This is a genomic window from Pedobacter sp. KBW06 (assembly GCF_003852525.1).
Classification (GTDB): Bacteria; Bacteroidota; Bacteroidia; order Sphingobacteriales; family Sphingobacteriaceae; genus Pedobacter.
Map to the genome: position 1 here is coordinate 1 of NZ_QAJL01000001.1, position 230686 is coordinate 230686.

The 230686-nt window shown below is 44.2% G+C and carries 171 protein-coding genes and 2 pseudogenes (1 of these 173 cut by a window edge); 57 read left to right on the forward strand and 116 right to left on the reverse strand.

The window, feature by feature from the left end:
• The 7 genes and pseudogenes from DBR43_RS00005 to DBR43_RS00035 all read right to left on the reverse strand — a co-directional run.
• Positions 1-3236 (reverse strand): annotated as a pseudogene (locus tag DBR43_RS00005) (hypothetical protein); the annotation flags it as partial.
• Positions 3237-4305: 1069 nt separating this feature from the next.
• On the reverse strand, positions 4306-5142 hold the full coding sequence (locus DBR43_RS00010) for a siderophore-interacting protein (RefSeq protein ID WP_124576698.1): 837 nt from the start codon (positions 5140-5142) through the stop codon (positions 4306-4308).
• A gap of 247 nt (positions 5143-5389) precedes the next feature.
• Positions 5390-8416, reverse strand: a complete 3027-nt coding sequence (locus DBR43_RS00015) for an efflux RND transporter permease subunit (protein WP_124576699.1) — start codon at positions 8414-8416, stop codon at positions 5390-5392.
• A gap of 2 nt (positions 8417-8418) precedes the next feature.
• Positions 8419-9357, reverse strand: a complete 939-nt coding sequence (locus DBR43_RS00020; RefSeq protein WP_124576700.1) for an efflux RND transporter periplasmic adaptor subunit — start codon at positions 9355-9357, stop codon at positions 8419-8421.
• Position 9358: 1 nt separating this feature from the next.
• Positions 9359-10609 (reverse strand): TolC family protein, encoded by a 1251-nt coding sequence (locus DBR43_RS00025; protein ID WP_124576701.1) that lies wholly within the window; start codon positions 10607-10609, stop codon positions 9359-9361.
• Positions 10596-11354, reverse strand: a complete 759-nt coding sequence (locus DBR43_RS00030) for a phosphatase PAP2 family protein (protein WP_124576702.1) — start codon at positions 11352-11354, stop codon at positions 10596-10598. The genes DBR43_RS00025 and DBR43_RS00030 overlap by 14 nt, the downstream gene beginning before the upstream one ends.
• Positions 11355-11443: 89 nt before the next feature.
• Entirely contained in the window at positions 11444-12187 is a 744-nt protein-coding gene (locus DBR43_RS00035; RefSeq protein WP_233602789.1) for a phosphatase PAP2 family protein, read from the reverse strand.
• Between the two features lie 181 nt (positions 12188-12368).
• Here DBR43_RS00035 and DBR43_RS00040 point away from each other — a divergent pair, with 181 nt between their 5' ends.
• From DBR43_RS00040 to DBR43_RS00050, 3 genes are all read left to right on the forward strand, one after another.
• On the forward strand, positions 12369-14762 hold the full coding sequence (locus DBR43_RS00040) for an outer membrane beta-barrel family protein (protein ID WP_124576703.1): 2394 nt from the start codon (positions 12369-12371) through the stop codon (positions 14760-14762).
• Between the two features lie 17 nt (positions 14763-14779).
• A complete protein-coding gene (locus DBR43_RS00045) occupies positions 14780-15193 on the forward strand; it encodes an EamA family transporter (RefSeq protein ID WP_124576705.1) in 414 nt (137 codons plus the stop codon).
• A gap of 143 nt (positions 15194-15336) precedes the next feature.
• Entirely contained in the window at positions 15337-16182 is an 846-nt protein-coding gene (locus tag DBR43_RS00050) for a mechanosensitive ion channel family protein (protein ID WP_124576707.1), read from the forward strand.
• Positions 16183-16244: 62 nt separating this feature from the next.
• Here DBR43_RS00050 and DBR43_RS00055 read toward each other — a convergent pair whose 3' ends face one another.
• The gene (locus DBR43_RS00055) at positions 16245-18623 is read right to left on the reverse strand and encodes an outer membrane beta-barrel protein (RefSeq protein WP_124576709.1); all 2379 of its coding nucleotides are present in this window, start codon (positions 18621-18623) and stop codon (positions 16245-16247) included.
• 133 nt (positions 18624-18756) lie between these two features.
• Positions 18757-19089 (reverse strand): DUF6249 domain-containing protein, encoded by a 333-nt coding sequence (locus DBR43_RS00060; RefSeq protein ID WP_199756920.1) that lies wholly within the window; start codon positions 19087-19089, stop codon positions 18757-18759.
• Positions 19090-19171: 82 nt separating this feature from the next.
• Here DBR43_RS00060 and DBR43_RS00065 point away from each other — a divergent pair, with 82 nt between their 5' ends.
• Positions 19172-19771, forward strand: coding sequence for an RNA polymerase sigma factor (locus DBR43_RS00065; protein ID WP_199756921.1), 600 nt, complete (start codon positions 19172-19174; stop codon positions 19769-19771).
• An 18-nt stretch (positions 19772-19789) separates the two neighbouring features.
• On the forward strand, positions 19790-20296 hold the full coding sequence (locus DBR43_RS00070; RefSeq protein ID WP_124576711.1) for a hypothetical protein: 507 nt from the start codon (positions 19790-19792) through the stop codon (positions 20294-20296).
• Here DBR43_RS00070 and DBR43_RS00075 read toward each other — a convergent pair.
• Positions 20229-21125 (reverse strand): AraC family transcriptional regulator, encoded by an 897-nt coding sequence (locus tag DBR43_RS00075; protein WP_124576713.1) that lies wholly within the window; start codon positions 21123-21125, stop codon positions 20229-20231. The genes DBR43_RS00070 and DBR43_RS00075 overlap by 68 nt on opposite strands.
• A 90-nt stretch (positions 21126-21215) precedes the next feature.
• Here DBR43_RS00075 and DBR43_RS00080 point away from each other — a divergent pair, with 90 nt between their 5' ends.
• Positions 21216-22151 (forward strand): NADP-dependent oxidoreductase, encoded by a 936-nt coding sequence (locus DBR43_RS00080; RefSeq protein ID WP_124576715.1) that lies wholly within the window; start codon positions 21216-21218, stop codon positions 22149-22151.
• Between the two features lie 69 nt (positions 22152-22220).
• Here the strand turns inward: DBR43_RS00080 and fabF are convergent, their stop codons facing one another.
• The 4 genes from fabF to DBR43_RS00100 all read right to left on the reverse strand — a co-directional run bounded on the left by fabF (position 22221) and on the right by DBR43_RS00100 (position 25081).
• Positions 22221-23471, reverse strand: a complete 1251-nt coding sequence (fabF, locus tag DBR43_RS00085) for a beta-ketoacyl-ACP synthase II (RefSeq protein ID WP_124576717.1) — start codon at positions 23469-23471, stop codon at positions 22221-22223.
• A gap of 57 nt (positions 23472-23528) precedes the next feature.
• Complete coding sequence (locus DBR43_RS00090) at positions 23529-23963, reverse strand: PaaI family thioesterase (RefSeq protein WP_124576719.1); 435 nt, start codon at positions 23961-23963, stop codon at positions 23529-23531.
• 8 nt (positions 23964-23971) lie between these two features.
• Complete coding sequence (locus DBR43_RS00095) at positions 23972-24583, reverse strand: TetR/AcrR family transcriptional regulator (RefSeq protein ID WP_124576721.1); 612 nt, start codon at positions 24581-24583, stop codon at positions 23972-23974.
• 63 nt (positions 24584-24646) lie between these two features.
• The gene (locus DBR43_RS00100; protein ID WP_124576723.1) at positions 24647-25081 is read right to left on the reverse strand and encodes a hypothetical protein; all 435 of its coding nucleotides are present in this window, start codon (positions 25079-25081) and stop codon (positions 24647-24649) included.
• 123 nt (positions 25082-25204) lie between these two features.
• On the opposite strand from DBR43_RS00100, the gene DBR43_RS00105 reads away from it, so the two are divergent.
• The 3 genes from DBR43_RS00105 to DBR43_RS00115 all read left to right on the forward strand — a co-directional run bounded on the left by DBR43_RS00105 (position 25205) and on the right by DBR43_RS00115 (position 29168).
• Complete coding sequence (locus DBR43_RS00105; protein ID WP_158622388.1) at positions 25205-26041, forward strand: DUF4198 domain-containing protein; 837 nt, start codon at positions 25205-25207, stop codon at positions 26039-26041.
• Positions 26042-26211: 170 nt separating this feature from the next.
• Complete coding sequence (locus tag DBR43_RS00110) at positions 26212-28491, forward strand: GAF domain-containing protein (RefSeq protein ID WP_124576728.1); 2280 nt, start codon at positions 26212-26214, stop codon at positions 28489-28491.
• 56 nt (positions 28492-28547) lie between these two features.
• Positions 28548-29168: an HAD family hydrolase gene (locus DBR43_RS00115; protein ID WP_124576730.1), complete on the forward strand. Its 621-nt coding sequence runs from the start codon at positions 28548-28550 to the stop codon at positions 29166-29168.
• Positions 29169-29174: 6 nt separating this feature from the next.
• Here the strand turns inward: DBR43_RS00115 and DBR43_RS00120 are convergent, their stop codons facing one another.
• On the reverse strand, positions 29175-29918 hold the full coding sequence (locus DBR43_RS00120; RefSeq protein ID WP_124576732.1) for an ankyrin repeat domain-containing protein: 744 nt from the start codon (positions 29916-29918) through the stop codon (positions 29175-29177).
• Positions 29919-30059: 141 nt separating this feature from the next.
• Between DBR43_RS00120 and DBR43_RS00125 the strand changes: the two genes are divergently transcribed.
• From DBR43_RS00125 to DBR43_RS00135, 3 genes are all read left to right on the forward strand, one after another.
• Positions 30060-30539 (forward strand): MarR family winged helix-turn-helix transcriptional regulator, encoded by a 480-nt coding sequence (locus tag DBR43_RS00125; RefSeq protein ID WP_124576733.1) that lies wholly within the window; start codon positions 30060-30062, stop codon positions 30537-30539.
• On the forward strand, positions 30539-31249 hold the full coding sequence (locus DBR43_RS00130; protein ID WP_124576735.1) for a GNAT family N-acetyltransferase: 711 nt from the start codon (positions 30539-30541) through the stop codon (positions 31247-31249). Before DBR43_RS00125 ends, DBR43_RS00130 begins: the two co-directional genes overlap by 1 nt.
• A 153-nt stretch (positions 31250-31402) precedes the next feature.
• A complete protein-coding gene (locus tag DBR43_RS00135) occupies positions 31403-31744 on the forward strand; it encodes a DUF1622 domain-containing protein (protein WP_124576737.1) in 342 nt (113 codons plus the stop codon).
• A 5-nt stretch (positions 31745-31749) separates the two neighbouring features.
• Here the strand turns inward: DBR43_RS00135 and DBR43_RS00140 are convergent, their stop codons facing one another.
• From DBR43_RS00140 to DBR43_RS00170, 7 genes are all read right to left on the reverse strand, one after another.
• The gene (locus tag DBR43_RS00140) at positions 31750-32109 is read right to left on the reverse strand and encodes a DHCW motif cupin fold protein (RefSeq protein WP_124576739.1); all 360 of its coding nucleotides are present in this window, start codon (positions 32107-32109) and stop codon (positions 31750-31752) included.
• Between the two features lie 2 nt (positions 32110-32111).
• The gene (locus tag DBR43_RS00145) at positions 32112-32897 is read right to left on the reverse strand and encodes a GNAT family N-acetyltransferase (RefSeq protein WP_124576741.1); all 786 of its coding nucleotides are present in this window, start codon (positions 32895-32897) and stop codon (positions 32112-32114) included.
• Positions 32898-32915: 18 nt separating this feature from the next.
• Complete coding sequence (locus tag DBR43_RS00150) at positions 32916-33917, reverse strand: phosphotransferase enzyme family protein (protein ID WP_124576743.1); 1002 nt, start codon at positions 33915-33917, stop codon at positions 32916-32918.
• 104 nt (positions 33918-34021) lie between these two features.
• The gene (locus DBR43_RS00155) at positions 34022-37090 is read right to left on the reverse strand and encodes an efflux RND transporter permease subunit (RefSeq protein ID WP_124576745.1); all 3069 of its coding nucleotides are present in this window, start codon (positions 37088-37090) and stop codon (positions 34022-34024) included.
• Positions 37087-38160, reverse strand: a complete 1074-nt coding sequence (locus DBR43_RS00160) for an efflux RND transporter periplasmic adaptor subunit (protein WP_124576747.1) — start codon at positions 38158-38160, stop codon at positions 37087-37089. Before DBR43_RS00160 ends, DBR43_RS00155 begins: the two co-directional genes overlap by 4 nt.
• A gap of 11 nt (positions 38161-38171) precedes the next feature.
• Complete coding sequence (locus DBR43_RS00165) at positions 38172-39545, reverse strand: TolC family protein (protein ID WP_124576749.1); 1374 nt, start codon at positions 39543-39545, stop codon at positions 38172-38174.
• A gap of 112 nt (positions 39546-39657) precedes the next feature.
• Complete coding sequence (locus DBR43_RS00170; RefSeq protein WP_124576751.1) at positions 39658-40269, reverse strand: TetR/AcrR family transcriptional regulator; 612 nt, start codon at positions 40267-40269, stop codon at positions 39658-39660.
• Positions 40270-40657: 388 nt separating this feature from the next.
• Here DBR43_RS00170 and DBR43_RS00175 point away from each other — a divergent pair, with 388 nt between their 5' ends.
• The 5 genes from DBR43_RS00175 (at position 40658) to DBR43_RS00195 (ending at position 43907) form a co-directional block, all read left to right on the forward strand.
• Positions 40658-41104 (forward strand): hypothetical protein, encoded by a 447-nt coding sequence (locus DBR43_RS00175; protein WP_124576753.1) that lies wholly within the window; start codon positions 40658-40660, stop codon positions 41102-41104.
• 148 nt (positions 41105-41252) lie between these two features.
• On the forward strand, positions 41253-41816 hold the full coding sequence (locus DBR43_RS00180; protein ID WP_124576755.1) for a hypothetical protein: 564 nt from the start codon (positions 41253-41255) through the stop codon (positions 41814-41816).
• Complete coding sequence (locus DBR43_RS00185; RefSeq protein ID WP_124576758.1) at positions 41813-42481, forward strand: hypothetical protein; 669 nt, start codon at positions 41813-41815, stop codon at positions 42479-42481. Before DBR43_RS00180 ends, DBR43_RS00185 begins: the two co-directional genes overlap by 4 nt.
• Positions 42439-43224 (forward strand): sensor histidine kinase, encoded by a 786-nt coding sequence (locus DBR43_RS00190; protein WP_124576760.1) that lies wholly within the window; start codon positions 42439-42441, stop codon positions 43222-43224. The genes DBR43_RS00185 and DBR43_RS00190 overlap by 43 nt, the downstream gene beginning before the upstream one ends.
• Positions 43225-43244: 20 nt before the next feature.
• Entirely contained in the window at positions 43245-43907 is a 663-nt protein-coding gene (locus DBR43_RS00195; RefSeq protein WP_124576762.1) for a response regulator transcription factor, read from the forward strand.
• 32 nt (positions 43908-43939) lie between these two features.
• Here DBR43_RS00195 and DBR43_RS00200 read toward each other — a convergent pair whose 3' ends face one another.
• From DBR43_RS00200 to DBR43_RS00290, 19 genes are all read right to left on the reverse strand, one after another.
• The gene (locus DBR43_RS00200) at positions 43940-44824 is read right to left on the reverse strand and encodes a heparin lyase I family protein (protein WP_124576764.1); all 885 of its coding nucleotides are present in this window, start codon (positions 44822-44824) and stop codon (positions 43940-43942) included.
• Positions 44825-45141: 317 nt separating this feature from the next.
• Positions 45142-46233 (reverse strand): hypothetical protein, encoded by a 1092-nt coding sequence (locus tag DBR43_RS00205; RefSeq protein ID WP_124576766.1) that lies wholly within the window; start codon positions 46231-46233, stop codon positions 45142-45144.
• A gap of 116 nt (positions 46234-46349) precedes the next feature.
• The gene (locus tag DBR43_RS00210) at positions 46350-46733 is read right to left on the reverse strand and encodes a LiaF transmembrane domain-containing protein (RefSeq protein ID WP_199756922.1); all 384 of its coding nucleotides are present in this window, start codon (positions 46731-46733) and stop codon (positions 46350-46352) included.
• Between the two features lie 120 nt (positions 46734-46853).
• On the reverse strand, positions 46854-47426 hold the full coding sequence (locus DBR43_RS00215; RefSeq protein WP_124576768.1) for a DUF4833 domain-containing protein: 573 nt from the start codon (positions 47424-47426) through the stop codon (positions 46854-46856).
• Positions 47427-47504: 78 nt separating this feature from the next.
• Positions 47505-48623 carry an ABC transporter permease gene (locus DBR43_RS00220; RefSeq protein ID WP_124576770.1) on the reverse strand — a complete coding sequence of 373 codons (1119 nt, stop codon included), beginning with the start codon at positions 48621-48623 and terminating at the stop codon, positions 47505-47507.
• Positions 48620-49726 (reverse strand): ABC transporter permease, encoded by a 1107-nt coding sequence (locus DBR43_RS00225; RefSeq protein ID WP_124576773.1) that lies wholly within the window; start codon positions 49724-49726, stop codon positions 48620-48622. The genes DBR43_RS00220 and DBR43_RS00225 overlap by 4 nt, the downstream gene beginning before the upstream one ends.
• 12 nt (positions 49727-49738) lie before the next feature.
• Positions 49739-50479, reverse strand: coding sequence for an ABC transporter ATP-binding protein (locus DBR43_RS00230; protein ID WP_124576774.1), 741 nt, complete (start codon positions 50477-50479; stop codon positions 49739-49741).
• 5 nt (positions 50480-50484) lie between these two features.
• Complete coding sequence (locus DBR43_RS00235; protein ID WP_124576776.1) at positions 50485-51405, reverse strand: ABC transporter ATP-binding protein; 921 nt, start codon at positions 51403-51405, stop codon at positions 50485-50487.
• Positions 51406-51413: 8 nt separating this feature from the next.
• On the reverse strand, positions 51414-52304 hold the full coding sequence (locus tag DBR43_RS00240; RefSeq protein WP_124576778.1) for an HlyD family secretion protein: 891 nt from the start codon (positions 52302-52304) through the stop codon (positions 51414-51416).
• Between the two features lie 19 nt (positions 52305-52323).
• Positions 52324-53586, reverse strand: coding sequence for a TolC family protein (locus tag DBR43_RS00245; RefSeq protein WP_124576780.1), 1263 nt, complete (start codon positions 53584-53586; stop codon positions 52324-52326).
• Between the two features lie 55 nt (positions 53587-53641).
• Positions 53642-54253 carry a TetR/AcrR family transcriptional regulator gene (locus DBR43_RS00250; RefSeq protein ID WP_233602790.1) on the reverse strand — a complete coding sequence of 204 codons (612 nt, stop codon included), beginning with the start codon at positions 54251-54253 and terminating at the stop codon, positions 53642-53644.
• Positions 54254-54421: 168 nt separating this feature from the next.
• Positions 54422-55132, reverse strand: coding sequence for a hypothetical protein (locus DBR43_RS00255; protein WP_124576782.1), 711 nt, complete (start codon positions 55130-55132; stop codon positions 54422-54424).
• A 7-nt stretch (positions 55133-55139) separates the two neighbouring features.
• Positions 55140-55820, reverse strand: a complete 681-nt coding sequence (locus tag DBR43_RS00260; protein ID WP_124576784.1) for a hypothetical protein — start codon at positions 55818-55820, stop codon at positions 55140-55142.
• A 227-nt stretch (positions 55821-56047) separates the two neighbouring features.
• Entirely contained in the window at positions 56048-58615 is a 2568-nt protein-coding gene (locus DBR43_RS00265) for a DUF5686 and carboxypeptidase-like regulatory domain-containing protein (RefSeq protein WP_124576786.1), read from the reverse strand.
• A gap of 287 nt (positions 58616-58902) precedes the next feature.
• Positions 58903-60156: a murein hydrolase activator EnvC family protein gene (locus DBR43_RS00270; RefSeq protein ID WP_124576788.1), complete on the reverse strand. Its 1254-nt coding sequence runs from the start codon at positions 60154-60156 to the stop codon at positions 58903-58905.
• 160 nt (positions 60157-60316) lie between these two features.
• The gene (locus DBR43_RS00275; RefSeq protein ID WP_124576790.1) at positions 60317-60919 is read right to left on the reverse strand and encodes a hypothetical protein; all 603 of its coding nucleotides are present in this window, start codon (positions 60917-60919) and stop codon (positions 60317-60319) included.
• Position 60920: 1 nt separating this feature from the next.
• Positions 60921-61400: an RNA polymerase sigma factor gene (locus tag DBR43_RS00280; RefSeq protein ID WP_124576792.1), complete on the reverse strand. Its 480-nt coding sequence runs from the start codon at positions 61398-61400 to the stop codon at positions 60921-60923.
• 70 nt (positions 61401-61470) lie between these two features.
• On the reverse strand, positions 61471-61968 hold the full coding sequence (locus tag DBR43_RS00285) for an SRPBCC family protein (protein ID WP_124576794.1): 498 nt from the start codon (positions 61966-61968) through the stop codon (positions 61471-61473).
• The gene (locus DBR43_RS00290) at positions 61961-62524 is read right to left on the reverse strand and encodes a GNAT family N-acetyltransferase (RefSeq protein ID WP_124576796.1); all 564 of its coding nucleotides are present in this window, start codon (positions 62522-62524) and stop codon (positions 61961-61963) included. Before DBR43_RS00290 ends, DBR43_RS00285 begins: the two co-directional genes overlap by 8 nt.
• 141 nt (positions 62525-62665) lie before the next feature.
• Between DBR43_RS00290 and metN the strand changes: the two genes are divergently transcribed.
• From metN to DBR43_RS00310, 4 genes are all read left to right on the forward strand, one after another.
• Complete coding sequence (gene metN, locus DBR43_RS00295; RefSeq protein ID WP_124576798.1) at positions 62666-63697, forward strand: methionine ABC transporter ATP-binding protein MetN; 1032 nt, start codon at positions 62666-62668, stop codon at positions 63695-63697.
• Complete coding sequence (locus DBR43_RS00300; protein WP_124576800.1) at positions 63690-64343, forward strand: methionine ABC transporter permease MetI; 654 nt, start codon at positions 63690-63692, stop codon at positions 64341-64343. The genes metN and DBR43_RS00300 overlap by 8 nt, the downstream gene beginning before the upstream one ends.
• A gap of 97 nt (positions 64344-64440) precedes the next feature.
• A complete protein-coding gene (gene metQ, locus DBR43_RS00305) occupies positions 64441-65262 on the forward strand; it encodes a methionine ABC transporter substrate-binding lipoprotein MetQ (RefSeq protein ID WP_124576802.1) in 822 nt (273 codons plus the stop codon).
• 396 nt (positions 65263-65658) lie between these two features.
• Complete coding sequence (locus DBR43_RS00310; protein ID WP_124576804.1) at positions 65659-66546, forward strand: alkaline phosphatase; 888 nt, start codon at positions 65659-65661, stop codon at positions 66544-66546.
• A gap of 34 nt (positions 66547-66580) precedes the next feature.
• Here DBR43_RS00310 and DBR43_RS00315 read toward each other — a convergent pair whose 3' ends face one another.
• Positions 66581-66973: a DoxX family protein gene (locus DBR43_RS00315; protein ID WP_124576806.1), complete on the reverse strand. Its 393-nt coding sequence runs from the start codon at positions 66971-66973 to the stop codon at positions 66581-66583.
• Positions 66974-67070: 97 nt separating this feature from the next.
• Here DBR43_RS00315 and DBR43_RS00320 point away from each other — a divergent pair, with 97 nt between their 5' ends.
• Complete coding sequence (locus tag DBR43_RS00320) at positions 67071-67910, forward strand: helix-turn-helix domain-containing protein (protein ID WP_124576808.1); 840 nt, start codon at positions 67071-67073, stop codon at positions 67908-67910.
• 21 nt (positions 67911-67931) lie between these two features.
• On the opposite strand, the gene DBR43_RS00325 is transcribed toward DBR43_RS00320, so the two are convergent.
• The 9 genes from DBR43_RS00325 to DBR43_RS00365 form a co-directional block, all read right to left on the reverse strand.
• Positions 67932-68270: a hypothetical protein gene (locus tag DBR43_RS00325; RefSeq protein ID WP_124576810.1), complete on the reverse strand. Its 339-nt coding sequence runs from the start codon at positions 68268-68270 to the stop codon at positions 67932-67934.
• A 299-nt stretch (positions 68271-68569) separates the two neighbouring features.
• Positions 68570-69331 (reverse strand): metallophosphoesterase family protein, encoded by a 762-nt coding sequence (locus DBR43_RS00330; protein WP_124576813.1) that lies wholly within the window; start codon positions 69329-69331, stop codon positions 68570-68572.
• Positions 69328-69993 (reverse strand): PAS domain S-box protein, encoded by a 666-nt coding sequence (locus tag DBR43_RS00335; RefSeq protein ID WP_124576815.1) that lies wholly within the window; start codon positions 69991-69993, stop codon positions 69328-69330. Before DBR43_RS00335 ends, DBR43_RS00330 begins: the two co-directional genes overlap by 4 nt.
• Positions 69994-70108: 115 nt before the next feature.
• Positions 70109-70987 (reverse strand): universal stress protein, encoded by an 879-nt coding sequence (locus tag DBR43_RS00340; RefSeq protein ID WP_124576816.1) that lies wholly within the window; start codon positions 70985-70987, stop codon positions 70109-70111.
• Positions 70988-71178: 191 nt separating this feature from the next.
• Positions 71179-72162 (reverse strand): class 1b ribonucleoside-diphosphate reductase subunit beta, encoded by a 984-nt coding sequence (nrdF, locus tag DBR43_RS00345; RefSeq protein WP_124576818.1) that lies wholly within the window; start codon positions 72160-72162, stop codon positions 71179-71181.
• Between the two features lie 36 nt (positions 72163-72198).
• Positions 72199-74289, reverse strand: coding sequence for a class 1b ribonucleoside-diphosphate reductase subunit alpha (nrdE, locus tag DBR43_RS00350; RefSeq protein ID WP_124576820.1), 2091 nt, complete (start codon positions 74287-74289; stop codon positions 72199-72201).
• Positions 74290-74293: 4 nt separating this feature from the next.
• Entirely contained in the window at positions 74294-74656 is a 363-nt protein-coding gene (gene nrdI, locus DBR43_RS00355; RefSeq protein WP_124576822.1) for a class Ib ribonucleoside-diphosphate reductase assembly flavoprotein NrdI, read from the reverse strand.
• Between the two features lie 22 nt (positions 74657-74678).
• Complete coding sequence (locus DBR43_RS00360) at positions 74679-74921, reverse strand: thioredoxin family protein (protein WP_124576824.1); 243 nt, start codon at positions 74919-74921, stop codon at positions 74679-74681.
• A gap of 262 nt (positions 74922-75183) precedes the next feature.
• Complete coding sequence (locus DBR43_RS00365; RefSeq protein ID WP_124576825.1) at positions 75184-75450, reverse strand: hypothetical protein; 267 nt, start codon at positions 75448-75450, stop codon at positions 75184-75186.
• Between the two features lie 95 nt (positions 75451-75545).
• Here DBR43_RS00365 and DBR43_RS00370 point away from each other — a divergent pair, with 95 nt between their 5' ends.
• Positions 75546-76169, forward strand: coding sequence for a GyrI-like domain-containing protein (locus tag DBR43_RS00370; protein ID WP_124576827.1), 624 nt, complete (start codon positions 75546-75548; stop codon positions 76167-76169).
• 16 nt (positions 76170-76185) lie between these two features.
• Here the strand turns inward: DBR43_RS00370 and DBR43_RS00375 are convergent, their stop codons facing one another.
• The gene (locus DBR43_RS00375; RefSeq protein ID WP_124576829.1) at positions 76186-77268 is read right to left on the reverse strand and encodes a calcium:proton antiporter; all 1083 of its coding nucleotides are present in this window, start codon (positions 77266-77268) and stop codon (positions 76186-76188) included.
• Between the two features lie 158 nt (positions 77269-77426).
• Between DBR43_RS00375 and DBR43_RS00380 the strand changes: the two genes are divergently transcribed.
• Positions 77427-77858: a DUF1842 domain-containing protein gene (locus DBR43_RS00380; protein ID WP_124576831.1), complete on the forward strand. Its 432-nt coding sequence runs from the start codon at positions 77427-77429 to the stop codon at positions 77856-77858.
• 211 nt (positions 77859-78069) lie between these two features.
• Positions 78070-80055, forward strand: a complete 1986-nt coding sequence (locus DBR43_RS00385; protein WP_124576833.1) for a PAS domain-containing sensor histidine kinase — start codon at positions 78070-78072, stop codon at positions 80053-80055.
• 33 nt (positions 80056-80088) lie between these two features.
• On the opposite strand, the gene DBR43_RS00390 is transcribed toward DBR43_RS00385, so the two are convergent.
• From DBR43_RS00390 to DBR43_RS00400, 3 genes are all read right to left on the reverse strand, one after another.
• Positions 80089-80619, reverse strand: coding sequence for an OmpA family protein (locus DBR43_RS00390; protein ID WP_124576835.1), 531 nt, complete (start codon positions 80617-80619; stop codon positions 80089-80091).
• Between the two features lie 99 nt (positions 80620-80718).
• On the reverse strand, positions 80719-81633 hold the full coding sequence (locus tag DBR43_RS00395) for a hypothetical protein (RefSeq protein ID WP_124576836.1): 915 nt from the start codon (positions 81631-81633) through the stop codon (positions 80719-80721).
• A gap of 242 nt (positions 81634-81875) precedes the next feature.
• Entirely contained in the window at positions 81876-82187 is a 312-nt protein-coding gene (locus tag DBR43_RS00400; protein WP_124576838.1) for a hypothetical protein, read from the reverse strand.
• 310 nt (positions 82188-82497) lie between these two features.
• Between DBR43_RS00400 and DBR43_RS00405 the strand changes: the two genes are divergently transcribed.
• Positions 82498-83280 carry a M48 family metalloprotease gene (locus tag DBR43_RS00405; RefSeq protein WP_199756923.1) on the forward strand — a complete coding sequence of 261 codons (783 nt, stop codon included), beginning with the start codon at positions 82498-82500 and terminating at the stop codon, positions 83278-83280.
• A gap of 79 nt (positions 83281-83359) precedes the next feature.
• Here the strand turns inward: DBR43_RS00405 and DBR43_RS00410 are convergent, their stop codons facing one another.
• Positions 83360-83977: a phosphatase PAP2 family protein gene (locus DBR43_RS00410; RefSeq protein WP_124576840.1), complete on the reverse strand. Its 618-nt coding sequence runs from the start codon at positions 83975-83977 to the stop codon at positions 83360-83362.
• A 54-nt stretch (positions 83978-84031) separates the two neighbouring features.
• Between DBR43_RS00410 and DBR43_RS00415 the strand changes: the two genes are divergently transcribed.
• Positions 84032-85210 carry an aminotransferase class I/II-fold pyridoxal phosphate-dependent enzyme gene (locus tag DBR43_RS00415; RefSeq protein WP_124576843.1) on the forward strand — a complete coding sequence of 393 codons (1179 nt, stop codon included), beginning with the start codon at positions 84032-84034 and terminating at the stop codon, positions 85208-85210.
• Positions 85211-85216: 6 nt separating this feature from the next.
• Here DBR43_RS00415 and DBR43_RS00420 read toward each other — a convergent pair whose 3' ends face one another.
• Positions 85217-85924: a DUF2490 domain-containing protein gene (locus tag DBR43_RS00420; protein ID WP_124576845.1), complete on the reverse strand. Its 708-nt coding sequence runs from the start codon at positions 85922-85924 to the stop codon at positions 85217-85219.
• A 141-nt stretch (positions 85925-86065) separates the two neighbouring features.
• On the opposite strand from DBR43_RS00420, the gene DBR43_RS00425 reads away from it, so the two are divergent.
• Entirely contained in the window at positions 86066-86320 is a 255-nt protein-coding gene (locus tag DBR43_RS00425; protein ID WP_124576847.1) for a hypothetical protein, read from the forward strand.
• Between the two features lie 56 nt (positions 86321-86376).
• Here DBR43_RS00425 and DBR43_RS00430 read toward each other — a convergent pair whose 3' ends face one another.
• Positions 86377-87483 carry an NADH:flavin oxidoreductase gene (locus DBR43_RS00430; protein ID WP_124576849.1) on the reverse strand — a complete coding sequence of 369 codons (1107 nt, stop codon included), beginning with the start codon at positions 87481-87483 and terminating at the stop codon, positions 86377-86379.
• 11 nt (positions 87484-87494) lie between these two features.
• Complete coding sequence (locus tag DBR43_RS00435) at positions 87495-87797, reverse strand: ArsR/SmtB family transcription factor (RefSeq protein ID WP_124576851.1); 303 nt, start codon at positions 87795-87797, stop codon at positions 87495-87497.
• A gap of 161 nt (positions 87798-87958) precedes the next feature.
• On the opposite strand from DBR43_RS00435, the gene DBR43_RS00440 reads away from it, so the two are divergent.
• Positions 87959-89638, forward strand: a complete 1680-nt coding sequence (locus DBR43_RS00440; protein WP_124576853.1) for a M28 family metallopeptidase — start codon at positions 87959-87961, stop codon at positions 89636-89638.
• A 78-nt stretch (positions 89639-89716) separates the two neighbouring features.
• The gene (locus tag DBR43_RS00445) at positions 89717-90988 is read left to right on the forward strand and encodes a hypothetical protein (protein ID WP_124576855.1); all 1272 of its coding nucleotides are present in this window, start codon (positions 89717-89719) and stop codon (positions 90986-90988) included.
• Positions 90989-91171: 183 nt separating this feature from the next.
• Here the strand turns inward: DBR43_RS00445 and DBR43_RS00450 are convergent, their stop codons facing one another.
• Both DBR43_RS00450 and DBR43_RS00455 read right to left on the reverse strand, forming a co-directional pair.
• Positions 91172-91822, reverse strand: coding sequence for an HD domain-containing protein (locus DBR43_RS00450; RefSeq protein ID WP_124576857.1), 651 nt, complete (start codon positions 91820-91822; stop codon positions 91172-91174).
• 66 nt (positions 91823-91888) lie between these two features.
• Complete coding sequence (locus DBR43_RS00455) at positions 91889-92758, reverse strand: helix-turn-helix domain-containing protein (RefSeq protein WP_124576859.1); 870 nt, start codon at positions 92756-92758, stop codon at positions 91889-91891.
• Between the two features lie 163 nt (positions 92759-92921).
• On the opposite strand from DBR43_RS00455, the gene DBR43_RS00460 reads away from it, so the two are divergent.
• Positions 92922-94559 carry an ArnT family glycosyltransferase gene (locus DBR43_RS00460; protein WP_124576861.1) on the forward strand — a complete coding sequence of 546 codons (1638 nt, stop codon included), beginning with the start codon at positions 92922-92924 and terminating at the stop codon, positions 94557-94559.
• A gap of 108 nt (positions 94560-94667) precedes the next feature.
• On the opposite strand, the gene DBR43_RS00465 is transcribed toward DBR43_RS00460, so the two are convergent.
• On the reverse strand, positions 94668-95561 hold the full coding sequence (locus tag DBR43_RS00465) for an NAD(P)-dependent oxidoreductase (protein WP_124576863.1): 894 nt from the start codon (positions 95559-95561) through the stop codon (positions 94668-94670).
• Between the two features lie 166 nt (positions 95562-95727).
• Between DBR43_RS00465 and DBR43_RS00470 the strand changes: the two genes are divergently transcribed.
• The 4 genes from DBR43_RS00470 to DBR43_RS00485 all read left to right on the forward strand — a co-directional run bounded on the left by DBR43_RS00470 (position 95728) and on the right by DBR43_RS00485 (position 99095).
• Positions 95728-96402 carry a potassium channel family protein gene (locus DBR43_RS00470; protein ID WP_124576865.1) on the forward strand — a complete coding sequence of 225 codons (675 nt, stop codon included), beginning with the start codon at positions 95728-95730 and terminating at the stop codon, positions 96400-96402.
• Between the two features lie 3 nt (positions 96403-96405).
• Positions 96406-97416 carry a bestrophin family protein gene (locus DBR43_RS00475; RefSeq protein ID WP_124576867.1) on the forward strand — a complete coding sequence of 337 codons (1011 nt, stop codon included), beginning with the start codon at positions 96406-96408 and terminating at the stop codon, positions 97414-97416.
• Between the two features lie 96 nt (positions 97417-97512).
• The gene (locus DBR43_RS00480; protein WP_124576869.1) at positions 97513-98259 is read left to right on the forward strand and encodes a hypothetical protein; all 747 of its coding nucleotides are present in this window, start codon (positions 97513-97515) and stop codon (positions 98257-98259) included.
• A gap of 56 nt (positions 98260-98315) precedes the next feature.
• Positions 98316-99095, forward strand: a complete 780-nt coding sequence (locus DBR43_RS00485) for a DUF1080 domain-containing protein (RefSeq protein WP_124576871.1) — start codon at positions 98316-98318, stop codon at positions 99093-99095.
• 110 nt (positions 99096-99205) lie between these two features.
• Here DBR43_RS00485 and DBR43_RS00490 read toward each other — a convergent pair whose 3' ends face one another.
• On the reverse strand, positions 99206-99670 hold the full coding sequence (locus tag DBR43_RS00490; RefSeq protein WP_124576873.1) for a pyridoxamine 5'-phosphate oxidase family protein: 465 nt from the start codon (positions 99668-99670) through the stop codon (positions 99206-99208).
• A 116-nt stretch (positions 99671-99786) separates the two neighbouring features.
• Between DBR43_RS00490 and DBR43_RS00495 the strand changes: the two genes are divergently transcribed.
• The 8 genes from DBR43_RS00495 to DBR43_RS00530 all read left to right on the forward strand — a co-directional run bounded on the left by DBR43_RS00495 (position 99787) and on the right by DBR43_RS00530 (position 110055).
• Positions 99787-100338, forward strand: coding sequence for a sigma-70 family RNA polymerase sigma factor (locus DBR43_RS00495; RefSeq protein ID WP_158622389.1), 552 nt, complete (start codon positions 99787-99789; stop codon positions 100336-100338).
• On the forward strand, positions 100335-101516 hold the full coding sequence (locus DBR43_RS00500) for a hypothetical protein (protein ID WP_124576877.1): 1182 nt from the start codon (positions 100335-100337) through the stop codon (positions 101514-101516). Before DBR43_RS00495 ends, DBR43_RS00500 begins: the two co-directional genes overlap by 4 nt.
• Positions 101517-101599: 83 nt before the next feature.
• Positions 101600-102292, forward strand: coding sequence for a hypothetical protein (locus DBR43_RS00505; RefSeq protein WP_124576878.1), 693 nt, complete (start codon positions 101600-101602; stop codon positions 102290-102292).
• A gap of 89 nt (positions 102293-102381) precedes the next feature.
• Positions 102382-104745 carry a TonB-dependent receptor gene (locus tag DBR43_RS00510; RefSeq protein WP_124576880.1) on the forward strand — a complete coding sequence of 788 codons (2364 nt, stop codon included), beginning with the start codon at positions 102382-102384 and terminating at the stop codon, positions 104743-104745.
• Positions 104746-104782: 37 nt separating this feature from the next.
• Positions 104783-105991 carry a DUF4374 domain-containing protein gene (locus tag DBR43_RS00515; protein ID WP_124576882.1) on the forward strand — a complete coding sequence of 403 codons (1209 nt, stop codon included), beginning with the start codon at positions 104783-104785 and terminating at the stop codon, positions 105989-105991.
• 66 nt (positions 105992-106057) lie between these two features.
• Positions 106058-107209, forward strand: coding sequence for a PepSY-associated TM helix domain-containing protein (locus tag DBR43_RS00520; protein WP_124576884.1), 1152 nt, complete (start codon positions 106058-106060; stop codon positions 107207-107209).
• A 131-nt stretch (positions 107210-107340) separates the two neighbouring features.
• Positions 107341-107646: a hypothetical protein gene (locus DBR43_RS00525; protein ID WP_124576886.1), complete on the forward strand. Its 306-nt coding sequence runs from the start codon at positions 107341-107343 to the stop codon at positions 107644-107646.
• A gap of 174 nt (positions 107647-107820) precedes the next feature.
• A complete protein-coding gene (locus DBR43_RS00530; protein ID WP_124576888.1) occupies positions 107821-110055 on the forward strand; it encodes a S9 family peptidase in 2235 nt (744 codons plus the stop codon).
• A 37-nt stretch (positions 110056-110092) separates the two neighbouring features.
• Here DBR43_RS00530 and DBR43_RS00535 read toward each other — a convergent pair whose 3' ends face one another.
• The 12 genes from DBR43_RS00535 to DBR43_RS00590 form a co-directional block, all read right to left on the reverse strand.
• A complete protein-coding gene (locus DBR43_RS00535; protein WP_124576890.1) occupies positions 110093-110629 on the reverse strand; it encodes a pyridoxamine 5'-phosphate oxidase family protein in 537 nt (178 codons plus the stop codon).
• Between the two features lie 69 nt (positions 110630-110698).
• Complete coding sequence (locus DBR43_RS00540) at positions 110699-111280, reverse strand: hypothetical protein (RefSeq protein ID WP_124576892.1); 582 nt, start codon at positions 111278-111280, stop codon at positions 110699-110701.
• Between the two features lie 190 nt (positions 111281-111470).
• Complete coding sequence (locus DBR43_RS00545; protein ID WP_124576894.1) at positions 111471-111911, reverse strand: acyl-CoA thioesterase; 441 nt, start codon at positions 111909-111911, stop codon at positions 111471-111473.
• A complete protein-coding gene (locus DBR43_RS00550) occupies positions 111898-112185 on the reverse strand; it encodes a transcriptional repressor (RefSeq protein WP_124576896.1) in 288 nt (95 codons plus the stop codon). Before DBR43_RS00550 ends, DBR43_RS00545 begins: the two co-directional genes overlap by 14 nt.
• A gap of 3 nt (positions 112186-112188) precedes the next feature.
• Complete coding sequence (locus DBR43_RS00555) at positions 112189-113352, reverse strand: acyl-CoA dehydrogenase family protein (RefSeq protein ID WP_233602791.1); 1164 nt, start codon at positions 113350-113352, stop codon at positions 112189-112191.
• Positions 113345-113791, reverse strand: a complete 447-nt coding sequence (locus tag DBR43_RS00560) for a hypothetical protein (protein WP_124576898.1) — start codon at positions 113789-113791, stop codon at positions 113345-113347. The genes DBR43_RS00555 and DBR43_RS00560 overlap by 8 nt, the downstream gene beginning before the upstream one ends.
• Before the next feature lie 98 nt (positions 113792-113889).
• On the reverse strand, positions 113890-114996 hold the full coding sequence (locus DBR43_RS00565) for a heparan-alpha-glucosaminide N-acetyltransferase domain-containing protein (protein WP_124576900.1): 1107 nt from the start codon (positions 114994-114996) through the stop codon (positions 113890-113892).
• A gap of 21 nt (positions 114997-115017) precedes the next feature.
• A complete protein-coding gene (locus DBR43_RS00570) occupies positions 115018-116331 on the reverse strand; it encodes a lysine N(6)-hydroxylase/L-ornithine N(5)-oxygenase family protein (protein ID WP_124576902.1) in 1314 nt (437 codons plus the stop codon).
• 14 nt (positions 116332-116345) lie between these two features.
• Positions 116346-118067 (reverse strand): GNAT family N-acetyltransferase, encoded by a 1722-nt coding sequence (locus tag DBR43_RS00575; RefSeq protein WP_124576904.1) that lies wholly within the window; start codon positions 118065-118067, stop codon positions 116346-116348.
• 194 nt (positions 118068-118261) lie between these two features.
• The gene (locus DBR43_RS00580) at positions 118262-118972 is read right to left on the reverse strand and encodes an HmuY family protein (protein WP_124576906.1); all 711 of its coding nucleotides are present in this window, start codon (positions 118970-118972) and stop codon (positions 118262-118264) included.
• A gap of 11 nt (positions 118973-118983) precedes the next feature.
• The gene (locus tag DBR43_RS00585) at positions 118984-120372 is read right to left on the reverse strand and encodes a hypothetical protein (protein WP_124576908.1); all 1389 of its coding nucleotides are present in this window, start codon (positions 120370-120372) and stop codon (positions 118984-118986) included.
• A gap of 30 nt (positions 120373-120402) precedes the next feature.
• Positions 120403-122661 carry a TonB-dependent receptor plug domain-containing protein gene (locus DBR43_RS00590; RefSeq protein ID WP_124576910.1) on the reverse strand — a complete coding sequence of 753 codons (2259 nt, stop codon included), beginning with the start codon at positions 122659-122661 and terminating at the stop codon, positions 120403-120405.
• 217 nt (positions 122662-122878) lie between these two features.
• On the opposite strand from DBR43_RS00590, the gene DBR43_RS00595 reads away from it, so the two are divergent.
• Complete coding sequence (locus DBR43_RS00595) at positions 122879-123877, forward strand: helix-turn-helix transcriptional regulator (protein ID WP_124576912.1); 999 nt, start codon at positions 122879-122881, stop codon at positions 123875-123877.
• 41 nt (positions 123878-123918) lie between these two features.
• On the opposite strand, the gene DBR43_RS00600 is transcribed toward DBR43_RS00595, so the two are convergent.
• From DBR43_RS00600 to DBR43_RS00615, 5 genes and pseudogenes are all read right to left on the reverse strand, one after another.
• Positions 123919-124335 carry an iron chaperone gene (locus tag DBR43_RS00600; RefSeq protein WP_124576914.1) on the reverse strand — a complete coding sequence of 139 codons (417 nt, stop codon included), beginning with the start codon at positions 124333-124335 and terminating at the stop codon, positions 123919-123921.
• A 19-nt stretch (positions 124336-124354) separates the two neighbouring features.
• Positions 124355-126052 (reverse strand): peptidase domain-containing ABC transporter, encoded by a 1698-nt coding sequence (locus DBR43_RS00605; protein ID WP_233602925.1) that lies wholly within the window; start codon positions 126050-126052, stop codon positions 124355-124357.
• A 135-nt stretch (positions 126053-126187) separates the two neighbouring features.
• Positions 126188-126580, reverse strand: a pseudogene (locus DBR43_RS33255) (cysteine peptidase family C39 domain-containing protein); the annotation flags it as partial.
• Positions 126581-127486 carry a thiopeptide-type bacteriocin biosynthesis protein gene (locus DBR43_RS00610; RefSeq protein WP_124576918.1) on the reverse strand — a complete coding sequence of 302 codons (906 nt, stop codon included), beginning with the start codon at positions 127484-127486 and terminating at the stop codon, positions 126581-126583.
• A complete protein-coding gene (locus DBR43_RS00615; RefSeq protein WP_124576920.1) occupies positions 127476-130262 on the reverse strand; it encodes a lantibiotic dehydratase in 2787 nt (928 codons plus the stop codon). Before DBR43_RS00615 ends, DBR43_RS00610 begins: the two co-directional genes overlap by 11 nt.
• 350 nt (positions 130263-130612) lie before the next feature.
• Here DBR43_RS00615 and DBR43_RS00620 point away from each other — a divergent pair, with 350 nt between their 5' ends.
• A complete protein-coding gene (locus DBR43_RS00620) occupies positions 130613-130939 on the forward strand; it encodes a pinensin family lanthipeptide (RefSeq protein ID WP_124576922.1) in 327 nt (108 codons plus the stop codon).
• A 114-nt stretch (positions 130940-131053) separates the two neighbouring features.
• Positions 131054-131371, forward strand: coding sequence for a pinensin family lanthipeptide (locus DBR43_RS00625; protein ID WP_124576924.1), 318 nt, complete (start codon positions 131054-131056; stop codon positions 131369-131371).
• 70 nt (positions 131372-131441) lie between these two features.
• On the opposite strand, the gene DBR43_RS00630 is transcribed toward DBR43_RS00625, so the two are convergent.
• The 3 genes from DBR43_RS00630 to DBR43_RS00640 form a co-directional block, all read right to left on the reverse strand.
• Positions 131442-131882: a cysteine peptidase family C39 domain-containing protein gene (locus DBR43_RS00630; protein ID WP_124576926.1), complete on the reverse strand. Its 441-nt coding sequence runs from the start codon at positions 131880-131882 to the stop codon at positions 131442-131444.
• Entirely contained in the window at positions 131875-133788 is a 1914-nt protein-coding gene (locus DBR43_RS00635; RefSeq protein WP_158622390.1) for a lanthionine synthetase LanC family protein, read from the reverse strand. Before DBR43_RS00635 ends, DBR43_RS00630 begins: the two co-directional genes overlap by 8 nt.
• Before the next feature lie 117 nt (positions 133789-133905).
• Positions 133906-134712, reverse strand: a complete 807-nt coding sequence (locus tag DBR43_RS00640; protein WP_124576930.1) for a hypothetical protein — start codon at positions 134710-134712, stop codon at positions 133906-133908.
• Between the two features lie 136 nt (positions 134713-134848).
• On the opposite strand from DBR43_RS00640, the gene DBR43_RS00645 reads away from it, so the two are divergent.
• Positions 134849-135220 (forward strand): response regulator transcription factor, encoded by a 372-nt coding sequence (locus DBR43_RS00645; protein ID WP_124576931.1) that lies wholly within the window; start codon positions 134849-134851, stop codon positions 135218-135220.
• Between the two features lie 72 nt (positions 135221-135292).
• Here DBR43_RS00645 and DBR43_RS00650 read toward each other — a convergent pair whose 3' ends face one another.
• A complete protein-coding gene (locus DBR43_RS00650; RefSeq protein WP_124576933.1) occupies positions 135293-135667 on the reverse strand; it encodes a hypothetical protein in 375 nt (124 codons plus the stop codon).
• Positions 135668-136205: 538 nt separating this feature from the next.
• Here DBR43_RS00650 and DBR43_RS00655 point away from each other — a divergent pair.
• Positions 136206-136991 carry a M57 family metalloprotease gene (locus DBR43_RS00655; RefSeq protein WP_124576935.1) on the forward strand — a complete coding sequence of 262 codons (786 nt, stop codon included), beginning with the start codon at positions 136206-136208 and terminating at the stop codon, positions 136989-136991.
• 181 nt (positions 136992-137172) lie between these two features.
• The gene (locus DBR43_RS00660) at positions 137173-137451 is read left to right on the forward strand and encodes a DUF3892 domain-containing protein (RefSeq protein ID WP_124576937.1); all 279 of its coding nucleotides are present in this window, start codon (positions 137173-137175) and stop codon (positions 137449-137451) included.
• Positions 137452-137532: 81 nt separating this feature from the next.
• Here DBR43_RS00660 and DBR43_RS00665 read toward each other — a convergent pair whose 3' ends face one another.
• The 6 genes from DBR43_RS00665 to DBR43_RS00690 are packed head-to-tail and all read right to left on the reverse strand — an operon-like array spanning position 137533 to position 146159.
• Positions 137533-138165: a hypothetical protein gene (locus DBR43_RS00665; RefSeq protein WP_124576939.1), complete on the reverse strand. Its 633-nt coding sequence runs from the start codon at positions 138163-138165 to the stop codon at positions 137533-137535.
• Positions 138166-138171: 6 nt separating this feature from the next.
• Positions 138172-138444, reverse strand: coding sequence for a hypothetical protein (locus DBR43_RS00670; RefSeq protein WP_124576940.1), 273 nt, complete (start codon positions 138442-138444; stop codon positions 138172-138174).
• A gap of 12 nt (positions 138445-138456) precedes the next feature.
• Complete coding sequence (locus DBR43_RS00675) at positions 138457-142626, reverse strand: DUF6531 domain-containing protein (RefSeq protein ID WP_124576942.1); 4170 nt, start codon at positions 142624-142626, stop codon at positions 138457-138459.
• 24 nt (positions 142627-142650) lie between these two features.
• Positions 142651-142989 (reverse strand): hypothetical protein, encoded by a 339-nt coding sequence (locus tag DBR43_RS00680; RefSeq protein ID WP_124576944.1) that lies wholly within the window; start codon positions 142987-142989, stop codon positions 142651-142653.
• 1 nt (position 142990) lies between these two features.
• The gene (locus DBR43_RS00685; RefSeq protein ID WP_124576946.1) at positions 142991-144331 is read right to left on the reverse strand and encodes a hypothetical protein; all 1341 of its coding nucleotides are present in this window, start codon (positions 144329-144331) and stop codon (positions 142991-142993) included.
• A 4-nt stretch (positions 144332-144335) separates the two neighbouring features.
• Positions 144336-146159 carry a type VI secretion system Vgr family protein gene (locus DBR43_RS00690; RefSeq protein ID WP_124576948.1) on the reverse strand — a complete coding sequence of 608 codons (1824 nt, stop codon included), beginning with the start codon at positions 146157-146159 and terminating at the stop codon, positions 144336-144338.
• A gap of 629 nt (positions 146160-146788) precedes the next feature.
• Here DBR43_RS00690 and DBR43_RS00695 point away from each other — a divergent pair.
• Together DBR43_RS00695 and DBR43_RS00700 are read left to right on the forward strand one after the other, a co-directional pair.
• Positions 146789-147769, forward strand: a complete 981-nt coding sequence (locus tag DBR43_RS00695) for a hypothetical protein (RefSeq protein ID WP_124576950.1) — start codon at positions 146789-146791, stop codon at positions 147767-147769.
• 124 nt (positions 147770-147893) lie between these two features.
• Positions 147894-148301 (forward strand): Dabb family protein, encoded by a 408-nt coding sequence (locus tag DBR43_RS00700; RefSeq protein ID WP_124576953.1) that lies wholly within the window; start codon positions 147894-147896, stop codon positions 148299-148301.
• A 61-nt stretch (positions 148302-148362) separates the two neighbouring features.
• Here the strand turns inward: DBR43_RS00700 and DBR43_RS00705 are convergent, their stop codons facing one another.
• From DBR43_RS00705 to DBR43_RS00725, 5 genes are all read right to left on the reverse strand, one after another.
• A complete protein-coding gene (locus tag DBR43_RS00705; protein WP_124576955.1) occupies positions 148363-148902 on the reverse strand; it encodes a hypothetical protein in 540 nt (179 codons plus the stop codon).
• 10 nt (positions 148903-148912) lie between these two features.
• A complete protein-coding gene (locus DBR43_RS00710; RefSeq protein WP_124576957.1) occupies positions 148913-149431 on the reverse strand; it encodes a hypothetical protein in 519 nt (172 codons plus the stop codon).
• Positions 149432-149769: 338 nt separating this feature from the next.
• Positions 149770-150414: a hypothetical protein gene (locus DBR43_RS00715; RefSeq protein WP_124576959.1), complete on the reverse strand. Its 645-nt coding sequence runs from the start codon at positions 150412-150414 to the stop codon at positions 149770-149772.
• A gap of 234 nt (positions 150415-150648) precedes the next feature.
• The gene (locus DBR43_RS00720) at positions 150649-150954 is read right to left on the reverse strand and encodes a hypothetical protein (RefSeq protein WP_124576961.1); all 306 of its coding nucleotides are present in this window, start codon (positions 150952-150954) and stop codon (positions 150649-150651) included.
• Between the two features lie 5 nt (positions 150955-150959).
• On the reverse strand, positions 150960-151802 hold the full coding sequence (locus DBR43_RS00725; protein ID WP_124576963.1) for a DUF6266 family protein: 843 nt from the start codon (positions 151800-151802) through the stop codon (positions 150960-150962).
• A 713-nt stretch (positions 151803-152515) separates the two neighbouring features.
• Between DBR43_RS00725 and DBR43_RS00730 the strand changes: the two genes are divergently transcribed.
• Both DBR43_RS00730 and DBR43_RS00735 read left to right on the forward strand, forming a co-directional pair.
• Positions 152516-153397 carry an HNH endonuclease gene (locus tag DBR43_RS00730; RefSeq protein ID WP_124576965.1) on the forward strand — a complete coding sequence of 294 codons (882 nt, stop codon included), beginning with the start codon at positions 152516-152518 and terminating at the stop codon, positions 153395-153397.
• Positions 153381-154430 carry an HNH endonuclease domain-containing protein gene (locus tag DBR43_RS00735; RefSeq protein ID WP_124576967.1) on the forward strand — a complete coding sequence of 350 codons (1050 nt, stop codon included), beginning with the start codon at positions 153381-153383 and terminating at the stop codon, positions 154428-154430. Before DBR43_RS00730 ends, DBR43_RS00735 begins: the two co-directional genes overlap by 17 nt.
• A 13-nt stretch (positions 154431-154443) precedes the next feature.
• On the opposite strand, the gene DBR43_RS00740 is transcribed toward DBR43_RS00735, so the two are convergent.
• The 10 genes from DBR43_RS00740 to DBR43_RS00785 form a co-directional block, all read right to left on the reverse strand.
• Positions 154444-155199: a hypothetical protein gene (locus tag DBR43_RS00740; protein ID WP_124576969.1), complete on the reverse strand. Its 756-nt coding sequence runs from the start codon at positions 155197-155199 to the stop codon at positions 154444-154446.
• Between the two features lie 97 nt (positions 155200-155296).
• Positions 155297-157393, reverse strand: a complete 2097-nt coding sequence (locus DBR43_RS00745) for a DEAD/DEAH box helicase (protein WP_199756924.1) — start codon at positions 157391-157393, stop codon at positions 155297-155299.
• Between the two features lie 38 nt (positions 157394-157431).
• Entirely contained in the window at positions 157432-158745 is a 1314-nt protein-coding gene (locus DBR43_RS00750) for an ATP-binding protein (protein WP_124576974.1), read from the reverse strand.
• Positions 158742-160130 carry a tellurite resistance TerB C-terminal domain-containing protein gene (locus DBR43_RS00755; RefSeq protein ID WP_124576976.1) on the reverse strand — a complete coding sequence of 463 codons (1389 nt, stop codon included), beginning with the start codon at positions 160128-160130 and terminating at the stop codon, positions 158742-158744. The genes DBR43_RS00750 and DBR43_RS00755 overlap by 4 nt, the downstream gene beginning before the upstream one ends.
• A gap of 603 nt (positions 160131-160733) precedes the next feature.
• Positions 160734-161387: an MBL fold metallo-hydrolase gene (locus tag DBR43_RS00760; RefSeq protein WP_124576978.1), complete on the reverse strand. Its 654-nt coding sequence runs from the start codon at positions 161385-161387 to the stop codon at positions 160734-160736.
• A gap of 69 nt (positions 161388-161456) precedes the next feature.
• Positions 161457-162428 carry a 2,3-diaminopropionate biosynthesis protein SbnB gene (locus tag DBR43_RS00765; protein WP_124576980.1) on the reverse strand — a complete coding sequence of 324 codons (972 nt, stop codon included), beginning with the start codon at positions 162426-162428 and terminating at the stop codon, positions 161457-161459.
• A 41-nt stretch (positions 162429-162469) separates the two neighbouring features.
• Positions 162470-163432 carry a pyridoxal-phosphate dependent enzyme gene (locus DBR43_RS00770; RefSeq protein WP_124576982.1) on the reverse strand — a complete coding sequence of 321 codons (963 nt, stop codon included), beginning with the start codon at positions 163430-163432 and terminating at the stop codon, positions 162470-162472.
• Positions 163433-163549: 117 nt separating this feature from the next.
• Positions 163550-165313 (reverse strand): ABC transporter ATP-binding protein, encoded by a 1764-nt coding sequence (locus DBR43_RS00775; RefSeq protein ID WP_124576984.1) that lies wholly within the window; start codon positions 165311-165313, stop codon positions 163550-163552.
• A 64-nt stretch (positions 165314-165377) separates the two neighbouring features.
• Entirely contained in the window at positions 165378-183626 is an 18249-nt protein-coding gene (locus DBR43_RS00780; protein WP_124576986.1) for a non-ribosomal peptide synthase/polyketide synthase, read from the reverse strand.
• 31 nt (positions 183627-183657) lie between these two features.
• Entirely contained in the window at positions 183658-217485 is a 33828-nt protein-coding gene (locus DBR43_RS00785) for a non-ribosomal peptide synthase/polyketide synthase (RefSeq protein WP_124576988.1), read from the reverse strand.
• Between the two features lie 1182 nt (positions 217486-218667).
• Between DBR43_RS00785 and DBR43_RS32880 the strand changes: the two genes are divergently transcribed.
• Positions 218668-218811, forward strand: a complete 144-nt coding sequence (locus tag DBR43_RS32880) for a hypothetical protein (protein ID WP_158622391.1) — start codon at positions 218668-218670, stop codon at positions 218809-218811.
• A 51-nt stretch (positions 218812-218862) separates the two neighbouring features.
• On the opposite strand, the gene DBR43_RS00790 is transcribed toward DBR43_RS32880, so the two are convergent.
• The 6 genes from DBR43_RS00790 to DBR43_RS00815 all read right to left on the reverse strand — a co-directional run bounded on the left by DBR43_RS00790 (position 218863) and on the right by DBR43_RS00815 (position 224631).
• The gene (locus DBR43_RS00790; protein WP_124576990.1) at positions 218863-219813 is read right to left on the reverse strand and encodes a YihY/virulence factor BrkB family protein; all 951 of its coding nucleotides are present in this window, start codon (positions 219811-219813) and stop codon (positions 218863-218865) included.
• Positions 219800-220177: a phage holin family protein gene (locus tag DBR43_RS00795; protein WP_124576992.1), complete on the reverse strand. Its 378-nt coding sequence runs from the start codon at positions 220175-220177 to the stop codon at positions 219800-219802. The genes DBR43_RS00790 and DBR43_RS00795 overlap by 14 nt, the downstream gene beginning before the upstream one ends.
• 75 nt (positions 220178-220252) lie before the next feature.
• Positions 220253-221440 (reverse strand): ABC transporter permease, encoded by a 1188-nt coding sequence (locus DBR43_RS00800; protein WP_124576994.1) that lies wholly within the window; start codon positions 221438-221440, stop codon positions 220253-220255.
• 204 nt (positions 221441-221644) lie between these two features.
• The gene (locus DBR43_RS00805) at positions 221645-222595 is read right to left on the reverse strand and encodes an HlyD family secretion protein (protein WP_233602792.1); all 951 of its coding nucleotides are present in this window, start codon (positions 222593-222595) and stop codon (positions 221645-221647) included.
• A gap of 9 nt (positions 222596-222604) precedes the next feature.
• Positions 222605-223993 (reverse strand): TolC family protein, encoded by a 1389-nt coding sequence (locus DBR43_RS00810; protein WP_124576996.1) that lies wholly within the window; start codon positions 223991-223993, stop codon positions 222605-222607.
• Positions 223994-224031: 38 nt separating this feature from the next.
• Positions 224032-224631 carry a Crp/Fnr family transcriptional regulator gene (locus DBR43_RS00815; protein WP_124576998.1) on the reverse strand — a complete coding sequence of 200 codons (600 nt, stop codon included), beginning with the start codon at positions 224629-224631 and terminating at the stop codon, positions 224032-224034.
• A 169-nt stretch (positions 224632-224800) separates the two neighbouring features.
• Here DBR43_RS00815 and DBR43_RS00820 point away from each other — a divergent pair, with 169 nt between their 5' ends.
• The 3 genes from DBR43_RS00820 to DBR43_RS00830 all read left to right on the forward strand — a co-directional run bounded on the left by DBR43_RS00820 (position 224801) and on the right by DBR43_RS00830 (position 226712).
• Entirely contained in the window at positions 224801-225046 is a 246-nt protein-coding gene (locus DBR43_RS00820) for a hypothetical protein (protein ID WP_124576999.1), read from the forward strand.
• A gap of 134 nt (positions 225047-225180) precedes the next feature.
• On the forward strand, positions 225181-225930 hold the full coding sequence (locus DBR43_RS00825) for a metallophosphoesterase (protein ID WP_124577001.1): 750 nt from the start codon (positions 225181-225183) through the stop codon (positions 225928-225930).
• A gap of 200 nt (positions 225931-226130) precedes the next feature.
• On the forward strand, positions 226131-226712 hold the full coding sequence (locus tag DBR43_RS00830; protein ID WP_158622392.1) for a peptidoglycan-binding domain-containing protein: 582 nt from the start codon (positions 226131-226133) through the stop codon (positions 226710-226712).
• A gap of 54 nt (positions 226713-226766) precedes the next feature.
• Here the strand turns inward: DBR43_RS00830 and DBR43_RS00835 are convergent, their stop codons facing one another.
• The 5 genes from DBR43_RS00835 to DBR43_RS00855 all read right to left on the reverse strand — a co-directional run.
• Positions 226767-227240, reverse strand: coding sequence for an NUDIX domain-containing protein (locus DBR43_RS00835; protein WP_124577006.1), 474 nt, complete (start codon positions 227238-227240; stop codon positions 226767-226769).
• 11 nt (positions 227241-227251) lie between these two features.
• Positions 227252-227725, reverse strand: coding sequence for a hypothetical protein (locus DBR43_RS00840; RefSeq protein WP_124577008.1), 474 nt, complete (start codon positions 227723-227725; stop codon positions 227252-227254).
• Between the two features lie 219 nt (positions 227726-227944).
• Positions 227945-229396 carry a nicotinate phosphoribosyltransferase gene (locus DBR43_RS00845; protein ID WP_124577010.1) on the reverse strand — a complete coding sequence of 484 codons (1452 nt, stop codon included), beginning with the start codon at positions 229394-229396 and terminating at the stop codon, positions 227945-227947.
• A gap of 24 nt (positions 229397-229420) precedes the next feature.
• Positions 229421-230260 carry a ribose-phosphate diphosphokinase gene (gene prs, locus DBR43_RS00850; protein ID WP_124577012.1) on the reverse strand — a complete coding sequence of 280 codons (840 nt, stop codon included), beginning with the start codon at positions 230258-230260 and terminating at the stop codon, positions 229421-229423.
• Between the two features lie 108 nt (positions 230261-230368).
• Positions 230369-230686 carry the 3' end of an NUDIX hydrolase gene (locus DBR43_RS00855; RefSeq protein WP_124577014.1) on the reverse strand. 390 nt of this gene lie beyond the right edge of the window, so the window shows 318 of its 708 coding nt (coding positions 391-708); its start codon lies beyond the right edge, outside the window; it ends in the stop codon at positions 230369-230371.

Consider the following 230686-nt stretch of genomic DNA (forward strand, 5'->3'; position numbering starts at 1 on the left):
TTTTCGGTCACAACAACCGTATAAGTGCCGCTTTCCTTAGCGGTATATTTTTGTAATACCGCACTAACAATCAATTCCCCGTTTTTATACCACTGGTTGCCTAGAGCCTTATTGGATTCCAGGATCACCTGATCACCCGTACAGAACGTCAGGTTTCCTTCGGTTACCTCAACTGATGGTGTTGCAGGAATTGGATTTACAGTTATTATAATCTCATCAGATAATTTGGAACAAGGATTTGTCACCACAAGCCGATAGGTTCCAGGGGTAGAAACTGTCAATTCCGGCTTATTTTCGCCAGCAATAGGCCTGTTATTTTTGATCCACTGGTTACCGGTCGCAGAACTCGATTTTAACTTCACGACTCCACCAGAACAAAAAGTAAGATCTCCTTCTGAAGTGATTACCGGCTTAGGTTGATCAGGATATACATTAACCGAAACTATATTGGAGGCTGAGCTTTCACATCCTTTATCATTCTTTAACACAACATGATAATCCCCTTCCGTTGACGCTGTATAAGTCTGGTTAATTTCACCGGCAATCGCAACTCCATTTTTAAACCACTGAAAACTCACAGCATCTCCATTTGCAGTCAATGTCACCGTCCCTCCGATACAAAACTGGGCATCCCATGGGAGAACCACAGCGCTTTCCGGCAATTTATTAACCGTTAGTGTTGCAACAGAAGACACCGAACTACACCCTAATGCAGAGGTAACGATAACCCTTAATTGCTTACCATTAGAAGTGAAAGGGACATTACTTAACGTAATCGATGTCGTATTACTTCCACTAACACCTGTAGCATCAGCAGCGAAATCCTGCCATCCAGCGCCCTTATTATCATTAAACTGCCATTTATAGGTATTATCTGACTCTGTAGCAGTCACAGTGAAGACTGCATTTTTATCTTCACAAACGGAAACATTATTTAATGGTTGAAGAACCGGAGGTTGATTTACCTTAATAAGATAAGTCGTCCTTTCTCTTTCACTACCCACGGTACCCAGCGTAAAAGTGCCAGACGCCGTTGGTGTCCCTGTAATCTTCAAAACATTATTTCCAGAACTAAAAGCAGGATCCAAACCACTGGGAAGCGCTCCGATAATTTCAACTGCTCCGCCAGACACACCTGCAAAATCAATTGGAACAATTGGAGTACCCGGACAAAGCTCTTGAACAATAACATTATTGTACTTGATGTTATTACAAACTTCCTGTAAAGTTCCATTCTTACATTCCAGGTGAGGATCTGAAGGTGCATTGATCACATCCGGATCTGGATTTAGAATGGGATGTGTGGCATCCGGATCAGTAATATCGGCTGGACGAAGGATACTTGCCTCTACCGAAAGTGGATAAGTTAAAGACGACGTCGCTGATTTAACAATGATTTTAAACTCAACAACAGCGTTGTTTTTCAGATCCAATACCGCACTAAAATCACCCGCTAACCTGAGGATATTATTAACTGCTCCCTCTCCGCTTGCAATTGAAAAACTTCCGTCTGTCACCTCAAATCCGGGAGGGGCTTTAAAAGCAAAAGGGGCACCTGAGACAGCACTGGGGCCACTATTTTTCACGCGGACAGTATAAGTAATTTGTTTATTCAGAATTAAAGTACTAAGGTCCGGAACAACACTTTCTATTTTCAGATCTGCAACTTTAATCACAAGATCAACTGGAGTATCCTCCTCACTTCCCTGAATGTATGCCCAGGTATCCAGAGACTTGGCATTTCCAAAGCTATTTAATCCGGTACCTGAATTACCAGAGCCACCGGTATTATTGTAACTGCCCCATTTATGACCTTCAGTTCTACTGGAAGCCCCATTAACCCCAGTATAAACCGGGTTTGACGACTCAGCATAACTTCCGGCACCTGTAATATCCGAGTCATCCCAATAAGTTCGGTCGCTATAAACGGATTCGTCGGTCGACAGATTAAGCACATCGTAATTGGTTGTATTATCTGTAAGCTCAATAATTAATCCTAAAGGATTTACTTCCATATCAATATATGGAAAATGCACCTCCGCAGATAGCAATTTCGTTTTGAGTTTACTGATGAATGTACCGTCTTTTAAAAACGCTCCTTTACCATCTTTACCATCCCAGAAAACAACATTATTACCTTGAGTGGCAACGCCTATGATGACACGATCCGCGGGACCGGCAGGAGTTGATACAGGTATAGTAATCCTATATGTTCCGACTGCACTGGACTTAAATTTTATATACGCACCGTTCATACCCGCAAGTCCTACAGTTCCTTCTACCCCAACTATCGTCAGGTTGGTGATTTTTGGTAATTCTGCAGGATTTTTCAACCAGGTATCCTGCCCTAAAAACGCTGCTGTTGGCGCTTTAACAGGCAAGCCGGGATGGGGCTTATTATAGAATATTTTATGGGTAACATTCGCGCCATCGTCGGGCCCGGTTGGGTTATGCGTATACGCCAGGATACCTTCATAGCTGGATTCGTTTAAACTTTTATAAATAGGAACAGAATTTACAGCGAATCCATTACTATTGGAAAAAAAGGTAAAACCAACACCATTACTTCCATTTGTCTGGACCCGGTAGGCTCTTCCATCTTTTGTCAAAATATAATGTGTGGCAAAGTAAGCCCGGCTCTTTAAAAATGTACCATTCAAATGAAGGTTTAAAACATTAGCAAAAACCCTTCCTTTTAACCATTCGGTTGCAGTACTTGCCCTTACCGAAACATCCCATGCCGCAATTAAATTAATATTTTCATCCGTTAAATCTGGCTGAGACCAGTTAGCCGTTGCAAGTATACTAGGGGCGATAAGACCATTATTTCCGGCTCCTCCAGGGGCAATAAATTCAACTTTCCAAACTCCTTCCATAGACGCAGGCACACTCATTTCAAAAGGAGTATATCCACTACCACTTCCAATTTTAGGACCGTTAAGCTCGTCAGTCCGGTTTCTAATCCTACCTGTACTACCTCCTACATTGGAGGTATAAACATCACCAGTTGGCGTGGTAAAACGTATAACTCCCTGTCCATACCCCTGTGCACTTGAACCGGCTGCAATAATTTCGCCGGATTTTACATACACATAATGCGTACCTGGGGTTTTAAAAGGCCAGGATTCAGACGATCTAGTGGTGGTGTTACAATACAAAAAGGCTCGGTTTCCTGTCGCAGTTGCCGGGTATAAATCCCTGCTTCCCTCCGCATAAACAGCCGAGAAATTAACCAACAAACAAAATATAAACAGAAAGTGTAATTTCTTAGGTATAGATATAAGAATACGTCGGAGCACTTTTAGCATAACATTGATTATACAGGCCTATTCTCCTTTAAGAGCATCAATGCAATCGGACAGATCCGGCAAAATGAATGCGTTTTCTCTCAAGATGATCAGCCCCCCAGCAAATTTTCTTAAAGATTAACTGTGTTTATTACTACCAAATTACTCAGAATTTTGGTCATTTCATTAAATAATGCCGTAAAAGTGAAAATTTTTTAATAAAAATCAGACCAACAAATTAAAAATCTTTAAAATACTGCCAATAGCGCATAAAGCGGGACATTTCAGAAATACTCCAAAACCATTAGGAATAAAAAATAAATTCAACTGGGAACATTAGTAGAATTAATTCCCCACATTGGGGTCATCAATACCTACAAAAATGTGAACATATTGTTATGCCAATAACAACAAACACTACAAATCACAAAAATTAGAAGAAGGAAAAACCTGGTCTTTGGTCAACCAATGACGAATCTAAAAGAAACTATAGAAAAATATAGTCAAAATAAAATCTAAAAGAAACCTTAAAGAACATTTATTAAAAATAAATGAAACAATTAGTCTATAATAAATTAATTTAAATTTATTAAAATACGCTAAATATCACAAACTGGAATATATAGACTACATAAATAGAGCTGTAAAATCTAAATGAAGAATTGATAAGATAAGGCTAAAGATCTGAACTAATCATCAGTCCAATAATCAGAAATTTTGTCTCTTGAAAGAAAATAACCGAGACATAAACCAAAAGAAAGCACGGCGATCCAGAAGTATCGGTCAAAATTATAGTTAACGGGATCGCCGGAAAAGAGCGCGATAAGAAAAGTAGAAAGAAACATACTGCATACAGCAATTATACATCCGGCAATATAAAGTGCTATTTTTTTCATTGGAGAGCAAAATGAGTCTATAAAAGCGTACAATGATATAAAACTACCGCATGAAGTATGTATAATATATTCAGAAGTAATTACACTAAATTTACAAGATATTATTGCAATTACAAATTGTATTACTTTTCCTGATGTTCTGCCCTTCGGTCTACTTCAGAGCCATCTTCCGATATTCCGGATTTCCAATACGAGTAAGCATAAAACTCCTCTCTGGTCCAGAAAGCTTCATTACGAAGGTACTGTCTCACCGTTTTCACCGTTTTAAATTCCGCAGCCACATAAGCAAATTTTCGGATCTCCTCTGTTTCAGGCAAATTTGCCTGGCGAACGGCATCGGAAAGAAAAGTCCCCTCGCCTGCTAAAGGATTATGGATCCAGTTCAGCTGAACCTTTGATCTTGTTTTTAACTCCTGTTCATCAGCTTCGCTTTCCACTTCGATATACGCAACTCCCTCCGCGTCTTCAGGCAAGTCTTCCAGAATTGCACCCAGGACAGGAATTGCTGTTGCGTCTCCTACCAGCAAATACCAATCGGCCTTAGGATACAATTCCGTTTCTTTTGCCCTCATGGTTACGCCCAGTGCTGCTCCAGGCTCCGCATGCATTGCCCATGCAGAAGCAGGTCCATTATCGCCATGAGCGACAAAATCAATGATCATTTCATTTTTTTCCAGATCGATGCCCCGATGGGTATAGGTCCTGATTGCCGGGCGAACTTCTACTGGTGGCATATCCCATTTTTCTGCTTCAAAATCCCAGCTCGGGTAGTGCAGCTCATTTAAACCCGCAGGTGGGATGTAAATTTTATTGTTCACACCGACTGTAGCAATACTGAACTTATAAACATCATCCCCTGTAAGCGTGATTCTAATATAATGTGGGGTAATATACTCCCTGCTTTTTAGGTAAAGCGTTGCTGTAATAAATTGTGCAGCTATATTTTCTTTCTTTTCCATAATGGTAAGTAATAATTAATTTACTAAATAAACGCTGCAAATTCCGATTATTTAGAACGATTACAAATAATAACACAATAATATTACATGGAATGACCTTAAGATTACATTTCTTAAAAATTGTGACGAAGATCATTTTTTAGACTTTACCCGCCCTCTATATTTGGGTTTAATTTATTCTTACTCGATGGATGTCGACGACAAAGGGGTTGTTCCGGGAAGTTCAACCCCTTACTATTTTCAAACCCTAGCGGTAAAACTTTCGGATCAGGCTGGGCAATACAATCAACAATAGCGGCAGCGCGACGATGAAACCTCCAATCACGGAGATCGCCAGGGGCTGATGCAACTGTGCTCCTGCCCCTATTCCCAATGCCAGTGGACTCAAAGCAATCATTGCCCCAAAGGCCGTCATTAATTTAGGTCTCAATCTTGTCGAAATGGCATACACCAATGCTTCATCTACACTCCTGCTCTCCAGTCCTTGCTTAAACTGCAAAAAACTAAAAATCGCATTTTCAGCAATGATGCCAACAATCATAATCAATCCGGTATAACTGCCTACATTTAAAGGCGTGTGGCTCATAAACAAAGCAAGATAGCTTCCAGAGATCCCCATAACAGCGATCAGTAAAATGATAAATGCAATCTTAAAATCTTTAAACACAAACAGGATCACACTAAACACAAGCAAACAGGAAAGCACTAAAATAATCAGCAGCTCCCGGAACGATTGCTGTTGTTCCGCATAAGCACCCCCGTATTCAACGTGATATCCCTTAGGAAGCTGGACATTTGCCAACACCTGGGCCTGCACATCTTTCATCACGCTTCCCAAATCCCTATTGTCCAGACGCGCAGAGATCAACCCGATTGATTGCAAATTTTCCCTTACAATCTCTGCCTCCCCCGCCTTAATCTGTACACTTGCTAAAGAATTGATTGGGATCGTTTTTCCATTGTTCATAAATATATGGAGCCGCCCAACATCAGCAATACCAAATTCCCGGCTCCCGGGGTATATCATTCTTATCGGCGACAGTTGCTGTTTATCAAATACATTTCCGATTACATTTCCCTGCATTGCCGTTTGCACCTGCAACTGAAAATCGCCTGGTGCAATGCCAAATTGTGCCAGGGCAGCATAATCCGGCCGGATATTGACTGCCGGACCGGCAATCACAATACCATCAAACACATCTGCAGTTCCTTTAATCTTCGAAATGATGCCAGCTATTTTTTTTGAAAGCTCCTGAAGCTTTCCCTCATCTGTGCCAAATATTTTAACTTCAACAGGCTGCGTTGAACTCATCAGATCGCCCAGCATATCCCCAATCACCTGACCAAAATCCACTGTTAAAGCCGGTTGGGTACTTTCAATCTTCCTCCTGATCTCGTCAATGACCTCATCAGAAGTCCTGTTTCTTGTCGCTTTCAGCTGAATCAGATAATCTCCGGTATTGGGTTCCGTAATAAAAAAACCCATCTGCGTACCTGTACGCCTCGAATAGGTTTGTACCTCTGGAATTTTGACGATCATTTTTTCCACCTCTCTCAGCATTCGGTCTGTTTCTGCCAGAGAAGTTCCCGGAGGGCTTTTATAATCCAGCACAATACTTCCTTCATCCATTTCCGGAAGAAAACCAGTTTGCAAACGCGGATAAACCAATACGATACTCAAAACAAGGACCAGCAGGAAAAGAATACTGATATAAGGCCTCTGAATAAAATAAGAAATGAAATCGCCAACCTTTGTTCCTGTAGCAACCCGCCTTTGAACGATGGCATGATCGTTACCCTCCTGATGCTTTGTCAGCAGAAGATAAATCACAGGCAATCCAATCCAGGTGACCAGGAAAGAACAGATCAGTGTAATAATCATGGTATTGGTCATCACCTGAAAATAAGACCCTGCAACACCCGTCATCAGTACGAATGGGATAAATATCACAATTGTGCTGACCGAAGAGCCTAACATCGCAGGAAAAAGATAATCAATTGCTTTTTTGAGCAATCCAGATGTGGCCTCCCCGGGGTGTTCCTCATGGGTCCGGTGAATTTGCTCCACCACCACAATTGCATCATCGATGATCAGGCCGATGGCGGCTGCAATGGCCCCTAATGTCATGATGTTTAAGGAATAGCCGATCAGGTATAAACAAATCAATGTTAAACCAAGGGTGATGGGAATCACAATTAATATCGTCAGACTTGGTTTTAACGCACGAAGAAAGATGATGGCCACGAGGATGGCCATTCCCAGACCAACCCACAAACTATCGGTCACACTTTTTACAGATCGTTCTACAAAGTCCGCCTGCAGGTAATAAGGCTTAACCGTTACTCCCTGCGGCAAAATCTTTTTTAGCTCCGTTACTTTTTGCTCCATCTGCGTGGATAAGTCCACCAGATTCGCATTCGGTTGTTTGATCACTGTGATCAGGATTCCATCTTTACCGTTGGCATTGATCCTGGTATATTCTACCGCTTCACTAATGCGAATGGTAGCCAGGTCTTTCAGCATAACGATTCTATGGTTCTTTTTACTGACCATCAGATTTTCAAGATCTGCTTTATTCTTTAACGTTACATCGGTAACAGAAAGGTACAAGTAGTTGAAATCAGACACATAACCATTGGATTTCACAAAATTAGTTTGCGCCATTGCCGCAGTGATCTGATCCGGCGTAATGGCTAAAGCATTCATTTTCTGAATGTCCAGCTGCACCCAGTACTCTTTCGCCTTTCCTCCGATGATGCGGATTTCTGAAACACCCTCTACCTGAGATAAAAAGGGCTTAATTGTATAAGTAGCCAGCTGCTTCAATTCAATCGGTGATTTCGTATTGCTTTCCAAAGTGTAACCGCTTACCGGAAGGATGGCAGGGTTCATTTTTTCTACCGAGAGGTTCAGGCCCGCAGGGAGTGCATTTTTAATCTTCTCCATTTGCGATTCGATCCTTTGCTGGCTCAGGTCGATATCGGCATTCCAATTCATGTAAGCCGAAATTTCACAACTGCCCCTGCTCGTCACACTTCTGATCAGTTTCAAATCAGGCACCTGCTTTACTGCATTTTCAAGAGGACGGGTTACCGTAAGCATCATTTGATCTACGGGCTGTAACTCTGCCTCTGCTATAATTTTTATCTTCGGAAAAGTAATTTCCGGAAACAGCGCAGTTTTAAGCCTGGTATAAGAATAGCCACCACCAATCAGGATCAGCAGCAGGACTACAATCAGTGGATTTTTATGGGAGATAAAAAAGTTTTTCATGGCTATCTGATGATTTTAACTTTCGCCGTATCTGCCAATCCATAGTTTCCGGTAAGAATAAACCGGTCTTTTGCGCTAAATGAAGGAGATAAAATTTCAATCTTTTTTCCCTCGTCCAGTCCCTTCTTCACCGTAACTTTTACCGCTACCGAGTCGTTCTGCATTTTCATCACCCAAAACTCATCCTCCGTTTCATTACTCAATACAGCCGATTTTGGAAGTGTGATGGCCTTGGGACTGGAGGTATTGACCAGTCTTATCCCTGCGACAAGGTTTTCGGGAATGTCATGCCCTGCTGAAACATGAATGATAAAACGTTGGGTCTGTGCCAGAGAATCTACCGACGATAAAGCCCTTCCGACACTTCCTTTCAATTCTTCACCATCCGGCAAACTGAGCATTACAGTTTGATTACCGGCCAGAATTTTTCTCATTTCATAAGGCAGGTCTAATAGAAAAACCAGACTATTTTTATTACTCAATACGGCAAGGGCTTCCCCCTCCTGCACATAATCTCCCTTCTGATGGCTTACGGAGGAAATAAAACCACTTTGGGCAGCTCTGATCTTAGACAATCCGGAAAATTTAAAGCCGGGGTCCAGTTGATTCACGGAATTGCCTATCGCTCTCGCTTCTTTCGTCACCAGGCTAAATAATACCTGGCCATTACTCACTACATCCCCCACCTTTACCGTATTTCCCTGCAGGTACCCGCTGATACTCGCTTTGATGTAACTTTTCTCCAGATAAACAGAGGTCGCATTTAAGTTCACATAAGACACCAGATCTCCCTGACTTATCGTAGTCAGCTTTACCGGAGTTTCCATATTCCCGCTTTCGTCTGTTGCAGTAGCGTCCGCTCCATTCCCACAGGCCGTCAGCAGCAATACAACGGAAGAGAGGATCCCAATTGAACATTTAATTTTGAGTTGATTCTTCATGTTATCTGTTCCAGTAGTTAAGTTGATTAATGAGTTTCAGGCGACTGATATCTGTTTGACGAAGGAGGTTTTCTGCGGAGAGGTAATTGTTAATGGCGATGATATAATCCGCAATTTTTAAGTCGCCGGTATGCATCAGTTTGCTGTCTACCTCGATCAGGCTTTTGGCAAAACGGATTTGTTCCTTAATCTGGTTGTCCATGCCTTGCGTTTCCAGAATCTGACCTTGCAAAAGACGGATCTGCTGTTCCTGTTGCTGTACAAAAAACTGCTGGTAACCAAGCGTGGTTTCCTGCTGGATGTTCAGCTTATCCAACTGCATCTTTTTCTGATGACCATCGTAAATGGGCACAGAGATCGTAAACCCTGCGCTTGTCCCAAAATTTTTATAGGGCTGCAAGGCGAAAGAAGAGTTATACCCCCCGTTTACATAGACACTGGCCTTAGTTTTATAATCCAGACTTACCGCCTTCTTTCCATTCTCATTTCTGAGACTATCCAGTTTAAAACGTTGCCTGAAAAATATATGCTCCGCAGGATAAACCGGCTTGAGGACAGGCGCCTGTAAATGCGCAAAAGTTGTATCAGAAATCCCACAGAGGTAATTGAGCGTTACATAATCATTTTTAAACTGCATTTCCGACTGGCGCCATTGCAAATGCTGCTGCTGGAAGGTCACCAGGAAAGTCAGGTACTCTGATTGTTTATAGGTATTTGCCCGGGTTAGTTTTTTTAAAATCTGCTCTTCCTTTTTCAGCAACTCATACAACTCCTTATTGAATTCCATTTGCTGCTGACTGGCGAAGGCGTTGAGGAACTGATCGGCAATATTTTTTCTTAAATCCAGTTCCGACCATTTACCAGCAAACTGCAGGGAATCCTGCTGAAGTTTGAACTGCTCAAGTTGATTTTTGATCCGGCCTTTGCCTATGATCGCATAATTGACTGTAAGCAGTGCCTCCAGTGCCTGTCCGTTTGTTAAGGCCTGATCAAAACCGTAACCCTTCCAGACCGGCGCGTACAAACCTGTAGAACTGGCGGTCATTTGCGGCCGGTACGCTGCCCGCCACCTCAGGCTATCGATCTTATTGCTCCTTTGCTGGTTCTTATTGTCTTTTAATAATGGACTCGCATTTAACCCCTGTTCCACAAAAAAATCCAGGCTCCTGATTACAGGAGACTGCGCCTTGCCGAAGAATGAACTCAGGCAAAGGGCCAGGAACAGGCAGCTTGTATTTCTAAAATGTGCCATGGAAGGAAAGTCCGATTGCTTTATCCTGGTATAACGGCGCCATACTGTAATTCACTTTCGTCTCTTTACCAAATACCAGTTTCTTTAAACGTGGATACAGATAATAGGCTACTTTGGTCGATAAAATCCCAAATCCTGCTCCTGCAACCACATCACTGAGCCAGTGTTTGTTGTTGTACATCCTCAAAACTCCGGTAGCTGTTGCCACCGTATACCCCGCATAGCCATACCATGGAGAAACATCTTTATATTCCTGATTTAAAAACTCTGCTGCTGCAAAAGCATTCGCCGTATGTCCGGAAGGAAATGAATTGTAGCCGTTCCCGTTTGGCCTCAGCCGATGCGAAGCACTCTTTAAAGTGGATACCGTTCCGCCCATAATGGCCGAAGACAGCACATAAATCCCGGCAGCGTCTGCCAGGCTATGTTTACCTTTGACTCCTGAAAGGTTTAAGGCAAAAACAGCCAGTGCGGGAGCAAACTGCGAATAATCGTCCACATGGGCAGCAAACAAAGGATGATCTTCCTGAAGCTCATTTTTTGTCGTCTTATCCAGATCTCTGATGGCATTGTTTCCTAAAGAAATCACTCCATAGCCAATAAATACCGCTGGAATAATCAGGGATTTAATTTTCAAGGTGTTTTCTGCTGCTTTTTTTACAGCTAAAGAATCAGGCTGCTGAACCTGCGCAAACAGAAAACCAGGCAAACAACATGCTATTAACAGACAACGGAACTTTTTCATATCATAGAATTATGATCTAAAGCTATTGCCTAAATATGTAGGAATTCTGTAGCGAAAATGAAGGAATTCTGAAGAAGCCGTTTTATGCGCTAAAATCTTCCGGAAAAAGAAAAGCCCATGGCTTTATCCTGATAAGCAGGCATCAGGTTAAAATTGCTTTGCTTTCTGCCCATGATCAGTTTTTTCAAATGTGGATACACGAGATAGCCAATTTTTGCCGAAAGGATTCCAACCCCTGCACCGGCAACGACATCACTTACCCAATGTTTGTTGTTGTAAAGCCTGAAGATCCCCGTCGTCGTTGCAACGGCATACCCTGCATAACCAATCCATGGGGATACATCTTTATATTCCTGTTTCAGGAATTCCGCAGAAGCGAAAGAAGTTGCCGTATGTCCGGAAGGAAAAGAGTCGTAACTACTGCCGTCAGGACGAAGGCGGTGGGATTGTTTTTTGGCAATCGACACTGCGGCAGTCATAATTCCCATCGTAACCACATAATTCCCTGTCGCATCCAGCAAACTATGCCTGCCCTTTACACCCGCAAGATTTAACCCGTAAACTGCCAGTGCAGGCACGTAACGCATAAAATCATCGGCGCTTTTAGAGAAGAACGGATGGTCTTCCTGAAGTTCGTTTTTAGTAGTACGGTCCAGGTCTCTGATAAAGTTATCCCCCTTAGCCATTAGCCCATACCCGATAAACACGGTTGGGATAATAAAAGGTGCAATGCGAAAGGTATTTTTCTTTGCCAGGGAATCTGCCTGCTGTGCTCTGGTCAGTAAAGGAAAACACAGGATTAATAAAAGGACACACTTCAGTCTCACCATCATTATAAAATTCTAAATCAAAACTATACCCCAATTTTGTAGGAAATCTGAAGTTATACTTTGCAGATGGCAATCAAACATTAGCCTGACAATCATACTGAAGGTTCAAAATGCAATAAAATTCTGAGAACTACAAAAATGCTACAGAATTGCAGCCTAATTATGCATAAATATTGAACCCTGCATGCGCAATTACTCCATTTTCTGCTTTCTCCTTTTTTCATTTCCACTACTCAGTCAGGCTCAGTTCAAAGGACTGATTACCGGAAAAGTAACAGACCACCAAAGCCAGCAAGGCATTGAATTTGCCAACATCTTATTGAAAAGCAGTAAAGACAGTTCGGTGGTTGCCAATCAGGTTACCAATGCCAAAGGCATTTATAGGTTTACCGGGGTTCCGGAAGGGAATTATTACCTTCAGGCCGGATTTGTAGGCTATTCTAACCGGAGAAGTGCTTTCTTTAGCATCGACACCCAACATGCCTCCGCTCAAATTAACTTGTCCCTCGATGGTGGTGCTAAAATTTTAACGGAAGTTAGCATCAGTGCAAAAAAGGCCATTTACAGCAATTCACTGGACAGAAAGGTCTACCATGTAGATCAGGACATCACTGCAAAATCAGGCTCTGCCGCGGAAGTGCTGCAGAATGTGCCCCTGGTACAGGTAGACCTGGATGGAAATGTGACACTTCGCAATGCGGCAACCACGATTCTGATCAATGGAAAAGTATCCCCATTAATGGGTAAGAATGCCGCTGCAACATTACAACAACTTCCCGCCAACAGCATCGAACGGATAGAGGTGATCACCAATCCTTCGGCAAAATACAAACCCGACGGTACCGGAGGGATCATTAACATCATCCTAAAGAAAAACACCAAACGGGGGCTAAATGGCAGTGCAACGGTAAATGGAGGAAACGAAAAAAGGTACAATGCAAATGCGACCCTGAATTACAATCCCGGAGTATTTAATCTCTTTGGAAGTTACAGCATCAAACAGGACGACAGAACAAGACTGACCAGCAATAACCGCAGTCAAATCAATGAAGCCCCTGCTGGCACCTCTTATTACCAGGACCTCATTACCGCGAACTCCCGGCCTTTTTCCAATATCGCCAATCTTGGGATCGATTACAACCTAAACGAACATACTACAATCGGACTGTCGGGAAGTTATTATCTGAGGAATATGCATAAACATGACCTAAGCCATAAATTGATCCAATCTGAAACAGGCAATCAATCCTATGATCGGAAAAGAGAAAATTTTGAAGAGGAAAGCCAGAGCAATGCCGCTTTTTACCTGGAACATACCTTCAGGAAGGAAGACCATAAACTCCGCCTGGAATTCGATGTCGCACATTCGCCGGAAATTGAAAACAACCAGTATAAAAATACCTTTAGCATACCTCTGATTGCTGAACAGCGGGACAACACAATTATAAAACAAAATTCAGACCAGCAGCACCTCTCCCTCGCTTATGAAAATCCACTATCCGAACATCGCAAAATTGAAGCGGGATATGACGGACAGTTTAACAAATCAGACCTTGATTTTTTTGGAGAAGCCTATAACGCTACGCAACAACAATTCCTGACCGATCCTCAAAAGACAAACCGGTTTATTTACCAGGAGAATGTACATGCTTTATATGGAACATTCTCGGATGAATACCAGAAATTCTCTTTCATGGCAGGACTGAGAGCCGAATATGCCGATCTGAATTCCAGACTGATCACGACAAATACCAGCATACCAAACCATTATTTCAAGCTCCACCCCAGTTTACACCTTACTTATAAATTAAACGAGCATAAACAATTACAACTCAACTACAGCAAAAGGGTCCGCAGGGCGGAAGCCGATGAGCTCAACCCTTTTGCAGAATATGCAGATCCGACCAATGTAAGGGTCGGAAATCCATTGCTCCTGCCGGAGATCATCCATTCCATAGAAACCGGTTATCAATGGAGCAATAATGTGTTCAGTGTTTTACCCGGGATCTATTACCGCTATACACAAAATAGATTTACCGCGGTAACACAGCCACTCAATGACTCTGTTCTGGTGACGCGACAGCAAAACCTGGCCGCCGACAGGACTTTTGGAGCAGATCTGGTCTTTTCTGCAACGATTGGCAGGCATTTGATGATCAATCTGACGGGAAATGTCTTTTATAATGAAATTGATGCCGCAAACCTGGGTTATTCTGCTAAAAAGTCGACCTTCTCCTGGAGCTCCAATTTCAATTCCAGCTATTCCATTACCAGCAGCAGCACTTTACAGGTCAACTCCGGTTATAAATCATCCAAATTGACGCCACAAGGGAAATACCTTCCCAGTTTCGTGATGAATCTTGGATTCAGGCAGGAAGTCCTTGCAAAAAAGGCCTCTGTATACCTGACCGCTTCCGATATTTTTAAGTCCCAGCGACAGGTACTCTCTTTGCAGGGGCCGCTTTTGGTCCAGGATATCCGCGTTAAAAGTAATTCACGAATCGTATATTTAGGTTTCAGTTATAATTTCGGAATCACAAAGAAGAAGAAAGACCTGCAATTTGACAACAGTTTATAACGCTTAATGATCAAAATATGTGGTGGATCTACGCCTTACTATCAGCTTTTTTTGCAGCCTTAACGGCTATCCTTGCCAAGATTGGCATTAAAGGAATAGATACGAATCTCGCTACGGCAATCCGGACAGTAGTGATCTTATTACTTGCCTGGGCAATTGTATTCTGGAAACAGGAAGCCAATGGCATTCATGGGCTGACCAAACAAAACTGGACCTTCCTGGTACTTTCCGGTCTGGCGACGGGTTTATCCTGGATTTTCTATTTCAAGGCCCTGCAGATGGGAAAAGTTTCCCAGGTAGCCCCGGTTGATAAAGCCAGTGTGGCCATGGCACTGATTCTTTCCGTTCTCTTTCTTGGTGAGCCACTGACCATTAAAACGGCAATCGGGGCAGTCATGATCATTGGCGGAACGATTGTGATGATCCTGTAGTCTTGTTCAACCCGGGTTGCTTTGAGAAAAACCCCTGATCCGAATCCAGAAAATCCGGCAGCACGAGATTAAAACATGCCCCTTTATTAAAGAAATGGCATTATAAATGTGTTATTCCCATTAAAACTGAAAAATAATACAATATGACTAATTTAGAAATCGGTATAGAACGCTTACTGAACAGATTAATTGACAGCCTCCCCTCTTTTATAAGTGCGATCCTTGTTTTAGTAATAGGCATCTGGCTAATCAAATTCCTGCTTCGTTTTTTAACGAACCGTTTAAACAAGGGCAAAATTGACAGCTCACTTACGAATTTCCTGCTTAGCATTCTAAAGGCCATTCTTTACATCCTTTTATTGCTTACTGTAACCTCGACACTTGGGATTCCAAACACTTCTTTTGTGGCTGTTCTCGGTGCTGCCGGTCTGGCGATTGGCCTGGCCTTGCAGGGAAGCCTCTCCAATTTTGCAGGTGGTGTACTGATCCTGCTTTTTAAACCCTTCAAAATCGGGCACTTCATTTCCTCCAGCAATGGCGTAGAAGGAACGGTTCAAAAGATCGACATCCTGTATACGACCCTGAAAGCGAAAAACGGAACCACTTTGTATGCACCAAACGGACCTTTGGCAAATGCGGTCATCAATAATGTTTCCGATAATGAGAACAGAATGGCGGAATATGTAATTGGCATCTCCTACAATTCAGATATTGATGTGGCCAGAAATGTGATTCTAAAAACCCTGGCTGCAGATCCCCTTGTGCTCAAAGAACCTGCTCCGGTAGTGCTCGTTAGTGCCCTGGGAGACAATGCTGTAAACCTCACCACCCGTGCCTGGTCTGCAAACGGAGATTTCTGGCCAACTTATCATAGAAACTATCAATTGATCAAACAGGAACTGGATAAAAATAACATTGGTATTCCTTATCCGCAGCGTGAGATCCATGTGATTTCAGATACCCCAACACCCGCGCTTGGCGCGGAATAATCATTAAAAGAGCCGCAAATTGCGGCTCTTTTAATTTCAGCTGATGTAGAGTCAATGAATCATCAATTTGACAAATCGTTGTTCCTGATCCCGCGCTTATTTTTCTTCAATTCGCCTTTTAAACTGCCAAAATTATAGTTCAGATTTACACTGAATGACCTGAAGTAACTTTGGGAATAATCCCTTTGGTAAAACTGCGGGCCTTCAGTAATCGTTTCATTCGTTCTGAATTTTGTAAAAGGGTTATTGATTCCTGCCCCGAAAGACAATTTATCTTTGATCAGCGTTTTACTGACGTTAAAAGAAGAACTCAACATTCCGTTCGTTGTTCCCTGAAAACCTGTTGGATTCCGGCTATCCAGATTTAGGTTCATGCTGGTACGCCAGCCACTTTCAAAATTATATCCGGATGATAAGTTGAATGAATAGGTAAACAACCTGGCTTTTATTTTCTGTCCCATGGCCTCACCGCTCATCCAAAAATAGATCGCACGTCCATTCATGCTCAGGTCCAGGCGACTCGTTAAGGGATAGCGCAGATAGACAAAACTGCTGAGTCCGGCAAGTTCTCCGGAATTATCATAAGTCTTTGTTGTGATGTTGCGGACCGGATCAAAAGTGCTCACCGGCAGGTCTGCCTCATTTAAAAAGGAGTAATCCATCCCGGCAGTAAAAGTTAGCTTTTTGGAGCTGTTATAGCCAAGAGATATGGAATTGACCACTACCGGGCGCAAATCCGGGTTCCCGGTTGTTTCAAAATCCGGGTTTAAACGGTTTACAAAAGGATTCAATCTGTTGATACCCGGCCTTTTCATCCTTTGAGAAAATCCGGCATTCCAGCTATTTCCGCCTTTCAGCGTCTTATTGATCATTATGGTTGGAAATAAATTGGTGTAATTTTGTTTTACATTGGCCGTATGGCTAAGGAAATCCGCATCAATCGAGGTGTGTTCCAAACGGAGACCCGCCTGCAGGTTCCAGCTGTTCCAATTCAGCTGGTAAGAATTATAAGCAGATAACACCTGCTGCCTGTAGGTTAAATGATCGCTGTTCTGTGGATCATCATCTACCTTAAAATCAGCCTTATTATCACGGAAGATCCCTTTTACACCCATTTCTACCGTCAGGATTTTATGAGGACGAACAAAATCCAGCTGTATGGTATTTTCTTTGGTATGGTCATATTGTTCCTGTCTGAAATTCCGGTTGGGGTAATTCGTTACCTTAGAAATCAGCGCCTCCGTGAAGGGATCGTTCTTATGGTTTTGATAACTATAAGAAAGGGTCAGCATCCGGTTCTTATCCGCTTTGAAGCCCAATTGATAGTCTGCAGAGAAATCAAGTCCGGAACTGTTGGCCCTGGTCCGCTCTGCGAGCTCATACCCTTGCAGGATTCCCTGAGCGCCCGACAATGTCGAATGCAAAAAACCATTGTCCTCAGCGTGCTTTCCGTTTGTATTAAACCTCGCAGAAATCAGGTTCAGGGTATCTATTTCGTAACTCAGTTCTGTTCCTAAATAACCTGATTCTGATTTTGGCTTGCGGTTTCGCTCCTGAAATAAATCCGTAGGATTTGTTCCATAGGTCTGCCTGAATGCGTTACCTGTTAATTCGGGGCTCCGGTTTAAGTTTCCTCCTGTCATGGCCGACATTCCCCACTTGTTCTTTTTGAAAGTAAATGAGCTTCCGGCACCAGTGCCCGCATCCGGTAAACGTGCATTTAAATTAAGCGTGCCATTCCATTCATTATTCAGCTTTTTGATCGTGATGATGTTGATGATTCCGGCAAGCCCTTCTGCATCGTATTTTGAGGAGGGAATCGTCATCACTTCTATGCTCTGAACCGTTGATGCCGGGATACTTTTGAGGATGGATTTTAAATCCCTGGCAAACATGCCCGATGGTTTCCCGTTTAGAAAAACCCTGAAATCAGGGCTTCCCTTTAACAACAGGTTTTGATCGCCATCCACAGAGAGATACGGAATTTTACGCATCATATCCAGCAACATAGTGTTTTTGCTATCTGGATCCGCCTGCATGTCGTAAATGATTTTACCGGCTTTCTGCCTCAAAATGGGCCTGTCTGCGGTAATGGAAACCTCCTTTAAACCGTTTTCTTTTGGCTGAAGGAACAATGTATCCCGTCCTTCTGCGGGTATTTCTAAGCCTTCATAGCCCAGTGCAGACAAAGTCAGTTGATAAGGTTCCGGTTTAAGACCAGTAAAGAGAAATGATCCGTTATTGAGGGTCAGCATCGTTTTTAAGGTAGTCCCATCTGCTGTTTTCAGTCGGACTGTGACATAGTTCAACGGTAATTTCGTGACCTGATCGGCCACTATACCTGAGATTTTGCTCTGGTTCAGCGTTGTTTGTCCACTTGCATAGGCAACCAGGAAGAGCAGGTTGCAGATCAATATTCGGCTTACGTTTTTTATAGACATGGTATCTGGATTATAAGTTTTCAATATTTAAGGGCATAGCTCCGCTTAAGCGCTATTTACGTAGCGCTCAAAAGCTATTGACTTAATAAAAAATGAGGTTTAGGAGCCGCCGGAATGCGGCCCATGGTTGGTATTAGGAGATTTTTCGGGTAATGATGTGGTTGAGAATCAAACTGATTCCCCCGAACAGGAAGATCATGGATAAAAAGCTGGTTGACTTTGCCATTCCATAATCACTGAGTACAGAGCCCATGATCATTCCTATGGCAACACCTACAGAAAGCATCCCATATTTCAGGGTCAGGAAGTTGGGATTTTTGTTGGAGTTAAAAGGTGAAACCTCCAGCCCCCTGTCCAGCATCGCCATTCGCTCCCGGTGCCTGGTCATTAAAAACACATATATGATTCCAAAAATCGCTGCGAAAGCGCCTATAGAAACGATAACATCTCTTACTATTTCATCCATGATCGTAGTTTTAAATTGTTGATATATGCCATAGGAGCGAAATGTGAGCGCTCTGGTTACAAAAAATATTAAATAAAAATATATGATATTATTTGTAACCAACTTCAACATATCCGGCTCTTATGAGGGAATGGACCATACAGAAGATCAGATTTACGTTGACAGGGTAAAGAACGGTGATACCGCCTCCTATTCATTTCTTCTGAATAAGTACAAGAATATGGCTTATACCATTGCAGTTAAAATTACCGGAAATGCGGAAGAGGCGGAAGATGCCGTGCAGGAGGCTTTTATTAAAGCCTATCAGGCCATCCATAGCTTTAAAGGAAATTCGAAATTCTCGACCTGGTTGTATACAATTGTTTACAGAACAGCCATTCTGATCATCAAAGACAAGAGGATAAAAACTTCCTCCATTGATGATGAAAACCATTCCCATGATGCTACTGACGGCTCTGTCCCACAACTGGATCAGTTACATTCGGATGAGCAGGCAAAATATGTAAGACAGGCCATTGAAAAACTCCCAAAAACGGAGGCATTGCTGATTACCTTATATTACATGAATGAAAGTACCATTAAAGAAGTTTGTGAGATAACAGGATTGTCCATTCCAAATGTGAAAATCCAATTGTTCAGGGCCAGAAAAAGACTGGAACGTGAATTGAAGTTTCTATTATAATAAGAAAGGGTTTAGAAAATGGCAGCGAAGAAAAAAGAAAAATTGAAAATGCTACTTCAGAAAGTGGAGCCGGATGCACCTGCAGCTGATTTCATGGAGCAGGTCATGAAAGAAATTTCTACAGATGGAACTCCGGAAATCCCGGTCAACATTGCCCTGCAGAATTTATTGAAGCAGCATGGAATGGCAAGTTTATCTCCTGATTTTACGGAACAGGTGATGGATAAAATTGAGGCCATTTCCTTAAAAAAACAAGACCAGCCCATCATTAGCCGGAAGGCCGGATTTGCCATTGCAGCCTCTTTTCTTTTATTTTCATTGATGTTATTCTTATTCGCAGGAAACACAACTACATCAGCTAAAAGTCCGGATGTTTATCATTTGATCGGTCGGTTTAGTCAAGCCACCCGCCAACTTCAGGCCAATGGCAGCCCTTCTCTTTACCTGATTGTTGTCCTTATGCTTGGGGTTCTTTTGGGACTGGATTATTATCTGAAATATTTTCAGCAACGACAGAAAGCTTAGCCCTTTTCCGGTATTCTTTCGGACTGTCTCCTTTTTGTTTCCTGAAATACTTATTCAAATGACTTTCATCCGTAAAGCCAAACTCGTAGGCGATTTCGTTGATTCTTTTATCGCTGAACTGCAGGCGGTGTTCAATCAGTTTAATCTTGTAATTGGTGATGTACTGCTGCATCGTTTCATCCGCATGCTTTTTAAAATACCTGCCGAGGTAAGCATTTGAAATCCCGAAATTACTGCTGATCCGCTCTGCTTTCAGCTTCTCCGGCTCATAGATATTGGTCTGGATATATTGCAGGATGTCCATTGCTTTCTCTTCGTTCCTGATATTGACCTGCTCTGGTAAGTACTTTGCAATGTTACGGGCAACCACAATGATTAAGGTATTGATCAGTTGCTGGATAAGCTCCTTATTATAAAGGTCTTTATTGAGGAATTCCTGTTCTATTGCCCTCACCATCGCGCTCACCAATACCTTATCTGTTTTGTTTTTGAGGATACAGCCCGGCTGGTGATTGGCATTGTGCAGGATGTACTCCAGCCGTTTCACATTTTCCGCCAGGAGGCTGTTGTTCCTGATATAGATGTCATTGAAACGAAGAAAGAAAAACTCTGTCGTGGTCTCCACATCTAAAGAATGAGAATCCTCCGGTGTGATTAAAAACAGCTGTCCCGGGTAGTAAGAAAAATTATTCTTATTGATGTTTTGTAATCCCGTACCGGAAATGACATAGATCAGTTCAAAGAAACTGTGCTGGTGGTCATGCTTAAGACATTCCCCGATTTTTTTAAAAGTAATCGAGAAGGGCTCATGTAGGTTTTCCTTAATCATGTGACAAAAATACCAAATTATAGAAAACTTATACCATTTTAATGGAACAAATCTGGTATAACTTTGTGTTATCATAAAAAAGAACATTAAATGAAAGCAATAGTATTAAAAGAACCAGGAACTACAGATCAGCTGCTGAGCTCAGAAATATCAATCCCTGTGATTCAGGAAAACGAAGTTTTAGTGGAAGTAAAAGTGATCGGTATCAATCCTATCGACATCAAAACCAGAAAAGGAAAAGGACGTTATGAAATACTGAAAGTGGAAAACCAGATCATCCTGGGCTGGGACATTTCAGGCATAGTAAAGGAATCAAAATCTGATTTATTTAAAACAGGTGATGAAGTTTTCGGAATGGTTAACTTTCCAGGACATGGAAAAGCTTATGCGGAATATGTGGCTGTGCCCGCTGCACATTTGTCGCTTAAACCAGCAAACATTACACATGAGGAGGCTGCCGGAGCCAGTCTTGCGGCACTTACGGCCTGGCAGGCCATCGTAAAAGCCGGTGTAAAAAAAGGCGACAGGGTTTTGATTCATGCTGCTGCAGGTGGTGTAGGTCATTTTGCGGTACAGATGGCTAAACATCTGGGGGCTTATGTGGCTGGAACTTCCTCAGAGAAAAACAAAGATTTCGTGTTGTCACTGGGTGCAGATCAGCACATTGACTATGCTGCCAATCCATTTGAAACCCAGGTGAAAAATATAGACTTTGTGCTGGATACCATGGGTGGAGATCATATTGACCGTTCTTTGGAAATCATGAATTCCGGTGGAACGCTCATCAGCATTCCCAGCGGATTAAATACAGGTGTTGAGGAAAAATCTAAAGCCAAAGGAATAAATGGCTACGCCACATTTGTTCAATCCAGTGGAGAAGATATGAAAACTATTGCCGGGCTGCTGGAAAAAGGAAGCCTTAAATCACACATTTCCGAAAGTTACACTTTTGATCAGATGGCTGCTGCACATCACCAGATGGAAAGTGGAAGGACCATTGGTAAGATCGTGGTTACACTACCTTAGTCTAAAATTACGCTACAAAAAAAGGGTCTGTATCCTGCGATACAGACCCTTTTTTATAGTAAAAAATGGTTATGCTTCGTATTTTTTAAAGATCGAAGTAGCGGTATGACCACCAAAACCAAAGGTATTGTTCATCACATAATTCACCTTTTTAGCAATTGATTTACCTAAGATGATGTTTAATCCTTCAGGAATAGCCTCATCCAGGATAACTGTATTCGTAGTTGCCGGAATCATATCGTGTTTTGCAGAAAGAATACTGATCACACTTTCCAGCGCACCTGCAGCACCCAGCAAATGGCCCGTCATAGATTTTGTTCCGCTGATGGCCACCTGTGAATCTTTAAATACCGCCTTAATTCCTTTAAGTTCACTTAAGTCACCAAGACCGGTTGAAGTTGCATGTGCATTGATATAGTCAATTTGTTCCGGTTGAATTCCGGCATCTGCCAATGCCTTTTTCATTCCCTGGATTGCACCTAATCCTTCCGGATGGGTTCCTGTTAAGTGGTAAGCATCAGCTGCCATGCCACCTCCAACCATTTCACCATAGATGGTTGCCCCTCTTTTGATCGCATGTTCGTATTCTTCCAGGATTAAAGCCGCAGCACCTTCAGCGATGACAAAACCATCACGGTCTTTATCGAAAGGGCGTGACGCGTGTTCTGCATCCTCATTATTTTTTGATAAAGCCTGAGCAGCATTGAATCCACCTACCGAAGAATCAGTAATTGCAGCTTCAGAACCACCGGCAATCATCACATTTGCTTTACCCAATCTGATGGTATCAAAAGCACTGATAATTGCAGTATTGGAAGAAGCGCAGGCAGAAACCGTACAGTAGTTCGGTCCATGCAGCTGGTTGCGGATGGAGATCACACCTGCAGCGATATCCACAATCATTTTAGGAATAAAATAAGGATTGAATCTAGGGGTACCATCACCCAGGTGATATTCTTTCAGTTGTTGCTCAAAAGTACCTATACCTCCGTTTCCGGTTGCCCAGATCACACCTACTTCATAACGGTCTGCTTCCTCCATCGTGGAGAAATCAAGGCCTGAATCTTTGATGGCCTGGTCACTTGCTGCAATGGCAAACTGGGTAAAAACGTCATATTTCCTGACTTCTTTTTTCTCCAGGTAATCTTCTGCATTAAAGTCTTTGACTTCACAGGCAAAATGAGTTTTAAATTTGGCAGAATCAAATTTGGTGATTGGTCCTACTCCACTTTTACCTGCAAGGATATTCTTCCACAATTCATCTACAGAATTTCCTAATGGACTAATAACTCCCATTCCGGTTACGACTACTCTTTTCATCCTATTTTATTTGTTTTATATAATATTGTTGTTGGCAAAACTGCCCTTTATATCAATTTATTTTCTTTTCTCTGTGCGCAAAAGGTTGCTGTAGCCTCTGGCGATGATCCTGGTACGCCCTTCGTTCCACACTTCACACTGTACATTGGCAATCTGGTTTCCCTTTTTGATCATGGTGGTTTCTGCAATGATGAGGTCGCCCTCTTTCGCAGAAGCAAAATAATCAATGGCCAGGTTCACCGTTACATAATAATAGGGCTCATCATAACCGAATAAGGTTGCGCCAATCGCATCATCAATAATTGCGGCGGTCATCCCTCCATGAAGAATTCCCATCGGATTGGTCATCTCGTTCCTAATGGTATATTTCAAAATTAACTTTCCCTTTTCTACCAATAAGATCACCGGCTTTAGCCAATTGAACAATGGAGAAGGTGAAGTGGTCATTTCGTTGCCGATGTTCTGCGTAAAAAACTCTGAGGGTGTAAGCATATTAGTTGTTAAGATTCATTTGGATTGGAAATTCGTTCGATCAGTTCCCCGATCACCGAAACAATACCATCCATCAGGCTATTGTTATGGGTTACTTTAGACATCATCATTCCACCTTCAATGAGGGCAATAATTGTTGTTGCCGTCTCATTACTATTGGTATCCGGCCTAAATACATGGGTAGCCATCCCATTTTCGATCAGTGTAGCCAGGTTGCTCATCCAGGTCATAATTCCTGCTGCTGCTTTTTCCCTCAACACCTCACTGGTATCATCCGCCTCCACACCGGTATTCATCAGCGGACACCCTCCTTCCGGAAATGGGGTCTGCTCAAAGCTATGATAAACCTGAGCATGGGCAAGCAACTTCTCTTTATATCCGTCAAACTGGTTTACTTTTGCCTGGATCAGGCGCTGCACCTGTGATAAGTTGTAATCAAAAGCGGCAATTGCTACGGCCTCTTTGTTTTCAAAATTACCGTAAATGCTTCCTTTGCTGAGTTTGGTGGCCTCGATCAGATCAGACAATGCCGTACCTGCATATCCCTGTTTATTGAAGATTCCTGAAGTAGACTCTACAATATACTGACGGGTACTTTCTGATTTTGCTACAAATTCCACGGCACAAATATACCGATCGGTATTTGAAAAACAAATTAAATGATTCAATCCCCGCAGAAAAGGTTAATAAACCGAATCGCTCTTCTCAAAATGAGGGTTTTCAGGCTCCGCTACAACCGGGTTTAAATCTTTGTTTATCGCTGTGTATTGCGCCATTGCCTGAGGATGCAAAGCCAGAATTCCATTTACCTGGTCTTCTTTTCCTGTGGCAAGAAGTTCATTCAGCATTTTAACATCCTCCACATTCAGCTTATTATTTTCAAACTTCGCTGTCCAGTGGTTGATGAAATTGGATACCCTTTTTGTTTCCATTTCGGTGATGATCGGACTAAGGCTTTTTTTCAACTCATCGGCCTCGAAACGTTTCAAGTTATACGATGGATTAAAAGCTTTGAAAAAAGGCATGTTGTGCCGCGATAATTTTCTAAAGGAAAGGAAGAGATAAGGCAGGACGACAATAGCTATCAGGATTAAAGCGCCAATGGTGAGGTTGTTCATAGAATATAAATTGTCTTATGGCGGCAAAAGTAATAGAAAAATGAAGAATAAGAAATTGTATTCCCGATGTCATTTATTAAAATCAGGAGAAAACGGATTACAATTCCGTTTAGTTTTGTGGGTATGAGGTGTACTTATCAACTGTTAACCGTCCTGTTTTTCTTATCTGGTTTCCAGGCACATTCCCAGATCCGGCTCATTGTCTTAGACCAGTACAACTTAAAAAAAGGAGATACGATCCGGGCAAACTTATCCAGCCATGTCCACCTGGAATCAGAATCCGCTCCCCGTCCCACCAATACCCTATCCACGGAGATCCGGCTGCTTCAGAAAGCAAAGAAAATAAACTTAAATCCGTTTATCACCGCAGACCATACCTTATTAAAGTATCAGCCTCAGTTAACAGGAGCTGCATTCCTGGAGATCTCACAACGGAGTCTTGGCGAATATTCAAAAGAAGAATACCTCACTAACCTTAAAGAACAGGGATTGGTTCCCATAGCAAAACAACTGGAGTCTATTCTCAATGGAAAAGACCGGGTAAAGGATACCGCAATATTTTACACCAAATCACTCATTAACATAGAGAAAAATAAACCTTTCTCAAAAGAGCCCATCACCAATGATCATGAAATCACCCTGAAGAGCAACCCCGAGGGGGCGAGTTATGGAGATCAGCTCAGTGCATTGCTTACCCTTGGTGGCAAGCCTTTACCCAATGCACCGGTTGTGCTCTACGTGAAGGCAAAATCCGGAAACATCATCAGTGAGCTGCTCAGTTCAGATGCCGATGGCATGCTGAATATCAAACTGGATATTGAAGGTATTTATTTTTTGCAGCACCTCTTTATCGCCAATGTGAGTACCAGTAATGAAGTCAGCAGTTTATGGACCACCTTTAGTTTTGAGTTTCAGAATACGGTGCATAAACGCGATACGTATTCAGAATTCGGATTTTAAGACTCCGTTTTTTGGATGCGCATGAATGCGGTAATGAACCTCGCTTGCGGGCTCATGAATACCATTGAAAATAATAAATGTTAAGGAATAACATGCTGATGATCGCTTCTTAACCGATAAAGAACAATTGGATACTAATGAAAAATTAGGCTATTTTTGATAAAAAAAACATGACGCTGCTTTCCATTCAGGATACCCCATTTGTTGTAAAACTGAGTTTCGACAAATTTATTGAGGCCATGGAGCAGGATCCATCTGACAGTCAGAAGGCCCTGCTGGAAGAGGTTGCCTTACATCCGGAACTGCGGACAGGGATTACAGAACTGGCAGGAATTGAACCTCACCTCGGACTGATGTCACGTTTACTGGCAGATTTTTTTCCGAAGGGTCTGACCCATAATGAAATCAAAGCACTCAGCATTCCCTATACAAATACGATTTTCAACCATACAGAACGGTTTAAGGACATCTTAACCGCAGCGGGCGACACCTTTAAAATGGACATCAGGGGCTTTGGTGAGCACCAGTTTTATGTCCTCAGCTGCTGTCTGATTTTAAATCAATTTTACGGAACACAACTGGATTTCGGTAAGCCCCTGTTTTACGATATTCCCATGCAAAATGGCGTTGCCAAGCATTACAGGATCATGTACAACGGGGATTATTTAGAAGTAGAGCCTAATCCGAATGCTTCCAAACTCAGTCCGCAGGAGATCGACCTGCTGATCAATAACTTTGACGACCTGGAGCTCTGGAAGGAAAAGTTCCCTTCTAAAAGCTGGACCCTTAAAGGTTTTGCCCTGATGACCTTGTTTGATGCCACTACTGAAAATGCGGTATCGATCTTTAAAGAGAAGTTATTGAAACTGAATGCAAATGATTTTCAGACCAGCATTGAATCTATATTTCAATCAATCTACCGGACTCCGGATTTACAGGTAGGGATTACACTCTACCACCCGGAGGAGCATACTTTTGGGATCACCACGCTTGGACAACCCATCAAAAGCTTTATCTTACCGGATGTCGAGCAAAGAGCGGATCAGGAGGTATTGTGTGCCGGTTCTTATCGACGTTTGGTGAAAGAAAAACGGAGTTATGTCGTTTCAGATGCTCCCGCCCTTCAGGAATACGATCCGGAAAATGTTTTGCTGAACCGCTTTTTGGCACAGGATGTCAAAAGCTTTATCCTCGCACCAATCGTCAGGCATAATGTCTTGTTAGGTATTCTCGAAGTAGTTTCGCCAAGGGCGAAAGACTTTAACAGCATCAATGTAAACAAGCTAGATGAGGTCATCCCTTTTTTAACGGATACCATCGAACGGCTCATTTCAGAACTCCGGGACCGGGTCCAGGTAGTCATTCAGGAAAAGTTCACGACCATTCACTCCAGTGTTTACTGGAAATTCCGTGCAGAAGCACAGCGCTTAATTTATAACCGGCAGCTGGGTTTAGGTTCTGGAACTACCGAAATTATTTTCCCTGAGGTTTATCCCCTATACGGTCAGATCGACATTAAAGGCTCCTCAGAGGCACGGAACCAAAGCATTCAACAGGATTTCAGTACGCAGCTGCACCGCATATTTGCTATTCTCGAGCAGATGGCTGATACTTTTGAAAACATCGGGCAGGAAAAGGAGAGGGTGAGGGCATACTTAGTAGCGCTTTCTCTACCGCTTCAGGCAAGTACCGAACAGCAAATCAGCAATTATATAGAAAGCAGCATTCATCCTCTTTTTCATGAAGTAAAGGACACGGCTGCAGGTGCTTTAATCGATGGTTATTTTAAGTGTACCGACGAGAAAACGGGGAGCTTTCACATCAGCAGAAGACGGTATGAAAATACGGTTTCGATCATCAATGATGAAGTGGCGAAAATTCTGGATCAGGAACAGCTTCATGCACAGAAAATATTTCCTCACTATTATGAGCGTTTTAAGACAGATGGAGTGGAACACAACCTGTATATCGGCGCTTCCATCTCCCCAAAACAGCACTTTGACTTTACAAAACTTCATGAACTGCGTCTTTGGCAACTGCGGACTTTAGTGAAAATGGAGATTGCCCATCACCGCTTAAAACCACATTTACCTTACCCTCTGGCCGTAACAACACTCCTGCTCAGCTACCATTCTGCAATCACCATCCGCTTTAGAATGGATGAAAAAAGATTTGATGTAGATGGCAGTTACAATGCAAGATTTGAAATTGCCAAGAAACGGATAGACAAAGCCAACATTAAAAATACGATGGAAAGGATTACAGAGGCCGGTAAGGTCACGATCGTCTATACCAATGATACGGAATATGAGGAATACCTTAGCCACATCCGGATTTTAAGAGCAGAAAATCTGCTGGCGGCAGAAACAGAGCATTTGGAAGTCGAAGACCTTGTAGGCCTTTCCGGTTTGAAGGCCCTTAGGCTGAAGATTATACACGCAACGTCATAAATTAAAATTTAAGGCTTCAGGAAGCAGATAAATAAGCCGAATCATTACCTTTAATCATGATGAAACCTACCACTATAAAAGCGCTGCTTCTCGATATAGGTGGTGTACTGCTCACCAATGGCTGGGATAGTGCATCCCGGAAACTGGCAGCCGAACATTTTGCGATTGACTTAAAGGACCTGAATGATCGTCACCGCATCATTTTTGAGGCTTATGAATCGGGAAAAATGACCCTGGATGAGTACCTCAACCTCCTGATCTTTTGCAAGGAACGTGATTTTAGCATTTCCGAATTTAAGGATTTCATGTATGGGCAATCTCAGCCTTATCCGGAAATGATTGCCCTGATCAAACAGTTAAAACAAAAATATGGCCTGCAGATTATCGCTGTGAACAACGAAGGCCGGGAGTTGAATGAATACAGGGTGAACAAATTTGACCTGAAAAGTGTTTTTGACATCTTCTCTTCTTCCTGTTTTGTGCACACCCGCAAACCAGACAGAGATTTTTATACCCTCGCCCTTGACCTGGGACAGGTTAAAAAAGAAGAAGTCATTTACCTGGACGACAGGTCCGTTTTCATTCAGGCGGCACAGCTGCTGGGCATTCCCGGAATTCAGCACAACAACGTTGAAATGACCAGACTGGAGTTTGAAGCATACGGATTAAAGGTATAGTATGGCTTAGTGTTTCAGGTATTTGCAGGGAACATTTTGAGGGTGATAATCGATGCCATAGGACTCTTTAAGTAATCTCGTCACAATTTCTGATTGGATGTACTCATTTCTATGCATTTGAGGCAATAAACCCATCATGGCATAACTGATCGGGTTGACCGCAGGAATCAGTGTTTCCCAATCGTATCCTTTCCCCCAGATCAATCCTGGAACTGTTATTTTAAGGTCTGCACCCCGGGCAATCAGGTAGTCCAATACCTCCGCCGATTGATGGCCATTTTGGTTTACGGTATGAAAAACGGAAGTCTGTCCGCCAAAACCGTTTTCATCTGTACCTGCTTTTACATCGACATCCATTCCATGTCTCAACAGGACTTCCGCAGCTGCACAATGGTTAAACTCAGCAGAGATGTGCAATAAAGAGGCTTCATACAAGGGAGTGTAGGCACAGCGAAGGCTGTATTTTCTATGGATTAGACCAGGATCACCTTTAAGCTGCTTTTCAAGCGCGGCTGCATCGTCCAGCAGTACCGCAAGAAGAACCTTGTCGTCAAACCGGAGTCCATAATCTACAAATATTTTCACGATGGATTTAAATGCAGGACTTCTCGTGTATTCACTTGTCAGTTCATAGAGCAAAGGTTCATTACGAAACAATGAATTGGGATCAAGGCCCCTGGCAAAAGCTGCGCTGATCCCTGCAAGATCATGGACTTCTATGAGATTGGCAAACTCCTGTAAATCTTTCATGGCAATTCCTTTAAGCCCCTTGTTTTATCCCTGTCATTTACTTGTTAATTTACGACAATTTACCTGAAATTACACTTTTAATTTTGAGCTTTCCTCCCAGCCTGTTACATTTGGTAAATATTTACGTAAATACTTACCTATATGAAACAAAACATCATCAATGAACTGGGCGCTTTAGCCATTGGAAGCCGCATGAGAAGGCTTCACGATGCTTTATCCAGAGATGCATCTAAAATATATGAGGAGTATGAATTACAATTTGACATCAAATACTTTCCTATTTTCTACCTGATCAGCAGGAGAAAACAGATCGGGATCATGGACATTGCAGAAGAACTGAGCCTCACCCATCCTGCCATTATCCACCTCGCAAAAGAGTTAGAGAAGAAGGGATATATTGAGTCGATTGCTGCCCCGGAAGATCAGCGAAAACGGATGCTCCGCCTCTCGGCAAAAGGAAAGAAAAGCCTTCCTTCTTTTGAAAAGGTTTGGGAAAAAATTGGCCGGTTGAACCAGCAGCTTTTTGAGCAACAACACCAGCTGCTTCAAACACTCGATGCCATAGAGCAAACCTTAGACGAAAAATCATATTACAGAAGATTTCAAGACAATTTAAAATAATGAATACAAATGAATATCAGGTGCAAGACCAGGTAACGCTGCTTGACCGTCCAATCTGGAATGCTTTAAACAGCAAACATTCCGGTTTCGCCCTTGGCAACGAATACGCAAAAAGATATCCTTCCCATATTCTTCCTTTTATAGGTCTTGACCTGGATTCAGCGCAGCCATTGGAGCAGCTGAAAGCATGGATGAAGCCGGATGAAATTGTGTATGCGATTGGCGACCTTCCACAGATTCCTGATTCCTGGCAATTGTTAAACCAGCTGGATTGTGTGCAGATGTTTTGCCCTGAGCTGAGCGTTACGACCTTAGATGAAACTATAGAGATCATCACCCTGAAAGAAGAAGACCGGGCAGAAATGTTCGAACTCATTACCAGCGTACAGCCTGGATATTTTGCCAAAGACACGCCCCTTCTTGGGCATTATAATGGCATTCGTGTGAAGGGAAAATTGATTTCTATGTCGGGCGAAAGACTGGGTCTGGATGCTTTCACAGAACTGAGTGCAGTATGTACCCATCCGGATTTTACAGGTAAAGGCCTGGCCTTTCAGTTGGTTTTAAAGACCTGTCTGGATATGTTTCAACGCGGCACAAAACCTTTTTTACATGTGCTAAACAGCAATACCAGGGCCATCAACCTATACGAAAGACTGGGCTTTGTGAAAAGGAAAGACATTGCCTTTAACCAGCTTAAATCATTATAAATCTTAAAAAAGTCTCCCCCCCCCTTTTTATAGATCATAATTGTTTTTTCTACCTGAGCCGGAACAGGAAAATCTCCTGTTTCTGCTTAGGAGAAGAGGCATCACCTGCCAATAGGAGTAAAATGTCTGGTTAAATCAGTAGCTTTATCTCAGATGGAAATTATCATTAAAGAAATAGCTGTTTATGCAGCCCAATTCATAGAATTGCTGGCCGTTATTGTGATCCTCTTCTCTTCGGTAAAGGCAATTGTCCACTATTTGAAGGACATCAGCAGAAAATCAACCGGATTTTTACCGCATATCAGTATCCGCTTGAATTTAGGTAAATCTCTGGCGATTGCCCTGGAACTCCTTCTTGGTGCTGATATCTTAAAAACCGCCATTGCCCCCGGATGGACCGAAATTGGACAGCTTGCAGCTATAGCGACTTTAAGAACCGCCTTAAATTACTTCCTCGAAAGGGAATTAAAAAATTCCAATCCTAAAGGAGAATAATCCGGTTAATCTTGTTTTGCTGCCAGGAATGCACCATCTACAATAAACAGTTTCACTCCATTTTCAGAAATTGAACGGTGGGAACTCAGTTCATCTGAAACCTGATAAGACATTCCTTTCGTTAATTTATACTGAGTTCCATCAGAAAGCTCGCTGATCATTTCTCCTTCAAGGCAATAAATGATGTGTCCTTTGCTGCACCAATGATCCGCTTTATAGTCTTTTGAGTATTCTACTATCCTGATCCGTAAATCGCCATAGCTGATCGTTTTCCAGTAAGCCGTTCCGGTTTCGCCCTGATGTTCGGTGGCTGGTATGTTTTCCCAATCTGTGTTTTGAAAAGGGATATTTCCTGAGTTGATCATATTTATGGTTTAAGGGGAATGTGATAAGTATTCACGTCTTTTACAGCGTTAAAGCCCAGTTTTACGTAGACGTATTCTCCTGCTTTTGAAGCATGTAAAACACAAAGCTTTTTTTGGTCGTTGATGCATTCCTTAAGCAAATGCACCGTCAGCTTTTTGGCCAATCCCTTTCCTCTCGATTCAGGTAAGGTTCCGATCATATGTAAACCGGCATTGCCCTGTGCATCATAGAAGATCAGTCCACATGCCGCAGCCTGGTTTTCATGATAGGCAATGAACAGCCTCAGCTTGTCCTTCCTGTTGATCAATGACGCCACCACTTCAGGACCTACATGGTAATTAAATGACTGCGCAGCAATGGAGGCAAATAAATCCGCCTTCTCCTGGTCTTGTACCTCTTCAAAATGAATTGCTGATGAGGCCTCATCATTAAATACGGCGGCCGACAGGTCGATCATCATTCCCAATTGTTTCATACGCGGAGTAAATCCCACAGCAGACAATGGTTCCTGATAACGTTCCGCAAGGGATTCAGTAAAGGTGATCATATTGGGCAATTCGCCGGCCTGGATCTGAACGGCTAATTTTTCAAATACCGAAGGTTCCGGATCCTGCTCCATGCCAAGGTTGAATATTCTTTTCGGCCAGTCTGAGTCCTTAACCAGGATTGCTTTAAAATCAGATGTGCTGAAAAGTGTGTTCGATTGCTGACCAACAAAGTCCCAAAACTCAAACATATTATTGATCACGATCCATTCTGCCGGATCTATATTTTCTTTTGCGCTCATAAAGCTTATTCTCTTTTTTTATTCTTTCACAATATACCAATCCATCCATTTTTTAAGCCATCCTATCCTTTCTTTGATAAATTTAGGACCGAAGAAGAAATTGGACCAGTCTTCAAAATGATCGTAATGGAATTTGAAGTAAAAGATCCACCAGGCGAATCCGAAATAGGGAATTGCCTTGACTTCTGCCGCTGATAATGGCCTGACCTTGTGGTAACCTGCCAGGAAAACCTGGAATGCATTGTCTGCCTCTTCCTGAGTCATTCGATTGGCGAGCACCTGCAGAAAATAATGTGCATAGAAAGAAGCCAGGTCATTCACCAGCTGTCCTTTTCCTGCAAAATCAAAATCGAAGAAGGTGATGTTTCCATCTTCCTGAAAATGAAAATTCTTAGGCAAGAAATCGTAATGGCAATATCCATATCCAAATGAAGGAAGATCCATTTGTTCTATTTTCTTAAAAACCAGGCTTACGGCTTGCTCGAGGTAAGCATATTCCTCATCTAATCCTTTAAATGCGGGTTTAATCGTTTCCATGGGCAAGGTCAACGTGGTGTTCAGGTTAAACTCCTCTCTTGGATGACTCAGCTCCAGATTGGCCGTAATCTGATGTATTTTTGCCATTTCGGTTCCAAATCGTGTCAGTTGTTCATCCGTCATGTTACCAACCACCTCCCCCTCGGCATAAGAAAACAAAACCCCATACCGGGTTCCTTCGGCAGCGTTAAAAGCCTGGATTTCGTTTCCTTCCAGATCTTTAAGCGGATGAGCTACACTAGCGCCCCTCTGATTTAAAATATTCAGCAGTTCCAGTTCTCCTTTAATTTCATCCAATTTACGATGGGCGTCCCGGTAAATTTTAAAGATGTATCTGGAAGTTTGGTTCTCCAGAATATAAGTATCACTCACATTGTGAATGAGCAGGCGGCAGCTCATTTCATGGAATCCGTATTTTTGTTCTATTACATCTTTTAAGGCCTTAGCGGAGAGCAGAGAGTACTGCGTGGGGAAGATATTCATACCTTGCAATTTACATAAAACCTTCAAAGAGCACAACAAAAAACTCGGGTTGTACCTGTAAAAAGCAAGGTACAACCGGAGTTATCAAGGTATAAAACCGAAGTTTAAGCTTTCTTTTCTTCTTCTTCCTTTCCGGTTATTGCAGGAGGCATCAGCTGGTAAATAATTGGCGTAACAATTCTGGACAACAGCGTCGAGCTGATCAATCCGCCAATCAATACAATGGCTAATGGTGCAACCAAAGGATTGGTCGATATGGCAATCGGAATAAGTCCTCCAATGGCGGTAAGTGAGGTCAGCACGATTGGCAAAAACCTGACTTCACCTGCTTCCCGGATTGCTTCCTGTAAGCCCTTTCCCTGCTGCCTCAGCTGATTGGTGAAATCCACCAGCAAAATGGTGTTCTTCACCTCAATCCCCGCCAGGGCAATTAAACCTATAATCGCCACAAAAGACAGCGAATTACCCGTGAGCCATAAGGCTACTGCCGCACCGACCACGCCTAAAGGAATTACAGACAGGACAATCAATGTACTTTTAAAGGTTTTAAACAACAGGATCAACACCGCAATAAACAAAAAGACGGTGACCAATATGATGCTCATAAAACCACCAAAGGAATTGTTCCTCGATTCGACCTCACCTCCCATTTCATAGCTATAGCCAGCAGGGAGTTTCAGTTTATTCATTTTCAGGACCACTTCATCGATGACCCGGTTCACCAGAAATCCATCCTGCACATGTGCCTGCACCGATACCACGCGTTTCTTCTCCTGGTGGTTAATAACGGCTGGTGAAGCATCCAGTTTCAGCGTTGCAATCTGGTTCATGGGAATCGCATTGCCCTGCACACTGTTGACATACAGGTTTCTGAAAGCATCCATTCCCGGCCGGCCTTCCTTGGTCCTGGTGAGCAATACACCATAACCATTTTTATTGTCGTTGTTATAGAACGTCCCCATGCTCAGTCCCGTTACCGCCAGTCTGGCCGTTTGGTCTATATTTAAGGTAGGCACGCCTAACAGTTGGGCTTTTTCTTTATTCAGCACCACCCTGATGTCGCTTTTGAGCAACGCTACCGGATTATTGATATACATACTTCCCGGAACTTCATGTAACAGCTTTTCCACCCTGATGGACAAGCTGCGCAAAGAATCCAGGTTATCTCCAAACAACCTGATTTCAACCGGTGCAATCACCGGTGGTCCCTGCTGAAAATTCTTCACCTCGATCTTTGCACCGGGGTAATGTGCCCAGTGAAGTTGCAATTTCTGAATCAAGGCCAGTTTTTTATCCGGCGAAGTATCCTCGTCCAGCTGTACAAACAGCTGTGCAAAATCGCTTCTGTCATTTTCCGGAATTTCATTATAATAAATACGTGGATTTCCTTTTCCTATGTTGGAAGAAAAATACCTCACTTCAGGCTGTTGTTTCAATTCTTTTTCAATCGCACGGGTAATGCTGTCTGTATAAGAAAGGTTAGATTGGTTAGGCGTAGTAATGTTCAGCAAAAACTGTGGCTTCTCTGAAGCAGGGAACAAACTAAAACCGATCACCTTAAACAACACGATAGAACCCGCAAACAAGGCTACCGCAATCGCCATTGTAAACAAAGGTCTTTTAAGTGCTTTCTCCAATAACAGGGCATAACTTCCATGAATCAGCTTTTTCAAACCACGCATCAGGAAGTTTCCTTCCGGATTTCCCAGGTGGTTTTGCAAGAGACGGCTCGATAAGAAAGGGATAATCGTTAAAGAAACCAGCATGGAAGCCATGACACAAAAGATCACTGCCAATGGTAAAGACCTGATAAAATCTCCGGAGCCTTCCGGTAAAAATACCAGCGGCATAAAAGCGATGACCAGGGTAATTGTACAACCTACTACCGCCAGTCCGATTTGTTTTGTGGCCTTTAAAGTGGCCTCCATCCGGCTATGCCCTTCCAGCATCCAGCGTTCAATATTTTCCACCACCACAATACTATCGTCCACCAGTAAACCCAGGGCCACCACCAATCCGACGATACTGAGCTGATTGAGGTTAAAACCAAAAAGCTGGAGCAATACAATCCCTATGGCCAGGGAAAGTGGAATGGAGATCATCACGATCACCGCAGGTCTGATCCCCAAAGGAAGCAGGGTGACCGCAACCAGCATGATGGCGATCATGAAATCAAAGCCCAGCCCTGATAGCCGCCTGTTGACATTGTTGGCCTGATCAAAATTCTGAACCAGGTCAATGTTGGCAGGTAAGGTCTTTTTGAAGTTTTCCAGCACCGGAAGGTAAAGTTTTTGTGTTTTACTAATGTTCTCCCCTTCTTTCTGCGCTGCCGTCACAAATAAACAACGATGACCGTTTAACCGGGTAATGTGTTTGTCTTCCTCGTAACCATAGTATACCCGGGCAATATTTTTCAGGATGATATTTTTTCCGGCCGCAGCATACACAACGGTGTTCTGAACGGCCTCCAGCGTCCTGTATTCATTGGTCACCACATTAAAGGTCTGGTGGGCAGCATCGATACTTCCTCCCGGAATACTCGCCATTTCGCTGCGCAGGCTATTGGTAATGGCACTCAGCGGCAGGTTCATTTGTGCCATCTTTTCAAGATCCAGTTCTATGCGTACCTGCTGTCTGGGCAGGCCAAAAATGGATACCTTTTTTAATGCGCTCACCTTTTCCAGTTCATCCTGAAGTTTTTCTGCAAAATACTGCATCCGGTTCCTTGGCGCATTTTCAGAAACCAGGGCTACCTGCAGCACATTCACATCTGAGGGTTGCTGCTTTTGGACTTCTATGCTATAAATGTCTGCAGGCAATTCCGGCCTCTTGCTGTTTACTTCCCTTACAATTTCCTGGTATTTCGCTTCTACATTGCTGCTATATTTATATTCGACCCTTAACACAGCTACTCCGTTAGAGATGCTCGTACGGATCCTTTTGATGTCGTCCAAACCGGAAATCGTTTTTTCCAATGGGGTAACTACCCTATCTTCAATGTCTCTCGGACTTGTTCCGGGGTATACAATAATGACAGAGAAAAAAGGCGCATGCATTTCCGGATCTTCTGACCGGGGCATACTGAACATGGTTGTGACTCCCAACACGATGATCATGAGAAAGATCACCAGGGTAAACTGGCTGTTCTTTACCGCGTAATCTGATATTTTCATTTTTTCTCCTTTAATGGTGAATGAATGGTGATTGCACTCTGATCGGTCAGGTAGGCTGATCCGGAAACAATTAAACCTTTTGCATCCTGTAAACCATCGCTAATGGTCACGGTATGGTCTTCGATTCCGGCAATGGTTACTTTCACTTTCTTCGCGGTTTTATCATCATTGGTGATAAATACATAACCCGTATTGCCATCTCCATCCAGCAAAGCTTCATAAGGTATTTTCCAAACCCCTTTGTGCTCCGTTTTTCCGGAAGGGCTGATGATTGCTTTTCCGAACATCCCTGAGGCGATTTGTGGTTTCTTACCTGTTAAGGTGATGTGAGCAGTGAAAGTGCCGGTAGCAGGATCAACACCTTCCGACTTACGACTCAGGAAACCTTCCATAAATTGTCCAGGCAATGCAGCAGTTTCCACCTTTGCCGGATCGTTCAGTTTCAACAGTGCCCATTCCTGATCACTGATCCCTACCTTCAACAGCCATTTTCCGGATTGGGCGCCATTGGTTTGCAATACGGCTGTTCCGGGAGAAACCTGTTGCCCCGCATCAGCCAGCTTTTTCAGGATAAACCCATCCTGCGACGCATGGATTTCAGAATACCTTCTGTTAAAAGCAACGAGGTTTACCTGTTGTTCTGCAAGTTGAAGTGCTGTTTTGCTGTTCTGCAATTGCTCCAGTGTGGCTACACTATCGGCATACAGGTTTTTGATGCGCTGGTAATCACGCTTTGCTTTTTCCTGGTTCAGCTGAACCTGTTGTACCTGTGCATTGATTTCCGTCAGGTTTAAAGTGGCCAGCAACTGTCCCTTCCTTACCGCATCTCCTTCTTTAACGAGCACACGATTGATGATCCCCCCGGTTTTGAAGGATAACATCACTTCATCGTCGGTGGTAAATTCTCCGGAAACGGTAACCGGGGCATTGCTATGTTCCTGGTTCAGCATCATCACCTGAACGGGAATGTTGTCTTTGACGGTTGTTTTCTGTTCAACCGGTTTTGAGCTATTGCAGGCGTTATAAAGTGGCGTGCACAACAATAGGGCTACATAATGAATGGCTTTCATGTATATGAGTTTTAATGAGGGTTATGGATTGGATAACTCGCCTGGTCGCGTTCCAGTTGCGCAAGTGTAATTTGTAAATCTGCCTGGGTCTCCGCCATGCGTAACCGGGCATTGGTGAGCTGGTCCTGGGCATCTATCAATTCCAGGTACAGCAACTGGCCTGCATTGTAGGCCTTAAGCTGATCTTTATAGTATTTTGTGGCCAGTGTTAAACCTGCAACCGCACTGCTGCAGGCGGCTTTGGCCGAATTGTAATTGTTATAGGTCTGAACAAGCTGTAAACGCAGTGATTGTTCGGCTTCATCTAATCTGGCCTGAGTAACTTTGAGCCCGGATTGTGCCTGTGCCGCACGGAATTTATTTTTACCACCGGTAAAGATGTCCCACTGCAGGTTTACTCCCCAGAGGTAATACCTGGTTTTATCGTTGACCTTGAAATCCATTCCCTGAGAACCCAGATCCAGAAAAGTGCTGAGCTTGGGAATGATAGCGGAACGTTGCAACTTGTAGTCAAGCGTATTTGCTGCTTTCAATGCCTGCAATTGTTTGAGTTCCTCGCGACCGGAAATTCCGGTTAGCGTATCCGGCTCTGCGATGACCGCTGCCATCACAATGGTATTGATGGAATCTTTTAAAGGACGGTTGAGCAGGAAGTTGAAATAGGCTTTTGCATTCCCCGCATTCCGTTGCGCGTTGACCAATGCCGCATTTGTCTTTTGCTGTTCCGTTTGTGCACGAAGCAATGCCGTTCCGTTTCTGACGCCATTTTTAAGGAGACTGGCATTCACACGGATATTTTCTGCAATGAGCAGCAATGCACTTTGATAAGCCTCTACACCCTGTAATGCCTGGTAATAATGGTAATAAGCGGTTTTGATGTCTTTTACTAAAGTCCTTTTATACACATTTACAGCGGCCTGCTGACTGCTGATAAGTTGTTGTTTAATCTCTTTATTGTAACGGATCTCTGCATTGATCAGGGAAAGAGAAGTTCTCAGTTTCACATCATAAAAATTATCAGGGTTGAGTAAGAACGACTGATTGGGAAGCTGAGGGAATTTATTGGAAGCGGTTAATTCATTCAGGGCGGCATATACCGGATTGACCAGGTCTCCTACCGGTACATCAATGGTACGGCCCCCGTCTGCTTTTGTATAGCTGCCGAGCATGCTTACCGTTGGCAGATACATGGCTTTGGCTTCCTTCAAAGCAAACATTGCTTTTTCCAGATCGAATTGCTGCTGTTTTAAGCCCTGGTTTTGAGCAAAGGCCAAACTGATATAATCGTCCAGCTGCCGGTTCCCTTCCTGAGCTGCCGCAGGCCTACATAAAGCCAACACACAGGCAGTGAAGGCAATAGATGTTTTAATAAATGATGTGTACATAGTGAACAGTGTTTAGCATTGGTGCAAAAAATTTTGATTCTCAGATCAGGTTTAAATAGTTATAAATGATGTATACATAATAAACAGTGTTTAGTGACTGAGCAAAAAAAACCTAGACCACAATGGAGTCCAGGTATTCTTCTACTGCCTTAAATAATACGGGTTGAATTGATTCTTCGCCGATCACCATTACTTTTAACCGGCAACGAAGGTTCAGTGATACCAGTCCATGCATCATAGACCAGACCTGTAAGGCTGCCTGCATTGGGTCTTTGAAAATCAATAGTCCGTTTTTCATACATTCTTCCAGACAATCCACTAAATAGAAAAAAGTTTCTCCTCCATTGTCTTTGTGCAGCTCGTCATCTACATTCATTGGCGCACGGATGATAAACATCAGGTCATACAATTCCGGATTTTCCAAACCAAAAGACACATAGGTCTTGCCCAGCTGCTCCAGTCTCCTGATGGGATCTTTACTGGTTGCATGAGTTTTAAAAGCTTCCAGTAATTTCAGAAAAGCCTGGCCCTGCACTTCATAAAGCAATTCGTCTTTATCTTTATAATATAAATAAATGGTTCCGGGACTATACTCAATGGAATCTGCAATATTGCGGATGGAAGTTTTTGCATAACCATCTTCCAGGAACATTTTCATGGCCGCAGTAGTGATCATTTTCTTCATCTCCCCTTTTTCACGTTCTTTTCTTTCTGAGATTCCCATAGCTTTATATTAACACCGCAAATATACTGAATGGTGTTCAGTAAATCCAAATGAATTCGGTAAAAGATAATAATCGAACTGATAGGCGCCCGGAAGTCTCCTGTTACGCTCCTATTACGCTCTTGGTTTGGAAGACGGTTGGAAGGCTATTGGGAACTGGTTCGAAGCATCTGGAAGGCAGTTTCAACCTTTCAATAATCTTCCAACCATCTCCCAACCATCTTCCAAACCAAGAGCGTAATAGGAGCATATATAGAGTGTTCCAGGAGGTATCTCATACCAGCAGGGCAGTTTATCCAAACTACACTTCTGAAAAGGGATAAAAGCACTGTTAAAAAAGGTGGTTTTCAGCTTATTATTCCCAAAAGTTTTGAATGAGCTTTAGGATATGGAATTACAGGCCTTGAAAACATCAAAAGTCAACTTAAAATTCTCAGGATTCATTTCCAGCAATTCCACCGTAAAAATCGATTTCAATATTTTGCCGGGGTCCAGGGCTCCGGGATATTTTGCGGCCATCTGGCAGGGTGCTTTGGTGCAATCCTTCCACACTGCATTTCAAATTCATCAGATCAAAAATCATCAGCCATCCGGCACTTTAAAGTTCAATAGTTTACAATTAGGCAAACAAGATTATATCATTGGTTTTGGGTTCAGTTCAAACAGAAGAATCTCCATTTGCAGGACGCTTTATATTCCTGCTACTCCACGCCCCTTTCAAACGTTAAGTAATTTGATAAACCTCTGTTTCAAAGACGAGCTCCTGCCTGATCAGGGCATAAACCTCTTTATGCCGGGAAATTTCAATCCTCAATCCATGCGCTACCTATACTAGAAAAATACGCTCCGATATACCTCAGCTACTTTAAAAGGGCTTTTCCCCCCGGCCTTTTTAAACGTAGCATCCCAGCACGGAATTTGAAAATTAATTTCTTTAAACCTAATTATAATGTTAAATTTAAACAAACCCTAAATTCATCTCTATGACGCTTAAATCAACCCTCATTGGGCTAGCCCTGACCGCTGGTGTGATCAGTGCATGTCAGAACAAATCCCTTGACACTGCCCGGGAAAAACCTTCAACCCCTTCAGACGACTCACTAAGCATACAGGTCGCCAGAGATTATGTGGCCAATTATGCACGAAGGGCCGGAACCGTGGTTTCAGATGGAAAAGAAGTACCAGACACCCGCGCTGTATGGTTCGACATTGAAAGGCTTAAAAGCCTGATAAAAAAGGTGGAAGCCGAAGGTGGCGATGGAATCCGCTTTTACTTTGCTACTTACGACAGTACCTACAATGCGAACAGCAACACCCATATCCCGGTTAAAGAATACTGGAACCACAATACCCTGATTATGGTTTCAACAAAAGACAGCCTGGGTTATCACCGGGATTATTACAATGATAAAATCAACAGCAAAGCTGCAAATGGCATGATTCTATCCACCACGCCCGAAAATCGCGGCGAGATGTGCCCGCCTCCTGCAAATTGTCAGGACATCGGTGCGACCCTGATTTCAGATACGATTCCTGCAAAAAAATGATCCTCTATTTTACCGTCAACACCACGATAGAATTCATCTGCCTCCTTATTGCATGCCTTTGTCTCTACAAAGACCGGGATCCAATATGGAGGTTCTGCATTCTTTACCTGCTCTTCACCTGCGCAACAGAAGTTTCGGCCATTCACATCAGGAAAGTCTTAAACCAGTCTAACTTGCCGCTGTATAATGTTTTTCTATTGATAGAATGCTGCTTTATCAGTACTTTCTTCTATTTCCTGTATAAGCGGTACGTCAATAAGACCAAATGGCTGATGGTCTGGCTGGGCGTTTTTACCCTCCTCTTTTTTGCAGAGCTGATTCACAACCATTTTTTAAACTTCACTTTTAAAACAGCCTCTGTATTGTCACTGGTTTTTGTATTGGCGAGTTTATATTTCTATTACCTCATTCTGAAAGATGAAAAATTTGAGCGGCTCAATAATTACGCTCCATTCTGGTGGGTCAATGGAACGCTGATCTTCTATTTCGGGAGTACTTCGACAAATATTTTCTTTGATTACCTGATTCAGGATCAGATTTCTGTCTTCGCGCATTCGATCAGGTACATTATTTTCAATATACTTAATGTATTGTTATATTGCTGTTGGTCTTACGCTTTCTTATGCAAATATCTTCAAAGGAAGTCTTCTTCCTCATTAGCCTGATCACCGTTATATTCCTGATTGCCCCACTGTTTCTCATCGTGTATGTAAACCTGTATAACCGCCGTAAAAAGAAACATGATGAGGAAACGGAGTCACTAAAAAGATCATTTGAAAATGAGCTCCTCAAATCTCAGATGGAGGTTCAGGAACAAACCCTGAAAACAGTCGCCTACGACCTTCATGACAATATCGGACAATTGCTTGGCTTGACCATCATCACGCTCAGCTCTATCAATATGAACGATCCCGCAAAGGCGATGGAGAAAATTGCCGCAGCCGAAGACCTGGCCAAAAGGTCCGTAAAAGAGATCCGGGCACTTTCCAGATTATTAGATGGAGAAGAACTCATCAGCAGGGGCCTCATAGGCGCAATTGCATTTGAACTGGACTGGATGGAGAAATCTCAGCTTTATAAGATCAGTTATCACAGTAGCCTGAACAAACTGCCGCCGAAGGCAGATAAAGAGACCATTATCTTTCGCTTATTTCAGGAAACCCTTCATAATATTATCCGGCATGCAAAAGCATTAGAAATAATTATTAACTTGGAATTTATAAATGACACGTTAACTTTATCGATAGCTGATGACGGAATTGGATTTGACTTTACTGAAATCAAGAAAAGACATAAAGGCTTGGGTCTTCAGAATATACAAAAAAGAGTAGCTATGATTGGCGGAACAGTATCCTTTGATACTGCGCCTGGTACCGGGACCAGAATTACCATTACAATTCCCTACTAAATAGCCTCTTTTTCAAACTCATGGACCATAGCAGCATTCCAATAGCCATTATTGATGACCACACCTTATTTCGCCAGGGGCTGATCAGCCTGCTTTCAGAATTCCCCGAAGTAAATATTATTTTTGATGCTGCCAACGGAGCAGAAATGAAGGAAAAAATAAACCTTCATCCCCTTCCTGAAGTGGTATTGATGGACATCAGTATGCCGGTATTGGATGGTTATGAAGCCACTTTATGGCTAAAGCAGCAATATCCGGACATCAAGGTCCTCGCTTTAAGCATGTTTGAAGAAGACAAACCGATTATAAAAATGCTAAAAAACGGAGCCGGTGGCTACCTGCTGAAAGAATCCAGGACGAGCGATCTGGTCAATGCGATAAAAATCATCAATCAGCAGGGCTATTATTTAAACGACCTTGTTTCCGGAAAACTCCTGAGAAGCATTCAGAACGAGCAGCTTTCCAGTCCCCTGTCCACTCAGTTAAGTGCCAACGAAATGAAATTCCTCCAGCTCTGCTGCTCCGAGCTCACCTATAAAGAAATCGCTGATCAGATGAATTTAAGTCCACATACCATTGACAACTACCGGCAGGAACTGTTTCAAAAATTCGACATTAAGTCCAGAACTGGACTGGTCTTATTCGCGATCAAACAGGAACTCATCGATTTATCCCAGTGCTAACCGGTGTATTCCGGCGCTAACAGCAGCTGCACTTACTGACATACCGCCGTCCCTTCCGCAATACAGAAATCGGCAAAGCGCACTTCTTCGTCCCTCAACCGTACTGCATTATTTAAACTGCGGTAAATCCCCCATTTCGGACGACAAAATGAAATTCCCGTACGCCATAAATCCATATTCGTATTGTTATAAGCCAGAAGTTCTGTGCCATCACTTATTTTTTTAACAGAGATGTTGTATTTACCATTGCTTCCAAAGGTGATTTTCTCCACCACCTCTACCCAGTTTCCCCGGAACGGCGACAGGTCAGCCAGCTTCACCTTTGCGGTCGTTCCTGAAGAATTTACATGGATCAGCTCCATTTTGTCGGTATTGTTCGCCCCATAGCGTGCAGAAAGTGTGATCAGCGGAATTGAATCATCCCCATCCACTGCTTTGATCTGGTGAAGATGGGTAAAGCTCGAAGAAGCCTGAAAGCCCGCATCCAGTTTAAATTTCCAGCGATAGGTTACTGTCTCGCCATTGGTTGCTTTAAGGTGATCAGGAGAGGCATTATAGGTTTTTATTTCTGTTCGCTGTCGGTCAAAACTCTGACAACGGTCATTATCCTGGGCAACATGTGCCGAGAAAACGAATACATTCGTGTTTAAATTATTGTCAAATACCTCTGTAATGTGGTCCTGGGCATGAGCACAGTCCGGGACTTCACAGGCATTCCCTCCCAAAACACTATTAATCAGGTTATACGTTCCGCCGGGGCCATCAGCCTTCAGGCTTACCCCCGGAACAACAACCTCAGCAGGCAGATCAGATTTTTTAAGCGCCAGCCCATTCGGTCCCGCTATTCCTGTAATTCCTTTTTCGCAGGCGCTAAATGCCAATCCGGCAAACAGCACAATTAAACACCATTTATTCATAGGATGATTTTATTTGGTTAATTTATATAAATTTTGCAATTTTATTTTAAAACCACAACACTTAAACGCAATTGGTTTTCCAGAATGGTTTATCCGGTCATTAAAAAAAATGAATGGAAAATGAACATCAATAAAGTCATTCATTCAGTCCTTTTTAATTAATTTGATCTTGCGTTTAAAATAAATAGGTTTTTTAGAGAAACCAGGAATATTATACCGGGGGGTTTAATAGTGATGCCTTGCAGGTCCAGACCTGCAGGGCGTTTTTTTTCATTGCCTTCAACTCCGGCCCGGAAGACATGGCTACAGTATTGTCCTTATTTTTCTTTTTGCTGGTCAAAAACAAGTCCGGCTAAAGGAACCTCATAAACATCATCTTCCTCATAGCTGAGCTTTAACACCCCCTCTGCATTGATGCTTATTTTTTTTGAACACATCGCATTGCAATCTTCAATCATCAAAGGAAAATATAGTTTCCGTTGCTTATCAAAACCAATCACAGAGCCACAAAAATAACTCTTAAACAAGTATTGCTCATTTTCTGCTGTTTCAAATTCACTCCCCTGCTGCAAGTTGAAAAGATTGGTATGGTAATAAGTAGATTTCAATGGAAGGTTCAAATCCCCATGACCGTTTGCCATATGGTTGCCCGCCTGGTTGTCTTTTTCCCATTTCAGCTCATAGTTAATCACATGATAAGGATCTTTATCTTTTTCAGAAGGATGATAGATACGGGGAAATTTCGATGCCATGCCTTCCAGGAAGTGTAAAATAGCTGCTTTTCCTTTCAGTGCTTTCTTATTGACCAGCTCCCCTTCCAGGCAGTCTTCACATTTCCAGCTGCGGTGTCCAACGAAGTTCAGGGTGTAATGCTCCAGGTTATTTAAGTCGATGAGCTGAAAATCAATATTTTTCTCTGTTACCGCCGTTCCCATAAACTCCTTTTCATAAGAGAGGCTGGCGTAGTTTTTACCATCAACCCTTACCTCATTGATATTTGAATCAATCACGCAATAGGTAAATTCTTCTTTCAAAACCAGGGCTTTACTGATCATCCTGACTTCTTTATTTTCCGTCAGCCTCACCCTGCCTGCATAAAGCTGCAGCTGTTCTTCTGAAGAAAAATAAGGGCTTTTAGGCGCTTTCCCATCTGCAAACTCCTGAAACAACACAAAATAAATTCCTGCTGAATCTTTGTAATGACTGATGTAAAAAGGATAAATGTGTTGGGACCTCAACAACTTTCTAACCAGGGCCGACTGGTTTCCTCCTCCTGTGGAGGTATGGGCAGCGGAAACAGCATCAGTTTTAAGGTCCTGGGTTTTCTTTTTAGCAGCGTCGTTAGTGCAGGCAGCAATCAGCAGCAGCATTAACAAATAACAGCCTGCGATCGCTTGCTTAATTTTCATTCGTATAAGATCATTAGGTTTTTATTAGTATAATCGTTTAAGCCCTTGCCTGTAAAAGTATATTTAAACAAGAAGAAAAAAAACGATTATACTCATATAATTTCCTATCCATCTTTCTACTCTGCGTTCTTATCTCCAAAATCGATCGGTTTTTTATCGCTGAAATCCCAAAATGCAGGTTTCCTGTTTGGTTTTAAAAGCAGGTAAGCTCCCAATCCGATCAGTACCAGTGCACTGGTAAATCTGGAAAGGTCGAAGAAGGCAATGTCTTTTAGCGTATAAATTCCACCGATGATCACCAATACCAGCCACCCCGAAACCTTGAAATCTTTGCGGTAACCGATCAGCAAACCTACAGCAAGCATTACGGTATGCCAGGAAAGGATCCAGTGCGGAATGTTCAGACCAAGGTTATCAAGCATTAAGAGCAGTCCAAGAGAGGTGACAATAACACCTGCAATAATATGACGGTTGAATTTGTTGTTAGTTAAGGTTTCCATGATGTTTTTTTTCTTCAAAACTACCATGGATCTCGCAACAGCACAATCCCTGAGGGGCCATATGGCCGGTTAGCGTCGGTAAAAGGAATAAAAATATCGGTAGAAAATCCCGCCGGCAGTTTAGACTTTAATTCTTTCTACGATCTGGGTATTGTTGGCGGTATTTGTTCCGGTCAGCTCCACATATTTTACGTTTGGCAACCAGAATGAACCACCTTCAATCCTTAAAAAGATCTTATCCAGTTCGATTTTCTTGTTATTTACCGTTACATACACATGAAACTTATGGTCATCTTTTGATTCCATCAGGTACATCGGAATCTTTTTATGGGAAACAAAGCGAAGTTCAAACTGGTCTTTACCAATTTCTTTGGCCTGAATTCCGTAAGCAAATTTTCTTTGAATATAGTTCAGGTCTTTCTTCTCTCCTTTTTCACTGTAACGCAGCCAGTAAACGAGAATCGGTTCTTTCCTGTTCACTTCTCCGCTTGCGTCTACGTTCAGTTCGCAAATGATGGTATTGGTATTGGGATCCCTTTGCAGGTAAAACAACTGGTTCTTTATTCCTTTAGGTGTGGGAAATTTCAAGGGAGAAGGATCACCCTTATCAGCAGTCTGAGCAACAGCAGAAGAGTAGGCACCGAATAGCATCAACATCACCACCAGTCTGCCGATTACTTTAAAATGTTTCATAAAAGCGATTATTAAAATATCATGCAAAGCTAGATATTTCGAAAATTAACTTATCCAGTTGATTGTCAAAAAAACAGGCTAGCTCGTCTTTTTGTAATTGATGATGGCATAGGTATTCAGGAACACTGCAAATAAAGCGATGATTCCAAACTGAGGCCATATCTCCTTCCAGCCACTCCCCTTCAAAATCACCATTCTCATCACCTCAATCAGGTAACTGACGGGATTAAACCGGGACACCAGCTTCGCCCAATCCGGCATACTGTCTATCGAAGTGAACAAACCGCCCATCAAAATAAAGACCATCATGAAAAAGAACATGATGAACATCGCCTGCTGCTGCGTGTCGCAGAAAGTAGAGATGAGCAGTCCGAAACCCAGAATCGCCAGCAGGTAAACGGATAAAAAACAATACAACACCAACAGGCTCCCTACCGGAATGATGCCATAGATCAGCCATGCCACCAGGAGTCCCAGACTAAAGACCACATTTCCGAGGACCCAGAAAGGAATGAGTTTTCCAAGGATAAAATGGTGCTTTTTTATCGGTGTCACATTGATTTGTTCGATGGTGCCAAATTCTTTCTCTTTCACAATATTCAAAGCAGACAGAAAACCGCCAATCATCGTCACCAGAATGGCCAGAATTCCCGGAACCATATAAAACCGGTATTCCATCAGCGGATTATACCAGTTGGAGGCGGTAATTTCTATGACCGGCGCGGGATTGAAGCGTCCCGGAGGAAGCAGTTCGATGCGGATTTCCTCATTAAAGTTCCGGATGATACTCGTCAGGTAGGCCCCACCCAGATTTGCCTTCACTCCGTTGATGGCATTTACCGCGATAAATAACTGCTGCTGGTCTTCCCGGATCAGATTGCGTTCAAAGCCCTGTGGGATCTCCAAAATTAAATCTGACTCATCAGACTCAATCTTCCTTAATTCTTCCTTAAACGAAGCGCTATAGCCTCTGAGCTTAAAATATCCGGAGGCAGTGACCTTGGTAATCAATTTTTGAGCATAAGCGGAGCGGTCATGATCCACCACAGACAGGTTGATGTTCTTCACTTCATAATTTGCCGCCAGGGGAAGGATCAGCAATTGCATTACCGGCATCACCCCGATCAGGAGCAAAATGGCCCGGTTGCGGAAAATCTGTCTGAATTCTTTTTGAAGCAGGAATCGGATTGTTCTCATGACAGGCGGATTTTAAAACTTTTTAAACTGATCCCCAGCAAAACAACTGTAATGCCGGTCAGGATGAGGGTTTCCTTCCAGATGGCCCCGAAGCCCAGTCCTTTGATCATGATTGATTTGACGATGAGGTAAAACCATTTCGCCGGAACGATGTTCGAAAACAGTTGTAAGGGATAAGGCATATTCTCAATTGGAAACATAAAACCGCTAAACAGCACGGTAGGCAACAACATCCCCATCAGAGAAATCAGCATTGCCACCTGCTGTGAGTCGGTTTTCACGGAAATGAAAATCCCTACACTGAGGCAGGTAATGATAAACAGGATGCTTTCCCCGAACAGCAGCAGGACACTGCCGTTTACCGGGAGCTCAAGCACAAAGACGCTCAGCAAAAGAATGGAGGCAACATTCACTACAGAAAGGATCAGATAAGGCACTGCTTTGGAAATGATCACCAGAATCGGCTTAAAAGGCGAAACGAGCAGGACTTCCATGGTTCCTGTCTCTTTTTCTTTCACGATAGAGATGGCCGTCATCATTACGCAGACCAGCATCAGGACCAGCGCCATTACCCCGGGAACAAAATTAGGTGCCCCTTTGAGCTGTGGATTGTACAGCATCCTGACCTCCGGCACAATCCGGTACGGAACAACCAGGTCTTTGCTCAGCGTACTCTGGTAGTCCAGAACAATTGCAGAGAGGTAATTGGTCAGCATATTTGCCGTATTGGGATCAGAAGCATCCGCGATGACCTGAACCTGTGCTTTATGCTCATGGAGAAGTGAGGCATTGAAGCCCGCCGGAAAGACAAGGGCCATTTTGATTTTTCCCTGTCTGAAAACGGCTTCCATTTGCTGCTGGTCTGCCACAGACCTTTCCACCTCAAAATACCTGCTCGCTTCGATCTTAGTGATGAGTTCCTGTGAGGCAGGATCTTTTGCCTGGTCAAAAACGATGAGTCTGGAATTCTTCACCTCATTGGTCAGCGCGAAACCAAAGATCAGGATCTGCGCCACCGGCATTCCGAATAAAATGAGCAGCGTTTTCCTGTCCCTCATCACATGGAAAAACTCCTTCTTTACAAAATTCACAAACTGTTTCATGATTTCCGGGTTTTAATCGCCTCGTTTGGCTCCTCTCGCCAGTTGGTAAAAAACTTCATCCATGCTGCCTGCCTTAAACTGGGTTTTGAGATTTGAAGGGCTATCCAGTGCAGCAATCTTTCCGTCGACCATGATGGAGACCCGGTCGCAATATTCCGCTTCATCCATGTAATGTGTCGTCACAAAAACGGTGATCCCCTTTTCTGAAGCTTCATAGATCAGGTCCCAGAACTGTCTTCGCGTCACAGGATCTACCCCTCCGGTAGGTTCATCCAGAAATACAATCTTTGGCTGATGCAATACCGCAACGGAAAAAGAAAGCTTTTGCTTCCATCCCAGGGGTAGTCCGGCCACCAGTTTTTTCGCTTCTTTTTCCAAACCCAGCTGCTCAACCAAAGCTTTAGTTTTTTCGCTGATCTCCCTGTTGCTCAATCCGTAAATACCCGCAAAGAAGCTGATGTTTTCCAGCACCGTCAGGTCTTCATACAAAGAAAACTTCTGACTCATATAGCCAATGTTTCTTTTGATCTCTTCACTTTGCCGGTAGACCTCAAATCCTGCAACCTCGGCCTTTCCGGAAGAAGGAACGGAAAGCCCGCAGAGCATCCGCATTGCGGTTGTTTTACCCGCACCATTTGCGCCCAGAAAGCCAAATATCTCGCCTTTTTGCACCTCAAAGCTGATTTCATTCACCGCAGTGAAGTCGCCGAAGCGCTTGCTGAGCCGGTCTGTTTTGATGACGATTTCCTTCATGTCATTTAGGTTTTCAATAGTTTGATAAAATAATCCTCGATACTGGCCGGTATGGGTTTCATTTCGATCTCCGACAAGCCTTCCCCCCTCAGGTAAGCCTTCAGTGGGGCAGCCTCAAACGCGTTTTTGAAAGAAACATGCGCATGTGCTCCAAAAGCATAGCAGTCTAACACCTCAGGATATTTCCGGAGCGATTTCAGGAGCAGGTACATCTGATCTGCTTTGACGGCGTACAGCTGGCCGGGATAGTTGCCAGTCATGTTTTCAGGCGTATCAACAGACAGGATCCTGCCATGCTGAATGAGTGCAATCCGGTCGCAGAGCGAGGCTTCGTCCATGTATGGCGTGGATACGATGATGCTAATCCCTTGCATCTTTAGCTTTTTGAGCATCTCCCAGAACTCCTTTCTGGATACCGGATCTACCCCTGTGGTAGGTTCATCTAAAAACAAGACCCTTGGTTTATGGATCAATGCACAGCACAAGGCCAGCTTTTGCTTCATTCCTCCCGAAAGCTTTCCTGCCCTGCGCGTTTTGAAAGGCTCGATCTGGACATAGATCTCTTTAATCAGCTCATAATTTTCGGCTACCGTGGTATCGAAAACCGTGGCAAAAAAGTCCAGGTTCTCTGCTACGGTAAGGTCCGGATAGAGCGAGAATTTCCCGGGCATATAACCTACAATTTTCCGGATCTCCCGGTAGTCCTTTTTGACCTCCAGGCCTTCCACCCAGGCCTCGCCCTGCTCTGCAAGCAGCAGGGTCGTCAGGATTCTGAAAATACTGGTCTTACCCGCCCCGTCAGGCCCGATCAGTCCGAACAGCTCCCCTTTGTTCACATGAAAGGAAACCGCATCTACCGCTACCTGTTTTTCCCTGCCGTAGGTTTTAGTGATGTTACGGAGCTCAATGGCATATAAATTTTCCATAACCCCGCTTATAAACTGACCTCCGCATACATCCCTATTTTCAGATAACCGTCGTTTTTCAGCTTAATCTTAGCGGCATAAACCAGGTTCGCCCGCTCCTCTTTGGTCTGGATGGTTTTAGGGGTAAATTCGGCTTTGGCACTGATCCATTCTATGACGCCTTCATAGGTTTTGTACTGACCGTCGCTGGCATCAACCAACACTTTAACTCTTTGTCCTAATTTTATCGACGACAATTGGTTAGCGGTAAAATAAGCGCGTAAAATTATCGTGGAAAGGTCGGCGATTTTATACAAAGGTTTACCTGCGACAGCCATTTCACCAACCTCCACATACTTGGCCAGCACTGTTCCGTTCACTTGGTTAATCAGGTTACTTTTTGAGAGCTGATCGTTCAATTGCTCGATCTGGGCGCTGAGTGGCAAGGCCTCTTTATTCAGACCGCTGGAGGCAATGTCCAGACTGGATTCCTGTGCGGCAATTTGTTTCCTGAGGATGGCCACCTGCGCATTCGCATCGTCGAGTTGTTTTGGGGTAGCTGCATCGGCTTTTACCAGGTTACTCAGCCTTCCCTGCTCATGCAATGCCTGTTTTAACTGCTCCCGGTAGGCGGCCAGCTGCGCGGGAATGTCGGGTTTTCTTCCCAATACCGCATGGATCTGTGCCTGCAATTGCTTTTTCTTCAGGTAAAGCTGGACACTGTCGATATGCCCAACCGTATCCCCTGCTTTCAACAGCTGGCCTTCTTCTAAACTCAGGCGGTTAATCCGGCCTGCAGCTTCGGCGGAAACGATCGTTTCCAGTCCTTCGAATGTTCCTGATGCGTCGGAAATGGTCTTTTTTCCATTACAGGAAGCCAATAGAAGGGTACCTGCAGCTACTAATAAAAATGTTTTCATGACTGTCTTTTTAGAAATTTTAATTCCCTGTAGTTGTTTGCTGACTGTATTGGGCAAGGAGCAGTTGAACCTCATGAAGGATCTTGTTTTGCCTGGCCTGATCTTCGGCATTGACTTCCCTGAGGTAGTCGTTGCTGTTGATCACCCCATTGCTGAGCTGTGCATAAAATGTGCGCTTTGTCCTTGTCCTCAGTTCAATAATTTCATCGTCGGCAGACAGGAGTTCTCCCAGTTTACCGAGCTCTGCGTCCTGCTGTTTCAGGCTAAAGTTTGTATTCAAAAGAAAGGTTTCTTTTTGCAGATCTATGTTTTTACGGTTGAGTTCGAGGATCGCTTTCTCCCCTTTCCTGGTATAGAAACCAGATAAAGACCAGCTTAACCTAAGTCCACCTATAGCAAAGGGCTCCAGGTTATTATTCAGCATATTCAGCGCCGGTCTGCCGAGGCCGCCCTGAAAGAATAAGCTGAACCTGGGCAAGTTTTTAGCCCGGATGATCCTTTCCTGAACATCCATGTTCCCGCGTTGTAAATCGTAGAGCTGCAACTCGGGCCGCAGGATCGTCAGGGCTTTCAGCACAGGCTTAGGCTTGATAAAATCTGTTCGTTCGTTGAGGTCCCTGCCAATGAACAACCCAAGCATGTCTGCATATCCTTTCAGCGTAAACTTCAGCTCGGTACTGCGCTGTTTTACTTTGAGCAACTCCGCCTGCAGGATGTCCAGACTGCTCTTTAAAGCGACCCCATTTTGAATGGCCGCAGCCGTTTTGCTGATGCCCAGCTGGATGTCTTTTTTCAAGAGTTCATTCTGCTGCAGCTGTTCCTTCAGGACCAGGATCCCGAAGAACAGCTGGTTGACCCTTTCCTTCAGCTTGTACAGCTCCACTTCTACCTTCTGAGCCTCTATTCCGGAACCCGATTTCAGGGACTCCTGCTGTTGTCTGATCATGCCACCATCAAAGAGCAGCTGCGTGGCTTCCCCATACAGTTTATACTGATCTTTACTCAACTGAGGGATGTTCATTCCGGGGATATGAATCGGGATCGTGGTGACCTCCGACTGGTACGTTGCCTGCCCGCTGATGTTTAGCTGGGGGAGGTACCCTTTAGCTGCATTTCCAACAGACCAGGCTTCCGTTTTGGCGATCAGCTCCAGCTGTTTTAACAAAGGATAATGCGCTCTGGCTAAACTATAGCTCTCTTCGACAGAAAGAGAAGCCGGCTCCTGAGCACCTGCACCATTACACAATATAAATAGACATAAAGCACTGAATACATGTTTCATAATCTTAATTTATTAATTTGTTTTAATCATTTGATTAACGTTAGTTCAAAAAATTTTAGATGCTTTTCAGCATCGCATCCACCCAGATCGGGATCATCTTTTTACGCTCATCCATCAGCGCATCAAATTCCGTTTTGCTCTTCTCTCCAATGATCCTCAAGAGTGGGCTTGCCACAAAAGGGAAGACCGTGAGCCCGAAAATATTCATTAAAAAATGTACCGGATCCACCTTCTTTTTAGTGGTCGCTTCGAGTTGTTTGTAGAAGTTGGATTGCAACAAAATCTCCTTCGCTCCCATGTTCGCTTCCAGCCTACCGGGGTTCGCCCTGATCTCACTTAGTATAAATAAGGGAAGGTCAGTATTGACTTTCAACAGCTCTATATAATGACTCGCCAGCTGGCTTATTTTTTCTGTCAATGAACTGTTCACATCGTTCAGAATGTCCCTCACTCCCAACAGGAATTTCTGAAGGCTTTCCATCATCACCAGATCAAACAGCTTCTCTTTACTCCTGAAATAATAGTTGAGTAAGGCCAGGTTAATTCCGGCTTCCTCTGCAATGTCTCTGGTCCTTGTAGCCGCAAATCCTTTCTGTGTAAACACTTTTGCCGCTGCTTCTTTAATCTTCTCTTCTGTAGAGCTATCTGCTGTTTCCAGCTTTTCCATTTTTGCCATATGTTGATTTCCGCTTGATATCCTGATACAAAGATATGCAATTATTTATTTGATTTAATCAAATGATTAAAAACTAAGACATTTACCAGATATACATTAAAAAAAAGGCCATTAGATTAGTTCTAATGGCCTTTTTAAAGAAACAAATCCAATTGAATTTTATTGATTGATGGGATTCATATAGAGCGAGGAATAAGCCAGCCCATCCTTTTGAACCCGATATTCATCAGATCCATAGATGATTGTTCTGTTATACAATCCATAGATCAGCAACCTGTAGCTGATGTCTGCCGGAACCTTTATCGACACGAACCCTTCATTGTTTGTAACACCCCTTATGGTGGCGCCATCCAACAGTTCTTTCAAATTATCAGGTCTGTAAACCAGCGAATTATAAGGAATCACAGCGATACCCATGCTCCGTATAGGGGTAACATAATCAAGACTGGACCTCAGCGTCACGTTGATTGCTCCGGAAAAGTCTGATACTTTAGTTACTTTTTTCTTCTCTTTACCGGCAACCACCTGTACATATTCGCGGATATTATAGGCCACATTGTTCAGCTTAGGGGAATCAGGAACCACCAGGTAGTTGGCAGGATTTAACATCGAGAAAAGGGCGATTCCGTCCTTATCAGTCCTCACGGTATCCAAGAGTGAGGAGGGATCAAAGTAAGTACCACCAGAATGAGAGCGGATTCTGTAAACACCAACCCGGATACCAGGCAAACCGGCACCGGAATCATCCACCAGCCTATAGCTCATTTTTCCTGAGCTTTCCCCCTCAACCAGCCTCACATTTGTGGCCTTTTTACAAGAGATGACCACAGTAGCAAAGACCATCAGGATGATCAGCTTATATTTCATCATCAGTTGACTAATAATACACATACAAAGGCATATTAACGGTCGCATTTTTCTCTATCATATAGTTATTCATCGTCCCCAGACTGTTATTTGTAATGGTATTGTACAAGAAAACAGTATACAACTTGTTAGAAGGAACTTTAAAAGAAACCTGGCCCAGGTCATTACTAGTCCCTTTAAAATCAGCTACATTAAGATAAGGGCTTGCTGAAGAACCATAACTGAACCTGTTTGAGGGAATCATAAGTATCCCGATATTTTTTGCCGGGAAATTACTGTTATTGGAATTCTTAACGGTAAAATTATAGGTTCCGGAATATTCTGAAACCTTCAGCACTTTATCTTTTGTTTTTCCGGTAACAACCTGAATAAACTCCTTAGGGACGTATTTTACGTTGTTTACCATCGGAGAATCAGGAACAACCAGATAAGTTTTCGGGTTAAGGTCTCCGAAATCTACCAGACCATTCTGGTCCGTAAAACGTGTATCCAACAGAATCGTACTGGTTCCAAAATCATTAACATAGTCAAATAGGGATACTTTTACATTTGGCAGCCCTTTACCGGCATCATCCAGCATTTTATAGGTCAGCTTTCCACTTGTAGAAAGCGTAAGGTCAACATTTGAAGTCTTCTTACAGGAAGTAGCAACAGCCAGGATCAGGATTAAGAGTGTAAAATTTAGTTTCATTTTATATAAAATTTTCAAATAAGTCGCAAACTTACCATAAAATTTAATTACAAATCAAATAAACACTCCAGAAAACAGCACTATAAATCATGATGATAAATATTGAAGATTAAATCGCATGCATTTAAGCATCAATAGCGCTAAACAAAAAAAGCTGGTGATCAATCACCAGCTTTTTATTTCGTTTCCTATCCTTCATCAGGAAGGAAACAGTACCTCTCCTTCGCTTAAAAATCAAATTTAACCCTTGCCCGGATTCCCCAGCTCGATATTCCGGGGTTATTCAGGTAACTGAGCCTTTTCACTGCATCTACGCGAAGCACTTTAAAGATGTTTCCTACCCCAACACTGCCTTCCATATATGGATCTCTATTCAGGGAACCGGTAATCGGCACCCCATATTCATTGCGCACAAACTGCATGGAACCGCTGTTCAATGCCGGGTTATTTTCATCACGAAGGCCACCATAAAGCACTTTAAAAGAGGCAACTTCTCTCAATTTCAGCTTCTTAAGCAAAGGAATTTTATTAAAGAAGAAACCGTTAAAGTTTTGATCGATATTGAGACTGGCGTAATGGTCACTCACAAATTCCAGGAAATTCATCAGGTTATAAGAATTCAGCTGATAGGCATAGGTTTGATTTGCTCTGTGGATCGCCAGCAGCGGAAAAGGAACCTTTCCGGCGATATAGGCACCTTCCAGCGTCACATCAGTATAACCCAGTTGCGAGAGATAAAAACGTTTGTCAACACTCCCCATAAAGTTATGGTAATTGTATTCTCCGCCCAATACGCCTTTTATCCCTGCAGTATAACGGAAATTGAAAATGGGAAACCGGTCTATAATTGGCGTTCTGTAGATTTTACCCTGATAAAACTTCTCATGCGGGGCATAGCGAAGGCTTAAGCTAACCTCAGAGGTGCTGATCTGGTTGGTCCGGCCAATGATGCCATTGTCGGCAAAATTACTGAAATACAAGGACCCTGCGGGCGTCTGCTGCCATTTCCTCAGTCCCAGGGTATAAGAGAAATGATTTTCAAACTCATGTACATAATCCAGTCTGTAGAAATCATTATAAAGCATCATGTTGTTCTCTCCCCTTTTGAAGGAAAGCAGGAAATTATCTTCCTGTACAAACTGCAATTCCTGGCCCGGAATCTTGGTATCCCTCTGAAAACTTGCCCTGAGGTAGTTTTGCGGGAAAGCGTAGATTGATTTGTTGTTCAGAGAATAGGTTCCGCTTAAGAAATACTTCCATTTATCGTCCTTAAAGCCATAAGCAGCATAGGTTTCAAAATAATAACGCTTGCTTAATGAAGGCGTTGTCCTTCCTCCCAGGCGAAGGCGAAAGCCTTCTACCCCATTGAAACTGTAAAAGGTATTGACAGGCCCCATTTCAAAGGGACCAAAATCTTTATAACCCGCAAAGAATAAGGTCACGACATCCATGGTCCTTTTAAAGGAAGGAATAGACTGAAGGGTATCGAGGTTGCCGTATACTTTCATATTCCCTGAACTCAGGGGCTCAGGACGGTTATTTGCCCAGAACTGCTCCGACCTTTTATCTGCATCGGGAACAACAACCAGCTGTCCTGCCCCTCTGTAGGTGGTATCCGGCCTCGGGTTATTGATCTTATAATCTTTAAAGGTCACCGTTCTTTCTCCCGTAAAGCCACTTCCGGCCTTCTTACTCAGGCCAAAATCTACAATCAGGTTGCTTTTACTCAAATGATAACGGTCATCAGGACTTTTCTCAAAATCCAGCTTAGCCTCCAATGCGCGGACAAAATTCAGGTTAATGTTCTTATTCACGGTTAGAAAAGCATTCTGAACAGCGTAATTTCCGTCCAATGTAATGTAAAGCTTTCCTTCAAACAGCAGATCACTGTTGTTTCTTGGCGTAAAAGCAAGCTCTACCAGTTGCGGATTATGGTTTTTAATGGTATCGGTAATGAAAAACTTATAAAAGCCTGGAGCGCCGTCTGAAATAGGGCTGAGCAACTGGTTACTCACCACAGATATATTGTTATCATAGATATCTATATCCTGATACATCCGGTCGAAATAAGTACTTAAACCCTGATTGTCAATAAAGCGTTCATCAAAGTTTACCCTTTTATCTGCAATAACGATGGTTTTTGTCTTCTCAGGGTTCTTTTTGAAATAGTTATTGCTCAGCTTTTCCTGCTGAAACACGGGAAGCACATTCTTTCCCCCTATTTTTGTGGAATCCTGCTCCTGAAACAGAAACTGGTAATTACGGAACATGCGTTTGTTTCTAAACTTATCAGAAAGATTGCTCAAAGAGAACATCATCCGTTCGTATTTCTGATATTCCACAAAGTCGTAATGCTCCATTCTGTTTTTTGCCTTATTGGCAATCACTTTCCTGATCAGCTCTACCGCCGGGTTTTCTTTATTCCTGTAACGGGGCTTTTTTCCGGCCGTAATCACCACTTCATTCATGAGCATGGCTTCCGGCTGCAATTGTACGTTCAGTACCTGGGCCGTCCCGGGCTTTATGACTTTACTGACCGGCTTATATCCCACATAGCTGAATTTCAAGGTCGTGTAATCTCCGTTGAGGCTGATGTTGAATTTCCCATCCGCATCGGTCCTTCCCCCAAGGGTACTTCCGGTAATCGAATAGGAAACATAAGGCAGGGTTTCTTTGGTACTGGCATCGGTCACCGTACCGCTGATCCTGGTTTGCTGCGCACGAACAGCGCTCGCAGCGGCCAGGCTGAAGAACAGTACCAGGCTGATGATGGTTTGATTAAAGTGCTGTCTCATAAACGAATCCTTATTGCCCCAATACATGAGAAGATCCACAAACGAGTGCAGTCCTTCCCACTTTAAGAGAAGGGTTGTTGCGGGTTAGGGTAATAGCGGGAACTATTACTGACTGCTGATATGATATGTACACGATTTCGGTTAACTTAGTTAATACTGAACAGATTAAGTTGTAAAGCGTGTTCAAAGATAAAGCTAACATCTGACTTCCTATACTCTTTTGGTCAGTATGAAGGTCATTGTTAGATGTTATGACATCTAAATGAAAATTCTAAGAAATATCGGGGTTATTTCGCGATCCAGGCCTCTGGGTTGAGTTTGTTCTGACCACGCATAATTTCGAAATGCAGTACAGGTCCGTCCTCTTTCGAAGCAACCACACCTAAACTTTGTTTCGTTTCGACCTTATCGCCCTTGGCTACCGTTACGCTTTTCAGGTTTTGATAGATCGTAAAGTATTCCCCATGCTGAATGGCAACGATGTAAGTACCATACAGTTCACGGACAAACAGGACTTTCCCCTCAAATACCGCTTTCACTGAAGCACCATTTTCGGTCAGGATATTGATCCCATCGTTGTTGTAAGTGGCGCGGCCCTCGGTATGTGATCCGAAACGCTCCAGAATAGAATACTGACCAACAGGCCATGGCAGGCGCCCTCTGTTGTTTTCAAAACCTGCAGAAAGCTTCGCCGCTTCAGGGGAAGCAGTCAGGTAACTGCTGTTGCTTTTTTCTTTGGCTACAGGCACAGGGCGGCCTTCTGCAACGGCTTTCTGGGCAGCAAGACGCTCTTCCTCTTCCGCCTTTTTCCTGGCCAGTTCAATCTCTTTCTGAATGGCGTTCCTGATGGCACGGTCAATATCAGCCTGTTTTCTTTTCCTCGCCGCAAGGTCTTGCTTGAATTGCTTTTCCTGCTTGCTGATCTGGTTCAACATCACCGACTGCTCAGTTTTGTTTTTACTCAGCTTTACCTTTTCCTGCTCCTGTTCGGACAGCAAACTGCTCTTTGCTTTTAAGTTCTTATCCAGTACCCCGATTTTATATTCGATATTCTTTTGCGTACCCTGAAGATAATCCGCTTGTTTCTTCCGGTACTGGCCAAATTGCTGCAGGTATTTAATTCTTTTATAGGCCTGATTGAAGCCTTCAGAAGCGAACACAAACATCATTTTATCATAGGAGTTCCTGTTTCGCTGCGCAAAGCGGATCATCCCGGCATATTCTTTTTTAAGCTGTCCCAGCTGTCCTTTCAGGGAACGTACCTCATTGCTGTTTTCATGAATCTGATTGTCCAGATTTTTCACTTCAGAATTGATGATAGAAATCTTATTCTGCATCAGCCTGATTTTCGCATTTACCGTGCGGATCTGGCCCATCGTTAGTCTTTTACTGCTGGAAGTCTCATTCAGATTCTTCTGCAGCAATTCAATTTCCCGCTGTATCGCTTCTTTATTCCTTTTCAGCTCTGCACTGGTTTGTGCAAAAACAAGGCTTGTAAATGAGGTAAATATGATGACTAAGAATAGTTTTTGAAGCTTCATTATCTAAATAAGTATCTGAATAAAATCGTCCTTTTGGGCCGTTAAATTATTATTGCGATTCTAAAACTATTGAAAACAAGGCTTAAATGCAAATTGTGAAGCAAATGAATCTAAAATATCACAGAATTCCATCTCTTAAATGTCTTAAAGAAATTGAAGCTTAAGCTTCAATTTCTTTAAGACGGGCATTCAGTTTATCGATGTGTTTCCCAAAAGCATACTTATTCATTTTTTCTGCAAGGTAAATCAAAGGGATTCCCAAGAGCAACAATACCGGAAGTGTATAGGAAGACATCAGAGATTCCAAAACGACAGCAAAAGACTTCCCCCTGATAAGTGATCCAATGACATAACCCACAGGCCCCGCCATCGGAACTACAAAATACCCCCATATCCGTTCAATTCTCAGTGTCTTTTTAATAATATCCAACTGTTCTTCCAAAACACTTTTAACAGGTGCTGTATAATTTCCTTCATAATTGATCCCTTTCAATTGTCTCAGCATCAAAAACCTAAGTAATTCATAAACCAGAAAGAAGGCCAGCAACCAATACTTTAAGGGAGCTTCGGCGAAAATACTTCCAATTAGCGGTGGTACAGAAAGCACCCTACCCCACATTAATTTAGCCCGCATGTGTTTTTTAATCAAAGAAAGCACATCTGTCGACTCGGCTTTAACAAACTGAGCATCCCCTGCCAACTCTGTTTCTGAATTGGCAATCACTTCTTTGTTCATGTTATTCCATTCGTTTAGCAAGTCCATCTTATTTCTGAGTTAAAATTTGAATTAATTGTTGTTTGATCCTGTGGAGCTTTACTCCTGTATTTGATTTGGAGATTCCCGCAATCTCACTGATTTCTGCATTATCATATCCTTCCAAATGCAGCATAATGATTCCCCGATCTGTTTCATTTAAAGTTCTGATGGCACGATACATTACTTCGGCACGTTCCGACAGCTCCTTATGGACCACAGGAGGCGCTTCCGGAAATTCATTTTTGAGCTTTGTCCTTTTATGGTGTTTCGACAAATAGGTAATCGAAACATTCAGACTGATTTTATAAAGCCAGGTAGAGAAAAGGGATTCCGCTTTGAAATTTCCGAAGGATTTCCAGGCCTGATAAACAATCTCCTGGTACAAATCCTTTCGGTCTTCCTCCTCATCAACATACAAATTGATGATCTTATAAATGATCCCCCGGTTATCCGTTACATTTTTTAAAAATTCTTTTTGCTGCATCATACGATCACATTAACATTTGCCCATTAGTCATGGAAGACCGGAAAGGATTACAGAAAATGAAAAAATTTAGTCAGGTTGCGCTTTTTTGAGAATTATGGCCCAGCAATTCAGCTCCCGCGCCATTTTCAGCATATGCTTTGATCACCTGATTTCTTTTGAATAACAACCGTTTCATGTATGCTTTGAGAAACAAATAATCCGCTATTCTTCCAAAAATCCAGCATGGCGAGACGTAGGTAAAGACATCTGTCATGACCGTCTGTTGCCCATTAAATCTAAAGATGTGTTCGTGTTTAAATGATTTAAATGCACCTTTCTGCATTTCGTCCACAAAGAAATCGGGTGCATGGAGTGCGGTTATCTGGGAGGTTAGCCTTTGAACCAGGCCAAAATGACGTGCCTGCCAGGTCACCTGTTCTCCCAGCAGGATTAATCCGGAAAACCGTCCTCCTACTACTTTTTCTTCTGTATCTGCGGTAGAGATCTGGTGCAGGTCAATACTCCTTGACAAGTCGAACACAAGATTAATATCTGCATTGATATACGTTTCTAACCGGATTTCAGGCATTTACTTTGCAATAGATTTCGGTGTCCTGGAACTGGCCATTGTAATAAAAATCCTGTTTAAAATGGGCTTCTTTGACATATCCACTTTTGAGCAGCGCACGTGCAGAAGCCTGATTTTCAGGATCGATCACGGCACAGATGGAATGCAAACCAACGGCATTGAACCCAAAATCAGTCACCAAAGACAGCGCTTCGACGATAATTCCCTGTCCCCAGAATTCCGGATCCAGCAAATAACCCACCTCTGCCCTGAAATTAGCCGCATCAATTTTCCAATACCCGATATGACCAACATAGCGTTCCGGGTTTTCTTTTAAAGTGATGACCCAGCCCAGGCTCTCATGTTTCAGAAAATTCTCATTGATTTCATTGATCAGGGCCTCAATATCCGCTATAGATTTCGGTTTTGGCCGTGGGATGTATTTCATTACGGCATCATTGCTTCTTATTTTAAACAAGGCCGCTGCATCGCCCAGCGTTTGTTCGCGCAATAAAAGTCTTTCTGATTCCAGAACCGGGAGCTTGTCGAAGTGAAATTTTAGGATATCCTGCTGCATTTTTTTTATTCAATTAGGGTCCCCAATATAGAAGTTTTCTTTCATTTCATTATCCAGGGATTTTATTCTATACTTGTGCGATAGAATTAATAGCGTTTCAATGCCCTGAAACGCTATCTTTGTAAAAAAAACTTCCGGGCAATGATTGAATTAAGAAATATAACGAAGAAGTTTTATCAGAAAACAAAAGCGATCACTGCCCTATCGGATGTATCCCTAACTGTACCTGAAGGCAAGATTTTCGGTGTTATCGGAGCTTCCGGAGCAGGAAAAAGCACACTGATCCGCTGTGTAAACCTGCTCGAAAAACCAACCTCCGGGGAGGTGATCGTAGACGGACAAAACCTGATAAACCTTTCCTCAAAAGAACTGGCAAAAGCAAGAAGACACATCGGAATGATCTTCCAGCATTTTAACCTGCTCTCTTCCAGAACTGTTTTTGAAAACGTAGCCTTTTCCCTGGAACTGGACCATACACCAAAACAGGAAATCCAGAAAAGGGTTTCAGATTTACTCTCTTTAGTTGGTCTGGACGAAAAACACCACGATTATCCGGTCAACCTTTCAGGCGGCCAGAAACAACGTGTGGCCATTGCCAGAACCCTGGCCAGCAATCCTAAAGTGCTGCTTTGTGACGAAGCCACAAGTGCATTGGATCCTGCTACGACAAAATCGATCCTTGCCTTATTAAAAGACATCAATAAAAGACTAAACATCACCATTTTACTGATTACCCATGAAATGGATGTAGTAAAAGACATTTGTGATGAGGTTGCCGTCATTAGTGAAGGTCAGCTGATTGAACAGGGTGCAGTGAGCGAAATATTTTCACATCCCAAAACGGCCCTGGCAAAGGAGTTTATCGCTTCCTCTTTAAACCTGGAAATCCCGGTTGATTATAAAGAACGCCTCGTTGCCGCACCTGCAGTAGATAAACGCCCGCTCCTGAAGCTGGAATTTACAGGTCAGTCTGTAGATGACCCTGTATTGTCGGAAGTAGCTAGGCTCTTTCAGATCGACAGCAATGTGATCAGTGCAAGAATGGACTACGCCGGTGGTGTTAAATTTGGGGTCATGCTCATTGAAGTGTTTGGAACACAGGAAAACAGTCTTCGGGCTATTGAATTTTATAAAAACAAAAATATTAAAGTAGAAGTCTTAGGTTATGTCTGATTCAATGATTTTACTCCTTGCCAAAGGAGCCTGGGAAACCATCGTCATGACCTTTGTTTCCGGTTTTTTCGGTTTCTTAATAGGATTGCCAACCGGGGTATTGCTTTACCTGACCAGAAAAGGCCAGGTTTTGGAGCACCGAACATTAAACAACACCATTTCGGTGATCGTGAACATCTTTCGTTCCATCCCCTTTATCATCCTGATCGTCTGGATGATCCCTTTCACCAGGGCATTGGTGGGCACCTCTATTGGTGTGGAGGCCGCAATCGTACCTTTAAGTATCGGTGCAGCGCCTTTCATCGCCCGTTTAATAGAAAACAGCCTGATCGAGGTTCCCGGCGGACTGGTAGAAGCCGCAAGGGCGATGGGCGCAACGCCTTTCCAGATTGTCTATAAGGTATTGTTACCGGAAGCGCTGCCTTCCATCATCAACAGCGCATCAGTCACCTTGATCACCCTGGTCGGTTATTCGGCAATGGGCGGTGCAGTAGGTGCCGGCGGACTGGGCCAGATTGGTTACCAATATGGATATGTAGGCTATGATGTATTTGTGATGAATACCGTCCTGATCCTGTTGATCATGCTGGTTTTTTTAATCCAGTTTCTCGGAGATTTCATCGCTAAAAAAGTAGACCACAGATAAGCATCAGCTCAAATACGCAGACAAGCATCACCTCAAATTCACAGATACGCATCACCTCAAATTCACAGATACGCATCACCTCAAATATATGAATCACATGAATACAAAAATCAAATTCCTCGCCACATTAGCCCTTCTTAGCAGTTCAGCATTGTTATTCAGCTGTGGCGGCGGAGCAAAAAAGAATGACCCTAACCACATTAAAGTGGGTGTAGAATCAGGACCGGAATATGACCTTGCCGAGGCCGCAAAAAAAGTAGCAAAAGAAAAATACGGACTCGAAGTGGAGCTTGTACAGTTCAACGACTATGTAATGCCAAATGAAGCCCTTCATCAGAAAGATATTGATGCAAACGTTTTTCAAAACAAGCCTTATCTGGATGTTCAGACCAAACAACGCGGCTATAAATTTGCCATCGTCGGAAATACTTTTGTTTATCCGCTTGCAGGATATTCTAAAAAAATCAAATCGCTGACTGAACTTAAAGACGGAAGCACCATCATCATTCCCAATGATGCCACCAATGGCGGAAGATCATTGCTGCTGCTGCAGAAATTCGGCCTTTTAAAACTTAAAGAGGGCGTTGGCCTGTTGCCTACTGTTGCCGACATTACCGACAACCCTAAAAAACTTAAAATCCTGGAACTGGAAGCACCACAATTGCCAAGGGCATTGGATGATCAGAATGTAACCATCGCTGTGATCAACAATACCTTTGCCGCTCCTGTCGGGCTGAGTCCTGAAAAAGACGGCCTGTTCGTAGAAGACAAAGACTCTCCATATGTAAATTCAATTGTTGCCAGAGAAGACAACAAGACCGAAGAAAAAGTATTGAAATTTGTAAAAGCCTATCAATCGGCAGAAGTAGAAGCCGCAGCATTGAAAGCCTTTAAAGGCGGAGCAATCAAAGGCTGGTAAACACAAAAGCCGGTAAGCGCAAAACACTCCAAAGAAAAAGGCGTTGATCATATGGTCAACGCCTTTTTCTTTGAAAGAATAATCCTCACTACAGCCCGAAATTTATCGGGTCCCCCTCAATCCCCCCAATCCCCCTCAAAGCATGGCTGATCCGGCTGCAAAATCACCACGATTACCTCTTTAAAAGCAATTCCAATCCGCAAAAAACAGCTCATTTTCTCCTTGTAACAATGCTGAAAATAAACCAAATGTTTAACTAAACTAAACATTAAAACATATATATTTAACATTTCAAAGAGACGAGGCCGCAACGTTTAGATTTGAGGTCTATATAAAAGGCCCTGTACTCCCTGAAAATGAATAAAAATCAAGTATAAACCACAAATAACAACACAAATGAAAAAATCAATGATTGCGCTTTGCCTGCTTTGCATCAGCCTGAGTTTACAGGCACAGGTAAAGAATGTTAAACACATCGTACTGATTGGCTGTGATGGTTTCGGGGCCTATGCCGTTCCTGAGGCTAAAATGCCAAACCTGAAAAAACTGATGGAAACCGGCGCATCCAGTCTGGAAGCAAGGTCTGTCCTCCCCTCTTCAAGTGCCGTAAACTGGGCTTCCATGCTGATGGGTGCCGGACCAACCGAGCATGGTTATACCGAATGGGGAAGTAAAACTCCGGAAATCCCTTCTGCCACCACCACAAAATACGGATTGTTCCCTTCTATTTTCAGCGTGATCAGAGACCAGAAGCCAAATGCCAAAACCGCAGTCATTTACAGCTGGCCTGGAATTGGCCCCCTGGTAGAGAAGGATGCCATCAGTATTGTAGTTCCCGGAAACGATAAAGACGACTTTTGTGCAGATACCGCTGCCACCATCATTAAAAGAGACAAACCATACTTCACTTTCCTGCATCTGGATGAACCAGACCATACCGGTCATGAGATTGGCCACCGGACCCCTGCCTATTATGAGCAATTGAAAAAGGTGGATGCCAGGATTGGAAAAATTGTACAGGCCGTAAAAGATGCAGGAATAGAAAAAGAAACGATCATCATTGTATCTGCCGATCATGGTGGCACAGGAAAAGGCCATGGAGGCAAATCACTGGATGAGGTGCAGATCCCATGGGTGATCAATGGACCTGGTATTAAGAAAAATCACCGGATCAAAGATGTCATCATTACTTATGATACTGCAGCAACCATCGCCTGGATCCTCGGACTAAAAACACCGCAGAGCTGGCGCGGAAAGGCTGTCGCAGATAGTTTCAGCAAATAAAATTTTAACAAAAGGAGCAAATTTGCTCCTTTTGTCATTTCCGGATATACCGATCCAAAGACCAGCTGTTATCAGGAATAAACTGAATCAGCAGCGCAAAAAAAGCGAGGTGGATCAGCTGTGATGGAATCGCCTCCCAGTTTTCTGCCATTGCCGTTCCAAAGATCAGGATCAGCATGATCCATCCTCCGGCAAGCAAGGCAGACTTTGTAAATAAGCCAGCCAATAATAACAATCCGACTGTAAATTCAGCAATGGGCAAGGCATAACTAAAGGGAAGCACCAATGCTTTAGGCAACATTGATTTTTCGAAGCTCCCCAGCATCCATTGGCTAAAGGCAGCAAGCTTAGGCAGTCTTACGAGGCCATGCCCAAACATGCTCGCGGCAACGCCCAATCTCAATAATAAAAAAGTGGCAGGATTCATTTTTCTCTCTTTTTGAATAAATTTGATACCACAAAATTGGAGAGAATAAACAAGTAACCCTTGTACAATCATTGGATTGATTTGTAAGTTTACAGGAATGGAAATAAAAAATCTATATCAGCCCTTTGAACTGGAATACCTGGAATTGACCAGCTATACGGCCAGGGAGCATAAAAATACTTTTTTTGAAATGGTATTTATCCTTGATGGAAAGGGAATCCAAAGCATCAACAGCCATAAATTGCCTTATAGTGCCAATAAGTTATTCCTGATCTTTCCTCAGGATACCCACGGCTTTGAAATTCATTCCCCTACCCGTTTCTTTGTGATCCGTTTTAATGAAAGTTATTTGAAAAGCCTGAGCAAGGAATGGATTCAAAAACTTGAATTCCTGTTTCACAGCCATAACCACCTGCCGGGATGTATTTTAAACAACATTTCCGATAAGCCCCTAGTCAGGGCAATGGCAGAGGCATTAATCAGGGAACAGGAAGATCCAGGGCCACAAAATGAGGAAGTCATCAAACAACTCATCAACACGATCATCACCCTGGCAGCAAGGAACCTGAGCATGGATACCCAGGCTTCCCTCAAGGGGCCGGCGACAAATGATCCGATTCCATTGCTGACCTACATTCACCAGCACATCTATCTTCCCGAACAGCTGAGGGCTGCAAAGATGGCCGCTCATTTTAACATCTCAGCCAGCTATATCAGCGAATACTTTAAGAGCAAAACGGGAGAAAGCCTGCAGCAATACATTTCAGAATACCGGCTAAAGCTCATTGAAACCCGCCTCCGTTTCACCGACATGCAGATCAATGACATCGTCTTTGAATTCGGATTTACCGATGCCAGTCACCTGAACAGGGCATTCAAAAAGCATAAGGGATTGAACCCTTCCGAGTACAAAAAGAGGAACCATTACAAAGTATAGCTAAGAAACTGCCCTTCGCCCCTACCAGTCCGGCTTGAATACCAATAACTGATCTGGAAGCTTTTTTCTTAAATATTTATGCTCGAATTGACCATTATCTACAATTAGCGTATCTCCCTTTACGCTGATTTTTTTCTTGATGATAAATACGCCAGCCTGGGGGGAATGACTCGCAAATGCGATAAAAAAGCCTTTTTTGCTTAAGGAATATAGGCCCATACTTGCATTTTTAGGATCAAAGGAACTCAGATCCGATAAATTCGTATCGCTAAATGACCCAACCTTGCCATCCGCATAAAATTTCAGCCCTGAATTTCGCAAGCGGACATCTCTGAACTTACCATCATTATATTCAATCATATGTTGCCCGTTTATTGCCACTGTCATGTAAAATGAAGCAGTATCAATCATTCGATAGACAGTTTCGTCTGCATTAGGCTTGAAAGTAAACCTGCTTATGGGCACCCTCACCGAATACTGGCTATTCCGGGATGCAAAACATCCGGCTAAGCATAAAGCAAGAAAAAGAAAATAACAAGGTCGCATCATTGTGAGTTTTATCGGATACCGGCCCGAATTTTACTTTCATCATCCGGTACCTGCGTGATCTTTAATAAAGATATCAGAGTTTTACCAGAAAATTCAGGCTGCAACAGATTTTAAATCTCCGGCGATTGTTCCAGGAAGCCGGCATAAAAATCAGGCACATCGCTATTCCTGATCCCCTCAATAGTTTCCGAAATTGGGTAAGATACCTTGCGAATCAGGGGAACAACAGCTTCCAGCCCCTTTCCTTCTACTGCATCTGGTATAGTTAACTGCAGATAACATGCCTTGCGGTCAGTTTCTTTAGACCGGCCTACAGATCCGGCATTGATCAGCAACTTATTTTTAAACGCTGCATCTCCCGGTAAGTACCGGATAAAAGATAGATGGGTATGCCCTGAGACCATTAACACGACACCCTGATTGTCCATCATTTCTATCAATGCTGCTTCCTCATGCTGTTCATAGATGTATTCTTCATTGCTTTCTGCACTTCCATGGACCAGCAAAATGGAAACCTTTCCAAAAGTCAGCCCGATCGTTGCCGGCAAAGCTGCCAGAAATTCTTTGTTGGCTGTAGTCAGGGTTGCTTTGGTATGGTTAATTGTATTTAACCTCGCCTCCTGTTCCTCTTTACTATGTTTACTCAATGCAAATACAGGATGGTCAAAGGCAATGCGTTCATCGTGATTTCCCATAACAGTTGGAATTGCCCTGCTCCGGATCAGTTCAACCACTTCATTGTTCCATGGTGCACCATCCGTTAAATCGCCCAGGCAGTAAATTGCCTCTGCGGAAAACAAATCAATATCATCCAGAACCGCTTTCAGGGCCGGTAAATTCCCGTGAATATCACTAGTAACCGCTATTCTCATTGTTCATTCCTGATCTTATGTACAAATCCCGCAAGTTCCCTCGTATAGTTATCGAGCAGAATCGCGGAACGCTTAATTCCGCTTATGGTCATTTTCAGGTCTTCCTCAGCGTCAATATGGTGCTCAAACAGATCAGACAAGCCCAGAATCTGAACCACGGGTTGCCTCACTTCATGAGAAATCTTGTAAAGCATCTCTTCCATCGCCCTGATTTGTTCCTCCCTCCCTTTCTCTTCCTTTGCTTTACGCTCAGAAATCAATGTTCTTAAAGAAAGGTACTGAACAGGTTTTCCTTTCAGGTCCTTGATTGGAACGATCACACTATCCACCCAATAGAAAGAGCCGTCTTTGGCCTTGTTCTTGATTTCACCATGCCATACCCTGCCCTCACCAATCGTCTTCCACATATTTTTCAGGAATTCTTTAGGATGGTAACCGGAATTGACAATCCGGTGGTTTTCTCCGATCAGCTCCTCAGCGCTGAACTTAGACACCTCACAGAATTTCATGTTCACATGAATGATCGTCCCTTTGGTATCTGTAATAGAGGAAATTATACTGGTATCGACCGCCTGCTGATAAGCAATTAAAAGCGGTAGTAATTTCTCCTCTGAGCTTCCCCCTGTATCCTCAATTCCCGTCGTAAATATGCCCATAAGCATGCAAAGCTACATTTTATGGTCGTTTTAGGCGATAAAAAAATAGATTACTACAAGATTGCTACAGAATTCAGCCTTATCTTTCCTTAAGAATTCAATTTTTGGTTTCTAAAAGCGTTTAAAGGAAAACCGGACCTTCCGAAGGAAATACAAGCAGGGGGAGCTTTAGGTGGCCGGCCATTTTTTTGGTCCGGCTACCTTCAAATATACGCTGCATGAAATGATGCCTGCGGTGGACCATCGCCAGCAAATCAATAGCCACATGCCGGGTTAACCAGCTCAGGCCTTCATCCACACCCATATCTTTAACATGGCGATAGTAAATTTTCGGATAGTTGACCTTACAGGTCACCTCAGTTAGAAAAGCATCGATTTTATCCTGATGAACATCGGAATCAAAACCGGCCGGACTCACATGAACAATGAGAATTTCTGCATTAAAGTGCCTTGCAAAAAGACTCAGGGAATGGATCAATGGGATATCCCCTTCGCTCAGATCGGTGGCAAAAGCAATCTTTTCTATTCGCTTGAATTCTACCCCGGGTGGAACGAGCAGAATGGGGAAATCTGCATGGTCCATGAGCTCCCTGCTGCTGCTGCCCAGGAAAAAACGACTTAATGCTCCCGATCCGGAAGTTCCCATTACCACGAAATTGGCTTTCTCCTTCTTCACCTCTTGTTTTACCACTTCGGTCAGGAGGCCAATTTCTGCCGCATAATGAACCGGAGGATGCTCCGCCTCCACAGGGAGTACCATGCCATTCCCGGCTTCCAGCTCCAGAGACAACTTTCTTAACTCCTCGTTCCCGTCCTGCTGAAGACTTGAGTAATCCATTAAAGGCCAGGCCACCTGATGTCCCATGGATGCATCCACAGGCAAGCTCACTGCATAACATAATTTCAGACTTGCTTTTATACTTTTTCCAAGCTGGAAAGCATAACGGGCAGCATTGTTCGCTGCAGCAGAAAAATCGGTCGGGATCAGTATCGTTTTCATCACAATATGTTTTAATAATGAGACCTAAAGATCCGCATTAAACCAACCTAAAAGAATGATCTTCATCACTTTAAACCCTGATCACAAGCATACTGAACACAAAAAAAACCTGTTTCTATTCTACAAAAAATCCCGTTTCTATTCCAAAAAAGAGGAATAAAAACGGGATTATGGCCTGTAATTGATCTGCCTTAAAATACGGGTTCTGCTTCCACCTGAAAATCTTCATCCCTCAGGTAAACGACCTCCATACTTTTTTCGTAGTTCGTCGATTTCTTGGAGAAGAAATCATGTTGTGTCGTGTCTACATTTAAACCATTTAAGACAATGGAATTGACCGCTTTTACTTCAAATAATTCCTCAAAACCTAAGTTCATCATTGCCTTATTTGCATTGTAACGCACATATTCCTTTACATCCGCAGTAAGTCCTACTTCTGTATATAATTCATCTGTATACTTTAATTCATTTTCATAAAGTTCCATCAGCAATTTCACGAGCTCTTCCTTACATTTCTCCGGATTAGGAAGCTTTTTGTAAACATCCTGGGCAAGTAAACCTACAAAAACACCATGGATAGATTCATCAGCCACGATTTTTTTGATGATGTCTGCACTGGCCACCATCTGTCCTTGTCCGGCTAACCATAAAGGCATAAAGAAACCACTGTAAAAAAGGAAAGATTCCAGCAATACCGATGCCGCCAGTCCCATAAACAACGTTTCATTGCTTACCTTATTCGCATCCAGGTTTCTGTAATACTTATCTATGGTGGCTGCTTTGAACTGTAACAGTTTATTGCTTTCCACCCATTCAAACAATTCATTGATCTCTGCAGTACTGTTTACCGTAGTAAAGATCGTAGAATACGACTTGGCATGGATGGCCTCCATCATACACATAAAGGACAAGACCGCTTTATTTTGCAGCCCATCGATATGGTCCAGCAACTTAGGCATTCCGGTATGACTTTGCAGCGTATCCAGTAAGGTCAAACCGCCCAGTGCCCTTTTATAAGCCTGTTGAATTTCAGGAGTCAAAGACTTCCAGCTGTCAATGTCTTTAGAAGGAATATATTCGGTATCTACCCAAAACTGACGTAAGTTCTGCTCCCAAAACATGCCGGCATAGTCGTTCTCAGGGGTATTCCAGTTTACTGCTTTATATTGATTCATCTATATTATTAATAAGGTAATTGATTTTCCTGAGGACTAAACCGAGCAGGACACACATTCATCAATGGAAGCTTTCCGCGTCCGGGTATAGTATAAGGATTTAAGGCCCATTTTATGCGCATAGATATAATACTTGGCGATGTCACGGGTACTGTCCTTGGTATTGGTATGTAAAATGGTGGAAATCCCCTGATCTACGTGTTTCTGAATAACCGAGATCAGTCTCAACACATTCTTCTGGTCCATATCATAGGCAGATTTATAGAAGAAATAATTATCGTTATCCAGGTAAGGCATCGGATAATAAGTAGTACTGTCCCCATACTCCCTCACCTCGATCACATCTACTACCGGCATCACAGAAGCAGTGGCATTCATGATGTAAGAAGTAGACTGGTTAGGTGCAATGGCAAGTCTGTAGGCATGGTACAAACCATGTACTTTCACTTCGTTCATCAAAGCCGTCCAGTCTGCCACTGTAGGAATCTCCATTCCTTCAAATAAAGCAGCTATTTTATCATTCACCGGAGCGATGTCTTTGCTCAGGTATTGCGCAAAATAGTTTCCATTTGCATATTCTGATTCCGCGAAACCGACAAAGGTTTCTTTTCTTTCGCGGGCAATCTCCATAGAACTCTGAATAGAGTAGAAATTGACCATCATAAAGAAAACATTACAGAAATCCAGTGCTTCTTTACTTTCATACATGATGAAATTCTTGGTCAGGAAACCATGTAAGTTCATGGCACCAAGTCCCACGCTGTGCAATTCCTTATTTGCTTTCTGTACGGAAGGTACCATTGCAATATTGGTGATATCAGAAACAATGGTCAGGGAGCGCATGGCGGTAGAAACCGCTTCTTTCACCCTTTTATTCTCCATTACCGTAGCAATATTGAGTGAACCCAGGTTACAGGAAATTCCGTAACGGATCTGGTCTTCTTTTCCGTAAATCTCAATGTCGGAAACCTCAGACACCTGCATGATCTCTGTACAAAGGTTGGAGAACTTAATGTTTCCAATCTCTTTCAGCGCATGGCCTTTATTCGCATTGCCTTTAAAGAACAGGTAAGGATAACCGCTCTCTTTTTGGGTCTGCGCGATTTTCACCATCAGGTGACGGGCATTGATTTTCTTTTTCTTCACTAAAGGATTGGTCACCAGCTCTTCGTACATCTCGTCCATGTCCAGTTCATCCAGGTATTTGCCATATTGCTTATACACCGTATGCGGGTAAAACAAATAGCAGGCCTCATCCTTTTCTGCAAGCTCCATAAACTTATCCGGAACGATCACCCCGATAGACAGGGATTTGATCCTTACTTTTTCATCTACGTTGATCTTTTTGCAGTCCAGAAACTCTTCAATATCGGTATGAAAAACGTTCAGGTAAACCGCTCCCGCTCCCGGACGTTGTCCCAATTGATTCGCATAAGAGAAGGTATCTTCCAGAATTTTCATAATCGGCAATACCCCTCCTGCGCGTCCTTCCACATCTTTAATGGACTCTCCCCTGGCACGGACTTTAGAGATGTTAAAAGAAACACCACCACCGATCGAAGAAAGCTTCATCGCTGAATCAATCGCATAACCGATCCCGTTAAGGTTGTCGCCGATTTCATCAAGGAAACAGGAAACAAGTTCTCCGGAACGCTTTTTACCGGAGTTCAGGAAAGTAGGTGTTGCAGGCTGATACTCCTGATTGATCAGCATTTCTGCATATTGTTTGGCCTGAGGTACATCCCCACGACCCAGGAACAGGGATACTGCAACCACACGGTCTTCATAACGTTCCAGGAATTTCTCTCCGCTATCGTCTCTTAAAGCATAGCTCTGGAAGAACTTAAAGGCACTCATGAAAGACTGAAACCTGAATTTCTTCGCATAAACCAGGTCATAAACTTCTTCCATCTGCTCAAAACTATACCACTGATAAAAATCTATGTAGTATTCCTGTTCAATGAGGTAATCGATTTTTTCTTTTAACGTATAAAAGAAAACCGTGTTTTTGTTTACGTAATCCAGGAAATAAGAACGAACGGCTTCTTTATCTTTGTGGAGGCTGAATTCGTCGTCGTTTTTAACCATGATCTCATTGTTCAACAAGATCCATTTTTTAGTTACCATATCTTTAGCCTTCTATATTTTCTATAAATTTTTGAATGTCCTCTCCGGTACCGGAAAGCTCAAACTGCAGGAGTACCGGCAGTTTAAAAAGTGCAGAGATCTTTTTTGCGGCCAGTGCATAATTGGGGCCCCAGTTTTTATTTCCGCTGGAAGAGATGGATTTGATCGAACCGCTGTTTTCTTCGAGAAAGCGCATCGTCGAAACAGGCACTTCTCCAAATCCAGTGGTATAAGTAATCAGGTGCCCTTCCTCCATCGGTAAAGAAACCTGATCAATCTTTTGAATCTTCCAGTCGCGGTGCTGCTTCAGGCGGTTTACAAAACGCTCTACATTGCCGGTCTTGCTATCGTAATAAATCCAGGTCATGCGCCAGCCAGTAAAATCAGTTTTAAACTGCTGCCAATGCAGACAACTCTTCCGGCTTAAAACCAATCACTCTGGAAAGCTCCTGCTCCTGTTCCAACAGGATCACCGTAGGCACTGAACGCACCCTGAATTGCATCGCCAGTTCGGGCTGATTGAAAGGGTTGATGGTTTCATAAACCACCCCTTTTCTGTCCAGATATTCAGAAACCATATTACATGGGCTGCAATCGTCTTTTTCGAATTTGAGTATTCTTTTAGTATTCATATCGTAGGAATTAATGTTATTTCAGGCCTCCAGAGGAGGTTTTATCGGAGTTCAAATGTGCAAAATATTGTTTAGATCAATTCTAAACGTTATCAACACCGGTGGAAAACTGTGGATAATTTATGACAGATTCTTTACTGAAAAAACAGCTAAAATAAGTACACTTAGTACAAGGTGTTTTGTAAGCGGTTAGTATAAAGAATATTGAGAAAAAAAGCAGCAACATCAGGAGAATCTGAAGTGCTAACCATGGTGATTTTTCTTAGTCTATTTCTTCCAGATAGATCTCGTGGACTAAAAATTTTATCTTTTCCATTTTCTCCAAAAGGTCTTCCACATCTTCAGAAAGAATGTGGTGGATGAGGTCCCCGGTTTCCGGCATTTCAGAATTGGGAATCAATTCGAAAGCCTCGATGGAACCCCTCAGGTTCAGGTTGACAAGTTTGATATAATTCACGCCATTAGCGATCCAGTCTTTAAGAATAATGGCATCAAACTCTACATATCCTGCGATGGTTTCCTTTTTCATGGGGGTAAATCTACATATAATATCAGTTTTTTCAGGCAGACTGCCATAGGGTTGTCAGTTTCCCCGGATACCTTAGGCTGCCAAAACAGAGAAAAATGGAAAAATTAGATTTAACAAAAGCATATAAAGCCTATTATACCGCCGGCAATCAGCCGGAGCTGGTCCACATTCCCGCAGCCTCCTTTTTATCCATCGAAGGGATCGGAGACCCATCCGGTCAGCCCTATGCAGATAAATTACAGGCTTTGTATTCCGTTGCCTATGCAGTTAAGTTCAGCTGCAAAACGCTGGGCAAAGACTTTACCGTAGCAAAACTGGAAGGGCTCTGGAGCTTTGACGAAAGTAAATACGCGCATTTGAGCATGACAGAGGCCTCGCTCAAAGTCCCCCGTTCAGAATGGCATTACAGGACGATGATCCGGATGCCGGAATTTGTTACCGCCGAACAGCTGGACCTTGCCATCCTGCAAGTGCTGGATAAAAAACAATTATTGCCCGTAAAGGAAATAACCCTGTTCCAAATGAACGAGGGGAAGTCGGTTCAGATGCTCCATACCGGCCCTTTTGCCAATGAACCGGAAACCTTGCAAAAAATGATGGAGTTCATCCAAAAACATGAATTGCAGAGAAACGGGCTTCACCATGAGATCTACCTTTCTGACTTTCGGAAAACAGCGCCCGAAAAATTAAGAACCATTTTAAGGGAGCCGGTAAAGTAAATCATTTACTGCCACATCAGGGTGCTACAATCGTGAAGAGGTACACTGCAAAAATCACCAGCAGTACTACCCCCTGAAGGATATTGGTCCGCCCTGTGGCGAGTGAAAGCATGATGGTAAACTGAGAAAGCAGCAGCAACACCGTTGACTTCATGTCTATGCCCAGCGTGATCGTCATTCCGGTAACCATGGAAACGATCGCGACTGCGGGAATGGTCAGGCCGATACTTGCCAGTGCAGAACCCAGGGCCAGGTTAAGGCTCGTCTGCAGACGGTTCTTTCTGGCGGCCCTGTAAGCGGCAAGTCCTTCCGGCAGCAATACCACTGCCGCAATGATGACACCTACCAAAGATTTAGGGGCTCCGGCCTTCAATACTGCATTTTCAATGTCCGGTGCCAATGCTTTTGCGAGCAAAACCACTACACCCAGACACACCAGCAGCAGCAAAGTACTCAGGAGGGCCACTTTTTTTCCCGGCGGATCCGCATGGATGTCTTCATTTCCATCCGCTTCCGGCGGAAGAAAGAAATCGCGGTGCCTCACCGCCTGTACCAATACAAAAGTTCCGTATAAAACGAGGGAAATAATGGCAACAAATCCCAGCTGGACCGGGCTATATTCAGGGCCTTGTATACTAGTGGTATAATTAGGGAGGATTAAGGTCAATACCATAATTGCGGTTAGTGTAACCAGGGCCGCACTCACGCCCTGTAAACTGAAAACCTGCTCTTTAAACCTTGCACCGCCCACCAACAGGCACATGCCGATAATCCCGGTCAGGATGATCATCACTGCTGCCAGCACCGTATCCCGGGCAAGAGCGGCCGTATCCGGACCACCGGTCAGCATAAGGGACACAATTAATGCAACTTCAATCACTGTAATTGCCAGTGCCAATAATAAAGTTCCATAAGGTTCGCCTACCTGATGTGCCACTACTTCAGCATGGTGAACAGCGGCTAAAACACCGCCTATCAGCGCTGCAGCAAGGACTATCGCATAAAGATTACCCAGGTCAAGGGACATACCAAAATAGGCAACCCAGGCTATAATGGGTGCAGCAATGGTCCAAAGTGGAAGAGGTAGCTTTTGTTTCATGAAAATAATATATAAATTTACAACGGTTAAACCTAGCTTTAGTTTTAACTAATCTAAAAAAGGGGGTATTTATACCTGTTTATTCATTCGGGTATTTCCGCGCGCAACACGGCAATCCGGGTCCTTTAACTTAGTAACATTAAAAACGCTCATTCAAAATGTTATCAAAATCAATTCACGCTGCCAATGGCAGCTTAAACTTCAGGATTCTCAGTGAGGGCTTATTTCAGCCCATACTTCAGCTGAGCCTGACAAAAAACAGCGCTGGCTCCCTTTCGGGAACCGCCAACCTGACCATAAAGGAATTGGGTAGAGAGTCAAATCTCAGCTTCAAAATCCATGGAACTTATAAACCCCTGCTGCATTCTACAGGAATACTGATCAGCCTCAAAGGAAATGCCTTTGCAGATAAAGGCAATGATGACCTGTTCAGTCTTGAAATGGAAATGAATAATGAATGGACCACCGGAATTGCCAGTTACCAGTATCAGGCAAATCCGGCAAAAATAATCAGAAATGCAACGGTATCCAGTGTACTGTTTGTCAGGACTGAATTCAAGGCCCAGGATTATTCGTTCTCTTTCTATTAATCACCCGAATACATTAGTACTTATATTTTAAACTATCTGGCTTCCCCCCTTGCCGGATAGTTTTCCTATGCTTAAAACGGGGATTTCTACCGGCAGTCCCACAGCTCAACCGGAGCAGTTTAAAAGCGTACAAAAAGCATGGACCGGAATCAACTCTGTAAAGAAAACACAGAATAATATTATATTTAAGTTTTCTTTCAGATCTTAGTATATGCAGCCATCTCCAGAGACCCCTACTCAAACATTTCAGCAGACCTATTTTGATGGCGGCGGTGAAATGGGTGCCCTTACCCGTTCCTACGACTGGTCTAAAACGGTATTGGGCCCTCCGGAGCATTGGTCTCAAAGTTTGCTGACCACCATCAGCATTATGCTAAAGTCCCGCTTTCCCATGTTTTTATGGTGGGGAACCGAATTGATCCAGTTCTATAACGATGCTTACCGCCCGAGTCTGGGCAATGATGGTAAACATCCAAAAGCACTGGGCCAGCATGGCGAAGAATGCTGGCCGGAGATCTGGCCGGTCATTAAACCTTTAATCGATCAGGTCCTTTCCGGTGGCCCCTCTACCTGGAGCGAAGATCAGCTCATCCCTATTTACCGCAATAACCGGCTGGAGGATGTCTACTGGACTTTTAGTTATAGTAAAGTTAATGATGGCCCGGGTAAGCCCGGAGGTGTTCTCGTGATCTGTTCGGAAACGACAGAAAAGGTGAATACTTTACAAAAAATGGAAAAGACCGTGACTGAGCTTGCCGCAAGTGAATCCAGATTGAGGTATATGCTGGCCGATGCACCGGTAGCCATTGCCCTGTTTTCGGGCAAAGAACTACTCATTGAAGCGGCCAATAAAAAGGTGCTGGAAGTTTGGGGCAAAACGGAGGAAGTGATCGGAAAGCCACTCCATATTGCGATCCCCGAGTTAAAAGACCAGCCCTTCCTTCAGATCATGAACACGGTATTTACCACAGGAAAGCCCTTTCATGGAAATGAAGTTAAGGCCATTCTGGAGCAAAACCATAAACTGGAAGAGGTCTATTCCAATTTTGTGTATCAACCCTTAAAAAATGCAGATGGAGAAACGACCGGAATCGTGCTCATCGCCAATATCATCACAGAACAGGTCATTACCAGGAAAAAGGTAGAACAGGCAGAAGAAATGCTGCGTTTATCCATCGAAGCAGCCAATGTAGGCACCTGGTATATGGATGTAAATACGAGAGATTTTATTGCATCTTCCAGGATGAAAGAGTTGTATGGATACTATCCTCATGAGGAAGTTTCCTATGATGCGGTGATCAGTCAGATTCCTGAGGAACACAGAAATAAGGTGCGGCTTGCTGTAGAGCAGGCCATCGCAAGCGGAGAAAGCTATAGCATTGAGCATCCGGTTATCGGACACCACGACCAGACGCTCAGGTGGGTCAGGGCCCTGGGGAAACTCTACCCTCCGACTGTCGGACATACTGCTCATTTTTCAGGCCTGACACTCGACATCACCGAGCAAAAGCGAGATGAAATGCGCAAAAATGACTTTATAGGCATGGTGAGCCATGAGCTGAAAACACCGCTGACTTCCCTGAACGGCTACCTGCAGCTCCTGATCGCAAGGATGAAGAAAACGGAAGATGTCTTTACCTTAACCTCTTTGGAAAAAGCACACCTGCAGGTGAAAAAGATGAGCACCATGATCAATGGATTCCTGAACATCTCCCGCCTGGAATCGGGAAAGATCCACCTGGACATGCAGGTTTTCGACCTGGACCAGCTGATCGCAGAAATTATTGAGGAGACCAGACCGACCTTACAACACCATAGCCTTACTTTATCGCCGTGCAATCCGGTCAGCATTTATGCAGACCGTGAAAAGATTGGTTCTGTCGTTTCCAATTTATTGAGCAATGCCATCAAGTATTCGCCAAAAGGCAAAAAGATCGAAGTCAACTGTGAGGTTCATGAAGGAATGGTGGAGGTAAGCGTAAAAGACGAAGGGATGGGAATTAAGCCACAGGCGATTGAGAAGCTGTTTGAACGTTTCTACAGGGTGGAAACCAAGCACACGCAAAACATTTCAGGATTTGGCATCGGTCTCTACCTTTGTGCCGAAATTTTGCTGCACCATAGCGGCAAAATATGGGTGGAGAGTGAAATCGGTGTAGGCTCAACTTTTTACTTTAGTCTTCCGCTGGCCCCTTAATCCACTCTCCTGCCCTTATTATTTTTTATACGATTATGGATTTACTTTAAATTCTACACGACGGTTTAAAGCCTTTCCTTCTTCTGAGGTGTTCGGCGTAGCCGGTTTTGTTGCACCAAAGCCTTTGATCAACAGGTTACCACCATTGATGCCGGCATTTACCAGATAAGATTTTACAGAATTTGCCCTGTCTACAGATAGGGACATGTTGTGTGCAGGTGTACCTTCAGCAGAAGAATGACCATTTAAAGTCAGCTTTACGCCTGGTTCCTTTTTCATTTCTCTGACTACCTGGTCCAGAATTTCAAAAGAAGCAGTTTTCAGGACATCAGAGTTAAACTCAAACTGGACATTGCTAAAGGTAAAGCTTGCTTTTTCTTCAGGAGCCGGAGTAGCTTTCTCTTCTACAGGCGCTTTTTCAGGTTGTTTTTCTACTACGGGAGGAGCTTTTGTCTCTACCGGAGCTGTAGGCTTTGCGACTAATTTTTTCGTTTTACAAGCCTGCATCGAAAGGGTCAATAGCCCAATCGCGACGATCAGTGTACGGGTTCTTAGAATTTTCATTTATGTTTTTGTGTTTGTTAAAAATAGAAATTTTTATCAGATGATTAAACATTAAAACGGATTAGTTACGTAAATAGTGCGAGCCGCAATAAAAGGGCTTCAATGCGGAGCCGATAAATTCCTGGAAGGCCCCCGCAAAATTCCTGTGGAAATTCCGAAACGGAGGTAGGCGTATTTATCTCTGTAATAGATGTTATAAGGATCTTCCCCATAATAACCAGCCGCCGCCATGAGAAAGACATTGTCCATAAAAGGGAAACTATAATGGAAAGAAAGCTCGGCATTTAATCTTTTCTTCAAGGCCCAGAAAGCGTAGTCATCCATCCTGTTCAGGGCATAATTTACACCTGCGTTTAGTCGCCAGACCTCCTTTAAAGGACGATATCCCCGCAAAGAAAAGTTATAGAACACCCTGGTAAAACCATAACTGCCCCTAAGGATCTTCTCGTAATTGAACCATTTATGCCATTCCAGTCCGGCTTCATGGTTTAAACTCAGGTCGTGACGACCGTTTAACCCGGGAATACTATTGCCAAAGTTATAGCTGATCAGGAGCGCATTGGTACTGAAATTACCAGTCCTGGTATTCACGCTGCCATCTGGATTTAAGGCTGCATCATCTTGTCCGTTGGAATGGTGCTGATAGCGCAGGGTCGCATATTGATAATCCTCCACCCTGCGGTTCAGGCGAAAATATAAAATTCCACCGAGCCGGAAACTGGGTGTCCGGACGCCCGAAGACTGCTCCTCCCTTACCCGCACCGTAAAATCAGGGTGTACGGCAAAAGCAACAGGCAATTCAGGACTCGCGACCACCATATAAGTAGAAGTCAGTTTTCCGTTGATGATGTATTTATCAGGTGCCCCGATCTCCCCTTTCGGAGCGGTATAGGAAAGCTCCGAATTTTCTTTATAGAGCTGAATAAAATTGACATTGGCCTGCTGTCTGACCTGTGCGGCAGCTATGTCTATACTTAAAATATAAATCACCGTCAGCCAATACCAGGGTTTCATGAGAGATTTTAGATACAAAACGCATTCAGGTACCTAAAGGTTTTTGTGTTTTCATGAAAAGAATGTTTTTCGGAATACCATGGTCATGCCCTGAAGCAAAAACGCTACAGCAAGGCGATCAGACAAAGGCTGCGAAGGCAGGGCAAATCATCATTGCTCAGCCAATCATCAGCTGATCGCTTTATGGTACAGGAAAGCCTCAGAGACCATTGATCACTGCAGAAAAAACAGTTGAACAGTATTTACTGTCTGTTGAAGGAATTTAATGTAGCGGTTTTCCAACGGATATACCCCAGCCTGTCGCACTGTGCAGCCACTTCAATGATGGCATGTTCCGGAACATCGTTCACGATCTTCCACCGAATGGTGTACTTGCTGTTGTAACTAAGGTAAATCACCACATCCTCAAAGAGTGGCTCCATATGGTCTAAATATTTTAGATGTTCATCCTGAAGTTCTTTCGCCAGACGGCTCAGTCTTTCATTCATCACTTTAGCTAAAGGCGCTGCCGGTTTAATATCCGGCTCTATAATTGGGACTACGGTTATGGTCATATCGCTGGTTCAATCTGGGATCGTATCTACAATTAACGACAAATCATAAATCATGCCTATAATTTGAAATACTACAAATATTAGCAAACACAACTAATCTAAACAACTTAAAAAAGTCCTGCTAAAGTTTTTCGGATCTATTTATTCTCCTCCGCAGGAAACCGTCTTCCTGCAGAACCAAAGAAACATTTTTTTATACATTAAGATAAAATCAGGCAAAAAACCACACAACATGATCGATTATTTATTTAAAAACAAATTAAGGACTGATATTTGCGCTAATAAATAATTACAAACAAAAACAAAACCTATGATGAAGAAAACAATGCTTACCGGCCTGGTACTGGCTGCCACGCTCGGTACGGCCTCTGCGCAATTTAAGTTAAACAGCAAAGCAATCGGCGCGGTCGGAAAAGGCGTTAAAGCAGCTACTTTCAGTGATGCGGAAGCGGCGAAACTGGCCAAAGAGGCGGTAGACTGGATGGACGAACACAATACTGTTGCCGGTCCTCAGGATCCTTACACGATCAGACTGAACAAAATTTTCGACAAACACAAAAACGAGGACGGATTAAGCCTGAATTACAAAGTATATAAAGTAGTTGACATCAATGCTTTTGCCTGTGCTGACGGAAGTGTACGTGTATTTTCAGCCCTGATGGACAAAATGACCGATCAGGAATTACTGGCCATTATTGGACACGAAATAGGTCATGTTAAGAATCACGACAGTCGTGATGCCATGCGTGCGGCTTATAAGCGTGCTGCAATTTCTGATGCCGCCTCTTCTCAGTCGGGAGCAGTAAACACCTTATCTCAAAGTCAGCTTGGCGACCTGGCAAATGCGATCCTGGAATCCAGCTATAGTCGCAAGCAGGAGTCAGAAGCAGATAACTTCGGTTATGACTTTCTTAAAAAACACAATTACGACGTTATGGCAATGGCCAGTGCATTCAAAAAGCTACAGGCTTTAGGCAGTGGTGATAAGAAAAGTACCATGCAAAAGATGATGAGCTCACATCCGGATAGTGGCGCCCGTGCAGAAGAAGTAGAGAAAAAAGCTAAAAAAGATGGTTTAGCAAAAGGAAAATAAACCGGGCCTCCGGGCTCATGAATGCAAAAAAAAAGGGCAGCACCTGATGGGATGCTGCCCTTTTTGTCTATAGAAATCTTTATTTATTAGGTCGTATAAATCCCATGGAGAATGCACTTCCGGTTCCCAGCAAGGCACCTGCAGCCACATCTGTGGGATAATGCACGCCCAGATACAGACGGGAGAAACCAACCGAACTTGCCCATAAATAAGCCGGGGCAATCACATACCACTTAGGATAAGCATTGGATAAAGCAGTAGCGGTCGTAAAAGCCGTAGAGGTATGTCCTGATGGGAAAGAGTAATGTGAAGGCTGGTATACCGCATTGATCTTAACGAGTCCGTTAAATGGCCTCGGCCGCTTAATGACTTTCTTAAGAAAAAGTGTGGCGAGTACGTTTACCGCAGAGGCGCTGGCCACATATAATGCGTTTTGTCTCATTTCCTTATCATTTGTGATCACTCCGCCAGCCAGCAGGGCCACGGGAACACCTATATTTACCACATCATTGTTCTTGGAAAGAAACATAAAGAAACCGGTGCGCTGCTCTGTTCTGTGTTCAGAAAGGTTGATCAGAATTTTATCATCCAGCCGCTGCATTGCGTTCTGTCCAAAAACAGGAGCAGACAAGGCAAACGATAAACTCAACTGAAATAGTAATATATACTTAATAAATACGATTCTTCTGGTTCTCATGCTGTAAATTTACATTTTATTTTATTTAAAACTACTTTGCTTCAAAACTAGAAAATGATTCCGAGAGGTAAATTAGACATTCCATTCTCCGATATTTTTGCAGGCATCAGGTACTGTATTTCGGGCTATTTTTTTTCGAAACAGCTGCATCATAGCAGCACAACAGCAACGAATCAACTGATGACCTTATCGGTCAGAACCGGGCTCGACCTTACCCTCAGGGCTTTAAATTTTCCTCCGGGCACTGAAATTCTGGTCAGCGACATCAACATTCCGGATATGTTTAACATCATCTCGGCACATCAGCTGCGTGCCATCCCTATCCCGGTCAACAAAGATACCCTGGAGGTAGATGCGGAACAGGTAGCGGCAGCGCTGAGCCCTGCCAGCAAAGCCATTCTGATTGCACACCTCTTCGGCGGAATTACACCCCTGGATGAGATCGCGAAAATTGCGAAGGAAAAACAGCTGGTACTCATTGAAGATTGTGCACAGGCTTTCCAGGGCGCAGGTTACCAGGGACATCCGGAATCAAAGGTTTTGATGTTTAGCTTTGGCATGATCAAAACCAATACCGCCATCAGCGGGGCAGTTCTGCAGTTCAATGATCCGGAGCTCTATAACAAAGTAGAGGCACTAAACGCGGGCCTGCCAAAACAGCGCATCAGCCCTTATCTAAAAAAACTTTGCAAGGCCATGTGCATCAGCTTGCTCAGCAGCAGGGCATGTTATACGCTTTTTTATCAGATCATGATGGCCAGGGGAAAAGATTTTGATGCGGTACTCTCCTCTTTCACGAGGGGGTTTCCCGGAAATGACCCCTTAAAGAAAATCAGGTACAGGCCATCTGTGCCAAATCAGCGACTGATGGAACGCCGGTTAAAGGCTTTTAAAATCGCAGATGTCTATTTAAGGAAAAAGCTTTTCACTGAGGTCATGAACGGGCTTCCTGCCGGCATACAAATCGGTCACTTAAACCAGAAAAACACCAATTGGGTGATTCCCATCCAGTGTCAGCATCCCGAAGAAATGATCAGGCACCTTCGTGCAAACGGTTACGATGCAAGTTCAAAAGCATCCAGCCTGGTCAGGCTTCCGGCTTCAACAGCAACTCCTGCTGAAAAAAGCGGGGAGCTTTCCTTAACAAAACTCGTGTATCTCCCGATGGACATTTCCATGAGCCCTGCCGAGCGCCTGAAACTAGGCGCCTTAATCAAAGAAAAACTCCCTTAACCGCGATTAGAACCTGGTATACAGGGCCAGCTGAACCGCATGGTTCATCGTGCTCTGCTTCAATCCTTTTACCGTCTGGTTTAAATAACCCGCTTCAATATCCATCTTTTTGCTGAAGCGGTAACCGGCGGCAAGGTAAGCCCTGTTCTGGTCGAAAACATGACCGTTCAGCTTGCCTTTATTTTGTACGTTAAAGAAAAGTTCATTCTGTAATGCTGCGAAAGGGCCCTTATCAAAATTCTGCTTTCCTTTTTCCAGTGGAAGGATCGTTCTGAAAAAGTAGCGGAAGCGCTGTGCAAATAAATCCTGTCCGGCAGTTTGTTCCATAAAACGTTGTTCCAAACGGAACCTGTGGCTGATGTTCACCGTACTGATTTTATGTTTATAGATGTACTGCTGCCAGATCCGGTGTTCTGTAAGACGCAGGTCTTTCCTGCCCACCTGGTCGATAAAGGTTTCGTTCAGTAAATAACCAAGGGTAACATCGCTTTTATCATTGATAAAATAGGTAAGCCCCGGTCTGAACATAAAGTTTCTCAATTGAGAAAACTGATCTGAAGACCTCAATTGTACATCGAGGTGGGTCCCCCATTTTTTATTGATTTTGGTATTATTTAAAAGAAACAGCCATCCGGTACTTTGGTGTTGAATCTGGGCAATGGCCAACTGGCTTAAACTGCATAATATAGCCAGCAAAAGAAGGGAAATACGCATGATATGTTAATTTATTCGTGTGTTTGCCCAAAATAATAACATTATTTTAAAGATTTAAATTCCTGACAAAAATTCAACATTGTTATTTACCGGAAAGAAAAGGAGTATTGCCAGTTATTATGCCTATTTTGGTAAAAAAACATGGGTGTAAAAAAGCATTTATTAGATGCTCAGGCGAAGCTGCCAGGGGGAACAATTGTGAAAGGGCCGGTAACGACTTCTGATGATAAAACTTATCATTTTAAAAGCCAGTCGGGTGCTGCAGACTTTTACCTGTATGTCATGAGGGACGACAACGGCTGGTATGAATCCGGAGGGAACGAGGCCGAGCATCCGCAGGAAGTGGTGGATCAGATCGGGACACAGATTGATGACTTTTTAAGTAAAAACGGATAAAATAAAAAAGAGCCGGTATTTTAAAATACCGGCCCTTTTACTTTTAACTTTATCGCTTAGTCCAAAACCAGTTTGCTCAATGCGGCTTTGGTAAAGCCTTTTAATTCGTCGGTACGTTCCTCTCTGATTTTCTTTACCCAGTTCGGGTCTGCAAGTAATGGCCTTCCTACGGCAACAAGGTCGAAATCTCCCCTGTCCATACGGCGCATCAGTTCTTCCAATGAACTTGGCTCAGAACTTTCTCCTGCAAAAGCGCCCAAAAATTCTCCGTTCAGTCCAACAGAACCTACTGTAATCGTTGCTTTTCCGGTTACCTTTTTTGCCCATCCGGCAAAGTTCAGGTCAGAGCCTTCAAATTCAGGCTCCCAGAAACGACGTTGTGAAGCATGGAAAATGTCTACTCCTGCATCAGCCAGAGGGTTCAGCCAGGCTTCCAGTTCTGCCGGGCTTTTCGCCATCTGGAAGGTATAATCTGCAGGTTTCCATTGTGATAAACGAAGGATCACTGCGAAATCTTCCCCTACCTGTCTGCGCACTTCTTTGACCACTTCGATGGCAAAACGGCTTCGTTCCGGCAAAGTCTTGCCTCCGTATCCATCTGTACGTAAATTGGTACCTTCCCAAAAGAACTGGTCGATCAGATAACCATGGGCACCATGAATCTCTACCGTATCAAAGCCCAGACGTTTGGCATCTGCTGCTGCGCGGCCATAAGCCAGGATCGCCTCAGTGATGTCATTTTCGGTCATCGTATTTCCGTTGTTAAAACCAGGTCTGTTCAGTCCCGACGGACCTTCAAAAGGTGCAGAGGGAAGCCATCCTGAATGGTGGTTGTCCATCACTCCCATATGCCAGATCTGAGGCCCCATTTCTCCTCCCGCTGCATGAACACCTTTAATGACATTCTGCCAGCCATCCAATGCCGCTGTTCCATGAAAATGAGGAATGTTCGCATCATTGGAAGAAGCAATCCTGTCGATTACCGTTCCTTCAGAAAGGATCAGGCCAACTTCACCTTCCGCTCTTTTCTGATAATAAGCCGCCACATCGGAAGTCGGGATTCCATTTGGAGAGAATGACCGCGTCATCGGAGCCATCACAATTCTGTTTTTTATATTTAATGATTTCAGACTAAAGGGTCTGAATAAACTGTCAGTATTCATATATTATTTATTTAAATATCAGATTGGATAATTTTACTTAATTCGTCAAAAGCAATGTCATTGCGCTTGTAATAGGTCCACTGTCCTACCCTGGTGGAAGTCACCAGACCTGCACGCTGAAGAATAGACAAGTACTCAGAAACGGTAGACTGGGTCAATCCTGCTTTTCTCTGGATCTCCCCTACACAGACACCGATTTCAAAGCCCGATACATGCGCCTGTTCCGGAAAGCTCGCTTCAGGGTCTTTTAACCACTGCAGGATCTCCAGTCTGGTCTTGTTGGATAGTGCTTTAAATATTTCCAGTTGTTTCATGACACAAAGATATATCGACTTTTTCCGATATACCAATTAATCAGGAAGAGATGACATCCGGATGATAATATCGGTTATTCCCGATATACCAATGAACATCTGAATGGATTGTCTTATCTTAGCCCGCAGAACCCATTTTAGAAATCTAATCTATATATAAAATGAATCATCCTTTCGCACATAGCCGTTGTTTTCTTTCTGCACTTGCGCTGATCTCCATCAGCCTCTGTACCCATGCGCAGCATAAAAGCCCGAAAGCATTAAGTCCCGATTCCGGAGCGATAAAAAGCATCAACGAACAAAGTTTCGCACAGCACATCCGTGTCCTGACCTCCGACGAGTTTAAAGGCCGCAAGCCTTTCACCATCGGGGAAACCAAAACCATCAGTTACCTGAAAACGGAATTTGAAAAATTAGGCCTGAAGCCGGGAAACGGCAATAGCTTTTTCCAGGAAGTGCCAATGGTAGACATCAAATCTATTCCTGAAGAGCAGCTGCTGATCAAAGGAAAAAACGGATCAGTGACGGCTGGTTATCTGACGGGTTTTGTAGCCGGAACCAAACATGTTGCGCCGGAAGTCAGCATCAGCAATTCCCCCCTGGTATTTGCAGGTTACGGAATTGTTGCACCGGAATACCACTGGAATGATTATGCCGGCCTGGATGTCAAAGGAAAAACGGTAGTGGTGATGATCAATGATCCCGGCCTTTCCAATCCTGGTTTATTCAAAGGAAAAAACATGACCTATTACGGTCGCTGGACCTATAAATTTGAGGAAGCTGCCAGACAAGGGGCTACAGGAATCCTGATCATTCATGATGATGTCCCGGCAGGATATCCCTGGTCTGTGGTCAGGAGCGGCTGGAACAAATCAAAATTACAACTCGAAGCAGCAGACCAGAACAAGTCGAGGGCAACAGTAGAAGGATGGATCAGCCTTGACATTGCCAAACAGATTTTCGCATTGGCAGGTAAGGACGAAAGCCTGTTTAAAGACGCACTGAAACCTGGTTTTAAACCAGTGGACTTAGGCCTGACCACCTCCCTGAAAATCAAAACCACGATCAAAAGATCGGTATCCAATAATGTACTCGCCCTGATTCCCGGAACAAAAAGAGCAGACGAAGCATTGATCTACTCGGCACACTGGGACCATTTTGGCGTTGGAGAGATCATCAAAGGCGATTCTGTTTACCATGGTGCGGTAGACAATGCGACAGGAGTTGCGGCATTGCTGGAACTGGCCGCCGCATTTAAAAACGCAAAGGTAAAACCGGAAAGGTCCGTATTGTTCATCTCCTTTACCGGAGAGGAACAAGGCTTGCTTGGCTCTGAATATTATGCAAAATATCCGGTATTCCCTGCGCAGAAATCGGTTGCCGACATCAATATGGACATGATGGGCCTTGCCGGAAAAACCAAAGACATTGTGGTTTACGGATACGGACAATCTGAACTGGAAGATTATGCCGCTTCATCCGCTAAAAAACAAGGCAGGATCATCGTTGCCGATCCGGTGCCTTCTTCCGGTTTATATTACCGTTCTGACCATTTCAACTTTGCAAAAGTAGGCATCCCTTCCCTGTTTACAGGTTCCGGGGTAGACAATGTTACCCATGGTAAAGAATGGGGAATGAAACAGGCCGAAGATTACATCAAAACCAGATACCACTCTCCGCAGGACAGCTTTGATGAAAAAACATGGGACATGAGCGGCATGGTAGAAGACGTTCGTTTGTTGTTCGACATGGGCTTTCGTTTAAGCACTGAAAAAGGCTTCCCGCAATGGAAAACCGGCTCAGAATTTAAAGCCATCAGAGAGAAAAAGAAATCGAAATAAAATGTAATTTATTTTATCGTAAGGAACATTATTGTATTTAGATTAGTGTAAATAAATCACTCTATAATCTAAATTAATATGATTCGAAAATTCGATTTCAAAATGCTGGGAGTTATCCTCTCGGCGGGCATTCTCCTGTCTTCCTGCTCAAAAGATAAGATCGGCAAAGACAATAACCAGGTCCTGGCCAATTCAAAAAGCAGCATTGTGTCGGTACAACGCAATGCTGCCGGAGAACAAACCATTACCCGGCGCATCAATGCAAGTCCTCAGGGTTTTATGCAGGACATGAGCTCAGGAAATTATAGTAATGATCCTTCTTATGTGATCGGCTCCTATAATTTGCCCGGCCCGCAATACCACCTTTACAGGTGCAGATTTGACCATGCTGACATCCCCAATGATAAAATCACCAATGTAAAGTTAAACCTCACCATTCAGCCCAGCATTTACAGCAGCAGCAATCCTTCCTATGTGCAGGTGCAGATTCCATACGCTTCCTGCAATACTTCCGTGCCCTGGGGAACACCTACCCAGGCCCAGTATGCGGCTTTAAAAAGCTGTATTGAGAACGCCTATCTCGTGACCACCTATAGCGTGGCCACCGGTGCAGTACAGGCATTTTATCAAAGAGATTTCAATACCGCAACCAGTCCGAGTCTGGCCACATTACTGCAAAGCCCAACCAGCTTTACTTTTGGCATGTTTTCTCTCCTGAGCAGCAATGCCGTCAGGATCGCTTCAGTCACTGTAGATGTAACCTATACGGCCACTGTTAATACGGGAACCTTTGGCGATATGGCAGGAATGGATTTCGAACCCTCAACAGGCAAAGCCTATTTCTGGGACCGCTCGGGAAAAGTAACCAGCTCCAATACGCGCAGCGCAGTAGATGGACAGGTACAAACCTATACCCTGCCTTCCGGTAAAAGCTATACCAACGTTGTGGATATGGCAATTGCCACCAGCGGTAAAAGTTACGTCTGGTATAAAGACGGAACCATGTCTGTTGGCAACAGCATCAGCAATTTAGGGAATTTTGTAGCCCCGAAACCCTATACTTTACCTGCCGGAAAAAGCCCTGCTGACATTGCAGGAATAGCAATTTCAGCAAGCAATGGCCGCTGTTATGCCTTTTACAAAAACGGCACCTATTCTGAAGGCAATTCAACAAGTTTGGGGGCATATGCAGGTCCTCAAAGCTATTCGCTTCCTGCGGGAAAAACCTTTACAGATATTCTGGCCATAGGCGATGGATCATCGAGCGCCTTAAACTTTACGGCCTGGTATTCGGATAATACAGTATCTGCAGGGCCTCCGTCAAATCTGGGCGCGCAAATCATCAACTAGATAAAGGCTTAAATTTCAATAGCATAAAAAAGCTGATCATTACTGATCAGCTTTTTTTGTAAGGAATTACCAGGTAGTCCCTGCAAAATCTTAATCCTCCGGCAGAATTTTAAACCTCTTACAGGATCTCAACCCTCCCGCAGCATCTTAAAGGAAAGACCATCCGCAGTAAAGCATGCGATTTTATTCAGACCATGGAGAATGCAGGATACAATTGCAGAAGTTTTTATGCTGGAAACCAGGGATCATATAGCCACATACATCTGCTTTGATGTTGCCGAAGGTTGTCTCCGTTTTATGTTTAAAGCCCTCAAAGAAGGTTGGAATGATCTTTTCTTTGAAATTGTTTCTCGGAAATGCAGTGACAATCGCTTCCCTGTTTTCCGTACTCAGGTGTTCATATCCCTCTCCCATCACATCCAGTCCTACACCGGAATACAGTAAAGCAACTTCTGATTCTTTATGCTCTGCAATGCCAATGGTGGTGTGCAGGGCAATCGTATCCCATACCAGTTGCTGGGCTGCTGCAGGCAAACCATGGCTTTTCAGGAAATCCCTCGCCGCATTGGCGCCGTCTACCTCAAAACGCTTGTCGGCACTGCTGTAATGAGGTACCAGGCCCAGGTCATGAAATACAGCGCTGACATACAGTAACTCTGCATCATAACTGATTTGGTTTCGTTTCCCGTTTAGCGAAGCGAACAGAAAGACCCTGAGGGAATGGTTATAAATGAATTCTGTTCCATGTGTCAGCAGCAGTTCTGTAGCCTGACTGGCAATACTGGAATCGGGAATAGAGATTCCCGCGATGGATTTAATTTTGTTTACAGACATAATGAATTGATTTGTAAGACAAAATTAAGCCGGCAACAGGCCTCATGGAATGCTAAAAACCGTCAATCACATGCCAATTTTAACGAAATTAGCCCGATACTCATTCGGTGAACTTCCTGCATGCTTTTTGAAGAAATGGCTGAACTGGTCCGGGCTGCTGAAATTCAGTTCGTAGGCAATGTCTTTCACCGGTCTGGAGGAAAACTGAAGGTAACGCCGCGCTTCCGCAATCAACTGACCATTAATAATTTCCTTAGGGCCCATCCGGCTGCAACGCCTGCAGACATCCCCCAGCTTTCGGGTGGAGATCCCCAGTTCTTTTGCAAATGCCGCAACCTCATGTGTGTGTTTATATTTTTCAGATACCGAAGCCATAAACTGCCGGTACAATTGTTTTTCATGACTGTCATAGGCGCTGACCAGGGCAGCGTTCAAATTCGCAATCTTAATCATGATCACCTTGAGATAAGCAGCAAGCGCATCCAGCTTATTGATATAATCTGCGGCAGTAAACTCCGCATAAAGGATCTCAAATAAGGTGATCAGCTCCCTGTTTTCTCCGCCAGGCATGGGCAAATGCTGATTGCTGGCCGCATTGTCAAACAAGACGGATTTGCAGTTGTTCGCACTTGCAGGGCTTTTCTCCCAGAAACAATCCCCGAAACTGAGCTCATAGCCATTCACAACGCTGCCCGGTAAAAAAGCAAACAACTGACCTTTAGAAAGCAGGAAAAACTCATGACCGGAGATGGGATAAGTATGCCCGTCTATCTGAATGCCCCCTGTTCCTTCCAGAATTAAAAAAATTCTATGGTAACTGATGCTGCAAAGCGCCGTTTCCGGAACGGTATGCGCATTCATAAACCCGACTGAAAAAGAATCTTTCAGCTCCTGATCCTGAATTATGGGTAGAAAGGAATGTTCAGCAATGCTCATTATTTAACAAAGTTACGGATTATCCAGACCGAAAATGCAGCAACATAGCCAACTGTCCCCTCATCCGTAACAATCATTTAATACCGCATTAAAACTAAGGTATTCTTCAAAATCTAACTTGCTGTTAATTAATTAAAAACCAGTTTGGCCCCAATCGTTCAAAATGAAAATAGCAGAAAACAAGTTGTATTTAATCCTGATTATACTCGTTATTATCGCCAGCGCCACTGCCCTTTTTGGTGATTTAATGGAACCCGATGGCGCACTATATGCCGCGATTGCCAAAACCATGGTTTTAAAAAACGACTGGATCAACCTGTACCTGCGTGATGTTGACTGGCTGGACAAGCCCCACCTGACCTTCTGGCTCGCGGCAGCATCTTATAAAATTTTTGGCATTTCTGCCTTCGCCTATAAGCTTCCTTCATTTCTTGCCGGATTATTGGGTTGCTGGTACCTATATCTTTTTACAAAGGCAATTTATGATCAGAAAACAGCATTGATCAGCGTACTGATCTTTAGCACTGCGCTCCACCTGATCATCTCCAGCTTTGATGTACGGGCGGAGACTTACATCACGGCCTTTGTCATCGCCAGCATTTACCACTATTACAAAGCCCATCAGCAGGGTTTCCGGCATATCGTTGCGGGTTCATTTTTTGCCGCATGCGCGATCATGATCAAAGGCATCTTTGTATTGATCCCTATTTTTGCCGGTTTCTTTATTTACTGGGCGGTCAGCAAACAGTATAAGGAAATTCTGAAACCAAAATGGTGGATCGCCCTGCTCCTGATTTTAATCTTCATCAGTCCGGAGCTCTATGCTTTATATGTGCAATTCGACCTGCATCCTGAAAAGATCGTATTCGGGCAACAAGGTGTTTCCGGACTTCGGTTTTTCTTTTGGGACAGTCAGTTCGGACGCTTTTTCAACAGTGGCCCGATCAAAGGAAAGGGGGACGTTTCTTTCTTCTTCCATACCACCTTATGGGCATTCCTCCCCTGGTCAGTCTTGTTTTATACCGCCATTGCTCAATTGGTGAAAAAGAAAAACAGGGATCAGATCCCTATGGAAGGCATCATCATCTGGGCAAGTGCCTTGGTTTCCTTTCTCATTTTTTCTCTTTCCAAATTCCAGCTGCCGCATTATATTCTGCTCATTTTCCCACAGTTTTCGATCCTTACCGCAGTTTACCTCTGCCATCTCGAATCAAAAGGAATAAAGATATTTTTCAGGATTCAGAATGTTCTTTTCCTGCTCATTACAGTGCTCCTTTCCTCAATTGCACTGCTCTTTCATGTTCCTTCTCCATTTCTCTGCATCGGGAGCTTACTGTTCCTTCTGATCCTCGCCTTTGTATTGTTTAAAGGCACCTCCGTACAGACCATCATGGCAAGAAGCACTTTGCTTTCCATTTCCCTGATGGGATTTCTTTATCTATTCTTTTATCCTGCTCTTCTGGAATACCAGGCAGGGATGAAGGCAGGGAAATGGCTGCAGGAACAATATCCCGGAACACAGGCAAAGGTCCTGATGTCTTCCTCAGATGCCTTTGATTTTTATGCGCCCGGAGAGGTCGGCTACCTGTACAGCTATGAAGCGCTGGAAAAAGAAAAAAGGGACAAGAGCATGGTCGTTTATGTTCCGGAAGCAGAATTTTCCGTCCTGAGAACAATTTACCATGCTCAGATTCTGAAAAGCTTTGACTATTTCCACATCACGAGGCTAAAACCGAAATTCCTCAACTATCAGACCCGAAACCAGGTACTGGAGCGTTTCTATCTCGTTAAGATCCATTGAGGAAAAGGTTAAAATCCATTAAGGGAACCGTTAAAATCTATTGAGGAAAACGCTAAGATCTATTGAGGAACAGCACTTGTCCGGTACAGACTCCGGTCAACAGGGCGGCTAATAAGCCAACAGGTTTTCCAGTACTTTTTCCGATAACCTTATTTTTGCTTCGGCAGTAAAACCGGCAAATTTATCCGTGCTGATGACCCGGTCCATTTTTGCGATTTCGCCTTCAAAAGGCGCCATTCCATCTGCATCAAAAATTGCATAAGAAGATTTGTCGGCCGACAACCATTTACTGAAAGCGGCCTTATCGAAGGTCAGTCCCAATGAAGTGTTGATCAGGATCGAATTCTTTTTCTTATAGCCAAACTCGGTTTCTCCGAGAAGGACGGTATTTTTAGGAAGATGGGTAGTCAGCACATCACAGGTAGCCAGCAGTTCCTGCAGGGGCAAATAAGTGATCCCCTTTTGCTCCGCGGCCGCTTTCCTGCTCCTGTTATAGTAGAACACCTTCATTCCAAACTGTCCGGCCATTGTAGCGACCATGCCGCCCAGAGTTCCCAGGCCAATGATTCCTATACTTTTGCCTTTCAATTCGGCAGCATCAGCTTTCCATTGGTACTGTCCTAAACCCTGAAATAAATACACCAGTTGGGCGAAGATAAATTCTGCAGCACCTTCATCTCCATAATCCCTCACCCCCTTCACCTGGATGCCCAGTTCCCTCGCTGCTGCGATGTCTACATTTGCTGCGCTTTCATCATAAAGGCTGCAGCAAAGCCCAATAAATTTTAAAGACGGACAAGCCTGTAGAACTTCCGCAGAAATACTGGTTTTCCAACTCAGCAGAATGCAATCGCTATCTCCGATTCTTTTAATAATCTCCTCTTTACTGTCCGGGGTATCGTTAAATATAACCAATGGGGATTTCGACAATGCTGATATTTTCTCTACGATTGGTTCTTTAATTCCACAATCGTCTATCATGGTAATCTGCTTAAACTTCATTCGTCAAATATAGCGGATTAATGTTCCGGCATTCCCTGGAAAGGGCAATTTGACAAAGCAAAAACAACTTGGTTTAATTTTTGATAAAGTCAGGAAACCGGACAAACCATCAGCTTCAAATGAAAAACACCAGTAACTTCCCATCCTCAGATCAGCACCTTTAAAGATGGACAGGACCATTTCGTTCATCCAGAAACACAAGTATGAATTTCTGCTCTTCGCATTGGTTCAGCACCTGTTTATTGGGATCTTTATCACAGACCTTCCCAGCTACACGCAAATCATCTGGCCCATCAACATGATCATCCTCGGCCTTGCCAGTGTAGGCCTCTTTTTTGAAAAAGGAAAGCTCAAGAACAGGATCAGGAACATCTTATTGCTGATGGTTGTTTTGCTGCCCGTTTTCCTTCCCATGTTCGGGAAAAATGAGGGTTATATGTTTGCCTTAAACCTCATCTTTTCAGGCTTCTTCATTTTCATTTTTTGGGAAATCCTGAAATTCCTGCTCAAACCAAGTTATATCAATGCCGATGTGATCTCTGCCTCGGCATGCGGATACCTGTTGCTGATAGAAATCAATACCTTTCTTTTTCAGCTCTGCTCTTACGGACATCCGGATTCCTTTAAAGGATTAAATACCACCGACCCTGCCAGCACCTTTATGGATTTCGTCTATTTCTGCAGCATTACCATCACGAGTATCGGCTTTGGGGACATTACACCCAACACCCACCATACCAAACTCATCACCTCACTATTCGGCATCATCGGGCAATTTTATACCGTAGTGCTGGTAGGCATCATCATTAGTAAATTCAGTTCAAAACCAGCTCAACCCTAAACTATGCACATCGGCAGATCCTATCAATTGAAAGAATTTCTTGTATGGACAAGAAGAACCATTTACTGGGTCCTCCTGATCGGCGCTGCCCCCACGCTGTTGTATCAGGGATTAGGACTAAAATGGCTGGCGATCCCCTGGACGGTAGTGGCCCTGCTGGGTACCGCCACCGCTTTCATTGTCGGCTTTAAGAATACACAAACCTATAACCGCACCTGGGAAGCCCGGCAAATCTGGGGTTCCATCCTCAACAGCAGCAGAACCTGGGGAACCATGAGCCGCGACTTTCTGAGGAAAAACCCGGAAAAGACGAAAGAACTGGTTTACCGGCATTTTGCATGGCTCACCGCTTTAAGGTACCAGATGAGGGAACCCAGGGCCTGGGAAAACAACAGCAACAAATCCAATGAGGAGTATAAAAAATTCTATGCCATTCCGGAAAGGGAAAGCAGCCTGGAAACGGAACTCGCAAAATACATTCCTGCAGAGGAACTGGCCTATATCCTGAGCACAAAAAACAGGGCAGTTCAGCTGATGAGCCTGCAGTCGAAAACACTGGGCGAGCTATTTGAACATCAAGAACTCGACAGCTATCAGTTTGTAGAGATGGAACGTGTTGTAAAAGATTTCTATGACCATCAGGGAAAAAGCGAAAGAATTAAAAACTTCCCCTATCCGCGTCAGTTTGCCACGATAAACGGCTTTTTCATCAAGCTCTTTTGCTTCCTCCTGCCTTTTGGTTTGCTCAAAGAATTTGATAAGCTGAATGAAAGTGTGGAAGGCCTGATGAAAGGAAACATGGTCTGGATGGTGATTCCATTTAGTGTCCTGATTTCCTGGGTATATACCTCACTGGAAGTGGTAGGAGAAAGTACGGAAAACCCTTTTGAAGGAAGCGCCAATGATGTGCCCATTTCCCAGATGAGCAGGACCATAGAAATAGACCTGAGAGAAATGCTGGGAGAAACAGACTTACCTCCTGCCCTTCAGCCTAAAAATAACATCATCCTATAAAAAACCCTCTGTTTTGAAAACCTCATAAACACTCGCCTGCAAAACAATGAACAGGTTTATGAGCAATTCATGACTACTAAAGAAAAATACATTCTGATGAAAAAAAGAGAAAAATTGGCCCTGATCCGCGCGCATTATCCCAATGCGATTACCACCATCGACAGCATCAACCGCCTCATAGATTTCGTGGAAGAACGCCTCGACCTGGAACCTTCCCAGATCATGCTGGCCGATAGCATTTGCAGCGATGATGTCAACAGCATTCAATACCCGGTCAGGGCGGGAGAATTCCTGGGGCCATTTAAAATGGGTGGCCTGGACGGCTTCCCTTTCACGGGGCTTACCGGAATGGGTGCTTTTGCGAGCCATGTTCCGGATGAAGGTGCCGTTTTTGTATACTATGGCCCCCATATTGGCATTTCAAAAGAAGGCATTGTCGGCGAAATTCACCGTTACGGGCAACATAAAAGCAGCGCTTGCTGTGGCGCGGCAAAGGGCGCTTTAAATAAACTGATGAATGATGCCATCATTCCCGGCAACCTGAACGACATGGACTACCAGATGAACACGATAGAGCAAATTCTCTTTAAAGAAAAAGCAAGAATCCTTGCTGCCATACAACCTTTAAAAGAAGCAACAGAGGTGATTTATGAAGCCATCGATGAAAGGATCAATGTGCTCGTGAGCCAGACAAAATACACTTGCAAACACGTCATTTTACTGGGTGCCATTCACATCAACAGCGATACCAACATCGGCTCTTTTACCTCTGCTAAACGCTTTGAGCTCATCAATCTTGCAACAAATGAGCGACAAAACCTGATGGAAGAGTTTTTGAAATAAAACCCTCGTCAATAATTGTATATTAGCCTGAAATATTAAGCTAACCCCTATCAACTATGAACTTAAATAGCGCAATACTAACTACAACTTTACTCCTGGGAACAGCGGGCTTCGCCAATGCGCAGGAAAATGCAAAACATGAGGACACAGAGTTTTATACCCCTGTCCCTGTAGTCGTTACCCCTGCAAAAGTAACAGGCAACGCACCTTCAGATGCCATTATCCTTTTTGATGGTAAAAATCTGGACCAATGGGTGATGACCGACGACAGGTCGCAACCTGCAAAATGGAAAGTAGCCAAAGGAGAAATGACCGTCGATAAAACAACAGGAAATATTGAGACTAAAAAGTCTTTTAACAATTATCAGCTGCACCTGGAATGGAAAGTTCCGGCGAACATTACCGGCGAAGGACAGGCACGCGGAAACAGCGGACTCTTCCTGGCTTCCATCGGAAAAGGAGACCTGGGCTATGAATTGCAGATCCTGGATGCCTACAACAATAAAACCTATACCAATGGTATGGCCGGAAGTATTTATAAACAAACGACTCCATTGTTTAACCCGGCCAGAAAACCAGGAGAATGGCAAACCTATGATGTGATCTGGACTGCGCCCCTGTTCAATACCGATGGCTCTGTAAAAAGCCCGGCTAAAGTGACAGTAATTTACAATGGTGTAGTGGTACAGAATAATTTTGAATTGAAAGGACCAACGCAATATGTAGGCCAACCTTCTTATAAACAGGCACATGGTGCATCGCCTATTAAACTGCAAAGTCATGGCGACAAAAGTGAGCCGCTAAGTTTCAGAAACATCTGGATCAGAGAACTTTAAAGAGAACGTTTAAAGAGAACGCTAGAAGAGAATTTTAAAGAGAGCGTTCGAAGACCGTTAAAAAAACATTAAAACAACATCAAAAGCAGGTTCAGCAGAACCTGCTTTTTTTATGACTCCTCCGCAGTAAAACCATAAGTTCTCTTTGCACTTTCGATCTGCTCCGCTTCGGTTGTTTCGGGAAACAGAAAATAACGGGGCGCGAGAATGCGCTCTGTTTTGGTCACTGTTACTTCAATAATTGACTGGATAGGAAACACATCAGAAAACAAGCCGGTTAACAAAGCCGCCTTATATTTAAAATCCACATCCTCTTTAGGAATCACCCTGGCCAGTCCTTTCAGTTTAAAACCCTTTTGCAGCAAAATGTCGACAAAGCTGACGCAGACTTTATTGTTTTGCAAAATGTTATTTACGCTGTTTGGCGAAGCAATATTCGCGATCAGTAACAGGTCATCCCCCTCATAAGTAAACATCTCCTTGGGCGAAACATTTGGAAAACCATCCGCATCAGCACTGGCTAACCAGCACAACACACTCTTTTTAATAGATCTGATCACTTCCTCTGTAAACATAGGCCAGATTGATTTATAGGTTAAGTTCTCCCGAAAGATAAGGATAGGAATGCTATTTTTTATTTTGAATAAATCTAAATAACATTACCTTTGGACCAATTATAGACACAGGGGGATTGTTAAACATTACACATATAGATACAGAGAAAGCATCCTTTGCGATTACTGAGGAGAGTTTTGCGCTTGTGTACAAAACACACTGGAAAAAACTGTATTACCTCTGCTACCACAAGCTCCAGGATCAGGACCTCTCTAAAGACATGGTTCATGACCTGTTCAGGTCGATCTGGGAACGAAGGGAAACGCTGATCATTTCTGATTCTATGGAAAAATACCTGGTCAGGTCCATAAAATTTAAAATATCTACCTATTTTCGGGAGAAAATTCAGCAGGAAAGAAATCTTGAAGAGTCGATGCGCTATTGTAAGGATACCGACTTAGTGACTGAAAAACATGTGGCATTTAATTTCCTCACCAAAGAAATCGCTTCATTGGTGGAGAAATTACCGGAACGCTGCAAACTGGTTTACAGGCTAAGCAGAGAAAACGGGATGAACAATCGTCAGATTGCCTCCTCCCTGCTCCTCTCAGAAAAAACGGTGGAAAATCAACTGACAAAAGCACTTTCGTTCATCCGACAGCACCTCGCTGCCTATAAAAACGAATGAAAATAAAACGCCTTTCCCTAATCTTCCTCAGCACCTGCCTGATGGCCTGTCAGCCTAAACACTCCGAAAACACCAGTTCCGGAAAAGCACCTAAGTATGTTTTGTTGGTTAACGGCGAAAAAGGGTCGAGAGAACAGGACAGGATGATCTGGTTAAATTCCCTTGATTCGGGCGAAGTCATCAATACCAGTCAGGGTACCGATATTTCCAATACTTTAGGCACCTACGTGATCATCCGCGACAGCTTCCTGATTAGCCTGGATAAAAAAACACAGACACTAAGCAAATACAATTATAAAGAAGATCAGCTGGTTCCTTCGGGAAAACTGGCAGTAAAGGGTTTTGATTTCATCTCCAATACGGTAGACCTGAGCCCAAACCAATTGTACATCAGTGGTCAGGGCGACAAAGACATGCACCTCATCATTGATCCTCAGCAGATGAAACTGCTAAAAAAGGCACCCTGGAATTTCCCGGTAGCTAAAGATCAGTTTCGCTTTGAAACTTCTGCAAGCCTTCATGAGGGGAAACTATATCTTGGCTACAGCTCATTCGGCAAAGAATTTGACCATTGCAGTGATACCTCCTACCTCGCGGTCCTGGATTATCCGGCACTAAACAACCTCAAAATCACTAAAGATACCCGCTCTGCATTTCCCGGAACCGGAGTCAATGGCCTGTTCGATTCTTTTATTGATGCGCATGGCGATCAGTACCTGCTCAGCTCTCCTGTTTTTTACCATGGAAATCATCCGAAAGCAGCAACCGCTTTTTATAAGATCGCTAAAGGAGCAGCGACATTTGACCAGGAATATTTTTTCAACCTCTCCTCATTAACTAAAGGAGTTCATTTATTGGGCATCACCAATGCTGGAAATGGACAGGTGGTACTGGTCACTGCCCCAATTCCGGCGACTGGTAAAACGGATTATTACATCGCCGATGTCTACAAAAAAACACTAAAACTTTTACTAAAGGATCAGCAGTACCCTAATTTCATATGGGGAACGAGTGGATTCTTCGATGGCAGCAAAGCGTATTTTGTGGTCAATGAAAAAGACGGCCAGGCGCAGGTTTATAGCTACGATGCTAAAAAAGAAGTGTTAAAAAAGGGTGTTTTGATTAAAGGATCGGTCTCTTCAAAGTCCTCCTACCTGCTATTTGCGCCTAAAATTTAAAGCCCGGCCAGGTTCCCTGAATCTTATTTAAAAAAAATCTAAATAATACATAGGGGTAAATCCCCTTTCGGTCTACTCTGTATATGATGGGCAATAAGAATATCACAGCAGGGCTTTTGGAAAAGTATCATTCGGGTTTATGTAACGCCGAAGAAATACTTGCAGTCGAATCCTGGATGGAGGATGGAGAAGAAGAAACTGAGGCCATCCACTCCCTTTCCGAAGAACAGGAAATCGAAGATTCCATATGGGCTGCCATTCAGCATTCGGGGATCGCTAAAGATCAGCCAAAACCGGGTAAAAAGTTCAGCATTTACCATTACGGGATTGCAGCCAGCATTTTCATTGCTTTTTCCGCGGTATTTCTTTACCATCAGTTCTCTGGACCAAACACAGAAAAAACATTTGTCAACCTCCATAACTTCGGCACCGATGCCATGGAGAAAAACGTCGATGGGCTGATCCTGACTGCCTTGCCTAAAAGCAATGTGCATGCGGTATTGAATACCGGTGTTTACTCAGGAGATGTCAGCTTCTGTGATGTCATGCTCCTGAAAAATGAATCGAAGAAAGATATAGAACTCAAATTTGTGAGTGCATGTGCTTCACAAACACTGAAACCAAGAAGTTATACGCTTAAAAAAGGGATCACCTATGTGGCCCTGAGGGTGGACTGGAAGTCACCGGAAATCATTGTCGTCGACCAACGTTACCTGGAAGACCTTTTACCTTTAAATGTTGCCATGAGAATAAACAAGAAAATACAATCCATATAATACAGGTTTAACAAAAATGAACCGCACTGCTGGTAACAGTACGGTCCGGCCCGGAAACCGGGTGATCTAACGTTTGATAATTAAAATCAATGCAAATTAACAAAATTCTGCTAACGGGGCTCCTATGCGCCTTCCATTTCTTTACACTCGCCCAGAATGCAGCGCTATTCCGCATCAAAGGCAAAATCCAATCCACTGAAAATCAAGCCATAGAAGGCGCTTCAGTTCGCATCCGTGCATTGAAAGCCGGAACAGTCAGCACCGCCGATGGCAGCTATCAGCTCTCGGTCAGCAAAGCCGGACAATACCTGATTGAAGCTTCCGCAGTAGGCTACCTGACCAGAAAACAAAATATCGACATCAAAAACATTGCGGAAGAGCAAAGCTTTGACCTCATTCTGCAGAACGATGACCAGCAGATGCAAACGGTAAACGTGGTTGGAAAGACAGAGAAAAGAAAACTGGCGGAATCCGGGTTCAATGTCAATGCCATAGAAACCAAAGCGCTGGCCAATTCTACTGCCGACCTGAACCAGGTGCTCAGCAGAAGCACAGGGATCCGGGTAAGAGAAAGCGGGGGACTGGGCTCAGACTTTAATTTCTCCATCAATGGACTCTCCGGAAAGCAGGTTAAGTTTTTCATTGATGGCATTCCTATGGAAAGCTTTGGCAATTCCATGTCGCTCAATAACATTCCGGTAAACCTGGCCCAGAGAATAGAAATCTATAAGGGTGTGGTGCCGGTAGAACTGGGTGCCGATGCCTTGGGTGGTGCGGTAAATATCGTAACCAACCAGCAGGTGAAACAATATCTGGACATGAGTTACAGCTATGGTTCTTTCAATAGCCACAGGGCTTCTTTAAGTGGTCGTTATACCGATGCAAAAACCGGATTTACGGTCAATGCCAATGGTTTTTACAACTATGCGGACAACAACTATACCATGAAAGAGATTGAGGTTTACGACTACGCACAATCAAAATATGTAGAGAAAAATTTCAAACGCTTTAACGATGGGTTTCGTTCCGGAATGGGGCAGCTGGAGCTGGGATACCGGGATAAAAGCTGGGCAGATGTCTTGCTCCTTGGCATGCTCTACTCCTCTTCCTTTAAGGAAATTCAAACCGGTGCTACTCAGGAGAAAGTATTTGGAAAGGTCCATACCTATGGAGATTTCGCCATGCCAAGTCTGAAATACAAAAAGAATGACCTCTTTGTTAAAGGATTAAGTGCAAGCCTCTTTGCCACCTATGCAAAAGAGAAAAGCACCACCGTAGATACCGCAATAGCGAGGTACGACTGGACAGGAAATGTAATCGGTTATGATAAAAATTTTGGGGAACGGGATCAGCGCTCAATCTGGAAATACACCAATAACTTCGCCATCCTCCGCGCAAATATCGCCTATGTACTGGATGCTAATAACTCCTTCAGCCTCAACTATGCGCTCAGTGCAGGACGCAGAAAAGCAATAGAAACATTGAAATCAGATCAGTCGGCAAATACACTGGATGTTCCGAATAAACTGGATAAAGGTGTTTTAGGCCTTTCCTGGCAGAATCAGCTGTTCAACGAAAGACTCAGCACCTCTGTTTTTGCCAAGCAATATCGCCTGCATACCTATATCCGCGAAGCAAAATATTATAACGGTACGGGCTATGTGAAAGAAGAAGCAGAAAAAACGAAAAGCTATTATGGTTACGGAGTTGCAACCCGTTTCAAAATCACGGAAGAGGCCGGACTGAAAGCTTCCTATGAGCACGCCTTTCGTTTACCGGAAGTGGAAGAACTCTTTGGAGATGGCAATACCATACTGGCCACTCCAGGATTAAACCCGGAAGAAAGTGATAACCTTAACCTTGGCATTTATGCTTCCAGACAAATCAACGACCATCATTTTGCCATAGAGGGATCGGCATTTTACCGGAAAGCGAAAAACTTCATACAGCTTGAGGTCAGCAACATCTTCGCCAAATACAGAAATATCGGAAACACACAGATTACCGGTTTGGATGGAGAAATCAGGTACAATTACAAAGACCTGCTGTCCTTCACGGTAAACGCGAGTTATATGAATGCCGTTAAAAAAGATCCCGGTGCAGCTACCAAAGATGAAAGAATTCCAAACCAGCCATGGCTTTTTGGAAATGCAGATCTTGGAATTGGAAAAAACGACCTGCTTGGTAAAGGCAGCAGGATTCAGCTGAACTGGTTTACACAGTATACGCATTGGTTTTACTTATACTGGCCAGACCGTGCCGTGGCGGAAAGCAAGTCCAGAATTCCCGGACAAACCGTTCACAATGCCACCCTTACCTATTCTGTAAAAGAAGGAAAGTACAATTTCTCCCTGGAATCCAGAAACATCTTCGATACCATGGCATACGATAATTTCCGCCTTCAAAAACCGGGAAGGGCCTTCTTCCTGAAATTCAGATACTTTATTAAATAATAAAAATTTTAAAGCACAAACATAAAACAAGATCAAAATGAAAACGTCCAATAAAACAATGCGCGTACTTGCCCTTCTTGCGGTTACAGCAACATTGTCCTTCAGCGCCTGTAAAAAAAGCTCAACCCCGGAAAAACCTGTCGACTCCGCTGATCCTAATAAATTTGCGATTGTGGGTGGCATCAATAACCCGGCATCTTTGGTGCTGATGACTTCCGGTGACCTGAGTACAGGATCGGTAACCAGTATCGGACAAGGCACAGAAATCTCAGGATGGAGCCGCCTGTTCAAAAATGGTTTTTATTATAACCTTGCCAATAACAAATTCACGAAGAACAAACTGGAAAACCAGCTCCTGAAAGAAGTAGGCGCAATTCCGGTGACCGGAAACGTGATGAACAGCTTCTGGTTAAATGACAATACTTTACTGATCAGCGGAACCAGCTCCACCACTCCTGATGCGATCATGACCTATACGATCATCAATGTAGACAACATGAGCATCCAGAAAACAGGTACCTTCGGAAAACAGGTTTTACAACCAACGGATAAAGCAATTTATATCAGCTCCTGCTTTTTAAAAGGAGATAGAATGTATGTGACCTATGCAGTTTACAATTCCAACTGGACGGCTACAGATGTTGCTTACCTCGCTTCCGCACCTTATCCTGCATTAGACAATGTGACCATCAGCACCGATACCCGCTCTACTTATCCGGGATCTTTTGCTCCGATCACACCGAACGCCGTAAACTACAACAATGATGTGTACATGATCAGCAATACCGGCGATAGATGGGGTGTAAATCCGAATAAGCCAAGTGCGATTTTCAGGTTAAAAAATGGCGCAACGGCATTCGACAAAGATTACTTCTTTGACCTGTCTGCCATTAGCGACGGAAACCGCGAATATTATGGTCTTTGGGATTTAGGAAACGGAAAAGCACTCACCCGTATGGGCAGAAAAGACCTGTTACTGGAATTTGAAGATTATACCGGTAAAGATGTTTTTGAATATTACCTGATTGACGTAGTGAACAAAACCAGAAAGAAACTGGACCTTCCTTTAGACCGTGGTGTACTGGTATCTCCGGTATTTGTAGAAGCCGGAAAAGCATACATCGCCATCTCTTCTTCCACCGCCGGCAAGTTCATCTGGACTTACGATATCGCTTCAGGAAGCCTGAACAAAGGTCTTGAGGTAAAAGGTGTAGACTACATCAGTACCTTATCCAGACTTAAATAGAATTCTTTTTTTACAAGGTCGAAGCAGGAAAACCTGCTTCGGCCTTTTTTATTGCTGTTACCCTTCATGTTTAGAAAAATCAACAACTGGCTGCACCTCTGGATGGGCCTGATTTCCGGAGTGATCATGTTTATCGTATGCCTGACGGCATGCCTTTTTGCGTTTAATGAAGAAATTCAGGACCTCATTTATCCTCCTGTAAAAGTAAGCCATCAGGCAAAACCTGTCATCCCTCCTTCCAGGATCAGTACGATTGTAGCAGAACATTTCCCGGGAGAACCGGTAACGATGGTAACGTATAAAAAAGGCAGGGCAATTACCGTCATTGCGAAAAAATGGGACGACAATCCGATGTTGCTGTTTCTGGATCCTTACAGCGGAAAAGTCCTGCAGCAACGGATCATGCTCAATAACACGACAAAATTTTTCTATTTTATCGAAGAAGGACACCGGACTTTATGGCTGCCCTGGGAAACCGGAAGGCTTGTGGTCAATTACGGAACCCTGATGTTTGTGTTCCTGCTGCTGACGGGCCTGATCTGGTGGTACCCAAAGAAATGGAACAAGTCTACCAGAGATAAAAGCTTTAAAATCAAATGGAGCGCAAAATGGAAAAGGGTCAATATCGACCTTCACAATGTACTGGGTTTTTATTCCCTGATTTTATTGCTGATCCTTTCCCTGACAGGCATGATCTATGGACTCAAATGGTTCAGTAAAGGCCTTTACTGGAGCACTTCCGGAGGGGCCTCACTCCCCGCCTGGAAAGCCACCCTGTCTGACAGTACCAAAGTAAACTCCATGCTGCGCTTTGAACAGGCGCTGGACCAGAGCCTGGACCTGACGATGCAACGTTTCCCGCAGGCAGAAGGCTATACTTACCGCACACCCGACACCACAAACCACAGTTCAAGCATAGAGATCAATGTGATTGCCAGTATTGGAAAAACCTATGCGGATCAGGCGGTCTATTTCGACAGGCATACCGGCAAAGAGATTACAAAAGAGGCCTATTATGCCGCAAGTTTTAAAGATGCCCCTTTCGGAACCAAGCTAAGGCGCCTCAACTACGACATCCACCTGGGCCAGGTCCTCGGACTTCCCGGAAAGATCATCGCCTTTATCGTCAGCCTGATTGGAGCCAGCCTTCCGGTTACCGGATTCATCATCTGGTACAACAGAAAGTTTGGAAAAAAGGGCAAAAAGAAAGCACGTTAAAAAACTTATTTACCGGTAAGTGTTGCATAACTTTAAGTTTTAACGTTTAATAGCATATGAAACCTTGATCAGCATACCATTAATGATTTTGCTGATGAACGCTTCATCACCCTTAAAGAAAATATATACTGATGAAAAAATTATTAATCCTTCTTGCTGTCGGCTTTACTTTTGCCAGCTGCAGTACCACCAAACCTTCAGGAGATAAAAGCATGATTGAACTCAGCGGAAAAATCCAGAAACAAGGAATGACGACTTATCAATATGGCAGTCATACCATTCAGTCGGGCGATAAAACCTATGCGCTGAAAAGCACAGCGGTAAACCTGGATACTTTTGAAGATAAAGAAGTAGTCCTTAAAGGAACCAAAGTACCAGGCTATCCGGTAGAGAACGGTCCTGAACTGATCGAAGTAAAAGAAGTAAAAATCAAATAATTCAACAACAGGGTATTGGGCTTTCTTATCGCGCAATACCCCTTTTCCTTTCTCATCTCTCCCTCCCAGGCATTTTCAGCTTCCCTGTTCAGATTTTATTTTCAGGATAATTTGTACATCACAAACTAAAACTATACTTTTAGTTATACATTGTTGCATTAATTATTTTTTCTTATGAGGCCTAAGTATCCGGTATTAGTTGTATTCTTTATCATCGTTCAGATTGGCGCTGCCCTGGCACAGGGAAAGTTAATCGATTATCAAAATGCAGAAGCCTTAAATGGCCTGATGCAAAAGAAAATATACAACGTCGCTGCAAATGTTCAGTGGCTGGCAACTGCCAAAAAATACTTTTATACCAGAAGAACGGCCATGGGGCTTGAATTTATAGTCCTCAACCCTAAAGGATATGCCAAATCTCCGGCATTCGACCGGGAGAAATTTGCAAAGAGCCTCTCCGACTGGTCCAAAGAAAAAATCGATGCCAATGATTTGCCTGTTTTGTTGCCGCTGATGAGCAGCAATGGTAAAGTACTGAAGTTCAACTATAAAAAAGAGTCCTTAAATTGTGACCTGGAGACTTATACCCTTAGTCAGGTTCCCGCTACCCCGGCAAACCATACGCCACAGGAAAAAACAACCTCCCCAGACGGGAAATGGCTTGGATACATTAAAAATTTCAATGTTTACATCAGTTCAGCGGCAGATTCTGCACAGAATTATCAATTGAGCAGTGATGGTTCCCCTGCAGGTTATTACTCCCCTTACCTCGTCTGGTCGCCCGATTCCAAAAAAATAGCCGCCTATAAGGTGAAAGCCCCAAAACCACGTTTAACTTACCTCATCGAATCCTCACCAGCAGATCAGCTCCAGCCAAAGCTCCGCAGCAGGGAATATCCAAAACCCGGAGACAGTGTAAATCAGTATAGCCCATCGTTGTTTCTCGTTGAAGCGAAACAACAGGTCCCGGTAGACAATTCCCTCATTCCCGATCAATACAACCTTACCGAACCTGTCTGGCGCAAGGATAGCCGTGCTTTCAGCTATGAATACAACAAGAGAGGGCATCAGCTGTATTCCGTAATGGAAGTGGACCTGAGCGGAAATACCAGGGAAGTGATTCGTGAAGTCAGCAACACTTTTGTCAATTACAGTCGCAAGAAATACCGATTTGACCTCAACGATGGCAAAGAAATCATCTGGGCATCTGAAGTAGATGGCTGGAATCACTTGTACCTTTTCCATGCCAGCGGCAAGCTGAAAAATCAGATTACAAAAGGCGAATGGGTGGTTAGAAGGGTCATCAATGTCAATGAAAAAGAACGCAGCATCCTTTTCGAAGGCAGCGGAATGGAAGCAGGTCAGGATCCTTATTTTATACAATATTACAAGGTGAACCTGGATGGAACGGGATTACAAAAGCTGAGCTGGGAGAATGGAAATCATGCTGCCACCTTCAATGAAAACTATTCGAATTTTATAGATGTTTATTCGAGGGCCGACCAGCCTGCGATTACTGTATTGAGAGATGGAAAAACAGGAAAAGTACTCCATGAACTGGAAAAATCCGACATCAGTCCTTTACTGAATACCGGTTGGAAAATCCCGGAAGTTTTCAGTGCCAAAGGCCGCGACGGCGAGACCGACATCTGGGGTAAAATCATCCGTCCCCGCAACTTCGACCCGGCGAAAAAATATCCGGTCATAGAATACATTTATGCCGGGCCTCATGATTCTTTTGTCCCTAAAAATTTCATTGCCGACAGCCCCCTGGGTTTACACGAACTCGCGGAACTGGGCTTTATCGTCGTACAGTGCGATGGAATGGGCACCTCGAACCGCTCTAAAGCTTTTCATGATGTCTGCTGGAAAAATCTTAAAGACGGTGGTTTTCCGGACCGCATTGCCTTTATTAAAGCGGCAGGAAAAAAGTACCCTTATATGGACCTCGATAAAGTAGGGATTTTTGGCAGCTCAGCAGGAGGACAAAGTTCGCTCGGCGCCCTCCTCTTTCATCCTGAATTTTATAAGGTAGCCGTTTCCTCTTCCGGCTGTCATGACAACAGGATGGATAAAATGTGGTGGAACGAGCAATGGATGGGTTATCCGATCGGGCCCCAATATGCAGCATCCTCCAATGTAGAACATGCGGCGCAGCTTCAGGGGAAACTGCTCCTGATCCTGGGTGAGCTGGACGACAATGTAGATCCCTCTTCCACAATGCAGGTGATCAATAAACTCGTTAAAGCCAATAAAACCTTTGATTTTCTAATGGTTCCCGGCATGGGCCACTCCCTTGGCGGAGATTATGGAGAACATAAACGCAGGGATTTCTTTGTGAAACACTTATTGGGTGTTGAACCTCCGGAATGGAACTGGACGCCTTCGGTTACTGTTCCTAAACTTTAGCCGAGGCGGCTTTTTCTGCCATTCCGGAGGGCTGAGGCTATATTTTCAACTTGCCTTCTATGGAATCGTCCAAGGTCTGACCCGTTGCCATACCAAGGAGCATCTTTACACCTGCAACCAGGTTGCCGTGTTTGTTGTCCCAGTAATATCCCTCAAGAGACTGAACTTTGATGAGCGAAATCCTTGGATCGTCTTCGCCTTCGGTAAACCAGGTTTTCATCACCGGGCTCCACAATTCTTTAATTTTTGATTTATCGTCAGAAAGCGTTGCTGTTCCGTTCAGGTATAGAAAATCGGAATGTTTGGAACCCTGAAAATAGAGCTTCACTTTGGGATCAAGCGCAATTTCCTGATTGGTATGGCTATCGCTGGCACTCACAATCCATAGATTTCCTTCCTCGTCTACTTGCTGGACACTCATTGGTCTTACCCCATTTGAAGGTCCGGTAACCGGCTCCGTGCAAAAAAAGCAAACGTCCGACTGCCCGATCAGTTCCCGCACTTTTTCTAAAGCGTATTTTCCAGTCAGGTTTTCCTGATTCTCTTCCGGTTGATTCTTGTTAATGCTGTTCATAAGATACATTTTTAAGATGTTGACTGGTATATCAACAAGTCAAAGCCTTAAAATGTTCTGTATCCCGCCTTACTGGGCCTTCATGGCATTGCTGATCGCCTTGATTTTTTTCAGCTCATCCTTAACATTGCTATGCCGCTGATAGTAGATGGAATGGTAAGATAAATCCTCTTTATTGTTTTTAAAGTTCTCCGGATTTTGATTGATATCCATCTTTATAATGCTGCTGTTGATGGCCTGAATAGGCGCAGCAATGATATTAACGGCCAGGTTTACTGCTGCCACCCCCACCTCTCCGGCTACCTGATCGCCGAAATCGGGTTCTTTTTCCCGATCCTTTCTGACCCGGACCTGAGAATTGGGCAGAGTTTCATAATTCCTATCGGAAAAAGGATCATATTTAAAAGGCGTTTTAATGTCGTATGGTGTCTTGGAAGCGCGGATCCGGATGCTTTTAATGTCTGCCCCTTTCACTAAAATTAAAGAATCTCCCTGTTGCAGCGTCAATGCATCCTCCGTGACCTGATACAATATTCCTTTCTTTTTACCATCTTTCGTTTTTACGATTGCAATGTAAGAACGGACAACCTGCGCCTGCAGGCCGAGCCCAAAACACATTACAAAAAGGAAAACAAAATTAACTTTCTTCATAAATCAGGAGGGTAAACAGCTGAAACAGCATCCGGCTTACTACAAATGTAACATTTCGGCCCACAGCGACAAGAAAAAAATCACCCTCAGGAAATCAAATTTTCAAAAAGAAACCATTCTCCATTAATTAAACTGTTTTCTAAAGGCCAGTGGCCTAAGGCTCGTCTTGTTTTTAAATATTGAACCGCATTTAAAGACATTCCAATACTTTCAGGGGCTTAACATCCCTGAAATAAGGATTCAACAACTTCAGAAAATCTTCCGGAGGCATACATGGTTTTTTCCTGGACCGGTTATAAGGAACAAGCAATACCTGGGCAGTGCTGATGAGTTCAAGTTCTTCGTTATAAAGTTCGTACCTCAGCTGAACCCGGAATGCCGGCAACTGGTCTAAAAAGGTTCTGATCGTAATCAGCTCATCATAATGCGCAGGTTTCAGGTACCGGATGCTCATTTCTCTTACCGGCATAATGATGTCCAGTTTCTCGAAACAGGTATAAGGCATCCCGATTTCGCGAAGCAGTTCTACCCTTGCCACTTCCAGCCATTCTGCATAATTGCCGTGGTAAACATAGCCCATGGCATCGGTTTCCCCATACCTCACCCTCAGCGTGGTTTCATGTGCGTACATATCCCGGAATTGAAGCATAGTCAGAACGCACGAGCCGGTAAGCGCAGGATTTTTTCAATCCTGCTTCTTTTTCTATCAGGCCCATGTTTAGCAGTAACCTTAAATTTGTATAGACAGTAGCCCAGCTGATTCCATGTTGCTGCCTGAGGAGCAGCCAAAAGTCCTCGGCACTCTCAATCCTGTCCAGGCGGCAAAGCTCCTGTATAATGATGACCCTTCTAAAGCCGGTTTGATAACCCTGTTGCCGAAGGTAACGTAACATTTCATCTTCCATAAATTAATCCTTTAACAGTTCCCTGCTGATGACCAGTTGCTGAATTTCTGAGGTGCCCTCCCCGATCGTGCACAGCTTGGCATCCCGGTAAAACTTCTCTGCCGGATAATCCCGGGTATAGCCATAACCTCCAAAGATCTGTACGGCTTCGGTGGCATTCTTTACCGCTACTTCTGAGGCATAGTATTTAGCCATTGCGGCCGCTACCGTTACTTTTTCGCCCGTGTCTTTTAAGCGGGCTGCTTCACGCGTCAGCAATATCGAGGCCTGCAGTTCTGTGGCCATATTGGCCAGTTTAAAAGCGATGGCCTGAAAGTTCGCGATCGGCTGTCCGAATTGTTCCCTCACTTTTGCATAATCCCTGGCCACCTCATAGGCACCCTGGGCAATCCCGACCGACAAGGCCGCGATGGAAATCCGGCCGCCATCCAATATTTTCATCGCCTGACGGAAACCATCTCCCGGATTTCCCAGTAAATTTTCCCGGGGAACCCGGCAATTGTCAAAATGTAAGGCGGCTGTTTCTGAGGCACGCATCCCCATTTTATCTTCCTTTTTACCGGAAGAAAATCCGGGTGTGCCCTTTTCCACCACGATGGCAGAAATGTTGTTCGACTGTCCGATTGCTCCGGTTCGCACCATCACCACGGCAATCTGAGCGGATTCTGCATGGGTAATCCAGTTTTTAGCACCATTCAACACATAATGATCGCCTTCTAAAACTGCCGTTGTTTCCATTCTCAGTGCATCCGATCCGGTATTCGCCTCCGTCAGCGCCCAGGCACCAAGCCATGCACCTGAAGCCAGAAACGGCAGCCAGCGCTGCTTTTGGTATTCGTTCCCAAACATCAGAATATGATTGGTACTTAAGGAATTATGGGCAGCAAAAGAGAGGCCTACCGCACCACATACTTTACTAATCTCTATGATAATTTCTATATAATCGGCATATTGTAAACCGGCCCCGCCATATTCCTGCGGCACCAGTACGCCCAGCAGGCCCAGCTCACCCAGTTTCTGAAAAACTTCCAGGGGAAACTGCTGGTCCTTATCCCAGTCCATCATTTCCGGACGGATGTGGCGATCGGTAAAGTCCTTCACCATTTCTAATATCGATTCTCTATATTCGGTTGCAACGATTGCATCCAGGATAGGCATACTACTCATAACTATTGATTTTAAGATATTCCTTAACTGCTTTCCATTTATTAAAGCCTTCCAGACTTTTAAGTTCGCCTTTGGCAAGCCATGCCAGTGCTTCATCGGTATGGATAAAGACCTTGCAGGCCCCGGCAGAGATGGCTTCAAAATTGGTTTTACATACTTTCTCATACCTGGATTCGGGAACAACAAGCGCAATGCCCTGCTCATATTGCTGAAGTAAGGGCAGGTATTTCTGCATCCATCCTTTCGCCATTTTCCCCAGGCCGGGTGTATTTTCAAAACTGGCATCGTCCCTGATATTGAGCAAAGCATAGGGTTGTTCCCGATCCAGCCATTTCCCATAATGGCCGAGAACTTTCAGGTAATCTTCCGGGGAAACCGTTCCATAACTCAATGAAATATTTAAAGGGTAAAACAAGTCTGTACAAGTGTGGTTGATCATTTTCTTTTGGATGTATTTGTTTTTATAATGATGAAGCCATCATGCGCCTGTAATTCATAGGGTTTTATAAGCAACAGGTGCATGATGCTTTCAGCGCATCAATTGGGTTTAACAAGCGCTTCCTTTTTTTCTGAAGCCTGCTTTTTCCTTTTTCCTGTGCTGAGGTATTCCCAGCCTGCCGTGAGCAACATCGTCAGTGCAATAAACAAGATGAGGTAAGGCACTACCAGTCTGCCCGGCAGGGAGTTATAAGGTGTAAAGGCCCATCCCCAGTAAATCAGAATCCATTGAAGGATATAAATTCTTGTGACATTCCTGCTGCAGAAACGAATTCCTTTGGTGATGCCTGCGGTGAGGTAAGGACTGAGGAAAGAAAGCAGGGAAAGGAAGGTCAGCAGTTGTCCGCAATACATGATCAATGCCCCATGTTTCCGGTGGTAATAATCCGATCCGAACTGCCCCTCAGGGTCAACCTTTATCAATAGGAAACCAATCGTGAACAGGAGGAGCCCAATGCCAAGAAAGATCAGCATCGTGCGTTTTAAGCTGCTGTAATTGCGGATAAAATACCCGGCCGTCATCCCGAGTAAGGGAAAGGCCAGCCATGGGAAAATGGGAAAATAGACCTGGAAATTCTGCCCGTAAAACAGCTGCAGAAAATAGTTTTGCGGGGCATACTGTTCCTGATACAGGAACGGTGCGAGGCCCAGCAAAGGAATGGCCAGCAGCAATGCCCAGATCTGGTAATTGCGGACGTACTGAAACAGGAGCGCGCAAAAGATATAGGCGATCCCGGCAAATTGCAGGATGTCGGCAATAAAGATGAAGCTCAGCAGTCCGGCAGTATCGTTCAGTCTTCCTGTTTCCGCAAACAATGCTTCAGGAAAAGTTCCGAACAGGGTAATCGTAGGAAAGAACTTCAGGAAATTGAGCACATATCCCGTCGCGATTAAGATCAGTCCTCTGGAACAGATCTGCCGGGGTGTTTTAGGAGAAGACAGAACAATGGCCAGCCCCATGGAGAAAATAAAGGCAGGTGCACCGATGCCTTCTGCGCAGAAAGCGATCCAGGTGATGGCAGTAGAACCGATCACCTTTGGCGTACCATACATGATTACAATGTGTCCGAGGAACATAAAAAAGACCGCAAAGGCTTTCATGATGTCCAGGGCAATGAATTTATTTTGTGGTGTAAGCGTTTTCATATTAAGTTTAATTGTTCAGATTTAAAGGCCCATGGGAATCCCAAAGTCCTGGAAAGCAATCCGGTCTTCCAGTTCAAATGCTTCTTTTTCGGGTCCGAGGATATGGTTGAGGATGCGTGCATTGCGGTATGGCCCCATCCCCAGGTCTGAAGTCAGAATCCCATGGGAAGAAAGCTCTGCATTGAGCACATAGATCTCCCCCTCATTTTTGTCGACACTAAAATTTGCCGCTACTTTAAATCCGCCGCTTTCATCCCGGTTGATCCGGTCGTTCACAAACTTCAAAAACGCCGGTTCCTGATGGCGGTAGCCTGTTGCCAGGATCACATAGTCCGACTGGATTTTAAAATCTTTTTCCAGCTGGGTATGCTGTAATCCAAGTTCAAAACCGGTGTATTTATTGCCCGTTAAAGATTGCAGCAATACATTGGGCAGGATCCTGATCGGCAGCGGTTCCTTTTTATAGAGGTCTTTATGGTACAGTTCATTGTAAATCTCATCGATCAGTTCCTGGTTGATGCCCTTATATAGGATTTCCTGACGGGAAATGATCTGCGCCCTTTTTTGTTCCGGAAGGCCATGGAAATAGCTCAGGTAATCCGGTGAGGTATGCTCAAAGGTCAGCTTGGAGTTTTCCATCGGGAAAAAGCGTTCTGCTGCCGTGATCCAGTTCAGTTGAAACTGCTTATCGTCCATTTCCTGAAGCAGGTCCTGGAACATTTCCGCAGCGCTTTGTCCGGAACCAATAATGCTGATGCTGCTTCCCGGCTTGAGGTAACTCTTCCGGTACAGGTACTGCGAGGAATGGAACACCCGTTCCCTGCTACATTCTTCGGCACATTGCGGCATCAGGGCAGTCGTCCCGGTACCTACCACCAATCTTTTGGAGAGATAGGTTTTAGTGCTCCTGTTGATCAGGTCATGAACGCTGATCTCATAATATCCTTCCGGATGGTATTCAATTCCCGTAACGACATGGCTAAAGCGGAGCTCCGGCAGCTGATCTGCCACCCAGCGGCAGTAATCATTGTATTCTTTTCGTGTGACATAAAATGTTTCCTTAATGCAGAACCGGAACAGCATTTTCTTTTTCTTCAGGTAATTGGTAAAGCTGAAGGGATTGGTAGGATCAACGGAAGAAACCAGGTCGGCAAGAAAGGGCACCTGTAAAGTACTCCGTTCAATCAGCAAACCGGGATGCCAGTTGAAAGAAGGGGCCTGTTCAAAGAACAAGGTTTTCAGGGGCAGTTCATGGGATAAGGCCGCAAAGCCCAGGTTAAAAGGTCCGATGCCAATACCTATGACATCGAGTATGTTATTATTGTAGTGATTCATGATAGAGATAGGGTTTAGATATTCACGTAGATATTGGTGCAGGAGCGCTCCAAAACGTCTTTTACTGCTTCCTGAAACTGCTCCCTCAGGCAGAAGGTCAGATTGGAAGTCTTATAAGGCAGGACTAAAGCCTTGTTGAATTCACAGCCTACTTTGGTAATGAGGTTATGTGTCCCCATATGTGCCGCTGAGGCCTCCCCGATCATGCGGTGCAGTTTATCAAAGGAGAAAAAGTGTTCCATACACATGGTCAGTGCATAGTAGGAAAAATTAGGAATGCGGCGTTCTGCAGGGGCAATCAGCATGTGGAAACCATAATCTCCGGGATGAAAAGGATAATACTTGCCCACTTCATCTTTGATGGCCCAATACAGTTCCAGTGTAAAGATCGGCTCTCCGTTCAATGTCCCGATATAGGGATGCGAATAGTCTACCCCCAGGTGTTTGATGTAGGCTTCTTCCAGGTCTTTGATTGGCCCGTCCATCTCCCAGAACTTCTTGGTATAGTCCATGTTCACCCATTCATGGAGAATCTCGATATCCGTTTCCGGATTAAAGCCGCGAATGGCAATTTCCAGCTCTCCGTTATTGAAATAGCGTTTGTGCACCACTTCACCCGCACCGGGCTTGATCAGTTCAGGAACATAATACCGGGTATTGATCACATGGTTATGTACATGCAGGTACCTTTCTGTATACTCCTCTTCTTCTTTCTTTTCCAATAGCTGAGGGAGGCTGGCCCTGACTTTCAGTCGCACTGCATCCAGAAAATCCGCTTTACCGGCATGTTCCTTTTTCACATGATTCAGCTCTTCGTTCAGGTATTCCAGGAGTCGTTCTTCAGAAAGGAAACCAATCATACCGACGGCCCGGATCAATGGATAAAGGTGATGTGCCAGCAGGTGTGCCGCTAAGAAAGTGTTTAACTTCTCCCGGTTAAAGTTTTGCGGCAGCAGTGCCAGGTTTAAGGTTTGCTGCGTTCCCGGGAAGACGATTTGTTCCGGCAAGCCATCGTCGTCCAGGCATAAGCCGGTATGGAGATAAGTTGGCGAAAGCAAGACCCCTTCCTTCAGGTAAAGGTCTAAAGTACTTTTCAGCAGCTGATACATATAACGTTGTGCCCATTGTCCCGCTGCTTTTTCCGTTCCGATTTCCTTCCCCCTGGAAAAGGAAAGAATGGCACCCTGCAGCAGGGAGCAGGCATCCTGGTCGCCAAACTCATTAAAGAACAGGTCGCTGGCATGAAAATCATCATTCGGTGCCTTTTCCTGCCAGCGCGTCAGCGCCTCGTTTGCTTCCGCAGGGATCAGGTATTCCTGAGGCACATAATGTTCCAGCTCCCGCGATAAGGAATGCTCGTAAGCTGCCCCCAGGTCTTCCAGTTTGCGCTGTAATGCCGGTTTGGAAAGGTCCGGATAGATTTCCCTGATCAGGTGGTTTAAAGCCACATCCGGAGTGATCACTGTGAGCACATCGGTTCCTTCCTTGCGCCATGCCGGAGCAGGACCAAACAGGTGAAAGCCCGTCAGGGAATGGTAAGTAAGTGGATAATACAGTACGGAACCGGCTTGCTGAAGACTGATTTTAATGAAAGCATTTTCAGCACCGCTTTGCATATACGCCGCCAGGTCCTCATCATATTTCGGCAGCAGATCAAAGTAATACCAATGGTTATATTCGCGGAGAATTAAGTTCAACAACAGATTAATTTGGTTGTTTTTGTCGTGTGGAGCCATAATACAATTGAATTTTATAGGTAAGATCGGTTTGAGAACGGGATTGATACTGCGGTAAAATTAGCCTGGAACCTCCCTGGAGAGTTTACGAATTCGGAACTGTTATTTACTAATTTGGTTTTTTTTGTCGCCGGAGCTAAAAAAAAAGCGCTTACAGACGAATCCGTAAGCGCAGCGTTAACGAGAGGGAATTTTTATTTTGAGGAGTCCAGATTTCCGGAACCATCTTTTTGAAGGAAGAAACGGAAATTGAGGTAAAACTTCTCTGAGCTTTCCGTCGGGTTTTCCGGGCTGTCTTTATAGACACTCTGGATCTGCAGTTTTGCATACTTCCCTTTATTGGTTTTGAAGATGATCGTCCTGTTTTTCAGCGGCTTGACCACTTTCAGCAAAACGCCATTCTCAAAGGCAGACATCCAGCCCAGGATCCCCGGGCTTGTATCTCCGTTCAGGGTAAAACTTGCGTTGCCATATTTGCCTTCGTAATCTACCCTTTTGTTGTACACCTCATCATTGGCCGGGGCCTCAGTAACCTGTTCAAAGGCTTTGGCTACAATCGTCATGAGTGCCTTCCCCTCATTTCCGGGGATCACACTTCCGGAGGTATAATTGCCATTGTTGACAATGATCCTGTTTAAATCACAGTCGAACGCAAAATCCCATTGATCGGTCCGGTGTGCCGATGCCGGCAGCACCTTCTGTTCATCAAGGCTATAGTACCATAAGCCTTCCGCGTCATCCTGAGCATCAGGAGATTTCTCCACGATCTGATCGGCAACTTTCAAATTGGAGACCTGCGTGAAATGCTGTGCAGGGATCACTTCCGCAACAGGCTGATCCTTTTTACAGGAAATCAGGATCAGTGTGCACAACACAGCGCACAGTGTAAATTTTGTAGTTTTCATCTAAATTATCCTTATAGTCTATCCAGACCCATTATTCTGATGTAGCCGGCAGCACTGGTAAAACCGGAGACTGCTGTTGTGGCGATTGGTGATGTTGCTGAACCAAAGGTTCCTGTATTCAGGGCAGGGATTTTCCTGATTCCGGCATTATTGGCCGGAGTAGAATTGTTGTAGATGAAGTAAACCTCATTGTTAATTAACCTGGCATTCTGATAAGCATAATAATTATCCAGGGGAACATTGAGTCTTTTGCTCGCTTTAGTCAGCGCATTTACCGCAGTCCATTGCCAGATATCTGAGCGGTAAGAAACACCATGTCCTGATCCGAGATAGGTAACATCTGTTTTTGGAATTTTTGTATAAATGATGTTGTCATGAACCAGTAAGGCATTAAACTCACCTTTTCTTCCCGAAAAATTAGCTGCCATATCGATGTTCCAGCTGGCATTGATGGTATTTGAGGCGGCATCTATTTTCAAGATTTTAGAGAGGGAGGTCGAGGTTGCCATGTTTCCCAGCGTAGAGAAATAAATATCTCCCGTCACTTCATCTCTGGAAACCAGGGGCGCATCATTAAACAGTCCGATATTGCTTGCTCCGGTAAAAGAACTTACCGTGATGTGGCCTGTAGATTTATTAAATGCGGCTACATACACATTGTTGTCGGCCTGCACCACTTGTTTCAACGAATTGTAGCTATTGCCAAACAAGACATCAGCAAAGATATAATCGCCACGATCGATGATCATTTTTGAGCCGATCAGTTTGGTCGAGGCAGTGGTTGTTATCGGGTTCGTTACATTGCTTGCAGAAGGGTTAAACACTGCGGAGAAATCGATCGCTGTATAACCGGCTGCAGTCATTGGCGTAGCGGTCGGGTTAAACCTGAAAACCTTCAGGCGTTCTGCTGCAGGCGTCGCATCTGCATTTGTATAATAGGCGGTATCCGGTTTATATAATGAAAAATTGATCTCATTCGTTTGCATCAGGGGTGATCCTCCAAGATTAAAGAAGGCACCGCTTTCTGTAACAGCTCCCGTTGAAGAAACGCTGTACCGCTGAATCCCCCGGCTCCCTACGTTACTGCTGCTCAGCTTATAAAGGTAATTGAATGCGGCCCGGCCTCCTACTGCATAATTCACCCCAAAGTTCCCTGCTGCAGGGAAAGACAAGGTAGCAGGAAGTGTACCATAACCATTGATCGCGCCAGACCAGTAAAGGTCTCCTTTACCTCCCCATACCACCCATGGACCTGTAGGGCTCGTAAAACTTGGCGCCGCAGCCATACCGCCATTGAGCTTTAAAGCGCCGCTTTCATTAAAGGCTTTATCTTTTTTACAGGAGGCTAAAAACAAGGTTGCCGCAGCGGCAAACATCGCAAATTGTGATTTTAAATTCATCGTACTTGATTTTGGTTTTTAATTGAACATTTATTTAATTGTCGAGAGTTCCCATCGGAGTTTTACTGACACAGCCCTTCCCGGGCGTTCCATATAAAAATTGTCAAACAACTTCTGTTGAGTCAGGTTATTCACTTGCAGGGAAATGCTGCATTTCGGATTTTCCATATAATGAATAAATCCGGCGGTATAATTTTGCTGTCCCAGACGGCGATCGCCTGGAATCCAGAAATTACGGGGTTCATAATCTTTTGGATAAGGTTTAAATAAGCCCAGGTCTTCTGCCCCGTCGATCCAGTTGAATCGGTGCATATAGTTCCAGTAGCCATAAAATTCTGTTCTGCTCTTTTTTTGAAGGAGCTGGTCAAACATCAGGCGAAGCTGAAGGTTCCCTAAAATCGGAGGCTGATCTGCCAGTCTGGAAGGTTTATCACCTTTAATCTCCAGTCCGAGGTCTTGTTTGACATCCATATAAGTTCCGTTTCCGGAGAGCATCAGGAATTTAAAAGGCTTGTACATGACCTCCATTTCGATCCCCTCGCTCGTCACCACCGTTCTGTTGGTGTAATAGCTGTAAGGAATATCCCTGACCAGCATGATCCGCCCGTTGGTGCGCCGGCTAAAGTAATTTGCCGAGAGGTTAAAGGCCCCGGCCTGTTGGGCCGCAGCACTATATTGAAACTGGACATTATAATTATGGCTTTTTTCCGGTCTGATCCCGAAATTAGATTTCACGTTATACGAATCTCCGAAGACTTCAAAATCATCCGGCATCCTTACGGAGTGCTCATAAGAGGCTTTAATTACCCATCCGGATGCTGGCCGGAAGCTGATTCCCTCCATCCATCCCCAGGCTGCTGTAGAATCGCGAACGGTTTTCTCCGATCCGGATCTGCCAATGGTAGAATATCCGGATGTTTTCATTTGATATCTTTTCACCGCAATCAGGTTCTCCAGTTTTTCATCCAGGAAACGGGAACGAAAGCCCAATGCAGAGATGTGTTTCGCATACTTCGCAGGTACGGTATATAAATCCAGTTCGCCATTTCTGGTCATCCCGCCAAGCGGATCGGTTCCTATTCTGTCATAGCGGGTATAGATGTGGTTTAACTGAACCTGATGATCCGGAAGCACATCATACACTGCATTAAACCTCAGCGTGTAAAAGTTGTATTTCAGCCTCAGGGCATTGCCCCCATAAAAGAACTCCCCGGGATGCCCTTTATCGCCCTGCAATTCACCAAAACGGTTATAGACCAGAGAAGAGGTATCTAAAAAAGTGGTTTTGATGCGGCTGTACCCTAAGACTGTGCCCAGCCTGAGCTTCCCGGAAAGGAAGGATTTATCATGTTTCAACAGCTGGCTAAAAGTTCTGTCATTGTTGAAAGGGTGCCTCGTCATGGCATCATTTCTCCCGTTTGAGGGGATTCCCGGCAATTGTGGCAATTGCTTATAAAACTGTGAGCCCAGGATGGTGAAACGCAGGTCATCGGCCCAGGATTTGTGCTTAATGCCGAGATACAGTTCTGCAACCGGGGCCTTCAGGATGTTGTTTCGAAAAGCACTGCGGACGGTATTGTCAAAAACCAGGTTATTGTCGCCGGGAGAGATCCAGCCTACATCCCTTTTGTAATTGTTGTCGGAATAAGTGTATGCCGCATTTATCCCTGCATAGGCCTTGTATTTTTTAAATGGCAGATAGGCGCTGACCGTTGCCCGGTGGGTGTTAAAGGAGCCCAGTTCGTAAGAGGCTTCCAGGGTAGTAACCGAGGGGGCCCTGCTGACAAAGTTAATCGCGCCTCCAAGGGCATCTGCACCAAGAGAAACGGGTAATGCGCCTTTATACACTTCTATACGGTCCAGCATATTGGAAGGAATGAGGGAAGGTTCGAAGCTATGCCCGTAAAAACTCAGCGGAATCCCGTCTTTGAAAACGGCGATGGCTTTTCCGTTCAGGCCGTTCAGGTTGATGTTTACCGGATCCCCGAGGGCCCCATCCCCTCTCAGCTTTACGCCCGGTACCCGGTTCAGCAATTCGATCAGGTTTCCGCTTTGACCATGGACCGCTTTAAGGTCGATGATCTCGATGGGCAGCGGAGATTCCTTAAATTCCCGGATCAGGGTCTTCCCGTTGATGTTCACTTCCTTTAGTCTGTTCTGCTTTTTTACAGCGCTGCTGTCTTTTAATTTTTTTACCGGTTCCTGTGCCTTTAATGCCTGATTTGAGAGAAATACAGGTGCTGTAACCATAAATAATAAGCCCATGATGCCGAGTAGCAGTTTTCCCATATTTATCCTATGACTTTAATAAATTATCCGGGGCGAATCTAGCGGGATATCCGACTGTACTGTTTACCAATTCCGATCTATTATTTACCAATTCGGAACTTTTTATGACTTTTAGTTTGTCATAAAAATGTCTTATTTAGGATTCTTCCACCGGAGTCGGCAGGTATTACATAATTTAGAATAAGTATAAATAACTACAAGAATCATCCCAACGATTATGAAATTCAATCTCAATGCCGGTTCCTTTTTAGAAGAATTGCATTACAACCAGTCAGATGCCCACGTCATTACCTCAGGTTCCGTATTAGAAACCAAAGCCAGCTTTGAACATACTTTTGGAGATGTCCGCTACAAAGAAATAAAACTAGAGATCGGGAACATCCTGGTGGGCGACTATCAGATCAAAGAAGCCCTGTTGCTTTCGAGCGAAATGACCGAGCCTACCATAGAAATGCATTTTAACCTTGGAAATGCCATTCGCATGGGCGAAGATGGCTTTGCCAGTTCCGACATTTATGGAATGCGGCAAAACATCCTCGGCGTCCAAAGGGTTAAAGGTTCTGTAGAATTTGAAGCCGACATGTCCTATAAGACTTTCGATATTCACCTTTCTGTGGACTTTGTTAAAAAGTGGTACGGACAGCATAAAGTACTGGACCGTTTTATCGATGATTTTGAAAGAAACCGAACGAGTACCCTCTATCCTGATGCCATGCACATTACCCCGGATATGCAAAGGATCATTGGCGAAATCAGTAACTGTCCTTATTCCGGATTCATCCAAAAAATGTACCTGGAGGCAAAAATTCAGGAACTTTTTATCCTTCAGCTGGATCTTTGTGAGTGCATGATGAACATTGGAAATCAATACAAACAGGCGCTAAGCCCTGCTGATATTGAACGGATTCATGAAGCAAAACGCTATATCGAACAACACCTGAACCAACCGAAAACTATCATTGAACTGGCCCACCTGGTGGGTACCAACGAATCAAAACTAAAGCGTGGCTTTAAGCAGTTGTTTGGCACAACGGTATTTGGCTACATGCAGCAAAGGCGTATGGAACAAGCCAGAAGGATGTTTATCGAGGAGAACAAATCGGTAAGTGAGGTTGCCCATTTTGTCGGCTATGCGAATCTTTCCAATTTCACGAATGCCTTTAAAGTCTATTTTGGCTTTCCTCCAACGATGCTGAAGAGCGGGATTCCTTATTAAGAAAGCAATACAGCAGCTTCCGTACAGCAATTCCTGCAGGTTCAGGATGCTGATTTATTGGCTGATTTTTTTGTTGATTTATTGGTTGATTTTTCGAGGCTCTTTTTAAGCAGATGTCGCACAATCTTTCGGATAAGGTCTAAGGGAACCGGTTGGTTCAAAGGAAACTGAACCGTTCCCTTACTTGTTTTATAGGGCTCAAAATCGACTTTAAATTCTTCAAGTGTTGTCGGTGCAGGATACAAACCGATGTGCTTTTTAAAAGCTGCAAAATACACCAGGTTCTTTTTGTTGATGCGGAATGCCGGAATCGCATAACTGATCGTTTCTTCCGCGTCCGGGACCACTTCTTTTATCGTTTCCCTAATCTGTTCTAACAATACCTGAACCTCTGCGGGAAAACCAGCAATATATTCCGCTATATTTCCCGCATGTTTATTGTGTTTTGTATTTTCCATACCATAAATTTAAACAAAATCACCTATCCAAAGACAATTGATTCTTTACCAGTTGATAATAATCCTGCCTGTTATTGATTAATTCATGATGTGTTCCTTGTTCTGCTATCAACCCTTTATCCATGACAATGATATGATCAGCATTCCTGACCGTACTTAGACGATGGGCCACAACAACAACGGTCCTGCCTTTGAGAAAGGTTTCCAGATTCTCCATAATTATTCTTTCATTATTAACATCTAAAGAATTAGTTGCTTCATCAAAAAAGATATACTGAGGATCCTTATAAACTGCACGGGCTATCAGGATACGCTGGCGCTGCCCCTGACTAATTCCCTTCCCTGTGGCTCCAATTATTGTATTAAGACCTAAAGGTAACTCTTCAATAAACTCATTGATATTGGCAACTTTTATCGCATGTAGTAATTTGGGGATATCAGGATATTCATCACTCACTGCGATGTTCTTTGCGATCGAATCTGAAAATATAAATCCATCCTGCATCACGATGCCACATTTGCTTCTCCAATAATGAAAACTGATTTCATTTAAATTGTGATCTCCCACGCTAATTTTGCCTTCCTGGGGCAGATAGAACCTCAATAGCAACTTTAAAATAGTGGTTTTACCACTTCCGCTCATTCCAACGATTGCCGTTGTTTTACCTTCGGGTATACTAAAACTAATGTTCTTCAAGACCAAGTCGTCCCATGCACCTGGATAACTAAAAGTAATCCGATCCAGCATGATACTTTTATTCAAAGGTAATTCATATAGAAAACGATTACCTATCGGTTCTTCGTCTTCCATTTCATAAATTTCATTGAGACGTTCCAGACTAATTTTGACATCCTGCAACTGTTGCATGAAGCCAACGAATTGCTCTATCGGACTGTTAAGCTGACCTAGAATATATTGTATTGCCATCATGCTCCCTAAAGTCAATTTCCCCTCTATTACTGCGCTGGCGACAATGAAAGTGATGATGATATTCTTGCCTTCGTTAATAAAAAAAGCACCAAATTGTTGATATTGACCAAGCCTTAAATTGCTAATACTGAATTTAAACAAGCGGGATTGTCCTCTTTCCCATTCCCAACGCTTTTGGTGTTCACAATTGTTTAGTTTGATTTCCTGCATCCCCATAATCAATTGCAATACTCCCGTTTGATTCCTTGAGGAAATATCAAAACGCTTAAAATCCAGCTCTCTTCGTTTTTCAAGAAAGATAACCACCCATATGCTGTACAAAACGCTGCTTACAAAAAAAATAAAAAAGACATTTAGGTTGTAATAAGCCAATACACCAGCAAAAAGAACAAGATTAAAAAATGAGAAAATAGTGTTCAGGGACGTTCCTGTAAGAAAACTCTGTATTCTTCCCTGATCACTCATTCTTTGCATAATATCACCAGCCATCCGTGTTTCAAAAAAGCTCATTGGAAGTTTCAGCATCTTAATGAGAAAATCGGTAAGAATAGAAATATTTAGTCTTGTGCTGATGTGCAGTAACACCCAGGACCTGATCAGGTCCACACTTAACCTCCCTATTAAGAGCATAATCTGAGCAATAACAATGATATAGATAAAGCCAATATTTTGGGTATTAATCCCGACATCTACAATTGCCTGGGTTAAAAAAGGCACGATCAACTGCAATAAGCTGCCAACCGTTAAGCCAATAAAAAGTTGACCGATCAATCTTCTGTTTTTCAATAGATAATCCGATAGATAGCTCCAGTTCAGCTTATGAATAGGATCTTCCTTTTGCAAATAAAAATCACTTCCCGGTGAAAGTATTAAAGCTTCTTCAACCGGGGAATTTGCATTCTTCATCTTTAGCCAGAGGTTTATAAATTCCTCCTCGGTATATTTAATGAGTCCTCTTGAGGGGTCAGCAACATGATAAACTTTTCCTTTTGTCCGAAGTTTTGAAGGAACCTGATACAATACCACATAATCGTCTTTTCTCCAGGGTAAGATACAGGGCATTTCCAACTTCAATACCTGCGTAAGATCAATCTTAACAATTGTAGGGGAAAGCTTCATTTTTTCCGCTGCATAACGAATGCCTCCTAAGGTAATTCCATATCTTTCAATCCTGGAAACCTGCTGTATCCGCTTTAAAGTAAAATTAAGTCCATAGTGCCTCGTGATCATTCGTAAACAACAGACCCCACAATCCATCTTGGTGGATTGTTTATAAAAAACAATCTTCTTTATGGACTTTTTATTAAACCACATTTAGTTGGATCTTAATAATCGCATAAGCAAATAGCTAATATAAGATTCCTCTTTATTCTTTATTCCGAGCCTGTTATTGGTCATATGAAAATAACTGTCCAGAATACATATATATTTAAATGCCTGTACCGACAGATCTGGTTCATCAGCTGTTAAAGAAACCTTAAACGGTGAATCCAGCTTTTCAAAATCAGATTTTAAAGATACGATACCTGATTTCCAATTGTCCAGCCACATTAGTTCCTTATCTTCCAGACTAATGTTATTCGCAGCAGAAATCAACTTTTTCAGGTTGCTCTTTTGGGAAATAAATGACAATTCAAAAGCTTTAAGTGCCTCTTCTTTCCTTCCATTCATCATTTCAGGATCCATTCCGTTGTAAAAATTAATCGCGGCGATCATCCAATTATTGACAATACACTGGAATAAAATCCCTGCTTCTTCTAAAGAAAGCTCAATTAAATGGCTCAGTAATATCCAATGCATCTGAATTGCACAACCGATTGCTATTTCAGGGCTTAGTTTGTCTGTATTTTCATAAATTTCCAATATGGTATTTGAAGACAACTCAAATAGTTGCTCAGCAAAAGCTAAACCATGCACTCCTCCATACCGGTCTTCTTCGGGAATGTATTCTTTTTCAAGAAAAACCAGACTGCTGCGATGAACATACTGTTCCAGCTGGCTATAAATAAAGGGCTTAATTTCTTTATTAAGCTTCGCTATTGTCGAAGATACTCTAAATCTGATATGAGGGCCGCCCTCGCTGTACCTGATAAAAAAAAATCCATTTATCAGTTCTTCCCGGTAAAGTGTCTTTACTATTGGACTAAGACCATATTTTAAAAAATGATCAGCAGTAGTACCATCAAGATAGATGTGCAACGACCACCACTCAGTTCTCATAATTATACCATTGAACTACAAACTCCGTAACAAATCTTTGATTATTTATTTTCAACATATCTTTTGAGGCGGGCAACATCTCTTCGAGCTTTACCATCGAGATGATTTTCTTTAAAGTTTTGACAAAAAGCCGAACCAGCAATGGGTTACAAAAATTAAGATACTGAGGCTTATGTTCATTTTTAGATTTCACTTTAGCATGATTAAAGGCCTTATCTACTGAAACAAAAAATACTTCTTCGGGCATATTTTGCTGAAGACGCCATTCATTAATTCTCATGAAATGCATGGCTTCTGTCTCATCATTCCCCTTTAAAGGAAATTTTGAAACTGGAATAAACCAGGCCTGCCGTTGGATTACAAACTTATTTGCAATCGTGATCCTTGGAGAACCAACGATCTTCCCGCTTTCTTTCTGCAGGTTAAAAATAAAACCATTTACCGCATTTGCCAACGGAATGAAGTTGATGTAGTTCACTTCAGAAAACCTGTCCAGCAATTGAAAAAGTTGAGACCTGCTGTTCTGCCCCTGGAAGGTCATATCATAAACTCCTATTTTTTTACTGCTGTTTTTATGCCTCAATTCTAATTTTGACAGTGCGGCATCTATAAAAATTTCAATTGATGAAATTGGTATGGTCTTGTCAGGAGAAACATTATTATTACCTCCGGGAATCTTCACTTCATATTCCATAATCGTGGGATGAAGATTTGCGTTAAAATAAGAAGCATCGGTAACCTCCATCATCAGCACCTCACTGTTTAATAATTCTGCATTCCATTTCTTTAAATCAGCAAAGAAATTTGAGGGAAAAAGATGAATAAATCTGCTGAACATCTTACCACAGCCCGGAGAAACGTGATTAATTACAAATTTCATGTCCTTCTCTTTATCGTCAATCCACGGCTGAATAAATACGGCATAGGAATCCATCGAAGCTTTTATACCGCTCTCTGTCAAAGGAGCAATCAAAGATGACGGCAAATCGACTTTTGAACTGTTAATATTGAGCCTGGATAAACCTGACTGAAATTTCTCAGTCCAGATTTCGTTTTCCTGTTTTTCCGGGATCTTCTTTTGATCGTCAACATCGACTGTTGTATCCTGCTCTTTCACCTGATCTTTCGCTTTTACATTTCTATAATAATCTTCATAAAAATTCAGGAACGGAATTCCTTTTTCGGCACTATAATTACTCTGGAAATATTCCAGCATTCTATTATTTTCATATTTAAAACCTGAAAAAGCACCTAATTTCAGGATGTTATCATTCACCTCCTTAATAGAATCTATCATTGATTCATTGGAGAAAACAAAAGAACAAGACCTTGTTGTATCCTCATAAAAAATATGCTCAGGCTTGAAATAGAACCGGGTCCAGTCCTTCCTTATAAATTCTCTTTCCTCGCTTTTTTCCCTTTTTTCGTCGGCATTGGTTACACGCTCAGATGGAACCTGCACAATAGCCAGAGGTTTGATCTCCTCGAACGAAGAACGCTCGGATTCAGGAAGGTCAGCCAACTCATGCAGATATTTCGTACATGAGCGAAACTCATTAAAAGCAATCTGTAAAATCTCCTTTCTCTTTTCCGTTCGTTCAACTTTAAACTGCGTTGATAACTTCTTAAGCAAAGTCAGGTGCAGGATCAGTTCTTTTACTCCTGTTATCCCTTTATTGTTAAAATAAGCAAGCTTCCTGATTAATTTTAAGTTCCAGTCCGGATCAGTTCCGGAAACTCCAAAATCAAATTCAAGAAATCCAAGATCGATTAGCCGTTTAAGAAATGATTCAGCCTCCAGGGGATCAGAACCAGTAAGCTGAACAATAAGCTTCAATACCTGATTGAATCTTGGGGCCCGCTTCCTTTCATTAAAATAAGCCTGTAAATAGGTTAAGATTTCAGCCTTATTCATCGTCTGAAAGGCTTCCACATTATTGTGGTTCGTTAAATAATTGAAATTTGAATCGTCCGAAGTAACAGTCGGGTTTAGCGTAAGTTCAAGCAGGTTGTAAAATCCTCTGTACTTAACCAAAATAGACTTTAAAAACTTAAGCAAACCGATATTCAACCGGATATGACTTTCAACAGCCATTTCGGAGCTGCTGATTGAACCTTCGGATTGAATAGGTTGATTTCCATTACTTACGACCTTGGATAGAGCCAGATTCGTAAAGGAACTAAATGGTGAGGTCTTGCAGCACATCCTCGTCAGATACTTTAAAACACCTAATTCAATCTGGAGTTCATTCTTTCCAAAACGATCAGCTGGAGTGCCTGCGTAGGTATTTAACCGATTATAAAACTGACCGCTGGAAAATAAAAGACCATTCCTTAGGCCCTGATTGTGGGCAACTATATTTTGAAGTTTCTGACGAATGTTGATTGATGTCTGGTGATATGCCTTCTCTATCTTATCGTCAAAAGACCTAAGCAAATCTTTAACATCAATATATTCGGTTATTTTCTCAGCGGTTTCTTTTGAAACCACATCAATTAAGAAGTTCTTATCTCCTGCGCTAATTGGTCGTTCATTATATAAATTCCTTCTGAGCCCTTTGAGTTTGTCGCCTGCCACAGCGTCAATCCCCTCAGCTATTCTATTAAATAGTCCTATGGAGATATCCGCTTTAAGTTTTTCCTTTTGAACCTTCAAAGCATCATATCTTGCCAGAAAATCCATTAACGGGGCGGTCTCTACATTTAGTTCATCTATTAATTCATAGGAATCGCCGCCAACTCTGGATAATACCCAGGGAAATATTACTGGAACCATAAAACTTATTAATCGTAAAAGATAAAAACAAGATATGTAATTTAAAACAATTTTTTATATGACATTTTTATTTCCATCAACCTCTTCATTTCATGTGTTTCAGGCTGAAAATCGACAATTATTTATCCTAAATCTATAGCGTACCAGTAATTTTATTTATAAAAAATATTTATATGAAAAACATTTTTTTGAACTTTAGATTCTAAAATATATATTTGATAGTATCGCGATAAGAAAATCCAATTCTTGACTAACAATTAGGCCTCCAATGCTTTTAACTATCTGAAATATAGCCTAAAAGCCACTTTCATTCTGTTGCTTGATCTTATAACCAAACATTAAAATAGATTATGAAAAAGTTAAAAATTGAAGATTTAAAAGTTCAAAGCTTTGTCACATCCTTTTCTAATCCTCAGGATACAGAACAGTTTGTTGGAGGGGCCGAAACCGGAACAGCTGTGACTTGTACCGTTATGGACGGGCAATGCACCATGGCTGGCTACTGCACACTTGGAAACTGTGGAACTACTCCATGTAGTGTGCCAACAAATGCGAATTGTATGGCATTTAGTCAACCTGAACACGAATGCAGCAACGTATTCTGCGGCTCGGTAAATGCGTCATGTGCAAATGGAGCGAATTGCTGGATAGACCCACTCTATCCGCTGCCTATTTAAGAGACTCCAATTCTTGACCAGCAATACGCTTCCAATGCTTTCAACTATGTAAAAATAGCTAAAAGCTATATTTATGCGACTGCCTGATCTTATAACCAAACATTAAAATAGATTATGAAAAAGTTAAAAATTGAAGATTTAAAGGTCCAAAGTTTTGTCACATCCTTCTCAAATCCTCAGGATACAGAGCAGTTTGCCGGAGGAGCGTATGGAGACAATCCCACTGTTCTGGAAGGGGATTGTACTAAAGCTTACTATTGCACACTTGGCGATTGTGGAACTACTCCATGTGGTGTACCAACAAACATGCACTGCATGGCATTCAGTCAACCTGAACACGAATGCAGCAACATATTCTGCGGCTCTGTAAATGCTTCATGTGCAAATGGGGCAAATTGCTGGATAGACCCACGCTTTCCGCTGCCAATCTAAGAACCCAACAACCTCAATATTCTTTCTTAAATCTAACTGATAGATTTAAGAAAGAATTAACACTTCCAGCCTAATCTATTTCCAAAGCCATAAAGACACCTTGAGCACCAGGAGCTTCCCCACCGTAATCACCCAACCAACCGCTATAAAATTCAGTATTTGTATATCCAATATGCCCGATTGCAGGGTCAGCTACCCAAACAAAGTCTGGAGTGCTTCCATAAACTACAACAAAATGAGATGTGCTCCAATGTACGATACAAGGACATTCAATAGATTTGAATTGATCATAATCAATCTTTGCACAGAAAGCGCGAAAGCCCAGGGCCTCAGCAGCTCTGCTTAACGTAATCAGAGATATTTTTTCTTGTTTAAAATCACATTTCGTCTTAATTTCTTCAATACTATACGATTTACCATAATACTCGGTAACCATCTTTAAACAAACTGGCCCGCAATCGTTTAATTCCAATTGCCTGTAGAAGGGAAAATAATCAAAGCTTTTAACCATAAGTATCAACTGGAATTTGTATTTTACTTTTACTATAAGGGATCAGAAAAGTTGATTTGATCAGCTCACATACCTGTCCAAAAATCAATTGATCAACATCAGTCCCTTCTATCAAACCACGCATTTTTCGAATAACTTCAGCAACAGTCAGACCTTTCCTGAAAGCTTTCAAAAGTGTTAATGAAAAGTCGTTTAATAAATGATACCTGGAACTTTTACTCATTTCGAAAACCAAATAATTAAATTCGCCTGAGTCTAGTTTCAATTTAGAAAACACAACAGAATCATTAACAATAAACGATTCTCCCAAAAGATCTTCAAAACCCAATTTCAGCAATAACGAATTTTGCTGCACCTGATCTCCCTGATAAACGAATTCATATGCATAGCTTTTTAACTTTTTTCGTAGCGAAAGTCTACCGGCTTCAAAACGATAAATCCGTTTTGTATCTATATTTTTCCGGCTATAATCTTTCATACAAGACTTCAACTGATCTAAAAGCCCTAAACTACCTATATCGATGCCGTTTAACACGGATTGGTCGTAGTCATGGTTAGTCTGCAATAAAGGAAAGGAACTCCGGAGCAGAGCATTCAAAATTAACTGGTCGTCAATAGCAATTGTTGAAATCATCTTTTTCTTATAAGATGGCTTCGGAATCAAATAATTATTAACCTCGAATGGATATAGTACAGATAACAGGAAAAATGCGATTCCTGCATTTCCCATAAACAGGCTTGAATCTTCTGCCATAACAGAATGGCCATTGTTAAAGCAAATTCCATTTTCATAATCTGATACAATAGCTTCGGCGACGGATACCGCAACCTCAAAATATTGCTTTTTGCCTGTAAATTTAAATGCTTCCAGATATAGCATTGCATTTCCTCCCAACCCATGGCACAACGTAAACGTTTTAAATTGATCAAAGCCACTTAGGGTCCCTGTTGTGGCTTTTAGTGCTCTTTTGATATCCCGCTGTAAAAAATCATCCGGTATCAGTTCCGCCATTCTTATTCTGCTTAAGCCTATTCCTGGTGCTCCATGACACCAGGCGCTCATAAACCTTGGTCTAAAGAAAGGATCAAAATCTCCTGATTTAAATGCATGCTGAAGTTGATCGCAGGTTTCAGGCTCATACATACCACGCCTGAAATCCGGCCAATTGCCATTTTTAGTACTAAAATTTTGATTTTCGTAGTATATGGCTTGTTTGGCAAATCTAATCAGGGAATCATTATTAAATAAAGATCCGGTTTCCATCAATACCCAACCTATACCTCCGCTTCCATGAGAAAATCCACAAAGTGCCTGAATAGTGTGCTCAGATCTGTCCCAGAAAACACCTTTATCAGATAACTCTGCGGCATCAATTATATAACGGGATAATAATTCGATTTTCTCCAGTATTTTTGGGTCTTGTCTGTATTCATACAAGTGTAGAAACCCTAATAAAATGCCAGCGCGCCCATTCAGTAAATCATCAACAGGACTATCAGTTCTTCCTTCATTATCCAGGCTGTAATCCTCAACCATCAAAAAAGATTCAGTTAAATAACGCTCATTACCAGTCAGATCATAGGCTTGAAGCAGGATATACGAAACCCCAATTCTTCCTGTAAAAAATGCATAGTAATTTGTCGGATGAGCCCGAACATAACCAATCAGCCATTCACAACCTTTTACAATCAGCTCCAGATACCGCTCATTTTTAAGCGTTTTGTATGCTTCAATCAATAACAGTATAATTCCCCCGGTACCGGAATATATAGGTTCTGATTCAGCGGCATACAGTTTTCTGTCCCTCTTCACGGAAGTTCTCCAGAAAGCTTCGTTTTCCGTTTCTATAACTTCAGATAAAATATTGTCGATGATACCGATACAAGTATTTCTAATTTCCTTCAAAGATTCGGACATAGGCTCTAAACTACACGTTATTAATTCAATTGTTATTTATTTAAATATAACATTACGGATCAAAATAACTATACGCCGGATTAAAAATAACTAATTTAGACTCCTTTACCAGTCCCTAGTGTTTTCGATAATTTCCAAAGCTGTTTCTTCCTTCAACCCGGCTTTTACAGCAGTATCTACCAGACATTCGTATAAGTCTTCGGCTTCTATGGTACCGATAAAACCCAGCTTTTCATCCAGCTTGTTGAGTGCAACAACTGCTTTTTTTAGCGCTTTATCCAGGCTTTTCAGATCGGCATTCAGCTGAAGTGCAGTAATCACTTTTTCCGCTTTCAGGATATGATCAGGTTCCACTTCATCTTTCCAGCTTTTAAAATATAGGGGTTCTACGTTTTTACGTTTCGCATTTCTCTTTTTTTCTTCTTCCAGCAATGCCCAAAGCAAGACCTGAAGCGACAAAGGCTGGTGGGAAACGCTGATCCCCGCTTCATTTTCGGTGCTTACTGCCGGAAGTACAAAGTCGTAAATCAATTGCGGATCAAATTGTTCCGGAACTTTCGCATTGGCAAAAAACTGAAGCTGATACTTATCCTTATAATCGTAATGCATCAGCGTATCTGTAAAACTGATATTGGGCTCCGTATTCCACATGCTGACAAACAATGCTGTTTTCTTCCAAAGGTGTCGGGTTACATAAACCTTAGTCAGCTCCAGGGCTTCAATTCCGGATGGCAGCCTTTTATAGGTCTTGTCAAAAACGACCATAAAATAGCCGAATTGATGTGCTTTATCATAGGGAGCAGGAAGATCTGTTGTGATGTGAATGACCTGCATGAAGAAAAACCTTTCATTCAGTTCCACATAGAACAGGTCTCCCTTTTTAATGTTGCTTGCAGCGATGTCGTTTTGCATGGGCTTAACTCTGATACTTTTTTTTGCCGTTACCTGTTAACCAAATATCTGGCTTTTTCTGCCGTAATTCCAGGCTGCTAAAACAATAGCTGTTAATTTACCGTTATAACCTGTAATTAAAGGGAATTGGAAGATTATGAAAAACAAGATTTATATTGTTGAAGACGATGTTGACATTAGCTTTATACTTGATTATTATTTAAGAGAAGAGGGATTCAATGTATCTGTATTTGGAACAGTAAAGGAATTCAGGCAAGCGGTAAAATCATCCATTCCGGATTTATTTCTTTTAGATGTGATGTTACCCGATGGGGATGGGGTCACGGTTTGCAACCAGGTGAAGGCTGATCCCAAGACCTCCTGGCTTCCGGTCATTATGATGTCCGCCCACCTTACCGATAAATATAACATCGGTTGTCCGGCGGAGGAATTTATTCCCAAACCATTCGACCTTGAAAGACTGCTGAAACGAATCAATTATCACCTGCACAATTCCGTACCGCATTAATAACCAGATAAAGGATATACGAAAAAGGGCTTGTCAACCGACAAGCCCTTTTCTTATGATCATTAAACAAAATTACCTTTTGCAATCCGCGGTCCAGGTGGCACCGTCTTTAATCACCAGCATTTTTAAGCTGCTGGCATCAATCGCGATTCCGGTAAGGCCTGAGCCAATACTCACATAAGAGTTATCGCTCTTTTTCTCGAACTTCACACCTGTGATGTCTGGAATATTACTTCCGAAATAAAAGTTGTAGGTCTCTCCTACCTTGCTCACGGTAATTTTTCCGTCTGAACTGACAATTTTATTGTTGTCCTTGTTGTAAGAGACATCCCCTTTGTAGGTACCTATAAAAAAGTCTGTCGTCGCCGGATCTTTGTCTTTCTTACAGGATACCATAATCGTCATCGCGATCATCAGCATACCGAAAATTTGAATTGTCTTTTTCATAGTGTAGTTTTTAATGTAACTTTCATAATACAAAGGCTGTGCCAGCAAGATTTCCATAAAAGAAAAACCACATTAATAAATAGTATATTTTTTGCGGAAAGACCGATCCTGTCTGAACCCTAACAAATACTCATTCAATTGATATGATTACTATTTTAGCATTTCCTGAACAGGCTTATAATTGCAGGTTTGAGGAAAATTAAACACATGAAAAAATTTCTGGCACCCTTATTTCTTGTAATTCCCTTCTCTGTTTTTGCGCAGAAACCTGTTCATCTGTCAACGAGCCCGAATGGAACGCCGATTTACCCCATCAAAGTCACCTGTGAATCCGAAATTTATCAAGAGCTGGCTGAAAGAAGATGGATGAATGCTTTTCGAACAGAAAACAGGTAAAAGCGGCGTTAGGAAAGCAAAAAACAGTCCTGAGGTTCAATGGATTAAGGAAAATATTTTTATTAGATTAATTCTTAATAAATATGATTTTTTTAATTAAATTAGAATAATCAATTTATTCATCCTTAACTAAAATCATCCCATGAACACAAAACACTACCTCAGCAAGGTAGGCCTGTTAGGTTGCATCTTGCTACTCTCCTCCATCATTTCTTCCTGTAAAAAAGAAACACCTGCTGAACAACCAAAAGCAGATGATGAAATTTCATCGGCTGTAGCCTATTTTGTTAAAAAAGGTTACAAAGCAGAAGACGTCGTTTTTAAGGACGGAAAATTTATCATTGAAACAGATATCGTCATCAGCCGGGAAGAAGTTGCATCGCGAATAAAAAGCGAAGGCGTTTCAGGCAGCCCTCAGACCGAACATTGGAGGAACAATTACATCATCGCAGCCCCGTACCACAAGAACGTGAGGCTTTATATTGAGCCTACAGTGACCCCCGAGTGGAAGACTGCAGTTCAGGGCGCCATTGCGAACTGGAACAGTATGCCTGGTCAGGGTACAACCATAGAGCTCGGCATGTCGATAACAACTTCATCTACGGCCTACGATACCCGGGTATTTATGGGCTATGAGAATGCCAATTGGATTGCACGTGCTTATCTGCCAAACTCAAGCGGTAAGCCAGGCGTAAGTGTCGAAATCAACAGCAAGTATAATACGATGAGTGCGAGCCAGAAACTTTTTGCCATCACACATGAACTGGGTCATACCATTGGTTTTATGCATACGAATCAGACCTCAGGTATATTTATTCCGGGTACTGCAACTGTAGATGCCAATTCTGTGATGAATTCTTTTGTATTGCCATGGGCCGGATTTACTGCCGGAGATGCATTGGCTACAAAAAAATTATATCCAAAATGATGATGACATGATCATCTGCTTTCTTATTTTGAAAACGAAAAGCCCGGGACATTTACTCCCGGGCTTTTTGTTGCGATATCTTATAGTCAATAAAATTTAGCCGTTACGGGTAACCGTATCTGATCGCAGTCTTAAATAGACAACTTGCAGGCCATATATTCATCCATTTAAATCAACTATTATGGCAAGTTATCAGGTTTTCTGCATCACAAAACCTAATGCAAACAGTTCTCATGAGCACATTACCCATATCGGGTATTATGATGCGAAGACAAAAGTAATTATTCCAGTACAAGCAGCAATCAGACGCATTGATGCAAATCCATCAGAATTTTATGTTCAGGTTGGAGGAGAAAAGGCTTATGTAACAGTGGTGAGGACAAAGGATCATGCTCCTTATATAAAGACCATTCCTGACGGCACTAAAAGAGACAATCTGCTGAGCCTGGAGCGCTGCTAAAAGCAGGTTAAGCACAAAACCCTAAAGTCCGGGATTCGGACTTTAGGGTTTTACTTACTTTATGCTCAGTACAGCTAAAAGTTAAATTAAATTGATATCGGAATATTTCTTCTTTAATGCTTTTTCAGCGACATTGATGAGTTCTTTATCCGGACTGGTAAAACATCTTTCTAAAAATCCGGAGACAAGGCTCTTATCCCATCCGGCACAAGCACATGCGAGCCCAATTCTAAGGTCACTATAACCAACCTCATGTTTTTGCGGAATTTTCTCGACTAAACTGATTAGCTTTTCTATCTCTTCTTTTTGAAGGATCAGCTTATCTGCAGCGATGCCACGCAAAGCTCCATTAATCACCGAAAAACCGCCAAATTTAAACAGAGCAAACACTGGTGAAACGTCGTTATCTGATGTTCGCATTATTCTGGTATAAGCCATAGCTGCATAACATGTAATCATGTCATGCTCCTGATTCTCCAAACATATTTTGTAAAAGTTATCTTTTGCCGGTTTATAACGGATCAAGCCTAAACTATTGATCATCATAATTTGTGCCTCCCAGGAATTTGCAATATTAACCTGCTTCAAATAAGCAGCCCATAAATCATCTCCCAGTTCCTTTAGCAACTCTTTTCCAATGGTTTTAGCTCCTTTTTTCCGGTCAGCGACTTTAGAGGAAGAAAGCTGCGCTTTAATTTCATCTATCTTAGACATGTCTGTTTAATCTTTAAAACTTTGCCAATCTTCCCCGATATTATTGCGAAGGTATCGCATACCCTGCTCCAACTCAGGTAAATCCAGAAGCGTTTTATCCAGGTCAAGGATCTGTTCTAAAGACAGGACCATCGCATCTTCAACCTCAGAATCTTCATCTCCTAACATCTGTAAATCACCATCCGTATCGTAAACTACTTCGGTTATCGGCGATTTCTGTTTTACCACAAAAACTGTGGTGATCACTGGCTTTTTTTTATCAAATTGAGAAATTGTCATATCTTATTTTTTCTATTTTTTTAAACATCCACTCTGGACCTTATCTGATTTATCTCTATTTTGTTTTCTACTGAGGACCTGAGCATTTTCAAAGCTATTTTTTCCTCCCTGAGATCTCGGATATTTATGATCGACCTGTCCCTCCAGCTGCGAAGGAGTCACTCCTGAAACACTCTTTTGAGATGGCTCCAAAACCGTGCCGTCCAGGTCACTTCTTAATAAACCGTCATTATGCTGCTTATTCAATTCATAAATCTTATCCTTTTGGGCTTTACTGTAATCTTTACCCTCCTTTATTTTATATCTTTTAGATTCAATAGAAGAATAGTCAGCGGGTCCCTTCCATGCTGGAATTTCATCCAAGCCAAAAATATCCATCCATCTATTAGGATCCTTCACATATCCATACATGGTAGGATTATTTCCTTCCAGCCCAATAGGATCTGGAGAAATATACATTCCCTCTTCCGGAGCATAATACCTGAATCTATTATATGCAAGCCCGGTTTCCGGATCGAAACTCTGTCCCTGATAAAGATAAGGACAAAACCCTGAATCTCCATATCGCATTTTAGGTCGCCCATAGCTATCGAGTTCCCGTTGCCAAATTAATTCACCGTCCTCATTATAGCCTTGTATTGGCGTGCCTAAATGATCGTTTACGATGCTATACTTTTTATCCCCTTTTATCTTTGCGATAGGCGCGAAATTATCTTCATCGAACACCCAGGTAATAATATCCTCTACACTACTATCTTTTGTGGCGAACTCTTTCCATTCATGCAATGGTTTATTACCATCCCAAACGTAATTTGTGATGGTTTTCCGATACTGTTTACGAATTCTTCTTCCGAGGGCATCGTACCAGAAGGAAACTTCATCCCCATCAGGTCGCAATACCCGCTCCAACATACCCGCCTGGTTCCAATGGAACTCCCAGCGATCACCATTACGCTCATTCTTTTCTATAAGATTGCCTTCTGCATCATAAAGATATTTAGCATCCTTACTTGCAGCCAATTGACCTCCCGGATTGTACTTCCGGTCCGTACGGGTAGAGGTTTCATAAATATTCCCCACCGCATCTGGCATACGAAACTCTGTAGATCCGTCACCATAAATAACCTCAGAAAGATTACCATGGACGTCATGTAGAAATTGTTTTTCGCCTGTGCTGCTATCCTGGACCTTAGTCAATCTATCGGCATCCCAACTGTAATTTCGCTGGTGTTTAACGCGTTTCTTATTTCCAACTATTTCCTGACGGTATAAACGTCCAAGACTATCGTATTCATTCTGCTCAACCAAACCACCTGTGCTTTCGCGAAGAAATTCCTCGCCGAAAGAATTATACTGAATTCTGGATTGCCAGCCATTTGCATTTACCTCGTTTCGCCAGCCCCTCCTGGTATCGTATTCTATATCGATATTTGCCCCCAGATTACTTGACACATGAGTACGATTGCCATCCAGATTGTAGAGGCAATCTACAGAATTCCCATTACTCGTCTCCGTCAGTATCCGCCCCATAATATCCCGTACCAACATGACCTCTGCATCATCATTAACAGCCTTGATCAGTCGTCCCATAACGTCATATTCATAATGCTCGCTGCTACCATCTCCAGCATAAAACACAGTAGCTAGCTGGCCAGCAGCATTATACTCATATCCGTTTTCCTTTCCATTTGAACGGAACAAACGCAAAACCTGTCCTGCCTCATCACGCAAATAGCGACGTACAAGTCCGTCAAATCCAATTTCGGTAACGACATTACCTTCTTCGTCAAGCTCAAACCGGTATTTTTCGTTTAATTCATTTACAACAGTCAGCAATTGTCCTTCTGTATCGTAAATAAAATTAAGATCAACTCCTCCCTGGCTTTGTCTGGTAACATTACCAAAAAAATCATATTGGAGCTTAACCTCCTGATGTCTATTTTTAGCATTGATCAGGTTTCCCATACTATCGTAGCTAAGATCGTGTACCTGGCCTCCGGGATCAGTAAACTGTACTACTTTTCCCAAAAGATTGTATTCCCTCCGCTGATTACCTCTTGGTGTATTAATCTGGGTGCAGCGTCCTAATTGATCATAATAATACTGAACATGTAAACCTCCCGGTAAGGTAACCTGCTTCAGGTTGTAAGCTGCATCGTAGGCCAACAGCGTTTCTCTTCCCATTGGGCCTTTTATTGACTGAAGCATTCCATCAACGCGGTAACTATAATCAGTTACGCCTCCTTCAGGATTGATCCTCTTAATCATTTTCCCCGCTTCATCATATTCATAAATCCATTTCCCCCCATTAGGAAGTATAGTTTCCACAGGTTTATCAATTTCATTATAAATCACATGCACCACTCCCTTACCAGGCAGTTGCATCTCAACAAGATTTCCCCTATCATCGTAACTGAAAGTTTTACTAACTCCCAATTCATTACTTTCAGAGATTAAGTTATTCGTTTCATCATAGTGAAAGAACTGACTATCTCCCCGACTATTTTCAATCTGACTTACGATTCCATTGCGATGAAAATATTTTCTGACGTGACCAAGGCTGTTGGTTGCAATAGTTAGCCCATCGATATATTTGAAGGTATAACTGTACAATCCTTCAGGTCCAAGCGCAGCGGTACATCTTCCTTCAATATCGTATCTGAAGTTGAAAACAGTATTATCCTTGAATTTACGGGCAATGATTTTTCGTTCCTCCCATGCAAAACGATCCTGAAAACCTTCTGCATTTTCAAGTACTGTTAAGCCTCCTTGTTCATTATACGAATAACGAAGTGCTGCAACACTAATCCCGGTATTTCCAAGTTCTGGATGAGGTACATATAATGCTGTGATTTGCCCCTTATTGTTATTCTCTACTTGAATTGACCGACCTGCACTATCTACAATCTCCTTTAGGTTGCCGGTTGAATTATAATGGAAAAGGATTGCAAATCCGTCCCGGTTCACAATGCTCCTCAGATTACCATGCCCGTTGCTTCCCTGTAATGGCTTGTTAAAGTAATAATACAAGCCATCTTTATGGCTCACAAAATACTCTCCTTTCTCGTCCCGGTGCAGTTCATATTTCTCCATTGGATTGTAAAAACTGGTCCCTGGCCGAAGAACGGGAAACACCACAGGTCTTCCTGCCGTGTCATTCATGACCACCATAGAATCAGCATCATCCACCATTAAGGTGATGTCGTAACTATGGTAAATGTTCTTACCTAATGGTCCGTCGTAATTGCTGTCACTGTAATAGTTTGCTTCCCAAACAAAAGGGATTGGTCCAGGTAGAGTAAATCCTTCTAAATAACTCACCATGTGTCCACTTGCAGCATCTACCGGTTCACCAAGATACTTACATACGTAAGGTTGCACTGCAGCCCTGTATTTCTTAAAGCCCGGAAACTTAGCTTCTATTTTCGCCATCAGTTTCGTCAATAGCTTACCCAGCATTTTAACCGCAAACTTTAGCCCATGCATCAGTCCCATCAACATCAGGGCATTGATCAGATCAGCAAGTTTTAATTCCTGCTCTACTTTCGGTCCGCCCACAATCACCGGTTTACCCAATGGCAACACCACCATCACTGCCGTTAAGAAATTCAGGTAAAATCCTCCTGTAGGATTATTCATCAGGATCTTTCCTACATCCTGACAAGAATATGCCCTGCATAGAAAAGTACTCTGATACATTCCCTGGGTAATTACCGTATTGCTCCCGTGCGAAAGCTGCCCTTCGTGCGGGTGAAAAAACTTTGGCAACAGAAACAAAGGATGAGGAATCACTGAATGCAAAAGGTTCAATGCTTTCACTGCTTTTCCTAAGCCTTTCAGTTTCCCCATCAATGGAGGCACTGAAGGCATTCCCCATAACGCACTTTGTGCAGCACCCCGGTAGCAATCGTTGATCAATACCGTCCCGCCCAAAGGAACATCCTTGGCAATCGTAAAACCATCATCCGTATATACCGGCATCGCCGGAACGGTAAAATGTATATAATCCATTGGGTCGAAAACCAATGCCGCAAAAGGTGTGATCGGGCAAGGCGTGATTGGCCATGGCACTTTCAACACATGAAAATCAAGCCCCAGGACGATGTCGAAATGCTTTGCTGCCGGTTTTGGATCTACAGATGCAGCCGGTATGATGGGATCATTTACTATCTTAAATGCCATAATTGTAGGTTTTGGTTTGGGGGATTATGGTCTTTTAGTCGTCACTTCACTGCCATTGGGATCATTAGGATCATAGTACACAGTTACCGTATCTTTCTCCTTCAGGCTGCCCCCCAGCTCGCAGTTAAAACGGATAATTTTCTCTCCTTTGGCATCCGTGATCGTGATGTTATACCTTGCCTGCTTTGCTCCATAACGCGTTACACGCTCCGGCAGCTTCTGGTCTATTACCGCTTTTGCGGAAACGTAATTTTTATATTTTTCTTTCTCCGCATTGTCTTTTTGTAAATAGCTACATCCGGTGTAAGTCAGAGATATGATGATGAAGATGGCTGCAAGCCACATGATTCCGTTATTGTTCATCTTATTTAGTTTTATTGAGTTGGTTATATTGATCGGTCAGGTTATTGTTCCAGTTGCTTCCCCACAACTGATCCAGTATCGGCGTATAGGTGTTCAGCATTTCCTGATCAGCAACGCTGAGCATATCTTTTGCATAAAACATGGCCATGGTATTCTCTTTTAGTGCATCATTTCCTTCGCTACTCAGCAATTGCCATCCCTCGTTAAAACAAGTTCTGGCTTCCTTTTTAGTAGCATATTTCCGCAGGCTATTGCCCAGCATCTGATGGATTCCGGCTAACATCAGCGGGTTCGCACCAGTTCTGTCCAGCGTTAAACTCTTCCTGTAAACCGCAGCAGCCTGTTCAAACTCCTTGCTCATGAAATACAAGTTGCCCTTCGCTATATAGTACTGGTACAACGTCTGGTCATGTTGTTCTTTCTCTTTTTCTGCAGCTTCGGCAGTGATCGCAATTGCTTTATCAATCGACTGATGTGCCTCTTTTACTTTTTGCACTGAGGCATAAAAAGTATGCTCAAAAAAATGAACAAGTGCGATCTGAGGCTGCCATTCATATTTTTTAGCCAGCTTCAGACAGACATTTCCGTAATAGCGAACATCCTCTTCATCACTATAGCCGATCGCTTCATTCATCTTGATCAGCGCCTGCTGAAAACTCACCATATCCTTTTCTTCCTCTGTCCTTTTTTTCGCCTTCGTCTCTTCCAGAATCTGATTCATTGCTCCGGCGATGTCCAGATCAGGATGGAGGTACATAAATTCTCCTTCCTTCTTTTTGGAAAGGCTTTTAAAATACATGGAGTCTCTCGATTCGTACAACATGATCCTGACACTGTCCGAAATCCCTGCATTCATCAACAGCTCTATCCAGTTGCTAAAAGCCTTCACATCAGTCAGCGCACTTGGAAATAGCGCCAGAACCAATTTCTCGGGACGACCGGTTACTTTTAATGCTTTAGCCAGCATCTTGATATTCTCCGCAAACAGCTTCGCTTCAGTTCCCTTTTCTATGATCGACTGTGCCTCCCATTCTATCTTTCCCGTCACCTCTGTGAGTGATGGATCCTTATTCCATTCCCTAAAATAACTCTGCAGGTCGCTCGTGATCCGGTCTCCATACAACTGAACTTCCGGTTCAAAGGGTTGCGACAAGCACAACACCGTATCCTGCAGTGTTTTTTCTAAAGAAGTCTGGTACATCACAAAGCCTTTTATCGTTTTAAACTCAACTGAAGAAGCGCCAACCCAGGCAAATACACTTACTTTTGGGTTGCTGGTCAGCGATTCGGTCCACATTTCAGAGAGCATCATTACCCGCTGCATGATCGCGTTATTCTCCATGCGCCTAGTTGATGTTTACTTTCGCGCCCTGAACTATTGTTTCGCCTTTGGCCTGAATCATTACAGGTCCTTCAGAACCGGCTTCAAGGCTCTTGCCTCCTACCATACTGAGTTTTGTTTTCGCCCCAATAGTTACATTTTCAGGATCCAAAGAAAATCCGGATCCGGAGAAAGATTTCTCATCGCCAGAGCCGGAGCCCATAGACACGAGTTCAGAACCTAAGGCCACAATATTTTTAGATTTGATGGCGATGTTACCATCTTTATCCAGCGTGATCGCACTCGCTGCACTCTCCCCTTCTCCACAGGAAATCGTGATGCTGATCTTACTGTGCATTGAAATGTTACCTGCGCCATCCAGTATGATCAGGTTTTCATCTTTATCTCTTATCGTCATCCCTCCACCATCATCCAGCTGAACGGTATGTCCGCTTTTTGAGGTGAGGCTTTTGGTGTTATTACTTGCACTGCCCCCGCTTCCTGTTTTACCATGGAATACACTTCCCATCACCAAAGGACGGGCAATATTACCTTCTTCAAAAGCAACCAGCACCTGATCACCTACCTCCGGTATAAATACAAAGCCCCTGTTTTTACTCACCTTTTCACTCCCGCCGGCATCAGGGGTTACTACCCTCAGCCATTCCGTTTGGTCGTTCGTCTGACATTGCCATTTGAACTTCACTTTAATCCGTCCCTGGCCCTGAGGATCATTATTGTCTACCACATCTGCCAGCTGCATATCCGGATGTGGACGTTCATAATTCTTAAAAGCCAGGCGCTCTGTCGTGGATACGACTCCTTCAAAAGAGTTGTTATAATGCCCACGTTCATCAATAATATGGTGTACAGAAGTAATCAGAAATTTCCCCAGACTTTGAGCGGAAAAATCGAGGCCTTGTTTCAGACTCATACTTACTTCGGCAATACTGCCAATCCCTACTTCCGGGTTATCGCCATTGGCATTTATTTTTAGCAGTCCGCTGATGTTTGCCTTTTCCTCATTGTCTACCAGCGACTTAATGTCACTGCCATTGTCCACACGAATTAATGAAGGCTGATTGAAGGTCTTGCTGTACATCAAATTCGAGGCATTGATCGCATGAACCAGATCGGGCCTTCCATCGGCCTTCCCTGTGCTTTCGCTCTCGAGCATCTGATCTTGTTTCGGATTATATGCAAAACGCTTGTTTTTGATCGGCGCCACTTCCATGGCATATTGCAGGCTCTGTACATCTCTTCCGTAAAACAAAGCCACCTCCTTCTGTTCATCAGGTTTCCCAAAATTGAGGTTCTCCCCATCATAGAAAAACCACTCATGGTATTCTCCGCTTAACCTGTTTAGAAAATCGAAATCACTTTCTCTGTATTGAATTACATAGTCAATGCTGCTGCTTCTGGAAGCATTTGCAACAATCCGAAGGTCGTTGGCAGGCGTATCTTTCGTGGCCAGTTTCACAATAGAATTCAGGTCTTTATCCAGGTAAGAACCTAAATCCGGACCTCTGTCTATTAAAATAGTCGGACTATATCCGCTAACGATCAAAATTCCATGATAACCATTGCTCTGTGCCAGTTCTACTTTCGTCACCATCCCTGAAAACTTCTGCATTTTAGCCTGATCGTAGCCAAATGATGCAGTAAGGGTTTGTCCAACAAAGTCACGGCTGGAGTCCAGACTGATCAGTCCGGGAGCACCGAGCTGGTCGTGTTTAAATCTAAGTTCAAAATAATGGTGCGCATTGAAGCGCTGCTGAAGGGTAAATGAGCTAAAATGCAGTATGCGTTTATCACCGATACTGATTTCCTTGGTTAAGTCGTTTTCCATAATGATCGTTAATTGCTGTATTACAGCATTTTGCTCCAATACAGTTGTAGTTCCCAAACCCAACAATCATTCCAATTACCAGCAAAAACTATAAATTATTATAATTTTAATCAAAAATATACACGAAATATACGTGAAACGGCAGGTTAAGCATATTATAGAAAAAATAATTTTCCGCTTTATACGCAACCAGAGTCCATATGCCTGGAAAATTCATTTATTCTAAACACTAAGAGTGGACAAACGATTTATCAGCCCGTCTTAATAGCGCCATCTAGCTACGGCCACAACAAGGTTATTTTTTTAACCGGATGATTCCTTACACCTAACACGGATTTTCATTGACGTAATTATACAGCTCATTCACGTAATAGATATACACTTTCACGTAAAAGTAAACCATAAGTAAATATTTTATAGCTATATTATTTAAATAAAGTCGAAATCTTAATTAACACATCTCTATGCGCTCAATAATTCTCTCCCCAGATTCCTCATGGTCTGTAACCCCAAACCACAATACGCCTTATCAGCAAACCATTAAATACCCTCAAACTCATATGATCAGCAGTTAAAATCTTAGAGGAAGCCGAAAATCTTGAACAGAGTAGGCAGTTAAAACTATATATATGAAAATAAACATTAAAAATCTGACCCGGGCGAGCATCTTATTTGCAGCTCTTGTTTCGTTAAATTCCTGCAAAAAGGAAAATGACAACAAATCAATTAACAACTCACCAGATGTTTCAGTTCAGGATGGAAGAATTTTATTTAAGAATTCCGATGTCCTAAGGGCGACTGTAACTGAACTGACCAACAAGAATACAGCTTATCTGGATGCATGGGAAAACAACAAACAATTCAGTTCATTAAGAAGGGACACCACAAGCGCAGAAGATCTGCAAGCTTTCAACTTCCCTCAGTTCTTCTCCACATTTATAAACCCAAACGGGGAATACATGGTAGGAGATACAATTGTATGGTATCACAATGGCCTTAAACATATGGTACCAAATAAGGATGAAGCTCTGTTGGCTAGAATTAAAGCGAATCAGGGACTTAGTAAGATTAAATATACTGCAGGCTCTGAAAAAATCAAAGAGCAGGAAATTAAAGAAAGTGTGCAAAGCCGGGGTTCAGGAAAAGTAATGCAGGTAGTCCTTGGTGGAGGGGCGGTTGATGCAAGGTATCAAAAAGAATTCACCAACGACTGGGGGCATCCACGCAAAATCGTAATCGAAATTTACAATTATGTGGAAGCTGGCCCAATAGGTTACAACAGCTACCTCATCACCCGAATCAAGCAATATTGGAAGGGAAAATCAACATGGAAACCTGCTGGTGAAGCCATGAAGAAGTACATTACAAATTTAAGTTATACAAAAGGATATCACAATGTATTTAATGGTGCTTATGTGGAGGTTTCGGGAACAGTAGCCGCGATCCCTGCATCCGGCCCGCAAATAGACGGTAATAACCTGGAATATATGATCGCGTCAACGATCAGTTCTAATACGACAACCGCCGTTAGGGTCACCGGAAATTATGAAGCTCTTGTTGTAGCGCCCTACAACAGCCAGGGCTTTTATAATGTAGCAGCAGACTGGTAAACTTCCCTAATTCATAAAAGAAAACGCCTAATCATCTAGGCAATAATTAGGCGTTTTCCAGGAGCTTATCCTGCATTTAGAGAATTGCCTTGGACAACCAGGTTCTTTTTTCTATTTTGTGTTTATGAAAAAATCTACCCGAAGAAAATTTCTTGGAACAGCCGCAGCAATTGCCGTTGGAACCGCAGCATCTGCGATGCCACTATCAGGTAAAAACAAAATATCCCCGGTAGTACATCATGTATTCTTCTGGTTAAAAAATCCGGATTCCAAAGCAGACCGTGATCAATTGATTAAAGGCATAAAGACCTTATCAAAAATAGAAACCATTCAAAATATTCACGTCGGCACAGTAGCCAGTACAGAAAAACGTGATGTCATAGACAGCAGCTGGAGCGTATCTGAATTGTTATTTTTTAAAGACCTTGAGGGACAGGCGATCTATCAGACGCATCCGATACATCTTGAATTTATAAAAAACTGTAGTCACCTCTGGAGCAAAGTTCTTGTGTACGACATTATCGAGGCTTAGCTGTCAATTACTTCTTCCACTCTTGTACTTTAAATGGTTTAATCTGCATGATACGGAAAGACTACTTCACAAAGAAATCTTTTGGAATGAATTTGTTCACTTCAATAGCCGACGTTATGATCTCATTTTGTAAATAATGTTCTACTGACATAAGTTTGTTTAGGTCTTGATATGACATCATCCATCCTAATACATCAGAACCATATGTAGCTACACCGATCCTCAGTTTTTCAATCTCTATATTATAAATTTCAATATCTGAGTTAAGCACATCGTCGAAAGTCAATAAAAGGTTGTAACAATATAAGATCTCATCCTGCCTCAATTGATAACGCTTAAAAACGCGAGCCTTCAGCATAGTAGCTATTATGTCCATTATTTTCTTTTCAGGAACTATAGTAACCGGTGTCAACTTCGTATCAGGTAAATGAAAACTAACTTTTAGATATTGAATTACTTTAGAAGGTGGTATAACATTTTTGTAATAGGCTTGAAGCTCAGTCCAAGAGGTCCATCGGCTTCTGTCGAGTGAAAGATCAAGCTGTCTTAAATAGACAAACAAGAACAACAATTGATCATATTTTATTTTAACATTATTCATAATTAACATTTTAAAAACCTCCCACTCTGCCTGTTTTACGATCACACTCCCCTTCCTTAATATTAAAACTGATCTCGTGAAACCGCTTACCTGAAGCTATTCTGATACTGTCAAAAAGCTTTCTTGAATCAGCCGGTATAAGTGCCGTAGACCTTTTCATTTCGATTTTCTCTACGGCTTCGAAAATTAAAGAGTGATCGTCATATCCAAAAAAAATGTCTGTACATCCTGAAAGGCCAGACATTCTTAGCACATCTTTCTTTTTCCCATTGATTTCAACGTGCAGCAACTCATTTTTTTCGGGTCTATAATGAACGTTTTTTAGAAACAAGCTGAAATCTACATGTCTGTTTTCAATCAAAGTATCCAAAATAATCCGGTTATCAATTTTTACTTTAACTGTGATTCTATCTAGAAAAAATGCGCCGGCCGGATTAAAAAATAAATTAATCTGGTGATCAGAACGACCACATCCGGTGGCACAGATAATGATAAATATGATTGCAAAGGGTCGCAGCGTTAAATGCATTCTAGTGCTCAGCAGTAATTATAATAAAAAAATAAGGTTACCCAAACAACCAAAGTAACGACAGAGACTATTAATAATTCTATTCTTCGATTAGAGAGCACGAGCGCGTACAATATAATCCAATAAGTGAAACAATTTAACGTAAACAAAACTACATTTAGCATTATTTCATCTTTTGTATGATCAGAAGCTGAGCCAAAACCCATTAAAAATGCACTTACAAGTAACGCATATCTCAACAGGATAAGTATCAAAATGTAAACGATTACCCTGACAAATATTGATTTTTTCATTCTCCTGGCAATATTAAATCAAGATCTCACACTAACACCCCGCACCTATCTGATATTTATCTCTTCGGGCAACGGGTACTTTTTCAAAGTTGCGCTAATTTCAGGTAAAATATCATTCAATTGCTTAAAATTTACAACATTAAATCCCGGCGAAGGGATAAAATACAATCCATCTTTTTGTTCAGATAGTTTCGTTCCATCGTTATTTACCTTTACAAGACCCTCATTTTTCACCTGATAAATACCAAATTCCAGGTCATCGTAATTAACAGAATCCTTTTTAATTAAGAACTCCCCCAGCGTAAATTTCCTTACAAGTCTTCCCTTGTCATAAATCGTAAAGATTCCATTTTTCTCATGTAGCACCTGATCTGCGGGAATCTTTCCTAAACTTGCTACAATAGAATCAACTTTAGGTAATGAGGAAATGATTTTATGTTGCTTAATATTAAACCAACCGGAACTGTAATCACCCTCCTTCACTAAACCCAAATACTTTTCAGACAATTCAATCTGTAAATTGTCGGAGTCAATTTTGTAGCCCAGGCTATCTTTTCTGCCGGTAAATACATACTCGCTCTTGAAATCGCCTAAAAATCCATAATCTCTAACTTCAAGCAAATAAACACCATGCTTTGCAAAGTATGCCAACGTATCAAGATTCTCACTTTTCAGCGCATACTTCTCCAATCTAAAGGTCTTTTCACTTTTACACGCCAACAGACTAGCTATAAAAAGCAAGCAAACATTTATTTTCCCAAACAATTTCATCGATATAATAGTGTGCATCAATATGGCCTTATTCACTTATTGGCCCCTTTATCTAAAGTTGTCAAATTCTATAACAATACACTTGTTTTTTGATCAACCTATAGATATCAGAAACTGCAGGCAAGATAGACTCTTCTTTCTACACGATCAAAATCAACTTACAATTCCGTCCATAATAACCTCAGAATTATAAAATTCTTTATAATACTTTTCAATCAATCTGGAAATCCTTAATCGCTCCTCCCTGCTTATTTTCTCACCAGTACTGTCCCATATCCGAATAGTTTTGGTATAAATCACCCCATGGGCAGCATCAATTGAACAAATTAAGCCTTTGTTATTTTCTTTGAAAAACAAGTCCATACCTCTCCCCAGGACTCTAATACCGAACTCGTTTCCTTTAGAATCTTTAGCTAAATGAACACCTTTAGAACCCATTAGCTCTTCAATTAAATCCATATTAATCAACTGGGTTTTCCGGGAAGATTATCCAGCTTGCTCTTTAGTGCCAGATACTCTGTTTCCAGATTCCGGAAAGCCCTGGTTACGACAACCACATTACCATGACGTTCAAAATGCGCTAAATAATCAGCTTCAACCTGATCAAACCGCGTTTTCAAGGTCAGATATTTTTTCTTTTGATATTTTTCCTCTTCGGTTTCTGCTTCACCGTTCAGATTCCCAAAGTACACACTATTGGAAATTGACTTGCCATCAGCAGATTTAAAACACATATAAACCTCCATAGGCTCGTCGTGAAGCGTTCCCGACAATGCGATGAAGTATTTGCCATCTTCTCTTTTTGCTGCATTCAGGTAGCTCATGGCATCTTCAAGACCTGGATAACAAAGCAAAACCATTGCGATATCGTCCAGATGGTTTTCACCCTCCAAAGGGCTTGGATCCCAGCTAAACTCCAATCCAGCCTCTGTTTTAACCAATTTCGTGTCTCTGGGTGCGGATAAGCTCCCCTGACTAACCATTGCCTTGCTGTAATCAATTTTAAGGTTTGGATACTCCCCTTTCAGCGCAAACTTCTTATTGTATGAAGTTGCCAGGTTGTGAGGGTTTTTAACGGTCCCCCTTGCCTCCAGTTCAAAGCCCAGATTAATAAACTTCAGTACATTCTTAGGTCTTAAAAAGCCCATCGTAACCGACATCGCCTGACAATTGACCAATTGTTTCTGACTTGATTTAATCCTTCTGCCTACCATACGTGTAACAGGTTGTCCCTTTAACATGTAATGGACAAGTTTTCCGATTTTTCCATTCGGATGGCCATATGGGCCGTGCTTAGATATTGCCATAACTAAAATATTAATTAATTTAATTTTAAGATACGAATTAATTCCAACAAGATCATATTTCTGTTATAAATCCGGCATCTTTCTGTTGAAGGTCCGCTTTAAATGCCTTAACGTTCATATGTGCCTAAGTAAAGAAGCAAGAGCGCTTGAATTTGCCCGTAGATAGGCTTCAGGCCTGATAAGGCCCTACAAACCCCTAACAGGTAGCCTAATAAAACTCAAGTGGAGGGTAACACAATTAGACATCATATTCCAAAGAGCCCTTTCACAGGATCGACAGAGAACAACACCACAAAAACAACATTATTAATCAAAAGAAAATAAACATTTGGTTTTCATTTAGGACGGCTGGAATATCCAAGTCACTTAGATAATCATAAGTTATATCATTTTTAATGATATACGTTCGGCTATGCTCCTTTACAAGAACTCCTACGCGAAACCATTATCTCAGCATCAAAAACGGTCTACGATAGATTTCCTTATTTTAACTTGAGAAAGCAAGCTATTGAATCGTTCATACACCTAAAATGTAAAAACTACATATTGAGGAGCCTAGCTAAATTTAAAAATAATTATTTATACGCAATAACCTAATTCCATATTCAAAATCAAAATAAACTTTTCACAAACAGTTTATCTGAAATATCTATTCATAAAAAATTACATTATTTCGAATAGTTTTACATAATTTCAAAACTTATTCAAATAATATGGCTTACTGGTGGGTTAATCAAGGAAAATCTTTTAAAGTAGAGCACGAAGGTGGCTTTATTTGGGCACCATTTACAAACAAATACACCGACAAAACTCAATTTCATTGGACGAATGTCTCGGAAGTGCAAGAAGGTGATATTATATTTTCTTACATCGACAAATACATTAGAAAAGTTGGTGTCGCTCTCCACGGTTACTATCCATTTCAAAAACCGATAGGCTACAGAGACGAATGGTCTGATGAAGGGATGAGAGTCGATGTTGAATATTATCCTCTTGAAAATTGGTTATCGATTGAAGATATTTTCTCGTCAACAAGCCAGCTATGGACAGAGACTGGAGGCCCCATGCCGAAAAAAGGTGATAAGTCAAATCAAGGGTATTTATTTTCTGTTCCGCAAGCAGCTGGAGACATCATACTTCAAAAGCTCAAAGTTCCAAACATTAAAAACATACCTATCCTTTCACCAAAAGCCCAAAAAACGACCAAGGAAGCATTGGTAAAGATTAGAGTTGGGCAAGCAAAATTTAGAGACGATTTAATAAAAAGATGGTTTGGCAAATGTGCTATTACCAATTTCTCTGGTGTAGATCTTCTTGTGGCTTCTCATATTAAACCCTGGGCAATTTGTGAAGACGATCGTGAAAGATTAGATCCAGATAATGGTTTACTGTTAAGCCCAAGCTACAACGCCTTATTTGATAGATTTCTGATCTCCTTCGATGAAACAGGAAAAATAGTCAAATCAGAGCGAATAGAATGGGATGATTTAAAGCTTTTAGATGTCCAAAAAGAATCAAAAATAGTCGGATTGACTCCTGGGAATAAGAAATATCTCAAATATCATTTGACCAAATTAGATGAACGAAAAAGATAAATTACCGATCAATTTAATCACGTCTTCACTCAATAGCATATCTACTTCTTATAAATTCTATTGGTTTCTAGCTTTACTTGAAGAAACAGGCGCGGGTCGTTTTGTCATTCAAAAGAAAGCTCTATTTGCTAGCATGATTGCAAATGCATGGTACCCTATCAATTATTTTCATTTAAATTTCGGCAAACAAGACCAGCTTCAAAAAGCAATTGCAGAGCTAATTGTTACTGAAGGTTTATCTATCGATGTCAATAAAAACACCATCATTGCATCATTACTCGCAAGCAAAAATCCAGTTACAATTGAAAAATTGAAGCACTTTGATAATGAAGTTCCACACCGCTTTTTAAGCCCCTGGTTTCCTATGCTAAAAGGCCGTAAAGATCAAATATACCTTGAATCTCATGATGTAAGTACCAATAGTTTGTATGCTATTGATAAAAATGAAATTACCATCCATATTCAATGGAGATCTTATCTCGAGGAAAATTCTGGAATATTAAAAAGCTTTTGTTATTGGAATTTAGCATCATATGTTCAAAAGCGTAACCCTAATGTTCCAGAAATTCTAAATAAATTAATAAAATCCCCAAAGAGGAAAAGCTTAAACAAGCACCGCAAAGAGTTTTGGGACCTTGTGATTAAACATCATGGCCCGATTAAATGCATATATACACAAGATCTGCTGAATATAGATGAATACGAAATAGATCATTTTATACCATACGGCTTCGTCTCACATGATCTAATTTGGAATTTAATACCAGCCAGCAAAAGTTTTAACAGTAGTAAAGGGGATAAACTGCCAAAATTTGAGGACCATTTTGAGGCCTTTTATAATATGCAAATCCTGGCGCTTGAGACTATATTTAAACTTTACCCTCAGAATAAATTTTTACAAGAGTATCTAACTATTATTCCAGATTTAAGCCTAGTCAACAAACAAGACAAAACGGTTATAAAAGAGCTTTTCGGAAATAATATCAATCCCTTATTGACCATTGCCAGCAACAACGGATTCGAATATATGTAATATTTTCAGTCGTTTACAAAACGATCGCTTGGTTCAAATATGACCTAAATCTTTCACTGTTATAATCATATATGATATAGGTAACTATTGCTCTCCCAACATAATTCAAAGAAGACTTTCCATACAACTCTCCTTCCCCCAAATCGTGTTTCATTTTAAATTCAAGAGTCAAGAGTTTAAGATCTTTACTAATTATCCCTAAGTTCATTAAATTGTAATTTAAATCACTCAGCTGGATTGAACTGTCAACTAAAGAATTGTAAATGGTTTGGTCAATACTTTGCTTCCCTATTATGTAGTAAAAACGTTGATAAGCCAAAATAAGGTCTGCAATATACGCACGCTCAACTATAGCACAACATCTAAAAAAGGTATGCCGACTTAACTTTCCAACAATATAAATTCTAAACAAGTTACCCAACATTTCTGCTTTTACAGTCTCATCTAGTTTTTCAAGTAGGAGCATTAACTGTTCGAAGATTCTACCGCTCTGATCCTCATTATTTAACTTTTCCAAAAAAGCTTGTCTTTCTTCTAGATCGATGTGCTCAAGTTGTTGTAAAAATCTGAGGACATTAAGCTTAATTTTACGCTCGCGAAGTGTGTTGCCAAACTTGTAAAATGCTCCAATGGTGTTTAAAAGCGGTATATTCTTTAAGATATCATCCTCCATAAACTCATCTAAGCCCATCTCGGCATATTCCTTTACCAAGTCTATAATTTCCTGAGAGCCAATGGCCATTTTCATAGCATTAATAACACTGTTCATATCCCAATAGTAACGATTAACACCTCTCTATTATCCATAATTATAATTTCAGCTACCAAAGTTTACAACCTAAATATTGATTCATCTGTTCACATTATCATTCAACGTCTTTAAGGTTGCTAATCAATTGATAAGTTCCAAGGACAGCAGCTCCGTCAAAATCAAAGAATTTTTGTTTAACCAATAGCATTTGATATTTCATAGGCAGATAACCACCCCATTTAGAAAACGACATTACTTGAGGTTCTGCATAAAGGTAATTTTCAAGATGAAAATCTAGGTCTTCCATCACTGGCGATATCAAGTTGATTGAACTCTTGAGGTCAGCATCTCCAATCGGAATAGTAAAAGAACTCGAATCGTCATTATATCTAGCAATTATTCCACTCATAGCCCATAAAAAACCAATCGTTCTATTGATCATAGTTCCATTAAAACTATAAAAAACACTTTCTTTAAGGCCTACTTCCAAAGGTCTATCTACCTTCTGGCACTGTATATTGAAAACTGAGAATTCTTTCCTTAATTTTTTAATTTCCAAAGCACTTTCTTCATTCAGCACTTCATAGTCGGCCTCACTATAAAGAATCTCCAACATTTTTTCTCGGATTTTTGGATGAACATCTCCTCCTGAGCCAAAAAACAAGGGTTTCTTCCCGTCAGCGGTTGGAACAACTTCTATCTTCTTGGCATCATGATCTACAAATTTAATCTTCCAAATCTTTGCCGCCAGTAGAATATTTTCATCCTCCTCTACTTGAGGTGAGTATGGAATCTGTCCAATTCCATTCCCAGAATTCAGTACTTTATAATATTCCTCAGATTTAAAAACGGTATAAAAATCACGGCTATTTACAAGCTTCTCCCCTTCTATACCAATAATCACTTCATACCTTAACTGTTCCAACAAATCCTGCTGAATCAAATGCTCAATGATCTCTTCAATAACCGCAACAGGAATCATCCGAAAGCTGTAATTATTACTCAGTTTTTTGACCAATTCCAGCTTAAGAATTCCGGAATGTTCCTTAGTAATGGAAAGTGCCTGATGTAAGAGAATATCATAAGGAAAGTCATTAACTTGAGGTGGCTCAATAAAACCTTCCAAATAAAGTAACCAACTTGCCAAAGATTGAAGCAGGCTCCACGGCTCCGTTGCATACAACAATAAACTACTTTTTGCCCCCTCTCGCCTTCCACTTCTGCCTACCCGTTGTATTAAAGAAGCAATGCTATGGGCAGCATCCACCTGTACAACCTGATCTACTGAACCAATGTCAATTCCCAATTCTAAAGTCGAAGTGCAACTAATGGTGAAATTTCTACGCATTTTGCTTTTAGCGAACTCCTCAACATATTCTCTCACCTGCTTATCTACAGAAGAATGGTGTGAAAAATAGTTGGCATGTCCTCCTACTCTTTCTGAGATTTTAAGCAATTTGACCGCAACTTCCTCGGCCTTCCCTCTACTGTTAGGAAAGATTAGAACTTTACTGTCCCTTGTTTCTTTATACATATCTTTGAAAAGATCCAAGGGCAATTCATTACCTATTTGTCTAAAAAAACGAAATTCAGCATTCAGTTCTTTAGATGCCTTATCTCTTATGACTATAGTCCGATCTACCTCACCAGTAAACTTTTTCGCTTCCTCAAAATCTCCTAGCGTTGCAGAAAGCCCAACAATGCTAAAGGAAGTTTCGTTTACCTCTTGCAACCTTGATAATAATGATTTTAACTGAACGCCACGATCAGAACCTATGAAAGAATGGATTTCATCTATCACTACGTACTTCAACTGCGAAAACAAATGTTTTACATTGTAGGGTCGATTAACAAACATCGCTTCCAATGATTCAGGAGTCATAAGCACAACTCCTTGGGGATCTTTTATCAGCTTTTCCTTTAATGTTTTGTTCGCTTCACCATGCCATTTGGTGACTAAAACTTCCATATCTTTACAAAGATCTTCCACCCTCATAAACTGGTCATTAATTAACGCGATCAAAGGTGAAATGTATAAAACCATCACTCCGGGATCGCTGAACTTTAGCTTCGAAAGTATAGGAAGAAATGCAGCTTCGGTCTTACCAGAAGCTGTTCTCGAAGCTAAAATATAATGCCTATCATCCTGTGTGATTCTCTGTATTGCAGCCGCTTGTATTGGTCTTAGATCCTCCCAACGTTTGTCCCTCACGTATTTCCTTATGGGAGCAGACAATAAGTCGAAGGCACTCACAGCTCTTCAATTCCATCAATCAATACATCATCAGGACGCTCATCAGAAATTTGTATTTCTGCAAATAGCCTATTCTTATCTAAACCAGGATTCTGTCTTAGAATATTTAGGATATTCAAGAAATCCCTAATGACCTCCCTCGGTGTTAAAAATTCAGCTGCCCCTGGCTTATTGAATATTTCTTCCATGAACTGGAGCATATCCTGATCATTAATATCTATTTCAGTTTTGTAGTTAAAATCAAAAATAGCTTTCAGTTTTTTAAGCAACACAAAAATTTCATTGTTGTCTAATGGTAACAACCGAATCACAGGTTGTGCAAAATCGCGGATATCCGCTGTTTCAAACTTATTGGTTTCTAACCTTGTTTTTAATGCATTATAACTAAACAACCCCCTACGTTCGTTTTCTAAAAACTCTTTAGTGCCGGCAAAATTGAAAAATAGGTTTTCTATTTTCCCTTGAAAACAATCGTTATAAATGCTCAATATCTTCTCATAATTTTTCCCCCGCATAGCAGAGGTAGAAATTTTATATAAGTTAATCGCTTCATCAAGATTGATCATAAATCCACTATATCCCATACTCACAAATAGCTTACAGAAGTTTTTAAGCATATCGTAGTAATTGAGATCATTGATTACTTCACGCACGCCAAGATCTTGTCGGGCCTCCGTCTTAGTAGAATATTCTCCCTTAAGCCATTTCAAAGCATTTCTACGAAGTAATTCATCGTCGTTGATGTATCCTTCATAATATTTCATAACAACGGTACCAAAATCAAAACCACCAGCATCCGTCAACTCATTTATAGTCTTCATGATGGCTGTTTGAATAAGGGGGAGATAAGTCTTATCTCTTACTACCATTGGTGAAATGTTATTCTCAGCAGCTGTTTTTGTGATGACTTGTTCTATCCATTTTTCCATCAATGTAGGCAATGCGCCACCTTCGGGTTTGGTTTGAATAGCAATATTATCCATAATTGCGGTATATAGCGCGACACCTTTACCATCATTTGAATACAATCTATTGTCAGGTGTAAAGTCTGCATTGGCAACCACAAATTTCTGTTTCAAGGCAACCGTGTTCAATAGGTGTAGGATAAAAGATTTTCCAGAGCCAAAATCACCAATCCAGAATTTCACCATGCTATGGCCATTCTTAACATCTTCCAATGCAGATACTACTGCATTAATTTCTTCTGATCTACCTACCGTGATATGCTGTACGCCAATTTTTGGCACCACCCCACCAATTAATGAATTAATAATGGACGTAGCTTCTTTAGGTTTAATATTTTCTATCATGAGGCTAAAATGCTTTTATAATATGTTTCGTAAATAATGTAGTTGTCTTCTTCCTCTTCAATCAAAACATCATCAATTGTTTCATAACAGGTTTCATTAATCCCCTCTACCAATTGATTTTTAAACAATCCTTTCTCTTTCGCTATACGTTCTATTTCTTGTTGAGGAACAACAAAATTATTTTTCGCAAAATGTAAGATGATTTCTACTTGAATGGCAGTCAATGGTAAGGTTTCTATGAAAACACAATGCTGAATAGGGGCTTCTATAACAATGAGGTCAGGAATAACAACCTTAGTATCATCTTCTGTGTCTTCTTGAAGGTATTTATTTAACAATTCCACTGTACCAGAGTGTCTCTCATTGATTGCCGCAATTGCATTAGGATCCAATTGTATAGTTTTCCTTTTCCTTGAAAAAACAGAAGGAACAGCCAGCAATGCACTATTAAGATCTTGGTTCGAAATCAAATCCCTTACAATCGTCTGAAAGGCTTCGACTTGCTCCTTAGTCTTAAAAATGTTCTTCTGCGCCGTCTTGGTCAATTGTCTATTGTCAAATGCTATGGATTGTAAGTCTGAATGAATGTAATAGATATAAAGTATGAGAGCGATCTGCGGATCATGGGCAGCAATAAATTTTGAAGCTTCAAAGTAAATCATCTCTATAGCAGGATTGCTGGCATTTAGCTTCGCCAGTTTAAGAATGCCCGCAAGGTACTTCTTCGGTTCATGTTTAAATTCAGAACAGATCTCTTCAAAACGTAATTTCCACCTATTGGCATTCTGGGTATATAAGGCAATATTTGTTGCTTCATCAGGCATATCAACACGTGGCACCCATATAGGTAGCATTTGCAAAACCTTTGACGTTAGGCGTGCATGATATGCGTTGTTAATTTCTTCATCACCATAGTCCACGTCGGTGTTGATCTTCCTTGTATGACCATAATGTGCTCTCAGTGCATTTTCAGCATGTTTAAACAAATTAAAGTAGATCTGATCCAGAGTAGATAAAAGCGTGTATTTGTAATTGTAATCATTCATTCCGTTAGCGAGGTGCTTTCTGGTGATCATATCCGCAAGTGTATTGAATTGCACTTCTAAAACGGTTCTTTCCTTTGCATATTTATAAGCAAGATCATCCAGAATCAACACAAAAAGTTTCACGATTTCCGCTCTACAGAAAGGAATACTGCTAAAATTATTATCAGGGTACCACATTCTATTCAGAATCGTGGTCTGTCTCTCTGTTAAATTTAATGAGATTCGGTATTCCTCACCTAGCCTACCTGCATAGGTCGGCTCAAGATTCACCGGATTGGAATAGACAATTCTTTCTCCTTCGCCTCCAACATCAATAATCGATAGATCCTGCTTTTCCATGTGTAGAACGTCCTTTAATTACATTTATGATTATTTTTATTTACATCAAATGAGTCATGTCTATGGCAACTAAAAACTCAAAAAAAATGAGACCGATTTCTCAAGTTGGAAAATCAGCAAAGGAGGATCTGCTGAAAAATGGATGTAGTTGGATGAAATTTATCATTATTTGAGCGCAAGGATAAAAAGTTATCAGATTATCAATTAAAAAGATAAAATGACCTTTTCAAATCTTGCAATTTTATTTCAAATGATCAATATAAAAATGAAATAATTTAACACAAAATATTCTTAAAATCGTAAATAATAAATAAGCACTTGTCACTTTCAGAAGTTTTATGCCATTTTTTTATAATTTATTCCTAGTGTACAGATTTCATTAAACGATCCTCCTATGAGATCAAATTCAATATGGTAAAATTTTGCATAGCTTAGTCATTTCTATCTTCTCAATAGCCGATTAACACCTAACATACCGGTGTTTAGCGAACTTGTCTGCCATAAATAGTTTAGAACTAGAACCCTCCCACAACAAACTGAATAAATCAAAAGATTGCCAGATTCAGAGCATGATGTATCATATCATGAATTACAATAATAACACTACTGAAAAACCAGCGGATCCGGCCTGTTCTTCCTCATTCTAAAATTCCTAAACAAATCCTTCTCATCCAATTGAAAATAAAGATTATTACTCAACAGATAATCCATATCCATCCCTGGCGCCATTCCAAAACAATGCCCCGGCCAGATCAGCGTATCCTTACTCAGCTGTTTCTTCAAATACTGCACAGAATCATATAAATCATCCACATCCGTTTCACTGCAACTCCCTACCCCTTCAATAAAGATCGTATCTCCTGTAAAGCAATTCCCGTTAATCAGATAACACATACTTCCTGCCGTATGTCCTGGCGTCAATAAAGCAATAACTTCAAAACCAGCGACCACAATCTTCGATAAATGCTTCAACTGAACCAGGTTCAAACAACTGAAATCATATTCCTTCACTTCCACTGCCGACATATACACCGGCACCCCATACTCCCTTGCAAATTTCCCGGACAGGTTAACATGGTCCTTATGGGAATGCGTCAACATTACCCCTTTCAACGCAATCTTATGCTCAGACAAATACCCATCAATCAACTCATAATCCCAGGCGGGATCTATTAAAATACCTGTTCCCTGATGATGGATCAGGTAACATTGATTTTTCATCACATCATTCGAAACGCGGAAAACTTCTACTTTCATTCTTTCTCTTAAATTTTAAAATATAGCTCCATGTCCCTTCAAAAGAAAGAACACGGAGCATACCATTACTTAATCCGGCAACAAGTGGCCAATCTGTCTGTTGAGTGCTTCGGCATAATAATATCCGCCAACGGCGATATCAAAAATTGCCATTCCCATTGGGTTGAACATCACTACATCTGTGGCTTTGCGGTTCAGCAATCCTTTTCCGCCCAATACCTGATCAATCGTCAGCGTATCACTTTCCTGTAGGCCCTTTTTCAGGTGCATATTTTCGATATCTGTATTCTGGCGACAAACCTCTTCCCAGTTATCAACCACAATCGTATCCATATAATCCTGCATTTCTACCGTATAATCTCTTAAAGAAACATTCAGCTGCAGAGAACCTTTTTTAGGTGCCTTATCAATATAAGGCGCAGAGGATACCGTGCAGGTCACGAAAATATCCGAGTTCAGGTAACAATCTTCCCAGGAAGAAACCAGCTCTACCTGATCCCTGATTCCGGCATCAATTACCGATTTATCAATCGGATTCAGGTCGTGGATCAATACCTGATCCAGTGAATCCCCTAAAATCGCAGTGATCATTTTCAGGTGCGTCTGACCAATCGGGCCAAAGCCATTGATCCCCACTACCAGCTTTTGATCTGTGGCGATTCCTTTCAGGTATTCCTTTACCAGTAAGCCAGAAACTGCGGCAGTTCTGATCGCACTTACCGCGGCCGTATTGATCACACAGCGCGGGATGCCCGAGTCATGTTCATTCAAAATCGTCACCGAGTTTGCCCTTAGTTTCCCCTGGTAAATGTTGTCGGGAAAACTGGCAATCCATTTGATTCCTGCCCATGGGGTAACGCCACCAACATACGCCGGCATGGCGATGATCCTGTTTTGGGCAGCTCCGTAGCGCAGGTAAGGCTTTACGGGCTGTGAATAGTCTTTCTTGGAAAGCATTTCTACCGATTCCCGGATCACTTCCACAATTTTATCCCAGTTTACGCCAACTTCTTTAATATTATCGGCATTCAGATATAACATAATTTTTAATTTTAGCTTGTTTAATTTTAATCGTTTAAATTTTATGCAACAGCAGCAGGTTCCACGAGTTTTTCCGCTAAATCTGCAGCCCAGTCCTTATTGTAAATCGTATCCAGATAAGTATGTCCTTTATCCGGGAAAATCAGCAGGGAACGACCCTCAGCACCATAAATTTTCGCGTAATTCTTAGCCGCCAGGTACACCGCACCTGAGGAAGCTCCCGCAAAAATGGCCTGCTCGTTCAGCAGTTCAGAACAACCTCTGATGATGTCGAGCTGGGTCAGGATCACCACATCATCAATCATCGCATTTTCAATAATCGGAGGAACCTGGCTCGCCCCAATTCCGGAAATAAAACGCTTCACAGGTTTCGCGTTGAAGATCACCGAACCTTCTACATCCACGCCGATGATTTGAATTTCCGGACGTTGTTTTTTCAGGTAAGAGGAAATTCCGGTGATCGCACCGCTGGAACTTACCGCGATAAAGATGCGGTCCAGATAATCAAAGGAGTTCATAATCTCATCCGCAAGCCCCTGGTAACCTTTGTAATTGTTAGGATCAGCATATTGATCGGCCACGAAAGAATTGGGAATTTCAGTGTGTAACCGGTCTACCGTTTGGATGCGGTTCAGCAGGTATCCCCCGGTGTAATCCCTTTCCGTCACTTTAACCACATCATAAGAGATCAGGTTCAGCAGGTGCTCATAGGCAGAATTGATATTCGGGTCGATTACAGGGATAAAACGGAGTTTGAGGATTTTGCAGATCGAGGCCACAGAGATGGCAAGGTTGCCCGAGCTGGAAGCAATGATGGTGGTGTCCTCATTGATTTTTCCGTCCTTTATGCCATTGTAGATCAGACTATAAGAAGCACGGTCTTTGGAGCTTCCGGTAAAATTATTGTATTCCAGTTTAGCAAACATGCTGATGTCATCCTGCTTCAGTTCAATAAGGGGAGTGTTGCCAATAAAGGCTGATAATTTTTCAAGTTTCTTTAACATAGGGAATAATAATTAAATTAGGGTTGATGTATATTTTTCTTAGTTTTTCATTGAAAGTTTTCTTCACATAGGCGAGCGCGTTTTAGTTTAAGGGGTATCTTGGTTTTATATTTAGGTTTAATTGAGGAATTGCATCTCGCTAAGGTTCTTATAAAGGCCGCCATGCACACCGATCAGCTCCTGATGCGTGCCTTCTTCTACAATCCTTCCCTTATCGATGACAATAATTTTATCTGCCTGTCTGACCGTAGCCAGGCGATGTGCGATCACGATGGAAGTCCGCCCCTCCATCAGTTTATCCAGTGCATCCTGAACAAGCTTTTCGGACTCCGAATCCAGGGCGGAAGTCGCTTCGTCCAGAATCAGGATCCTTGGTGCTTTGAGCACTGCCCGGGCAATGGCAATCCGCTGTCTTTGTCCGCCGGAAAGCTGGATGCCCCGCTCTCCCACAACCGTATCTAAGCCGAGGGGGAAACGTTTGATAAACTCCCAGGCATTGGCCTTTTCTGCCGCTGCAATAATTTCTTCGGTTGTTGCCCCATTCCGTCCATAACCGATATTCTCCCCGATCGTTCCCCCAAAAAGGAAAACATCCTGCGGAACAACGGCAACCTGCATTCTCAGGTCAGAAAGCGGAATATCCGTGCCCTTTCTTCCGTCAAAGCTGATTTCACCTCCAATGGGATCATACAGTCGTAAAAGCAGGGAAACAATCGTGCTTTTACCCGCACCACTGGAGCCTACGATGGCAACTTTCTGTCGCGGTGCAGCCTCAAAGGAAACGCCTTGCAGCACCTTGATGTCTGCCCGGGATGGATAATGAAAATGAATGTCTTTAAAACTGATTGCTCCGCGAAGCAAATGCTGAGGGGCAACCGTACTCAGGTCTGTGAGTGGTTCTACGGGTTCTTCCAGCAGGTCGAACAGGTGTTTGGTGGCACCGATACTTTTCTGCAGCGCCGTAAAGACTTCGGCAAGTCCGGTAATTGCAGTGGCGACAAATACCGAATACAGCAGGAAGGAGAAAAGGTCCCCGGAAGCCACACCTGTAGTTACCCCCCGCCAGATCACCGCCACGAGGGTTCCAAAGATGCCGAGAATCACGAAGGAAGTAAAGAACCCGCGCTGTGTACCGCCTTTCATGCCCAGTTTCGCCACCTCATTGGTATGCTCCCGGTAACGTTTCATCTCCCTGAATTCGCTCACAAAAGCCTTCACACTGAAAATCCCCTGGAGGGTTTCTTCGACAATGGTATTCGATTCTGCTACTTTATCCTGCACCTGCATGGCGTATTTACTGATAAAGCGTCCAAAGATTTCCGAAACGATCACCATCACAGGCAGCAGCAGCAGCATGAAAATCGTCAGTTGAAAGGAGGTCATGATCAGGAGTACCAGACCACCGATCACTACCACCAGCTGACGGATCAGCTCTGCCAGGGTATTGTTAAAAATTTCCTGTAACAGGGTGATGTCTGAAGAAATCCGGCTGCTCAGCTCGCCTACCCTGCGCTGAAGAAAAATGCGCATCGGCATTTTAATCAGGTGGTTATAAACACTCTGACGAAGGGCTGCAAGGGTCTTCTCGGTAACGTTGACAAACAATACGACCCGAAAGAAGGAAAATATGGCCTGTGTAACGAGGATAGCTAGCAGCCACCAGCCGATATGGGTATTTTTCCCGGAGTCCAGTGCCGCTTTACCGCCATTGATCAGCTCGCCGAGCAACTTTGGAAAAGCAAGTCCGGAAACACTGGTTAGGATTAAAAACAACAATCCGCCGCCAAATTCCAGCCAATAGGGTTTCACATAATGAAATAAGCGGAACAAGGGCTTCAGGGAAGTTCCCCGCTTATCTTTATCTTTTATTGAGGTTTGCATGTCTTAAACATTTTTTTGTGAATGATTCGATATGGCCTGCGCCGAAGCGCAGGCGATAAGCTTCCTATTTTTTAAATTGTTGAAAATGACGCATCAGCTTCGCAGCGAGTACATGAACATTGGCATTGCCCACCAGGGAATCATGATCTCCGGGAACGGTAATTTCCTTTACATCATCAGAAAAAGCAGTCCAGCCGAGTTCCGCATCAGGATGACTTTCTTCCCATCTCGTCTCTGCGGCCTTTACGACTAACAAGCCGGCATCCACCTTTCCGCTGAGCTGGTATTCCAGAAAACCATTGCTGATCACGAGGTTCAGAATCCGCAGCATGAAAGCCGAATAGGCCCCTTTACTGCCCACATGTTTCATCACCAGTTCAGTAATGACCGGCATAATGCTTTCCCTGTCGGAAAGAGAAAGTGCCTGTTTCATTTCCCAAACCCATTCCGGATAAGGCACCTTAAGGAAACTGCCCAGCTCAAAGACTAACATCGCCAGCTTAAACAGCGTTTCTCCCTGGTTTCCACCTTCATGGAAAGAGCTGTCGGTACTGGTATCCTTATCGAGGATCACCCCGCTTTCCACCACCTCTCCGGCGGCTTCCAGCTGTTTGATCATCTCATACAAGACGATTCCTCCAAGCGAATGCCCGATAAAGCGGTAAGGTCCATGAGGTTGTACTTCTTTAATCCAGCGGATGTTAAGGGCCGCAATTTCCGGGATGTCCTGCGAAGGAATCTCTCCCTCCAATACACCCGGCATCTGCAATCCGTATAAAATGCAGCTCTCCTGCAGGGCAAGTCCAAGGGCACTATAAACCTCAGAAACCCCGGCAGCACCCGGCAGCATGAATACAGGGAACAAAACAGGTCCCTCATTCAATGGGATCAGGTGTTCATGCACAGCCAGTGGCAGCGCATCCATGCGGTCCGCATCCGGATTTTCCAGACGTTCGGTAATCACCGCCGACAAGGCATCAATGGTTGGATAGTTGAATATATCACGAACCTGTACCTTCACGCCAATCTCCTTCCTGATCACAGAAATCAGTCCGATCACCAGCAGGGAAAGTCCTCCCAGTTCAAAGAAATCATCATGGATGCCGATGTTAGGGACTTCCAGCATTTCCTGCCAGATCAGCACCAGCTGCTCTTGCAACGGTGTCCTCGGTGCCACATAGGCGGTAACGAGCATAGCATTGGCATCAGGGTCCGGCAGTCCTTTACGGTCTACCTTACCATTGGAAGTCAGAGGGAACTGGTCCATGGTGATAAAGAAAGAAGGGATCATATATTCCGGCAATACGCCTTTCAGCCAGCTCAGCATTTCCTCCTTCACGTACCCCTCTTTGACACATAAATAGGCAACCAGGCGTTTATTTCCGTTCGGATCGTCTTTCACGATCACTGCAGTTTCTGCCACAGTCTCATATTGCTGCAATACATTTTCTACCTCTCCGAGTTCAATCCGGAAGCCACGCACTTTTACCTGATCATCCATCCGGCCCAGGTATTCCAGATTGCCGTCAGGGAGCCAGCGACCAAAATCGCCGGTCCGGTATAACCGGCCTTCTTCACGGAAAGGATCGGCAACAAACTTTTGGGCAGTCAGGTCAGGGCGGTTTAAATACCCTCTGGAAACCCCGATTCCGGCTACACAAACCTCACCAACCACGCCCAGCGGACAAAGGTCCAGTGAGGAATCCAGCACATAGACCTGCAGGTTCTGAATCGGCTTACCCACCGGAATATTGATCGCTTCCGGAGCGGAATGCATCAAATAATGACAGATATCATCAGAAGCCTCTGTAGGTCCGTAGGCATTTACGACAGGGATCGCTCCGTAAAACGGATGTCCGAACCAGTCTTTTAATACCGATTGGCTCACCGCTTCCCCGGTAACGAGTAAATATTCCAGTTTGCCTGGCTTAACGGCAATATTTCCACGCAATAAAGCGGCGAGGTAAGAAGGCACAAGCTCAAGTATCGTAACCTCGTCCTGTACCAGCGCTTCGAGCAGGGCAACAGGCTCGAGCAAGAGTTCTGCAGGATAGATGACCGTGCGGCCACCGGCAAGCAGGGCAGAAAACATCTGCCATACCGAGATGTCAAAGGTATAGGAAGCAGTGAAAGCCACCGAGCTGGATGGGTTTAAACTGAGGTCGTTCACCTTCGCAAACAGGTGGTTCAGCATCCCGGCATGTTCTACCATAACGCCTTTGGGCTGTCCGGTAGAGCCTGAAGTATAGATGACATAGGCCAGGTTCCCGGGGCCCGCAATTTCAGCGGGGAGCTCGGTGTTGTTGCTCTTGATCATCTCCGTATCGACCATCAGGAAAGGAACGGTGGTCACTTCTCCGAGCTTATGGCTCATTCCGGTACTCGTCACGATCAGTACGGCATTGGTATCTTTAAGGATATAATTGATCCTTTCTGCAGGATAAGCAGTATCCAGGGGTACATATGCAGCTCCTGCTTTCATAATCCCAAGGATGGCGATCATCATTTCAGGAGAACGATCGAGGTATACAGGAACAAGCACATCCGGCCCTGCCCCTTTCTCCCGGAGGGATCCTGCGAGGTGGTCACTCTGCTCGTCCAGCTCCCGGTAGCTCCAGTTCTTGTGTTCAAAAACGATTGCCTGGGCTTCAGGACTGCGCTGCACCTGTTCCCGGAACAAATCAACGAAGGTCTGATCCTGAGGATAAGGAACAACATTATTGTTAAAAGTCAGGAGCAATTGCTCTTTTTCCGGAGCGGTCAGCAGGCTGATGTCTGTCCAGTGCTGTACATTTTCTTCTGCCAGCTGCAGCAATACCTGTTTGAAATGCCCCATCATCATGTCTACAGCAGATGTTTCGAGAATTTCGTCGTTGTAAACAAAGAGCAAATTGATTTCCGCACCGGTGATGACGTTAATGGTCAAAGGATAATTGGTTTGGGGATGAACCACTGCATCGCTCACTTCCAGGGCGGCACCGCTTTGCATGTCTTCTTCGCTAACGGGATAGTTCTGGAAAACAATAGAGGTATCAAAAAGATCGCCCCTTACAGCAGTTAGCCTTTGAATGTCGTTCAGGGTGGTATATTGGTATTCCCTGCTGTCCAGCTGTCCTTGCTGCAGCACTTGTAACCATTCGGCAATGCTGAGGCTCTGATCGAGCTGAATGTATAAAGGAAGGGTATTGATATACATTCCCACTTTTCTTTCAATGCCGGGAAGATCTTCCGGACGACCGGATACGGTTACCCCGAAAATGATGTCTTTCCTTCCGGTATAACGGTATAAAAGGTAAGCCCAAACCCCTTGCATCACCGAATTGACGGTCAGGTGCTGTGCTTTCGCATAGTCGGAAATCAGCGAGGTTAGCCTTGCATCGAGCTGTATGGCCCCTTCTTTCATTCCGATTCCACGGGTCCGGTCGGCGATTGCGGTCACAAAAGGCAACAGACAGCCTTCCTCGGCTTTGCCGAGGTACTGACGCCAGTAGGCGGCAATGGCATGCTTGTCTTGTTTTTCCAGGTAACGGATATAATCTTCGTAACGGTCTACCGCCTGCAGTTCCACCGTTTTACCCGCCGATAAAGCTTCATAATTGGAGATCATCTCTCCCAGAAGTACAGGTACCGACCAGCCATCCAGCAGGATGTGATGGAAACTCCACAACAAGCGATAGCGATCGTCCGTTAGCCTGATCAGACAAACACGCATCAGGGGTGCCTTATTCAGCTCAAAGCCCCGGTGGCGGTCGGCCTGCTCATAAGCGGCAAGTGCCAGCTCTTTTTCTTCGGCAGATTTACTGCGGTAATCAAGTAAGGTAAACGGCAGGGCCGCTTCTTTATACACACATTGTACGGGTATAGAGAATACTTCATGCTCAAATCCTGTCCTTAAAATACTGTGGTTTTTCAGGATCAGTTCCCAGCTCCGGATAAATGCATCGGTCTGCAGGGACAGCAAGTCGCAGGAGAATTGTTCGGTAAAAGCACCTTTTTCATTGTAAAGGTTATGGAACAACATCCCTTCCTGTAAACCTCCGAGGCGGTAAATTCCCTCCAGTTGTGTTCTCCTTGTGCTTCCAGCTACCTCTTCCTCCATAAAACGATCCAACTCCTCCATGCTTACCTGTTCGGCCAGTCCGTAGTCTGAAGGATTGAGGATCAGCTCTTGCTGTGCTTTACAATGTTGGATCAGGGACCTCAGATATTCCAGGTACAGCAGGGATAAACGGTCTATCGTAGAAGCTTCATAATGTTTCTTGCTGTAGGTCCAGTCGAGGATCAGCTCTCCGCCCTGAATCATGGTATTTAAGGCGAGCTTATCGGATACCGGATAATCTTCTCCGACGTTATCTCCGGCCTGCTCCCCGGCCATACCAATCAGCCCTTCCCCGGTTACCATGTTGTCCAGCTGTCCGAGATAGTTGAACAGAATGTTCCATGGCTCTGCTTTCTGCAGATCCTGGTCTTTGTTCAGGTATTTGAGTACACCATAACCAATTCCTTTTTCAGGAACACTTCTCAATTGTTCTTTAACAAGCCTCAATTGAGAACCAGGATCTTTATATGTTCCCAGTTTCAAAGACACGGGGTAAAGGTTTGTGAACCATCCTACCGTGCGGCTGGTATCGATACCGGCCTTGATGTCTTCCCGTCCATGTCCTTCCAGTCCGACTGAAATTCCGGGATGACCAGCCCATCCGGATAGGGTCTGGGTCAAAGCACACAACAGCACATCGTTGATTTCTGTGCGGTAAGCCTGGGGCACTTCCTGTAACAAAGCCTGTGTATCGGCTTTACTGAGGCGGCCAACAATTGTTCCGGTATCCTTTACGGTTAACCTTTTAAAATAAACTTTATCGGTAATTAAAGGAATGTAGTTTTTTACCACCGTGGTCCAATAGGGAACCTGATCCTGTAAAATTCCGCTTTTTCCATATTCCTGAAGGGCCTGATGCCACTGCCGGTAAGAAATACTTTTACTGCCCAGCACGGATAAAGCCGGAGCATCGGGTTCTGCAAGCATCAGGCTCAGGTCTTCCAGCAGGATCCTCCAGGAAACACCGTCCACGGCAAGGTGATGTACCACGAGCAATAAACGGTTTTCGGATTCCGCTCCCGGAGTCAGAAACAACACCGGGCGGAAAATCATACCTTGCTCAATATCCAGGTTGCGCTGGATCTGATCGCCATGCAGCTTCAACTGATCGGCAAGCTCATCTACAGGAATTCCCTGTAAATCCACCACACTTAAGCCAGTGCTAACGGCACCATATTCCTGCTCCCAACCTTCATTGGTTTTTCGGTAAGTAAAGCGCAATGCATCATGATAACTGCTCAATTGCTCAATAACCGACGACAAGGCCTCCTGGCCAATCGTTTTTGAAACGCTTAAAAGCACATGCTGATTGAAATGGGAAACAGCAGGGTTTTCCAGATCAAAATACCATTGCTGGATCGGCAGCAATCCACTTTTACCGCTAAGAAATCCGCTTTCCGATTGAGATTGAACGGCTTTTCTTGCCGCCAGTGCAAGCACAAGCCGGGCAATCGTCTGATGGGCAAAGAGGTCTCTTGGCTGGAATTCATAACCTGCACGTTTTGCCCTGCTCACGACCTGTATGGTAATGATGGAATCTCCGCCGAGTTCAAAGAAGTTATCATGGATCCCCACCTTTTCAATGCGCAGCAAATCTGCCCAGATCCCGGCCAATGCCAGTTCTGCTGCATTTTTTGGCGCTTCATAATGCGCGGTTACCGCTTCATTGGCATCTACCTCCGGCAGCATTTTCCGGTCTACCTTACCATTACTGGTTAAAGGGAATTTTTCTAATGATACCCATAAAGCAGGAACCATGTATTCCGGCAAACGGAGCTTCAGGAATTCCACCAGGGCCTCCCGGTTAAAGTCCCCTTCGGGTACGAGGTAAGCAACGAGTTGTTTATGTCCGCGATGATCCGGACGGGCCAATATTACAGCCTGTTTTACCAGCTCACTTTGTTGTAAGACGTTTTCAATTTCGCCCAGCTCAATACGGTAACCACGGATTTTCACCTGGTCATCGATCCGGCCAAGGTATTCTATATTGCCGTCCGGCAGCCAGCGCGCAAGGTCGCCGCTCCGGTACATTCTGCTATTCGCGTCCTGGTTAAGCGCAAGCGCCTGATCAAAAGGAACATCCTGAAGAAGAGAACTTTCCTGAGGAAGGGTACCGTCATGAAGGATCACGCCATCCCTAAACACAACGCCATCCCTAAAAATAACACCTTTCTGAATGACAACACCTTTCTGGTCAACAGCAGGTTTCTGGTCAACAGCAGTTTCCTGAACAACTCCATCTTCCTGATCAACAGCAACTCTTTCAAAGAAAGGGTTTGGTACAAATTTTTCGGCAGTCAGCTCCGGGCGGTTCAGATAACCCCTTGCCAGTCCGGCACCACTGATGCAAAGTTCTCCGGGAACACCAACCGGACTCAACTGATTGGCGGCATTCAGAATATACACCTGAGTATGGCTTACCGGAATCCCGATTGGAGGCGCCTGTTCGCTGTTTTCTGCAATCAGTTCATAACTGCTCGTCACCACACTGTTTTCCGTTGGCCCGTAATTGTTAACGATTTTATACCCCAATCCTTCCAGTGAAATCGCCGATAAACGGTCTCCGCCGGCAAGCAGGTATTTCAAATTCAAATCCCGTCCCCTGCTTTCCGTTACAAATTCCGGAATCAGCACCGTAGATAAAAAGCTGTGGGTCACCCCTGCCTGCTCATAATAATCCACCAATCCGGCAGGCGACAAACGCAATTCATCATCAATGAGGTGCAGACTTGCCCCGGCTACCAATACCGGCCAGATTTCCCAGCCAAAAGCGTCAAAACCAATTCCTGCGGCAGCAGTACTTACACTTTGCGGGTTCAGTTCATAACGTTCCAGGTGCCAGCTCAACAGGTTAGAAAGCCCGGCATGGGTAATCTCCACACCTTTTGGCAAGCCGGTAGAACCGGAAGTATAAATCACATAAACCAGGTCAGACAAACTGATCGGCTGTTCCGGTGCAGTGACCGGATATTCTTCGGTTAAAGTTTCAAAGTCTGCCACATGAATCAGCTCCACATTTTCAGGAATCTCCAGACCGGAAAGTACCTGATCTGTACTGATCAGCAAATCTGTTCCGCTATCGGAAAGCATGTACAGGATCCGCTCTGCCGGATAAGCCGGATCGATCGGAACATAAGCCCCTCCTGCTTTCAGGATCCCCAGCATACTGATGATCACCGCAGCAGATCTTTCCAGGCAGACGGCAACCAACACCCCCGAACCTACTCCGCTATCGCGCAGGTAATGTGCCAGACGGGAAGATTGTTCGTCCAGCTCCTGATAGCTCAGCTGTAGCTTTCCGGAAACAATAGCCGGGGCCAGGCCCGCCAATGCACTTGCTTTTGCAAAACGGGCAGTCACTGTGGCATCCGGCAATGCCGAAATACTTTTTGCATTAAATTCATGTATCAGTTGCTGCCTTGAAGCAGCGGTAAAAATATCCAGATCGGCAAATTTCGATCCTTCCGAAGCGATCATTTGTTCCAGCACTGCTGAGAAATGACCAGCGATGGATTTCACATCTGCTGCCGACAGCAAGCTGTTGTAATTGAAGTTCATGGCAATCTCTGCCCCGGCAACGATAATGATGCTGAGCGGATAATTGGTATGCTCTTCGGAGGATACATTTTCTACTTTTAACTTCCAGGGCTGTGCATCCAGTGTTTCGCTAACCGGATAGTTTTCAAAGACCATCAGCGTATCAAACAAATCTCCGGTAATGCCCGATAAGCGTTGGACTTCACTGAGGTTGTTGTATTGATAAGCCCTGCTTTCCAGCTGTTCTGACTGGATCTGCTGAAGGCTTTTCGAAATGTCTTCAGACAAACTGACCTTGCCATGGAAGGGCAAGGTATTGATGTACATCCCCACCGCGGATTCCACACCTGGAAGGTTTTCCGGTCGTCCGGAAACCACGATTCCAAAAGAAACATGGGTCCGGCCGGTATAACGGTACAAAAGGTAAGACCAGACACCCTGCATCAGCGTATTCACCGTTACCCTGTTTTGCTGGGCATAACGGGTTAAGCGGGCAGTAAATGTGGCATCAAAATGGACAATTTCATCCCCATATCCGCTATGTACCCTGGTCCGGTCTGAACTGTTGCCGATAAACGGCAGCAATGTTGCCTCTTCCAGTCCTTCCAGATATTGTTTCCAGTAAGCCCTGGCTTCTTCTTTATCCTGTCTTTCTATATAACGGATGTAATGCTCATATCGGTCTTCCGCAAGTTCTGGCAATGCTTTGCCCTCCGACAGCAGCTCATAATTACTCAGCAGCCCTTCCATTAAAGTAGGCATAGACCAGCCGTCCAAAAGCAGGTGATGATGGCTCCACAAGAGGTAAAAGCGATTTTCGTCGAGTTTAACCAAGCCAATCCGCATCAATGGGGCGGCGGTAAAATCAAATCCTTTTTTAAGGTCTTCTTCCTCATAGTAACGGATGTATCTTTTCTGCGCTTCCTGATCCATGTGGCTGCAGTCCAGGATTTCTACCGGAATGTTCACGTTACGGTAAACACATTGTACCGGAATTTTAAATTCATTGTAATAGAAAGCACTGCGCAAAATGCTGTGGCGTTTCAATAAAGCATTCCAGCTTTGCATGAAGATATCGGGATCCAGGCCAACGAGCTCACAGGTAAACTGTTTGCTGTAGGCACCTGCCTGTTCGTCGTATAAACTGTGGAAGAGCATGCCTTTCTGCAAGCCACTTAAGCGCGAGATGCTTTCCAGTTCCGAACGTCGGGATGCACCCTGATATTCTGCATCCAGGAACTGGTCGAGTTCTTCATTGCTGATCTCTTCCCCTAAATGATAATCTGAAGGGGTAAAAACAGGTTCCGTAACAGAAACGCAATGGCTGATCAATTCCCTTAAATGACTCAGGTAATGCTCCGCTAAAGTTGCAATCGCTTCTGCATTGAAATGCCGGCTGCTATAGCTCCAGCTCATCTGCAGTTCCCCGCCCTGGATCAGACTGTTCACAGAAATCAGTTCCCTTACCGGATGTGCCGCGCTCAGCGACTTACCGGATGATTCCTTTGCAGCGGAAATCAAAGTATCCTCCTTTTTGCCTGCAATGTTGTCCATCTGTCCGAGGTAATTGAACTCCACCTCCCAGGGGTCTTTGCCCTGCAGAGCAGGTGCTTTGTCGAGGTATTTCAACACGCCATATCCAAGCCCGTTGTCCGGAACCTGACGCAATTGTTCTTTTAAATTTTTCAGTAAAGAGGAAGTATCCCCATCAGCAGAAAGGTCCAGCACTACCGGGTATAAACTGGTAAACCAGCCTACTGTCCGGCTGATGTCCATCGTTCCGGCAATGTCCTCACGGCCATGGCCCTCCAGCCCGATCACCACATGCGAATCTCCGTTCCATCCCGCAAGGGTCAATGCAAGCGCAGAAAGTAAAAGGTCGTTGATGACGGTATGGTAAGCACGTGGGGCTTCCTGTAACAACTGACGGGTCAGCTCCGCATCCAGGCTCACCTGATGCTCTGCAATGTCTTTTTCTGCCAGTACACCTGTCCATTGGTACAGGGTTTTAAGTTTTCCGGAGGAGGTTGTATTCCCGCCTGCCGAGTATGCGGAGGCCCAGTAAGGCAATTGTGCTTTCACTTTTTTACGGTTGCCATAAGCAACTAATGCCTGATGCCACTGACGGTAAGAAGCGGTTTTGAAAGCCGGAAGCGAAGTTCCGTTTAACAACAATTCCAGGTCTTCCAGCAGGATTCTCCAGGATACGCCATCTACGGCAAGGTGATGAACAACCAGCAATAAACGGTTCTCGGCTTCAACATCCGGCGTCAGGATCAACACCGCCCTGAACACCAAACCTTTTTCCAGATCCAGACTCGCCTGCTGGCGGTCGTTGTGTGCTTCAATTGCATGTCCCAGCTCCGCAGTAGAAAGCGCAGAAAAATCAGTGACCTCCAATGCAGCGGTATAATTGCTATACTGTTGTTCCCAGCCATTTTCCAGCTGCAGGTACCGGAAGCCTAAAGCATCATGACTGGCGACGAGCTGACTGATCCCGGCAGAAAGTTTTTCAAGGCTTACGCTCTTTTTCACTTTCAGCAAGACCGACTGGTTATAATGTGCCAGATCAGGAGCACCGGATTCCAGATAATGTTGCTGGATCGGCAGCAATCCACTCGTTCCTTCCAGTTTCCCCTGTTCTCCCGATGCAGTGCCCAATGTTTCAGTGGATAAACGGGCAGATAAACCTGCGATCGTCTGATGCTGGAACAAATCTCTCGGATGAAGGTTGAAACCTGCACGGCGGGCACGGCTCACCACCTGGATGGTGATGATCGAATCTCCGCCAAGCTCAAAGAAATTATCATAAATACCCACTTCCGGCAGGTGTAACAATTCTTCCCAGATTCCGGCAAGCAGCTGTTCCTGTTCATTGCGCGGTGCCACATAACTCCGGCTTTGTAAAGCGCCCTGTTCCGGCTCAGGTAAGTTCTTGCGGTCGATCTTGCCATTGCCGGTTAAAGGCAGCTGATCCATCGCCACAAACCAACCCGGAACCATGTATTCCGGCAGCTGGCTCTTCAGCCAGTTTACGGTTTGTTCCCGGTCAAAGGTCTTTTCACTTACCACATAAGCCACGAGGCGTTTGTTGCCGCTTTCGTCGGTTTTCACGACTACGGCCGCCTGGATGATGCCCGCTGCCTGTTGAATTACCGTTTCAATCTCTCCAAGCTCAATCCGGAAACCACGGATCTTCACCTGGTCATCAATCCGGCCAAGGTAATCTATGGTACCATCCGAAAGCCAGCGGCCAAGGTCGCCGGTCCGGTACATCCGGTTTTCCGGAGCTTCAAAGGAACAGGACACAAAACGGGAAGCCGTCAGGTCAGGGCGGTTCAGGTAACCCCTCGCCACACCAATCCCGCTCACACAGATCTCTCCCGGAACCCCTACCGGACACAATTGTCCGGAGCTGGAAACCACGTAAATCCGCATGTTCTGCACAGGCTTGCCGACAGGTACATTGATCCTTTCCGGAGCTTCATGCATGATGTGGTGACAAATGTCATCGGAGGCTTCTGTTGGTCCGTAAGCGTTCACCACCGGAATCCGGCCATACGCTTTATGGGCAAACCACTGCGCAAGTAAAGGCTGGCTCACCGCTTCGCCCGTTACGAGCAAATAGCGCAGCTGCTGCAGTGAAGCGGAAATGTTCTCCTGTAAAACAGCCGTCAGGTAAGAAGGAACAAGTTCCAGAATGGTGATCCCATCCTTTTCTACCGCCCCGATCAGTTCTGCAGGTTCCAGCAGTTTCGCAGAAGAATAAATGACGGTTGTACCGCCAACAAGTAAGGCCGAAAACAACTGCCATACGGAAATGTCAAAAGTATAAGATGCAGTAAAGGCAACTACGGTATGTTCATTGAGTTGCAGTTCATTGATCTTGGCATACAGGTGGTTCAACATTCCTGCATGTTCAATCATTACGCCTTTAGGTTTTCCGGTTGAGCCGGAAGTATAAATCACATAAGCGAGATCGCCCGGACCTGCAGGATGTGCAGGAACCCGGCCTCCCCAGGTCTGGATCAGTTCCCAGTCGGCATCGATCAATACGGCATCCAATGTCGCAAAAGCTTCGGTTGAGGCTTTCAGTTCAGCACTGCTGACCACTACTGTAGCCTGGGTATCTTCGAGCATAAAACTGATCCGCTCTGAAGGATAAGCAGGATCAATTGGCACATAGGCCGCACCGGCTTTCATAATCCCTAAAATCGCAACCGCCATTTGTTCCGAACGCTCCAGGCAAACCGGAACAAGGCTGTCTGTACCCACTCCTTTACCGCGCAGATAGCGGGCAAGCTGGTTGGCACGTTCGTCCAGTTCTTTATAGGTATACACCTGATCTTCAAAGACAATGGCTTTTGCATCCGGGCTCAGCAGGACCTGCGTTTCAAACAGGCTGATGGCGGTTTCGGTATGCGGATAAACTACTGTTGTGGCATTGAATTCATCCGCCAACTGCGCCTGCTCCGCTGCTTTCAGCATGTCGATTTCAGCAAGGGTGCCGGTTTCGTACACGAGCAACTGGTGTAATACCTGTTCAAAATGGCCAGAAATCAGGCGGACATAATCGTCCTCCAGCAAAGTGCTGTTGTAACTGAACAGGATGCCAATCTCTTCCGAGGCAGAGACTATCAGACTGAGCGGATAGTTCGTCTGCTCCTGCAGGGAGGCATTTTCCAGCTCCAGGTGATCTGATGAACCATCTACAACCTTACTGGCAGGATAGTTTTCATAGACGATAAGGCTGTCGAAAAGATCGCCTTCCACCTTCGCAAAGCGCTGGGTGATGTTCAATGGGGTATACTGATATTCCCGGCTTTGCAGCTGGTTCATTTGTAATTCCTGTAACCATTGCACAATACCTGCCTCCGGATCGATTACGGTATATAAGGGTAAAGTATTGATGTACATTCCTATGGCACGTTCTACTCCGGGAAGATCTTCCGGGCGACCGGAAACGGTCACCCCAAACACCACATCGGGCCTGCCGGTATAACGGTACAGCAAATAAGCCCAAACCCCTTGAATGAGGGTATTCACGGTAACCCGGTGACGCTGCGCAAAACGGAAGAGCTGCGCGGAAATCCGGGCATCAATGATGAGCGGCAATTCCCGGTAAAGGCCCAGGCCTTTGTTCCGGTTTACAGTGGTGTTCACAAAAGGCAGCAGGCAACCCTCGCTAAGCCCTTTCAGGTAACTGCGCCAGTACAATTCTTCCTCTTCTTTATCGCGTCGTTCCGTATAACGGATATAATCTTCATAATTGTCTTTGGCAATCAGGGCCAGGCTTTCTCCGGCGATCAGCGTTTCATAAGCCATCAGCAATTTCTCCAGCAAGACAGGAATAGACCAGCCATCGAGCAGCATGTGATGGAAGTTCCAAAGCATGCGGTGACGCCGGTCGCTCAGACGGATCAGGGTCAGGTTCATCAGCGGTGCTTTGGTAAAATCAAAGCCTTTGCGCTTGGCTTCCACTTCATAGGCTTTAACGGCTTTTTGCTGATCTGCGGGTTCCATATCGCGGTAATCGAGCATGGTAAGCGGCAGCTCGACTTCCGAATACACACATTGCAGTGGAATAGAGAAGCGGTCGTAATGAAAACTGCTCCGCAGGATGCTGTGGTGTGCCAGAAGGTATTCCCAGCTTTGCAGAAATGCAGCCACATTGAGATCAGTGATCTCTCCCATAAACTGCTCCACATAGGCCCCCGCTTCTTCGTCGTAAATGCTGTGAAACAACATTCCTTCCTGCAGGCCGCTGAGTTTGTAAATCCGCTCTATACCTTCAGAACGGGGAACGCCCAGATGTTCTTCCTGCAGAAAAGCATCGAGCTCATCAATGCTGATGATGCCTGTTAAATTGAAATCTGATGGGCTAAAAGAGCCTTCAGTTCCCGAGCTGCAGTGTGCAATGAGTGCTTCGAGGTGAAAAAGGTAGCGTTCGGATAAACCTTCAATCTCTGCTGTGGCAAAGTGCAAATCCGAATAAGTCCAGGTCAGGCTTAAGCTGCCACCCTGAATCACACTGTTGACCGACAGTTTCTCCCTTACCGGGAATGCTTCATCGGCTGCTGCCCCGGTATTTTCTACTCCGGCATCCAATTCCTCTTCTCCGTTCAGCGCATGGCCTACCTGTCCGAGGTAATTGAAAATCAGGTCCCAGGGTGCTTTCCCTTCCAGTGTACTTTCTTTATTGAGGTATTTCAGCACCCCATATCCCAGTCCTTTGTCGGGCACAGCGCGCAATTGTTCTTTCACTGCTTTCAGCTGAGCGCCAATCGGCTGCCCCGCTTTTACTTCCAGAAGAACGGGATACATGCTCGTAAACCAGCCTATCGTGCGGCTGGTATCGAGGCCTTCCAAAATATCTTCCCTGCCATGTCCTTCCAGACCGATAGAGACTTTTGGATGTTCATTCCAGTCCGCAAATGTCAGCGCCAGCGCACAAAGCAAAACATCGTTAATTTCCGTATGGTAAGCCTTTGGCACTTCCTGCAACAGCTTTTTGGTAGCTGCTGCACTCAGGCTCGCGGTATAATTTTTTGTATCTGCTACGGTCAGCTGATCCGGGCCTGTCTGCGTTGTTTTCAGCGGATGGTATTCCTGCATGCTTTTTTCCCAGTAAGGCAGCTGTGCGAGCAAACGACGGCGTTGTCCATAGGCATTTAAGGCGGTATACCATTGTCTGTAAGAGCTGGTTTTGGCACCGAGTACCATGGCGGCAGGCTGTTCCGGATGTTGCAGCAACAAGCCCAGGTCTTCCAGCAGGATGCGCCAGGAAACCCCATCTACCACAAGGTGATGCCCGGCAAAGAAGAGCCTGTAATGGGCGTCGCTTTCAGGTGTCAGCAACAGCAGTGCGCGGAAAACAATCCCTTGTTCCAGGTCCAGGCTCCGCTGGATGCGGTCGCAGTGTTTTTCTATTTCCGCATTCAGCTGTTCCGGCTGCAAATGCTGTACATCGGCAAGCTCCAGTTCAGTCAGCTCCGTACCATAGTGTTGTTCCCATCCATGGAGTCCGGAGGAGTAAGACAGGCGCAGGGCATCGTGGTAATGGCTCAGTTCGGCGATCGCAGAGCGAAGCAGGGCGATGTCTGTGTTCTTGTCGATGCTCAGCAATACCTGCTGGTTGAAATGCGAAGGATTCGGACCCGCATCTTCAAAAAACCATTGCTGGATGGGCAGCAATCCGGCTGTTCCCGCCAAATGCCCCTGTTCTGCCGTCAGCTCGGCGCTTTTTCTGGCCATGAGCAAGGCAGAGAGTTTTTCTACCGTCTGGTAGATGAACAGGTCTTTGGGCTGCAATTCATAACCGGCACGTTTGGCACGGCTCACCACCTGAATGGTGATGATCGAATCTCCACCCAGTTCAAAAAAGTTATCATAGATGCCTACCTGTGCAATGCCCAGCAAGTCCTGCCAGATGGCCGTCAGGACCTGTTCTGTAGGATTGCGCGGCGGAATATAAGCACTGGAAGAAACCAGCACATCTCCGGGCTCAGGTAAAGCGTTTTTATCGGTTTTTCCATTTTGTGTCAATGGCATTTCTTCCAGGGCCACCCATAATGCAGGGACCATATAGGCCGGAAGTTTATCTTTGAGGTAAGAGATCAGCAGTTCTCTGTCGAACTCATGAACCGGAACGACATAAGCGATCAGGCGTTTATTTCCCTGGGCATCTGCTTTTGCGAGCACCACCACCTGCTTTAATAAACCACTTTGTTCCAGGACATTTTCTATTTCACCAAGCTCAATGCGGTAACCGCGGATTTTCACCTGGTCATCGATCCGGCCGAGAAAGTCAATGGTCCCGTCAGGCAACCAGCGACCAAGATCGCCGGAGCGGTAAAGCCGTTCAGATTTAATAAAAGGATGGGCTACGAAACGTTCTGCCGTCAGCTCCGGACGGTTCAGGTAACCCCGCGACAAGCCCGCGCCACCCAGGTAAATCTCCCCGCTCACCCCGATAGGTACCGGATTTAAACGGGCATCCAAAACATAGGCGGTACGGTGATCCAGCGGTCGGCCGATAGGAATATGTCCGGAATCCGTAATGGGATAAGTTAAAGAGAAAGTCGTGTTTTCTGTAGGCCCGTATCCATTGATCAGCGCAATTTCCGGATAGGTTTTACGCATGCGGTATACGTGTTCATCGGAAAGTTTTTCACCTCCTGCGAGGATTACAGAAAGCCCCTCAAATACGCTGATATCGGTATCGATCAGCTGGTTGAACCAGCTGGAAGTAAACCACATTTTAGTCACCCCATGGCGGCGGATTTCTGCTTTCAGCAAGCTGCTGTCCAGCAGTTTATTTTCCGGGCACAGGATGAGTTGTCCCCCGTTCAGCAGCATACCCCAGTATTCGAAAGTGGTTGCATCAAAGGAAGCAGATCCGGTGGAGAGCAGGACATCATCCTGAGTCAGGGTAACATAACTTACATTTTTTACCAGGCTGACCACATTGCGGTGCAATACAAGTACGCCTTTAGGAATTCCGGTAGAACCGGAAGTATAGATCACATAGGCCAGGTTTTCATCCGTCAGCATGGTCTTCAGCGGACTTTTAGCATGGGCAGAAATTTCTTCCTGCACTTCCTCAAACACGATCAGCTCCACATGGTCAGGCAGGTGTGATAATTTGGATTGGTTTTCCTGATCTGTAATGACCACACTGGCGGCAATGTCGTTTAAAATATAGCTGATCCTTGTTGCCGGATATTCCGGATCGATGGGTACATAGGCCCCTCCTGCTTTCAGGATCCCCAGAATGCCGACCATCATTTCCAGTGAGCGGTTCATGAAAACAGGAACCAGGCTTTCTGTACTTACCCCTTTAATCTGCAGGTAATGTGCCAGCTGGTTGGCCTGTTCATCCAGGCTTTTATAACTGATGGATTGTCCTTCATAAATGACCGCCCGCGCATCAGGCGTTTTTTCTACCTGTGCCGCAAACTGATCCACAATGGTGCTTCCTTCCGGAAGAGAAAGGCCATTGGCAAGAGAAAGACCACCTGCAAGAGACCGGTCATCACCAACAAGGTCATCAGCAAGAAGGCCGTCAGCAACCGCAAGGCCGCTCCGGTTAAAGGTAAACAACAACTGTTCTTCTTCTGCCTTACTCAGGAACTGAAGTTCAGTGATCTTTGTTTCCGGATTGGCAATGATTGCATCCAGCAAGGTTTTAAAATGTCCGATCATGCGGGAGATCGTTTCCTCCCGATAGAGTTCTGTACAATATTCTACCGCAGCAACCAATCCTTTTGACGTTTCCCGCATGGTAAGTGTAAAATCAAATTGAATTTTACTGTGCTCCATAGGTTCAGAAGAAAGCGCTACCCCATTGAATTTCAGGTCTGCATCCTCAGGAATGTTCAATAGTGAAAAGCAAACCTGGAACAAGGGATTGCGACTTAAATCGCGTTCCTTAACCACCGCATCAACGATTTTCTCTAAAGGCAGGTCCTGATGTTCATAAGCATTCAGTGTCGTATCTTTTACCTGTTGCAGCAATCCCAAAAAATCAGGTTGTGCAGAAAGGTCGGTCCTCAAGGCCAGGGTATTCACAAAAAAGCCCACCAGACCTTCCAGTTCCTGTAATGTTCTGCCCGCAGTAGGCGTGCCCACACAAATGTCGTCCTGACCTGTATACCGGTACAGGAGGATTTTAAAGGCCGTCAGCAGCGTCATAAATATCGTGGCATCATGACGGCGGGACAAAGCATGCAGTTCTTCAGATACTGCCTGGTCCAGTTGAAATTCCAGCACCGCGCCTTTGACACTTTGCATCGCCGGACGTGGAAAATCTGCCGGGAGGTACAGATTGGAAACCCCGCCCAGGTTGTTTTTCCAGTAGTCCAGGTGTTGCTGCTGTATCGGTACGGAATAACGCTCCCTTTGCCAGAGCGCATAATCTGCATATTGCAGTTCGAGTACCGGAAGTTCCGGCTTCCTGTTTTCCAGGACTGCATTGTAACATTCAATGAGCTCATTGACAATGATGCCCGCCGACCAGCCGTCGGAAGCAATGTGGTGCATCGTTACCGAGAGCACAAACTCTTCCTCCCCAAGTACAATGAGGTAAGCACGCAGCATATGGTCTTTGGAAAGGTCAAAAGGGGCATCAGTCAGCTCCTTAATTCCCGTCCTCAGGGCCTGCTCGTCTTTTCTGTAAATGAGGTCGTCGATCAGGTTCATCTTCCAGCCATTTTCCGGCAGGATGCGCTGATAAGCCAGTCCTCCCTCCTCTTCAATCACTGTCCGCAGGACCTCATGGCGGTTCACAATCGCTTTCAAAGCAGATTCCAAAGCATTTTTATCCAGTTTCCCACGTAACCTCAGTACCGTTGGAATGTGATAGGCTGTGCTGCCTTCCAGCTGATCCAGGAACCAAAGACGTTCCTGTCCGGAAGACAAAGGGATCCTGCTGACGCTTTCTCTCGGGAAAGCGGTAATCTTATTTTCATCCGAAACAAGGGCGCTGTTCCCATGCTTTTTAAAATAGGTGATGATGTATTCTTTTTTCAGCTTCAGTTCGTCCAGAAGACTGCTGTCTATCTTCTGGTCTTTGTGCATTTTGATCTTTAGCTTGTCTTCATCCAAAGAGATTTTGACACCCTGGTTATTGGCTTTATTTAACAGTTCTACTACGTCAATCAAATTAAAACTAGACATATTTATTTTTTTTATAGGTGAGGTTCTTGTTTTACAGTTCTATAATTGTGGCGTCTTCATCGGCAAGGTCATCCTGCTGAAGGTCAATGTACTTCGCAAGGCTATCTATCGTGCTGAGCTCAAATAAGGTCCTTACACTGACATCGGTACCAAAGGTTTTCCGGATCGCCGAGATCATGCGCATCACTTGCAGTGAATGTCCGCCGAGCTCGAAGAAGTTGTCGTAAATCCCAATCTGATTTAATCCCAGCAGCTCTTTCCAGATCTCCGTCAGCAGTTCTTCCGTCTGGTTCCGAGCGGCAACATAAGCACTGGCCGTCAGGACGGTCACATCCGGTTCCGGCAGGCTTCGCTTATCGATCTTACCATTGGCGGTCAGCGGCATCTCCGGAATGACCACCCAGAGGGCAGGCACCATATAGTCCGGCAAACGTCCTTTCAGGAAGCCCGTCAGCTCCTCCTGGTTAAAGTCTCCTCCCTCAGGAACGACATAACCTACCAGGCGTTTCTGACCGGAATCATCGGTCTTTAAGACCACTGTTCCCTGTGCCACCTGCGGACATTGCTCCAGGGCATTGATGATCTCTCCGAGTTCTATACGGAAGCCACGGATCTTCACCTGGTCGTCATTACGTCCAACATAACTCAGGTTCCCATCTGGCAGCAGCCTGCAGATATCTCCGGTTTTATACATCCTGTCGCCGCTCACAAAAGGATCACTAAGGAAAGTCGCCGCAGTCTGTTCGGGAAGGTTCAGGTAACCTCGGGTCACCTGTACGCCGGCAATGTAAAGCTCGCCGGATACGCCCGCAGGAACAGGGCGCAGCAGGTCGTCCAGCAGGTAAGCCCTGGTATTGCCTACGGCGCGGCCGATCGGTACCCCCTCCTGTGGAGGTATGTCATTCGGATATTCATACCTGATGGCCACGATGCTCGTTTCCGTTGGCCCGTATTCATTGTAAAAGGACACATAAGGTTTCCATTTTTCGGCCAGTGAAACGCGGCAGTATTCTCCACCGGAAACAATTCTTTTCAGTCCGCCGTAATTACCGGCAGCCATTGTTTCCAGGAATCCCGGGGTCGCATCGATATGGCTGATCTTTTCATTGATCAGCAGGGCTTCCAGTGCAGATGGGTTCAAACGTGTTTCTTCATCCAGCTGTACCACTGTACCTCCATTAAATAGCGCCAGGAAGATCTGTTCTACCGAAGCATCGAAATTATAGTTCGAGAACTGAAGGATGTTGTCATGCTCATCTGCCCCGAATTTTCCGGTCAGATACGTCAGCAGGTTGACCACCCCTCCATGCTCTACCAGCACCCCTTTCGGCAATCCGGTAGAACCCGAAGTATAGATCACATAGGCCAGGTCTGAAGAATTTTTAGCTATCGCCGGACTGGAATCCGGGCAGCTGTTCCACACCGCTTCCGGATCGTCAAGTAACAGCACAGGTAAACCTGTTTCAGGTAAATTACCCGCACTTTCATTGCTGCTCAGGATCAGCGATGCTTTCAGGTCTGCCAGGATATAGGCTGTCCGTTCTGCCGGAGAATCCGGAAGTATAGGAACGTAAGCCGCTCCGGCTTTCATGATGGCCAGGATGCCGACCATCATTTCTACAGAACGTTCGATAAACAAAGGGATCATCATATCCCTGACCGCGCCAAGGCTGATCAGGTGATGGGCCAGTCTGTTGGTACGTGCATCCAGTTCCGCATAACTCAGGCGGCTGTCCCGGAAAACCAGGGCTGTTGCCAAAGGCGTACGCAAGGCCTGTGCTTCAAAAAGATCAGTAATCGTTTTGTCTGCAGGATAATCAAAATGGTTATCGTTCCAGTCTTCCAACAGATACCTGCGTTCTGCGGGCGACAAGATTTCGATATCGTTCAGCGTTCCTTTTTCATGCTGCAGGATTTCCAGCAATACCGCATGAAAATGACCTGCCATGGCTTCTACATAAGCCGTATCCAGCAGGCTGCTGTTGTAATTAAAAGTAACGTTGATTTCATCGCTCGTGCCAATCACCAGACTCAGCGGATAATTGCCTTGTTCGTTCATGCTCAATCCTTCGGTTTCTAACTTCCAGGATTGTGCAGAGAAGACTTTATCAACCGGATAATTCTCAAAAACGAGTAAACTATCGAACAGTTCGCCTGATACCGAAGACCACCTGCGGATCTCATTCAGGCTGCTGTACTGGTACTGGCGACTGTTGATCTGATCGGCCTGGATGGCTTGCAGCCAGGTCGGGATCACAGGCGCATTCGCGGTAGAAGCACGCAGCGGTAAAGTATTGATGTACATCCCTACCCTTTGCTCTACGCCGTTCAGGTCGTCCGGCCTGCCGGAAACAATGACGCCGTAGCTGATGTCCTGATGCCCGGTATAGCGGGACAACAGGTAGGCCCAAACCCCTTGCATCAGGGTATTCAGGGTGATGTGATGGCGCTGAACGTATTGGGTCAGACGACTGGTCATGCCCATGTCGAGGAACAGGTTTTTGTCTTTAAACTCACCTATTCCCTTGGTACGGTCTGCAGTGATGCTGATGAAAGGCAATAAAGTCGCTTCATCCAGTCCGTTCATGTATTGCTGCCAGTATCCGCTTGCCGCTTCTTCGTCCTGACGCTCCATGTAACGGATATAATCTTCGTACCGGTCTTCCGCAACAGGCAGCGAGGCCTGCCCGCTAATGAGCGATTCATATACCTGTAACAGTTCTCCAAGCAATACCGCCAGCGACCAGCCATCCAGTAACACATGGTGATAGGTCCAGAACAGGCGGTAACGGTTTTCATTCAAACGGATCAGACGGATCCGCATCAGTGGAGCAGCTTTCAGGTCAAAAGCATCCAGGCGATCGGTCTGCTCGTAATCACGAACGTAATTGTCGCGCTCCTCATCGCTCATCATGCTGCAGTCCAGAATGCTTACCGGAACCTCTACATGGGTATACACACATTGCACCGGGATCTTAAACTCATTGGTATAGAAACCGCTGCGCAGGATGCTGTGGCGTCGGAGCAGTACCGTCCAGCTGTCGGCAAAGACTGCGGTATCGAGGTTGTTTAAAATCGTGGTAAACTGTTCAATATAGGCACCCGCCTGGTCATCGTATAAGCTGTGGAAGAGCATTCCTTCCTGTAAGCCGCTTAAACGGGACATGCTTTCCAGCTGTGAACGGCGAGATGCGCCCTGGTATTCCGCATCCAGGAACTGGTCGAGTTCTTCATTGCTGATCTCTGCTCCCAAATGGTAATCTGAAGGGGTAAAAACAGGCTCAGCTACGGCAACGCAATGGCCGATCAGCTCCCTTAAATGGTTCAGGTAATTTGCTGCGAGGCTGGCGATGGCTTCCGCATCGAAATGCCGGCTGCTATAGCTCCAGCTCATCTGCAGTTCCCCGCCCTGAATCTGGCTGTTCACAGAAATCAGTTCCCTTACCGGATGTTCTTCTGCAATAGATTTTCCTGATGATTCCTCAGCACCGGAAAGTAAGGTTTCTTCCGCTTCGCTCACCAGGTTATCCAGCTGTCCGAGGTAATTGAATTCTACCTCCCAAGGGTCTTTGCCTTGTAAAACTGGTGCTTTATCCAGGTATTTCAAGACCCCATATCCAAGTCCTTTATCAGGAACCTGACGCAATTGTTCTTTTAAATTCTTTAATAAAGCAGCAGTGTCTTCGGATCCGGAAACGTCCAGCAATACCGGATACAGACTCGTAAACCAGCCTACCGTGCGGCTGATGTCCATCGTTCCGGCAATGTCTTCACGGCCATGGCCTTCCAGACCAATCACCACACGGGAATCTCCGTTCCATCCGGCCAGGGTTAAGGCCAGTGCAGAAAGCAACAGGTCGTTGATGACGGTATGGTAAGCACGTGGGGCTTCCTGTAACAACTGACGGGTCAGCTCTGCATCCAGGCTTACCTGATGCAATGCGATGTCTTTTTTAGTCAGGATTCCCCTCCAGTTGCAGGTCGTTTTAAGTGCCCCGGCTGATGCCGATGAACCAACAGCCGCCTGTGCCGAAGCCCAGTAACTCAGTTGCTGCTGTACTTTTTTACGGTTGCCATAGGCAACTAATGCCTGATGCCACTGACGGTAAGAAGCGGTTTTGTAAGCCGGAAGCGAATTTCCGTTCAACAACAATTCCAGGTCTTCCAGCAGGATCCTCCAGGATACCCCGTCTACTGCCAGGTGATGGATCACCAGCAACAAGCGGTTATCCGCGTCGGAATCCGGTGTCAGGATCAATACCGCCCTGAACACCAATCCTTTTTCCAGGTCCAGACTAGCCTGCTGAGCATCGTTGTGTGCCTCAATTGCCTGATGTAACTCCCCTGCAGAAAGTGCAGAAAAATCAGTGACCTCCAGTGCGGTGGTATATTGGCTATACGCTTGTTCCCAGCCTTTTTCCGTCCAGATATAGCGGAAGCCTAAAGCATCATGGCTGGCCGCCAGCTGACTGATCCCGGCAGAAAGTTTTTCAGGATTTACGCTTTTCCTTACTTTCAGCAGGACCGACTGGTTATAATGAGACAAATCCGGAGCAGCAGATTCAAAATAATGCTGCTGAATCGGCAGCAATCCACTCGTTCCTTCCAGTTTTCCCTGTTCTCCCGATGCGGCGGCCAAAACCTCCGTCGACAAACGGGCAGATAAACCTGCAATCGTCTGATGCTGGAACAAATCTCTAGGATGAAGGTTGAAACCTGCACGGCGGGCACGGCTCACCACCTGAATGGTGATGATCGAATCTCCCCCAAGTTCAAAGAAGTTGTCGTAAATCCCTACCTCCGGCAGGTGTAACAGCTCTTCCCAGATTCCGGCAAGCAGCTGTTCCTGTTCATTGCGCGGCGCCACATAGGTATGGCTTTGTACAAGCGCCTGTTCCGGTTCAGGTAAGTTCTTGCGGTCGATCTTGCCGTTGCCTGTTAAAGGCAGCTGATCCATCGCCACAAACCAACCCGGAACCATATATTCCGGCAGCTGGCTCTTCAGCCAGGTTACCGTTTCTTCTCTGTTGAATTCCGCTTCGCTGACTACATATGCTACCAGACGTTTGTTACCGCTTTCATCTGTTTTCACCACTACAGCGGCCTGAATGATGCCTGCTGCCTGCTGAATCACCGTTTCAATCTCTCCAAGCTCAATCCGGAAACCACGGATTTTCACCTGGTCATCAATCCGGCCAAGGTATTCTATGGTCCCGTCCGGAAGCCAGCGGCCAAGGTCTCCGGTCCGGTACATCCGGTTTTCCGGAGCTTCAAAGGGACAGGATACAAAACGGGAAGCCGTCAGGTCAGGGCGGTTCAGGTAACCCCTCGCCACGCCGATCCCGCTCACACAGATCTCTCCCGGAACCCCTACCGGACACAATTGTCCGAAGCCGGAAAGCACGTAAATCCGCATGTTCTGCACGGGCTTGCCGACAGGTACATTGATCCTTTCCGGAGCCTCCCACATGATGTGGTGACAAATGTCGTCGGAAGCTTCTGTTGGTCCGTAAGCATTCACTACCGGAATCCGGCCATAATTTTTATGGGCAAACCATTGCGCGAGTAAAGGCTGGCTTACCGCTTCACCCGTTACAAGTAAGTAGCGCAGCTGCTGCAGGGAAGCGGAAATGTTCTCCTGCAAAACAGCCGTCAGGTAAGAAGGAACGAGTTCGAGGATGGTGATCCCATCCTGCTCTACCGCCCCGATCAGTGCTGCAGGTTCCAATAATTGTGCGGAAGAATAAATCACCGTTGTACCGCCAACGAGTAAAGCCGAAAACAACTGCCATACAGAAATGTCAAAGGTATAAGATGCAGTAAAGGCAACTACCGTATGTTTATCGAGCTGAAGTTCATTGATCTTCGCATACAGGTGGTTCAACATCCCTGCATGTTCAATCATTACCCCTTTTGGTTTTCCGGTAGAACCGGAAGTATAAATCACATAAGCCAGATCTCCGGGTGCTGCAATGTGCACAGGGGCCTGGTTTTCAAAGCCCTGGATCAGTGCCCAATCGCTATCGATCAATACGGCATCCAGGCCCGCAAAGGCTTCGGTCGAAGCATTCAGTTCAGCACTGCTGAGCACCACTGTGGCCCGGGTATCTTCCAGCATAAAGCTGATCCTTTCTGCAGGATAAGCAGGATCAATTGGCACATAGGCCGCCCCGGCTTTCATGATGCCCAAAATGGCCACCGCCATTTGTTCGGAGCGCTCCAGACAAACCGGAACGAGGCTGTCTCTGCCAATCCCTTTATCACTCAGGTAACGGGCAAGCTGACCGGCACGTTCGTCCAGTTCTTTATAAGTATATGCCTGATCTTCAAAAACGATCGCTTTCGCATCCGGGTTCAGCACCACCTGTGCTTCAAAAATACTGATGGCGGTTTCCGTATGCGGATACGCAGTTTCGGTAGCATTGAACTGCCCGAATAACTGATCTGTTTCCTTGCGGTCCAGCATTTCCAGTTCTCCCGTTGGAAGCATTGGATTTTGTACTGCCGCTTCCAGCAGCATTTCGAAATGTCTGCTGAATTTCTCTATCGTTGCCCCGGTGTAGAGGTCTGTACAATAGGTAATATGGCCGGTCAACACACCTTTATTTTCCAGCATATTGACCGTCATGTCGAACTGTGCAGTAGCGGTATCCACTTTCTCGGTGCTCAGTTCCAGTTCTCCCAGACTCAGTTCCGGTACTTCCGGCGTATTGTGCAATTCGAACATCACCTGGAATAAAGGTGTGCGGCTAAGGTCTCTTTCTTTGACCACAGCTTCCACCACTTTTTCAAATGGCAATTCCTGATTTTCATAAGCGCTCAGCGTCGTTTCTTTCAGCTGCTGCAGGAACTCAATGAAGGAGTTTGCCGGGGCATACTCGCTGCGCAAAGCAAGGGTATTCACAAAAAAGCCGATCAGCCCTTCTGTTTCCTCTTGTCCTCTTCCGGCAATGGAACTCCCCACGCAAATGTCTGTTTGTCCGCTGTAACGGGAAAGCAGGACTTTAAATGCCGCAAGTAAGGTCATGAACAGCGTTACTTCCTGCTGACGTGAGATCAGGTGCAATTGCTCCAGCAATCCGGTAGAGATTTCAAAAGAATGAACCGCAGCGTTTTTACTTTGCAAGGATGGACGCTGGAAATCTGTTGGCAGCTGCAGGGCTTCTGCCCCTTTGAGCTGTGCTTTCCAGTAATTCAGCTGCCTGCCAAGTAATTCCGGTGTGAGGTGCTTCCGCTGCCAGATGGCAAAATCTGCATACTGAATTTGCGGTGCAGGCAATTCTTTAATTTTTCCGCTGGAGAAGACTTCGTAATAGGCCGCCAGTTCATTGACCAGAATAGATACCGACCAGCCATCGGAAGCAATGTGGTGCATCGTGAGGATCAGTACCGCATCCCATTCGCCCAGTAAGATCAGGCGGGCACGCAGCATATGATCTGTTGCCAGGTCAAAGCTCTTGTTCGTAAATTCAGCAAGCAATGCAGGCAATAAAGTCGCATCTTCCTGCTCCTTTGCCGTCAGTTCTATGAATTCCATTTGCCATAGATCCATGTCCATGACCTCCTGACGGGCTATACCATCTTCTTCCAGAATCACGGTCCGCAGGACTTCATGCCGGTTCACGATCTGGCGGATCGCCAGTTCCAGGGCAAAAGTATTCAGGTAACCTTTTAGCCTTAATGCTGCAGGAATGTGGTAATGGATGCTGCCTTCCAACTGGTCAATAAACCAAAGCCTTTCCTGATTAAAGGAGAGTGGAATGTGCTCCGGTCTCTGTTGTTTTTCAATACTTTCTCTGATTACCTGAGGTTTCTGTTGTTCCAGATGAGCAGCCAAACGGGCAATATCAGGATAGGTAAACAGGGTCTTGACGGCAATTTCTGTCTGTAATATTTTTCGCGCTGCAGAGATCATGCGCATTGCGAGCAGGGAATCCCCGCCAAGGTCAAAGAAATTATCGTGGATGCCTATTTTTTTCTGTTGAAGCAGCTCCTGCCAGATCCCGGCCAGGGCCAGTTCTGTTGCATTTCTCGGTGCCTCGTATTGGTCTGTTAAGGTATCATTTCCTTCTACCTCCGGCAGCATTTTCCGGTCTACTTTACCATTGCTGGTCAGTGGGAATTTCTCCAGCTCCGCCCATAACGCAGGAACCATATATTCCGGTAAACGTGCTTTCAGGAATTCCACCAGGGTTTCCCGGTTAAAGTCTCCTTCAGGGATCAGGTAAGCAACCAGTTGCTTATGTCCGCGATGATCCGGACGGGCCAATACCACAGCCTGTTTTACCAGATCACTTTGTTGTAAGACGTTTTCTATTTCGCCCAGCTCAATACGGTAACCACGGATTTTCACCTGGTCATCGATCCGGCCAAGGTATTCTATATTACCATCCGGTAACCAGCGTGCAAGATCTCCACTTCGGTACATCCGGCTATAGGCGGCCTGATCAAGAGCAAGCTGTTGGTCAAATGGAACATCTTGAAGAAGAGAACTTACCTCCTCCAAAATTCCTTCTTTAAAGAAAGGATTTGGTACAAACTTTTCGGCAGTCAGTTCCGGGCGGTTCAGATAACCTTTGGCCAGTCCGACGCCACTGATGCAAAGCTCTCCGGGAACACCAACCGGACTCAACTGATTTCCGGCATTCAGGATATACACCTGGGTATGACTCACCGGAATCCCAATTGGAGGTGCCAGTTCACTATTTTCTGCAAGCAGTTCATAGCTAGTTGTCACCACACTGTTTTCTGTTGGTCCGTAATTGTTGACAATTTTATAGCCCAATCCTTCCAGTGAAATGGCCGATAAACGGTCTCCACCAGCAAGCAGGTATTTTAAGTCCAGCTCCCGTTCCCTGCTTTCCGCAACAAATTCCGGAATCAGCACGGTCGATAAAAAGCTATGGGTAACCCCTACACGGCTGTAATAATTGACCAGACCGGCAGGCGACAAGCGCAGTTCATCATCAATAATGTGCAGGCTTGCTCCGGCCAGCAATGTTGGCCAGACTTCCCATCCAAAGGCATCAAAACCAATTCCCGCGGCAGCAGTACTCACACTTTTCTGGTTCAGCTCATAACGTTCCAGGTGCCAGCCTGAGAGGTTGGAAAGACCGGCGTGGGTAATCTCCACCCCTTTAGGTAAACCGGTAGAACCGGAAGTATAGATCACATAAACCAGGTCAGCCAAACTGATCGGTTGTTCTGGTGCGGTTACCGGATATCCATTAGTAAAAGCTTCGAAATCTGCGGAATCCAGCATTTCAATCCCTTCGGGAATTTCAAGATGGGCAAACAGCTCTTCGTTGCTGATCAACAGCTGAGACCCGCTGTCGGAAAGCATGTATCCGATCCGATCTGCAGGATAACCCGGATCGATCGGAACATAGGCCCCTCCTGCTTTCAGGATGCCCAGCATGCTGATGATCACAGCAGCAGATCTTTCCAGACATACTGCAACGAGCACACCGGAACCTACCCCACGGTCACGCAGGTAATGCGCTAATCGGGAAGATTGTTCGTCCAGTTCCTGATAGCTGAGCACTGCATTTCCATAAACAATAGCAGGATGCCCAGGCGATAGCGCGGCGGCCTTTGCAAAAAGCGAAGTCACCGTTTCCTCCGGCAATGCTGAAATGCTTTTTCCATTGAAGTCTTCCAGCAATTCCTGCCGCTGTGCAGCAGAAAGTATTTCGATTTCATTTAACCGCAGGCCATCAGTGGCCACCATGGCTTGCAATGCTTCCTTGAAATGTCCGGAGATGGCTTCCATATCGGCGGTTGCCAGCAGGGAGCTGTTATAGCTGAAGTATACCGTAATTTCTGCGGCCACCATCACCGCTACGGTAAGCGGATAATTGGTATGTTGTTCTTTTCTGAAATTTTCTACGTTCAGACTGAGCGCATGTCCAGGTTCAGGATGTGCAGGATAGTTTTCATAGACCAGTAAACTGTCAAACAAATCGCCCGAAACCCCGGCCCAGCGCTGGATTTTAGTTAAGGAAAGGTGCTGGAATTCCCGGCTTTCCAATTGTTCTTTCTGGATGCACTGCAACCATTCCGATACGGATTCCTGTCCGGATACCGCAATGTGGAAAGGCAGAGTATTGATGTACATCCCCACGGCACGTTCTACCCCCGGTAAACGGTCAGGCCTGCCGGATACGGTAATCCCGAAAGTGACCTGTTCCTGTCCGGTATAACGGTGGATCAGGTATGCCCAGAGCCCTTGCATCAGGGTATTCATCGTGATGCGCTGACGTTGGGTATAGCGCGACAAACGGTTCAGGATGTCTGCGTCTAACTGCAATACATGGGTCCGGTAATCTCCGATCCCCTTGTTGCGGTCGGCGGTAGAACTGATGAATGGCAATAAGCTGCCTTCCGAAACTTTGGACAGGTAATTTCTCCAGTAAGTTTCCTCTTTTTCCTGATCAGACTGTTCCGTATAGCGGATGTAATCCTCGTAACGGTCTTCCTGAGGCAATGGCAATGGCTTAGCCGCCAGCAACAACTCATAATTTTTTAGTAAACCATCCATCAATACCGGCATAGACCAACCATCCAGAATGATGTGGTGATAGGTCCAGCACAGGTGATGCTGCTGGTCATTCAGGCGGATCAGGCAGATGCGCATCAATGGTGCAGTGCTGAAATCAAACCCTTGTATTAAATCTGCGGCTTCGAAGTCCAGAATGGCCTGTTGCTGTTCTGCTTTAGTTTTATCGCGGTAATCGAGTAAGGTCAGCGGAACAGTTATATTTTTATAGACCGCCTGTACCGGAATGGCAAAGGCATCGGTATAGAAAGCAGTTCTCAGGATGCTGTGTTGTTTCAGCAAATGGTTCCAGCTGCCGATAAAGGCATCCACACTCAGTCCGGACAATTCTCCGGAAAACTGCTCTACATAAGCATGCGCAGTATGGTCAAACAAACCATGGAACAACATTCCTTCCTGTAAACCACTTAAACGGTAAATGCTTTCCAGTTCAGTTTTGCGTGCTTTTCCTTCAAAATCTTCCTCCAGGAAGCGATCCAGTTCTTCAATGCTGACCAGCCCTCCCAATCCAAAATCGGCAGGTGTGGCTGTTGGAAGTTCCTGCGCCACACAATGGTCCAGGATGGCTTTTAAATGTTTCAGATAAGCAGCAGCCAGTCCTTCCACACTTTCCGGATTGAAATGTTTGCTGCTGTAGCTCCAATACAGCTGCAGGCTGTCGTCAGGAATCATTCCGGCAACCGATAAAGGCTGACTAACCGGGGTTTGCTCCGCCGATGCGGCAGCAAATGAAGTCCATTCCGCATGACTGAATTTTCCGGAACGCGGGCCTGCGCCCGACTGTCCAAGGTAATTAAACAAGACATCCCATGGATCTTTATCTTCTTTTGCAGAATGATCGCCCATGTATTTCCATACGCCATATCCCAGACCTTTATCCGGAATTTGCCGCAGTGTTTCTTTCACCTGTTTCAGTGTATCGCCGGGTCCTTCTTTTGCTTCCAGGAGTACCGGATAGATCGTGGTAAACCAACCCACCGTACGGCTGAGGTCTATATTGGAGGCAATGTCTTCACGGCCATGCCCTTCTAGTCCCACAGATACCTTTGCAGTGTTGTTCCATTCTGCCAAAGTCAGCACCAATGCCGTGAGCAGGATGTCGTTGATTTCCGTGCGGTAGGCTTTTGAAGCTTCCCTCAACAGCTGACCGGTATACACCGGATCGAGCTCAATTTTATAGCTGTTCATCTCTCCCAGACAAATCTGTCCTTGGGGCTGATGATTTCTTTCATTCAGGCCATCTCTCTCAGGCTGAAGATCCCTTCTCAATGGCACAAAAGCCTTGCTGATCTCTTCCCAATAACTTTGCTGAGCAGCAAATCTTTTCCCTTCACGATATTGCCTTAACGCATCATGCCATTGCCGGTAAGCACTGGTTTTGGCACCCAGCACCACCGATGCCGGTTGTCCGGCATGCTGCAACAGGAGTTCCAGGTCCTCAGAGAGGATCCGCCAGGAAACACCGTCCACCGCCAAATGATGAATAATGAAACACAGTTGATGTGCGTCCAAACGCTCCGGCGACTGAAACAACAAGGCCCTGCATAAAATACCTTTTTCAATGTCCAGGCTTTCCTGATTTTCCAGGATGCGCGCTGCTACTTCTTTATGGAAGTTTTCTGTATCCAGGGATTGCAGGTCAATGCGCTCCAGCTCCGGCAATACACCGGTATAAGTCTGGGTCCATTGGCCTTCTTTTTGCAAATACGCAAAGCGGATCGCATCGTGGTAACTGACCAGTTCACTTATCGCAGCTGCGAGATTTTCCAGGTCCGTAGTTTTAGCCACAGAGAAGCTCAGCTGTTGGTTATAATAAGACCTCGCCGGATTTTCTGCCTGCAGAAAACGTTGCTGGATGGGCAGTAAACCACTATCGCCCGACAGCAATCCTTGTTCTGAATCGACTGTTGCGCTTTGCTGTACCGCCAGTTGTGCCGACAAACGTGCGACGGTCTGCGCGGTAAAAATATCTTTAGGATTCAGCTCATATCCTTTGCGTCTGGCACGGCTGACCACCTGAATCGTGATGATCGAATCCCCGCCCAGTTCAAAGAAATTGTCATGAACCCCGATTTTGTCCAGTCGCAATACTTCCTGCCAGATCACAACCAGGGCCTGTTCCGTTTCGTTACGTGGCGCCACATAGTCACCAACGAGCAGAGAACTGACATCCGGTTCAGGCAATGCCCGCCGGTTTACCTTTCCATTCGCTGTCAGCGGAAGTTTTTCCAAAGCCACAAAAAGCATTGGAACCATATAATCCGGCAACCTCGTTTTCAGGTAAGCCAGGATCCCTTCTTTATCAAAAGTCCCTTTCGGCACAATGTAGGCCACCAAACGCTTGTTTCCAGCTTCATCCGCCCTTGCCAGGACAACAGCCTGATCAACCAGTTCAGCAGCCCTTAAGGCCGTTTCAATTTCACCAAGCTCTATGCGGTATCCCCTGATCTTCACCTGATCATCGTTCCGGCCAATGAACATGATGTTTCCGTTTGGCAGGTATTTCACGGTATCGCCCGTGCGGTAGAAACGCATGCCACTATCCGCTGCAAAAGGATCTGCAATGAATTTTTCGGCAGACAGGCTTTCGTTGTTGAGGTAGCCCCTGGCAACACCGGCACCACCGATCAGCAGTTCTCCCGGCACACCTACCGGACATAAATGTCCGTTGGCATTGACCACGTAAACTTTGGTATTTGAAAAAGGTTTCCCGATTGGGATATTCTCCTGATCGGTATAAATATTTTTCACCACATGAAGCAGTTTACCGATCGTGGTTTCTGTAGGCCCATAATGGTTCACCACCATACAGTTGCTTCCTGATAGCCTGATCTTCTGAACGAGTGCTCTCGAAAGGGCCTCTCCTCCAAAGATGAGCAGCTTTTCGGGCAGGAGCATAAAATCAGGGGTAGAAAGCGCTTTCCAGTGCGAAGGCACAATTTTAATACAGTCTACCGGATGTTGAGAAAGGTAATTTTTCAACTCATCCGGGTCATTGACCGCTGCTTTGGAGAACACATGCAAGGCAGCACCATTCAGAAATGCGCTGAACAGCACCGTATTTCCAAGGTCAGTGGCAATGCTGGACATTAGTCCGAAAGAACGGCATTCCAGAATTGGAAGCGCATCCTGTAAACCTGCAAGGTAGTCAGACAGGTTGTGGTGGCTCAGCAATACCCCTTTCGATTTCCCCGTACTTCCGGAAGTATAAATCACATAAACCAGGTCATCTTTAGTGAGCCCTGTTGAAGGTGCATGAACCGGATAAGTATTCCATAAATCAAGGTCCGAATCCAGGCTCAGTACCTGGTCATCGGCCAGCGACAATAAAGAACGACAAGCAGCGCTGCTCAAGGCAATCGTAGCCCCGGTATCGTTGAGCATATGGCTGATCCTGTCGGCCGGGAAATCCGGATCAATCGGTACATAGGCCGCTCCGGCCTTTAAGATTCCCATCAGGCCAATGATCATATTCAGGGAGCGTTCGATACATAGCGGTACCAAAGCCCCTTTCTGAATGCCTTTGGCAATCAGGTAATGCGCCAGCTGGTTACTCCGCTCTTCCAGTTCCTGATACGTCAGGGATTCCTGCTCATACACCACTGCTGTGGCTTCCGGGCTCCGGAGCACCTGTGCAGCAAATAAATCTACAAAGCTCAGTTCTTCGGGATAGTCCACTGTTTTCTGACTGAAGCTTTCTATTTCCCGGAGTTCAGTTGCATTGAGCAAGCCCAATGAACGCGGGCTGACTGCTGTTCCTGAAGCCAGTTGCAGTAAGACCTGTTCGAAATGTCTTGAAATCATGCTGACCTGACGTTCATCCAGTAATTCCCTGTTGTATTCAAAACGAATGTGGATCTCTGATCCGGCCATAATCACCAGCCATAAAGGATAATTGGTCTGTGAAGTAATGGAAGCATCATCCATTTTCAGTTTCCATTTCCGGCCTTCCAATACTTCCGTTACCGGATAGTTTTCGAATACCAGTAAGGTATCGAACAGTTCTCCCTCTACTGCCGCCAGGCGCTGCAGTTCATTTAAAGGGGTATATTGGTATTCTCGGTTCTGCAGCTGTTCCGTCTGGATTGACCGGAACCATTCTGAAAGCGGGTGATCAGCCACATTAACAAACAGTGGTAAGGTATTGATGTACATCCCTACTGCCTGTTCAATTCCTGCTAAAGCTTCCGGCCTTCCCGATACGGTGACGCCATAAACGACGTCCGGGCGACCGGTATAATGAGACAAAAGACAGGCCCAGACCCCTTGCATTAAGGTGTTCAGGGTAATGTGGTTGCGTTGTGCATAGGTAGATAGCAGGGCCGTTGTTTCTTTGCCGATAACCCTTTCTTTCAGACGGTAGGTTCCGATTCCCTTACTGCGGTCGGCGGTACTGCTGACAAAAGGCAGTAAACTTCCTTCCTGAACCGGCTGCAGGTAATTTCGCCAATGGTTTTCGGCTTTTCCCTGATCGTCCTGCTGCAGGAAGCGGATGTAATCTTCGTAACGGTCTTCCCTGAGCAAAGGCAAAGGATTTCCGCCCGTCAGTTGTTCATAGGCTTCCAGCAATTCCTGTAATAAGACCGGTACCGACCAGCCATCGAGTAAGATGTGGTGGAAACTCCAGAGCATATGCGTCCTTTGTGCATCCAGACGTGTCAGGCAAATGCGCATCAAAGGAGGCTGCGTAAAATCAAAACCTTCCAGGCGATCTGACTGGGCATATTCCTGCAGGGCCTGTTGTTGTGCCGCAGCATTTAAGTGACGGTAATCAAAAACAGATACCGGTAAGCTCAGTTCTTTATACACACATTGTACCGGAATGTTAAAAGTATCATAATAGAAAGCACTTCTCAGAATGGTATGCCTGCGCATCACCCAGTTCCAGCTTTGCATCAGGAGTGGTTCATCTACGGCGGTCAGCACGGTATTGAACTGCTCCACATAATTTCCGGCGGCAGCATCATAAAGTCCGTGAAATAGCATCCCGGATTGAAGGCCGCTTAAAGGATACAGGCGATCGATCAGGGTGCTTCTTTTTTTACCCTGCTCCGTTTCTTCGAAGAAGCGGTCCAGTTCCTGATAGGTCATCACTTTAGCCAATCCATAGTCGGAAGGCGTAGCAACCGGGCTGCTGACCGAAACACAATGGTCAATCAGCGCATTCAAATGACGGAGATAGGTTTGAGCAATCTGTTCAATTCCTCCGGCCGTAAAATGTTTCCTGCTGTAGCCGATGTCAATGATCAGCTCGCCGTTGCGGACCATACTGTTGACCGCCAGCTTGTCCTGGAAAATAAAATCTTTACCCACCGAAGCACCAGCGTCTTCTGTGGCGATAGACAGGTGTCCGGCTCCGGCTGCAGCATTGTCCACCTGTCCGAGATAGTTGAAAACGACATCCCATGGATTCCTGCCCTGCAGGGATGAAGATTGGTTGATGTATTTTAAAACCCCGTAGCCAATCCCCTTTGCAGGGATCAGACGCAGTTGTTCTTTGATGTTTTTAAGGACATCGGCAGCTCCCTTTTCGGTACCGATGGTTAACAATACCGGATACAGCGCTGTAAACCAACCAATGGTGCGGCTGATGTCTGCAAGCTCTGAAAGGTCTTCACGGCCATGGCCTTCCAGGCCGATGGAGATTCGGGTACTTTCATTCCATTCTGTTAAAGTGAGGGCCAGTGCGCTCAGTAAGATGTCATTGATCTCGGTATGATAGGCCTTCGGTGCTTCCTGTAATAAAGCGGAAGTTTGCCCTGAATCGAGCTTCAGGATATGGCTGGCCGTATCGCCGGAGCTGACCGGACTGAAGTCCTCTGTTTCTGTTCTTAACGGCAGGTATTGCGTGGTGGTGTTTTTCCAGTAGGCTTCCTGGTCCAGGAGCGCAGGGCGATGGCTATAAGCCTTCAGTTCCTGAGCCCATTGGCGGTAAGCATAGCTTTTGGCTGTAGTTAAAACCGGATTTTCCGAAGGTCCTTCCAGTAACAGGACCAGGTCGTCCAGCAGGATTCTCCAGGATACCCCGTCAACGGCAAGGTGGTGTACCACGATCAACAGGCGGTCAAAGGACTCCGTTTCCGGTGTCTTCATCAGGACCGCACGAATCAAAATGCCTCGTTCAATGTCCAGGCTCGCCTGTAAGCGGTTGCTTTCTGCGGTAATGGCTTCCGCAAGCTCATCCTGAGCCACACCCCGCAGGTCTGCAAGCTCCAGTTCCCCTTCATATGTTCCGTACGACTGTATCCAGCCATCCGGCCCCTGCTGATAGCTAAACCTCAGCGCATCATGGTATTGGATCAGTGCTTTGATCGCTTTTTCCAGTACAGGAGCAGCGGTATCTTTAGCAATATTTAATAAAAGGTGCTGGTTAAAATGTGAGCTGACCTGTGTGGCCTCTCCAAAGAACCATCGCTGTATCGGAAGTAAATCACTTTCCCCGCTCAACAGCCCCTGTTCTCCCCTGATGGATTTAAAGGCCGAATTTTCCAATTGAGCGGAAAGTCTGGCCAGGGTCTGATGGACAAACAGGTCTCTTGGCTGGAATTCATAACCCGCACGTTTCGCCCTGCTCACCACCTGTATGGTAATGATAGAATCTCCACCGAGTTCAAAGAAGTTATCGTGGATGCCCACCTTTTCTACATGGAGCAATTCCTCCCAGATGCCGGCCAGGGCCAGTTCTGTTGCATTTCTTGGGGCTTCATATTGTTCTGTTAAAGTGTCGTTTCCATCTACCTCCGGCAGCATTTTCCGGTCTACTTTACCATTGCTGGTCAGCGGGAATCTCTCCAGCACTGCCCATAACGCAGGAACCATATATTCCGGTAAACGTGCTTTCAGGAAGTCTACCAATGCTTCCCGGTTAAACTCTCCTTCGGATATGAGGTAAGCAACGAGTTGTTTATTTCCGCGATGATCCGGACGCGCCAATACTACGGCTTGTCTGACCAGTTCATTCTGCTGTAATACGTTTTCAATTTCGCCCAGCTCGATGCGGTAACCACGGATTTTCACCTGGTCATCGATCCTGCCAAGGTATTCTATATTGCCATCCGGCAGCCAGCGCGCAAGGTCTCCGCTCCGGTACATCCGGCTGTATTCCTGTTGATCAGAAGAAAACTGACCGTCAAAAGTAACATCCTGAAGAAGCGCAGTTTCCCCATCAGCAGCAAATCTGTTAAAGAATGGATTTGGCACAAACTTTTCGGCCGTCAGCTCCGGACGGTTCAAATAACCCCTTGCCAGTCCGGCGCCACTGATGCAAAGCTCTCCTGCAACACCAACCGGACTCAACTGGTTGGCGGCATTCAGGATATATACCTGGGTATGGCTTACCGGAATTCCGATTGGAGGTGCCAGTTCGCTATTTTCTGCCAATAGTTCGTAACTGCTCGTCACGACACTGTTTTCCGTTGGTCCGTAATTGTTGATGATCTTATACCCCAATCCTTCCAGTGAAATCGCCGATAAACGGTCTCCACCCGCAAGCAGGTATTTTAAACTCAGGGTACGCCCCCTGCTTTCCGCAATAAATTCCGGAATCAGCACAGTAGATAAAAAGCTGTGCGTCAGCCCTGCCTGTTCGTAATAATCCACCAATCCTGAGGGCGACAAGCGCAGTTCATCGTCAATGATGTGCAGGCTTCCCCCCGCCACCAATGTTGGCCAGATTTCCCAGCCAAAAGCATCAAAACCAATTCCTGCCGCTGCGGTACTTACACTTTGCGCGTTCAGTTCATAACGTTCCAAATGCCAGCTCAACAGGTTGGAAAGCCCCGCATGAGTGATTTCCACGCCCTTAGGTAAACCGGTAGAGCCGGAAGTATAAATCACATAAACCAGGTCAGACAGGCTGATCTGCACTTCAGGAGCAGTTAGCGGATATCCTGCGGTAAGCAGCTCAAAATCATCAGAATCCAGCAATACCACACCTTCAGGAACCTGCAGATGGGAAAGCAATTGCTGATTGCTGATCAGCAAACCTGATCCACTATCCGAAAGCATGTACAGCATCCGCTCTGCAGGATAACCCGGATCAATCGGAACATAGGCCCCTCCGGCTTTCAGGATCGCCAGCATGCTGATGACCACTGCCGCTGACCTTTCCAGGCATACCGAAACAAGTACATCCTGACCTACCCCACGTTCACGCAGGTAATGTGCCAAACGGGAAGATTGTTCGTCCAGTTCCTGATAGCTGAGCAGCTTATTTCCGCAAACAATTGCAGGAGCTAAACCCGCCACTGCGCTTGCTGCTGCAAAACGGGCAACCACACCGGTTGACGGCAATGCCGAGATGCTTTTTGCATTAAAATCCTGTAACAGCTGCTTTCTTTCCGCTGCGCTGAAAATATCCAGATCTGCAAATGTCAGGCCTTCCGAAGCGGTCATTTGCTCCAGCACTGCTGAAAAATGACCGGCGATGGATTTGACATCTGCAGCTGATAACAGGTTATTGTAGTTGAAGTCGATGGTAATTTCGCTTCCGGCAATGATGATGATGCTGAGCGGATAATTGGTATGTTGCTGGCCAACATCCACATTGCTCATCTTTAAGCGCCATGGCTGTGCTTCAAGCGCTTTGCTGACCGGATAGTTTTCAAACACCATCAGTGTATCAAACAGGTCGCCGGTAACGCCCGACAAGCGTTGGATTTCGCTGAGGCTATTGTATTGATAGCCCCTGCTTTCCAGTTGTTCTGACTGGATCTGCTGCAGGCTATTGCTGATATTTTCAGTTAAACTGATCTTCCCATGGAAAGGTAAAGTATTGATGTACATTCCAATTGCGGTTTCTACACCGGGAAGATTTTCAGGTCTTCCGGATACCACCACACCAAATGAAACGGCTGTACGCGCGGTATAACGGTAAAGAAGGTAAGACCAGACACCCTGCATTAAGGTATTCAGCGTCACCCTGTTTTGCTGGGCATAACGTGTTAGGCGGGCAGTAAATGCGGCATCGAAATGAAGCATTTCATCGCCGTATTCCCCATGGCCTTTGGTCCTTTCCGACTGGTTGCTGATGAAAGGCAATAAGGTAGCTTCCTGCAATCCATCCAGGTATTTTTGCCAGTAGCGTTCCGCAGCGGCTTTGTCCTGTCGTTCTATATAGCGGATATAATCCTCATAACGGTCTTCTTTAACCAGCGACAAGGTCTTTCCGTCAGACAGCTGTTCATAATTGTTCAGCAGTTCTTCCATTAAATTTGGCATGGACCAGCCATCGAGTAAAATGTGATGATGGGTCAGGCAGAACACATAACGTTGTTCCTCCAGCTGCATCACTGCGATGCGCATTAAAGGCGCCGTACTAAAGTCAAAACCTTTGTTCAGGTCTTCTCCTTTGTAATGCTTAACGGCCAGTTCCTGTTCCTCAGCCGTAAGCATCGTATAGTCCAGGAAGCTTACCGGAATCTCTGCGGTTGCATACACACATTGCACCGGTACCTGGAAAACATCATGGTAAAATGCACTGCGCAGGATGCTGTGTGTTTTCAGCAGGTGTTGCCAGCTGGCGATGAACAAACTGATATCCGCATCATTCAGTTCCGCAGAAAACTGCTGCACATAGGCGGCAGATTGCTGATCATATAAACTATGGAACAGCATTCCTTCCTGCAAACCGCTTAACCTGGAAATGCTTTCCACCTGTTCCCTTCTTGCCCTTCCCTGATGGCTGGCATCCAGAAACTGATCCAGCTCAGTATAGCTGAGCAATCCGCCCAGGCCATAATCAGAAGGACTGAAAGCAGGGATTTCCCTGTCCAGACAATGCCCGATCAGGTTTTCAAGGCGCAGCAGGTAATCTGCCGCAAGACGGGCAATGCTCGCTTCCTCAAAATGAAGCGGGCTATAGCTCCAGTACATTAGCAATTCACCTTCGATGACCATACTGTTTAGCGCCAGTTTTCCCTGCAGCTCCACATCTTTTCCTGCGGATGAACCGAACTGGTCCCACTGAGGGCTCGTATACAGTCCGGCTGCACCGGCATTGCCCGACTGTCCAAGGTAATTGAACAGGATTTCCCATGGATCCCTGCCTTGCAGGGACTCCGTTTTGCTGATATATTTCAAGACACCATATCCGATTCCTTTATCCGGAATCTGACGCAGTTGTTCTTTGATGTTTTTCAATTGTGATCCCGGATCTGTTTCCGCTTCCAGCTGAAGTAAAACAGGGAACATGCTCGTGAACCAGCCTATCGTGCGGCTGTGGTCCAGCTCCGCATGGAGGTCTTCCCGGCCATGCCCTTCCATTCCCAGCAATACCGTATTGCTGTTGTTGTGCGCAGAAAGTGTTTCTGCAAGTGCACATAATAAAATGTCGTTGATCTCGGTATGGTAAGCTTTGGGCACTTCTTTCAGCAATTGTGCCGTAGCCTGACTGTTCAGTTTCCCGATATGGGTCCTGACATCGGCGATCCTGACCGGTCCGTCAAAATCATGGTCTGTAGGTATCGGCGCAGGAGCCTGACTGTTCTTTTTCCAGTAAGCCTCCTGGTTGCGCAAACGGCTGCTTTGCGCATAATCGCCCAGCGCGGAATGCCATTGACGGAAAGAACTTGTTTTCGGCCCAAGGACTTCTTCCACTGTTTGATTTTGCTGTTGCAGCAGTTGTTCCAGATCCTGACTAAGAATCCTCCAGGAGATTCCATCCACCACCAGGTGATGGATCACCAGCAATAAGCGGTTCGCCTCTTCCTGATCCGGGGCAAGCAATAAAGCTGCCTGTACCAGTTTTCCCTGAGCCAGGTCCATTCCTTCCTGTAAAACTTCCAGTTCGACAGCAAGTAAGGCCGAAAAATCAGCTTCCTGATCTGCCGGAACCACTTTCAGTTCCAGACCGGCCGAGGTATAACGCTGCTGCCAGCTTCCTGCTTCCTGATGGTAAGCAAAGCCCAGAGCATCATGATGACGCAATAATTTTTTCAGTGCCAGTTCCAGTTCTGCCGGGCTGATGTGCTTTTCAACGGCAAAGACCAGGTGCTGGTTATAATGGGAAGGATCTGCAATTTCTGAATCCAGAAACCATTGCTGGATCGGTAATAAACCGCTTTCTCCGCTCAGTTGTCCTTGTTCTGCTTTGACCGTACTTTGTTCCTGTACTTCCAGCAATGCTGCAAGTGCAGCAATGGTCTGACAGCTGAACAAATCACGCGGACTGAGTCCGTAGCCCGAGCGTCTGGCCCTGCTGATCACCTGGATGCTGATGATGGAATCACCGCCAAGCTCAAAGAAATTATCGTGAATGCCTACCCGGCTGATGCCCAGCAGGTCCTCCCAGATCAGGGCCAGTGTCTGTTCCGTTTCATTACGTGGCGCAAGGTACTCCTGGTCCGCGGATTTTTCCAGATCCGGATCAGGAAGTGCTTTTTTATCCACCTTTCCATTGCTGTTTAAAGGGAATTGCTCAAGATGCACCCATAATGCAGGAACCATATATTCCGGCAACCTGGTTTTCAGGAAGTTCATCAGCAATTCGCGGTCTGGTGCTGTTCCTTCCGGAACCACATAAGCAACCAGGCGCTTGTTGCCGCGTTCATCAGCTGTTGCCAGCACCAGTCCCTGTGCAACCTGAGGGTGTTGTTCCAATGCATGCTGGATTTCCCCCAGTTCGATCCTGTAACCTCTTATTTTCACCTGATCGTCATTACGGCCAACATAGCTCAGGTTTCCATCCGGCAGCAGGCGGCAGATATCGCCTGTTTTGTACATGCGTTCTCCCTTTACAAAAGGATCTGAGAGGAAACTTAGTGCATTCTGGTCCGGACGGTTCAGGTAACCACGGGCCACCTGGACCCCTGCGATATACAGTTCTGCCGTTACTCCGGCCGGAGCCGGGCGCAATTGTTCGTCCAGTAGGTAAGCCCTGGTATTGCCCAGTCCTGTTCCTATTGGAACCCCTTCTGCCGGGGAAGCTGACTTTTGCGGATATTCATATTCCAGGGCCGTTACCGTTGTTTCGGTAGGCCCGTATTCATTGTAAAAAGTAACATAAGGTGTCCATTGCTCCGCCAGGGAAGCACGGCAATATTCTCCGCCGGAAATCACCCTTTTCAATCCACCATAGCTGCCTGCTTCCAGTGTTTCCAGGAATCCCGGTGTGGCATGCAGGTGGGTGATTTGTTCCTTGTTCAGCAAATTCAGCAATGCTTCCGGGTCGAGACGCGTCTCTTCATCCGGCAGTACCAGTGTTGCCCCTGTTGAGAAGGCCAGGAAAATCTGTTCTACCGAAGCATCGAAATTGTAGTTCGAGAATTGCAGAATTCTTTCCTTCCGGTCTATCCCGAATTTTTGGGCCTGGTAACTGATCAGGTGAACCACACTGCCATGTTCCACCAGGACACCTTTAGGCTGGCCGGTGGAACCCGAAGTATAAATCACGTAAGCAAGGTCTGAAGGACGACGCTCTGCCAAAGGAGGTGTGGAAGGATAAACGCCGGAAGGTTCATCCACAAAAATCAACGGCAATGACTGATCTTTCAGCGAGGCCGAGCTTTTGCGGCTCGTCAGCACCATAGTGGCGTCGATGTCCTTCAGGATATAATCGATGCGTTCTGCAGGATAATCCGTATGTAAAGGCACATAGGCCGCACCGGATTTGAGTACCGCTAAGATAGAGATCAGCATTTCCGCAGACCTTTCGATAAATATCGGGATCAGTACATCCCTTCCCGCGCCAAGGCTGATGAGCTGACGGGCAAGCTGGTTGGCCTGCAGGTCCAGCGCTTCATAGCTCAGCTTACGGCCTTTAAAAATCAAGGCTACTGCTTTGCCCGAAGCCGCCACCTGTGCTTCAAAAAGATCGGTAAGGGTTTGTCCGGAAGGATAGCTGAAAGCCCCCTCATTTAAGCCCGAAAGCAATTGTTTTTTTTCTTCTGTACTTAATATTTCAATGGCATTGAGCCTGATGTTTTCTGTGGTGCTAACCTGCAACAGGACATTTTGTACATGCCCGGAAATCCTGCTGATTTGTTCCGGACTCAGCAAGCTGCTGTTGTATTCAAAACGGATGTTAATTTCCTGTCCTGCTTCAACGGTAATGCTCAGCGGAAAGTTCGTTTGTTCTTTCACCCTGACTGAGGAAAGCTGTAATTTCCATGGTCTGGCCAGTACTGCTTCATCTACCGGATAGTTTTCAAAGACCAGGATGCTGTCGAACAGTTCTCCGGAAACCGGACTTTGGCGCTGGATGTCATTCAATGCAGTACATTGGTATTCCCTGCTCCTCAATTGTTCTTCCTGGATCGTCCTCAGCCAATCTCCCATCTCCTGTTCCGGATCAATCAGCGTATGTAAAGGCAGGGTATTGATGTACATCCCTACCGCGCGTTCTATTCCCTTCATGCTTTCCGGTCTGCCGGAAACCGTAACCCCGTATACCACGTCTTTACGGCCGGTATAGCGCGACAGCAAATACGCCCAGACACCCTGGATCAGCGTGTTCAGCGTGATCCGGTTTTTCTGTGCATAGGCCGCAAGGCCCGCTCTGGCATCCCCGCTGATCCGAAGGTCTACGTTACGGAACTGCCCGATTCCCCTGGTATGTCCCGCGGTTACCGGCAGGAAAGGCAAAAGCGTACTTTCCGTCAATGTAGACAGGTATCCTGCCCAGTAATCATTGGCTTCTTCCTGGTCCAGTGCTCCGATAAAACGGATGTAATTTTCATAATGGTCCTGCTCAATGCCGGAAATCTGCTGTCCGATAAACAGGGATTCGTAAATCGTCAGCAGTTCTTCCAGCAATACCGGCATCGACCATCCATCTAACAAAATATGATGGAAGCTCCACAATAAACGATACTGTTCGTCTGCAAGACGGAACAGCATCAATCTCATTAATGGTGCATCGGCAAAATCAAAACCCTTCAGGCGGTCGGCATCCATATATTCCTGTATGGCCTGCTCCTGTTCCCTTTCTGTTACTGCGCTGTAATCGATCAGTCCGACCGGTACTTTGAGGTCTTTCCGCACGCATTGCACCGGGATGTTAAACACATCATAGTAAAAAGCGGTCCTCAGTACCGTATGTTTCCGGAGCAGGTAATCCCAGCTTTGGGCAAACAGTTCCAGGTCTAATGTGCCGACATTCGCAGTAAGCTGTTCTACATAAGCTCCTGCACTGGCATCAAATAATCCATGGAACAACATTCCCGCCTGCAGTCCGCTGAGCGGATAAATGCTTTCGATCTGTTCCGGATCAAAAGGCAAGTTTTCCATGAAAGCATCCAGTTCCGGGTAACTGATTAATCCCGACAGGCCAAAATCAGCCGGCGTATAACCCGATGTTTCCGCGGCAGCGCAATGGTCGATCAGTTTTTCCAGATGAACCAGGTATTGCGAAGCCAGGAAGGCAATACTTTCTGCGGAGAAATGGTAATGACTGAACCTCCAGTCGATTTCCAGTTCTGCTCCTTTAATGCTGCTGTTGATGTAAAGTTTATCCGGCACATTAAAGCTTTTGCCTACCGGAGCGCCGGCAGCTTCGCTAGCCGGGCTCAGGAGGTCTTCCGAGAGCAATACATTGTCTACCTGTCCGAGGTAGTTGAACACCACATCTCCGCAGCTTTGCTGTAAGGCAGGAATCCGGTTGATGTATTTAAGAATTCCAAAACCAATTCCTTTTTCCGGAACCTGATGCAATTGTTCTTTCACGCTTTTCAGCAGATCTCCTGATGCTTGTCCGGCTTCAATCCTCAGAGAAACCGGGTAGAGGCTCGTAAACCAGCCCACTGTACGGCTATGGTCAATGTCTGCGGCAATGTCCTCACGGCCATGGCCTTCCATTTTGATGGTAACCGTTTCCTCCCCATTCCATTCCGATAAGGTAAGCGCCAAAGCAGCCAGCAGCACATCGTTGATGTCTGTATGGTAAGCCTTGTGGACATTTTGCAACAGGCGGCGTGTTTGCAGGGCATTCAGGTTTACGCTCAGGTTGCTCGTACCTGAATACGTCACCAGGCCGGTAAAGTCGTAATCCGTTTTCAGGCGGACATATTGTTCCGATACCTTTTCCCAATAGGCCCTTTGTGCCCTCAGGCGGGGATGACCGGAATATTTCAGTAAAGCTTCCTGCCATTGGCGGAAGGAGCTGCTTTTTTTGCCCAGAATCTCTACTGCTGACCTGTTGGAAAAATCTTCCAGCAACAGCTTGAGGTCTTCGGTCAGGATGCGCCAGGAAACGCCATCCACTGCAAGGTGATGGACAATGATCAGCAAGCGGTGTTGTTCCGCTGCTTCCGGCAACTGCATCCATACCGTCCGGATTAAAATACCCAGTTCAGGGTTCAGGCTGCGCTGGTATTTTTCCGCAACCGCATTGATCGCTTCAGGAAGCTCCTCCGGTTTCCAGCTGCTCAGGTCTTCGATCTCCAGCAATCCCTGATAGGTTCCGTATTCCTGTTCCCCTTTTCCCGGGCGATAGCTAAAGCGGAGTGCATCATGGTAGCTGACCAGTGCTGCGACCGCCTTTTCCAGTTGCGTTCGCGTCACCTGTCTGGCAACGTTTAATAAAATATGTTGGTTAAAATGATTTGTTTTTTCTCCTGCGATGTCAAAGAACCATTGCTGAATTGGCAACAGGCCGGTTTTCCCGCGCAATGTCCCCTGTTCGGCGAAGGTCTCTGCTTCTTTTCTCTGCTCCAGTACTTCTGCCAGCACTGCGATCGTCTGACAGGCGAATAAATCCCGAGGCTGCAATTCATAGCCCAGGCGTTTTGAGCGGCTGACCACCTGGATCGTCACAATGGAATCGCCACCAAGTTCAAAGAAATTATCATGGATGCCGACAGATGTTACGCGAAGTAATTCCTGCCAGATATTGGCCAGGTCCTGCTCTATCACATTGCGCGGGGCGATATAATGGCCCGCAACCAGCTGTTGAACATCTGCCTCAGGTAAAGCTTTTTTATCCACTTTACCATTTTTGGTGAGCGGTAATTTATCCAGTGCAATCCATATGGCAGGAATCATGTATTCCGGCAGGCGGGCTTTCAGGTAGGCAATGATGCCTTCCTTATCAAAGGCCCCTTCAGGCACCACGTAACCGATCAGGCGTTTCACCGTTCCATTTTCAGATTTGGCAAGGACCACTGCCTGGCTCAGCAATTCACTTTGCTGTAATACATTTTCGATTTCGCCGAGCTCGATGCGGTACCCCCTGATTTTAACCTGGTCGTCGATCCGTCCCAGGTATTCTATATTTCCATCCGGCAGCCAGCGTCCAATATCCCCGGTTTTATACAAGCGCTCCCCATTTAGGAAAGGAGCCTGGATAAAGCGCTCTTCAGTGAGGTCGGGACGGTTTAAATAACCGAGAGACAAACCTGCTCCGCCAAGGTATATTTCGCCAGGCAAACCGGCAGGCAATAACCTCAGCTGTGCATCCAGAATATAGGCCGTACGGTTGTCCAGTGGTTTCCCTATAGGAATCAACCCGCTGTCATCAATTGAAAAAGTAAGTGAAAAAGTGGTATTTTCTGTAGGGCCATATCCATTGATCACCGTGGTTTCCGGATGGGCCTTTCTCATTTTGCTGACATGTTCTGCCGACAATTTCTCTCCACCGGCAAGCACTACCGACAGGCCTGCAAATACTTCCGGATCCGTATCGATCAGCTGGTTAAACCAGCTCGCGGTAAACCACATCTTGGTGACCTTATGGCGGCGGATTTCTGCTTTCAGCAAACTGCTATCCAGCAAGACCTCATCACTGCAAAGGATCAGCTGTCCTCCGTTCAGGAGCATGCCCCAATACTCAAAGGTCGTTGCATCAAATGAAGGGGATCCTGTAGACAAGAGCACATCATCGCTGTTTAGCGATACATAGCTCACTTCTTTGACCAGGCTGATCACATTGGCCTGGCTCACCAGTACACCTTTTGGCCGGCCTGTAGAACCGGAAGTATAAATGACATAAGCCAGGTCCTCCGGTTTCACCGATGGAAACGGGCCCGTTTCTTCCGGAAGTTCCAGGCGGTCTAAGGCAATCAGTTCCAGTTCAGGACTGATGCGGTTCAGCAATTGCTCATGAACACTTCCGGTAAGGGCCAGTGTTCCGGCGGTATCTTCCAGCATAAAGGCAATCCGGTCTTCCGGATATTGAGGGTCCACAGGCACATAAGCTGCACCTGCTTTCAGGATTGCCAGAATCCCCGTCATCATGTCCAGGCTGCGCTTCATACAAACCGGAACCAGGGTTCCCGGCTGCAGGCCTTTTTTGATCAGGTAAGTGGCCAGGCGGTCAGAACGTTCGTCCAGCTCCGCGTAGGTCAGTGATTGCGATTCAAATAAGATCGCCTGCGCCTCCGGATTCTGCGAGACCTGCTCCCGGAACGCATCCGCAATGCTCAGTTCCGGATAATCGCCAAAGGTATCGTTAAAGCGTTCCAGCAATACTTGTTTTTCCGGCTCAGCCAGCATTTCCACTGCCGAAAGCGGGCCTTCTGCCAGCTGGATAAACTGTTGCAAGACCTGTTGAAAATGCTGCGCGATCCCTGCAGCGTAAACCGGATCGATGAGGCTTGAATTGTAATTAAAATCTACCTGAATCGTCTCTGCGGCAATGATCGTGATGTTGAAAGGGTAGTTTGTATGTTCGTGTAACCCGATATTTTCCAGTTGTAATTTCCAGGGATGCTCCTGCAGCACTTTACTCACCGGATAATTTTCAAAGACCAGTAAGCTGTCGAAAATATCACCTGAGATTCCGGAAAGGCGCTGGATTTCATTCAATGTGGTAAACTGGTGTTCGCGGCTTTCCAGCTGACCACTTTGCAGGATCTGCAGCCAGCGGGTAAGCGGCTGACTTTCGTCCACTACGGTATGCAGGGGAAGGGTATTGATGTACATCCCCACTCCTCTTTCTATTCCCGGAAGTTCTTCCGGCCGGCCGGACACAATGATGCCATAAGTCACCTCCGCTTTGCGGGTATAACGCGACAACAGGTAGGCCCAAACGCCCTGCATCATGGTATTCAGGGTGAGCTGGTGCCTTTGGGCAAATTGCTGAACCGATGATGTGGCTGCTTTATCCAGTTTGAATTGTTCTCTTTTATAAACCCCGAAACCTTTATTGCGGTCGGCGGTACTGTTGATGAATCCCAACAGGCTTCCTTCCGTTACATTTTCCAGGTACTTGCTCCAGTATTGCGCTGCAGCGGCTTTATCCTGGCGATAGATGTATCGGATATAATCGTCATATCTGGTATTCGATAATACCGTAAGCGCTGTTCCCGTGACCTTTGATTCGTAAGTACGCAGCAGTTCTTCCAGCAATACCGGGAGCGACCAGCCGTCCAGCAGGATATGGTGATAGGTCCAGATCATCTGGTAACGGTTTTCATCCAGACGGATCAGGCACATGCGCATCAGGGGACTTTCCTTAAAATCAAAGCCTTTTAAGCGGTCTTCTTTTTCATATTCCGCGATGGCGGTTTGCTGAGCGATGCTGTCCAGCTGTCTAAAATCCAGTGTGACAAAAGGCAGTTCTGCTTTCCGGTAAACACATTGTACCGGAATTGCAAATGCTTCATGATAAAATGCGCTTCTTAAAATACTATGCTGAGCGATCAGGTGCTGCCAGCTTTCCAGAAATACCTTTTCGTCCAGGTCCTGCAATCCGCAATAGAACTGCTGGATATAAGTTCCTGCCTGATCGTCATAGAGGCCATGAAACAACATTCCTTCCTGCAGGCCGCTCAATCTTGCCAGGCCTTCGATCTGTTCTTTGCGCGGCTTGCCTTTATGGTCCTGTTCCAGAAAATCATCCAGTTCAGCAACGCTGATCAATCCGTCCAATTCATAATCTGAAGGGCTCAGGGAAAGGCTGGTGCGGGACTTGCAGTGGATGATGATTTCTTCCAGTTTTTCCAGGAAGCTTGTTGCCAGTTCTTTGATTCTTTTTTTATGGAAATGAAGCTTGCTGAAATCCCATTGAAACTCCAGGACCCCTTTTCTGATCAAACAGTTTAAGGCAATTTTGTCCCTTAGCGGATATTCCCGGGCAACAGAAAGCCCGAAGCTTTCCCATAAGGGCCTGCAGGCTTCCTCCTGTGTTGTTTCTTCCATTTTCCCCATATAATTGAAGACCATGTCCCATGGATCTTCAGTTTGCAGGGAAGCTTCTTTATTCAGGTATTTCAATACGCCAAAGCCAAGTCCTTTTTCCGGAACCTGTCTGAGCTGTTCTTTAATGTTTTTCAAAATGCCCCCTGGATCATTGCCTTTGACCTCCAGCAGTACCGGGTACAGGCTGGTAAACCAGCCTACCGTTCTGCTCGTATCCACATCCCCGCTGATCGCTTCGCGTCCATGTCCTTCCAGGCCTATGGATACGCCGGATGTGCCGTTCCATTCAGATAAAGTAAGCGCAAGCGCGGTCAGCAGGACATCATTGATGTCTGTGCGGTAAGCCCGGGCTGTATCCTGCAATAAGCTTTCGGTTAGGTTTTCATTGAGTTTCAGGGTAATTGTTCCCGTATCTGCAGTACTCGCCTGCTGCACTGTTTTTTTATCTGTCTTTACCGGAACATAATGTTGTATCGCATTTTCCCAGTAAGGCAGCTGCGCCAGCAAGCCTGGTTTCCGGCCATAGGCCCTTAAAGCTTCCTGCCATTGGTAATAGGCCGTTGTCTTTTCTCCCGCGATTTCCGAGAGGTTTTTTCCGGCTGCTTCCGGCTGCAGCAACAGCAATAAATCGTCGATCAGGATTCTCCAGGAAACCCCATCTATCGCCAGGTGATGGACCACCAGTAAAAGCTGGTGATGGCTTGTGTTGTCAGGCCCTTTGATCCTTACCGCATGAATTAAGATCCCTTTTTCCAGGTCCAGTCTTTTCTGCTGGATCGAGATCAGGGTTTCCATATCTTCAGGGACTCCTGTAAAAGGAATTTCTTCCAGCTCAGGCACATGATCCCCATATTGCTGTACAAGAAGTCCTTCTTTATAAGTATAAGAAAAGCGCAGTGCATCATGATAATGAACCAATGCTTTAACCGCCTGATCCAACCTTTCCGCAGAGATTTCCTTGTCGATTTCTAATAAAATATGTTGGTTATAATGCGCAGTATATTTGGTTTCTGCCTCAAAAAAGTGTTGCTGAACAGGCAGCAATCCACTCTCTACGCTCAGGAATTCCTGGGCGGCCTGTGTTTTGGAAAGCACCTGAGAAGCTAAAAATTCCGCCAATGCGGCGATCGTATAATGGGCAAACAAGTCTTTGGGCTGTACATTGATACCTACCCTTCTCGCCCTGCTGGCCACCTGTATTGTCGTGATCGAATCTCCTCCCAGTTCGAAGAAATTATCGTAGATGCCCACGCGGAATACACCCAGCAATTCCTGCCAGATTGCCGCCAGCTGCTGTTCCCTTTCATTCCTTGGGCCAACATATGAAGTGCTCATTAAAGCCGCAGCATCAGGCTCCGGTAAAGCCTTTTTATTGACCTTTCCGTTTGCCGTAAGCGGGACTTCCTCAATCGCCATGAAGAAAGCAGGAATCATGTATTCAGGCAGTTTTTCTTTCAGCTTTGCGATGATCGTTTCTTTCTCAAAATCAGCTTCGCTAACCAGGTAAGCCACCAGTCTTTTATGACCGTTTTCATCGGTTTTCAGGGCAACCACCGACTGAATAATTCCTTCACACTTTTGCAGTTCCGCTTCGATCTCACCCAATTCAATACGGAAACCACGGATTTTCACCTGATCATCGATCCTTCCAAGGTATTCTATGGTACCATCCGGAAGCCAGCGGCCAAGATCTCCTGTCCGGTACATCCGGTAAGCGCTGTCCTGATCAAAAGGATGCGGAATGAATTTTTCGGCAGTCAGCTCCGGAAGGTTCAGGTATCCTCTGGAAACACAGATTCCGGAAACCGTAATTTCCCCCGCTACTCCTATCGGACAAACTTCCAGATCCTGATTCAGCACATATAACTGTGTATTCTGAACCGGGGAACCCAATGGCACATTGATGCGTTCCGGAGTTCCGTACATGATGTGGTGACAGATGTCGTCTGAAGCTTCTGTAGGACCGTAAGCATTGACCACCGGGATCCTGCCATAAAAAGGATGGCTAAACCATTGTTTCAATACCGGCTGACTTGCCGCTTCTCCCGTAACCAGTAAATATTCCAGGGCCGTTAATGAAGCCACAAACTGTTCCTGTAATACTGCCGCCAGGTACGAAGGGACTACTTCCCAGATGCTGACTTTGTCCTGATCAATTGCGGCGATCAGTGTGGCCGGCTCCAGGATCAGTGCCGCAGGATAAATGATCGTTGTTCCGCCACACAATAAGGCAGAAAACAACTGCCATACCGAGATGTCGAAAGTATAGGATGCCGTAAATGCGACAACCGAAGAAGAAGATAACTGAAGGTCATTCACTTTCGCGTATAAGTGGTTGAGCATCCCTCCGTGTTCTACCATCACCCCTTTGGGCCTGCCTGTGGAACCTGAGGTATAGATCACATAAGCCAGATCTCCCGGGCCCGGGATATTTTCGGGGCTTGAATCCCGTTGTAAAGCAATCTGCGCTGCTTCATCGTCCAGTAAAACCAGTCGAACTGCAGGGTTATTCTTAAACTTTGCGGAAAGTGCTGCTGTGGTCAGCATGATGGCTGCGCCGGTATCTTCCAGCATATAGCTGATACGGTCTTCCGGATATTGGGGATCAATAGGCACATAAGCCCCACCCGCTTTCATGATGCCAAGAATGCTGAGCAGCATTTCCAGGGAGCGGTCAAAACATACCGGAACCAGCGTATCCTTCCCCACTCCTGCTGCCTGCAGGTAATGCGCCAGGCGGTTTGCCTTTACATTGAGTTCCTCATAGGTATACGTTTGATCTTCAAATTTAACAGCGATGGCATTTGGATTGGCGAGGGCCTGGTTCTGAATGATTTCTACCAGGTTCTGATGTTCCGGATAGGCGACCGTCACTTCATTAAACTGTTGCATCAGCTCCAGTTCTGCAGGCGGGATAATGTCGATCGTTCCTGAAGGCGTGGTCATCTTTTCTTTGAACTGCCTAAGGATAAACAGCAGACGTTCCGCCAGCAATTTCATTTCCTCTTCTGAGAAAAACTGCAGCTGGTAATCAATGCTCAATCGTAAAGGCTGGTCTTTACCCAGGTCTTTCCACCAGATTTCCATTGGATAACGGCCATGAGCCGTTGGGATTTCATGAAAGCTGGCCTTCATTCCTGCTCCGAAATCCAGGTTAAAATCTATGATTGCATAATTAATGACTACTTCCAGTAGAAACTCTTCTGTGGCATTGATTTTAAAATAACGGCTCAGGTCTCCGATCTGATAATTGAGGTAGCGGTAATCTTCCCGCTGTGTGGTCGTGATGTGTCTGATCAGCTCGTCGACCGGAAGCTCCGGCTGATAAGTCCCTTTAAAAGGCATGATGCCTGTAAACATGCCCACGATATCCCTTACTTTTTTATTTCTTCTTTTATGTAAAGGGGTACCAAATATAAAATCCTGACGATCGGTTGTTTTGCCAAAATAAATCATCAGGGCGGCAATGGTCAATTGCTGGAGACTGGATTTGGTTTCTTTCTGCAGTTCTTCCAGTAAACGGATGTCGTCCGGAACCAGATCGACAATCACTGTTCCTGACTTTCGTTGTTCCTGTATATTGTCCAAAAACCTGCGCTGCAACAACTGTTCAGGTTTGGTCTCTATTTTATCTTTCCAGTATTTCCCTTCTTCTTTATATTCTTCAGAATGATAATAGGCATCTGCTCTCTTTGCTTCATCCTGATAAGAAACAAACTGAAAATCTGTCTCATTTTTGCTGACCATGGTATTGTATTTACTGGCCACGTAACGGTTCTGTGAAGACAAGCCAAAACCATCTGAGATCAGGTGATGGTATTTGAAAAAGTAATAATGTTCGTCTTCCTTTAATTTAATCAGGTAATGTTCAAAAAGGACATCGTCTTTTTTAAGTTCAAAAGCTTTGTTGAATTGATCTTTCATCCAGACCTGCAATACTTCTTCGGCGGCTTCCTGCTGGCTATAATCGAGTTCTATCACCTCTAATGTCCTGTAGTTGTCGTCGAACTGAACACGAGGGGTATCCTCTTCGGTGTCAAACCTCATCCGGTAAGCATCGAAGACTTCAGGTACCGACTTGACTGCGGCAATAAATATTTCTTTTTCTAATGGTCCTATGATTCGGGTATACCCACCGATATTATAATAAGGATTACCAACATTGATCAGCTGATCCAGATAAACATCTTTTTGTGCAGGGTGCAAAGGGGACTTACTAATTGACATAATTGTGCATGAGTTTTACTATTGACCTAAAAAATTTTTGATGTAACAGTCCCATTCGGCTGGAATTACCAGCCGTTACTGTTCAGAGTTTGAGCATCTATTTTGAAAACAGACTATAATTTTAGCGCATAGGAATAGCGTTGTTTAACTTTTTTTGAGTTAATCACATTCCCATTCTACAGAAATAGAATGTATTCAGTAAAAATGGCCCGCTTAAATTTAGCTTATGCGCTAAGGTCAGCTGTTGAGCTGGATTTAAGTGCCAAAATTCTACAGATAAGATGCTGAGGTAGAGGAATACAACAGGAAGAAAGAATCAACAGAGGATGATTTAGGGCATCTGTTGAATTGGTGAAGCTTTTGTGCTTTCCAATCATAGGTTCAGTGGGTAGCTTGTCGCCAGTCTGCGAGGCTAATCTTTGCGTTTTTAACATGGGATGAATGTTAGTTTGAGAGATACTTAGATTTCTGATTTAAGAAATGAAATGTGGTGGTTCTATATATTTCTATTTTTTTTTATTTTTCTTATTATGCTATTGATTAACTAAAACGTAAAAGCGGCATTATCTTCAATAAAACAGGGGACAATACCATGTCACCATTTACACCATAAAATTATCCTGTACAAGTAAACTATTCGTTACGAAAAGGTTACCATTAGGTACATTTGAGTTTACGTTACTATTAACAAAGATAATAATTATCACAAAAGAAGCAACAGAAATATTACATTACTTACAATTAATTTAAAAACCGCAAAAATTCCTGCAAGAGATAAACATCAGGAACATATTTTAATCTGACCTTAAATAAATAAGCTAAAATGATTTAAACATATAAACACTAAGGTTGGCAGGGATGCCATTTCCCCGGTGACTGAATATATGATTTTTCCGGACCTTCTGATTTGAAGTTATCTGATCTATTTCAGCTGCTGTTGGTTCTTGTTACAGATGCACGCTTGAAGTTGTTTTCCAGCGCCTTACCCTTCGAAGGACTTTCTTTCCGGCCTGCCCGGATCCTCCCCGCTTCTACCAGGCTGCCCACTCGGCGCCGACCCGGTCAGCAGCGTCTGAATAGCAGGCAAAAACCGTGCGCAATTTTTCTAAAAGGCAATTCATCCACAAACAATAACGAAACATATTCGTGTATTGCTATTTAATTAAATATAAACAAAATATTATGGCCACAATAAAGAATGGAATATCAGGTGGTTTTACTGGTAAGACAGGTAGCGTTGTTGGCTATCGCAGCTATGGTGTAGACAGAATGCAATCTGTATCTGAAAGAACCGCAGCTGCTAGTTGTGGCAAAAGACAGGTCTAAGCAGTCGAACAGTCAGTATCCGGGCCCGCAAATTGACGACTTATTGTTTTCCTAAATCTCTTTGTCATTCTCCTGAATTGAGGCTTTGCCTGTTTCTATCTCCACTTCTTTTGTGGTGACTGCATAGCGGGAAGGGTAAATCTCTGAGCCATAAACAACAGCATAAGCTTTCGTAAACTCAGCACCGAAGTACAGGATAATGGAAGAATAATAGGTCCACAGGAGCAAGACCACCAATGAGCCTGCAGCACCATAAGTGCTGCCGACATTGCTTTGTCCGATGTAAAAGGAAATTGCGAATTTGCCAAGCATAAAGAGCAGTGCGGTAACTACAGATCCCAGCATTACATCTTTCCATTTGATGATGGCATCGGGAAGGACTTTAAAAATCACCGCGAAGATCAGCGATACCACAATGAGGGTCAGCATCTGGTTCAGGATATAAAAAATAACCACAGAAACCTCTGCAAAGCTGGCCTGAAGACGGACATTAAATGTATCCAACACCGCCGTTACCGCCAGGGACACCAGCAGTATGAAGCCCAGGCTAATGATCACCGAGAAAGAAAGCACACGGTTTTGAAGGATTTTCAGCCAATCGTTCTTAGGCTTTGGCTTCAGTCCCCAGATCATATTTATGGAATCCTGAATGTCGCCAAAAACGGTGGTCGCACCGATCAGCAAGACGATGATCCCAATGATGAAAGCAACGTTCCCTTTATCGCCGATGGCTGCTTTTTTTACCAGGTCCTGTAATTGTAATGCCGTATCCTTGCCAAGGAATTCATTCAGCTGGGCATAAACCTCACCCTGTGCTGCTTCCTGGCCCAGAAAGATCCCGCAAAGAGAAATGATGACCACCAGCAGAGGCGCCATGGAGAACACAGTATAATAGGCCAGTGAGCCGCTCAGCTTGAAAACCTTATGGTCAATAACTCCGCTGACAGATCTTTTCAGGATCTCCCATACGCCCTTCAAAGTGATTTTCTTAGCAGTCTTCATCCGGATCCTCCTCATCACAATGTTTGTCAAAAAATCTGCTGATGAAAAGATTTACCATCTTTTTTTCAAATTTATCCTTTGTCCATAAGGTCAGGAGCGCGATAAAGGTCAGCAGTAAGGACACCAGGCCGAACCCCCAGGTAAAACTTTGCAGCAGTTCAGAAAGATAGCATGCCAGGGTAAAACAAGCGCCTAAAAACGCCATTAGTATACAAACGATCAGGCCGAGGCTGCTGATCACATCCGCCATCATTTTCGATACTTTTTCTACGGCGATCAGTCGAAAGTATTGCAGGCGGATGTAGACGTAATCCTTGACAAGGTTCCATAGGGTATTCAAATCTGTAGGCTGTTCCGGCTGCATAAAAACGTGTATTTGTCCTTAAAGAACCCGGTCAACAGAAAAATAGTTTTAACAAACTGTATTTTGATCAATTATTTATTCAGCAGCCTGAGCTTCATCTCTTCCCGGACGTTTCTTCATCTGATGAATTTTAATCCGGACGGTGATCAAAGCCAATACGCCGTACACCAATATCAGAACCCCTAAATGCTGGATAGAAGGCCATACATCTGCAAGCGATCCCTGCTGAAAGAGCATCACTTTGTGGGCGTTGAGAAATGGCGTGAGCGGCAATATTGAAGACAACCATTGTACACCAACCGGCATCGCCTCCAGTGGCCAGGAATACCCTCCGATAATAAACGCGGGTGTAGCCAGGAGCATCAGCACCTGAGTCGCCTTTAAAGCGCTCGGGAGCAGCGCACTGATAAACACCCCCAGGAAGGTAGTTGCTGCAATGAACAAACCTGTCGTCACCGCATAATTCATTAAAGGACTTGGAATCGGTGCCCTGAAGATGTGGTGAAAAATATAATAGATGCCCAGTATAAAGATGCTGAGGATCCAGAATGGGATGACCTTAATTAGAATCGCAGAAAAAGCATTTCCTGTACGTCCCAAGAATTCTTTTTCGAGGGTTTTATTTTCATACTCCCTGGCAAAGCTCACTGCAAGGCCCAGCAGCAATACCTGTTGCAGAACCACTGCCAGCACGCCCGGCCACATGTAAGTAAAGTAATTTCCTGTTTCATTATACAAACGGATATAATTCACTTTGAAAGGCTCGTATTGTGTGGCTGCCTGTTCTGCGCCCATTCCTTTTTTCTTTAAGCCCTGCATGTTAATTCCGGCGCTGAATGTTCCAAGGGTAGTTTGCACACCCTGGGAAGCCATATTTGCTGTCAGCAGGTTGGTGGTATTGATATAGGTATTGATTTCAGGATAGCGTTTTTGCAGGACCGATGCCTCAAACCTTTCCGGAATGACCACAGTGACCACGGCTTTCATTTGCCGCATCGTCTCAGTTGTCCCGTTATTGGTATTTTTAACACGGACCACCTGAAGCTTTTCATTCTCACCAAGCATATCGATCAGCTGGTTGCTTAAAGGGGTATTGTCCAGATCTACCACGATAATAGGCAGGTGCTCTACTTTTCCTTTTTGATAAACGAAACCGAAAAGCAAGGCATAGATGATGGGTGCCAGCAGAAATACAGATCGTAATGTGCTATCGGCAAAGAACAACCCAAATTCCCTTTTTATCAATGCGAAGAAGTTTTTCATCTGTTTATATCGTTTTTATAAGGTTATGAAGCGATCATGATCTCGTTATTATACATGAAGATCTATTGCTTTTATTCTATTCATGAGTTCGCAAGCGAGGTTTATTTCGTTACGTGATCTGTAAGGTCATGACGGCTTCATTGGTATATCATTATTTTTAATGGTTATGAAGCGACTACAAACATGCTTTCATTGGCAGGGGTCTTACAAAACAACAGTAGCGTTGACCAGTAATTTCTCTGCAGCCTGTTGATCATCAGGGATGATTTTCACTTCATACACCCCTTCTTCCACATCATAGTTCGGGTAAGCAGCAGTGATGTCTGCATAACGTGTCAGCTGTTTAACGGTCTGTATTTTTCCCTTTAACTTTTCCTTGTTGTAGATCACGGTCACTTCGATTGCTTCGCCTTTCTTATAGGCAGCGATTTTACTTTCAGGAATCGTGAACCTGAAATAAGTAGTTGCAGGCAGGTAACCATTAAACAAAGGATAACCTGCAGTAGCCAGCTCCCCTACCCGAAGGCTGATCGTTTCTACCTGCATATCGTTGGTGGCAATGATGTACCTTTCGGACAAGGCAACCTGCACCTCCTGTAATACGCCCAATGCCTGTTCTGCCTGGCCCTGAGTAGCGGTTTGCGTTTCCGGGCGGACTCCTTTTTCGGCTTCATTGTATTCTGCATTTACGGCCGTCAGCTGTGCTTTGGCCCCATTGTATTTAGCCGTAGCTTCGTCAAAAGCCTGTGGGGTCATCATGCTATCGGCAAACATTGCTTTCGCCCTGCTGAAAGATTTCTCTGCAAATTTAAACTGCTCTGTGATTCCGGATTTCTTGGCCCGGAGTTGTTTCAGCTGATTTGCCGTTGCCCCGTTCTTTGCCATATCGCGTTGTGCTCCGGCCGCCTTTACGGCTCCTTTTGCCTGGGATAGTTTGGCGTTTACCTCCGGCACATCCAGCATGGCCAAAGTATCGCCTTCTTTTACAAAATCGCCTTCTTTCACATAAATCTTTAAAACACGCCCGGTTACCTTTGGCGCGAAGGCCAGAGTTTCGCGTTTAATCTTACCTTCTGTACTTTTTTCGGGCTTCGAGCAGGCAGATGCTGCCAGGATGAGTACAAATAATACGCTTTTGAATGAAGTGTTCATCATATGTTTCATTTATTGAATGGTATTGCGGTTTAGGCTACCAGTAGCTTTTAATAATTCGATGGCATTGCGGCGCTGGTTAAAGACCGCCTGAAGATAATCCAGTGCAGCACCCTGATAATCGCTTTCTGCACCGATCAGATCCGCTGCTTTTATCAATCCGGTTTTAAATTCCTTACCGGCTTGTGTCAGCGCATTTTCCGCCATTTTCATTTGTTTCTGTTTGAGCAGCAATTCCGAATTGGAATTGTTGTAATCCGTTTGTGTCTTGATCAGGTTTAGTTTCAGTTTTTCCTCCGCTTCGGCTTTTTCGTTTTCGGCTTTCTTCACCTCAATTCTCGCTTGCTGAACTTCTCTTTTACCCTTATTTCCATCAAAAATATCCCATTTAAAGCCAACACCAACGGTAAAGTTTGGTGCCACCTCTATCTTGTTCGTATGGCTGCTAAACCTCCCGATTACAGGAAGGTCATGCTTTCCTTTCATGTCCACATCGAACAGGTTCAGATAGCCCAATGATGCCGCAGCCTGCACCTTCGGTTTCCACCAGGTTTGTGCCGCTTTCAGTTTAAAACCCTGTGCTTCTATGGCAGCAGAAAGGGCTGAAAATTCAGGTCTGTTTTCTATGGTATTTTGAGAACTTAGGTTCTGAATAGGAGAAAGATCGTTTTCTATCTCCCCTAATCTTTCCAGGCTAATTCCTGTAAGCATTTCCAGTTGATGTAATAAAAGGTTTCTTTTTCCTTCGTACTCTTGTATTTTAGAAGCAAGTGTAGCCTGTGCCACCTCCACTTTCTGATGTTCGTATTTGGTAATCAAGCCATAATTTAAAGCTTTATCAGCTGTTTTCTTATTGACATCGTAACGTTCCCTGCTTTTATCGAGCAGAAGCTTCACCTGTCTGAGCAGGGCCAGCTGATCGTAAGCTTTGCTGATCTCTGTAATGATCTGCTGGCGGTCCTTCTCCAGTAAAGCGGTCTGTGCCTTCGTTTTCGCATCTACTGCGCTTTTAAGTGCCGATACTTTCCCACCGGCATACAGTACACTGCTCAGGCTAAGGTCGGCTTTAAAAAGGTTTGCGCTGGAAGTAAAGCCGGAATTGATTTCCGGAATGCTGATCAGGTCGAATAAAGAGGTCCCCGGTAATCCCAGGTTAACGCCATTGGCGAGAAATGCATATTTACCAGACACTTCTGCATTGGGCAGGTATACTTCTGATAATTTCTTACGGTCGATTTTAGAAAACTCTATATCCAACCGCTTATTGGCAAGCATATGGTCCTTATTCAGGGCACTGTCAATCAGCTCAGTTAATCCCGGAGGACCAGATTGCTGTGCATGCAGAATTAAAGGAGAAGATCCGATAAAGAGTACAAAAATGTGTTTTAAAAAAGCTTTCATTACACAAGGATTTTATGAAGGGGCAAAGGTCTGGTTAATTAAGCAATTTTCTTTTGATCTGGATCAAAAGCGGTCTTTTTTCTGTTTCTGATTCTACTCAGCGTTTCCTGCGTGATGCCAAGATAAGAGGCAATTGTTCCCAGAGGAGCCCTTCCGATGATGCTCGGCTGTGTCTCCATCAGGGTGTCATATCTTTCTTCCGCGCTGAGAAACTGAAGCGCCACGATCCGCTCGCCAGCCTTTAACAGGAAGCTTTGCAGGGTTTTATTTTCCAGGCGCTGCATCTCCGGAAAGTCGATAAGCAACTGATTCAGCGCGGCATAGGAGATGGCATTCAATAGTCCGTCTTCCAGTATTTCCATGTTATATTTGGAGGCGGATTGCGTGAAAAAGCTTTCCGGGATGGTGACAAAATCTCCTTCCGTATAATAGCCATAGGTAATGTCTTTACCTGAAGAATTGTGGTAAAAGATTCTGACCAGCCCTTTCTCTATAAAGAATAATTCCCGGGCGATTTTTCCGGTTTCATGCAGACTTTCTGTTCTGAAAACCTTTCGTTTTACAAATTTCTCCCGGATCGCCACTTCCATTTCTTCAGAAATAGGGATCACTTTTTCGATTTCTGTTAATAAGAGCATGCTTTAAACAAGTAGGTGTATACTGCAAAATAATCAATTTTATGCGCTAAACGGAGAGAAACAAGAGTTTTTTGCTAAAATAAAAATCACCTGAGGTGAAGGTGCCTGATAAATTACATTTTCTATTTTTTTTATTTTATATTGTATCTATATACTAATCAAGCAATTCATGGAAAAATTCAAAGAAAATCAGAAAAATCTGCTGACGAGAGCGGAAGCAAAGAAAATTTTAGGGGGTAAAGAAAACCCGAATGGTCCAACTGGTTGTCCGGAAGGAACGCATGAATATACCTGTCGTTGGGGAACAAACTGGAGAACGTATTGCGTAGCGAACGGGCTTGCCGATCCTAGCTGTGATGATCCATATCCAGGATGGACGCCGGAACCTGGAGTAGGTTTTCCAGGCCCGGTATAGTTAAATCACTTAATTTAAATCTAAGAAGGGGCTTCTAGCTCAATTCGCGGCCTCTTCTTTTGAACGCTTTACTGACCATCGCTCTACATTCTTTCGATAAAAAATCTATCTTTAACGGTAATACGGCTACCACAATGAAGATACAGATTATAAGTGACCTACATCAGGAGTTTGGGATTTCAGAATTAAACTTTGAAAATGCCGATCTGGTCATTTTAGCCGGAGATACCAATCTAGGGATAAAAGGAATTGAATGGGTTAAAAAATACATTCCGAATAAGCCTGTACTCTATATTCTTGGAAATCACGAATATTATAAGGGGAGTTATCCAAGGACACTTCATCAGATTATCGAAGCATCCCGGAACTCCAATGTAACGGTTCTTGAAAACAACAGACTGGAGTTTGAAGGAATCAGGTTTCATGGTGCCACTTTCTGGACGGATTTTTCTTTGTTCGGGAGTCCGGTGGAATACGGAATTATCTGTCAGGCTCAGATGAACGACTATAAAGTCATCCGCCGGGACCCCTCCTATTCTAAACTGAGAAGCATAGATACTTTTAAAATCCATCAGATTTCCAGGGCCTGGCTGGAGGAAAGCCTGGAAGAATCGAGGGGCTATAAAAACGTTGTGATCAGCCACCATGCACCAAGCCTGCAATCTGTACCTGAATTATACCGGAATGATCCCGTAACGGCCGCCTATGCTTCCGATCTGGAAGGATTGATCAGGAAATATAATCCATTGTACTGGATTCATGGCCATATCCATACACCTGCAAGGTATACCATCGGTCAGACAGAAGTGATCTGCAATCCGCACGGATATATTAATGAGAAATATAATGGCTATAACAAAGCGTTATTGATCGAAATCAGCTAGGTTTAGGAGAATAAACCGAAATTATTTATATTAGTATATTCATAAAATTAACCCTCAAAATCCATCGCTATGGCTACCGGAAAGGACCTTTTAGCTGCTGCACGAATTCATTTAGGAGAGACTTATGTTTTCGGAGCCAGAGTACCAATGAACAATGCCAACTGGCGGGGCCTTGGGATTGCGCAGAATTCATCACTTATGTGGTCAATAAGCTAACCAACAAATTATATGGTTACAACGCAGCTGAAGGTGAGTCTTATACGGGCTATTGGCAAAATGACGTGGAAAGGAAAATCGTTACTGCCATTTCTATCGAAAAAGCGAAGTCAACCCCAGGTGCAATATTGCTCCGAAGACCAAAGACTATTGCCAATAAAAAGATCATTGGTCACATTGCATTTTGCAGTGGAACCGGAGGAACAGTTGAAGCAAGGGGATCGAAATATGGTGTTTGTGAATATGTGGTAGGGAACAATAATGAAAGAGGCTGGGACACGGGACTTTTGATTCCGGAAATCGATTATCAGTTAAGCCCTTCCACTGACAACAAGCTGACTACTTTTGAAAAATTCAGTGCTGATGAAAAGGCTTTTTTAGCACCACCAGCAGCCCTGGACACTTCGAAACTGATCCGTAAATTAGTGACGCTAAATTATCTGGAGCCTTCTACTGATCGCTATGATGAAGACGTTATGCTGGCTATCTATAATTTTCAGCTTTCTGAGGGACTGGAGCCTTCTGGTCAGCCCGATACAGATACATTAGCAACATTAGGTGTTTAATTTTACGGGAATTAATGGCTGAGACAGACATTCCGGAATAATTACGCGTATAAATCAGGAGAGTTTACAGGTATTTAACAGGGTATTCAATTCCAGCAAAAAAGGAAATTGCTGTTCGTTCAGGTATTTTTCTGACTCTTCCAGGCAGAACCAGCCTGCTTTATCGACTTCTTCAAAAGCGACTATTTTGCCGGATTTTGGTGGCCACTCCAGGTCAAAGGTATTACAGCGGATTCTCTTATGGTCCAGGTCTCCGGCAACAGCCCAGCAGCAGACCTGCTTTCCTCCCTTCTGTACAATGGGCTGAAGTTCTATGAACCTGCCTTCCGGCCGGTATCCGGTTTCTTCCTCAAACTCCCTTATGGCAGCTTCCAGAGGCAATTCGTCCGGTAAAAGCTCTCCCTTTGGCACGGTCCACCAGCCCAGGTCTTTATTGCGAAAAAATGGGCCACCGGGATGTACAAGAAAGAATTCCAGCCCTTTTACCGTCTTTCTATACAACAAAATACCTGCGCTTTGCTTTGCCATTTTCTTTAGGTTTAAGTGTTTTCCTTTACCACCAACATGATCTGCTTAACCGCTCCGAGGTGATAGGCCGCATGGGGAAGTAATGCCAGTGTTCCTTTCCACAAATCAGGATTTGACCAGTCTTTAACTTCAGCAATAGCCTCCCGAACGAGAAGATAAGCCTCTAAAAGGTCTTGCTGCAACTCAATCCATTGCGATTCATTCACTTCAGAAATCTTCCAGCTTGTTCCCCAGTCATCGGGAGGTGTGTTTCCTTTATAGAATTCAAGCGCAAAACAGAGGCTCCATCTCAGGTGTTCGGTATGAGAAGCAATGGTACTCCCTCCTTTTACAATTCGTGTGGAAGCCTGTTCGGCACTGATGGTTTCTATTGCGGCGGTAAAACCATGTCCCGGGGTCGCATCAATAACCCAGCTTTGCTCATTGTGCGTTCTTACATATAATTCCTGCAACAAATCGAGTAACCCTTTGATCGAATCTTCCATAAGTATGGTATTGATTAATAGAATCTTATTACCTTAACATCCGGCAACAAAAAATGTTTAACGATACGCTACTTCATGAATAAATACATTGCTACCACAGTAAAAACAGGACATACCCCATACCATAAAGGTAGCAGGAATTAAGTTTCTGCTACCTTTATGGTTCGTTAATCAGAGGACCTGATCATCATTGAATGAATTGATCTGCTTTTTTTGCAGTTAAAGTTGAGCAACCGCTACCTGTTCCTGTGCTTTGATCAGTGTTCTGATCTCTTCCAGACTGGTTTCTTTCATCAACTTTCCATCGCGATAGATTACCTGAAGTATAGACTCTGCTTCTTCAGCAGGGCTGCATTGATCTTTGGTCAGATAGGTATCTCCTTCTTTTCTCAGGCAAAGCATTCCTTTTAATGATTTCTTTTTATGATCGGTGATCGGATCTTTTTCAATTTCTCTAGGCTCGCCGTTCACTTCCACATAGGTCGCTTTGATGGCAAAACCCAAGGTATCACGACTGTGGTTTCTTAAAATTCCACCTACTCCAATTACCAGGTTGCTGGCTGCGTAGCCCATGTTTTTCAGGCGTTCCAGTGTTCTTAAATACCTTTCGATGTACATACCGTCACCATAGATCAGCCCTACTTTCGGGTTTAATATTTTGTATCCTTTGCTGTTTAGCGTAGAACCGAATTTCTCATCTAATAAACGGATGGCCCCTTTCCACTCATTGCTTCCTTCTTCTGCCTCAGGGTTTCCGCAGATGATGTATTCCGGATTTCCGCTATCTGGCCTGAAGACCACTTTTCCATCTCTTTTCAGGATGTCTTCTTTTAGGGTTTCCGCGAAATCAGTCAGCACTTTGTATACATCAAAAGTATCAGATACGATAGATACGATCCCGGTAGGGTACAGCTCCAGCATATGGCGGAAAGCACCGATCTCATCTTCTCTTCCGAAAGAACACATCACACTGTGCTCACTTGCAGGAACAGAAAGCAGAATTGGGGCACCCTGAATGTCTGCATTGTAATATTCCACCGCGCAAGGTAAGGCTGGTACATTATCGCTACCCAGGAAAGACAGCAAATGTGCTACTCCACTGATCGCCGCTCCTTCTTCTGAAGCATCCCCGCGATAGCCGAAATCGTGTACCTGGAAAGCCTTGGCCGCTTCCATTTCAATTTCGTCGGTTTCGCTGAAATAACGGGTTACAATTTTACGGTACTCATGACTGCAAGTCGCTACGGTGATGGTATACCATAATTTTAGCAGTAAGCTCTCCATAAATCCAACTACCCAATAGAAATCAGGATGGGTATTGGTGATCGTCATCAGTACATTTCTTACGGGCATGATCGTTCCTTCTTCTACCGCTTTAATTTCTACCGGCAGGTAGCCCAGCTGACAAAGGCTTCTGATTTTACTTTCTATTTCAGGAGAATTGCTTCCCAGAATCAGCTTACGGTAAGTCAGGAATTCCTCTCCCATTTCCGGAGTGATCGGTTCAGATAAATATTGTTTGATATAATATTGAAGTCCGAAGAAAACAGTTTCACTGAAGTTTTTGTCGCTTCGGGCGGTGAGGTAAGAATATACTTTATTGCAGCCGGGAGCATATTGTTCCATGTGGCCCATTTTGTAAACGTCGGTTTGAAGAAGGATATTTTTCATAATAGATTTTAAATTAAAGGAAGGTTACAATTCGATCAGGTCGGCCAGCGGGATTCTGCTGATCAGGTCTGAGCTGTCGTTTTTTATAGAGTCTGTGGTATAGATATGGTCAATCCAGTCTACCAGTTCCGTTTCTCCATGAGACATGATGCCATGAGAAACAATGAGGCTGACTTTACCTGCGTTGCGTTTTTTAAGTTCTTTTGCCACACCTACGAAGGTGGCGCCACCATCACAGATGTCGTCAATGATGAAGCAGTCTTTGCCACCCAGATCGTCCTGATCAACGGTAATCTGTTTGATCTTTCCATTGCTCACATCTCTCACTTTGTTGCAAAGGACGATGTCATTTTGATAGGCTAAGGCTTCGGCCAGTTTATAGATCTTTTTAAGGGCGCCGGCATCCGGAGAAACCAACAGGTAATCCGTATGGTTGCTCAGCACCTGTTTCGCCAGGCTATAATTACTGATCAGTTCGCAGTTGTCAAGTAAAGCCAGGGATACTTCGGAATGTACATCAAAGACATACACTTTCCCGAAGTTGCAGCTGTTGATCAGGTTGCACATCACCCTGATAGATAATGGCTCTCCTCCTACCATCACCCTGTCCTGACGGGCATAAGGAAGGTAAGGAATAAATACGCTGATGTTTTTGCTACCGTTTCTGCGCAATGCATCTACTGCCAATAACAATTTCATCACCTCGTTGGAATCGTTCAGTCTTGCAGAAACCAGTACTTCTTCTGCATGATCCTGTAATTTGATGTGTACTTCACCTCCGCTAAATAAAAAGCTTTTGCTTTCTATCTCTTCCAGGGAAGAATTGAAGGGTTTGAATCCGGTTGATAAATTTAATACTTTCATATCTATTTGCGTTACAATGACACAAATTAAAGTCTTTATTCTTTCTTAAGCAAATTAATTTGTGTTTATTTTACACAAATTAATTTTAAAACTCATAATCAACTGATACTAAAGGAGTTTATTAAGATCGAAACCATTCACTTTAAGCTGTTTATATTTTTCATAATCGAAGGAATACAAATTCCCAGGTCGTCCGGCCCCTATTGAGGGTGCCTTTTCATCCAGTTCAATAACCAGGCCTAAAGACATCATTTTACGTTTAAAATTTCTCCGGTCGATGTTATGACCTAATAATTTCATGTAAAGTTGTTCCAGATCAGAAAAGACAAATCTGGTATCCAGGAGTTCAAAACCGATGGGTTCATAAGTAATTTTTGCCCTTAAGCGGGCGATGGCTTTCGCTACGATTTCCTGATGATCAAAAGC

What these genes read in the sequence shown, in the direction of transcription:
- DBR43_RS00190 (WP_124576760.1), top strand. Translation starts at nt 42,439, where the DNA reads ATGCAAATATCTTCAAAGGAAGTCTTCTTCCTCATTAGCCTGATCACC.
- DBR43_RS00820 (WP_124576999.1), top strand. Translation starts at nt 224,801, where the DNA reads ATGGAAAAATTCAAAGAAAATCAGAAAAATCTGCTGACGAGAGCGGAA.
- DBR43_RS00805 (WP_233602792.1), bottom strand. Translation starts at nt 222,595, where the DNA reads ATGATGAACACTTCATTCAAAAGCGTATTATTTGTACTCATCCTGGCA.
- prs (WP_124577012.1), bottom strand. Translation starts at nt 230,260, where the DNA reads ATGAAAGTATTAAATTTATCAACCGGATTCAAACCCTTCAATTCTTCC.
- DBR43_RS00130 (WP_124576735.1), top strand. Translation starts at nt 30,539, where the DNA reads ATGAATACAAATGAATATCAGGTGCAAGACCAGGTAACGCTGCTTGAC.
- DBR43_RS00015 (WP_124576699.1), bottom strand. Translation starts at nt 8,416, where the DNA reads ATGAAAAACTTTTTTATCTCCCATAAAAATCCACTGATTGTAGTCCTG.
- DBR43_RS00055 (WP_124576709.1), bottom strand. Translation starts at nt 18,623, where the DNA reads ATGTCTATAAAAAACGTAAGCCGAATATTGATCTGCAACCTGCTCTTC.
- DBR43_RS00200 (WP_124576764.1), bottom strand. Translation starts at nt 44,824, where the DNA reads ATGAATAAATGGTGTTTAATTGTGCTGTTTGCCGGATTGGCATTTAGC.
- DBR43_RS00365 (WP_124576825.1), bottom strand. Translation starts at nt 75,450, where the DNA reads ATGAAAAAGGAAACCATCGCAGGATATGTAGAGTTTGATGCCATTATT.
- DBR43_RS00375 (WP_124576829.1), bottom strand. Translation starts at nt 77,268, where the DNA reads ATGAAACAAAAGCTACCTCTTCCACTTTGGACCATTGCTGCACCCATT.
- DBR43_RS00760 (WP_124576978.1), bottom strand. Translation starts at nt 161,387, where the DNA reads ATGAAAGTAGAAGTTTTCCGCGTTTCGAATGATGTGATGAAAAATCAA.
- DBR43_RS00790 (WP_124576990.1), bottom strand. Translation starts at nt 219,813, where the DNA reads ATGAAGACTGCTAAGAAAATCACTTTGAAGGGCGTATGGGAGATCCTG.
- DBR43_RS00215 (WP_124576768.1), bottom strand. Translation starts at nt 47,426, where the DNA reads ATGAAACATTTTAAAGTAATCGGCAGACTGGTGGTGATGTTGATGCTA.
- DBR43_RS00185 (WP_124576758.1), top strand. Translation starts at nt 41,813, where the DNA reads ATGATCCTCTATTTTACCGTCAACACCACGATAGAATTCATCTGCCTC.
- DBR43_RS00180 (WP_124576755.1), top strand. Translation starts at nt 41,253, where the DNA reads ATGACGCTTAAATCAACCCTCATTGGGCTAGCCCTGACCGCTGGTGTG.
- DBR43_RS00410 (WP_124576840.1), bottom strand. Translation starts at nt 83,977, where the DNA reads ATGAGAACCAGAAGAATCGTATTTATTAAGTATATATTACTATTTCAG.
- DBR43_RS00810 (WP_124576996.1), bottom strand. Translation starts at nt 223,993, where the DNA reads ATGAAAGCTTTTTTAAAACACATTTTTGTACTCTTTATCGGATCTTCT.
- DBR43_RS00290 (WP_124576796.1), bottom strand. Translation starts at nt 62,524, where the DNA reads ATGCAGCAGGATATCCTAAAATTTCACTTCGACAAGCTCCCGGTTCTG.
- DBR43_RS00040 (WP_124576703.1), top strand. Translation starts at nt 12,369, where the DNA reads ATGCGCAATTACTCCATTTTCTGCTTTCTCCTTTTTTCATTTCCACTA.
- DBR43_RS00675 (WP_124576942.1), bottom strand. Translation starts at nt 142,626, where the DNA reads ATGGCATTTAAGATAGTAAATGATCCCATCATACCGGCTGCATCTGTA.
- DBR43_RS00610 (WP_124576918.1), bottom strand. Translation starts at nt 127,486, where the DNA reads ATGAGAACTGAGTGGTGGTCGTTGCACATCTATCTTGATGGTACTACT.
- DBR43_RS00440 (WP_124576853.1), top strand. Translation starts at nt 87,959, where the DNA reads ATGAATCATCCTTTCGCACATAGCCGTTGTTTTCTTTCTGCACTTGCG.
- DBR43_RS00035 (WP_233602789.1), bottom strand. Translation starts at nt 12,187, where the DNA reads ATGATGGTGAGACTGAAGTGTGTCCTTTTATTAATCCTGTGTTTTCCT.
- DBR43_RS00335 (WP_124576815.1), bottom strand. Translation starts at nt 69,993, where the DNA reads ATGCTTATGGGCATATTTACGACGGGAATTGAGGATACAGGGGGAAGC.
- DBR43_RS00255 (WP_124576782.1), bottom strand. Translation starts at nt 55,132, where the DNA reads ATGATGAAATATAAGCTGATCATCCTGATGGTCTTTGCTACTGTGGTC.
- DBR43_RS00725 (WP_124576963.1), bottom strand. Translation starts at nt 151,802, where the DNA reads ATGGCAATATCTAAGCACGGCCCATATGGCCATCCGAATGGAAAAATC.
- DBR43_RS00390 (WP_124576835.1), bottom strand. Translation starts at nt 80,619, where the DNA reads ATGAAAATTCTAAGAACCCGTACACTGATCGTCGCGATTGGGCTATTG.
- DBR43_RS00385 (WP_124576833.1), top strand. Translation starts at nt 78,070, where the DNA reads ATGCAGCCATCTCCAGAGACCCCTACTCAAACATTTCAGCAGACCTAT.
- DBR43_RS00400 (WP_124576838.1), bottom strand. Translation starts at nt 82,187, where the DNA reads ATGACCATAACCGTAGTCCCAATTATAGAGCCGGATATTAAACCGGCA.
- DBR43_RS00195 (WP_124576762.1), top strand. Translation starts at nt 43,245, where the DNA reads ATGGACCATAGCAGCATTCCAATAGCCATTATTGATGACCACACCTTA.
- DBR43_RS00450 (WP_124576857.1), bottom strand. Translation starts at nt 91,822, where the DNA reads ATGTCTGTAAACAAAATTAAATCCATCGCGGGAATCTCTATTCCCGAT.
- nrdE (WP_124576820.1), bottom strand. Translation starts at nt 74,289, where the DNA reads ATGGTAACTAAAAAATGGATCTTGTTGAACAATGAGATCATGGTTAAA.
- DBR43_RS00795 (WP_124576992.1), bottom strand. Translation starts at nt 220,177, where the DNA reads ATGCAGCCGGAACAGCCTACAGATTTGAATACCCTATGGAACCTTGTC.
- DBR43_RS00070 (WP_124576711.1), top strand. Translation starts at nt 19,790, where the DNA reads ATGGCAGCGAAGAAAAAAGAAAAATTGAAAATGCTACTTCAGAAAGTG.
- DBR43_RS00415 (WP_124576843.1), top strand. Translation starts at nt 84,032, where the DNA reads ATGATTCCGAGAGGTAAATTAGACATTCCATTCTCCGATATTTTTGCA.
- DBR43_RS00490 (WP_124576873.1), bottom strand. Translation starts at nt 99,670, where the DNA reads ATGTTTACAGAGGAAGTGATCAGATCTATTAAAAAGAGTGTGTTGTGC.
- DBR43_RS00600 (WP_124576914.1), bottom strand. Translation starts at nt 124,335, where the DNA reads ATGGAAAATACAAAACACAATAAACATGCGGGAAATATAGCGGAATAT.
- DBR43_RS00325 (WP_124576810.1), bottom strand. Translation starts at nt 68,270, where the DNA reads ATGATTGAATATAATGATGGTAAGTTCAGAGATGTCCGCTTGCGAAAT.
- DBR43_RS00620 (WP_124576922.1), top strand. Translation starts at nt 130,613, where the DNA reads ATGAAAAAGTTAAAAATTGAAGATTTAAAAGTTCAAAGCTTTGTCACA.
- DBR43_RS00570 (WP_124576902.1), bottom strand. Translation starts at nt 116,331, where the DNA reads ATGAATCACTACAATAATAACATACTCGATGTCATAGGTATTGGCATC.
- DBR43_RS00480 (WP_124576869.1), top strand. Translation starts at nt 97,513, where the DNA reads ATGAAAAAAAGAGAAAAATTGGCCCTGATCCGCGCGCATTATCCCAAT.
- DBR43_RS00840 (WP_124577008.1), bottom strand. Translation starts at nt 227,725, where the DNA reads ATGGAAGATTCGATCAAAGGGTTACTCGATTTGTTGCAGGAATTATAT.
- DBR43_RS00775 (WP_124576984.1), bottom strand. Translation starts at nt 165,313, where the DNA reads ATGCAAACCTCAATAAAAGATAAAGATAAGCGGGGAACTTCCCTGAAG.
- DBR43_RS00685 (WP_124576946.1), bottom strand. Translation starts at nt 144,331, where the DNA reads ATGGAGAATAACGCGATCATGCAGCGGGTAATGATGCTCTCTGAAATG.
- DBR43_RS00135 (WP_124576737.1), top strand. Translation starts at nt 31,403, where the DNA reads ATGGAAATTATCATTAAAGAAATAGCTGTTTATGCAGCCCAATTCATA.
- DBR43_RS00695 (WP_124576950.1), top strand. Translation starts at nt 146,789, where the DNA reads ATGAAAATAAACATTAAAAATCTGACCCGGGCGAGCATCTTATTTGCA.
- DBR43_RS00020 (WP_124576700.1), bottom strand. Translation starts at nt 9,357, where the DNA reads ATGAAGAATCAACTCAAAATTAAATGTTCAATTGGGATCCTCTCTTCC.
- DBR43_RS00585 (WP_124576908.1), bottom strand. Translation starts at nt 120,372, where the DNA reads ATGAATTTAAAATCACAATTTGCGATGTTTGCCGCTGCGGCAACCTTG.
- DBR43_RS00750 (WP_124576974.1), bottom strand. Translation starts at nt 158,745, where the DNA reads ATGATAGAAAATATTAAACCTAAAGAAGCTACGTCCATTATTAATTCA.
- DBR43_RS00405 (WP_199756923.1), top strand. Translation starts at nt 82,498, where the DNA reads ATGATGAAGAAAACAATGCTTACCGGCCTGGTACTGGCTGCCACGCTC.
- DBR43_RS00630 (WP_124576926.1), bottom strand. Translation starts at nt 131,882, where the DNA reads ATGGTTAAAAGCTTTGATTATTTTCCCTTCTACAGGCAATTGGAATTA.
- DBR43_RS00475 (WP_124576867.1), top strand. Translation starts at nt 96,406, where the DNA reads ATGCACATCGGCAGATCCTATCAATTGAAAGAATTTCTTGTATGGACA.
- DBR43_RS00515 (WP_124576882.1), top strand. Translation starts at nt 104,783, where the DNA reads ATGAAAACGTCCAATAAAACAATGCGCGTACTTGCCCTTCTTGCGGTT.
- DBR43_RS00500 (WP_124576877.1), top strand. Translation starts at nt 100,335, where the DNA reads ATGAAAATAAAACGCCTTTCCCTAATCTTCCTCAGCACCTGCCTGATG.
- nrdF (WP_124576818.1), bottom strand. Translation starts at nt 72,162, where the DNA reads ATGAATCAATATAAAGCAGTAAACTGGAATACCCCTGAGAACGACTAT.
- DBR43_RS00510 (WP_124576880.1), top strand. Translation starts at nt 102,382, where the DNA reads ATGCAAATTAACAAAATTCTGCTAACGGGGCTCCTATGCGCCTTCCAT.
- DBR43_RS00815 (WP_124576998.1), bottom strand. Translation starts at nt 224,631, where the DNA reads ATGCTCTTATTAACAGAAATCGAAAAAGTGATCCCTATTTCTGAAGAA.
- metN (WP_124576798.1), top strand. Translation starts at nt 62,666, where the DNA reads ATGATTGAATTAAGAAATATAACGAAGAAGTTTTATCAGAAAACAAAA.
- DBR43_RS00560 (WP_124576898.1), bottom strand. Translation starts at nt 113,791, where the DNA reads ATGATCAACCACACTTGTACAGACTTGTTTTACCCTTTAAATATTTCA.
- DBR43_RS00595 (WP_124576912.1), top strand. Translation starts at nt 122,879, where the DNA reads ATGAAATTCAATCTCAATGCCGGTTCCTTTTTAGAAGAATTGCATTAC.
- DBR43_RS00720 (WP_124576961.1), bottom strand. Translation starts at nt 150,954, where the DNA reads ATGGATTTAATTGAAGAGCTAATGGGTTCTAAAGGTGTTCATTTAGCT.
- DBR43_RS00455 (WP_124576859.1), bottom strand. Translation starts at nt 92,758, where the DNA reads ATGAGCATTGCTGAACATTCCTTTCTACCCATAATTCAGGATCAGGAG.
- DBR43_RS00530 (WP_124576888.1), top strand. Translation starts at nt 107,821, where the DNA reads ATGAGGCCTAAGTATCCGGTATTAGTTGTATTCTTTATCATCGTTCAG.
- DBR43_RS00465 (WP_124576863.1), bottom strand. Translation starts at nt 95,561, where the DNA reads ATGAAGTTTAAGCAGATTACCATGATAGACGATTGTGGAATTAAAGAA.
- DBR43_RS00575 (WP_124576904.1), bottom strand. Translation starts at nt 118,067, where the DNA reads ATGGCTCCACACGACAAAAACAACCAAATTAATCTGTTGTTGAACTTA.
- DBR43_RS00645 (WP_124576931.1), top strand. Translation starts at nt 134,849, where the DNA reads ATGAAAAACAAGATTTATATTGTTGAAGACGATGTTGACATTAGCTTT.
- DBR43_RS00115 (WP_124576730.1), top strand. Translation starts at nt 28,548, where the DNA reads ATGATGAAACCTACCACTATAAAAGCGCTGCTTCTCGATATAGGTGGT.
- DBR43_RS00175 (WP_124576753.1), top strand. Translation starts at nt 40,658, where the DNA reads ATGGAATTACAGGCCTTGAAAACATCAAAAGTCAACTTAAAATTCTCA.
- DBR43_RS00470 (WP_124576865.1), top strand. Translation starts at nt 95,728, where the DNA reads ATGGACAGGACCATTTCGTTCATCCAGAAACACAAGTATGAATTTCTG.
- DBR43_RS00680 (WP_124576944.1), bottom strand. Translation starts at nt 142,989, where the DNA reads ATGAACAATAACGGAATCATGTGGCTTGCAGCCATCTTCATCATCATA.
- DBR43_RS00370 (WP_124576827.1), top strand. Translation starts at nt 75,546, where the DNA reads ATGGAAAAATTAGATTTAACAAAAGCATATAAAGCCTATTATACCGCC.
- DBR43_RS00030 (WP_124576702.1), bottom strand. Translation starts at nt 11,354, where the DNA reads ATGAAAAAGTTCCGTTGTCTGTTAATAGCATGTTGTTTGCCTGGTTTT.
- DBR43_RS00395 (WP_124576836.1), bottom strand. Translation starts at nt 81,633, where the DNA reads ATGAAACCCTGGTATTGGCTGACGGTGATTTATATTTTAAGTATAGAC.
- DBR43_RS00580 (WP_124576906.1), bottom strand. Translation starts at nt 118,972, where the DNA reads ATGAAAACTACAAAATTTACACTGTGCGCTGTGTTGTGCACACTGATC.
- DBR43_RS00170 (WP_124576751.1), bottom strand. Translation starts at nt 40,269, where the DNA reads ATGGGAATCTCAGAAAGAAAAGAACGTGAAAAAGGGGAGATGAAGAAA.
- DBR43_RS00525 (WP_124576886.1), top strand. Translation starts at nt 107,341, where the DNA reads ATGAAAAAATTATTAATCCTTCTTGCTGTCGGCTTTACTTTTGCCAGC.
- DBR43_RS00380 (WP_124576831.1), top strand. Translation starts at nt 77,427, where the DNA reads ATGTTATCAAAATCAATTCACGCTGCCAATGGCAGCTTAAACTTCAGG.
- DBR43_RS00845 (WP_124577010.1), bottom strand. Translation starts at nt 229,396, where the DNA reads ATGAAAAATATCCTTCTTCAAACCGACGTTTACAAAATGGGCCACATG.
- DBR43_RS00010 (WP_124576698.1), bottom strand. Translation starts at nt 5,142, where the DNA reads ATGGAAAAGAAAGAAAATATAGCTGCACAATTTATTACAGCAACGCTT.
- DBR43_RS00615 (WP_124576920.1), bottom strand. Translation starts at nt 130,262, where the DNA reads ATGGTTCCAGTAATATTTCCCTGGGTATTATCCAGAGTTGGCGGCGAT.
- DBR43_RS00145 (WP_124576741.1), bottom strand. Translation starts at nt 32,897, where the DNA reads ATGAGCGCAAAAGAAAATATAGATCCGGCAGAATGGATCGTGATCAAT.
- DBR43_RS00310 (WP_124576804.1), top strand. Translation starts at nt 65,659, where the DNA reads ATGAAAAAATCAATGATTGCGCTTTGCCTGCTTTGCATCAGCCTGAGT.
- DBR43_RS00270 (WP_124576788.1), bottom strand. Translation starts at nt 60,156, where the DNA reads ATGAAGCTTCAAAAACTATTCTTAGTCATCATATTTACCTCATTTACA.
- DBR43_RS00260 (WP_124576784.1), bottom strand. Translation starts at nt 55,820, where the DNA reads ATGAAACTAAATTTTACACTCTTAATCCTGATCCTGGCTGTTGCTACT.
- DBR43_RS00445 (WP_124576855.1), top strand. Translation starts at nt 89,717, where the DNA reads ATGATTCGAAAATTCGATTTCAAAATGCTGGGAGTTATCCTCTCGGCG.
- DBR43_RS00105 (WP_158622388.1), top strand. Translation starts at nt 25,205, where the DNA reads ATGAGGTGTACTTATCAACTGTTAACCGTCCTGTTTTTCTTATCTGGT.
- DBR43_RS00080 (WP_124576715.1), top strand. Translation starts at nt 21,216, where the DNA reads ATGAAAGCAATAGTATTAAAAGAACCAGGAACTACAGATCAGCTGCTG.
- fabF (WP_124576717.1), bottom strand. Translation starts at nt 23,471, where the DNA reads ATGAAAAGAGTAGTCGTAACCGGAATGGGAGTTATTAGTCCATTAGGA.
- DBR43_RS00800 (WP_124576994.1), bottom strand. Translation starts at nt 221,440, where the DNA reads ATGAAAAACTTCTTCGCATTGATAAAAAGGGAATTTGGGTTGTTCTTT.
- DBR43_RS00220 (WP_124576770.1), bottom strand. Translation starts at nt 48,623, where the DNA reads ATGAGAACAATCCGATTCCTGCTTCAAAAAGAATTCAGACAGATTTTC.
- DBR43_RS00655 (WP_124576935.1), top strand. Translation starts at nt 136,206, where the DNA reads ATGAACACAAAACACTACCTCAGCAAGGTAGGCCTGTTAGGTTGCATC.
- DBR43_RS00090 (WP_124576719.1), bottom strand. Translation starts at nt 23,963, where the DNA reads ATGCTTACACCCTCAGAGTTTTTTACGCAGAACATCGGCAACGAAATG.
- DBR43_RS00625 (WP_124576924.1), top strand. Translation starts at nt 131,054, where the DNA reads ATGAAAAAGTTAAAAATTGAAGATTTAAAGGTCCAAAGTTTTGTCACA.
- DBR43_RS00520 (WP_124576884.1), top strand. Translation starts at nt 106,058, where the DNA reads ATGTTTAGAAAAATCAACAACTGGCTGCACCTCTGGATGGGCCTGATT.
- DBR43_RS00700 (WP_124576953.1), top strand. Translation starts at nt 147,894, where the DNA reads ATGAAAAAATCTACCCGAAGAAAATTTCTTGGAACAGCCGCAGCAATT.
- DBR43_RS00825 (WP_124577001.1), top strand. Translation starts at nt 225,181, where the DNA reads ATGAAGATACAGATTATAAGTGACCTACATCAGGAGTTTGGGATTTCA.
- DBR43_RS00320 (WP_124576808.1), top strand. Translation starts at nt 67,071, where the DNA reads ATGGAAATAAAAAATCTATATCAGCCCTTTGAACTGGAATACCTGGAA.
- DBR43_RS00280 (WP_124576792.1), bottom strand. Translation starts at nt 61,400, where the DNA reads ATGATGCAGCAAAAAGAATTTTTAAAAAATGTAACGGATAACCGGGGG.
- DBR43_RS00050 (WP_124576707.1), top strand. Translation starts at nt 15,337, where the DNA reads ATGACTAATTTAGAAATCGGTATAGAACGCTTACTGAACAGATTAATT.
- DBR43_RS00690 (WP_124576948.1), bottom strand. Translation starts at nt 146,159, where the DNA reads ATGGAAAACGACTTAACCAAGGAAATCAGTATCGGTGATAAACGCATA.
- nrdI (WP_124576822.1), bottom strand. Translation starts at nt 74,656, where the DNA reads ATGACCTGGATTTATTACGATAGCAAGACCGGCAATGTAGAGCGTTTT.
- DBR43_RS00550 (WP_124576896.1), bottom strand. Translation starts at nt 112,185, where the DNA reads ATGGAAGATGAAATGTTACGTTACCTTCGGCAACAGGGTTATCAAACC.
- DBR43_RS00785 (WP_124576988.1), bottom strand. Translation starts at nt 217,485, where the DNA reads ATGTCAATTAGTAAGTCCCCTTTGCACCCTGCACAAAAAGATGTTTAT.
- DBR43_RS00770 (WP_124576982.1), bottom strand. Translation starts at nt 163,432, where the DNA reads ATGTTAAAGAAACTTGAAAAATTATCAGCCTTTATTGGCAACACTCCC.
- DBR43_RS00125 (WP_124576733.1), top strand. Translation starts at nt 30,060, where the DNA reads ATGAAACAAAACATCATCAATGAACTGGGCGCTTTAGCCATTGGAAGC.
- DBR43_RS00765 (WP_124576980.1), bottom strand. Translation starts at nt 162,428, where the DNA reads ATGTTATATCTGAATGCCGATAATATTAAAGAAGTTGGCGTAAACTGG.
- DBR43_RS00060 (WP_199756920.1), bottom strand. Translation starts at nt 19,089, where the DNA reads ATGGATGAAATAGTAAGAGATGTTATCGTTTCTATAGGCGCTTTCGCA.
- DBR43_RS00285 (WP_124576794.1), bottom strand. Translation starts at nt 61,968, where the DNA reads ATGCCTGAAATCCGGTTAGAAACGTATATCAATGCAGATATTAATCTT.
- DBR43_RS00540 (WP_124576892.1), bottom strand. Translation starts at nt 111,280, where the DNA reads ATGAAGAAAGTTAATTTTGTTTTCCTTTTTGTAATGTGTTTTGGGCTC.
- DBR43_RS00705 (WP_124576955.1), bottom strand. Translation starts at nt 148,902, where the DNA reads ATGAATAATGTTAAAATAAAATATGATCAATTGTTGTTCTTGTTTGTC.
- DBR43_RS00360 (WP_124576824.1), bottom strand. Translation starts at nt 74,921, where the DNA reads ATGAATACTAAAAGAATACTCAAATTCGAAAAAGACGATTGCAGCCCA.
- DBR43_RS00650 (WP_124576933.1), bottom strand. Translation starts at nt 135,667, where the DNA reads ATGAAAAAGACAATTCAAATTTTCGGTATGCTGATGATCGCGATGACG.
- DBR43_RS00485 (WP_124576871.1), top strand. Translation starts at nt 98,316, where the DNA reads ATGAACTTAAATAGCGCAATACTAACTACAACTTTACTCCTGGGAACA.
- DBR43_RS32880 (WP_158622391.1), top strand. Translation starts at nt 218,668, where the DNA reads ATGGCCACAATAAAGAATGGAATATCAGGTGGTTTTACTGGTAAGACA.
- DBR43_RS00110 (WP_124576728.1), top strand. Translation starts at nt 26,212, where the DNA reads ATGACGCTGCTTTCCATTCAGGATACCCCATTTGTTGTAAAACTGAGT.
- DBR43_RS00555 (WP_233602791.1), bottom strand. Translation starts at nt 113,352, where the DNA reads ATGAGTAGTATGCCTATCCTGGATGCAATCGTTGCAACCGAATATAGA.
- DBR43_RS00265 (WP_124576786.1), bottom strand. Translation starts at nt 58,615, where the DNA reads ATGAGACAGCACTTTAATCAAACCATCATCAGCCTGGTACTGTTCTTC.
- DBR43_RS00340 (WP_124576816.1), bottom strand. Translation starts at nt 70,987, where the DNA reads ATGAAAACGATACTGATCCCGACCGATTTTTCTGCTGCAGCGAACAAT.
- DBR43_RS00160 (WP_124576747.1), bottom strand. Translation starts at nt 38,160, where the DNA reads ATGAAAGCCATTCATTATGTAGCCCTATTGTTGTGCACGCCACTTTAT.
- DBR43_RS00460 (WP_124576861.1), top strand. Translation starts at nt 92,922, where the DNA reads ATGAAAATAGCAGAAAACAAGTTGTATTTAATCCTGATTATACTCGTT.
- DBR43_RS00835 (WP_124577006.1), bottom strand. Translation starts at nt 227,240, where the DNA reads ATGGCAAAGCAAAGCGCAGGTATTTTGTTGTATAGAAAGACGGTAAAA.
- DBR43_RS00315 (WP_124576806.1), bottom strand. Translation starts at nt 66,973, where the DNA reads ATGAATCCTGCCACTTTTTTATTATTGAGATTGGGCGTTGCCGCGAGC.
- DBR43_RS00590 (WP_124576910.1), bottom strand. Translation starts at nt 122,661, where the DNA reads ATGGGAAAACTGCTACTCGGCATCATGGGCTTATTATTTATGGTTACA.
- DBR43_RS00250 (WP_233602790.1), bottom strand. Translation starts at nt 54,253, where the DNA reads ATGGAAAAGCTGGAAACAGCAGATAGCTCTACAGAAGAGAAGATTAAA.
- DBR43_RS00230 (WP_124576774.1), bottom strand. Translation starts at nt 50,479, where the DNA reads ATGAAGGAAATCGTCATCAAAACAGACCGGCTCAGCAAGCGCTTCGGC.
- DBR43_RS00660 (WP_124576937.1), top strand. Translation starts at nt 137,173, where the DNA reads ATGGCAAGTTATCAGGTTTTCTGCATCACAAAACCTAATGCAAACAGT.
- DBR43_RS00235 (WP_124576776.1), bottom strand. Translation starts at nt 51,405, where the DNA reads ATGGAAAATTTATATGCCATTGAGCTCCGTAACATCACTAAAACCTAC.
- DBR43_RS00155 (WP_124576745.1), bottom strand. Translation starts at nt 37,090, where the DNA reads ATGAAAATATCAGATTACGCGGTAAAGAACAGCCAGTTTACCCTGGTG.
- DBR43_RS00430 (WP_124576849.1), bottom strand. Translation starts at nt 87,483, where the DNA reads ATGAATACTGACAGTTTATTCAGACCCTTTAGTCTGAAATCATTAAAT.
- DBR43_RS00545 (WP_124576894.1), bottom strand. Translation starts at nt 111,911, where the DNA reads ATGTACGCACATGAAACCACGCTGAGGGTGAGGTATGGGGAAACCGAT.
- DBR43_RS00640 (WP_124576930.1), bottom strand. Translation starts at nt 134,712, where the DNA reads ATGCAAAACGACATCGCTGCAAGCAACATTAAAAAGGGAGACCTGTTC.
- DBR43_RS00205 (WP_124576766.1), bottom strand. Translation starts at nt 46,233, where the DNA reads ATGAAAATTAAGCAAGCGATCGCAGGCTGTTATTTGTTAATGCTGCTG.
- DBR43_RS00120 (WP_124576732.1), bottom strand. Translation starts at nt 29,918, where the DNA reads ATGAAAGATTTACAGGAGTTTGCCAATCTCATAGAAGTCCATGATCTT.
- DBR43_RS00225 (WP_124576773.1), bottom strand. Translation starts at nt 49,726, where the DNA reads ATGAAACAGTTTGTGAATTTTGTAAAGAAGGAGTTTTTCCATGTGATG.
- DBR43_RS00245 (WP_124576780.1), bottom strand. Translation starts at nt 53,586, where the DNA reads ATGAAACATGTATTCAGTGCTTTATGTCTATTTATATTGTGTAATGGT.
- DBR43_RS00755 (WP_124576976.1), bottom strand. Translation starts at nt 160,130, where the DNA reads ATGGAAAAGCAGGATCTATCGATTATTGATGTTGGAGGCGAAGGAGAA.
- DBR43_RS00740 (WP_124576969.1), bottom strand. Translation starts at nt 155,199, where the DNA reads ATGAACAGTGTTATTAATGCTATGAAAATGGCCATTGGCTCTCAGGAA.
- DBR43_RS00075 (WP_124576713.1), bottom strand. Translation starts at nt 21,125, where the DNA reads ATGATTAAGGAAAACCTACATGAGCCCTTCTCGATTACTTTTAAAAAA.
- DBR43_RS00065 (WP_199756921.1), top strand. Translation starts at nt 19,172, where the DNA reads ATGATATTATTTGTAACCAACTTCAACATATCCGGCTCTTATGAGGGA.
- DBR43_RS00140 (WP_124576739.1), bottom strand. Translation starts at nt 32,109, where the DNA reads ATGATCAACTCAGGAAATATCCCTTTTCAAAACACAGATTGGGAAAAC.
- DBR43_RS00025 (WP_124576701.1), bottom strand. Translation starts at nt 10,609, where the DNA reads ATGGCACATTTTAGAAATACAAGCTGCCTGTTCCTGGCCCTTTGCCTG.
- DBR43_RS00210 (WP_199756922.1), bottom strand. Translation starts at nt 46,733, where the DNA reads ATGGAAACCTTAACTAACAACAAATTCAACCGTCATATTATTGCAGGT.
- DBR43_RS00045 (WP_124576705.1), top strand. Translation starts at nt 14,780, where the DNA reads ATGTGGTGGATCTACGCCTTACTATCAGCTTTTTTTGCAGCCTTAACG.
- DBR43_RS00730 (WP_124576965.1), top strand. Translation starts at nt 152,516, where the DNA reads ATGGCTTACTGGTGGGTTAATCAAGGAAAATCTTTTAAAGTAGAGCAC.
- DBR43_RS00505 (WP_124576878.1), top strand. Translation starts at nt 101,600, where the DNA reads ATGATGGGCAATAAGAATATCACAGCAGGGCTTTTGGAAAAGTATCAT.
- DBR43_RS00165 (WP_124576749.1), bottom strand. Translation starts at nt 39,545, where the DNA reads ATGTACACATCATTTATTAAAACATCTATTGCCTTCACTGCCTGTGTG.
- DBR43_RS00275 (WP_124576790.1), bottom strand. Translation starts at nt 60,919, where the DNA reads ATGGACTTGCTAAACGAATGGAATAACATGAACAAAGAAGTGATTGCC.
- DBR43_RS00150 (WP_124576743.1), bottom strand. Translation starts at nt 33,917, where the DNA reads ATGAATATCTTCCCCACGCAGTACTCTCTGCTCTCCGCTAAGGCCTTA.
- DBR43_RS00665 (WP_124576939.1), bottom strand. Translation starts at nt 138,165, where the DNA reads ATGTCTAAGATAGATGAAATTAAAGCGCAGCTTTCTTCCTCTAAAGTC.
- DBR43_RS00300 (WP_124576800.1), top strand. Translation starts at nt 63,690, where the DNA reads ATGTCTGATTCAATGATTTTACTCCTTGCCAAAGGAGCCTGGGAAACC.
- DBR43_RS00420 (WP_124576845.1), bottom strand. Translation starts at nt 85,924, where the DNA reads ATGCGTATTTCCCTTCTTTTGCTGGCTATATTATGCAGTTTAAGCCAG.
- DBR43_RS00425 (WP_124576847.1), top strand. Translation starts at nt 86,066, where the DNA reads ATGGGTGTAAAAAAGCATTTATTAGATGCTCAGGCGAAGCTGCCAGGG.
- DBR43_RS00735 (WP_124576967.1), top strand. Translation starts at nt 153,381, where the DNA reads ATGAACGAAAAAGATAAATTACCGATCAATTTAATCACGTCTTCACTC.
- DBR43_RS00780 (WP_124576986.1), bottom strand. Translation starts at nt 183,626, where the DNA reads ATGTCTAGTTTTAATTTGATTGACGTAGTAGAACTGTTAAATAAAGCC.
- DBR43_RS00710 (WP_124576957.1), bottom strand. Translation starts at nt 149,431, where the DNA reads ATGCATTTAACGCTGCGACCCTTTGCAATCATATTTATCATTATCTGT.
- DBR43_RS00670 (WP_124576940.1), bottom strand. Translation starts at nt 138,444, where the DNA reads ATGACAATTTCTCAATTTGATAAAAAAAAGCCAGTGATCACCACAGTT.
- DBR43_RS00435 (WP_124576851.1), bottom strand. Translation starts at nt 87,797, where the DNA reads ATGAAACAACTGGAAATATTTAAAGCACTATCCAACAAGACCAGACTG.
- metQ (WP_124576802.1), top strand. Translation starts at nt 64,441, where the DNA reads ATGAATACAAAAATCAAATTCCTCGCCACATTAGCCCTTCTTAGCAGT.
- DBR43_RS00100 (WP_124576723.1), bottom strand. Translation starts at nt 25,081, where the DNA reads ATGAACAACCTCACCATTGGCGCTTTAATCCTGATAGCTATTGTCGTC.
- DBR43_RS00240 (WP_124576778.1), bottom strand. Translation starts at nt 52,304, where the DNA reads ATGAAAACATTTTTATTAGTAGCTGCAGGTACCCTTCTATTGGCTTCC.
- DBR43_RS00535 (WP_124576890.1), bottom strand. Translation starts at nt 110,629, where the DNA reads ATGAACAGCATTAACAAGAATCAACCGGAAGAGAATCAGGAAAACCTG.
- DBR43_RS00565 (WP_124576900.1), bottom strand. Translation starts at nt 114,996, where the DNA reads ATGAAAACGCTTACACCACAAAATAAATTCATTGCCCTGGACATCATG.
- DBR43_RS00330 (WP_124576813.1), bottom strand. Translation starts at nt 69,331, where the DNA reads ATGAGAATAGCGGTTACTAGTGATATTCACGGGAATTTACCGGCCCTG.